Origin of the sequence: Salmonella sp. SSDFZ54 (assembly GCF_004010735.1) — a bacterium.
In the GTDB taxonomy this organism is placed as follows: Bacteria; Pseudomonadota; Gammaproteobacteria; order Enterobacterales; family Enterobacteriaceae; genus Salmonella; species Salmonella enterica.
The window spans coordinates 460,756-691,441 of the sequence record NZ_CP034819.1 but is presented as its reverse complement, the minus strand read 5'-3'; the positions used below and the strand labels follow the sequence as shown (position 1 = coordinate 691,441).

Here is a 230,686-nt window from a genome sequence, read left to right as displayed (position 1 = left end):
CCGGGCGTCAGGAGAGTTACTTAACGAAAGGGCGGGTGATTAGCCCAACAGGACCGGTGGTATACCAGCGACGGTTACCGCGGCTACGCGAGTCGCGCCCGACGGCCTGCGTCAGACGGTCCAGAATGATGGCGAGAATCACAATGCCGACGCCGCCGACGGTTGCCAGCCCCATATCAAGACGACCAATGCCGCGTAATACCATCTGGCCAAGCCCGCCGACCGCAATCATCGAGGCGATGACGACCATCGAGAGAGCCAGCATCAGCGTCTGATTAACGCCTGCCATAATGGTGGGCATCGCCAGCGGTAGTTGCACTTTGAACAACATTTGGCGCGGGCTGGCGCCGAACGAGCGCGACGCTTCAATTAAGTCGGCAGGCACCTGGTTAATGCCCAGGATCGTCAGGCGTATAATTGGCGGTAGCGCAAAAATAATCGTCACCACCACGCCCGGCACGTTACCGATGCCGAATAACATGACAATCGGCACCAGATAGACAAACGCGGGCGTGGTCTGCATCGCATCCAGCAGCGGACGAACTATTTTGGCCGCGCGCGGGCTGCGCGCCAGCCAGATTCCCATCGGTAATCCGATCACGACGCAGAACAACAGGGCGGTCAACACCAGCGCCAGGGTAATCATCGCCTGCGACCAGGCGCCGATCGCGCCGATCGCGATCAGCGATATCAGCGTTGCGATCCCCATGCCCACGCCGGAAACCTGCCAGGCAATCAGCGCAAAGAGAATAATCGCCACAGGGGCGGGCATTCCCAGCAGCAGTTGCTGAAAGCCGTTAAGGATGTAATCCACCGGCACACGAATCCCCTGAAAAAGGGGACGGAAATGGGTGACGACCCAGTCGATTCCCTCTGTGACCCAGCTATCCAGCGGGATCAGCGTCTTATGGAACGGGTCCAGAAGAGAAAAGTGTTCAGGGGCTGGCGCGGGCGCGCTGTTCAACCAGTCGGTACTGCCGCCGTCCGTGGCTACGCCTGCCGGTGTTCCCCAGGCATCAGCCGTTTGCGTCGTAGTATCGGCCACCTGTGCGGTATCCCACGGATTCGTTTGATCAGCCATTGTTACCCCCCTCGCGATCTAAAGCCTGTAGCAACATACGTTTTGAAATAATGCCAACATACTGGTGTTCTTCATCGACAACCGGCACCGCGCAGGGCGCCTGGCCGACGTGAGAGAGCAACTCGCTGAGTGGGGTTTGCGCATCAACGACTAAAGGGTCGTCGATAAGTGCCGCTTCAATCCCTTGCGCCTGGCTTAATGCCGCTTTTAATGAGTCGATGGACACGACGCCCACGAATTTATTGCCACGCTCAATGACGTAACCATATTCACGGTCTTCATCCTGTAATAATTTCAGTGCTGAACGGGGACCAAAACCTGGCGTTTTACGAATTAAGCCGACCGGACTGCGACGGGCAATATCTTTGGCGCTAAAGACCTGACTAATATCCACGCCACGGAAGAACGTGCGGACATAATCATTTGCCGGATTATTCAGGATCTCATCCGGCGTACCAACCTGTACGACCTCGCCATTTTGCATAATGGCAATCCTGTCGCCAATACGCATAGCCTCATCAAGATCGTGGGAAATAAAGACAATGGTGCGCTGATGTTTCGCCTGTAATTTCACCAGCTCATCCTGCATTTCGGTACGAATTAATGGATCGAGGGCGGAAAACGCTTCATCCATTAATAAGATATCAGGGTTGATTGCCAGCGCGCGGGCAAGCCCAACACGCTGACGCATCCCACCGGAAAGTTCATCCGGGTAGGCGTGAGCGTAATTCTCAAGCCCCACCTGACGCAAGGCGTCCAGCGCTTTTTCTCGACGCTCTTGCGCCGCGATGCCCGCTAATTCCATACCGAATGCCGTATTATCCAGCACGGTCATATGTGGCATGAGCGCAAATGACTGGAAGACCATCGCAATCTTTTTCCTGCGCACCTCGCGAAGCTCAGCGTCTGATATTTTGGCAATATCAACACCGTCAATCAGTACCTGTCCGCGGGTGGGTTCAATCAGGCGATTGAGAAGGCGTACCATTGTGGATTTACCCGAGCCGGATAATCCCATGATGACAAATATCTCGCCTTCTTCAATGGCCAGACTGGCGTCTTTAACGCCAAGCGATAGCCCCGTTTTTTCCAGTATTTGCTCTTTCGATAGTCCCTTTTCAATATATTTGAAGGCACGCTGCGGATGCTCTCCAAATATTTTATACAGATTCTTCACTTCTAATTTAATTGCCATGCAATAGAATGATTCCTGTTATTTACTTATGTCGATATGTTACCTGATAGAAATAGTTACCTTTTTCTACCCTAACATACTCAGAATCTGAGACAACCCTGAATTTGCTTCTGGCATGAATATTGCGAGGTGCTATCGGCTGTGATTTCCCATGATATAAGGGCTGAACGCGAATGGGGAGGGAGAGATATTTTTTGAGACAACCAGCAAAAATCCACCTGAATTGGAGGAATCCAGGTGAATAATGTCACTCGTATTGAGTGTAGGACATGTTGTAATATTTGCGCGATTTAACCCGGTATTGCTTGAAATAAAGGCATGGAAAATGTAACGTTATTTCCCATGCCCGCAAGGTTAAAAATTCCAGTCTTCGTCTTCGGTTTCGACTGTTTTCCCCATCACATAAGATGAACCTGATCCGGAAAAGAAATCATGGTTTTCGTCGGCATTCGGCGAGAGCGCGGCAAGGATTGCGGGATTCACGTCTGCCATCTCCGGCGGAAATAACGCCTCATAACCCAGGTTCATTAAGGCTTTATTGGCGTTGTAGCACAAGAAGGCTTTGACGTCGTTAACCCAGCCGGTTTCCGCATATAACGCTTCTGTGTAGCAGATTTCGTTGTCGTACAGTTCCATCAACAAATCCAGCGCGAAAAGCTTTAACTCTTCACGCTCGATTGCCGATAGTTTTTGTAGCGCTATCTGATACTTATAGCCAATATAATAACCGTGAACCGCTTCATCGCGAATGATTAAACGAATCAGGTCGGCAGTGTTCGTGAGCTTACCGCGGCTGGAGAAATACATCGGCAGCCAGAAGCCGGAATAGAACAGAAAAGACTCTAAAAAGACGCTGGCAATTTTTTTCTTTAGCGGTTCATCGCTGACGTAATGAGCCAAAATAATCTGCGCCTTACGCTGAAGCGGCGGGTTTTCTTCGCTCCAGGCGTAGGCGGCATCAACCTCTTTCGTCTGGCACAGCGTGGAAAAAATAGAACTGTAAGAGCGGGCGTGTACCGCTTCCATAAAGCTGATGTTCGACAGTACTGCCTCTTCATGCGGCGTGATGGCATCTGCCATTAACGACGGCGCGCCTGCGATGTTCTGGATAGTGTCGAGCAGCGTAAGTCCCGTAAACACGCGAATGGTGAGCTGCTGTTCGGCGGCGCTCAGCGTCTGCCAGGCCGGAATATCATTCGATAACGGCACTTTTTCCGGCAGCCAGAAGTTACTGGTCAGCCGGTTCCACACCTCCAGATCTTTGTCGTCCTGGATCTTGTTCCAGTTGATGGCGCTAATACGAGATAATTTCATATGGCTTTCCTTATAGCGCGCAGGATACGCAGCCTTCAATTTCAGTACCTTCCAGCGCCAACTGGCGAAGCCGGATGTAATACAGTGACTTAATACCTTTTCGCCAGGCATAGATCTGCGCCTTGTTGATATCGCGGGTCGTGGCGGTATCGGGGAAAAACAAGGTGAGCGACAGCCCTTGATCGACGTGGCGCGTGGCCTCGGCATAGGTATCAATAATTTTTTCCGGACCGATATCGTAAGCATCCTGATACATGTCCAGATTTTCATTGGTCATAAACGGCGCGGGGTAATACACACGCCCGGTTTTGCCCTCTTTGCGAATCTCAATTTTGGCCACAATCGGATGAATGCTGGAGGTCGCATGATTAATGTAAGAAATCGAACCGGTCGGCGGCACCGCCTGCAAATTTTGGTTATAGATGCCATAGCGCATCACATCGTCGCGCAGCTTTAGCCACATTTCTCGTGTGGGTAGCGTAATGCCGCTGCGGGCAAATAGCGTTCTGACTTTCGCCGTTTTCGGTTGCCAGTCGTCCTGTAAATACTGCGTAAAATAGTCGCCGCTGGCATAGCGCGACTGCGCAAATCCGGCGAAGGTTTTGCCGCGTTCGCGGGCCAGCCGCATTGAAGTATGCACGGCATGCCAGGTAATGGTGTAAAAATAGAGATTGGTGAAATCCAACGCCTCCGGCGAACCGTAGGCAATGCCTTCTCTCGCCAGATAACCATGCAGATTCATCTGGCCCAGACCGATGGCATGAGAGGCGGCATTACCGGCGGCTATTGAGGGTACGCTGCGTATATGGCTCATGTCCGACACCGCCGTCAGGCCGCGAATAGCGGTTTCTACGGTACGACCAATGTCCGGTGAATCCATGACGTGAGCGATATTCAGCGAGCCGAGATTGCAGGAGATGTCATGCCCGATGTGGGTATAGTCAAGGTTATCGTCGTAACGGGAAGCGCTATTGACCTGTAAAATTTCTGAGCACAGGTTGCTCATATTAATGCGACCAGCAATGGGATTCGCGCGGTTTACCGTATCTTCAAACATGATGTAGGGATACCCGGATTCGAACTGAATCTCCGCCAGTGTTTGAAAAAAGTCACGGGCGTTAATATAGGTTTTACGCACGTGCGGATCGGCAATTAATTCATCGTACCGTTCGCTAATGGCGATATCGCCAAACGGTTTGCCGTAGCGTCGTTGTACGTCATAGGGCGAAAAGAGCGCCATTTTCGCGTTTTCTTTCGCCAGCCGGAAGGTGATATCCGGGATCACCACGCCGAGAGAGAGCGTTTTGATCCGGATTTTTTCGTCAGCGTTTTCCCGTTTGGTATCCAGAAAACGCAGAATATCCGGATGGTGCGCATGGAGATAAACCGCGCCGGCCCCCTGGCGCGCGCCAAGCTGGTTGGCATACGAAAACGCGTCTTCCAGCATTTTCATCACCGGGATCACGCCGGAAGACTGATTCTCAATGCGTTTGATCGGCGCGCCCGCCTCGCGCAGATTGGAGAGTAAAAACGCGACGCCGCCGCCGCGTTTGGAGAGTTGTAGCGCCGAATTCACCGCTCGCCCGATCGACTCCATATTGTCTTCGATACGGAGCAGGAAGCAGGAGACCAGTTCCCCACGCTGCTGTTTACCGCAATTTAAAAAAGTCGGGGTGGCGGGCTGAAAGCGACCAGAAAGCATTTCATCGGTCAGTTGGGTGGCCAGCGTTTCGTCACCCTGCGCCAGCGTCAACGCCACCATAGTCACCCGATCTTCAAAGTGTTCCAGATAACGTTTGCCGTCGAAGGTTTTCAGCGTGTAACTGGTATAGAACTTCCAGGCGCCAAGAAACGTCTGGAAGCGAAAGCCGCTGGCATGGGCGTGCTCGAACAGGCGAAGGACGAAGGCGCGGTCGTAACGCGCGAGGACGGCGTCATCGTAATACCCTTCCCGAACCAGCGTCTCCAGACGTTCATGCTGGCTGGCAAACGTCACGGAATGCGGGCGGACGTGGGCGGCAAAGAAGGCGTCGATCGCCTGCTGGTCCTTGTCGAACTGAATATGGCCTGCTTTATCATAAAGATTCAGCATCGCGTTCAGGGCGTGGTAATCCATGGTTTCCTGCATTACGCGCTCCGGGGTAGTTGTTGCCAAAATTCATTTACTCCTTTTCGGACGTTATCGATGTCGCGTTGTGTGCCCATGAGCTCAAAGCGGTACAGCCAGGGGACGCCGCATTTTTGTGCTATCACATCGCCAGCGCATCCCCAGGCATCGCCGAAATTGCGATTACCGGAGGCAATGACGCCGCGAATGCGCGCCCGGTTGTGTTCATCATTTAAAAAGCGGATCACCTGTCGCGGCACCGCACCGGCCATCCCGCCGCCGCCGTATGACGGCACAACCAGAATGTACGGTTCGTCTACCTGAATTCGCTCCCGTTCATTGAGCGGAATACGCGTGGCAGGCAGCCCCAGACGCTGCATAAAACGGTGCGTATTTTCAGAGCTGCTGGAGAAGTAGACGAGCGCGCTCATGCGTTTGCCGCGTGGGGTGTCGGGTGCAGACGGTTAATCATGTCCGGGCGGAAGCCAGACCAGCTCAAATCGCCCGCCATCACCACCGGTAATTGACGAAATCCTTGCGCCCGGAGCGTATCCGCTGCATCCGGCACCAGATCGACGTTCACCATCTCAAATTCAAATCCACGGCTTTCCATCGCCCGCTTTGTGGCGTGGCACTGAACACAGTTATTGCGAGTGTAAATAGTAATGCTCATGATTCGTATTTCCATTTAAAATGAGAAAACGGCGCGATGAAACGCGTCGGATTGTCGTGTGTTGATACAGGAAATACTAGATGTAGTTGAATTAAGATTCAACCATACAAGATATGGGAATTTTCGATTGATTTTAACGTCGCTGATGAACGCAGCGGGGTAGGGGCGGCATGGCTAATTTTTGCCGGATGGCGGCGTGAACGCCCGAGCCGGCCCGCAGGTTCACGCATAACAGAGTTGGCTGACATCAGCGCCATCCGGCAACAATGCGTCACATTCGCATACCAATCGCCAGACGGTTAAAGCAGTTCATTAAACCGATGGCGAAGGTCAGATCGCTGATTTGACGCGCGCTGAAATGATCGAGCAGCGGCAGGTAAACATTATCTTCGGCGTGGGTTTCAGCAATGTGCGTCACCGATTCCGTCCAGGCTAACGCCGCGCACTCTTGCTCGCTGAAATGGTGGCTTACCCGCCATCCTGCCAGCGCATCTAATTTAGCTTGATTTACGCCAGCCTTACGCAGCGCTTTACTGTGCATCTCCAGGCAAAATGCACAGCCATTTATTTGCGAAACACGCAGGTAAATCAGCTCCATCAGAGTGAGGTCAAGCGTGCTCTTTTCCAGCGCGTTTTTCGCCTGCACCAGAGCGCTATAAACCTCCGGGCTCAGTTCATAATAGGGTTGGCGTAACGTCGTCATCATGTTTCTCCTCGTGTTGATGACGAGCACTGTAGCACTATAATGGTCTGTAAAAGAGAGCCATATTTTTACAGAAAAAGCAGACCATATGCCGCGCTATCAGCACATCGCTCGTCAGTTAAAAACGGCCATTGAGCAAGGAGAACTCGCGCCCGGAACGCGTTTGCCGTCCAGTCGGACGTGGGCGCAGGAACTGGGCGTTTCTCGCGCCACGGTGGAAAATGCCTATGGCGAGCTGGTGGCGCAGGGCTGGCTGGAGCGACGTGGCCAGGCAGGCACGTTTGTGAGCAACGCTCTACGGTTTGAGACGGCGCCGCCGATACCCGCTGTTTTTGCCGGAGAAAGTCCGGAACCGAAACCCTTTCAGATGGGGTTACCGGCGCTGGATCTCTTTCCACGCGAGAAGTGGGCGCGAGTAATGGGGCGTCGGTTGCGCACGCAGACACGCTTCGATCTGGCATTAGGCGACGTCTGCGGCGAGGCGATTTTGCGCCAGGCGATAGTCGATTACCTGCGGGTTTCGCGTAGCATTGAATGTCTGCCGGAACAGGTATTTATTACCTCCGGATATGCGAATTCTATGCGGCTAATCCTGCGTACATTGTCTGTGCCGGGAGACAGCATGTGGGTGGAAGATCCCGGCTTTCCGTTAATTCGCCCGGTGATAACGCAGGAGGGGATTACGCTGGCGCCGATTCCGGTCGATGCCGATGGGCTGAATGTCGCGGCGGGGATGCGGGATTGCCCGCAGGGACGCTTTGCATTGGTGACGCCCGCCCATCAAAGTCCGTTGGGGGTGGCGCTGTCGTTAACTCGCCGACGGCAACTTCTGGCATGGGCGGCGAATGTGCAGGCCTGGATTATTGAAGATGACTACGACAGCGAATTTCGTTATCACGGTAAACCGCTTCCGCCGCTCAAGAGTCTGGATGCCCCGCAGCGAGTGATTTACGCCGGAACGTTCAGTAAGTCGCTCTTTCCGGCATTACGTACCGCCTGGCTGGTGGTGCCGATAAAGCAGATTGAGCATTTCCGCCAGCAGGCGTCGCTGATGCCCTGTAGCGTACCGTTGTTATGGCAGCACACGCTGGCTGATTTTATCCGTGATGGCCATTTCTGGCGGCATCTGAAAAAGATGCGCCAACATTATGCTCAGCGACGGTTATGGATTGAAGAAGCGCTGGCAGAACAGGGATTTGTCGTGACATTACAGAAAGGCGGTATTCAATTGGTTATTGAGGTTGAAGGTGATGATAAAGCGCAGGTAGCAAAAGCGAATCAGGCCGGACTGGCGGTACAGGCGCTAAGCCGTTGGCGAGTGGTTTCGTCAGGAAAGGGGGGCATTTTACTGTCGTTTACCAATATTACTTCCGCTGGCATGGCGAAACAGGTCGCATGGCAGCTTCGACAGGCGATACAGTAACCGTTTCGCCGAATGGCGCGACCTGGGCCTGCGGCAATGATGCAGGCCCAATAAAGTATGTCGCCATCCGGCAGCGCACGTCGTTAGCGACGCAGGCTAAGCAGCGCCCCGATAAAAATCCCTACCGCTGCGGCGGTTCCTACGCTACACCAGGGTTTTTCACGCACGAACGTATCCGCGCACCCCATCGCATCACAGGCGGCTTGTTTTACGCGAGTACGACCCTGCATCCGCGCCCGGGTCTCTTTCAGCAACGCCTGTGCTTTACGTCGCGCAGCCTCGGCTTCGTCTTTCGCATCGCTTCCCCAGGATTTAAGGACATCTTCCAGACTGTCGGCTAATCGATTGACATCATTCTGAATATCCTGAACACCATCATCGACGTCGTTTCGGTTCGGTTTGTTAAGCATATGATCCTCCATTGATTTCGATGTAGCTTTCAGTGTAGTTCATATTTTTACCTGCTGAGGCTTGTTACGGCGATATCATGCGTTTCTGGACTTTTCTGAAAGCGTTGATAACGCGCTATCGGGTAAGGTAAGCCCGCAGTACAAGAGAATGAGGATAAAATATGTATTTACGACCTGACGAGGTGGCGCGGGTACTGGAAAAGGCAGGGTTTACCGTCGATGTGGTGACGAATAAGACGTATGGTTATCGACGCGGCGAGAATTATGTTTATGTTAACCGCGAGGCGCGTATGGGGCGTACTGCGCTGATCATTCATCCCAGATTAAAAGACCGTAGCTCATCACTGGCTGACCCGGCTTCGGATATTAAGACCTGCGATCACTACCAAAATTTTCCGCTCTATTTAGGCGGCGAGACCCACGAACATTACGGTATTCCCCACGGCTTTAGCTCCCGAATAGCGTTAGAACGTTATCTGAATGGGCTTTTTGGCGACGAAAAAACCGACTAAAAGCGCGACTGGCAATGCCAGTCGCGACGTTAACTTACGCCTTAGCCTGATGATAGCTGCTCACTTTAAACAGGCGGCGACAATAATCCAGGAAGTAGCCATAAACCGCGCCCATTAACATTGAAACAACAATGTTTGAACTCACGGCGGCCACTATCTGATGCCAGCCAGCGCCGACGGTCAGCAAGATGATAATATAAACGGGTGACTGAAAGGTAACATAAGCCAATACATCCGCCAGGTTTTTGGCCCATCCCGCCGGGCTTGCCTTACGCGCGACGCGCATAATCAGATCGCGGTAAACGCCGTATGGCCATGCAATCAAAATGTTGACAGGTATCGCCACCAGCCTGGAAGAAAGCGACTGCTCAAAGCTCATTCCGGAGAGGAATATCTCGATCAACATGTTCACAACAGAACAGTAAACAACCATCGCAAACGTGTCTGCTACGGCATGACGCAAGCGTGACTGTGGAGAGAACATGTTAATGCTCCTTGTAGCGTATCAATCAGAATGAGGTGATGGTTGGTAGTGAAATCATAAAGCACTTTTGTCTTTGCATAGAGTATATCCCTATATAATAACTATCAACTAGTGTAATATTTTTATTTATGGGCTTTTTGTCGATAAAATACTCTGTGATTGTGTGTTTTTTGCCCGCAGCGAGATTTTCGTTGTTGTTAGTCATTAATTACTTTTAAATCAATGCATTATAATGCATTGTTTTTCTGGCGATTTTCAGCCACATTCCAAATGTTGTCAGATGCGATGTATTCTCGGCTAACGGCGCGCGCTCTACTTTTCTCAGCATAATTATAGATATTGCAGGCTGATTTTTAGCATAAAGCTCTGATGATGATTTTTGAATGGTTAATCTATTATTGTGCTGAAATATTCACTTCTGTATAAGGTCAGCCACCGTGAGGGTCACCGCGGTTACTGAGATACGCAATACGCTATATACGCTATGGATTTCGAGTTGCTTAAAGGCGGCAAGGGAGTGAATCCCCAGGAGCATAGATAACGATGTGACTGGGGGGGAGCGACAAATCTGCGGGGAGCAGATTTGAACGTCGCGTGCGACGACCCGTCAGGGCGAGGCCCATGGATGGGCCGGGTAATCCGTAGCCAACACATAAGCAACTTGAAGAATGAAGGGTATAAACAGCCGAACGGGAAACCTACAGATATACCGTAGGCGGAATAACCTGAAACACACAGGGGGTAATGAATATAACCTTCTGGTTAACAGATTAATATAATTAATCGAGTTATACTGAGTATATCTGTATGAACTTTAGGATCTGGAAATATAATCAATAATCGCATACAATACCGCCTGTAATAGTTTTTGTTTTCTGCGTTAAAAGGTTTTTATTGATATGAATTTGATGTTACAGAACTTAAATAATATCCGCACGCTGCGCGCTATGGCTCGCGAATTCTCCATTGACGTTCTTGAAGAAATGCTCGAAAAATTCAGGGTTGTCACTAAAGAAAGACGCGAAGAAGAAGAATTGCAGCAACGCCAGCTTGCCGAGAAGCAGGAGAAAATTAATGCCTTTCTGGAGCTGATGAAAGCAGACGGTATTAACCCGGAAGAGTTATTTGCCATGGATTCAGCAATGCCGCGTTCTGCTAAAAAGCGCCAGCCGCGTCCGGCAAAATATCGTTTTACTGATTTCAATGGCGAAGAAAAAACCTGGACCGGACAAGGTCGTACGCCTAAACCGATTGCCCAGGCGCTGGCGGCGGGGAAATCTCTGGATGATTTCTTAATCTAATCACGGATAACCTTTAACAGATGGCGCTGCGTTTCCTGTCTCTATTAACCGGGACTCAGGGAACGTTGCGCCATGCTCATTCTGATAAATCAGCACACGCCAAAATCGCCCTCTTCGCAATAGGGGGTGACATCTGCTGCTTTGAGGATCAATTTTTCGCCCGGCTCATTACCGACCTGTACCGCGACAATATGATCCTCGTTGACTTCAATCACTTTCAGTTTCGGCCCACCCATTCGGGGCTGTACGATATCGCCTGGTGTGAACATCACGCTCTCCTGTTGAACAATGGTATAAACCCGCCTTCAGTCTACTACACACCTACCGACGCGCGGTGAAGGTACCGCTTAATGAGTACGGGTATTCCAGGGCATTTTTTCCAGTAGTCGCGCCATTCCGCAGAAGCCGGTCATGCCTGCCAGCATTAACCCGGCCCCGACAAAACCGCTAATGAGGAAAAAGCCGCCGTGGACCGTATAGCCCAGAATCACCCCAAGCAACGTCAACCCGCCGGCGGCGATTTGCACCTGACGCATCAGTGGCAACGGTTGCGATTTGTCTTCTGTGACGGGCAATCCTGCCGCTTTCCATCCGTCGATACCGCCTTCCAGTAGACTGACCTGAGCTGGGGCGGCAATGGCCTGTAGTTTTGCTGCATTGCTGCTGGTTCGTTTACCTGACTGACAGTGAAAAATAATCTGTTCCGCTCGCAGGTTGGCGGGCAAATCGCCCTGTTCAAGCCGGGAAAGCGGCGCCAGTTGCGCATGTGGAATATGCTCGCGCAGATATTCGTCGGCGTCGCGTACATCAATCAGTTTCGCGCCTTGCGCTATCAGCGCTTGCGCCTCACGGGGGGAAACTATCCCAATGGACATCGTGCCTCCTTATGGACAATAGAGATTCTTTAACGTGGCGATAATCGTATTAACCGCCTCATTTTTAATGAAATAGTGAATGCGCTGGGCATCGCGTTGACTATCAATCAGCCCTTCTTCCCGCATCCGCGCCAGATGTTGCGACGTCGCGGAGGGGCTTAGCCCGGTAATGCGCGCCAGTTCGCCTGCGCTGGTTTTTGGCGAACCGCAAAGCATACATAAAATCAGTAATCTTTTTGGGTGGCTCATCGCTTTGAGCAGGGCCGCCGCCTGTTCTGCGCTGGCCTGAAGTTGTTCAAGCTCTGTCATAGTTATTTAAGCATTTTCTAAATTTAGTTAATTCTAAAATAAACGTCAACCTAATGCCAGCGTAAAGAGCGTAAAGGAGGGTAAAAGCGCGGCGCGTGACTGGCAGGCTCAGGTAAACTGACTATGCTTAGAGATAAAATCTCTTTTTAAACAATGACTAATTTTGCTTGTATGGAGTGTATATGGGTTTCTGGAGAATTGTATTTACGATTATTTTGCCTCCGCTCGGCGTACTTTTAGGAAAAGGGTTCGGTTGGGCATTTATCCTTAATATCCTGCTGACATTACTCGGATATATTCCGGGGCTTATCCACGCATTTTGGGTTCAGATGCGTCATTAATTACCGGCCACCGGCGGCGCATAAGCGCCGCTTATCAGGATAACCTCATTCTCTCTGCTACACTTTTCTTTGTGTGTATTTTTGACAAGCGAGGTGAATATGGGACTTTTCAATTTTGTAAAAGATGCAGGTGAAAAACTCTGGGACGCGGTAACCGCTAATCATGATAAGGACGATCAGGCGAAAAAAGTCCAGGAACATTTAAATAAAACGGGAATACCCGACGCTGACAAAGTGAATGTGCAAATAGCTGATGGAAAAGCGACAGTGACGGGTGATGGGCTGAGTCAGGAGGCAAAAGAAAAAATTCTGGTTGCCGTGGGGAATATCGCCGGGATTAGCAGCGTTGACGATCAGGTTAAAACCACGACGCCGGCGGCTGAAAGTCAGTTTTATACCGTAAAATCAGGCGACACCCTGAGCGCTATTTCAAAGCAAGTGTATGGTAACGCCAATCTGTATAATAAAATCTTCGAGGCAAATAAACCGATGCTGAAAAGCCCGGAAAAAATATATCCGGGACAAGTGTTGCGTATTCCTGAAGAATAATGGCTATCAGGTCGCGCCAGGCTACATTTTCCCTGCCATCGCCTGGCGAATAATGGGAATCGGCGTCAGCAAATGCTGACGCATTAATTCGCTGGCGCGTGCCGCCTCGCGCGCCAGTATCGCTTCGGTTAGCGTGTGATGCTGGATATGTTTATCTTCCAGCATCTCGACGGACAGAACGGTTTCACGTAACCAAATAAAGCGGTAGCGGGCCGCCAGGTCAAATAAGCGTTCGCGCATCTGTAGCAAGTAATGGGAGCCGCACCCGGCGACAATGGCGGAATGAAACGCCTGGTGGCGCTGATCCCATTCATCGAGCATATGTTCACTGGCATCGCTGGCTTCCAGTTTGCTGAGCATATGCGCTCGCGCCAGGATCTCCGCCTCCCACGCATCATCGCCGCGTTCAATCGCCAGGCGTACCAGCATCGCTTCCATATTGGCGCGCGCGTCAAAAATATCGAGGAGTTCCGCCTCTGACATGGACGCCACGCGATAGCCTTTTTGATTCACCACGGTGACCAGCCGTTCCGCCACCAGTTGTGACAGCGCCTCGCGCAGCGGCCCTACGCCAAGCGCATAGCGGGCGGTTAATAAACTCATCCGCAGTTTCTCATCCGGCTGATAAGTGCCGCGAATAATGTCATTTTTAAGCCAGCGATAGCCATCTATGGCCGTCGGTTGGGAAAGGGCGGTCATCTTTTACTCCTGAGAAGCTTCCCGGCTGACGCCGGGAATAACTAACGTAGGTTTTGCAGGGGGGCTTTTTGCCACCTTATCAGTTTTTTCCAGCGAGACATAATGGGGACAGTACCTATTATGCCCAGCCCTAACAGCCCCGTTGAAATGACTTCTAGTTGCTGTGCCGGTCGAAATAGCATCACCACCAGGACAAAGCAGATAAAGCCGATAACCAGCCAGGTGAGCCACGGATAAAGCCACATTTTCAGCTTAATTTCTCCGCCCTGCGCCAGCAGAATTTTACGCATTCGCAATTGCGAAATCGCAATCACCAGATAGACCAGCAGCGCGATGGCGCCAGAACTGTCGATAAGAAATTTAAACACTTTTGCCGGGGCGTAATAATTGACGATAACGGTTAAAAACGCCGCGCCGGTAGAGAGGAGAACCGCTACCCAGGGCGTTTTGCTACGGTTAGTTTTTCCCATTATCGCAGGCGCATCGCCGCGGCGGCTAAGGGAATAGAGCATCCGGGAGGCGGTATATAATGCGGAGTTCAGACAACTGGTCACCGACAACAAAATCACGCAGTCCATAATGAATTTTGCGTGCGGAATATGAAGCAGCTCCAGTACCGAACGGTACGAACCTACGCTTTTCAGACCCGGCATATTCCACGGGATCAGCGCCACCACCACAAAAATGGAACACAGGTAAAAGATGGAAATTCGCCAGATAACAGAATTGGTGGCGCGTACGATATGTTTATCCGGCGTATCGGATTCCGCGGCAGCAATAGTGACGATTTCCGCGCCCATAAAAGAGAACATGGTGATCAACATGGCGCTTAACACCGCGCCGAAGCCGTTAGGCATAAAACCGCCGTGATCCCATAGCCGGGAGATACCGCTTACCTCGGCATATGGATAAAAACCGCTAATCGCCGTCGCGCCCAGCGCGATAAACGCCAGGATAGCAATCACTTTACATAGCGCCAGCCAGAATTCGAATTCGCCGTAATTTTTGACGCTCAATAAATTGCTTCCGGTTAAGGCAAGCGTAATCACTAATGAAAATAGCCACACCGGAATACCCGGTATCCATGAATTCAGAATAATGGCGGCAATATTGGCCTCCAGCGGAATAACCAGCACCCAAAACCACCAGTATAACCAGCCGATGGTATACCCGGCCCAGGGGCCGATCGCTTTATCCGCATAGGTGGAAAAAGAACCGGTATCCGGCGTGGCGACGGCCATTTCAGCCAGCATTCGCATAATCATGACGACTAAAAGTCCTGCGAACAGATAGGCCAGCAGTACCGCAGGGCCGGCCTCCGCAATCGCCACGCTGGAACCGACAAACAGGCTGGCGCCGATGACGCCGGCGATCGATAACATGGTGACGTGGCGTGATTTCAGCCCGCCCCCTAATGCATGTGATTCTGACAATTGCCCCATCCTAAAACCTCTTTATTGTTATTGCGCTCGTTTACCGGATGGCGCCTGGCTTAATTATTCGGCCTACAATCGAAACGGTTTTTGTAGGCCGAATAAGACAGTTACGTCGCCATCCGACGCTGCTTATTGGACATTACGCTTGTTTCGCCTCATCAAAGCACTGGGCGATAATCTCCAGGCCTTGCCGAATCTGCGAGGCCTCAATAGTGAGTGGAACGAGGATGCGCAAGATGTTGTAGTAAGGACCGCAGGAGAGCAGAATTAACCCTTTCTCGCGGGCGCGGGTCACAATGTCGGCGGTCAGAGCCGCGTTCGGTTTGCCGGGGTCGCCATTTTCAAATAACTCAATGGCGATCATGGCGCCCAGTCCGCGCACGTCGCCAATCTCACGGTGCGTTTCCGCTATCTCCATCAGGCCATCGCGCAGCGTTTTGCCAAGCGTATTCGCCTTTTGCAGTAGATTTTCCTGCTCGAAAATGTCCAGTACCGCCAGCGCGGCGGCGCAGGCAATCGGGTTTCCGGCATAGGTGCCGCCCAGACCGCCCGGCGCGATAGCGTCCATCACGTCTGCCCGGCCGGTAACGCCTGCCAGCGGAAAGCCGCCGGCGATCGATTTCGCAAACGTGGTAATATCTGCCGCAACGCCCATCTGTTCCATGGCGAACAGTGTACCGGTCCGGCCCGCGCCGCTTTGCACTTCGTCGGCAATCAACATAATGCCGTGTTGGTCGCATAGCGCGCGCAGTCGCTGCATAAACGCGGGAGAGGCGGCGTAAAATCCGCCTTCGCCCTGTACCGGCTCAATAATAATGGCGGCGATATCTTCCGGCGCGGCATCATTTTTAAAGATGCGCTCAATGCTGGCGATGGCGTCGTCGTCGCTGATGTTGTGTAGCGGGCAAGGATAAAGCGCGCGGTAGACATGGCCTGGCATCAATCCCATACCAGCAGAGTACGGGTGTACTTTCCCGGTCAGAGAGAGCGTGTAGTGGGTACGACCGTGGTAAGCGCCGCTAAACGCGATAGCGCCGCTGCGTTTTGTCGCCGCGCGGGCGATTTTCACCGCGTTTTCAACCGCTTCTGAACCGGTCGTGACCAGCAACGTTTTTTTGGCGAAATCGCCCGGTACCTTCTGGTTCATGCGTTCGCACAACGCCAGGTACGGTTCATAGGCCAGCACCTGAAAACAGGTATGCGACAATTTCTTCAGCTGCGCTTCGACCGCTGAAACAATGCCCGGATGTAAATGACCGGTGTTCAGGACGGCAATGCCGCCCGCGAAATCGAGATACTCACGGCCTTCGACATCCCAGACCCGACAATTTTCCGCCCGCTCGGCGAAAATTGGGTGAATCTGCCCCACGCCGCGAGGAACGGCGTTATGACGGCGCTGCATTAAAGCGTGATTGGTATTCATTAGCGACTCTCCTGTTAAAGGCCGATGCACATATATTTGATTTCTAAATAATCTTCGATGCCGTATTTGGAACCTTCACGGCCTAATCCGGAGGCCTTAATACCGCCGAAAGGCGCGACTTCGTTGGAGATAATGCCGGTATTAATACCGACGATGCCGTATTCCAGCGCTTCGCCGACGCGGAAAACGCGGCTTAAATCGCGTGCATAAAAATAGGCTGCCAGGCCGAACTCGGTATCGTTAGCCTGCCTGATGACATCCGCCTCGTCGCTGAAGCGGAACAGAGGCGCGAGCGGCCCGAATGTCTCTTCTTTGGCGACTTTCGCGTTATCAGGGACATCCGCCAGAATGGTCGGTTGAAAGAAGTTGCCGCCCAATTTGTGCGCTTCACCGCCCGTAATGACGCGGGCGCCTTTTTCCAGCGCGTCGGCGATATGCTCCTGGACTTTCGCCACGGCTTTTTCATCAATCAGCGGCCCGATAGCGACGTCGGCTTGCAGGCCGTCGCCGACCGCGAGCTTATTTACCGCCTGGTTGAGTTTTTCCGCAAAACGATCGTAAACGCCGTCCTGAACATACAATCTATTGGCGCAGACACAGGTCTGCCCGGCGTTGCGAAACTTCGAAGCCAGCGCGCCTTCGACGGCTTTATCCAGATCGGCATCGTCAAAGACGATAAACGGCGCATTGCCGCCCAACTCCAGCGACACTTTTTTAATGTCTTTGGCGCATTGTTCCATCAGCTGGCGGCCAATCTCCGTCGAGCCGGTAAACGACAGTTTGCGTACCAGCGGGTTGCTGGTCAGCTCGCCGCCAATATCGCCTGCCGAACCGGTAACGACGTTAAATACGCCTGCGGGAATTCCGGCGCGCCGGGCCAGTTCCGCCAGCGCCAGCGCGGAAAACGGCGTCTGGCTGGCGGGTTTGAGTACCATTGTGCAGCCTGCGGCCAGCGCGGGGCCGGCTTTACGGGTGATCATTGCCGAGGGAAAGTTCCACGGGGTAATCGCGGCGGTGACGCCGATGGGCTGTTTAATCACCAGCAGCCGTTTATCGGCCTGATGACCTGGAATCGTGTCGCCATAGATACGCTTCCCCTCTTCGGCGAACCATTCAATAAACGAGGCGGCGTAGCTAATTTCGCCTTTCGCTTCCGCCAGCGGTTTGCCCTGTTCCAGCGTCATCAGACGCGCCAAATCGTCCTGATGTTCCATCATCAGATTAAACCAGCGACGCAGGATATTGGCTCGCTCTTTGGCGGTGAGCGCGCGCCAGGCGGGCAGGGCGCGATTGGCGGCGTTGATGGCGTCGCGCGTCTCTTCCGCCCCCATTTTGGGCACATTGCCAAGCGGTTTCCCGTTGGCGGGGTTGCTCACGGGGATGACATCGCCGCCGCGCGCGTCGCGCCAGTCGCCATCGATAAAGGCCTGCTGGCGGAACAGGGTAGAGTCGTTAAGTTGCATAATTGCTTCCTGTCTGAAGGGTTAACGGGTAAATGCGGCGTGTAATGCGTCCACGCTGCGTGCCGCACGCAGCGTACGTCCGGGGTTGCTCTGGCTTGCGCGTAGCGCCTGAACTTTACTGACGATATGCGCGCCGATAGGTATCGCGGATGTCGCCGCCGGGGAGGGGGCGTTACAGGTGTGAATGGAACGCGGCGTCGTGACAAACAGAAAATCATCAATCAGTTTGCCGTCCGGTGAAACCGCCTGCGCCCGCACGCCTGCCGGCCAGGGCTGGAGATCGTTGACGGTCAGGCTGGGGCAATACTTTTGTACTCGCCGCAAATAGCCGCTTTTGCACAGCGAGTTTTTCATCTCGCCCAGCCCGGAAAGCAGATGGTTTTGCAGTACGCGGCGAATGCCGGCGGAGCGGAAAATCTCCAGGGTGTCGGTGAAGGAAACGTCGCGCTTACGGTAGCCTTCGCGTTTAAGCGCCAGCACCGCATTCGGCCCGACCGTGACACTGCCGTCGATCATGCGGGTAAGATGGACGCCGAGAAACGGCATTGCCGGATCGGGGATCGGGTAGATCAAATGGTTAACGATCCGGTTGTGTCGCGGGGCCAGACGAAAGTACTCGCCGCGGAAAGGGCAGATAATAAAACCGGGCTCCACGCCCAGCATTTTGACCAGCCGATCCGCCATCAGTCCTGCACAGCCGATAAGCGTAGCGGTTTCTATTTCCCGACCTTGCGAGGTGCGAATAACAATGCCAGCGGCATGTTCTGTCAGCGCGCTGACCTCGGCATGGTAGATGATCTCGCCGCCTTTGGCCTGAAAGCGGTTCGCCATGGCCGTCGCGACATCGCGATAGCTGACAATCCCGCTGGAAGGGACAAAAATCCCGCCCAGGCCAATGATATTGGGTTCGCGTTCACGCAGCTCCGCCGCGCTTAACCACTCGCGCTCTAAGCCGTTGGCCGCCGTCCGCTCCCATAGCGCGCGCATCCGCGCCATTTCCAGCTCCGAGGTGGCGACCAACATTTTGCCGCAGGTGTCGTAGCGGATGTTGTTTTGATCGCAAAAGGTTTTGGTCGCCTGATTGCCCGCCAGACAAAACTGCGCTTTGAGGCTGCCGGGCGTGTAGTACACCCCGGCATGGATCACGCCGCTGTTATGCCCGGTCTGGTGGCAGGCTGGCGCGGACTCTTTTTCCAGCAACGCGATGCGCGCATCCGGGTAGACATCAATAAGTTGCATGGCGGTCGACATACCGATAATGCCGCCGCCGATAATCACAAAATCATACATCCGCATAATTCCTTCGCCGTGGCGCTTATTGGTGAGTTTGATAATGGCTGGCGGCGTAGGCGAAGTAACCGCGCTGGCGCATCAGTTCGCGACGCAAGTCAGGATGCGGCGTAAAACGATCGCGTCCATGTAGCCAGAACAGATTGTTAATCAACAGGAATTTGCCGACCGGTACCGGTACGGAGAGGATGTTTTGACTGGTTTCCAGCGCGTCTGAAAGCTCGCTGAGCCAGACGCCTTCTTCAAAGTCTTTTGGCTGGACGAACTGGTCGATATAACGCATGACCGGGCGGCCTTGTTGGTCGACATCAAACACCGGGTGCCAGACGTCATGGCTAACATTCTTGCTTGGCGGCGCCGCCCAGCGCATGACGCGACGCGCCAGCGGATGGGTAAAAAACGACTCCAGATGTTCCCAGTCATCAAGGTGCAGCAGCAGCGAATTACCGCCTTCCATATTTTGTTCGTCGATTTTCATCATCAGCACGTAGTCGGTCACCTCCTCAACATAGGTACCGTCATTGTGCAGTTCCATTACGCGGTGGGGCTGGCGCAGATAACTGTCGGAGTTGTCGACGTTTTTGACCACGAAACGCGCGTAATACTGGCCGCTCATCGCATCGTAGTTGGAGCGACCAATAAGATGCGCCACCGCCGTCGCCAGTTTGACCATCTCTTCTGCCTGTGCGACATCATCGATCCCTTCGGCGCTGATCAACAGCGCGCCTTGCGCACGGTTGAGGAGCGTTTTGATCAACAGCGGTTGTAGCTGATTGCCGCACAGATCGTCGAGGATCTTGCCGATTTTGAAACGTAAGAAAGATTTGTATTCCAGCGCCTGCACCGGCCACTGCGCAACCTGATGGAGAAATTGTCTTGTGGTATCCGCCGTAAACGTTAACGCCAGCAGGCGCGGCGACTGCACCGAAGGGGCAAGGGTGAAACCAGTATGGCGTTGGGCTAAATCATCTGTGTTCGCTTTTACGGCAGTCAGTGCATTCATCAGAATCATTCCTCTCGGTAGATGGTCAGGGAGACATGGCGATGCTCATTTCGTAGCCATAAATTAAAAATATCGACATTTTTCAGGAACGCGTATGAAATAACCGCTTTTGTTTAATTATTGTGATCAAAAACAACAAATATTTAACAATGCGAAAGGTGAGGTTAACGGCGCCACGAGCCTGACAACGGCAAGAAGGGGGAAAATGAGCGAGTTATGGGGAGAGTGATGCTGGCGGGGTTGCCCGGCCTGGCACATGAGCGCGTAGGCCGGACAAGTACAACGTATTTCAGCAGTCAATTAACCGGCGTCAACCTGCGGTTTACGGCTGTGTTTACGGATCAGACGTAACACTGGCGGTACGACAATGACCATGATCGCCATGATCAGCAGGGCTTTGGCAACGCCGCTTTGCCACAAAATCGCCATATTGCCGTTACTGATGGAGAGTGCGCGGCGCAGGTTCTGCTCCAGCATTTCCCCCAGTACGAATCCCAGGATCAGCGGCGACATGGGGAAGTGCATTTTACGTAAAATGTACCCTAACACGCCGAGCGCGACCATCAGCACCAGATCGAAGGTGGTGCTGTGTACCGCATACACCCCTACCGCCGATACGGCAGCGATGGCGGGTACCAGGAACCACAGCGGAATGGTGAGCATACGGGTGAACAGACCGATCAACGGGATATTCATGATCAGCAGCATCACGTTCGCAATCAGCAGCGCAGCGATGAGTCCCCAGACGATATCCGGCTGTTCGGTGAACATCGCCGGGCCTGGCGTGATGTTGTACAGCGTCAGCGCCCCCATCATCACTGCCGTAGTGCCGGAACCGGGAACGCCCAGCGTCAGCATCGGGATGAAGGAGCCGCAGGCAGAGGCGTTGTTTGCCGCCTCCGGCGCCGCGACGCCGCGAATATCCCCTTTGCCGAAGCTATCGCTGTTGCCGCTGAGTTTTTTCTCGGTCATATAGGTAATGGCGCTGGCGATGGTCGCCCCGGCGCCGGGCAATACGCCGACAAAAAAGCCGATTACCGAAGAACGCAGGGTAGTGCCGATACACTGCGCGCCTTCTTTCAGGTTGAACAACATTCGACCCGTTTTGCGGACCATTGTTTGCCCGCTGCTGGTATGTTCCAGCATTAAAAGTATTTCTGATACCGAGAACAGGCCGATCACCACGACGATAAACTGTACGCCGTCGGAAAGATGAACGCTGTCAAAGGTAAAGCGATAAACCCCGGTGTTGGCGTCCACGCCGACGGTCGCAAGGCCAAGACCGATCAGCGCTGCCAGAAATGATTTAAGCGGATTTTGCGCCATCATGCTGCCAAGACAGGCGATAGCAAAAACCATTAAGGCGAAATATTCCGCCGGACCAAAGGCCAGCGACCATTGCGCCAGTAAAGGGGCGAACAGAATGATGCCGCCGATAGCGATTAATGAACCGAAAAATGAGCTGACTGCGGAAATCGACAGCGCTACGCCGCCTTTCCCTTGCTGCGCCATTGGGTAACCGTCCAGCGCCGTCATGATCGCCGCCGCATCGCCGGGGACGTTGAGCAATATGGAGGAGATCCTGCCGCCATACTCACAGCCAATGTACACCGTCGCCAGCAGAATTAGCGCCGACTCCGCAGGCAGATGCAACGCAAAGGCCAGCGGCAGTAAGATTGCCACGCCGTTGATCGGTCCCAGGCCCGGCAGCAGACCGACGATCGTGCCCACGAAGCAGCCAATCAACGCGATAACCAGGTTTTCCGGCGTCATCGCCACCGCAAAGCCCTGAGAAAGATATATCCAGGTATCCATCGTTGCTCCGTTAACTCAGCCAGGCGCCGAGAGGTAAGGTGACATCAAGCAGCCGGTCAAAGGCATACCACAGCAGAATGCCTAATACCGCGCCGGAGATCCCCGCCGCCGGAATCGTGGCGCCGAACAGCATCCCGATAACCATGGTGAGAAGCGCGGTGGCGATGGGAAAACCCAGCCATTCGAATCCCCAGGCATACATCAACAGGATGATGATCATGGTAATTAGCTTTTGCAGCACATGGCGGCGCGGCCAGCTAACCGTGTCGGGATGGCGCAATAACAGCGCCAGCGCGCAGAGCGCCATCAGGCCGATAATCCCCAGCGGAAAAGGGCGGGGGCCGACGGGTTCATAGCTGTATTCGCTTTGGATCTGCCAGGCGATGAATAGCCCGGCGATACAGAGCAACAGCCAGATACCCGCAAAGATACGATCGCTCATCATTGCCTCCGCGATTATTTCGCGAGTCCGAAGGCTTTCGCCTGTTCACGGTAATCAGTAACCTGTTTTTTCACGTAGTCATCGAGCTGCTGGCCGGTCATGTCGAACTCAAACAGGCCGCGCAGATCGCGCTGTTTTTTAAACTCGTCGGTTTGCTGGAGCTTCTTGAAGGTATCCACCCACCACTGGTAATCGGCATCGCTGACTTTTGGCCCGACGTAGAAGCCGCGAATAATCGGCCACACCAGGTCGTAGCCCTGTTCTTTAGCGGTAGGGATATTGGCAAGCTGGCCCGGCAGCCGATTTTCTGAAAAGACGGCCAGCACGCGGATTTTGTCGCCGCCCAGATAAGGCACCATTTCACTGAGATCGCCGGAGACAACCTGAACATGGTTGCCCATTAATGCCGTCACCGGCTCGCCGCCGCCCTCAAAGGCAACGTAGCGCATCTTGTGCGGGTCGACGTTCGCCTTTTGCGCCAGCAATGCCGACTTCATCCAGTCCTGGCTGCCAATAGAGGCGCCAGCGCCAATGACCACGCTGTTGGGATCTTTTTCCATCGCCGTCATCAGATCTTTCAGCGTTTTCCACGGGGAATCCGCACGCACGGCGATCATGCCGTAATCAGTGCCCACGCTTGCCAGCCAGCGCACATCATCCACGCCGTAGCGACCAAATTTCCCCTGCGACAGGTTGAGCAGCGAACCGCCGGAAAAGGCGACCACAGTCCCGGGTTCGCCAGGGCGTTGGGCGACTATCGCGTTATAGGCCACAGCGCCGACGCCGCCGGGCATATACGTTACCCGCATGGGTTTCTCGATAGCGCCAGTCTCCAGCAAACTCACCTGAATCAGCTTACAGGTGAGGTCGAAACCGCCGCCAGGTTTGGCTGGCGCGATACATTCCGTTCGCGACGGTGCCTCCTGCGCCAGAACAGAGGTACTCATTAATAAAATGCTTGCAGTAAGGGTACGAAGTAATTGTTTTTTCATTTTTTATCCTCACGCCGGACGTCCGGATTTTTCAGGTTCGGAAGAAGATTTTTGTGATTATGTGAGCCGACATGTAGCAGTTCGGTTGCGTGATTGTTAAAACAATAACCTTTCAATTCCCTTTCAATGCGGCAGAAACTTTACAGGATGTGATATGCGTCTCTTATTGGCGGAAGATAACCGTGAGCTGGCTCACTGGCTGGAAAAAGCGCTGGTGCAAAACGGCTTTGCCGTGGACTGCGTATTTGACGGCCTGGCGGCTGACCATCTTCTGCACAGTGAAATGTACGCGCTGGCGGTGCTGGATATCAATATGCCGGGAATGGATGGACTGGAGGTGGTGCAACGGCTGCGTAAACGCGGTCAGACCTTGCCCGTTTTGCTGCTCACGGCGCGAAGCGCGGTGGCGGATCGTGTAAAAGGTCTCAACGTCGGCGCCGATGACTATCTGCCGAAACCCTTTGAACTGGAAGAGCTGGATGCCCGTTTACGGGCCTTGCTCCGACGCAGCGCTGGGCAGGTCCATGAAGTTCAGCAACTGGGGGAATTGATCTTTCATGATGAAGGGTATTTTCTGTTACAGGGGCAGCCGTTAGCGCTGACGCCGCGTGAGCAGGCGCTCTTAACCGTATTGATGTACCGACGAACGCGACCGGTTTCGCGTCAGCAGCTTTTTGAACAGGTGTTCAGCCTGAACGATGAGGTAAGCCCTGAAAGTATCGAACTTTATATTCATCGACTGCGTAAAAAACTCCAGGGAAGCGATGTACGAATTACGACGCTGCGCGGCCTGGGTTATGTGCTGGAGCGCGGCGATGAAGTGGGTTAAGCCGCAATCGTTGTACCTGCAACTCTTACTGTTCCTAGGGTTGCCGCTGATTCTGCTATGGGGGCTGTCGGCGTTTAACAGCTATGTCAATGCGCTACAGGCCGCCACTCAGGCTTATGATCGTACGTTGCTCTCCTCGGCGCGAACGGTATCGGAACGGCTGGTGGTGCGCAATAACCATCTGGAAGTTAACGTGCCTTGGGTGGTGCTGGATAGCTTCGAGCTTAATATGAATGATCGACTCTATTACAAAGTCGTCGACCCTTCCGGAAAGGTCATTTCCGGTTATGACGATCTGCCCGCCATGCCGCCCGCTACGCCCCGTACCCGGCTTTATCCGGCGCTGGCGTGGTTCTATCATACCGAGTATCGCGGCGAGGCGATCCGCGTGGCGCGTTTGCTACAGCCGGTCAACGAAGGCGGCATTATCGGCATGGCGGAGATTTATGTCGCAGAGACGCTGCAGTCCCGTCGTTATCTGGCGGGCCAACTGCTGTTCTCTTCCTGGATCTCACAGGGTCTGCTGGTGCTGCTAACCCTGGTGCTGGTTGGCTGGTTATTACGCCGGATCCTGCGCCCTATGCGTCAACTTTCGTCATTAATGGTACGCCGCGAACCGGGTCTGTTAACGCCGCTGCCGGAACTGCTGCCGTGGTCGGAAACACGCTTGTTAATCGTGGCGTTTAATCGCTACATTGACAGGCTCCGCGGCATCCTCTCCCGGCAGGAACGCTTTAGCGCCGATGCTTCTCACCAGTTAAAAACGCCGCTGGCGGTGTTAAAAACGCAGGCGGCGGTGGCGTTAGCCAGCCAGCACCCTCATCACTGGTACGAAAGTCTGCAGGCGATGAGCGTAACGCTGGATAGCACCATTCAGCTCACGGAAAGATTGTTGCAACTTTCTGCGGTAAAGCATAAAGAGCAGGGCGAGCGGCGTTTTTCCCCGGTGAATCTGTACGATATCGTACAGAGCGGCTGTTTTACCCGCCTGGCGCAGGCACGGAGTAAACATATCGACCTGGGCTACGAAGGCGAACAGGAAGCGATGTGGATCGAGGGGGATGAGGTACTGCTTAGCGAGCTGTGCGGAAACTTGCTGGATAATGCGCTGAAATACACGCCTGAGCAAGGCATCGTCACCGCGCGGCTTGAACGGGATGGCGATGCCGTGACGCTGGTTGTCGAAGATAGCGGCCCCGGCATTGATGATGAACATATCCATCTGGCGCTACAGCCGTTCCACCGGCTCGATAACGTAGGAAATGTGGCCGGGGCGGGCATTGGTCTGGCTTTGGTCAATGATATCGCACGCCTGCACCGTACTCATCCCCATTTTTCCCGTAGTGAAGCGTTGGGAGGGTTATACGTTCGGATACGCTTTTTAAGCCTTGTTCCGCAGTAATGCGCACAAATGTGTCAGCGGTAAAGCACGTTTACAAAAAGTCGCATCTTGAGGTGTGACGTTTTAATCAAATGATCATACATTCCCCCTACAAACCGTAGCGTTAATTAAAAATATAGTGGGTGCAGGGGCATGAATAATCATACTAAACGACGGGGAATAGCATTAACCGTCTTTCTTGTCGGGGTTAACATCCTGGCCTGGATTTGGGCATTCTGTGTTTTTCATCACCATGCCGTCATGCTAAGCGCAGCCATACTGGCGTATAGCTTTGGGCTGCGTCATGCGGTTGATGCCGATCATATTGCGGCCATTGATACCGTCACCCGTAAACTGATGCAGCAGGGTAAAACGCCTTTAGGCGTGGGGGCATTTTTTTCATTGGGTCATTCGACCATTGTCGTTCTGGCATGTCTGGCGATTGTTGTGACGTCGATGGCATTTCGCGATCGTATTGATGTTTTGCATCAATATGGTTCGTTGATTGGTACGGCTGTTTCCGCTTTTTTTCTGCTGGCGATGGCCCTGCTTAACCTGTTTATTTTGTTCAACGTCTGGCGGCAATTTCGCTCGGTTACCCGCGGCGAGTCAGTGAGAGCGCATGACGAGGCCATACCTGGCGGGCTGATGACGCGTATATTTCAGCGTACGTTTCGTTTGGTCACTTCCAGTTGGCATATGTATTTTGTCGGTTTTCTGTTTGGTCTGGGATTTGATACCGCAACCGAGGTTGGGTTGCTGGGCATTTCCGCTTCAGCAGCCAACCAGGGGCTATCTCTCTGGTCGATGATGATTTTTCCTGTGCTGTTTACCGCCGGGATGGCGCTGGTGGATTCCCTGGATAACTTTGTCATGGTCGGCGCTTACGGTTGGGCTTTCTCGCATCCATTACGTAAGCTTTATTATAATATGACCATTACCGCCGCATCCGTCATTGTCGCGCTGGCGATTGGCGGGCTTGAGGCGCTGGGGTTGATTGATGATGCGTTACAGTTAAGCGGAACATTTTGGCAGACCGTCAGCACGCTTAACGATCATATGGGGAATGTGGGCTTCTGGGTAGTGGGCGCTTTTGTGCTATTCTGGCTGCTCTCGTTGTTGAATTATCGCTGGCGCGGCTATGATAAAATCACCCTCAATACCTGATTGATTTCTGTAAAAATAGCATTTCGGCAGTGGTGTCATATCATTGCCGAAGCATTTTATCTCCTGAGAGTATATTCTTCCCGGTAAGTGCGTTATTTTTCATGCTTGCCTTTCGTTATCAATTTAAGCAATCCGATATAACATACAATACCAAAAATAATAATAACAGTTGTATACCCAAGAATCAGCCAGTCTGCATGTGTCATAATATAATCCAGTTATCAGGTATCCCGTGTTAAGACGATCTTTAAGCCTGTTGTCAGCAAGAACCACTGTACCCGTTCAGTGCTGTTGGCAATAACGTATTGTTTATGCACAAGAGCGTTGTTACAAATAACGTATACATTGAGCATAGACCTCACCCACATTTTTGTAATGCCATAAAGCAAGGCTACACCTTTAATCTACTGACGGTATGCCAGGCCAGAAGAGATAAAAGGGTAGTTGTCATCATCATCTGTTCCTGACGCCAGGTTAATGACACACACATATGAAAATGTATAACCGCTGCACGCTTTTTAGCACGTTATCTGTAACATACCGTGTTAATCAATTCCATAAAACCGAGCATAGTGTAAGTGAATTTCGAGTAATTGTCATTATGATTATATGGTGGTTAACTTATTTTTTAAATTATGATTAAACTTTCGTTTTTTATCAGTTCATCAGGACTTATGAAAAATCTGGACGTAAAAAACATATTTACGTCCAGGCTTTCTTTTTAGCAAATCGATTTTCCGGTAAAATAGGGGGTCGACCACATGCGCTTATATTCCCATTCAGGCCTTAGTATGCCGATGGAAAAAAGTAATTTTTTTTGTCTTTCCTGGCAGTAATGTCTGGCACGGTTAATATTTAGCCACATTAGTATGCTGCCGGGACTGAGTGGCCTGAACTCATTTTTAATTGCACCATTAGATACGTCAAAGTAGACGTTCATCTGGCTTTCAGATTTCAATACGATATCAAATGCACAGGGTATCCCTTCAATATAAAGAATATGCCCAAACAGAAGGTGATGCAGTTGACTAAAAAAGGTGGCAAGGTTATCAGCGGGATAGCAAGATAACGTATTGCCGAAACGAGACTGAAATAACTCGATAAAAATATGAGTCAGTTCATCAGAAGAACAATCAGCAACGCTTTTTACACTACCGCCTTTTTTAAGAAATTGCTGATATTCATTACGGCGTCTTTTTTCAAACTTAGAAGAGAACGTTTCTTTGACCAGACAATTTTGTTTCTTTCTGGTGAGTTTCCATATGGCATTGCGTATTTGTGGCTGATGCAACGCTGAAAGCCGGTTAGTACGATCGGGTAAGAAGCAGCGTAAATCTGGTGCCATCGGAATAAGTATCTCATCTGACGATAGCGGGAAGGTTCTGCGCGTCAGGATGCCAATATTCTGATCATTACAGATAAAGTAGGCGCCTTTAATCTTATCATCTTCTTTATAGTGGAAGAATTTAAAATGCCAGTTATGGCGCTTCATAAAATAATCCACAATATCTGGGTGCATATTGATACTACCGCCGTATTGCGTAAACACCTCCCGGTATAGGGCAAAGGAAGACGGCTGCCAGCGGGTTAATATACGCTTAACTTCTTGTATTTTCACCAAAACTCCTGACTTGGCTTACTGAAAATTCTATTTTGTATTATTTTTTTGCTCAACCAAATAAAAATGTGACAAATGTTTAGCTTGTATTTAATGGTTAACATGCTAATCGATGACGTTATGGTGAAGGGAATAAGATTAAGATGTTGATCATAGCATGAGTGAAAGCGACGGTTTAATGCCGCGCTTTTCACTCGCAAGCCATTCTGTATTTAACCATCCAGTAGCGATACAGATTTCAAAGAGATCCGCTGAACGGTAGCAGGATCTGCGCATCCGCGTATGAAATAGTTCTACCGGGAGAGGCTGTTAACCTCTTGTATTATTGTATCCAGAATATGATAGCGCTTCCGATACTCTGCGCGTTTTTTGCTGGGGATACTTTCAGGCGCTTTACGCATCACCTGTGATGGCAGATGATATAAGGCACCTTTCTTAACGCCGTTTAGCGACTCCCAGAATTCACTATAGCTGGCCACAAAAGTTTTTTTCTTCTGGAATAAGTACCTGAGTTGACGATAAACATGGTTGTTTTCACTTACCGCATAAATCTCGTCGACATTACAGGCCAGCATCAATGTCGCAAATGCTTCATACAGCATCCGTTTAGGAAAGAGACCGTAACAATCTTTGGTGGCGTTACGTATGACTTGTGGGCCGACATGTTTACTGGGCCCTTGTAACCCGGCAACCAGCGCTATTTGCTTCCCTTCATGGCGGATAAAGGAAAATGATAAACGTGCCAACGGCGTATCATTGAAGCACAGCGTTAATGTCAGTTCACCTTCCCTGTCATAGCCACAGGGACCGCAGTAGATATCCACCAGAGCGCCGTTTTTTCCTTCCAGGTGAGCGAGCAAGATTTGTTCCTCGGACAGGAGGATCTTTTTAATTTTATTTTCCGGAAAGGACTGAACGAACTGGTAGTGTTCCAGAATAGCTTTTGCCCGGCAACGTATGCTAAGCCCGGTATACAAATAGGGCCGCTGGATTTTTGCCGGCAACAGTGGACGATGAATGATCAGCGTTCTGGGCTGAGACAGATGGCATAATTCATTGAAGTATTTAATTGTCGTTACAGGGTTAATAAGGCAACGTAATACAAATTTATAGCGAAACTTACGCTCTCCCCAGCGTTTATGGCGATAAGGCGTCTGCGCCATGACTTCTTTTAACATTAATAATGGATTATATCTTTCCATATCACTTTGCTGCATCGTCATACTACGTCCCTACTACTCGATAGACTTATAACCGAGACGGTAGCCTGATTGAGTTAAACGTAAAGGCAACGAAGAAGGCCTGTACAGACGACGTTGTTAAACAGTTTATCAATGGCAGAAATAAAACGCCTGAACGCGCTTTTTAATAGGTTTTCTGCTAATGAGTGGGATGAGTCCTGAACGTAGTATTAAAACGAATGCCGTGTTTATTATTTTAAATAATGTTTATACTCTAAATAATTCGAGTTGCAGGAAGGCGGCAAGCGAGCGAATCCCCAGGAGCTTACTAAAGTAAGTGACTGGGGTGAGGGAACTCAGCCGCAGCACATGCAACTTGAAGTATGACGAGTATAAGCCAATATATTTATTTGGCTGGTATTGTGTAAGTCAGACAGCAAAGCGTCGTGATGCGTGATTATGTAACCAGACGCAAAGGGGGTATTCACCTTATCTCTAAATGCAAATCTATATGATAAATTTTATCATGTACCATGTTGCTATCTCTGGGAGAAAATATTATGCAGCGTTCACTCGATAGTCTGGCTGGTATGGCTACATCTGCTTTTGGCGCGGGGACTTCTGCTGCTATGCGGCAAGCCACCTCTCCCAAAACCATTCTGGAATATATCATTAACTTTTTTACCTGTGGTGGGGTGCGTCGGAAAAATGAAGCACAGTATAAGGAATTGATAGACACTATGGCTGATACATTGAAAAGTTCAATGCCTGACAGAGGTGCTCCGTTGCCAGAAAACATCATACTGGAGGATATGGATGGGTGTCGTGTCGAATTTAATCTTCCTGGTGAGAATAACGAAGCTGAACAAGTTATTGTACGGGTCAGTAAAGGCGACCATTCTGAGACGAGAGAAATTCCGCTTGTCTCTTTTGAAAAAATATGTCGAGTTTTACTATTCAGATACGAATTTTCTATCCCTCAGGATTCTGTAATGTTAACTGCCCAGGGAGGCATGAATCTTAAAGGCGCTGTCCTTACCGGAGCAAATCTGACGGCAGAAAATTTATGTGGCGCAGACTTAAGCGGCGCAGATTTAGATGGGGCAGTACTGTTCATGGCGGATTGTGACGGTGCAAATCTTAAGGGGGCAAATCTATCGGGAGCATCATTAGGCGACAGTAATTTAATGAACGCCTGTCTGGAAGATACTATTATGTGTGGCGCTACCCTCGATCGCGCTAATCTTACCGGCGCCAATTTACAACACGCAAGTCTGTTAGGCTGTAGCATGGTAGAATGTCTTTGTTCCGGTGCAAATATGGAGCATGCTAATATTTCAGGCGCAACCCTTATACGCGCCGATATGAGCGGTGCGACATTACAGGGTGCTACTATAATGGCTGCTGATATGGAAGGCGCTATCTTAACCCGGGCAAACCTGCGAAAGGCGAGTTTCATTTCTACGAACCTGGACGGGGCTGATTTGGCTGAGGCTAATTTAAACAATACCTGTTTTAAAGATTGTACACTAACCCATTTACGTACCGAAGACGCCAGAATGTCTACAAGTACACAAACACTCTTTAACGAATTTTATAGTGAAAATATTTAGCCTTTTTGACGTAAATCTGAAATAAAAGCAATGTAAGAATAACTATCTGCTACTGAATAGTAGCTGAGAGTAAATTATTTACAGTATCTTTTATTATTACAGGAGTATGCGACGGTAAAAATATCTGAACAACCATTTCTATTTTCTCAAGTAGAACTTCCAACTAAAGCGAATTGTTTGAAAAGGAAAACGTTATGCCTGGATGTATAAGTGCCTGTTCATGCGTTGCCAGTCCGACGCCTCCCGATCCTAAGGCCCCCTCTAAGCCTAAGTGGATAGAGTTAAAAGGTTATAGTGTTACATGTACTAGTCAGGAGGATATTCGTCCACCTAAAGAGGGTGAACCAAAGCAAAAAATGACACCCAGCGAGTTAGTGCTGTTACGAGGTCTTTTAAAAGACCTGGGGGTAACACAACATCCCTGGCAAGACCCGACAGTAAAATCTACTAACTGTGGGTTGCCATATTTTCCAGTAGTTCCTGGAGAACGAGAAACCGATGTTTGATGGTTTTCTGTCTGCAAAGCGCCTGATAATTATTACCAGGCGCTTTGTATTTTGGAGCCAACATCACTTTCATTGTCATATATCGAATGACTACAATCGTATCCGATCCCACCATTACCCAGACGGAAAGTCTCTGGCAAACTGTAAGAACGGTTCGCCGTCGGCAGGGAAGCGGCGGTGAACCCTGAACCGCGCTATACCATCTTATCTGGGTGTTTCTTGTCATTAACGCTTTGAAAAATAGTTTTATTTCTCTACTCCTGTTTTGTAAAACCTTCGTTCAGTAGGCGCATTCTGCCCCCCTTCCCGGATTTACTGGCAAAGTGGAGCCCGGACAGAGAGTCATATTGCAAAATCCCGTTTCCGTTTTTTTATTACCAGATTTTTGTGGTCGAAAGATTGCCTTTTCCTTAATTGAATGATAATTATTATCATTAGCATATGATAATAATTACTATATAGACGTAACCTGGCAAGGATGTGAGCTTGAGGGCAACAGCGCTACTTTAGACATTATTTAGGGAATGGGTATGAGAGTTAATAAGTTCCTCTGGTTAATAACCGTGGTTTCTACAGGGGTTAATAGTCCATTATCAGCAGCAGAATCTACAGACGACAACGGCGAAACGATGGTGGTTGAATCCACTGCCGAGCAAGTATTAAAGCAACAGCCGGGCGTTTCGATTATTACTCGTGACGATATTCAGAAGAATCCTCCCGTTAACGATCTTGCCGATATTATTCGTAAGATGCCTGGGGTTAATCTTACCGGCAATAGCGCCTCGGGGACGCGCGGAAATAACCGACAAATTGATATTCGTGGTATGGGGCCGGAAAATACCTTAGTGCTGATTGACGGCGTGCCGGTGACGTCACGAAATTCGGTTCGCTATAGCTGGCGCGGAGAACGCGACACCCGTGGCGATACGAACTGGGTACCGCCGGAGATGGTAGAACGTATTGAAGTGATCCGTGGGCCCGCCGCCGCGCGCTATGGCTCCGGTGCCGCTGGCGGGGTGGTGAATATCATCACCAAACGTCCGACTAACGACTGGCATGGTTCGCTGTCGCTCTATACCAACCAGCCGGAAAGCAGCAAAGAAGGTGACACCCGGCGGGGTAACTTTAGCCTTAGCGGCCCGTTGGCTGGAGATACGTTGACGATGCGCCTGTACGGTAATCTCAACAGAACCGATGCCGACAGCTGGGATATTAACTCCTCCGCCGGTACCAAAAATGCCGCCGGACGGGAGGGGGTCACCAATAAAGATATTAATAGCGTCTTCTCATGGAAAATGACCCCGCAGCAAATCCTTGATTTTGAAGCGGGATACAGTCGGCAGGGGAATATCTATGCCGGCGATACGCAAAACAGTACTTCGAACGCGGTTACTAAAAGTCTGGCGCAGTCCGGGCGGGAGACCAATCGCCTGTACCGGCAGAATTACGGTCTAACTCATAACAGCATCTGGGACTGGGGGCAAAGCCGCCTGGGGTTCTACTATGAAAAAACCGATAATACCCGCATGAATGAGGGACTCTCCGGCGGCGGCGAGGGGCGCATTACCAACGACCAGACGTTCACCACTAACCGCCTGATCTCGTATCGCACCAGCGGCGAGGTGAATGTCCCGGTGATATGGCTATTTGAGCAAACGCTCACCGTCGGCGCGGAGTGGAACCGCGATGAGCTGAACGATCCTTCCTCTACCAGTCTGACGGTTAAGGATAGCAATATCGCCGGGATTCCCGGTTCGGCGGCTAACCGTAGCAGCAAAAATAAATTGGAAATCAGTGCGCTGTACGTTGAAGATAATATCGAACCCATGGCCGGTACCAATATTATTCCGGGTCTGCGTTTTGACTATTTGAGCGAATCCGGGAGTAATTTTAGTCCCAGTCTTAACCTTTCCCAGGAGTTAGGTGAATACGTCAAGGTGAAAGCCGGTATTGCCCGGGCCTTTAAGGCACCGAACTTGTATCAAACCAGTGAGGGGTATTTACTCTATTCGAAAGGCAACGGTTGTCCAAAAGATATTACGTCAGGCGGCTGTTACCTGGTCGGTAATAAGAACCTCGATCCTGAAATTAGCATCAATAAAGAGATCGGGCTGGAATTTACCGTAGACGATTACCACGCAAGCGTCACGTATTTCCGTAACGATTATCAGAATAAGATTGTCGCAGGTGATAAGATTATTGGCAGAAGCGCATCTGGCGCTTATGTATTGCAGTGGCAGAACGGCGGTAAGGCGCTGATTGAAGGTATTGAAGCCAGCATGGCTGTTCCGCTGATGCCGGACCGTCTGAACTGGAATACCAATGCGACTTATATGATCACTTCTGAGCAAAAAGATACCGGTAATCCCTTATCGATAATCCCGAAATATACGGTGAATACCTTCCTCGACTGGACTATCACCAGCGCGCTCTCCGCTAACGTCAACTGGACGTTATACGGCAAGCAAAAACCGCGAACACATGCGGAGTCGCGTAGTGAAGAGACCAAAGGATTGTCCGGGAAAGCGCTGGGGGCTTACTCACTGGTCGGCGCTAACGTTAACTACGATATCAACAAGAACCTGCGTCTTAATGTCGGTATCAGCAATATCTTCGATAAACAGATCTATCGCTCCGCCGAAGGGGCAAATACCTATAACGAACCGGGTCGGGCTTATTATGCCGGTGTGACGGCCTCGTTTTGATGGATTATGCCCGCCGCTGGCGGGCATATTCTGGCGGCGGGTTAATGGCAGCGTGGTTTTTGGCTTGCCGGTTCGCGACTGATATCCAGCAATGCACTGCGAAAAGAGGCGTTAAACATGGGCCCGTGGCCCAGGCCCGGGTAATGCTGCAGGGCCGCGTTAACGCCGTTGTTCTCAAGCGTTCTCACGGTCTCCTGAACTTTTTGCAGGAGCTCGGCCATCTGGCGTTGCCTGCTATCTCCATTCGACGCTGAACCTTCCATTATGATGAGTTTTTTATGGCAGAACGGCGACGGCTTCACTGCCGTAAGGCGATTCAACAGGGCAAAATTATCCCTGCTGAGTGACGGGCTGGCGCTGTAATAGATATGAAAGAAGGATGACGACAGCCAGGAGTCCAAAACGAACAGGCCGCCATAAGAATGTCCCCATACCCCGCGCCGTTCGGGGTTGATGGTTATTCCTTGTTCCACCTGCGGCGCGATATGTCTCTCCAGTAGCTGGCGGAACGCTGGCCCGCCGCCGGTTTTACGATGAAAACGCGGGTTATTTTCACTGCCTTCGCGATCGATTCCCGGCGCCGGCGTATAGTCATAAGCTCTGCCGTTAAGATCAAACGGCAGGTTAGTCTGATAGCCAATCGCCACAATCACCGGCGGCGAGTGGTCTGCCAGTTGTTTGAGCAGCGCCTCCGGCAGCCTGTCCATCACTGCGTTGCCGTCCAGCATATATAAGACAGGATAACCCGACGGCGGGGCGGCTTTATTGGGAATAGCGGTCCATACCCGGTAATGTCTTGCGCCATCGGCAGATTGAAAGTCATTGACCCTAAAATGGTAATATCCCGAACCTTTATCAGCAATATTCGGTCCTAATGGCTGCATATCCGGCTGCGCATAACTCAGCGCGCTAAAACAAAAACTCACTAAAAATAGCGCCATGCGATAGCACTTGTTGTGGTACTGGCGACCATACATCGGATGTGATTCCTTTTTGGCAGGTGAAGTTTTATCGGGGCAGTAGACGTAATCCGTCAATCAGCGCGCCGCGCCACCAGGTATAATCGTGACCGCCGGTGTACACGCTGCAATGGCTTTCAACGCCGGCGGCGCGCAATTTTTCATGCAACTGTTTGACCTGCGGGACCGTCGAACCTTCCAGCGATCCCACGCACAGATGCGTACGTACGGCTGGCGAGGGCGCGGATAACACATGTTCGCTGACCCATGAGCGCTCTTCTGCGCTGAAATGGGGCTGGCGATTGCGGTTGTCCGGCGTCCACCACATTGAGGGGGAGTGGCTCAGCACCAGGCCGAAGCTCTCTGGCGCGTGGCGGGCCGCCATCAGCGCGGTCACGCCGCCGAGGCTTTGCCCTGCCAGCACCGTTTGTGTACGGTCCGCCCACTGTCGTTCCGGGTATTTGGCGCGAAGGGTTGGCAGCAGGCGTTCGGCAATGTCGAGCACCAGCTCGCGGCGACCGCCGAGGATTGCGACGCGTTCACCCGCGTTGATATTATCAACGCCGAGTACGGCCACCGGCGCGATGCGTCCGCTGCGGATGGCGGCGTCAATGGCGGCGCTTACCCCAAGATGGTCGAACCAGATCTCGCCATCCGTGAGTACCAGTAAGCCCAGCGGTTGTACGACAGGAACGTCAGGAAGATACAGCCGCACACGGCGACGTTGTCCGGCGAGCCGATGCTCTGAGGTGAAAAGCTGCCCGGCGTAAGCGCGACAGCCTGACCACTCCTCCTGTGCCGGGGCATGATCCAACGCCAGAACGGACTCCTGCGCATTGCCCCGAACATTTATTCCCGGCGTGCTGTTCAGCGGGTCCGCCTTCCCGACAAGGGAGGCGAAACGGCTTCCAAGCTGCAACACCGTCTCGTCCGGGGTTTCCGGTGGTATTTCGACCATCGTATAGGAACCGCAGTAGGACGCCGGTAAGCGAAGCGTCAGATGCCAGATATCCGTTGTGGGCAGTTGCGTCATCATACCTTTCGTCACGTTATCTTTATCGGTGACACGGTTCAGGCGAACATAAACCCCCCGCAGAGGAGAGGCGGCACGCCACAGGAAGGTGACTTCCCGTTCATCGTCTGCGCCGTTAATGGCTGTCACCAGCGGCAGTGCGAGCGAGTTTGCTTCTCGCCAGAAGTGAGAAGCGTCAACCTGGCTTCCGGCGGCGAGTTGACGGCGAAGGCGCGTAGCGGTCTGTATAGCGACAGGAGCGACGGGCGGGCTCAGTCTCATTCTTTGTATTCCATCTCATTTATATTTCGGTCAGTATCAATAGCTAAAGCGGCTGTTACAGGAACAGCCGCTTGCGGGCTTTCTTTTGCGTAAATCGTGGCGATAAAAACTATCCTACGACCTCTCCTTGCGTATCGCGTGTCTGGCCGACGCTGGCCCGCCACAGACGAGCATACAGGCCATGAGCCGCTATCAACTGCTCATGGCTGCCATATTCAGCGATACATCCTTTATCGATTACGACAATCACATCGCAGCGGCGAGCGGTGGTCAGTCGGTGCGCGACGATAAGCGCGATGCGTTTCTCGGTATGCGTCACTCTGGTAAGCGAGGTTATTAAGCGCTCCTCGGCGCTGCGGTCGATACGCGCTGTCGCCTCGTCGAGCAGCAGAATGTGCGCCTGCGCCAGTTGGGCGCGGGCGAGGGCAATCAACTGACGCTGGCCCGCGGACAGATCCGTGCCGCCGTTATTGACCGGAGTACGAAACCCCAGCGGCAGATGTTGCACAGTTTCAAAGAGTCCCGCCTGTCGCGCCGCGATCTCCACCTCCGTGTCGCTGCTGTCTGGCCGCGAATAGCGGATATTTTCGGCAATATCGCCGCTAAATAATGCGACATCCTGAGTGACCAGCCCCGTCTGGCGACGATAATCACTAAGCGACGCGGCATCAATTAGGCGCTCACCGACACGGATTTGCCCGCTGCCGGGAGAGTAGAGCCCGGCCAGCAGCTTGATCAGCGTCGATTTGCCGGCGCCGCTACGTCCGACCACCGCGACTACCGTTCCTGGCGGAATGGTGAGCGAGAGATTATCAAGCACAGGTTGCGTTTTTTCGGGATAGCGGAATGTCAATGCCTCCAGACGTAGCGCGCCGCCAGTGCCAGGCGTTATGGAGGACGGTTCAATATTCTCCGTTTCCTCAGTCGCCAATAGCGCATTGATATGTTTGCCGCTGGCGGTCGCCTGCTGCCAGGAATCAACAATGCCTGACAACTGCTGTACCGGGCCATAAAATTGTCCCAGTAGCAGGAAGAACGCCGCCAGTATCCCGGGCGTCATTTCGCCTCCGGCGACCCGGGTCGCCCCGATTAACAGCACGGCGGCATAGGCGGCCTCGGTGCAGAAGGTCAGGAACGGAAAATAGACAGCAAGGTATTTTTGCGCCCGCACGCGGGTGGCGCGGAAGTTGTCTGATAACGCCCGTAGCCTGGCGGCTTCCTGCTGCTGTTGGCCGTGTGACTGTACTACCCGCATACCGGAGACCTTTTCCTGAAGCGTACTGTTCACCTTACCAATTTCCAGCCGTGCCTGGGCGTAAGCAGGCGAGCTCAAACGGCGGTAAATCCACGTCGCCAGCACCACTACAGGCACGGCGCTTAATGCCGTTAATGCAAGAATGGGGTCAAGCCAGAACATTGCCGCGGCGATAGCGACCATCGTCACGATGCTGGTGGTCGCGCTGGCAAGACCGTTTTGCAGAAATCGGGCGAGTGAATCAACGTCGACGGTCATGCGAGTAAGACGCGAGTCGATGTGCTTCTCGTGCCAGGGAAGACTCAGGCGTAGCAGGTGGCTGAAGCTGCGTAAGCGTACCGTATGCTGTACCGACTCTGCCGCGCGGGCGGCGAAGATCGTTTGCAGCGCATAGCAGCACCAACCGATCGCTACCAGACACAGCGCGAGCAGGGCGCATATGCCAATAGTCGACATATCCCCTACGGCAACGCCTGAGTCAATACCGCGCTGCAAAAGCACCAGCACGCCAACGCCTGCGGCGGAATCAAGCGCGATAAGCAGGGCGGCGATGACGAACATCCAGGCTACTGGCGTCAGCAGCGATGAGACTTGACGCCCGTGGCCTGCCAGCGCCATCTGTACGGCGCGTTCCGGAACGCGCGTCATCCGGTCGACAAAACCTTTTCCGGCGGTTGTCTGGCGCTCATGCGCGTCGTCGGATTTTACCGCCTGCGTTGTTGGCCATAGCGTACGTTGTTCTGCCGGGGCAAGGGCGAGAAAATCCCCCTCGCCGCTCATCAGCGAGCGAAACGTCGGACACCTTGCATCCAGCTCCGCCTGGGTACCGATATCCACGACGCGGCCTTTATCCAGCACGACGATCCGATCGGCTAACTGCAGTGTTGAACGGCGGCGTGCAATCACCAGCAGCATATGCTCATTATCGGCATAACGACCAAGAGCCGTGTTAATTTCCGCTTCAGTACCGGCATCGACCGCCGAGGTGGTGTCATCGAGAATCAGCAGTTCCAGCGCGGTAATCAGTGCCCGGGCTAGCGCAATACGCTGGCGTTGGCCGCCGGAGAGGTTGCTTCCGCGTTCGGTCAGTCGGGTGTTGAACCCCTGCGGTAGCGCATTGATGAACCCGCTGGCGCCTGCGGCATCGGCGGCGCGTCGAATGTCGTCCTGAGTCGCTTGCGGGTGCCCATAGGCGATGTTTTCCGCCACCGTACCGGCAAACAGAAACGCGTCTTCAAACACTACGCCAACGCGACGACGAAGCGCCGTCAGTTTCAGGTCGCGAATATTCTGTTGACCCGTAGTGGTGTTGAGCCATACTCCGCCGGAGGTGGGATCGTAAAAGCGCGCCAGCAACATCAGCAATGTTGATTTTCCGGAGCCGGATGCGCCAACCACCGCCACGGTTTCACCGGCGTGAATGGAAAACGAGATCTCATTGAGGATACGGTTACCGTTGTCGTAGTGGAAACTCATCTTCTCCACGTCCAGCCCGATAATCTGGCCCTCAACCGACTCAGTACCGTCTTCCATGCGAGAACGCGTGTCGATAAGCGCGAAGACGCGCTCTACCGACGCCTGTGTGCGCTGTGCGATAACCAAAAACGATGCCAGTACGCGGGTAGGGCCGGTCAGCATAGCGAGAAAACTCGCGAACGCAACGAAGGTTCCCAGATCGATGCGCCCGTTCATTACCGACCAGCCGCCATAGCACAGCAGGACGATTTGCCCTATCACCGGTAGCGCCAGCATGGTTGCGCCCGGCATCGCCTGCGAGATAGCGGCGCCGATGCGTACCCGCACCATCTGCCGCGACTGACCATCGAGCCAACGCGTTTCGCGCAACTCCGCCACGCAGGACTTCACCACTGAGATCTGTTCCAATACTTCGCGCATATGCTCCGTCATGTGCGCCAGCCGGTCTGAGGCAAGCCCCGTTTGCGCGAAAACACGGCGACGGGCGCGCAGGGCGGTAATGGCAAGGGCGACCAGTACGCAAATCACGATAAGCGTCATGGATGGCGACATCCATAGCATTACCGCGATACCGGCCACATAGTAAGTGAGCACCGCCAGCGGCACCGGACACATCTGTAGCAAGGTGTGTACCTGTTGAAGATCGCTGTTGGTACGCGAAATGACCTGCCCGGTACGCAAGGCGTCCTGGCCTGCGCCGTCCAGTTTTTGAATACTGTCGAACGCACGGTTACGTAACGTATGCTGAACCCACAGCGAGAGTTCCCCGGCATAGCCGCGGCGCACGTAATTCCCGATAAAATCAAAAAGGGCAATTAATATCAGGCCGCAGGCAAGTAACGGTAGGCGGGTCGTATCGCCTGCTATCGCGTCATTGACGGCCTGACGCGTTATTAGCGGCGTCAGCGCAGCCAGTAAAATGGTCGATACTGATGCTACGATGACAATGATGCTCAGTGTTTTACGTTCCCAACACACGCGGGCAAGGCGAACTATCCAGGCACGAGCGGGCATGGGGGAATGAGTCGCGGGCATTAAGCCTCCTTATCGGTGAAAGATGAGATATGGCGACACACGCTGGGTTCAGCCGCCATATTGTCATTGCGCTGCCGCGGTTAGCCGTGTTGCAGCATGGCGATCAGTTTTTTTGCCACCTCGGTCGGGCAAGGCTGGGCCGCCATTTCCGCCGCCACCTCCTGCGACGCCTCGCGAAGCGCGTGATTACCGAGGAAGGTATTGATCATGCTGCTGGTAAGCCCGCTCTTACCGGGAATAATGCCGCATCCGCGCTCGACCACGGCGCGGGCATTGACGGGTCTGTCGGCACCCTGGCCAAAGACTATCTGCGGAATGCCGGCATGCAGCGCCGTCAGGGTGTTGCCTGCGCCGCCATGGTGGATAAAACCGTCGGCGCCGTTAAGGAAAACGCCCATCGGAAGCCAGTCGACCAGACGGACATTCGGCGGCAGTGAACGTAAATCCGAGCGGGCGTTTGCCGGAAGATGCAGGATGATTTCGGCATCTACTTCGCCGGCAGAATCCATTACCCAGGAAATCAGATCCAGGCCATCCACCATCGGTTTGACGGTGCCGAGGCTGACCAGAAGACGCTTGCGATCAGGTGTACGTTCCCACCATTCTTCCCAGACGGCGCCGCCGTTATACGGGACGTATTGCATGGAGATAACCGGCTCTCCGTCATTTTGCAGTATGCTCATGCTGGGCGGTGTGACGTCTATCCACGCCAGATCTCTTGGTGGCGCGCTGACCCCATGGCGGCGGTAGGCGTTAGAAAGTGATTTCGTCACGCCTTTGATGTGCCAGGGCGTATGACCGAAGCCGACGGTTTGCATCACTACCGGAATGTCATACTTAGCGGCAATCAGTGGTCCAACGACCCCAAGAGGAGGGTAGACGATGAGATCTGGCCGCCACTGCCCGGCGAACGCGACCAGCGGGTCAGTCATCTCTTCGCTGAAGAATGAGAAGTTCCCCATTTTTGTTCCAATGTTATTTTCTTTTCGTAATGCCTCCTGACGGCGATAACCCGCTTCCGAATCGAAACCAGGCGCAGCGTCAAATACCACCAACCCAGCTTCGGCTGCTTTCTGTGCAAATTTGCCACCGCTTGCAATCAGTACTTCATGGCCATTAACACGAAACGCTTGCGCCAGGGACAGCACAGGGTATAGCAGTCCATACAGTGGTGGACCGACAAACAGAATACGCATGAGAAATCCTCTCTCTCCACGTCGTACATCGAACAAGTCGTTAATGAGAATGATAATAATTACCAATATCATTTGGAAAATGCAATAACTAATACGACACTTGAGCATGTGATGATTTTTTGCGTAAAAATCGGGAAAGAGGAGAGCGTTAAGCGGTGAAGTTTGGTTTCAGGCTTATTTACGCGCGTATGGTCGCACAGGCAAAGCGCCAGGATTGGGGAACTGGATTCGCATACCAGACGCCCGTGGATTATTAATGATAACTTCGCACATAACCTTTCAGACAATGAGGTAAACGTACCGACAACAAGGTAACGGGAAGCGTAGGTAGTAGTATTGATAACGCGTGGCGGGGCAATTTAATGGTATCCGGCGGCAGATCGTGTTCTGTGTGGACTTTCCGTGCAGTGATGTGACGGACGCCTCTTCCTAAAGTAGTCAGTGCCATACTTTTAATGACTGCATTAATCCTGGCGTTAAATCCTTTAATTTGGTGGACGTAAAGTGGACATAGACAACAAAAAGGGGCTACGTTTTCACGTTGCCCCTTGTTTTATTTGCTGGCGTCCTTGTAATTGGTGGGGGAGTTTATTGGGGATTTTTATTTTTTGCGCGAAGGCGAAGGCGCAAAAGAGTGGCGATAGTGTTGATATGGAAGGGGGTATCTTGTTGATTCTTAAGTTGATTGTTGTAGGAAGGATTTTGCGTGTTAGTCGAGGCTTGTGGGTGGACGTCATAGGTTTGTTGCTTCTAGCTGATCTTATAGCCTTTCGTTCAGACCTCTATCTACTTGGAGTAGACGTTTAATATTCTGATGGGGATTTCAGGAGCTGTCAGGCTATAAGCTAGGGGCACCTCACAACCATAATCACCTTGAGGGACTACAGTAAGTGAGAAAATAAGTATTCATTTTAAGTTAGGTTACAATCAGCAAAAGGCAAGAATGCTAAGATGATGAACAAAATGAATAATTACTCCCCAAATTGGTATCTTTTGCATAAGTTATTGGTTGATGAAACACCTGTGTTCACTCGGGATAGACTCTGGACTTACAAAGAGCATCAGCATGCCAGAGCGCTCGCGATCTATCTTGCGCACGCCACTTTGGCAACCCCTGTACTTAACAAAACAACTATAGCTGAACTATTATCTGGATCGAGAGGCTGGCCATGTAAAGATGGTAAGCACCATTTTATACAAACTAACTGTTCGCTTGATTTCCTCGAGGATGCGGGATTTTTGTCATTTTACGCTGACTGGTGTAGCGTACATTGTCAACATCCTTGGCAAACAGAAGTGCTCGATGACAGTATTATCGATATTTTGAACACAGCGGAACAGCTTAAACAGATACGGCTTGGCTTGAATGATTTTATTGAACCACACTTTTGCATAAATGTTAACGAACTTACAGCACTATTAAGTGAAGAATTTGGCAACGTTTCTCTGGAAACATTATTACCACTATGTACGCGGATAAACGACGCTGTCAGTGTTGCACCTGAGACCTCAAAATTCACTCCTCTTCATAGTACTTATCTCTGGCAAACTCTACTTGAGAAGTATCCTGCGAAGGAGGCGTTTAGACGCTGGATGCTATGTATACAAGTACAGGGAAGGGCTATTGTTCCTGTACTATTTAGCCTTCTGGAAAAGAAGCAAGAGGAAATATTTTTTGAAGAAATTGAAAGGCTCTTATCATCAGAACTCTCATCGTCATATTCATTGAAAACTATATTCAAACAAGTTACAAATTCTCAATATTTCCGGCAACTTGTTGAGTCTCGAACTATACAATTTAATGTATCCCTGAACGAGGATATGCCTGAAAGTGTAATGAAGTCAGGAATATCAGCTACTGGAAATATAACGGCTCAGGATTTAGATGCGCTATATATGTATCCTGCAGGAGATGACCCCGATGAAATGGAGGCTTTTGAAAAATGGGAACAATTCGGGTATGAACTTGGACTGTCGATGCCCTTAACATGGTTGATCCAAGAGTGTTTGATTCATTCAATCTATATTGACAGACGATGCCTCAGAGGTTCGTCTTTTTCATTAAATCTGCTTGTAATGGCTAAAAACAATCTGGTTTTAAGGCACATCTTGTTTAATATCCTACCACAACGATTCAACTGGACGTATATGCTATTTCTGTTATCCCGTGCCGATACTTGTGATACAGCCTTAGTTCATTTGATCAGTAGGGGAACGCTTCATTCGCTCTTGAGCAGTTATTCTGGGGCTGCGGGTATTGAGAAAACCTACAGGGAAGCGCTTTTAAAAGAGTATTTACGAACAATTGAGGGCTGTGATGCCAATGGGCAACGTCTACTGAAGATTGCATATCATATCGCTGATTTATGTGGTTTCTATAATGACAATTATATTGATTCGCCAGAATACAGAATATTAACTTGCCTACTGCAACGTCTTGACGATGCGAGTGTGCTGCAATTGGTCAGTTCTTTCATTAAGCAATTAGAAGAGCAACTACCTCGACGAGTTTTGAGGCTTAAAGAAAGAAGTATTTACTATATTGGGTTTTGGCTCGCTGAGCGTATTGAAAAAGTGGAGGGAAATCATAAACAAAAGGTTCAGCAAGAATTGTGTACCTGTTTGTATACCTTCTATCAAACAGCCTTTGAAGAATGTTTTAGTGGAAAGCGCCGAGATCTTGAACCTGGCGCTTTTTTTGCCTCCTTACCATGGGCAAGTCTGATTGCAGTAAAAGGAGCTAGTCCTTTGCTTTCTATGTCAGTGAGGATATTAGATTGGAAAGATTCACTGACATATGAAAATAAAAACTGGTCGGCAGTTGCTTCTGCTATAAGGCATTACATGCAGACTTTGATGTGTGTTGTTAAGTGCAAAATTGATGTCATTGAGCACAAAAGGGTTTGGCGAAAAGTAACAGAAATAGTGTGTTCGTATGGGTTTGGAAAACAGGAAGGTAGGGTATATATATTTGATAGGTATATTACTGATAATACTAGGGATTTATGGGGGGCCTTTAGTGTTTTTTTGAATAGTATCCCCGATGATCTCTATGTTGATTTTATCGAACAGTGTAAAGAGAGAATTCCAGTTAGCTCCTTGTACATCATGCTTGACCATTGTCATATCTTGGCTAGAGAGCAGGTTTTGCAGGATATTATTTTAGCTCGTCGAGATCTGGATAAAGAAAATTTAGGTCTCAATGATCTTGAATTAGCATTCATATCGGCATGTGACAATAATCATTTAAAATTAGCTTGGGGGGTCTTGCAGGCAGCAAAACCTATTCTTAGTCGACTTAGAAGTATGAAAAACATTGATTTGCTAGAGCGTATTTGTCGATGGGAAGGATATGCTTATAAGTATGAACATTTAAGATTATTTATGGAGTTAAAAGATAATCCTGATGAATATATTAGGGCCTCTAAGTTAATATCTTTCAAGAAACCTGATATAGATTTATCTGAAAACAACATCCACTTTAAGAATTTGTCTTATGAATGTTGTAAATAGACCCGTTTTAGTTCCAGGCATTTTTTGAGATCCCGGCCAAATGATTGTGTTGCCGATATTCCTCCGGCGTCATATTGTTCAGTGATTCATGAGGGCGTTCACAGTTATATTCTGACACCCATCTTTCCGTGATTTCCCGCGCTTCATTCAGCGTTCTGAACAGATAAAAATCGAGTATTTCTGTACGGTATGTTCGGTTAAAGCGCTCAATAAAAGCGTTCTGCGTCGGCTTACCCGGCTGAATAAATTCCAGTTTTACTGCATGTTGCTCTGCCCATTCAGCCAGTGCAAGTGAGATAAATTCCGGACCATTATCCATGCGTAGCATGACCGGATAGCCACGATTTGCCGCGATCCTGTCGAGTACACGGACCACTCGTGGGGCTGGCAGATTCAGATCTATTTCAATCGACAACGCCTCACGGTTAAAGTCATCAACGACATTGAACGTGCGAAAACGACGCCCACAGACCAGGGCATCATGCATAAAATCGACAGACCAGCTCTGGTTCAGCGCTTCCGGTGTGGCCAGTGGCGAGGGGTTACGCACCGGCAGCCGTTGTTTGCCCTTACGGCGAAAATTCAGCTTCAGCAGACAATAAATACGGTGGATCCTTTTGTGATTCCACATGTATCCCTGCCGCCGCAGAACCTGAAAAAGCTTCGGAAAACCGTATCGTGGATACCGTTCAGCTGCTGCCTGCAATGCGGTAATAACGGGTTCGTCACGTGTGTTATCCGGACGGTAATGATAAACCGTTCTGCTCAGGTTCAGGCTCCGGCAGGCCTGACGGATACTGAGTCCGAATGCCGTTATCAGATGAGTGACCAGCTCACGCTTAAAGGCTGGTTTTAAAGCTTTTTTTCGATAACGTCTTTCAGCGCCCGGTTCTCAAGGCTCAGGTCGGCAAACATCTGTTTGAGGCGTCGGTTCTCGTCCTCAAGATCTTTTATCTTTTTAATATCAGAAGCTTCCATGCCGCCGTATCTGGACTTCCAGTTATAGTAGGTGGCCTCAGAGATACCGGCCTCCCGGCAGACATCTTTAACGGTTCGTCCAGCTTCAACCGACTTAATCACAGTGATGATCTGATGCTCAGTAAAACGGGCTTTACGCATAGCGATCTCCTTCGTTGGCAGATTGATTATGCCGGATGATCTCTAAATGTGAATGGCACGATTATGCGGGATACTTACAATGTGACCAGTTTAGTCGTTACATTTGTGCAATAGCCTTGTATAAAAGCGATCCGGAGAAAAGTGTAAGTATAATGGAGTCCCTTTGTAGGACTAGTAAGAGCCTTCACCATTCCTTTGCCCTTTTTGTGGCAAGAATTGAATATGGCGAGAAAGTGGGGGATCTTTCACTTCTATCTCTCGCTCTTGATAAATTTCTCATATCTATTAAAGAGACGAAACCCCAAGATATTGGAACTCAGTGGGCAAGCCAAATACTGGATGCTATGCGGAAACTGAATTTTCAACATCAGGCTGATATTTTCTGGCGAAAATTAACGCCTGAGCAGCGTAACACCAAAGAAATAATGCTGCCATATTGCCTTGCTCTTGTAGAACGAAACGAAGTCTGGGCAGCACAGCAGATCATTGATAATTATCGAAAATTAAATGCTGATATCGGCGACGATACCAGTCTAATGCCACTTCTTGAGAAGTTAAATAAGGCTCTTCCTGAAGAACCTGTTGTGACTGGTATTTTCAGGGCTATGGTTGAGTCACAGAAGAATAGTACATTCCAACTCGCCAAACAATACGGTTTGATCGTTAGTCGTAAATTTAACGAATATGTCAAAATTATTGGGAATGGCCAAACTACTGAGATTTTCTTGAAAGATGTGGTTATCAGCATTGGTCGTGAACTTCTGATGCGCAAAAAAAATCTTCAGCTTCAAGCTAGTAGGAGAGCAAAAGGTACAATAACCAGCCAGATTACTAATGAGGATCTGATTAATGATTGGTTTACGTCGTTGTTTGATATGCGTATGTCTGAAGCCAGGATTGGTTTTGGTGACCAGAAAAGGATGGGGCGCTCAGCATCGGGTCAAAGTATCGGAGAAATAGATGGTGTTATTAAGCACAGTGATAATACTAGAATTGCTATTTTTGAGGCTTTTCGCCTTTTCTCACTTGAAAAAAGGACTATTAGTGGGCATTTGGATAAGATTTCATCTTATGATAATGAGGGGCTAAGTCCGGTATTTATTATAGTTTACTGTGATATCGACGATTTTACGCAACTGACAAAAGATTATAAAAAATATGTTTCAGATATTAGTTATGCTGGTTTTACTGATAAAAAGAAACGTGTTGAAACGGTAGAGATAACTGACCAATTATGGCTTGGCAAGGAAGTTCGATACCGTGTGAAAGATATAGTTTTCTATCATCTCCTTCTGAATATGAGATAAAATTTAGCACCAGTGGGGGTAAGGCTTGGACTTACCACGAAGTTTGGATTTTCAGGTTTATATGCATGGATATTACCCTTATTCCTTACGGGCTAATTCTTCTTAGGGTTGAGAGAAAATGGACGAGGCATTAGTAACCTGTACTCCTTTGGTAAACACATGCAGGTGTAAGTGAGCTCCTCCCTGACCTTAGAGCAGGCGTTTGAAGCCTGTCAGATGAACAAAACGGCGTGGCTGGACCGTAAAGCCGAACTGACCGCCGCAGAGCAGGAATATCAGGAATTATTGCTGGATGACACGCATCAGGTTCCCGCAGATTACAGACATTGCGTGACCTGATTGACGTAAAAAAATGGGAGGTGAATCAGGCCGCCGGTCGCTACATCTTCTCGCATGAGGAGGTGCAACTTAACCGGCTCCATGACTTTATGCAGCAGCACGGTGCGGAGCTGGCCGCCACGCTGGCACCTGAGCTGATGGGGTATAACGAACAAATTCCCGCAGTAAAACAGAGCGCCATGCAGCACTCAGTTGATTATCTGCGTGAAGCCCTGCCGGTGTGGCTGGCCGCAGGTGAAAAAATTAATTATTCTGCGCAGGACAGCGATATTTTAACGGCCATCGGATTCAGGCCTGATGCCGCTTCGCGGGATGGTAATCGTGAAAAATTCACCCCTGCACAGAATATGATTTACACCCGTCGATGCACCGAACTGGCCGCGCAGTAGCCCGTCAAAAAATCCCCGTAAATCCCGCTATTTTTAACCAAATAAGCCATGCATCCATAAGGTGCATGGTTTTGCATGTGTTTTCCCGCCCCTGCCTGTGCCTGTGCCTGTGCCTGTGCCTGTCGCGGCGCAGCCTGAGGCCACTTTTGCACCTCATTAAAAGCGGTCTCTTAAGCGGGCGGGCGTGTCGGGGAGAGCATTGCGCGCTAAGTTAAAGATACTTTTAATTTTACAACTATGTTGTGATATTTTTTTAACTCGCCAATTCAATAGTGATAAAACAATCGTTTATAGATCATAAGAATCAATTTCAAACTAACAATCGTCAAAAGCTATGTTTTGTGATTGGCTATCTAAAAATACTGGCTTAATTATTTGACGTGATCTAAAGTACTGATGAAATTATTATACTGATTTAATTTTTTAACTGCTAAAATATTAACAAAAAATAAGGGACTCACATGGCAGAGAAATCATTTAATGTAGAAGTACAGATAGATTATTTAGATAAGGTTTCTAAATCTTCTGCATTACAAGCAATCGCTGAGTTGGTATGGAATGCCTTAGATGCTGATGCTGAAAATGTATATGTTGATTTGACAGAGTCTGAGTTAGGACTCTCGCATATATTTATCAGGGATGATGGTAATGGTATTCCCTATGAGAATGCAGAAAAGTTATTTAGTTCACTGGGCGGGTCATGGAAAAAAGACAAGGTTTTATCAGAAAGAAAATCTCGTTTTTTACACGGAAAAGAAGGGCAAGGACGTTTTAAGGCATTCTCAATAGGTCGATATATTGAGTGGAATACTACTTATTTACTTGATGATGTATATTATGAATATAAAATAAAAGGAATAGCTGATAATAAGAAGAAAATTTCAGTTTCTGATAAGGTTGTATCAAGTGAAACTAAATCAGGAACAGTTGTTTCTATATTGGAATTGGTGAAAAACTTCACCTCATTGACACCTCAAAAACTATCTGAGTTTCTTTCCACTACACTTGCTTTATATCTTAGTAAATACCCATCCGTAAAAGTATTTGTAAATCGAGAACAAATCGATCCAACAGCACAGATTTTATTTGATACAAGCTATAAATTAGACGATGTGGTTTATTGTGATGAATTACATTCATATGAGTTACAAGTTATTGAATGGAAGTCAGCTAAAGAAAATGAGATTTTTTTATGCGACAAGGAAGGTTTTCCCTTAATAAGTTATGAGAAGAAAATTAGAGGGACTAGTACATATTCTTATTCTGTTTATTTGAAGTCTACACATTTGACCAAACTTTCCCATGAGGGTACTTTGTCGCTCATGGACTTAGAGCCTTCTTTAAGTCCTGTATTAAATAAAGTCGAAGGTTTGATAAAGGAACACTTCAGGAAAAGAGATCATGAAAAGTCAAGGGAGCTAATTGATAAATGGAAAAATGAAGGTGTTTATCCGTATGTGGGTAAGGCCGAAAATATTGTTGAGGATGCTGAAAGAAAAGTATTCGATATTATGGCCATCAATGTTATAAAATACATACCACAATTTGATAATGGCGACCTTAAACTTAAGAAATTTCAGTTTAAATTACTCAGGCATATTGTTGGGAGTTGCCCTGATGACTTGAGAACTATATTGGAGGAGGTTCTCTCGCTTCCTAAGGAAAAACAAACTGAATTGGCTGAGATATTAAGGGATGCCTCATTGTCAGCTGTTATTAGTGTTTCAAAAATAATTACTGATAGATTGAAATTCATATCTGGGCTTGAAAATGTATTATTTCATCCGAATACAAGAAAAGTATTCAAAGAGAGAAGTCAGCTTCATAAAATAATGGCGGATAATACATGGTTTTTTGGTGAGTCTTTTACATTGAGTGTCAATGATAAGTCACTAACTGAGGTATTAAGAGTACATTTAGAAAAGCAAGGGATTGATATTCCAGTTGATGAAAAAGTAACAAGGATAGATGGTAGTGTAGGTATTGTTGATTTAATGCTTACTAGAAGTATAGGCAAAAATTACCCAGATGAGCGTGAGCATATTATTATCGAGTTAAAGGCACCTAAAGTAAATATAGGTCAATCAGAAATAGAACAGGTTAAATCCTATGCGTATGCAGTTGCTGAAGACTCAAGATTTAATGGTTTAAAAACAAAGTGGAACTTCTGGGTTATATCAAATGAGCTCACAACTTATGCTCTCAGAGAATTAAAACAAAAAAATCTTCCTGAAGGTGCAATATATCAAGCTGAAGAAATGACTATTTGGATAAAAACGTGGTCTCAACTTATTCAAGAGAACAAACATAGATTGGGTTTTCTACAAAATCAGCTTAATATATCGTATGACCGTGAAGATGGTCTACAGTTCTTAAAGCAAAAGTATGCTGAGTACACTGAAGGCGTTGTATTTGAAAATGAATCACAGGATGAGTATATAGATTAACATAATTGAAAGTCTCGTCAGTTTATTCTGGCGAGTTTCTTAAAGACTGGACGTTTTATTACCCCACCAATTCATTAATTCTATTCTTTGCGGAAGATATATAGAGCGATTATAAGCTCTTCGTACTTCATCTTTATCACTATGAGCTAGTGCTGCCTCAATAACATCAGCATTGAATCCTGCTTCATTCATGGCAGTACTGGCTATAGAACGTAAACCATGTGCTACAAGCTTACCTCCGAATCCAATTCGTTTTAAAGCAGCATTAGCCGTCTGGCTATTCATATCTTGTTTTGGATCATTCCTGCTGGGAAAAACATGTTCTCGGTGAGCGCTAATTGGCTTCATTACATCCAGAATCTCTAATGCCTGTGGTGATAAAAGAACAATGTGTTCCCGCTTAGCTTTCATCCGTTCGGCTGGAATAGTCCAAAGCTTTGCATCGAGATCGATTTCTGCCCAACGAGCACCGGAGGCCTCAGAAGGGCGCACAAGCGTCAGGAGTTGCCATTCAATTAAACAGCGAGTCGAAACAGAGAGATTTGACATCACCAAAGAACGCATGAGTTTTGGTAACTCTTCTGGCCGAAGCGTCGGCATGTTTTGTTTTTGGGCTTCTCAAAGGCCATCCCAACACCTGATGCTGGATTCGCATCTATCAGACCAGTGTTGACAGCATAAATTATTATCTCGTTAATACGCTGCACAAGCCGGCGCACTGACTCGAGTGCTCCACGTGCTTTGATTGGCTCAAGGGCTTCAACCAGTGTTCGGGCTTTGATTTGCTGGACAGGAATTTCCCCGATGGCAGGGAATACGTCTTTTTCCAGTGGACGCCATATATCTTTAGCGTAATCAGGGGTAACGCTTTTGCTTTTGAGCTGGAACCAGTTAGCGGCGACCGTTGAAAAAATACTGTCCAGAGCGATTTGCTGCTGTTCCTCTGCAACTTCGGCCTGAATTTGTGGGTCAATTCCGTTGGCTAACAAGGCAAGGTAATCCGCTCTTATCCCTCGGGCGTCAGTAAGTGAAAGAGCGGGGAAAGCACCTAGACCCATCATTGTCCGCTGTTTTGTCGCCGGACGTTGATAACGGAAGCGCCAGAGCTTTTTCCCGCTGGTTTTCACTATCAGGAAAAGGCCATCGCCATCATGCAGCGTTAGATCCTTCTCTAAAGCTTTAGCGCGCAGAACTTCGGTGTTGGTCAGGGAGCGCGTTGTCCGTGCCACTGTGGCCGCTCCTTCATGAATTGGTATACGCTTTTAGGTATACATCCTACCGTATACCTAAACGTATACCAATAATCACCGGATTTAGCCGGATGTTCTCGGACAAGGACAGACACAAAAAAGCCCGCAGGGCTTGTGCCATGCGGGCTTTCAGGACTTCATCGGATGACTCTGGTAATCACCGATGGAGAATTTTGGTGGAGCTGGCGGGAGTTGAACCCGCGTCCGAAATTCCTACATCCTCGGTACTACATGCTTAGTCAGTCTTTACATTCGCCTGGCACCTGCGGACGGACACGCCACTACCAGACTAGCCTGATTCGTTTTAACGCTTCAACCCCAGGCAGGGCATCCGCGCGATCTCTTTTGGGTTTGACCTCTCTTGATCCCCGTCCTAAGAGCGGAGGCTAGGGAGAGAGGGCTCTAAGCAGGTTATTAAGCTGCTAAAGCGTAGGTTTCGTCGTTTGCGACTATTTTTTTGCGGCTTTTTACGAGGCCAACCGCCCCTCGGCATGCACCTTGGGTTTCGCAAATCCCGTCGAATCCAGAATCAGCCCCAATGTGTAAGGTAAGTATAACAGACTTGTGACACGCGTGACCAGCCCCCGTATCTTCTTATCTTCAACGATTTACCGCTCGCGCAGCGCTTCTTTCGCGCGATTAAACGGTTTGATTAAATAGTCGACAATGGTTTTTTCACCAGTTTTGATATCCACCGTGGCGATCATGCCTGGAACAATCGAAAAACGGCGTCCTGATTTATTTTGTAGATAGTCCTGGTGGGTGCGGATAAATACGCGATAGTAGAAAATTTCCGGTTTCACTTTATCCTGAATGGTGTCCGGTGAAATGGTCTCCACCACGCCGTCAAGCCCGCCGTAAATGGCGTAATCGTAAGCAGTAATTTTAACCAATGCGCGTTGGCCGGGATGAATAAAGGCGATATCACGTGGCGAAAGGCGGGTTTCAATCAGCAGACGATCGTCTACCGGCACTATCTCCATCATCTCGCCGTTAGGCGGGATTACGCCGCCAATCGTCGTGACCTGGATATTTTTAACAATGCCGCGTACCGGCGAACGCACGGTGAGGCGGGTGACGGAATCCTCACGTCCTTTTAAAATGGCGGAGAGCATATCGACCTCAGCGTTTGCTTTCGATAACGCTTCGCGTGCCTGCACATAATATTGTGAGCGCAGATCGGTAATTTTTAAGCCTAAATCGCTTTTTTGTCGTTGCAGGCGTAGCACTTCAACATGACTGGCCGCGCCGCTTTTCTCCAGCCGCTGGGTAATGGTCAGCTCTTTATTAACCGACGCCAGCGCATCCCGTAGCTCGGCTTCGGTATCGGCCAGCTGCGCGCGGCGGCTTTTATAGAGACGCGTCTCTGCGGCAATCAGATCCGGCCAGCCGTTCAGCTCAGCGGGAAAGGCGAGAGGTAAGTCGCTGACTTCCGCGGTTAACCGTGCGCTGGAGGCGAGTGAAGCGCGATATTTTGCCGCACTTTCACCCACACTGGACGCCAGACGCGTCGGATCAAGCCGGGCGACAATCTGGTTAGCCTGAACTCTGTCGCCTTCCCGCACCGTCAACTGCGCCAGAATGCCGCCATCCAGCGACTGCAGAACCTGTTCGCGTGAACTGGGGATCACTTTCCCGTTGCCGGTGGAAACCTCATCCAGCCGGCCAAACCACGCCCAGATGCCGAGAATGAGAAATAACAGTGAGCAGATCAGAACAATACGACCCGCGCCGGAAAACGCCCGTTCACGCTGAATATCGGGATCGTCCATCGCGGCATCATGCTGATTGATTTTCATTTTTCCACTCCCGACGGTGACTTTGCATCCGATCCGCGTTAAGCGCCTGCGCTTTTGGCGCATCCATCACCAGTTGTCCTTCTTTCAGGACAACGACACGCTCAACCAGCTCCAGTATTGGTACCCGGTGCGTCGCGACGACCAGGGTTCGATTGCCAAGCCACTGATGTAACCGCTGAATAAACTCTCGTTCCGTATGCTCGTCCAGCGAGGCGCTGGGTTCGTCAAGTAGCACAATATTGGGGGAGCGCAGCAGCATTCTCGCCAGCAACAGGGACTGACGCTGCCCACCGGACAGGCCGTTACCGCCCTCCATAATGGGATGATCCAACCCTTTTGCCAGCCGCCTGACGAAGACGGCGCCGCCGCTGACTTCGAGCGCGTCAAAAATCTGTTCATCGTTGGCGTGCGGCGCGCCGAGCGTCAGGTTCTCTCGTAGGGTGCCGAAGAAAAGCCGCGCGTTCTGGCTAAGAAAGCCGATGTTGCGGCGTAAATCCGCCATATCGATGTGCGACAAGCTGAGATTATCAAGCCGGGCATCTCCCTGAATCATCTCCAGGCCGCCCGCCATCGCCTGTAAAAGTGTGGATTTACCCGCACCGTTACGCCCCAGTATCGCAATCCGCTCGCCTGGCATGATCTCCAGACGCACGAGGCGCAGCGGTATGCGTTGATCGTCGTTATGGTAACGAAACTGAGCGTTTTCAAAGAGGTAATGCCCGTGGAGGATGTCGCGGTGTATCAGGCTATCATCATGCTGTGTCTCGGTGGGCAGTTGCATAATGTTGTCGAGACCCATCTTCGCCGCTTTCACCTGCTGCCAGCGCGCTAGCACGCCGCACAGGTTAGCCATTGGCGCGATCATCCGCGAGCCGAGCATCGACGCGGCGACCACGGCGCCGGTAGTCATACTGCCTTCAATGACCATCGGCGCGCCGAACATAATCACTGCAGCATACACCAGACTTTGTACCGACATCCCCCAACTGATAAGCCCTTGCGTGAGTTTGCGGGTGCGTAGACCCGACTCGCCGGTAATACGGATATAGCTATTCCACTGCTGAAGAAAGCGGTTCTCCGCCTGCATCAGTTTAATATCTTCCAGCCCCTGAACGCTTTCGACCAAGACTGCATTGCGTAGCGTCGCTTCGTGGGCGGCCTGGTTGGCGAGGACAGCCAGTTTTTTTTGCAGTGCGACGCCTGGCAGGATCATCAGCAGAGCCGCCACGGGCGCTATCCATGCCAGCGGTGGGGCAATAATCGCCAGGACTACCATAAACAGGAAAAAGAAAGGCAGATCGACAATGGTCGCCAGCGTTGAAGAGGTAATCATCTCGCGGATCTGCTCCAGTTCGCGTAACTGCGAGATAAAACTGCCGGTGGAACGGGGGATAGCGCTGTTGCGCAGCCTTAACGCATGACCGAATACCCGATCGGAAATGCGCATATCGGCGCGTTTACCGAGCACGTCCATAATGTGCGTACGCGCTTCACGCAGCAGAAAACCGAACAGCACCGCTACCAGCACGCCGAAGGAGAGCACGTACAGGGTAGGATATGACTGAGCGGGGATCACCCGATCGTAAACCTGCATAGAGAACACAATCCCGGCCAGCGACAGCACGTTAATCAGAAAGGCGGCGACCATTACCGGTAAATAAGGGCGAATATCCTGCAGAACCAGCTCGCGCATCCAGTCGGGTTTAAAGCGGGAGATATAGCGATCGACGCGGCTATCCTTGAGCGCCGATAGCGGGCGTAGCGCGGCAACATAGAGGATCTCCGGCAATAACTCGCTGAGCGTCAGGCGGTTACGCTGACCCTCTTCTTCAATCACAAAAACGTCTACCGCATCTTCGCCATTAACATGCTCGATGACCAATAACTGCCCGTCCCGGAGCTCGACAACCAACGGCAATCGCCACTGACTAAATGCCGTTTTGTCTATGTCCGGCACATGAAAGGATAAACCCGCCTGCCGCGCGAGCTGCGTTAAGGCGGTCGTTCTGCTTTTACCCCTAAACCACGGGGCGTTGGCCTGAATTGAACCGGGAGAACAGGCAACGCGATAATGACCGGCGACATGGCTGATGGCCTGCGCCCATTGGCTTAGCGCGCGCTCACTGAGTACCTCTTCTACATCGGGGGCGGCGCGGGTCATGGCTGGATCTCCACGGATTGAATGCTGCGATGATTTAACGCGAACGCCTGACGAAGCGCGCCGGTGTTATACAGACAGTTCAGTTGTAACTGATGCAACTGGCTTTCCGTTTGCAGTTCGGCAAAACGCGCCTGGTAAACTTCCTGCTCCGCATTAAGCACGTCGAGCAGCGGGCGGGAACCGAGGTCAAGGTATTGCTGCTGATACAGTTCGCGCGTGCGTTCGCTAAGCTGCTGTTGCCGACGAAGGATTTGTAACGCGCTGGCAAGACTCATTGCCTGGCTGCGCGCCTCCATCAGTTTCTGGCGGACATCAAGCCGGGTGCGCTGAATGGTCGACTGAGCCGCGTCTACCGCATGGCTGGCGGCGTTGCGTCGGGCGGTCAGCCCTCCGCCCTGGTAAAGCGGCATCTCAACTTTCACCCAGGTGGAATACTGGGTTTTATCCAGCACTTCATGACTGGGATATTTATCATTAAGATAATGTTGTACAGAAGGTTCGAGCGAAATCGTCGGCGTCATTTGCGCGCTGGCATAGTCCAGATTCGCCCGCGCAACGTTGGCCTGCGCCCAGGCGGCCAGTACCGCGGGCACCAGTCGATCGTCGGGAGTCGCCGTCTCACAGCTGCGAGCAAGTTTCGCCGGGAAGTCATTATTGATGCCGTTAAGCGAATTCCAGCCCAGCCAGCTCATCAGTGAGGCTTTCGCACTGTCGAGATTGGCCTGATACTGCGCCAGTTGCGAGCGGGCGGATTCGATTCTGGCTTCGGTTTGCACCACGTCAGAGAGCGACGTAGCGCCTTCATCGCTGCGCTGCCGGATAAGTTTACCGATGCCGTCCAGCGCGGTGAGCTGTTCTTCCGCCGCTTCTACCATTTGCTGCCAGCTCTGCGTTTGTACAATGGCGTTGGCGGTTTCGTGCGCGACGGTATCAATACTGAGCAACACATTAGCCTGTTGCTGTGCTGCGCCTGCGGTTTCGGCGCGAACCTGGCTTGCCACTTTGCCGAAGTCATAAAGCATTTGCGATACTGACAGCACCAGCGAGGGGCTATACCCGTGATCGGTGTAGGTATTGCTGTACCCATTGTTCACGCCAGCGCTGACTTTCGGATAATATTTCGATTTGGCGACCTCTATTTGTTCATTCTGTGCGAGCAGTTTGCCGACGGCTTCGCGAATAGAAGGATGCCAGTTAACGGCGCGATTGACCGCGTCATTGAGCGTCAGGTTGCCCGGCGCGGCGGCGCTGAGCGGCAACTCAGCGGCGGAGCCATCCAGCGAAGGAAGCATCTGGTCCGTTGCTAATCCTTCGGATGTAATCATTGGCGGCGCTTCTGCGCCCCGGGGCTGGTGATGAAACAAAGCAAATGCCAGTACGATGGCGACAGGCGCGACTCTTCCCATAGTTTATCCCTTTTAAATATCACCGCTTGTTGCCCCGAACGTCGTGGCGTTCGGGGCTTTTTTATCAACCGCCGGTTATCAGGTGGTTGTTCTGCAACAGATCATTTAGCGTGAGCTGCACATTCTCCAGAGTGACAAGGTCGGTTGATTTAAACGCGCTGCCGGCGCCGTCGCGATCGACGGATATCACCGTATTGGCGCCGCTGGTATGAACCTGAACAAAGTTACCCAGCGTCGCCGCCTGGTGATCCCATCCCGTCAGCAGTTCATGGATATCGATCTTGTCGCCCTGCGCGGTAGAGAAGTTTTGCCAGCGATCGGCGCCGTTGCCGCCGGTCGCGTCCGCGCCGTTTAACAGGTGGTAAATCAGCGTATCGCCATAGGCGGAGCCGATGAGAACATCGTTTTGGTTGGTACTGACGATTTGCGGCGCCATATCAATGGTCAATGTGGCGCTATCCGTATGACCCATCTTGTCATCCAGTTGATAGGTAAAGACCTCTTTACTGGTGATGGACGACATCGCGACGCCATTATTCAGGGTGTAGGTGTAAGCGCCATCAAGGTTAATTTGCAATGTGCCGTAATGTCCCTGAATCGTGGCGCTGGTGGTATTCGCCGCGGCGTCCAGCGTGGCGGCGCTGCCGTTATACCCGCTAATGCTCAGGCGGGTATTCACCGTATTAAGCTGATCCATCGCCCCCGCCGCGTCGCTGCCGTCAAAAATATTGCCGAGAACGGTATGCGTTCCGGACGTTTCAAAATTATCCAGATCGACAGTGGTGCCGATGACGCGTGGCGTGATCGTCGCCGCCCCGGCCAGGGTATTGGTGCCGGTAAAGTTCAGCGTGTACGTTCCGGCATCCAGCTCCAGGCCGCTCAGGTTGACGGTCACCGTCGCGCTGCCCAGCGTGATATTCGCCACCGGAACGGTTCCGTTGCGTATGACGGTCCCGTTCTCCTGAATGGCCCAGCTAATATTCAGATTGCCCAGCGTAATGAGCGTGGAGACATCAAAAACCAGTGACGCGCCTTTAAGTACGGTGCCCGTTGCAACGTCAAAGGTGCCGCTCCCGCTGCCCGATTTGCCGAGTAGCCCCCAACTGGCGCTGCCGACGTTGGAGTCCAGCCAGGCAGCGGTATCCTGAAGCGTGGCGACGCTAAGGGTATCGCTGACATCATTAATTGCATCCAGCGCCCTGGCGGTTGGCGTGATATTGAGCGAGGCCGTATCGGTATCGCCGTTTGGCGCTTTGACCGTATAGATAAAGCTGTCCGGCGTTTTAATGCTGTCGGCGCCGACGCCGTTCTTCAGCGTGTAGGTATAGTTGCCTCTTGCGTCAATGATGAGCGAGCCATACAGCCCGTTTACCTCCGTCGTGCCGGTCGCCGCAATCGCCACGCCGTTTACTTCAGTGAGGAGGGCGTCCGTAGGGGCGACATCATTGGTCAGTACGTTGCCGGTGGTGTTGGCGGTGATACTGTCAACGGCATAGGTGTGGTCCTGGGAAATCGCCAACGTATAGCCAGTGAGGACGCTAATGCCGCTGGCGGTATTCAGCACGAACAGGTATTCGCCGCCAGGCAACGTCAGGGTCAGCGGCTGAGACTGTCCGGCTAACAGCAGGGTGTTAATCCAGCCCTTTTGCACCCGGAACTGCTCATATTGCTGAATGGCATCGTTGAAGCGATAAACGTACAGATCGAACGTGGAAACCAGTGAGACGCCGCCGACGGTTCCCTGTAACGTCATGGTTCGCGTAGCGCCTTCTTCAACGTTAAAGATGATCGGATTAGTCATATCATCAAGCAGATTCGCGTTCAGTACATTACCAAGTCCGACGCTTAATACCGTGACGCCGCTTTGTGTCGAGGGACCGTTGTTGACGTAGCTAACGTGAGTATCAAAGACCAGCGAGGCGTTATTGTCTGTCGCTATCACGCTGCCCGGTACCGGCGCGGGACCCAAATTAATAACCAGTTGCGCGGCGCTGCTACCGACGCCATTCTGGGTGATGGTGTAGGTGAAGCTCTCTTTATGTCCGTATCCCGCCGTGGGCTTAGTCAGCGTGTAGGTGTAACTGCCATCCTGATTAATGTGCAGCGTGCCGTATTGTCCCTGGATATCCACGCCGCCCGCGCCGACCGGCGTACTGACGCCGTTGGCGTTGGTGATGGCGGTGACCGTGGTGCCCGTCGGCGCGGTATCATCAGTCATGACGTTGCCGGTACTGATGGTTGGCCCGCTAATAATACCTGCGCTGGTCTGGTGTACATCGACATCCAGGCTGGTATATGAACCGGTGGCGAGCAGACTGGTGTTATAAGTGAGTACCCGGTACTGGCCTTCGCCCAGTCCGCTCAGGTTCAGGGTAACGCCGCTCCCGGTCAGGGTAAGCAAATTCGCGAAGTCGCCAACGGCGGTGTTGACGATCGTCGTCCAGGCGCCGAGGCTGGTGTCGTAGCGCTGTACCACAATCTCCTGAGTACTGAGCAGCGAAAGCACGATTCCCGTTGCGGCGGCATCGATGGTGACGTCGCCCGTACCACCTTCAGCAATGGTGAACTCAACCTGAGCGGTATCGTTACCCAAAACCGAGGCGACATCGCCAAGCGCGCCAACCAGCAGCAGGCCGTAATCCGAATAATTTTGCGTGCTGGTGACGGCGGTCGAGGTCAGATCAAGACTGGTGATGTTATCCCTTGCCGCCAGCGGCAGAACCGGCGCGGTAATGCCTAACGCGCCGGAGGCGTTACCCGCAGCGTCAGTAGCCGTCACGTTAATGAGCTGACCTTCAATTTGTTTTGTCGGCAAGGTGAGAGACCATGCGCCGTTGCTGCCGGCGGTGGTGGTGAGCGTCACGCCGCCCGCCAGCGTGACGGTTACGGTGCTGTTTGCCTCTGCCTGTCCGGAAAGTGAACCGCCATCGGCGCTGAGCGTACCTGACGGCGTACCGGGCGCCAGCGTATCGACAATCACCGTCGCGGCGGTGGAGACGCTGCCTGTACCGTTGGCGTTAGTCGCGGTGGCGGTGAAGGCGTGGCTGCCTTCGGTCAAATTACCTGTCGGGGTAAAGCTCCAGTTTCCGCTGGCGTTCGCCGTGGTGGTGCCGAGCAGCGCCCCGTTGTTATAAATGCTCACCGTGGCGCCCGCCTGAGCGGTACCATTCAATGTGGGTTGTGCGTCATTAGTGACCTGACCGTTGGCGATAGCGCCGGTATAAATACCCACATCATCCACTACGTTGGTGATGATCGGTGCCTCCGGCACGCGCGTATCGGGCGCGGTAAATCCGGCGGCAATGCCAGTGTTGCCTGCTTTATCCTGGGCAAATACCAGTAGCGGCTGACCATTGGTCTGCGCGGGCGTGAGTGTGGCGGTGAAGCTGCCTGTACCGTCGGCGGTGGCGGTTCCCAGTACCACACCAGTATCAGAGGTAATCGTCACTGTACTGCCTGCTTCCGCGGTGCCCGTCACGCGATTACCGGTAGCATTGATGACCAGGTTGCCGGGCGCGCCGGGCGCAATGGTATCCACGATAATCGTTATCGATGGCGAAGCGGCGCTAACGTTGCCAGCCGCATCGGCGGCGCTAACGCTATAGGCGTGACTTCCCTGGCCGAGCGCGGCGGTTGGCGTCCAGCTCCAGTTGCCGCTGGCATTGGCGTTCACGGTCGCGACCAGCGCGCCATTATCGAAGATGCTTACCGCGCTGTTGGCTTCCGCGGTACCGTTGAGCGTCGGCTGTGTGTCGTTGGTCGATTGTCCATTGCCAATGGCGCCGGTACTGTTCGGGACATCATCAACGATGCTGGTTATAAGTGGAACCGTTGGCGCAAGGGTATCGACCACGATAGTAAAACCGCTGGTGGCCGGGCTAACGTTGCCTGCCGGGTCGGTGGCGGTCACTGTTAATGTGCGCGTGCCGTCGTTTAACCCTGTCGTCGGCGTGAAGCTCCACGCGCCGCCCGCGTTAGCCGAGGTGACGCCAAGCAGAGTGTTGCCATCATAGATACTGATCACGCTGCCCGCTTCGGCAGTGCCGTTCAGCGTGGGGCGGTTATCATTGGTTATCTGACCATTAGCGAGATTTCCTGTGACCCCGCCCGCGACGTCATCCACTACGGACGTCAGGATCGGCGTTTGCGGCGCGGTGGTATCGACCGTCAGGGTGAAAGCCGTACTGTTCGGGCTGCTGTTTCCTGCGGCATCGGTGGCGACGGCGGTGATGACGTGCGTTCCGCTTGCCAGCGTTGAGGTGGAGACGCTCCACGCGCCGTCAGGCTGGGCCGTTGTCGTGCCAATGACCGTGCCATTTTCATAGAGCGTGATCGTGGCGCCGGCTTCTGCGGTGCCGCTGAAGGTTGGCGTAGGATCGTTGGTATTTTGGCCGTTCGCGATCGTGCCGAGGCCTGGCGCCTGATCGTCACTGACTGATGTGATTACCGGCGTCAGCGGCGGCGTGGTATCGACAACGAAATTAACGCTGTCTGAAACGGGACTGGCGTTGCCTGCGGCATCAACGGCAATGACGATAATTACATGGTTGCCCGTCGCCAGAGAGGCATCGGGCGTGTAGCGCCAGCTACTGCTATTGTCGGCGGGAATTTCAGCCAGCAGCGTGCCGTTATCGTAGAGACGAATAGTTGTGTTGGCTTCACGGGTGCCGCTAATGACAGGGCGCGCCTCGTCTGTGATCTGCCCTGAACTCAGATTGCCGGTAATGGGGCCCGTACCGTCGTAGACCGTATCAATAACAGGCGCGGCGGGAGCCGTGGTATCAATAGTAAACGAGCGTATTTCGGACGCGGCGCTGGTGTTGCCTGCCGCATCGGTTGCTGTCGCCGTCAGGTTCCAGACGCCCGCGCCCAGCGAGGTAGACGGCGTAAAGCTCCAGCTACCGTTGGCCTGAACTTGCGCCGTGCCGACCAGCGCGCTGCCATTATAAATCGAGATGGTTGTACCCGCCTCACCGGTACCCGAGAGTGTTGGTCGGGTTTCGTTCGTCGAGCCGCCGTTGGGGACGATGCCCGTTACTGGCGCCGTATTATCTGCCACGCTGGCGATAACCGGCGCGGCGGGCGGTGTGGCGTCAATCGTCAGCACAAATCCACTGGACACCGCGCTGCTATTACCCGCCGGATCGGTGGCGCTAAGGGTGAACGTGTGGCTACCGTTTGCAAGCGGCGTCTGCGGCGTGAAACTCCATGTGCCGTCGCTATTCACCGTCGTGGTACCGATGGACGCTGGATTGCCGTCAAGATAGACATTAATCGTCGCGCCAGCCTCTCCGCGCCCGTTCAGGGTAGGCGTCGCATCGTTCGTTAGCTGCCCGCTTACCAGGTTGCCGGTAATACCGGGCTGGTCATCCACGACGGAGGTGAGAACCGGAATCGCCGGAGGCGTAATATCGACTATGATCGTCCACGGCGCGGAGACCGCGCTGGTATTGCCCGCCGGATCGGTAGCGCTAACCGTCAGATTATGGCTTCCCTCTGACAAATTGCGGGGCACCGGGAAGGTCCAGCTACCGTTTTCGCCTACCTGAGCCGTGCCAAGCGGCGTACCGTTATCAAAAATGGTGATTGTCGCGCCAGGTTCGCCAGTTCCGTTCAGTATTGGCTGCCGATCGTCGGTGGATTGCCCCGGTAACACCGGAACGGTCGGTTGATTGTTATCGTCAATCACGGAGGTGATAACCGGCACATCTGGCACCAGCGCGTCAATGTTCAGCGTAAAGCCGTCCGAAGGCTGGCCGCTATTGCCAGCGGGATCGGTCGCCACGGCGGTAAAGATGTGCGCGTTGCTCTCCAGCGGCGCGTTCGGGGTGAAGCGCCAGTTGCCGCTTTGATCTACCGTGGCGGAACCGATTTCTACGCCGTTATCCAGAATGCGGATGGTGGCGCCTGCTTCTCCCGTTCCGTTGAGCGTCGGGCGTGAATCATTGGTGAGCGCGCCGTTATCCAGCGTACCGGTCATGCCGGGGACATCATCCGTTGCGCTGGTAATAACCGGTTGCGCCGGCGCGCTAAGATCGACAGTGATCCCGACCGGTGCGGACAGGCCGCCCGGGCCATTCGCATTGGTTGCCTGGACGGTGAAGTAATGTGTGCTTTCGCTTAATGGCGTCGCGATCTCAAAGATCCAGTTCCCGCTGGCGTCAACGGTGGCAAAGCCTGCCGAATCGCCATCAATGAAAACTTCAACGGTAGAGCCGATATCCGTGGTGCCGCGCAGCGTCGGCGTGGTGTCGTCCGTGGCGCCGCCCGCCGCAATATTCCCCTGTACGCTCCCGACATCATCTTCAATCGCCGTGATGGCCGGGACGGCGGGCAGACCGCTGTCGGAAGCGGGAAAATTCGTAGCCGGGCCGTTATTCCCCGCGCGATCGATAGCAATTGCCGTCAGCGTACCGCCATCGGTTTGCGCCGGACTGAGCGTAACGACGAATTCACCGGTGCCATTAGCGACAGCGCTGCCGACCAGGGTGCCATCGATATGATGAATTTCAACGGTAGCGTAAGGGTCGGCAAGTCCGGCGACGCGCGTGCCATCGTCGTCCACCGTCTGGATCGTTGGCGCGGGCGGGGCGGTGATATCCACGGTAATGATGATCGGTTGGGTTTGCGCCGTGGTATTTCCAGCGTCGTCAGTCGCGCTGAAGGTTAGCGCATGGCTGGCTTCTGATAATTCGGGCGTATTGAATGTCCAGGTTCCGTCGGTGACGAGCGCCGTCCCGATTGCCACGCCATTGTCGTAAATCGTGACGGTGCTGCCGTTTTCGCCGCTGCCGTTGATAGTCAGCGTCCGATCGTTAGTAAAGGCGCCATCGGTTAATGGCCCGGTCACTGGCGCAATATCGTCAAGGATCTCATTGACGACGGGCGGCTGCAACGGAACGGTGTCGACGGTGAAGGTAAAGCTGTTCGATACGCCGCTGCTGTTTCCGGCGGCATCGGCGGCAATGGCGGTCAGGGTGTAGACGCCATCCGGCAACGCGCTGGTCACCGACAGCATCCAGGTGCCGGTCTCATCGACGGTGACTACGCCTAAAACGCTGCTGCCGTTATAGAGCGTAATAATGCTGCCGATGTCGCCAGTGCCATGAATGATCGGTGTATTGTCGTCAGTGGTTGCGCCGCTGACAATAGTATCCTGGACTTCGCCGACGTTATCTTCGGCAAAAGTGATAACCGGATTGGCGGGCGCAGTGGTGTCTAGCGTAAAAGTGACTGAGGCTGAAGGTGGACTGATATTGCCCGCTATATCGGTTTCCGTGACGGTAATGGTATAGGTTTCTGGCGTCAGTGCCGCAGGCGTAAAGTTCCAGCTACCGTTATCGCCTACCGTTGTGCGACCAATTTCACTGCCATTATTGTAGAGAATTATCGTGCTGCCGATCTCTCCCGTGCCGCTGAAGGTCGGCGTGGTATCGTTCGTTGCGCCATTATTGCCGATGTTGCCGATAACCGGCGCGACGTTATCGCTGATTAGCGGCGCGTCAGGCTGCGCTGGAGGCTGGGTATCAAGGGTAACGGAGAAAACGCCGGAGGTGGGGCTACTATTGCCTGCGGCATCCGTGGCGGTGGCCGTCAGGATGTTTAACCCTTCGCTCAGATTACGGGTTAGCGGATAGGTCCAGCTACCCTGTGGATTGACCTGGACGGTAGCCAGTTCTACGCCGTTATTGTACAGGGTGATGATGGCGCCGGGTTCGCCGGTGCCGCTGAGGGTCGGCATACGCTGATTGGTAATACTGCCGTTTGCCAGTAGCACCTCGCCTTCTCCGCCTGTGATGGCGGCTGACACGATCTGCGGCGCATCCGGCGCCTGGGTATCGATGCGTAGGGTAAAGCTGATGGATTCGGGACTTTCGTTCCCCGCCGGATCGTTGGCGCGAGCGGTCAGAAGGTGGTCGCCGTCGCCCAGCGCGGCAGGCGGCGTAAACTGCCAGCGCCCGTCCGTGCCGACCAGCGCCTGACCTATGGCATTGCCGTTATCGTAAAGGATGATTGTGTCGCCTGCGGTGCCGCTACCGCTCAACCGGGGCTGGGATTCCTGGGTAATCTGATTGGTATCAATCGTATTTCCGTCGCCGTCAGCTACGCCGATAACGCCGGGGGCGGCAGGGGCCTGGGTATCAATGGTAATCGTAAAATCGGTCGAAAAAGGCGTGGTGTTGCCGTTACTGTCGCTGGCCGTCACGGTAAAGGTGTAGGTGTCGTCCGCCAGTGGCGAGGCCGTGGTGTAGGCGTAGCTCCAGACGCCGGAATTACCGACGATAATATCCGCTATCCGGGCGCCATTCTGATACAGGTGTACTGTGGAACCCGGTTCACCTGTACCGTTAATCGTTGGCGTGCTGTCGTTAGTGAGCCCCAGATGCGCGACGCTACCGAGAATACCCGGCGCATCATCTGTAATGAAGGTGATTACCGGTTGCTGCGGCGATTGCGTATCGACCACCAGGTCGAATGACGCGGCCGGACTGGCATTGCCTTTAGCGTCGGTTGCGATTACGGTCAGTCGATGCGCGCCTTCACCTAAATTTTGCGACGGCGTAAACGTCCAGGCACCGTTGGGCTGTAGCGTGGCGAGTCCCAGTGAAACGCCGTTATCAAAGACTTCGACACGCGCGCCGGCCTCCGCCGTACCGCTAAGGGTGGGACGGTTGTCGTTGGTGGTTTGTCCGTTAACCAGCGGCCCGGTGAAGCTTTCAACATCGTCCAGCACCTGAGTGATAATGGGCTTATCCGGGGCGGTGATATCGGGCGCTTGCGCTGTAGTTGGCGGGCTGACGTTGTTGGCGCTGTCGGTGGCGGTGACGGTAACCTGTTCGCCGTTGGTCTGTGCGGGGACGAGGGGAAGGGTAAAATGACCTTCGCCATCTGCTTTGCCGCTGCCAAGCGGCGTGCCGTCCGGCGTGGCGATCGTGATGGCGCTACCCGGTTCGGCGGTGCCGCTGATACTGGTGCCATCCTCACTAATTACCACGTTTTTCGGCATTTCCGGCGCGGTACTGTCCGGCGCGATAACCGTCGCGGCGGCGCTTTCGTTTTTCGCGACATCGGTGGCGGTAGCGATAAGCGCCTGGCCGTTAGTCTGCGCCGTATTCAGCGGAACGATAAATTGTCCGTTGCCGTTAGCGACGGCGCTGCCAAGTACGGTGTTGCTACTGTCACGGATAGTGACCGTTGCCCCGGCTTCCGCCTGACCGCTTACGGACAGACCGTCGGTCGCCACGATAAGACCGTCCGGTGCCGCAGGCGCAGTTTTATCCGGCGCGTTCAGCGTTTCTACCGGACCGCTATTCGCGGCTTTATCGGTAACGCTAATGCTTAATGTTTCGCCGTTAATTTTCGCCGGGCTAATACCTATTGAGAAGGTACCGTCGTCGCCTGCCGTTCCACTACCGAGCGTATTTCCCTGGCTGTCTTTGATAACCACAGTACTGCCAGCTTCCGTAGTGCCGGTAAGTCTGTCGCCGACGTCGTTAACCGCCAGGCCTTCCAGCACCGGTGGCTGCGTGTCGATATCAATGGTAAAGGAGACGGACTGCCCGCTGGTGCCGCGATCGTTGGTCGCGGTAGCGGTAAAGACATGGTCGCCATCGGCAAGTGCCAGCGAGGGGGTAAAGCTCCATTTGCCGTCAGCGTCAGCGACAATGGGCGGAAAGGTCGGTACAGGAAAGCCATTATCGTTAATCGATATCGTACTGCCTGGTTCAGCAGTACCGCTGAGGGTTGGGCGGTTATCATCTGTGGCATCGCCATTTTTCAGCAGCCCGGTAACGGCGCCAGCGTCATCCGTCACGGTAAGGATAGTCGGCTGGGCAGGATACTGTGAATCAGAAGCGGTAAACTCCGTGGCGGGGCCGATGTTACCGACGGCGTCCTGAATACGCGCTTCCAGACGCTCGCCGTGGGTCTGAGCCGGATTCAGCGTGATGCTGAAGTGGTTATTTTCTCCGGTAATCGTGGAGCCCAGGTAATTTCCCGCCGGGTCATAGATCGACACAGTACTGCCAGCTTCAGCGGTGCCGCTAACGGTTGTGCCGTCTTTCGCAACATTATCAATGATAGCGGCGTCAGGCGGCGTGGTGTCCACAATGATAGTAGGCGTTGTCGTCACGCGGCTCGTGTTTCCGGCATTGTCGCTTTGTTCGACGGTAAAGGTATGTTCGCCATCGCTTAACGGCGTAGTCGGCGTAAAGGTCCAACGTCCATTTTCGTCTACAGTAGCGCTGCCGATGACGGTTGATCCCTCTTTAATCGTGATGGTATTGCCTGCCTCTCCCTGCCCGGAAAATAGCGGTTTTGCCTCGTCAGTCCGGTCATTATTCTGTAGCGGCCCGGTGAGCAAACCGGTGTTATCGGCAATCAGTTCAACGCGTGGGGCATCGGGGCTGAGTGTGTCGATAGTCAGCGTAAAGCTGGCTGATTCGCTACTTTCGCCTTTAACGTTAGTCGCAATGGCGGTGAAATGATTTTCCCCATCCGCTAGCGCGCTGGTAATGGCAAAACGCCAGCTTCCGCTGCTATCAACCGTTGTGGAGCCTATTTCCTGACCATTGGCGTAAATATGGATGACTGTGCCTGCGCTGCCGGTTCCCTCCAGCGTGGGGGTATTGTCGTTCGTAAACTGATTATTGCTCAGCGTGCCGGTGAGGGGAGCGGCATCATCGATAGCGGCGGTGATAGCTGGTGTATCGGGGAGAGGAACGTTGGGCGCATCAATGGTTGCCGATGGGCCGGTATTGCCAGCATCGTCAGTCGCGGTCACGGTAAGTTGTTCGCCGCTAATCTGTGGCGCTGTCAGATCAATACTAAATTTACCGTCGCTATCCGCTTTGCCCTCGCCAACGACGTTACCTGAAGGATCTTTGATGGTAATGGTACTGCCCGCTTCGGCCTCGCCGCTCACCGTTTTTCCGTCCGCTGAAATCAACAATTTGCCGGGAGCGAGAGGCGGGGTAGTATCTACAGGATTACTGCTACCTGGAGTATTGCCGTTAGGGTTACTGCCGCCGGGATTGCTGTTATCAGGGGGATTACCGTCAGGATTGGTGTTATCGGGGGGCGGATTATCGCCATCCGAATGATGGTGGGAATCGCCGCCGCCGGAAGACGCGATAGCGGCAATGCCGCCAGCCGCCACCGCACCAGCCAGTACCCACGGCCAAACGGCGCCGCCTGCTTCATGGGAAGCGCCAGAAGTGACCAGCAGCTCATTAATATCAGCGATTTGTTCAAAATGTAGCCCGGCTTGCGGATTTTCTACCCACCATAACGTGCCATCGTTTTCCGCCAGTACCAGCTGGCTTGCGCCCAGATCGTTGGTAACGTAAAAGTTTTTAATTGTGATCGTTTCGCCGGAATGGAGCGTCACCACCAGATCCTGATTAATGCGCGTAAGTTGACTAATTTCCTCCCGGGCCACTGATAATTTAACAATTGACGGGGCGTTAAGAGTGACCGCTGAGGATTCCACAGTGGTGGAGACGCCAGTCAATTTCGAAACCACGGCGAGTAGACGCATAAATTAGCTCCTGATGGATTTGCTCTGTGTATTAATTAACGGGCACGACGTTCAGGGCAAAATGCGTAGACGAGCCTTCCCGTTCATCATGAGAGATGAATTTCCGTAGCCATATTCTTTTTTATGAGCGTAGGTGAAGGTCTGGTTTTCTCGCCGAATAACCCTTTGTTTTTTGTGCCTGACTAGTGCTTTCGTATTAGATGATATAGTCAGAAAAAAATCTTTCTGCAAATTAAGATCTATTGATAAAGGTGTTAGTGCGTCTGAAATATAACGGAGTTTGTGTTAAGGAGAGGTGGGGTAGGCTAACAACGCATGATGGTTTTTTATTTATCTTTATGTTTTATAATGAGTTTTAATTTAATCTTTTTTTTCTTTTTTAACATAAAAACAATACCTTTTGTGAAGGTATTCAGCAATATTAAATTTTATAAAAATCATTTGAAGTATTGTGTTATTAGGCTATAAAAATTTTTTAAACAAAGAATATATTCTTGTTGTGGTGCGGTATTTATTGCTATTGATAAGCGTCAGACACAGAGAATATATTTTCGAGGCATGCATGAGATATGAATATTGACCAGCTTCATACTGAGAAGCTGGTCACAAAAAATGTCTATTATCGGCCTGCATTTTTCATAATGCGTGCTTTATCCAGTTGCCACTCACGTTCTTTAAGATCGGAACGTTTATCATGTTGTTTTTTACCTTTCGCCACGCCGATCTTTACTTTGCACCAGGCATTTTTCCAGTACAGAGAAAGCGCGACGACAGTATAACCTTCACGATTAATACGGCCATACAGCGAATCAAGCTCACGCTGATTTAACAACAGTTTGCGGGTTCGGGTTGGGTCGCATACAACATGTGTCGAGGCGACCGCCATCGGCGTAAAGTTTGCGCCAAACAGCCAGGCCTCGCCATCTTTGAGGATAACGTAACTGTCGCCGATATTGGCTTTTCCTGCGCGCAGAGATTTTACTTCCCAGCCTTGCAGGGCGAGACCAGCCTCGAACTCTTCTTCGATAAAGTATTCGTGCCGGGCGCGCTTATTCAGCGCGATGGTGGCTGAGCCCGGTTTATGTGCTTTTTTCTTCGTCATAAGTGTCGTGAATTCATAGGTAATCTGATATCGAAAACACCCCATTACGTCCTGATGAGGTGCAAAAATCTATCTTAGCATGAGTTGGGCTATGCACGCACAATTAAGGCATGACGGTTGGGGACAGCATTTTTTTTACTCGCTGATAAGTGGTATTATTTACACGATTTATGTTGATGGGAATTGCTATGCCTCAGATTAGTCGGACTGCTTTAGTCCCCTACAGTGCGGAACAGATGTATCAGTTAGTGAATGACGTGCAATCGTATCCCCAGTTTTTGCCTGGGTGTGTTGGTAGTCGCGTCCTGGAGTCATCGCCAGCACAGATGACGGCGGCTGTTGACGTGTCGAAGGCGGGTATCAGCAAGACGTTTACGACGCGTAATCAGCTAACGCGTAACCAGAGCATTCTGATGCATCTGGTGGATGGCCCCTTTAAAAAGCTGATCGGCGGCTGGAAATTTACCCCGCTCAGCCCCGAGGCGTGCCGTATTGAGTTTCAGCTTGATTTTGAGTTTACCAATAAACTCATTGAGCTGGCGTTTGGTCGTGTATTCAAAGAGTTAGCGTCCAACATTGTGCAGGCGTTTACGGTTCGCGCCAAAGAGGTTTACCGTGCCGGATAAACTTGTGGTTGAAGTGGCTTATGCGCTGCCGGAAAAGCAGTATTTGCAGCGCGTAACGCTGGAGGAGGGCGCGACGGTCGAAGAGGCGATTCGCGCTTCCGGCTTGCTGGAATTGCGCACGGATATCGATCTGGCGAAAAATAAAGTGGGCATCTATAGTCGTCCGGTAAAACTCACCGATACGGTGCAGGATGGCGATCGGGTTGAAATTTACCGTCCCTTAATCGCCGATCCAAAAGCATTACGCCGCCAGCGCGCCGAAAAATCGGCTGGCAGATAATTAGCCTCTTTTGCCGGATAACGGTGTGAAAGCCGTACCACACCTGAAGCACAGGTGTGCCTGTAAGCCAGATAAACGTAGCGCCATCAGGCAAATTCGTACCAAATGGCGGGGGAGAGGTTTGCAGGCCTGATGAACGTAACCTCATCAGGCGGTATCACAAAATTACTTCGTCAACGCCGGTTTGTTATCAATATTGGTTAACACGCCGCTGCTGTTAAAGGTGAGCGTCAGAGTCTGCTGCGTCACGTTCTCGTGTCCTGGCTGCTGGCGGAAGACATAAAACCAGGTATTCGTACCAAAAGGATCGGTCATCATCGGCGTGCCTAAAGCATACGCAACCTGTTGTTGCGTCATACCAACACGCACTTTGGCGACATCCGTAGGTGTAAGATAGTTCCCCTGATTGATGTCAGGTCGGTAAACCACTCGCTCCAGAGTGGAACAGCCTGCGGTCAACATCAGGAGTACTGCTGCGGCAGCAGTCAGCGTTTTACAGCGCATAGTGATTGGGTTCCTTTTCGGGCCTGAGCAGTACGTGGCTCATATTAATATGCCGATGATAATAGACCTTTCATCACTTTAAAACCTTTTGCTGTCGGGTCTTACGGCGTTTTTGTTGTGAACTCAGACCTTCGGGAGGTAAAAAAGTTTACGCCGCCAGCAGTTCTTTTGCGTTTGCCAGCGTATTACGCGTAACTTCACTTCCTCCCAACAGGCGGGCCAGTTCCTGTAAACGCGCACGTTTATCCAAAGGTTGCATATGGGTTTCGGTCATTGCCCCGTCTGTTTCTTTACTGACAAAGAAGTGCTGGTGACCGCACCCGGCTACCTGTGGCAGGTGAGTGACGCACATCACCTGAGTGGATTCGCCAAGCTGACGCAGGAGTTTACCGACCACGGCGGCAGTTGGGCCGCTGATGCCAACATCGACCTCGTCAAAAATTAGCGCCGGCGTTTCCATTTTGCGCGCGGTAATCACCTGAATAGCCAGCGCAATGCGCGACAGTTCACCGCCAGACGCGACTTTAGCGATAGGCTGCAGCGGCTGACCCGGGTTTGTCGTCACTTTAAACTCCACGCGATCGGCGCCGTCGTTGCTCAGATGATGCTCATCAAATTTCACGTCGATAGTAAACAGACCGTGCGGCATCGAAAGTAAATGCATACTTTCAGTGATCAACTGCCCCAGCTCCTGGGCGTAAAACTGACGCTGTTGATGCAGCGCTTGCGCCGTTTCCAGCGCTTGTTGGTGATGCTTATTAACCGCCAGCGTTAGCGTTTCCAGCGAATCGGCCTGATCGTCGAGCTGCTGCTGTTCTTCGAGCAGTGACTGATAAAGCTGCGGCAGCGCTTCCGGGCTGACATGATGTTTTCGCGCCAGCGAAATTTGTTTAGCGATGCGCTGTTCAAGCTCAAACAGGCGATTGGGGTCTAAATCCAGACGCTCGCAATAGTGGCGTAATTCATCGCTGGCTTCGGTGAGTTGGATAGTGGCTTCTTCCAGCATATCCAGGATGCCGGAAAGCTTGCTGTCCATACCCACCAGCTCGCTAACCAGTTGTTTTGCGCTATATAACTGGCTTTGCAGATTAACGTCTTCGCCGTCCGCGAGTAGCGCCAGAGCGTTCTGGCTGGTCGTAAGCAACTGCCCGCTGTTGGCCAGCCGTTTGTACTCTTCGTCAATTTGCTCGAATTCGCCGGCCTGCGGATTAAAGTCGTTCAACTCTTTTAACTGATATTGCAGCAGTTCCGCGCGCGCGGCGCGTTCCTGGCTTTGTTGTTGGTGATGGGCGAGATCGCGGCAGCTTTGATGCCATAATTGGTAGCGGGCAGCCATCTGCTGCGCTAAAGCGGCTTCGTTGGCATAGCTATCCAGCAGCGATTTTTGCTGTTCGGGTTTGGTAAGCTGCTGGTGCGCATGTTGACCGTGAATTTGAATCAGCAACTGACCGAGCTCACGCAATTGAGACAGGGGCACAGCGGTGCCGTTAATAAAGCCCCGTGAGCGACCATCGCTGCTGATAACGCGGCGAAGTAAGCATTCGCGACCTTCTTCAAGCTGGTTTTCTTCCAGCCAGCGCAATGCCGCAGGCGTGTCTTTCAGTGCAAAGCGGGCACACAAATCGGCGCGGGTCGCTCCGGTACGGACCATATCGGCCTCAGCGCGACCGCCCAGACACAGACCCAGGGCATCAATCGCAATAGATTTACCCGCGCCGGTTTCACCAGTAATGACGGTCATTCCGCTCTGAAAATCGATCTCAAGCTCACGAACGATAGCAAAATTGCTGATGGTCAGTTGCGCCAACATAGCTGTTTTCCTGTATGAAAAACCATGACTGTAATTAAATACAGTATAAACTGGTTTTTTATACAGTAAAGAGGCTAACGTAAAATTAGAATAATTTTTTTGACCAACCGAGTTTTGTGCTTAATGTATTGAAATAGCTATAGTCTTTGGGATGTATGAGGTTGAGATGGTAATCGCAGCGGCGAATCAGCACATCTTCTCCTTCCTGAATAGGCAGCGCTATCTGGCTGTCGCAGCTAATTTCCAGATCGCTACGGCGATGCGAAAAACGCAGACGAATCGTGCTACTGCTGTTAATGACTAACGGGCGCGCAGACAAGGTATGCGGGAACATCGGCACCAGGGTGATGGCATCCAGTGAAGGGGTCAGAATAGGGCCGCCTGCGGAGAGCGAATAGGCGGTGGAGCCGGTCGGCGTAGAAATGATCAGACCATCAGATCGCTGTGAAAAAGCGAAGGTTTCATCAATATAAACCTCGAATTCGATCATATGCGCCACTTTTCCCGGATGCAGCACCACTTCATTAATGGCTGTGCTGATACGCTTCTGGCGGTCCTGTTGGCAGACCTGCGCTTCCAGCAGAAAACGTTTTTCGGAGATATAGCGCCCTTCCAGCACATCAGATAATTGTTGCAGGGCGTTGTCCGGATCGAGATCGGTCAGGAAGCCAAGATTACCGCGGTTAATGCCAATCACATTGATGTCATAACGCGCCAGCGTACGCGCTGCGCCAAGCATATTGCCGTCGCCGCCCACGACTACCGCCAGATCCGCCTGTTGACCAATTTCCGCCAGCGTGCCGGTTGGCACATTTTTTAGCTGTAATTCGTGGGCGATTTGTTGCTCCACAATGACCTCATAACCCTGATCGCATAGCCAACGGTAGAGCATTTCATGTGTCGTGAGTGCGGTGGGATGACGCGGATGCCCCACAATGCCGATACACTTGAAATGATTATTCATTTTTCTGAGGTCCTTGTAGCGAAGATTGATGACAATGTGAGTACTTCCCTTGAAACCCTGAATCTGATCCCCATAATAAGCGAAGTTAGCGAGATGAATGCGAAAAAAAACGCGGAGAAATTCATGAGTAGTAAAGAACAGAAAACGCCTGAGGGGCAAGCCCCGGAAGAAATTATCATGGATCAGCACGAAGAGGTTGAGGCAGTTGAACCAAACGATTCTGCTGAGCAGGTGGATCCGCGCGATGAAAAAATTGCGAATCTGGAAGTTCAGCTTGCAGAAGCCCAGACTCGCGAACGCGACACCGTGTTGCGCATCAAAGCGGAAATGGAAAACCTGCGCCGTCGTACTGAACAGGATATCGAAAAAGCGCATAAATTCGCTCTCGAGAAGTTCGTCAACGAATTGCTGCCGGTAATCGATAGCCTGGATCGCGCGCTGGAAGTCGCAGACAAAGCCAATCCGGATATGGCGGCAATGGTCGAAGGGATTGAGCTGACGCTGAAGTCTATGCTGGATGTGGTGCGTAAGTTCGGCGTGGAAGTGATTGCTGAGACCAACGTGCCGCTGGACCCGAACGTGCATCAGGCGATTGCGATGGTGGAGTCGGAAGAGGTTCCGGCAGGCAATGTGCTGGGTATTATGCAGAAAGGCTATACGCTGAACGGTCGTACCATTCGCGCGGCGATGGTGACGGTAGCGAAGGCGAAGTAAAAGTCTGATGGCCGATGTAAAGTCGGCCATTTTTTTAGCTTAAAAAATCCTGCACTTCGAGCCACGGCGTGTTGAAATCCTCTATTTTTTTATATTCGCTCATTGGCAGAACGACCACATTATAGGTGTCAGATCCTTCATTCAGATCAAAAATCTGGAAGCCCCTCTTATTGAGTTCGGTCTGGATGCGTTCAAAGATCTCGTCAAGGTAACGGTCCCCGGCTTCACAGACATCGGAGATTTCATCCTCTTGGGTTATTTCGACAAGAAGATTTCTTAATTCCTCAGAATCCGTCAGGTTTTTTGTGAGTTCATAAAAGCGATCTGCGGCAAAATTAGCCAGTTCGCCTTCTTCATCTTCACCTTTCCAGTCAACGAGGTGAATAAATCCTTCGCCGCGTAGAACTTGTAAAAATGCCTGTGCCAGATCGTTATTTCCGAGATCGCCACCGCTACAATCCAGGACGTCCTGCAACCCATATTCGTCTTCATCTTCGTCTTCAAAGATTTCAGGTTGCGTCGAAAGTTGAGAGAAAATAGTGGGCCATAAGGTTGGGTTGTGCGATAAAAAAACGCTGGCGACGACGTTGAGGTCGTCTGCAAAATTCTTATCCCATTCAATTACATAATCTTCTGACATAACATCAATATCCTTTCTGAATGCCTGAAAAGACATTATTGCATTGTTAAGTAAATGGCAGGAATTGATGGAATCTTAAAAGACGGCGATAAAAAAGGCGAACCGGAGTTCGCCATTGTGTTACTCCGCCACACTCTCGCGCAGCGGTTTTACCGGTACAACCTTTACCTGCTTAATCATATTTTCCTGTACATCGAGAATATCGATATCGTACTGCTCAATGCGCACGCGCGTGCCAGCAACCGGAATTTCCTCCAGCGCCTCCAGAATCACCCCGTTGACGGTGCGCGCGTCATCTTCCGGCAGGTGCCAGTTAAACGCTTTATTGATTTCCCGGACGTTGGCGGTACCGTCAATAATGACCGAACCGTCGTTTTGCGGTGTGACCTCTTCCGCCAGTGTCGGCGACATCGATGTGGTGAAGTCGCCGACGATCTCTTCGAGAATATCTTCCACGGTGACCAGCCCCTGGATATCGCCATATTCGTTGACGACCAGTCCGACTTTCTTTTTATTGCGCTGAAATTTAATCAGTTGCGTACTAAGCGGCGTACCTTCCGGGACGTAATAGATTTCATCGGCGGCGCGCAGCATCATCTCTTTGGTGAACTCTTTTTTCTCGGCCATTAACCGCCAGGCTTCACGCACGCGCAGCATACTGATGGCGTCATCCAGCGAATCGCGATAGAGCACAATGCGTCCGTGCGGCGAGTGGGTGAGCTGCCGCTCGATAGACTTCCAGTCGTCATTGATATCGATCCCGATAATTTCATTACGCGGTACCATGATGTCATCCACGCTGACCTTTTCCAGGTCGAGAACCGACAGCAGCATATCCTGATTGCGGCGAGAGATTTGCGAACGGGATTCATGCACGATAGTGCGTAATTCCTCTTTGCTTAACGACCCGCTGACCACGATGTCCGTTTTAATTCCCATCAGACGCATCAGCAGGCGGGTGATGGTGTTAAGTAACCACACCAGCGGCATCATCAGTATCTGTAACGGCGCCAGCAGGAAGCTGCTGGGATAGGCCACTTTTTCCGGATAGAGCGCGGCGATAGTTTTGGGCAGGACTTCGGCAAAAACTAACACGACAAACGTCAGTACCCCGGTGGCGATAGCCACGCCGGCGTCGCCGTAAAGCCGCATACCCACAATCGTGCCGAGCGCTGAGGCAAGAATGTTGACCAGATTATTGCCGATCAGCACCAGACTTATCAGTCGGTCGGGTTTACGCAGTAATTTTTCTACCCGTTTTGCCGAGCGATTACCTTGCTTCGCCATATGGCGTAAACGGTAACGGTTTAGCGTCATCATTCCAGTTTCGGAACCGGAAAAATAGGCCGAGATGACCACCATGATGATTAATATGATAATCAGCGTGGTGGTGGAGATGTGTTCCAGGGGAAACTCCTTTAAAAGCTTAGCTTACAAATTGCTGTAATATGCGGCTACCAAAATAGGCCAGCGTCAGAATACCCGCGCCTGCGACGTTAAACCACACGACCCGCCGACCCCGCCAGCCTTCATGGTAATGCCCCCACAGCAGAACGATATAGACAAACCATGCCACGATAGAGAGCACGGCTTTATCAATATTTTCAGTACTGAACAGGTTATGCATGTAAAACAGGCCGGTACACAGAGTAAGGGTCAGCAGTACGACGCCAATCTGCGTGATATGAAACATTTTGCGCTCAATGCTCATCAATGGCGGCATTTCATTACTAAACGCCAGCTTTTTGTTCTTCAACTGATAGTCGATCCACGCCAGTTGTAGCGCATACAGCGCGGCGATTATCAGCGTCGCGTAAGAGAAAAGCGACAGACCGATGTGCACCATCATGCCTGGGGTCGCTTCCAGATGCGTAATATATTCATTAGGCATAAACGTGGCGAAGGCCAGGTTAATCAGCGCAAAAGCATAGACAATGGGCAGAAGTAGCCAGCCGCGATTACGCGACGCGACAATGGTCATCACCGTGCAGATCATCAGGCTGACCAGCGAACCGACATTCAGCAGGCTCAGGTTTTGTCCACTGTCGCCGCCGGGCAGAATACGCGATTCCAGCGCGACAGCATGGCACACCAGCGCGATGACCGCAGAAAGAATAGCCATACGCCGCCAGCCGCTGTTTTTTTGCAACAGTCCGGGAACGATCAGCGCGAGGCTGAAGGAGTAGGCGACAAGGGCAAGTAAAGCAAAAACGGGCATAGTTGTGTCGACAGTTGACCAGTGAGAAAGAGAAGCAGTATAGCGTTACGTGACCGCAGCTCCAACCGTTGCATAACAACAAAGACGGCTTCATGGTATACTGTGGCGAAATTCTGTAACTGTGTCGCTGCGGCGACCAACCGTTTCCACCCCAGGCGAGAGACAATGTTTGATAATTTAACCGATCGTTTGTCGCGCACGCTGCGCAATATCAGTGGCCGTGGGCGCCTTACTGAAGACAACGTTAAAGAGACGCTGCGCGAAGTGCGCATGGCGCTGCTGGAGGCTGACGTTGCGCTGCCGGTAGTGCGTGAGTTCATCAATCGCGTAAAAGAGAAAGCGGTTGGTCATGAAGTTAACAAGAGCCTGACCCCAGGGCAGGAGTTCGTCAAGATTGTCCGTAGCGAACTGGTTGCGGCAATGGGCGAAGAAAACCAGACCCTGAATCTGGCTGCGCAGCCGCCAGCCGTAGTATTGATGGCGGGTCTGCAGGGGGCGGGTAAAACCACCAGCGTCGGTAAGTTGGGTAAATTCTTGCGCGAGAAGCACAAGAAGAAAGTGCTGGTCGTCTCTGCCGACGTCTATCGCCCGGCGGCGATCAAACAGCTCGAAACGCTGGCTGAGCAGGTTGGCGTGGATTTCTTCCCGTCTGATGTCGGCCAGAAACCGGTTGATATCGTCAACGCCGCGCTGAAAGAAGCGAAGCTCAAATTCTACGACGTGCTGCTGGTGGATACCGCCGGTCGTCTGCACGTTGACGAAGCGATGATGGACGAAATCAAACAGGTCCACGCTTCTATCAAGCCAGTAGAAACGCTGTTTGTCGTCGATGCGATGACCGGTCAGGATGCGGCGAATACCGCAAAAGCCTTTAACGAAGCGCTGCCGTTAACCGGCGTGGTGCTGACCAAAGTTGATGGTGATGCGCGTGGCGGTGCGGCGCTCTCTATTCGTCATATCACCGGCAAGCCGATTAAATTCCTCGGTGTCGGCGAGAAAACCGACGCGCTGGAGCCGTTCCACCCGGATCGTATCGCCTCGCGTATTCTCGGCATGGGCGACGTACTGTCTCTTATCGAAGATATCGAAAGCAAAGTTGACCGCGCACAGGCTGAGAAGCTGGCGACCAAACTGAAGAAAGGCGACGGTTTCGACCTGAACGACTTCCTGGAACAGCTCAAACAGATGAAAAACATGGGCGGTATGGCCAGTCTGATGGGCAAATTACCGGGCATGGGGCAGATTCCGGACAACGTTAAATCGCAGATGGATGATAAGGTGCTGGTGCGTATGGAGGCGATCATCAATTCGATGACGCTGAAAGAACGTGCGAAGCCGGAAATCATCAAAGGTTCCCGCAAGCGTCGTATCGCGCAGGGCTGTGGGATGCAGGTGCAGGACGTTAACCGCCTTCTGAAACAGTTCGACGACATGCAGCGCATGATGAAGAAGATGAAGAAGGGCGGGATGGCGAAGATGATGCGGAGTATGAAGGGGATGATGCCGCCAGGCTTCCCGGGTAGATAAATATATCGGGCTACCTTATTTGCCATTTTGACGCCGGAGTGTGCTCGACAAAACACGATAGTGTTTTTAACGCCCTTTAGGGCGGCTCGAAGGGCGAGCGGAGCGAGTAAATGCTCACGTACTGCGTGTACGCTCCGCTTTCTGCGCGCACGCCGACGCCAAACTGGCTGCAACGGTCACGCCCTGGAATCAAGCTTCATCACATGTTGATTGCTTTTTTCCCAGAAATCAGTAAAATTTTCGGGCTTTTAATATGACGCCGGGCTCCGTTCCTCGATGGGGCCCGGTTGTTTTATTCACACAAGAGGATGTTATGGTAACTATTCGTTTAGCTCGTCACGGCGCTAAAAAGCGTCCGTTCTACCAGGTTGTTGTCACCGACAGCCGTAATGCACGCAACGGTCGCTTCATTGAGCGCGTTGGTTTCTTCAACCCAATCGCTAGCGAAAAAGAAGAAGGCACCCGCCTGGATCTGGATCGCATCGCTCACTGGGTTGGCCAGGGCGCAACCATTTCCGATCGCGTTGCGGCGCTGATCAAAGAAGTAAAAAAAGCAGCTTAATCTGTCACGGTGGTCATGATGAGCAAGCAACTCGCCGCACAAGTACCCGCTGAACCGGTTGTACTGGGGAAAATGGGTTCTTCATACGGTATCCGTGGTTGGCTCAGAGTGTTTTCCTCCACTGAAGACGCCGAAAGCATTTTTGACTATCAGCCCTGGTTTATCCAGAAGGCGGGTCAGTGGCAGCAGGTACAGCTGGAAAGCTGGAAGCACCACAATCAGGATCTGATCATCAAGCTGAAAGGCGTTGACGATCGAGATGCCGCGAATCTTCTGACGAATTGCGAAATTGTCGTGGATTCCTCGCAACTTCCTGCGCTTGAGGAGGGAGACTACTACTGGAAAGACCTGATGGGCTGCCAGGTAGTCACCGCTGAAGGCTACGATCTCGGTAAAGTTATCGACATGATGGAAACCGGGTCGAATGACGTTCTCGTCATTAAGGCGAACCTGAAAGATGCATTTGGTATCAAGGAACGACTAGTACCGTTCCTCGATGGGCAGGTTATCAAGAAAGTCGATCTCGCTACTCGTACTATCGAAGTAGACTGGGATCCTGGTTTTTAAACCACCGAATAAACGGTAATAAATGGCGTTATGGGGATTGGCTTGTGTTTATTGGCATAGTTAGCCTGTTTCCTGAAATGTTCCGCGCAATTACCGATTACGGGGTAACTGGCCGGGCAGTAAAAAATGGCCTGCTGAACATCCAGAGCTGGAGTCCTCGCGACTTCACGCATGACCGGCACCGTACCGTGGACGATCGTCCTTACGGCGGCGGACCAGGGATGTTAATGATGGTGCAACCCTTGCGGGACGCCATTCACGCAGCAAAAGCCGCGGCAGGTGAAGGCGCTAAAGTGATTTATCTGTCGCCTCAGGGACGCAAGCTTGATCAAGCGGGCGTTAGCGAGCTGGCCACGAATCAGAAACTCATTCTGGTGTGTGGTCGCTACGAAGGCGTAGATGAGCGCGTAATTCAGACCGAAATTGACGAAGAATGGTCAATTGGCGATTACGTTCTCAGCGGTGGCGAACTACCGGCAATGACGCTGATTGACTCCGTCGCCCGGTTTATACCGGGAGTTCTGGGGCATGAAGCATCAGCAATCGAAGATTCGTTTGCTGATGGGTTGCTGGATTGTCCGCACTATACGCGCCCTGAAGTGTTAGAGGGGATGGAAGTACCGCCAGTATTGCTGTCGGGAAACCATGCTGAGATACGTCGCTGGCGTTTGAAACAGTCGCTGGGCCGAACCTGGCTTAGAAGACCTGAACTTCTGGAAAACCTGGCTCTGACTGAAGAGCAAGCAAGGTTGCTGGCGGAGTTCAAAACAGAACACGCACAACAGCAGCATAAACATGATGGGATGGCATAGGCCCCCGAATATCAGTTTACCCAGGATAAGAGATTAAATTATGAGCAACATTATTAAGCAACTTGAACAAGAGCAGATGAAGCAGAACGTACCTTCCTTCCGTCCGGGCGATACCGTGGAAGTGAAAGTATGGGTTGTTGAAGGTACCAAGAAACGTCTGCAGGCATTCGAGGGCGTGGTTATCGCTATTCGTAACCGCGGTCTGCACTCTGCATTCACTGTTCGTAAAATTTCCAACGGCGAAGGCGTTGAGCGTGTCTTCCAGACTCACTCTCCGGTAGTTGACAGCATTGCTGTTAAACGTCGTGGTGCTGTTCGTAAAGCTAAACTGTACTACCTGCGTGAGCGTACTGGTAAAGCGGCTCGTATCAAAGAGCGTCTTAACTAAGAACGCGCTTTCGCAACATCCGAAAGCTTGTAGAAAAGAAGGGGCTGGCATTACGCTGGCCCCTTTTTTATGGGTTTGCTCCACGCCATAGACGGTTGCATGATTAGGTTGGGTCTGTGGTCTCAACGCTGAGTCAGAAACGGCCAGGCCCGTTCCTTAGTTTAGCGAGCGTTCCGCACGCCGGTGTTTAGCCTGATACATATTTCGATCGGCCAGTTCTTGTAGTTTTTCGGCAGTGGCATGTTCCCATGTCAGCGCAAAGCCAATACTCAGGGTCATCGTTATCCGCTGGCCGTTATGCAGTTCAAAAGGTCGATTAAACGCCTGGGATAGCGCTGCGCAAATACGTTGTACTTCATATTCCGAATGTACATCGTAAAGCACCATCGCAAATTCATCGCCGCCGAGTCGGTAAGTCTGATAACGGCTACCACCGAATTCCGCTAATCTTTTGGCAACCTCTATAAGTACGCGGTCGCCTGCCGCATGTCCCCAGGTATCATTAATATATTTAAAGTTATCGCCATCCAGAAATAACAATGCCGAACTGCTACGAGCGGAATTGTCCTTCATCAGCGCGTTAATACAGCTGCGAAATGCCGCGCGATTGGCAAGCCCCGTCAGCGGATCGTGCAGCGCGGTACGTAGTAACTGGGCATTTTTAGCCTGAAGCCGTAGCTGCCATTCTTCCATCTCATCCAGAAGGCTATTGAAATCCTGCGCAAACAGGTGAAATTCCGCAATACGCTCATCAGGTACCCGGCGTGAAAAATTTCGGTTAGTGCGAACGTCGTGTACAACTTCAGTAATATTTTGCAGCGCATCCACAACGCCATTGTGTAAATAACGCGTGAGCAGCAGGGCAATGCCGGATGCCAGCAGAATACATCCTGTCAGCACTGCCAGCGATAGCCAGATAAAATGACCAATAAGGCTGTCGCGGGCGACAAGCCGTACTTCGCCGATGGCCCTGCCGTTGTGCCAGACGGGTTGCGATACCGGCAATGGAAAAAGCCAGTGGCTAATTAAGCCGATGAGCTTATCGTCTGCGGCTCGCGCATCATAGCGCCATGAGGCGATAGCACGGCCATTTTTATCGCGGACCTCCGCCGCTGAAAATTGTCCCTGGCGTCCCAGTGTGGCGAGCGTTTCCGCTGCGGCCGCGTTATCGGAAAATACCAGCGCCGCTTCAAGGCTATGGGCCATTGTGGCGGCGGTCAAATCGAGATTTTTTTGCGCATACTGTTTGAGCGTAAGGACAGACGCAACGCAAATTAATAGCCAGATCAATGTCATTGTAAGCAGCACGCTGATTATACTAATCCGCCGTAGTGTGCGTTTAAATGTTGGCCTGGACAGAGAAAATTCCTTATTCATGCTTTTGATTCCGTGCAAGCATTAATACTTCTGGATTCACTCTCACGCCGCTATGCGAGAGGGAGTCCAGGTTGACGGAAAATTTGACTTCATCATTGTTAATGATCAGACAAAATGCGCTGCCAATAATACATTCGGTATTTTGCTCGGCAATTAATAACAAGGCATTAACTGGATAATGACGCGTTAACTCCACCTGATAAGCTGGCGATTCATTGCCAAAGTAAAAACCATCACAGCGGGCGCTCAGGGCTTCTTGTGTGGTACGGATGACAAGCGGTTGATAAGGGAAAGCCCAGTCAGCCTCTTCGCTAAGTACCCTGACAAAACGCGCAGATGAAAATATGCATAGCCTTGGCGGCCCGGATAACGCCGGCCAGTGTGTATAACTGACGATACCGGAGACGATGGCGCGTACGGATTTCTCTTCTTCCGTGACGCGTTGAGCATACAGAGGCAAGCTTGCTAATAATAGCGATAACAGAAGGATAAATCGGTGAGAAAAACGCATTAACAAGTCCCCACCATCTTCATTCGTAAAGCATTAAAATACATCCGTGATTGTTTGTAGCAAAATAACATTATTTTGCCATATCGTCATTATGTCTTATTGATAATATGAATAATTTAATTGGCGTCCCTGATATTAAATTCTTGTGATTATGGTATTAATCACCCTATATCAGAAAGTAAAAATATGTGTGCGGAGAAAAAATAATCAAAAAATAGCGAGCATCGCTCATTTTACCGCTTTTCTGAGGCTGGGAATAAAATAATTCACTTGTTGTGTAAAGTTTTTGATACAAAATGAAGGGGTTTAATCGACTATTTCGCATGGTGTAAAGTTTATTTTACGTAATATGGATTGAAATCTTTACTTTTTGTGGTATGGTTTAAACATCCTCGTGGAGGATCAACTATCGCAAACAAGAAAAGACAGGATCGCCATCATGCAAAAAGACGCGCTGAATAACGTACGTATCACCGATGAACAGGTATTAATGACGCCGGAGCAGCTTAAAGCGGCCTTTCCGTTGAGCCTGGCGCAGGAAGCGCAGATAGCGCAGTCCCGGGGAATCATTTCTGACATTATTGCCGGGCGCGATCCGCGTCTGTTGGTGGTATGCGGTCCTTGTTCTATCCACGATCCTGAAACCGCTCTGGAATATGCCCGTCGATTTAAAGCCCTTGCCGCAGAGGTCAGCGATAGCCTCTATCTGGTAATGCGCGTCTATTTTGAAAAGCCGCGGACTACCGTCGGCTGGAAAGGGCTGATTAACGATCCTCACATGGATGGCTCATTTGATGTGGAAGCCGGGTTGAAAATAGCGCGTCAGCTACTGGTGGAACTGGTGAATATGGGGTTGCCATTGGCGACCGAAGCGTTGGATCCGAACAGCCCGCAATACCTGGGCGATCTGTTTAGCTGGTCGGCGATAGGCGCGCGCACAACCGAATCGCAAACCCACCGCGAAATGGCGTCTGGTCTTTCTATGCCGGTCGGCTTTAAAAACGGCACGGATGGCAGCCTGGCGACAGCGATTAACGCCATGCGCGCCGCTGCTCAACCCCATCGCTTTGTTGGCATTAACCAGGCCGGTCAGGTTGCGTTATTGCAAACCCAGGGAAATCCGCATGGCCATGTGATTTTGCGTGGCGGCAAAGCGCCAAACTATAGCCCGGCAGATGTCGCTCAGTGTGAAAAAGAGATGGAACAGGCGGGACTACGTCCTTCGCTGATGGTAGATTGCAGTCATGGTAACTCCAATAAAGATTATCGCCGCCAGCCAGCCGTTGCCGAATCTGTGGTTGCGCAGATTAAAGATGGCAATCGTTCAATCATTGGCTTAATGATTGAAAGTAATATTCATGAGGGTAATCAGTCTTCCGAACAGCCGCGCAGCGAAATGAAGTATGGCGTTTCCGTCACCGATGCTTGTATTAGCTGGGAGATGACCGATGCCCTGTTACGTGAAATTCATAAAGATTTGAGCGGCCAGCTGGCGGTGCGCGTCGCATAAGAGGTTGTTATGGTTGCTGAATTGACCGCGTTACGCGATCAAATAGATGATGTCGATAAAGCGTTGTTGAATTTACTGGCTAAGCGCCTGGAACTGGTTGCCAAAGTCGGCGAGGTGAAAAGCCGTTTTGGCCTGCCTATTTACGTGCCGGAGCGTGAGGCCTCTATGCTGGCTTCACGACGGGCGGAAGCAGAAGCGATCGGTGTCCCGCCCGATCTCATTGAAGATGTCCTGCGCCGGGTAATGCGTGAATCTTACTCCAGCGAAAATGATAAGGGGTTCAAAACGCTTTGTCCTTCTCTGCGTCCGGTCGTCATTGTGGGCGGCGGCGGACAGATGGGGCGTCTGTTTGAAAAAATGCTCACGCTGTCGGGCTATCAGGTCCGTATTCTGGAACAACAGGACTGGCCGCGCGCCAGGGACATTGTCGCCGATGCCGGAATGGTGATCGTCAGCGTGCCGATTCATGTTACTGAACAGGTCATAGCGCAACTGCCGCCCCTGCCGTCCGACTGTATTCTGGTCGATCTGGCATCGGTGAAAAGCGGTCCGTTGCAGGCAATGTTGGCGGCCCATGATGGCCCCGTGTTGGGCTTGCATCCGATGTTTGGTCCGGACAGCGGGAGCCTGGCGAAGCAGGTGGTGGTCTGGTGTGACGGGCGTCAACCGGAAGCGTATCAGTGGTTCCTTGAGCAAATCCAGGTGTGGGGCGCGCGGTTGCATCGAATTAGCGCTGTCGAGCACGATCAGAACATGGCTTTTATCCAGGCGTTGCGCCACTTTGCTACCTTCGCTTATGGGCTGCATCTGGCGGAAGAGAACGTCCAGCTTGAGCAGCTTCTGGCGCTATCATCGCCGATTTATCGACTGGAGCTGGCGATGGTCGGGCGTCTGTTCGCCCAGGACCCGCAGCTGTATGCGGACATTATTATGTCGTCGGAGCGCAATCTGGCGCTTATCAAGCGTTACTATAAACGTTTTGGCGATGCGATCGGGTTACTGGAACAGGGTGATAAGCAGGCTTTTATCGACAGTTTTCGCAAAGTTGAACACTGGTTTGGCGATTATGCCAGACGCTTCCAGAATGAAAGCCGTGTGTTATTGCGTCAGGCGAATGACAGCCGACCATAACGATGACATCTATACTAAAAGCCAGCTTTGCTGGCTTTTTTCGTTTAAGGAACCGTTATGACTACGCCGCACGTTTTATTTGATTATGTCGGACATCTACCAGAATGCCCCACATGGAGCGAGGATGAAAGCGCGCTGTATTGGACCGATATCCTGGAACAGGAGATCCATCGTTACCATCCGGCGAGCGGGACGCATAGCGTGCTGGCGTTTCCGGAAGAGGTGGGCTGTTTTGCCTTGCGTGAGCAGGGCGGATTTATTGTGGCCATGCGTCATGCTATCTGGCTGGCCGATAAAAATGGATTATTGCAGCGTAAGGTTTGCGACAATCCCTCTAATACGAAACTGGCGCGTTTCAACGATGGCGGCACTGATGGCGATGGACGTTTTTATGCCGGAACGTTCTGGGCGCCAGGTGACTATAATGGCGCGTTGCTGATGCGGATCGATCATGACCTGACGGCAAAAGTGATCCAGTGCGATATCCAGGGACACAACGGCCTGGCGTTCAGCCCGAATAACCAGTGGATGTATACCTCCGATACGCCGAATGGCGTGATATACCGCACGTTACTTGATAAGCATGGCGAACCGGGCAAGCGTGAACTTTTTCGCCATTTTGGCGAAGGAGAAGGACTTCCCGACGGCGCGGCGATGGATAGCGAAGGGTGCTACTGGAGCGCGATGTTTGACGGCTGGCGCGTGGCGCGTTTCTCACCGCAAGGAGAGCAGCTGGAAGAGTACCGGTTGCCGGTACGTTGTCCGACGATGGTTTGCTTTGGCGGCGCAGATATGAAAACGCTGTTTATTACAACTACCAGAGAAAATATGTCTGCTCAGGAAGTGGCGGATTATCCGCTCTCCGGCGCCATCTTCACCCTGCAGGTAGCCGTCGCAGGGATGAAGAAAAGCCGTTTTATTGAACGTCAGGCAGGTTCTACCGGCACGACGTTTTCGCTGGGATAGCAGCCAAGCACTTTCATTGAGCGCGTGATCTCGCCCAGCTCTTTTAGCGCGCTTTGCATTACCTGCGACTCCAGGTTCGCCTGAATATCGAGATAAAACATCTCTTCCCACGGATTGCCGTGAATGGGGCGCGACTCCAGTTTCGTCATGATGAGATTGTGGTTACGCAGCACCAGCAGCGCTTCGACCAGCGCGCCAGCTTGCTGCCCGGTGGCTATTAACAGAGTGGTTTTTGCCGGAACCTGATCGGAAACATTAATGGCTTTGCGCGCCAGTACCAGAAAGCGGGTGATATTCTGCGTCTGGTTTGCGGCGATGCGTTCCAGCACCTGTAAACCGTGCAACATGCCGCCTGCCTCGCTGCCGAGCGCCGCGACGCGCGGAGAGTTTGCCTGCGCGACTTTTTCCATCGCTGCCGACGTACTCTCGGTATAGTCAATTTTCCAGTGCGGATAGCGGCTCAAAAATTTACTGCACTGCTGGAACGGCTGCGGATGGCTGTACACCGTTTCGATGGTATTCAGATCCGTAGCGCCGGAAACCAGTACGCAGTGATCGATAGTGACGGTCATCTCACCGACAATCGACAGACTGGTGTGTTGCAATAAGTCGTACACATCGTTGATAGCGCCGGAGCTGGTGTTCTCTATCGGAACCACGGCGTAATCGGCCTGGCCGGTTTCGACCTGATGAAAAATATCGGTGAATTTTGCGCAACCGCTCTCAATAAATTGCTCAAAATGGCGTGCGGCATACTGGCGCGCCGCGAGATGAGAATAGGAGCCTTTCGGCCCAAGAAACGCAATACGTGCCGAATGAGGGTGAGTATTATTCAGATGTTGTTGCAACAGCGCCTGCTGAGTAAGCACGGAGTCTTCAATGATAAGCTGGAACAGACGGGTAATGTAGTGTGCGTCGAGATGGTGGGCTTTACCGAGATGGATGAGCCTGTCCAGCAGCGCGCGTTCACGATCGATATCCCGAACCGGACGATGCGACAGTAGTTTTGCTTGTCCCACTTCAATCGCCAGCGCGCGTCGTTTTGCCAGTAAGGCCAGTAACTCTTCGTCTAAAGCGCTGATTTTATCTCGCAGCGCCAGTAATGGGTTTTCCGATGTCATAGTGTTGCCTTTTTTGTTATCAATAAAAAAGGCCTCCCGGTGGGGGAGGCCTTCTTGTTCGTCTTCGCATTCTTTATCACATGACGAAACGCCTCCCGGTCAGGGGAAGATAAAAAAGAATGCGAAGAAAAACCGGGTTAGCTTCATAACTGTTTCCTTTGTGTACGTAAGTACAGTACCCGTACTGTTTTAATCCTGTCAACAAAAAACGCGCCCGAAGGCGCGTTGGCGATACACTCAATGTAAGGGACTACTCTTCTTCTGCTTCGACGAAGCTGGCATCTTTCACCGATGCGGTGGCACGACGGGCTTCGCCTTTGTGCTGCACTTTATTGAGCTGCCGTTCCAGCTTGTTGATCAATTCATTAATAGCGGTGTACATATCTTCGTGTTTTGCGCTGGCGACCAGATGTCCGTTCGGTGTATTAATGGTGGCGTCAGCAATAAAGCCCTGTGGCTCTTTAGACAGAATGATATGAGGATTAATCAGGTGAGTTTGCCATTTTTCCAGTTTGGCGAGACGGTCTGCGACATGTTGGCGAATTGCCGGAGTAATTTCCATTTGTTTACTGGTAATGTTCATTGTCATAAATTTTACCTCTTGTCTTTCCCGTCTTGGTGATTCCAGCATACCGTTCTTAATGTCAAAATGTGTGATGTAAATCACATTATTTTGTCACTTTTTGTCAAGGCGAACTTTTTGTGAGGCATCGCAGGAAGAAGCGATCTTTTACTTGAGGAATGGCTGAAAGCAGGCCATATTTGACTGGATGCGTTGCAGTGAAATCATTTCTGTTGCATCAGATATCGAATAAAAAAACGGCAGCCGGAAGGCTGCCGTTTTGCTTGTTGGTATTGCTTCAGGTGTTTTTGCTGTTAGCGGCAATAATTTTCGCGACTTTGTCAGCCTGCGCATTCAGCTGCATCTGACGATAGGCGTTTTCCATCAGCGGCAACGCATCGCGCGTGGCCTGCGTATCAGGATAATTGCGTAGCATACCTTCTACCCGGTTTACGACCGCAACCCATGCGCCGCGCGCGGTATAGTACTCTGCGACGGAATATTCATATTTCGCCAGACGGTCTTTCAGGAATACCAGACGCTTAGTGGCGTCGGTGGTGTACTGGCTATTAGGATAGCTGCGTACCAGTTTCGAAAAGTCATTGAACGCCGCCCGCGCATGTTGCGGATCGCGATCGCTGCGATCGACGCCAAAGAAACCCTGCAGCGCGCTATCATCCAGCGCCATGTTCGTCAGGCCGCGCATGTACATGACATAGTCAATATTAGGGTGCGTTGGATTAAGACGCATAAAACGATCGATGGCGGCCTGCGCTAGCGGCAAATCGGCGTTTTTGTAATAGGCGTAGATAAGATCCAACTGCACCTGCTGAGAATACGGTCCGAATGGATAACGATTATCTAACGCTTCCAATTGCGTTATTGCCTGTTTCCAGTTACCGTCCTGCAGCTTTTGCTGAGCAGTCGCGTAGATTTCATTCGGCGGATTATCGGGCACCTCTTCCTTTGAACCCGAGCAACCCGCCAGAAACAGGCTCAACGTGGCTGCTGCCACCAGATATTTCATGCGCGTCATGACGTTTTGACTTTCCTCAAAATGTTTTACGGGAGATTCTCTGTTCCTGCTCCCGGTTAAGACCAGCTACAATAGCACACTATATTAAACGGCAAAGCCGTAAAACCCAACGTTAAACGAAGAAGCTGTATATGGCACAACGAGTACAACTCACCGCAACGGTCTCCGAAAACCAACTCGGTCAACGCTTAGATCAGGCTTTGGCCGAAATGTTCCCGGATTATTCACGTTCGCGTATAAAAGAATGGATTTTGAATCAGCGCGTGTTGGTCAATGGTCAACTTTGCGATAAGCCAAAAGAAAAAGTGTTAGGCGGCGAGCGGGTGGCTATTGATGCGGAGATCGACGAAGAGATTCGTTTTGAAGCGCAGGATATCCCGTTAGATATTGTTTATGAAGATGACGATATTCTGGTTATCAACAAACCACGCGATCTGGTGGTACATCCTGGCGCGGGTAACCCGGACGGTACGGTACTGAATGCGTTGCTACATTATTATCCGCCGATTGCGGATGTCCCGCGCGCGGGCATTGTGCATCGTCTGGATAAGGACACGACGGGGCTGATGGTGGTGGCCAAAACCGTTCCGGCGCAAACGCGCCTGGTGGAGTCTTTGCAGCTGCGCGAGATCACCCGCGAATATGAAGCGGTCGCGATCGGACATATGACGGCGGGAGGAACGGTGAATGAACCCATCAGTCGTCACCCGACCAAACGTACCCATATGTCGGTGCATCCCATGGGCAAACCGGCGGTGACCCACTACCGCATTATGGAACATTTCCGTGTGCACACGCGTCTTAGGTTGCGTCTGGAGACCGGGCGTACGCACCAGATCCGCGTGCATATGGCGCATATTACGCACCCGTTAGTGGGCGATCAGGTCTACGGTGGTCGTCCACGTCCACCGAAAGGCGCATCGGAAGAGTTTATTTCCACTCTGCGTAAGTTTGACCGCCAGGCGCTTCATGCAACGATGCTGCGTCTCTACCATCCTGTATCGGGTATCGAAATGGAGTGGCACGCGCCGATTCCACAAGATATGGTGGACCTTATCGATGCGATGCGCGCCGATTTCGAAGATCATAAAGATGATGTGGACTGGTTATGAATGCACTGATTGTCCCGCAGTGGCCGCTGCCGAAAGGCGTCGCAGCCTGTAGTTCTACCCGTATTGGCGGGGTGAGTTTACCGCCTTACGACTCGCTGAATCTGGGCGCGCATTGCGGCGATAACCCTGAGCATGTTGAAGAGAACCGCAAGCGTCTGTTTGCGGCGGGCAATCTGCCTTCGAAACCTGTCTGGCTTGAACAGGCTCACGGTAAAAATGTGTTGAGGCTTACCGGGGAACCTTATGCCTCCAAACGTGCGGATGCGTCTTACAGCAATACGCCAGGAACCGTCTGCGCGGTAATGACGGCAGACTGCCTGCCTGTGCTATTCTGTAACCGTGAGGGAACAGAAGTGGCGGCGGCTCATGCGGGCTGGCGCGGATTATGTGAAGGCGTACTGGAGGAAACTGTCACCTGCTTTGCTGACAAACCAGAAAATATCATCGCCTGGTTAGGTCCGGCGATCGGCCCGACCGCGTTTGAAGTGGGGCCGGAAGTGCGTGACGCATTTTTAGCAAAAGATGCGCAAGCCGATAGCGCATTTTTGCCGCACGGGGAAAAATTTCTGGCGGATATTTATCAGCTTGCACGCCAACGTCTGGCGAATACCGGCGTTGAACATGTCTATGGCGGGGATCGCTGCACCTTTAGCGAAAGTGAGACTTTCTTCTCTTATCGTCGCGACAAGACGACAGGTCGTATGGCAAGTTTTATTTGGCTGATATAACCTAAAGAATCAAGACGATCCGGTACGGGTAACTTTCTTTTCACATAATTCAGGTCATTCACCTTGAATAATTGAGGGATGACCTCATTTAATCTCCAGTAGCAATTTTGACCTGTTATGGGAGGAGTTATGCGTCTGGATCGTCTTACTAACAAATTCCAGCTTGCTCTTGCCGATGCCCAGTCGCTCGCGCTGGGGCACGACAACCAATTCATCGAACCTCTTCATTTAATGAGCGCCTTGCTGAACCAGGAAGGGGGATCGATACGTCCTTTATTAACCTCCGCCGGCATTAATGCTGGCCAGTTGCGCACCGCTATCGATCAGGCGCTGAGCCGTTTACCGCAGGTGGAAGGCACCGGCGGCGACGTACAGCCTTCTTCGGAACTGGTACGCGTACTGAACCTTTGCGACAAGCTGGCGCAAAAACGGGGGGACAATTTTATTTCGTCAGAGCTGTTTGTTCTGGCGGCGCTTGAGTCTCGCGGCACGTTAACCGATCTGCTGAAATCAGCTGGTGCGACCACGGCCAATATCACTCAGGCAATTGAACAGATGCGCGGAGGTGAAAGCGTGAACGATCAAGGGGCTGAAGACCAACGTCAGGCCTTGAAAAAATATACCGTCGATCTGACCGAGCGGGCTGAACAAGGTAAGCTTGACCCGGTAATTGGTCGTGATGAAGAAATTCGCCGTACCATTCAGGTACTGCAACGTCGTACTAAAAACAACCCGGTGTTAATCGGTGAGCCGGGCGTAGGTAAAACGGCAATTGTTGAAGGGCTGGCGCAGCGCATTATTAATGGTGAAGTTCCTGAAGGCTTAAAAGGCCGCCGCGTACTGGCGTTGGATATGGGCGCGCTGGTGGCGGGGGCGAAATATCGCGGCGAATTTGAAGAGCGTCTGAAAGGCGTGCTGAACGATCTGGCAAAACAGGAAGGCAACGTCATCCTGTTTATCGATGAGCTGCACACCATGGTTGGCGCAGGTAAGGCCGATGGCGCCATGGACGCCGGGAATATGCTGAAACCGGCGCTGGCGCGTGGTGAACTGCACTGTGTGGGCGCCACCACGCTGGATGAATACCGTCAGTACATTGAAAAAGACGCGGCGCTGGAACGTCGTTTTCAAAAAGTGTTTGTCGCAGAACCTTCAGTGGAAGACACCATTGCTATTCTGCGTGGCCTGAAAGAACGTTACGAGCTGCACCACCATGTGCAGATCACTGACCCGGCGATTGTGGCGGCGGCAACATTGTCTCATCGCTATATCGCCGACCGTCAGTTGCCGGATAAAGCTATCGACCTCATCGATGAAGCGGCATCCAGCATTCGTATGCAGATTGACTCTAAGCCGGAGGAGCTGGACAGGCTCGACCGCCGCATTATTCAGCTCAAACTGGAACAGCAGGCGTTGATGAAAGAGTCTGACGAGGCGAGTAAAAAACGTCTCGATATGCTCAACGAAGAACTGGACGACAAAGAGCGCCAGTATTCTGAGCTGGAAGAAGAGTGGAAAGCGGAAAAAGCGTCGCTCTCAGGTACGCAAACTATTAAAGCGGAGCTGGAGCAGGCGAAGATTGCCATCGAGCAGGCGCGTCGCGTTGGCGACCTGGCGCGAATGTCTGAACTGCAGTACGGCAAAATTCCGGAGCTGGAAAAACAGTTGGAAGCCGCGACCCAGTCGGAAGGTAAAACCATGCGTCTGTTACGTAACAAAGTAACGGATGCGGAAATTGCCGAAGTGCTGGCGCGCTGGACCGGTATTCCGGTTGCCAGAATGCTGGAAGGCGAACGTGAAAAACTGTTGCGTATGGAACAAGAGTTACACAGCCGTGTGATCGGGCAGAATGAAGCCGTTGAAGCAGTATCGAACGCCATACGTCGTAGCCGCGCGGGGCTGTCCGATCCGAACCGTCCGATTGGTTCCTTCCTGTTCCTTGGGCCGACGGGGGTCGGTAAAACCGAACTGTGTAAAGCGCTGGCTAACTTTATGTTCGACAGCGACGACGCGATGGTGCGTATCGACATGTCTGAGTTTATGGAGAAACACTCCGTGTCTCGTTTGGTCGGGGCGCCTCCGGGATATGTCGGCTATGAAGAAGGCGGTTATTTGACGGAAGCGGTGCGCCGTCGCCCTTATTCCGTCATCTTGTTGGATGAAGTGGAAAAAGCGCATCCGGATGTATTCAACATTCTGTTGCAGGTGCTGGACGACGGTCGACTGACTGACGGGCAGGGGAGAACGGTCGACTTCCGTAATACGGTGGTCATTATGACTTCTAACCTCGGTTCCGATCTCATTCAGGAGCGCTTTGGCGAACTGGATTACGGTCGAATGAAAGAGATGGTGCTGGGTGTGGTTAGCCAAAACTTCCGTCCGGAATTTATCAACCGTATTGATGAAGTTGTGGTATTCCATCCGTTAGGTGAACAACACATCGCTTCTATTGCTCAGATCCAGCTGCAGCGTCTATACAAACGTCTGGAAGAACGTGGTTATGAAATCCATATCTCCGACGAGGCGCTGAAACTGTTGAGCGCCAACGGTTACGATCCGGTCTACGGGGCGCGTCCGTTAAAACGTGCTATTCAACAGCAGATCGAAAACCCACTGGCGCAGCAAATCCTGTCTGGTGAACTGGTTCCTGGCAAAGTGATTCGCCTTGAAGCCAATGATGATCGTATTGTGGCAGTGCAGTAAGTCACAAATTTGAATAAAACGGGCCCTGACGGGCTCGTTTTTGTTTAAAAACCAGGCGAAAATAGGCTTTTGGTTCAAATGTTGTTTGAAAAGTGAACGGTTGAGCTTTTTTTTGCATTTAGGTCTTGTCAGGCTCTAATAACTCCCTATAATGCGCCACCACTGACACGGAACAACGGCATACAGGCCGCCGGGTCAGAAAGGCTTCGTTAAGAAGTCTGTGAGGAAAGCGAAAATAAAGGCTTGACTCAAAAAGAGGAAAGCGTAATATACGCCACCTCGCAACGGTGAGCGAAAGCCGCGTTGCACTGCTCTTTAACAATTTATCAGACAATCTGTGTGGGCACTCGAAGATACGGATTCTTGACGTCGCAAGACGAAAAATGAATAACAAGTCTCAAGAGTGAACACGTAATTCATTACGAAGTTTAATTCATTGAGCATCAAACTTTTAAATTGAAGAGTTTGATCATGGCTCAGATTGAACGCTGGCGGCAGGCCTAACACATGCAAGTCGAACGGTAACAGGAAGCAGCTTGCTGCTTCGCTGACGAGTGGCGGACGGGTGAGTAATGTCTGGGAAACTGCCTGATGGAGGGGGATAACTACTGGAAACGGTGGCTAATACCGCATAACGTCGCAAGACCAAAGAGGGGGACCTTCGGGCCTCTTGCCATCAGATGTGCCCAGATGGGATTAGCTTGTTGGTGAGGTAACGGCTCACCAAGGCAACGATCCCTAGCTGGTCTGAGAGGATGACCAGCCACACTGGAACTGAGACACGGTCCAGACTCCTACGGGAGGCAGCAGTGGGGAATATTGCACAATGGGCGCAAGCCTGATGCAGCCATGCCGCGTGTATGAAGAAGGCCTTCGGGTTGTAAAGTACTTTCAGCGGGGAGGAAGGTGTTGTGGTTAATAACCGCAGCAATTGACGTTACCCGCAGAAGAAGCACCGGCTAACTCCGTGCCAGCAGCCGCGGTAATACGGAGGGTGCAAGCGTTAATCGGAATTACTGGGCGTAAAGCGCACGCAGGCGGTCTGTCAAGTCGGATGTGAAATCCCCGGGCTCAACCTGGGAACTGCATTCGAAACTGGCAGGCTTGAGTCTTGTAGAGGGGGGTAGAATTCCAGGTGTAGCGGTGAAATGCGTAGAGATCTGGAGGAATACCGGTGGCGAAGGCGGCCCCCTGGACAAAGACTGACGCTCAGGTGCGAAAGCGTGGGGAGCAAACAGGATTAGATACCCTGGTAGTCCACGCCGTAAACGATGTCTACTTGGAGGTTGTGCCCTTGAGGCGTGGCTTCCGGAGCTAACGCGTTAAGTAGACCGCCTGGGGAGTACGGCCGCAAGGTTAAAACTCAAATGAATTGACGGGGGCCCGCACAAGCGGTGGAGCATGTGGTTTAATTCGATGCAACGCGAAGAACCTTACCTGGTCTTGACATCCACGGAAGTTTTCAGAGATGAGAATGTGCCTTCGGGAACCGTGAGACAGGTGCTGCATGGCTGTCGTCAGCTCGTGTTGTGAAATGTTGGGTTAAGTCCCGCAACGAGCGCAACCCTTATCCTTTGTTGCCAGCGATTAGGTCGGGAACTCAAAGGAGACTGCCAGTGATAAACTGGAGGAAGGTGGGGATGACGTCAAGTCATCATGGCCCTTACGACCAGGGCTACACACGTGCTACAATGGCGCATACAAAGAGAAGCGACCTCGCGAGAGCAAGCGGACCTCATAAAGTGCGTCGTAGTCCGGATTGGAGTCTGCAACTCGACTCCATGAAGTCGGAATCGCTAGTAATCGTGGATCAGAATGCCACGGTGAATACGTTCCCGGGCCTTGTACACACCGCCCGTCACACCATGGGAGTGGGTTGCAAAAGAAGTAGGTAGCTTAACCTTCGGGAGGGCGCTTACCACTTTGTGATTCATGACTGGGGTGAAGTCGTAACAAGGTAACCGTAGGGGAACCTGCGGTTGGATCACCTCCTTACCTGAAAGAAGCGTACTTTGCAGTGCTCACACAGATTGTCTGATAGAAAGTAAAAAGCAAGGCGTCTTGCGAAGCAGACTGATACGTCCCCTTCGTCTAGAGGCCCAGGACACCGCCCTTTCACGGCGGTAACAGGGGTTCGAATCCCCTAGGGGACGCCAGCGTTCAAACTGATGAGGTCAAACCTCCAGGGGACGCCACTTGCTGGTTTGTGAGTGAAAGTCACCTGCCTTAATATCTCAAAACTGACTTACGAGTCACGTTTGAGATATTTGCTCTTTAAAAATCTGGATCAAGCTGAAAATTGAAACACAGAACAACGAAAGTTGTTCGTGAGTCTCTCAAATTTTCGCAACACGATGATGAATCGTAAGAAACATCTTCGGGTTGTGAGGTTAAGCGACTAAGCGTACACGGTGGATGCCCTGGCAGTCAGAGGCGATGAAGGACGTGCTAATCTGCGATAAGCGCCGGTAAGGTGATATGAACCGTTATAACCGGCGATTTCCGAATGGGGAAACCCAGTGTGATTCGTCACACTATCATTAACTGAATCCATAGGTTAATGAGGCGAACCGGGGGAACTGAAACATCTAAGTACCCCGAGGAAAAGAAATCAACCGAGATTCCCCCAGTAGCGGCGAGCGAACGGGGAGGAGCCCAGAGCCTGAATCAGCATGTGTGTTAGTGGAAGCGTCTGGAAAGGCGCGCGATACAGGGTGACAGCCCCGTACACAAAAGCGCATGTGCTGTGAGCTCGATGAGTAGGGCGGGACACGTGGTATCCTGTCTGAATATGGGGGGACCATCCTCCAAGGCTAAATACTCCTGACTGACCGATAGTGAACCAGTACCGTGAGGGAAAGGCGAAAAGAACCCCGGCGAGGGGAGTGAAAAAGAACCTGAAACCGTGTACGTACAAGCAGTGGGAGCACAGGTTTACCTGTGTGACTGCGTACCTTTTGTATAATGGGTCAGCGACTTATATTCTGTAGCAAGGTTAACCGAATAGGGGAGCCGGAGGGAAACCGAGTCTTAATTGGGCGTTAAGTTGCAGGGTATAGACCCGAAACCCGGTGATCTAGCCATGGGCAGGTTGAAGGTTGGGTAACACTAACTGGAGGACCGAACCGACTAATGTTGAAAAATTAGCGGATGACCTGTGGCTGGGGGTGAAAGGCCAATCAAACCGGGAGATAGCTGGTTCTCCCCGAAAGCTATTTAGGTAGCGCCTCGTGAATTCATCTCCGGGGGTAGAGCACTGTTTCGGCTAGGGGGCCATCCCGGCTTACCAACCCGATGCAAACTGCGAATACCGGAGAATGTTATCACGGGAGACACGCGGCGGGTGCTAACGTCCGTCGTGAAGAGGGAAACAACCCAGACCGCCAGCTAAGGTCCCAAAGTCATGGTTAAGTGGGAAACGATGTGGGAAGGCCCAGACAGCCAGGATGTTGGCTTAGAAGCAGCCATCATTTAAAGAAAGCGTAATAGCTCACTGGTCGAGTCGGCCTGCGCGGAAGATGTAACGGGGCTAAACCATGCACCGAAGCTGCGGCAGCGACACTGTGTGTTGTTGGGTAGGGGAGCGTTCTGTAAGCCTGCGAAGGTGGCCTGTGAGGGTTGCTGGAGGTATCAGAAGTGCGAATGCTGACATAAGTAACGATAAAGCGGGTGAAAAGCCCGCTCGCCGGAAGACCAAGGGTTCCTGTCCAACGTTAATCGGGGCAGGGTGAGTCGACCCCTAAGGCGAGGCCGAAAGGCGTAGTCGATGGGAAACGGGTTAATATTCCCGTACTTGGTGTTACTGCGAAGGGGGGACGGAGAAGGCTATGTTGGCCGGGCGACGGTTGTCCCGGTTTAAGCGTGTAGGTGTGTGTTCCAGGTAAATCCGGTTCACTTTAACACTGAGGCGTGACGACGAGGCACTACGGTGCTGAAGCAACAAATGCCCTGCTTCCAGGAAAAGCCTCTAAGCATCAGGTAACATCAAATCGTACCCCAAACCGACACAGGTGGTCAGGTAGAGAATACCAAGGCGCTTGAGAGAACTCGGGTGAAGGAACTAGGCAAAATGGTGCCGTAACTTCGGGAGAAGGCACGCTGACACGTAGGTGAAGTGATTTACTCATGGAGCTGAAGTCAGTCGAAGATACCAGCTGGCTGCAACTGTTTATTAAAAACACAGCACTGTGCAAACACGAAAGTGGACGTATACGGTGTGACGCCTGCCCGGTGCCGGAAGGTTAATTGATGGGGTCAGCGCAAGCGAAGCTCCTGATCGAAGCCCCGGTAAACGGCGGCCGTAACTATAACGGTCCTAAGGTAGCGAAATTCCTTGTCGGGTAAGTTCCGACCTGCACGAATGGCGTAATGATGGCCAGGCTGTCTCCACCCGAGACTCAGTGAAATTGAACTCGCTGTGAAGATGCAGTGTACCCGCGGCAAGACGGAAAGACCCCGTGAACCTTTACTATAGCTTGACACTGAACATTGAGCCTTGATGTGTAGGATAGGTGGGAGGCTTTGAAGTGTGGACGCCAGTCTGCATGGAGCCGACCTTGAAATACCACCCTTTAATGTTTGATGTTCTAACGTGGACCCGTAATCCGGGTTGCGGACAGTGTCTGGTGGGTAGTTTGACTGGGGCGGTCTCCTCCTAAAGAGTAACGGAGGAGCACGAAGGTTGGCTAATCCTGGTCGGACATCAGGAGGTTAGTGCAATGGCATAAGCCAGCTTGACTGCGAGCGTGACGGCGCGAGCAGGTGCGAAAGCAGGTCATAGTGATCCGGTGGTTCTGAATGGAAGGGCCATCGCTCAACGGATAAAAGGTACTCCGGGGATAACAGGCTGATACCGCCCAAGAGTTCATATCGACGGCGGTGTTTGGCACCTCGATGTCGGCTCATCACATCCTGGGGCTGAAGTAGGTCCCAAGGGTATGGCTGTTCGCCATTTAAAGTGGTACGCGAGCTGGGTTTAGAACGTCGTGAGACAGTTCGGTCCCTATCTGCCGTGGGCGCTGGAGAACTGAGGGGGGCTGCTCCTAGTACGAGAGGACCGGAGTGGACGCATCACTGGTGTTCGGGTTGTCATGCCAATGGCACTGCCCGGTAGCTAAATGCGGAAGAGATAAGTGCTGAAAGCATCTAAGCACGAAACTTGCCCCGAGATGAGTTCTCCCTGAGACTTAGAGTCTCCTGAAGGAACGTTGAAGACGACGACGTTGATAGGCCGGGTGTGTAAGCGCAGCGATGCGTTGAGCTAACCGGTACTAATGAACCGTGAGGCTTAACCTTACAACGCCAAAGATGTTTTGGCGGATGAGAGATGATTTTCAGCACTGATTCAGAGTTGAGTACGCAATAATTTGCGCAGCAGCAAGGCGGCAAGCGAAGGAAAGGAAGGAGCATACAGAAGTATGTGACTGACTTTACGAGCGCGGGCAACGCCGCTGATGCGATAAAGAATTGCGTACAGAGCACAAAAGAATTTGCCTGGCGGCACTAGCGCGGTGGTCCCACCTGACCCCATGCCGAACTCAGAAGTGAAACGCCGTAGCGCCGATGGTAGTGTGGGGTCTCCCCATGCGAGAGTAGGGAACTGCCAGGCATCAAATTAAGCAAAAGGCTCAGTCGAAAGACAGGGCCTTTTGTTTTATCTGTAGTCTGTCGGTGAGCACTCGTTGCGCAGCAACGGCCCGTAGGGTGGCGGGCAGGACGCCCGCCATAAACTGCCAGGCATCAGACAAGTGAAGAAGCCCGTCCGTCAGGATGGGCTTTTTTGCGTGTGTGGTAACTGTAAAAATGTAGGCCTGATAAGCGCAGCGCCATCAGGCAACCGGCACCGCCGGATGGCAGCTTCGCCTTATCCGGCCCACAGCAATTATTCCGCCTACGAAGTTGGTGCTCTTGTAGAACTGATAAGAGCACAACCCACCCAATCGTTAACGATGAACTATCCTTTACACGTGCTTATATAAGCAGTGAGGATTTTCATTGGCTATCAAACCTTTTAACTACCAGCAGGACTTTTCCAGCATCGACTTCCGCCAGCAGCCTGAATTGTATCAGGTTGGACGAGGCGAGCAGGGGGTGCTACTGGTTGAACCCTACAAAAGCGAAATTCTTCCTTTCTGGCGCTATAAAGATGAAGCATCGGCGATGAAATCCGCAGAGCAGATCTACCAGTTGTTCGAAGCTTACCGGCAGCAGGATGATTTCGTTGGTATGGACATGGCGCGTAAATTTATTCAGATGGGATACACCCGCGCCAGGCGATACGCTAACTATAAAGGCGGTAAAAAGTATGCAGAAGACGGCAGCCTGAATACACGGGGTAATGATCCTATTAAGGCCGCGGCGGCAACGGTTTTCAAAGGTTGGTGGGATAAAATCCGTCAGGACGAAGACTATCTGAAACGGAAACGCCAGCATCAGGCACGGTGGGGATAAAAATTAGCAAACAAATAATTAACACTTTATTTACTTTTTGGTCTCGCGTAATCTGAATCTCCAAAATAAAAGGCCGATTAAGCCTGGCAACAAGGAGAACAGTATGGCAGAAATTATTCAGCGTATAGATAAAAACAACGCTGAGGCTCCGGAGATGCGGCGACGCATATGGGCTATCGTGGGGGCCTCTTCCGGAAACTTAGTGGAATGGTTTGATTTCTACGTCTACTCTTTCTGCTCGCTCTATTTTGCACATATCTTCTTTCCTTCTGGTAATACCACTACTCAGCTTTTGCAAACGGCAGGCGTCTTTGCCGCCGGTTTTTTAATGCGGCCTATCGGTGGTTGGCTGTTTGGACGCATTGCCGATCGACGCGGGCGCAAAGCCTCAATGTTGATTTCGGTGTGCATGATGTGCATGGGGTCGCTGGTGATTGCCTGCTTACCTGGTTACGATACCATCGGCACCTGGGCGCCGGCGCTGCTACTTATTGCAAGGTTATTTCAGGGGCTCTCGGTAGGGGGAGAGTATGGGACCAGCGCGACATATATGAGTGAAGTTGCGCTTGAAGGTCGTAAGGGATTTTTCGCCTCGTTTCAGTACGTTACGCTTATCGGTGGCCAACTACTGGCATTGCTGGTCGTTGTGATTTTGCAGCAGGTTCTGGAAGATGCTGAACTTCGTGCCTGGGGATGGCGTATTCCCTTTGCGCTGGGCGCCGTGCTGGCGGTTGTGGCGTTATGGCTACGTCGCCAACTGGATGAAACCTCGAAGCATGAGACTCGCGCATTAAAAGAAGCCGGTTCGTTGAAAGGTTTGTGGCGTAATCGCAAAGCCTTTTTGATGGTGCTTGGTTTCACCGCGGCAGGCTCGCTGTGTTTTTATACTTTCACCACCTATATGCAGAAATATCTGGTAAATACAGCAGGTATGCATGCCAATGTCGCCAGCGGCATTATGACGGTCGCGCTGTGTGTTTTCATGTTGGTACAGCCGTTATTCGGCGCGTTATCCGATAAGATTGGCAGGCGCACTTCTATGCTATGTTTTGGCGCGCTCGCGACGCTTTTCACCGTTCCAATTCTCTCCGCGTTGCAGAATGTGACGTCGCCTTATGCCGCATTTGCTTTAGTGATGTGCGCGCTATTGATTGTGAGTTTCTATACCTCGATTAGCGGGATCCTGAAAGCGGAGATGTTTCCGGCGCAGGTTCGCGCCCTGGGCGTCGGTTTATCCTATGCGGTAGCAAATGCGTTATTTGGCGGCTCTGCGGAATATGTCGCGCTGTCGCTAAAATCTGTCGGTATGGAGAGTTCGTTCTTCTGGTATGTTACCGCGATGGCCGTTCTGGCTTTCCTGGTTTCGCTGATGTTGCACCGTAAAGGAAAGGGCTTGCGCCTTTAGTATCGCGCCATTTGCCAGATAGCGTAACCGGTTGTCGCGCCAGCGACATCCCAGACAAAATCTTTCCAGCTCCAGCCGCTGCCTTCCGGGCGGCTGTCCCAGAGTTCTTTTGAGGCTCCGAGACTCAAAGAAAACATCAGCCCTATCGCTGCGCTGCGGTCAGGGCTTACTCCCTGGTGACGCGCATACTCATTACCGGCTGCCGATAGCATCGCTGATGCCATAAAATGCTGGGCTTTATCCTGACCGCTCCAGTGGTCGTTAGCCAGATGGCTGCACCCGGAGAGAAACAACACCGCAAAAGGAATCAACACGCGCACGCTCACTCCTAAGAGAAAACCCCGTACAGGACGGGGCTTCGATTACAGGATACGGCTAATTAATCTGTCGATGCGGATCCGACGCAGGCGGCGAATCAATTTACGCACTTTTATCGGATAGTCGGCAATGCTCTGCAGGTCACGATAATGTTTTACGATGGTTGTGTGCGTTCGGATAAGTTCCAGCTCTTTTTCCCGCTGAGGGGCAAGCTCCTGCTTAGGATCGTGGATCAGAATGGCGTTTTCCAGATCCAGACGCCAGGCGCGAGGATTCAGATTGTTGCCGGTGAGTAGCATCCATTTATCATCTACCCACATCCCTTTCAAATGATAGGTATTGTCGTCATCTTTCCACAGACGCACCACAAGCTGATCGGTATTGACGTAATACTGTAAACGGCTCAGGAAGCGGCGCAGGTTAATCTCATAGAGATAGGGCAGCGCGCCAATGATCTTGAACGGTTCATCTTCCGGAATGTAAAAATCATTCGCGGTTTTATCGCCAACAATGATTTCGACTTTCTTTCCGTCGCGCAGTAGCTGAATAATATTCCGCACCAGTACCGCTGGTAGATTGAAGTAAGGGGTACAAATGGTGAGCTTATGCTCCGCACAGGGCATGAGATGGAAAATGGTTTTGTTCAGCAGACTGGATTTGCCAAGCCCGACCAGCGGCGTAACGGAGAGTTGCTCGTCATTAGCGTCACCCTGAAAATGATATGACGCATCACGCAGCTCCTGACGGTATAAGCGGATATCGTTTTTAATCTCCGGGCTTTTCGGACGCTGGGTATTATCCAGACGATTCACACCACGGCCATTCATCAGATTTTGCGTCACCCAGTCAAACATGATGTCTGCCATTTGCCGATTGCGAATCAGCTGGTAGCGATCGTAGCGATATTTGTCATGCTGATGGAGATAGACATCGTTCAGGCTGGCGCCGCTGTACAGGACGCTATCATCAATGATAAAGCCTTTAAAATGCAGTACGCCAAGCGCTTCTCGCGTATTAATCGGTACGCCGTAAACCGGGACATCAATGCCGGGGTTTTCCTGCGCCAGTCGGCAATACCAGTCTGCATTGGTATTCGAGGCCGCTGCGCCAATGCGCCCGCGTTGCGCGCGATGCCAGTCGACCAGCACCCTCACGTCCAGTTCAGGACGCTGCCGTTTAGCCGCATAGAGCGCGTCGAGTATACCTTTACCCCCATCGTCCTGTTCCAGATACAGGGCAACGATACAAATACGCTGCGTCGCGCTGGCGATTTTCTCCAGCAGTGTCTCCCGAAAAGTAGCAGGAGTATAAAAGAAATCTACATCATCAACTGACTGAGAAATCTTAGGGAGTTGGGCAAGGTGTTGTTGATGTTTATTACGCTTAAATTTTGACAACATCACAGTGCATTTCTTCTCTGTTCATTGAAGGGTCCTCTGTGCTATGCAGACGACATAAGCGAGCAATAATAACATCAGTACCCGTTAAAGTGGTCAACATTTCCAGTACATTACTCACGATTCATCACATTTGGCCAGATTCAGCGTCAATCCCACGATGCCCTCTTCGAGCTGAATATCGACCTGAAATCCCAGTTTTCTGGCCAGCGCGACCATGCCGCGATTGTTTGGCATCGTAATACCGTTCAGCCGCTTCAATCCGTGATCGCGAGTATAGGCAATCAATTTCTCCATTAAACGGCGTCCTAAACCCAACCCTTTAAGATCTGAACGCACCAATACGGCAAATTCGGCATCTACGTTGTCAGGATCGGAGATCGCGCGCGTTACGCCGAGGATCTCTTCAGCGTTGTCCATCCGCCTCACGGCCACAAAGGCCATTTCTCGATCGTAGTCGATCTGCGTCATGTTGGCTAAATCTTCATGGGTGAATTCGTTGATCTCGCTGAAATAACGGTAGTAAAGATCCTCTTTGGTGACCTGTGCGATGAATTGTCGCAGTTGGGGCTCATCTTCCGGCAGGATAGGACGGAACAGGCAGCGATCGCCATTTTTCATCTCCACCCACTCTTCAAGCTGGTGGGGATAGGGGCGTACCGCAAGTCGACTTTCGTTATCGCCATCAAACGGGGCAATATCCAGCGTCACATCCAGCGCGGTAAACTCACTGGCGGAAGCCAGCAGCGGATGGATATCCAGACGCTGAATTTCCGGGCAGTCGACAATCAGGTTTGAAACCTGGACCAGCAATTGGCTTAAACCGACAATATCCAGCGGACGCAGCGCGCTACGGGCGCGAATTTTCCGCTGTTTAATGCCCTGAATCACCAGATAGCGCGCCAGATTCATGTTGAGCGGCGGCAGCGCGACGACAGCCTGCTCTTCCGGACGCCACTCTACGCCGCCTTCACCCAACATAATCAAAGGACCAAACACCGGATCGTGCTCGACCACCACACGAAGCTCCTGCGCGCCGGCGCGGTTAGCCATGCTTTGTACCAGCAAACCGTGAATCCGCGCCTGCGGCCAGGCCATCTTTACACGATCGAAAATGGCGTTCGCGGCCTGTTGTACCTCGCTTGCGGTCCGCAGGTAAAGCATGACCCCCTGAACTTCAGATTTATGCGGAATGTCGGGCGAGCGCAGCTTGAGAGCTACCGGATAGCCTATCTGTTCGGCGATATGCACCGCTTCAGCGCTGTCGCTGGCAATCCAGGTTGGGAGCGTGTGCAGCCCATAGGCGTGTAAAATCGGCTGTACTTCATGGGTATCCAGTGAGGTGGCGCCTTCCGCAATCGCCCGCTGTAACAGATTATGCGCCTCAGCGGTATTGGACGTCAGGTTACTCGGCAGCGCTGGCGTTTCCCGCAGTTGCTTCTGGTTACGCCGGTATTCCACCATATGCATAAACGCGGTAATCGTGCCTTCCGGCGTGCGGTAGGTTGGTAATCCGGCTTCGCTGAATAGCCGTCTTGCCTCCTGAGACGAGAACTCGCCGCACCAGTTTGTCAGCAGCGTAACAAACTTGCCTCTGGGGTGGCGCTTAATCGTCTCGATCAGAGCATGGGCGCTTTCCGTACCCGGCGCGGCAGCGCTGGGAGAGTGGATAACCATAAGCGCGTCAAAATCCTGACTGGCGAGCAGGATATCCAGCGTTTTGACGTAATGTTCGCTGCTGGCGTCATCACACAGATCCAGCGGATTGGCAATATCAATGCGCGCGGGAAGCGACTGCCGTAGTTGCAGGCAGGTCTCTTCGCTCAACGTCGCCAGCTTGCCGTTACGCGACCACAACTCATCTAACGCCAGCGCGGCAGGCGCGGCGCCATTGCTGATGATCATCAGTCTGTCGCCGCGTAGCGGACGCATATGGCTCAGTGTTTCGACGGCGGAAAAAAGCTCGTGCGTATCCTGGACTCGCAGCAGGCCTGCGCGCTGGATGGCCGCATCCCACGCAGGGTCCATTCCCGCGCTGGTATTAAGTAAACGCTGGGCTGCCGGGCTTCGGCCGCTTTTAATCACCAGAATCGGTTTGTTACGTGAAGCGCTACGGGCGGCGGAAACAAAACGGCGGGCGTCGCTTAACTGTTCCAGATAGAGCAAAATCGCGCTGGTCTTGCTGTCGCGCGCCAGATAGTCCAGTAGTTCATCGACATCAATATCCAGGCTATCGCCCAGCGCGATAAAGTAGGAAAAGCCCATTTCACGCTGTTGCGCCCAGTCAAGAATAGTATTGGACACGGCGGCAGACTGGGAAATAAAAGCGAGCTTGCCCTGTTTAATCGGGACGGGAGAAAAGCTGGCATTCAGCCCTTGCCACGGCGCGAGGAGCCCAAGACTGTTTGGACCCAGCAGACGCATTTTATAATGCCGGGCACAGGCAAGAAGTTCTTCATGTTGCGACGTGGGAGCAGAAAGGATAATGCACGTTTTACACCCTTTCGCGCCAAGCGCGTCCAGTAACGCCAGGTTACGGCTGGCGTTAGTGCATAAAATAGCCAGATCGGGAGTAAAAGGAAGACTGGCGATATCCGGCCAGGCCATGACGCCTAAAACGGCTTTCCAGGCGGGCGTCACGGGAAGGACGGGGCCATTGAATCCGCCCGCCAACAAGTTACGCATCATCAGGTAACCCGCGCGGTGGGGCTTCATTGATGCGCCAATCACCGCGATCGATTTTGGTCGCAGTAGCGCTTCCAGTCCTTGCTGGCTCATACCGGTTTCCCTTACACAGAAGTGACCGGATAATTTTAAACGCTTTCGCTATTTTATGCTGTGACGTTTCCCGGATGTTGCGTTTTTCCTGCCAGATAGCGCGTTTTAAAACGGGTAAAATGTTCACCTAAACTGGTTGCCGCCTCGGTATCTCCCGCCAGATCTAGCAACGCTATGGCGACTTCGGCGGTACAATATTGCCCTTCGGCATGGATTTCACGCAGACGATAAGCTGAAAGACGCGATAAATCGACGGAAATGACCGGCAGATGATCCAGATAAGGGCTTTTACGAAACATTTTACGTGCTTCGGGCCAGGTGCCGTCCAGCATGATAAACAGCGGCGGTTTCCCGGCGGGCGGGGTGGAAATGACCTCGCGCGCTTCGCCGGCGTAGGACGCAGGAAAGACCACTATCGGTTGATAATCCGGATGCTGTACCAACTCCAGCAACGCCTGTGGCGGCTCGGTACGCGACCACTGAAACGCCGCGGTATCCGGCAAAATATCGGCTATCAGCCGGCCGGTATTGCTGGGTTTCATCGGTTCAGTGTCAAACATGACCAGACAAAAACGGCTTTTCGCCTGAGAAGGCGTTAACGTATCACACAGGCAAGATTTTAGCGGCAGCAGGCAGCGTTGACAGCGGCGAACCCGATTGCCTCTGGCAAGAAAAGGGCGTGTAGCGCGCGCAAGCCGTTCGGCGCGTAACTGAAGGACAGCGTTATTGGTCATAGAAAGCGTTTGCGGAGAAAAACGCTATTGTGGCAGAGGTGAAAACGGGGCACAAGATGCGCCCCGTGGCGTTTACAGCGCTTCGTTCAGCCAGCTGTCGAAAGGCGCTTTAGGCACTGCGCCATTAAGCATATCGACCACTTGTCCATGTTTAAAAATCATAATCGTCGGGATGCTGCGAATACCGAAACGGGCGCTGAGTTCCCGTTCCGCCTCGGTATTCACTTTGACGAAACGGACTTTACCGCTGCGCTCTTCTGCGACATCCTCGAAGATTGGCGCAAAGTTACGGCAAGGGCCGCACCAGGGGGCCCAAAAGTCGATCACCACTGGAAGATCGTCCTTCAACAGTTTGTCCAGCGTTTCGCCGGTCGCATTAATGACTTCTCCGTCAAACAACTCATGACCGCAGCGTCCACATTTTGCCGCATCCTGAAGCCGATCGTCGGGGATGCGGTTAATGGCCTGACAATGGGTACAAACGGTGTTCATAGCTAACCTCTGAATACGTCGGAAGACGTCCCGCTACGCGCGGGATGTTTCTATAATGTTACATATTATCGAGGAGTCTGTGCTAAACAACAATGTGTTTTATTCAATGAGTACAATAGTCGCAAGCTTTTAAACGAAATCATGGCTAACCGGATGCACATCGGGTAATCTTCGCGCTTCGCGCAGCGCTGGTGGAGAAAAGCATGAACGATGAATTAAAAAACAAAAGCGGCAAAGTCAAAGTGATGTATGTCCGTAGTGATGATGACTCTGATAAACGCACCCATAACCCGCGTACCGGGAAAGGGGGAGGCCGCCCAGCAAAGTCTCGCACTGACGGTGGACGTCGCCCCGCCCGTGATGAGCGAAATAATCAGAGCCGTGACCGTAAACATGAAACTTCGCCGTGGCGCACCGTGTCCCGCGCGCCAGGCGATGAAACGCCTGAGAAAGTCGATCATGGTGGTATTAGCGGTAAAAGTTTTATCGACCCTGAAGTTTTGCGTCGCCAGCGTGCGGAAGAGACGCGCGTCTACGGCGAAAATGCCTGCCAGGCGCTATTCCAGAGCCGTCCTGACGCCATCGTGCGCGCATGGTTTATCCAAAGCGTAACGCCGCGTTTTAAAGAGGCGCTGCGCTGGATGGCGGCGAATCGTAAAGCCTACCATGTGGTGGATGAAGCCGAACTGGCAAAAGCGTCCGGGACTGAGCACCACGGCGGCGTGTGTTTCCTGATTAAAAAGCGTAACGGTACGACCGTTAAGCAATGGGTAAAGCAGGCGGCGGATCAAGACTGCGTGCTGGCGTTGGAAGATGTCGCTAACCCGCATAATCTGGGCGGCATGATGCGTAGCTGCGCGCACTTCGGCGTGAAGGGCGTGGTGGTACAGGATGCGGCGTTGCTGGAGTCCGGCGCGGCGATTCGTACTGCGGAAGGCGGGGCGGAGCATGTCCAGCCGATCACTGGTGAAAGCATTGTTGACGTACTGGATGACTTTCGTCAGGCGGGGTACACCGTGGTGACGACGTCCAGCGATCGCGGTCAGGCGCTCTTTAGTACGACCCTGCCGGAAAAGATGGTGCTGGTCTTAGGCCGTGAATATGACTACCTGCCGGAAGCGGCGCGCGAACCCGACGATCTATGCGTGAAAATTAACGGCACCGGGAACGTGGAAAGCCTGAATGTGTCGGTTGCGACAGGCGTGCTGCTCGCCGAGTGGTGGCGACAGAATAAAGCGTAAGGGCTGCAGCCCGGTGACGCAACGCGCGCCGGGCCAATGATGTACTTCCTACCGCCCGGTCAGACAAGGCGCTTTCGCGCCGTTATCCGGGCGATAAAACGGCGAGCCGCCAACGTTATTCACTCTCAGCCGGTAATACTGGCGTCCAGTCGATAGTTTTCTCGCCGTGTTGTTCCAGCCATTGGTTCGTTAGCGCAAAATGGTTACAGCCAAAAAATCCGCGGTGCGCAGAGAGTGGCGAGGGATGCGGAGCTTTCAGAATATGGTGGCGCTGTGGATCAATAATCGCGCCTTTCTTCTGGGCGTGCGAGCCCCACAGCAGGAAGACGACCCCTTCGCGGTGTTGGTTAATCAGGCTTATCACTTTATCCGTAAAGGTTTCCCACCCCAGGCTGGCATGAGAATGCGCCTGGCCTGCCCGTACCGTGAGCACCGTATTCAGTAACAGTACGCCCTGGCGCGCCCAGCTTTCCAGATAACCGTGCGCGGGGCGAACAAAGCCGGGAATGGAGGCTTCCAGCTCTTTGTACATATTCACTAATGACGGCGGGGGAGCGATCCCAGGACGCACGGAAAACGCCAGACCATGTGCCTGGCCGGGGCCGTGGTAAGGATCTTGTCCCAGAATCACCACCTTAACGTCGCCCAGTTCCGTGAAGCGAAAGGCGTTAAACACATCTTTTTGCGGCGGGTAGACCGTGATACCCGACTGACGCTCGCCAGCAACAGTGTGAAGCGTATTGATAAAGTAAGGTTGCTGTTTCTCATCAGCCAGCACATCGTGCCAGGTTAACTCAGTCGCCATCTCGCTCTCCTGCGAATTTCCAGTTCCCTTAGCTTAACTGCTTCTTTCTGCAGTGCAAAATCCTGCGTGCTACAAAAACGGTTACCTACAAAAGATAGTTGAAAATTTATGTAAAAAGTTTATAGGTCTGAATGGTGTAAGTTGATGTAAAACAATAAATTCCCTTCATCACCTTTTTTATGGTGTGGTTTTTATTGATTTAAATCAAAGAATGAAGGGTGATCGAAGGGTATATATACACTCAAGCAACAATGGTTTTACCAATTGGCCGGGATTAGGCCGACCGAAATCAAATAATTTTGCCTGGGGAGGCATCACATGATTACAGGTATCCAGATTACTAAAGCCGCTAACGACGACCTGCTGAATTCCTTCTGGCTGCTGGACAGCGAAAAAGGCGAAGCGCGCTGCATCGTTGCAAAATCCGGCTTTGCTGAAGATGAAGTTGTGGCTGTCAGCAAACTGGGCGAGATTGAATACCGTGAAATTCCGATGGAAGTTAAACCGGAAGTACGCGTTGAAGGCGGTCAGCATCTGAACGTTAACGTTCTGCGTCGTGAAACTCTGGAAGACGCGGTTAAGCATCCGGAAAAATACCCGCAGCTGACTATTCGTGTTTCTGGTTATGCGGTGCGTTTTAACTCCCTGACGCCGGAACAGCAGCGCGACGTTATCGCTCGTACCTTTACCGAAAGCCTGTAAGGCTTATCCGGTAATAACAAGCGGAAGAGGCCGGGCCTTTTCCGCTTTTGTTTTATTTGGGTCAGTAAAAAATCCGCACCGCGCAGTACACCAGCAGTAACGCCAGAATGATATTTAACTGGCGACCATAATGGCGAAACGCCCGCTGAAACAGATGTCCCGCCAGCGCCCAACACACATTACCGAACGTGCCGATCAATGCCAGCAATATACTGACGCCGATGACCCAGTTCAGCGCCTGCGTTTGCGGTAAAACAAATGTAGACAGAGCGGTAATGCCGTACAGAATAATTTTGACGTTCACAAACTGCAGGCCAAAGCTTATCCAAAAGCCAACCGGTTTGGGTCTGACATTCTCATCCGCCGCTGGACTGGTGGCAATTTTCCACGCCAGCCACAGGATATACGCAGCCCCCACCCAACTGAGTAAATGAATGATTGCCGGATCGATAACCGCAAGGGAAAACGCGATCCCGGCGCACAGCAGCATGACGACCAAAAATCCCAGACTCATACCTGTCAGTACACGAATACTCTGCCGAAAACCATGTGCAGTTGCTGCGCTAAGCGCGAGAATATTGTTTGGGCCGGGGGTAAGGGCGGTGATTAATGTATAAGTCCAGAAAGCGCTTAAAAGCATCGGTGTCACTTGTCATCTCCTCTGTTTTAGCAGACAGTACCCGATATGAAATATTTAAAAAAATGAATGTTTTTTAATTCTGAATTCGAGATTTTCGATAGGTTGGTGGTTATGGATCTGCGTCGGTTTATTACGCTGAAAACGGTAGTGGAAGAGGGCTCGTTTCTACGGGCTTCGCAAAAGCTGTGCTGTACTCAGTCGACGGTAACTTTTCATATTCAACAGCTTGAACGTGAGTTTTCCCTGCAACTGTTCGAGAAAATAGGGCGCCGAATGTGCCTGACCACTGAGGGGAAAAAGCTGATGCCGCATATCCATGAACTGACGCGTGTGATGGAGTCGATTCGTGAAGCCGCAAGACAGGATGCGGAACCCGGCGGAGAGCTGCGCGTGGCGACAGGTGAAACCTTACTGGCGTACAAAATGCCGCAGGTTTTACAACGTTTTAAGCTGCGAGCGCCGAATGTCAGATTGTCGCTACAATCGCTGAATTGCTATGTGATACGTGATGCGTTGCTGAATGACGAGGTCGATCTGGGCGTTTTTTATCGCGTAGGTAATGATGACGCGCTCACGATGCAGCAATTGGGGGAGCAGTCGCTGGCGCTGGTGGCCTCTCCACTGCTACAGGATGCTGATTTTACGCAGCCAGATCAGCATATTCCCTGTAGCTTCATCATCAATGAACCGCAATGTGTCTTCCGCCAGCTGTTTGAAAGTACGCTACGGCAGAGGCGGATTACGCTGGAAAACACCATTGAACTGTGGAGTATTGAAAGCATTAAACAGTGTGTGGCTGCTAACCTGGGCATCAGCTTTTTACCACGTTTTGCTGTTGAACGAGAACTTAGTACCGGTCAGTTGAAAGAGCTGCCGTTTGGCGCGCCGTCGCTATCGATCATGGCGCTGTGCGCCCATCATGCCGGGAAAGCGGTCAGCCCGGCAATGCAGATATTTATGCAGTGTATGGAGGCGTGTTTTACCGTGGAAGATAAAAAAATGCCGGGTTAACGAACCCGGCATTATCATCACTCTTCGCTGGATTGCTCCTGCATTTTTGTACCGCTTGGCTTGCGGCGCTTACCGATATTTTTTGTATCGCGGTGACGTTTCTTCACGCGCGGCTTCTCTTTTTCTTTCTCTTTTTTCTTCTCGGCGCGTTTCGCCAGCACTTTTTTCGACGGTTTGCCGGTCAGCTTTTCGCTGGGCGCACGCGTGGTCGGGCGAAGCTCATCAATGACGCGCGCTTTTAGCGGCTCTTCGATGTAGCGACCGATTTTCAGCAGCAACAGATGGTCGTGGGCTTCAACCAGCGAGATTGCAGTGCCTTTGCGGCCAGCACGGCCTGTACGACCAATGCGATGCAGATAGGTATCGCCACTGCGCGGCATGTCGAAGTTAATGACGTGGCTGACGTCAGGAATATCAATCCCGCGTGCCGCGACGTCGGTCGCGACCAGCACGTTAACGCGACCGTCGGTGAGACGCTTAATACCTTCGTTACGTTTGATCTGCGCCATCTCGCCTTCAAGATAGCAATTGTTGATCCCGGCCAGACGCAGCGTTTCAGCCAGTTCATGGACGCGTTCACGTTTACGTACAAACACGATAGAACGGGTTGCATCGTCTTGTTTTAGCAGGTGCTTCAACAGCGCAACTTTATGTTCGAAATTGTCGGCACGGTAGTACCACTGGTGAATTTTCTTACGCTCGCGGGTTGACGGATTGGCGGAAACCTCAACCGGGTCTTCCAGCAGGCGCTCGGCAAAATCTTTAATCGCATCGCCTTCCAGCGTGGCGGAGAACAGCATCGTCTGTTTACGCCAGCGGGTCTCACCGGCGATATGCTCAATGTCCTGAGCGAAGCCCATGTCGAGCATCCGGTCAGCTTCGTCAAGAATCAGTGTTTCAACCGCCCGGCAGTCAAAGTTCTCTTCTTTTATATATTGCAGCAGACGGCCCGTCGTGGCGACCACGATATCCTGGTTTTCGCTAAACACTTCAGCATGGTTCATATAGGCCACGCCGCCGGTAATCGTGGCGATATCCAGATGAGTATGCTTAGCCAGTTCACGAGCGTGATCGGCAACCTGCATTGCCAGTTCGCGGGTTGGCGTCAGGATCAGAATACGCGGCGGCCCCGATTTTTTACGCGGAAAGTCGAGCAGGTGCTGCAACGCCGGCAGCAGATATGCCGCCGTTTTACCGGTGCCTGTCGGCGCAGAACCGAGTACATCACGGCCATCGAGCGCAGGCGGAATGGCGGCAGCCTGAATGGCGGTCGGGCGAGTGAAACCTTTATCCTGGAGGGCATCCAGCAGGCTTTCGTCGAGTTCAAGTTCGGAAAAAGTCGTTACAGTCATGTTCTACCTCTGTGTGGGGCGCTGATTATAGACGTTACGGCCGCAATCTTCATCTGTTTGTATGGATATCCCTTCTCAGGTATTGTTTTCACTCGGCGCTGTCGCCGTTTTTTGCAAGGTTGTTTTTACATGTCTCAGTCTGGCTCCGTTCTTCGTCGTAACGGATTTACGTTTAAACAGTTTTTTGTCGCACACGATCGGTGTGCGATGAAAGTGGGAACTGACGGTATTTTACTCGGGGCGTGGGCGCCGGTCGCGGATGTAAAGCGAATTCTGGATATCGGTACTGGAAGCGGTCTGCTGGCGTTAATGCTGGCGCAGCGGACGGATGACAATGTGCCTATTGACGCCGTGGAACTGGATGCCGGGGCTGCCATGCAAGCGCAGGAAAACGTGGCTCACTCTCCCTGGCCGCATCGAATAACGGTGCATACTGACGATATTCAGCGTTGGGCGCCTCGCCAGACGGTACGCTTTGATCTTATTATCAGCAACCCGCCTTATTACGAACCCGGAGTGGAATGCGCCACGCCGCAGCGGGAGCAGGCGCGTTACACCGCTACGCTGGATCACCAGACGTTATTGGCTATTGCGGCGGATTGTATTACCGAAGATGGCTTTTTTTGCGTAGTCTTGCCGGAACAAATAGGTAACGCTTTTACGCAGCAAGCGCTCAACATGGGATGGCATTTGCGATTACGTACTGACGTTGCGGAAAACGAAGCGCGCTTGCCGCACCGGGTTTTGCTCGCATTCTCCCCGCAAGCCGGGGAGTGCTTTAGCGACAGATTAGTGATTCGCGGGTCAGACCAGCATTATTCTGAAAGTTATACGGCGCTGACCCAGGCATTTTATCTGTTTATGTGAGGCGTTAACGGCGAAAGGATCGATGGGCCTGATTCAGCCAGTTGTTGCGGATAATCCAGCGTAAAGTGCAGCCCCCGGCTCTCTTTACGCATCATCGCGCAACGCACAATCAGTTCGGCCACTTGCACCAGATTGCGCAGCTCCAGTAAATTATTCGAGACGCGAAAGTTGGCGTAATATTCGTCAATCTCTTGTTGCAACATGGTAATACGCCGTAGGGCGCGCTCCAGCCGTTTCGTCGTGCGCACAATGCCCACATAGTCCCACATCAGCAGGCGCAGTTCATGCCAGTTATGCTGAATCACCACCCGCTCATCGGCGTTCTCCACGCGGCTTTCATCCCAGGCGGGAAGGACGTCAACGCTGTGGACAGAAGGCATTCGCCTGTCGATATCCATTGCTGCGGACCAGCCGTACACTAAGCATTCCAGCAACGAGTTGGACGCCATACGGTTAGCGCCGTGCAGGCCGGTGTAACTGACTTCGCCAATGGCATATAAGCCGTCTACATCGGTACGACCATAATCATCGACGACCACGCCGCCGCAGGTATAGTGCGCGGCAGGAACAATGGGAATCGGTTCTTTGGTTAAATCCATCCCCAAATCGAGCAGTTTCGCATAGATCATCGGGAAGTGCTGGCGGACAAAATCGTCAGGCTTGTGGCTGATATCGAGAAACATACAGTCTGCGCCGAGTCGTTTCATCTCATGATCAATAGCGCGGGCGACAATATCGCGCGGCGCCAGTTCCCCGCGTTCGTCAACGTCCGGCATAAACCGTGAACCGTCCGGACGTTTAAGGTATGCGCCTTCGCCACGCAGCGCTTCGGTAAGGAGAAAATTACGCGCCTGCGGGTGATAAAGGGCGGTGGGATGAAACTGGTTAAATTCCAGATTAGCGACCCGACAGCCTGCGCGCCAGGCCATCGCGATACCGTCGCCGGAGGAAATATCCGGGTTAGTGGTATATTGATACACCTTTGAGGCGCCGCCGGTCGCCAGCACCACCGACTTCGCATGACAGGTTTCAACCCACTCTTTATTGCGATTCCAGATCCAGGCGCCGACGACCCGGCGAGGCCCCGGCAGACCCATTTTATCGGAGATAATTAAATCAACGGCGTTGCTGCGTTCCAGCACCTGAATATTAGGATGATTTTGCGCCCGACTGACCAACGTGGTTTCGACTTCCTTTCCGGTAGCGTCGGCGGCATGAAGGATACGGCGATGACTATGGCCGCCTTCACGCGTGAGATGATAGCTCTCCTTGCCGTTTGGCTGGACATGCGTATCAAACAGCACGCCCTGATCGATAAGCCACTGCACGCAGGTACGGGCGTTGCTGGCGACAAACTCCACCGCGTGGCGATCGCAAATTCCGGCGCCGGCAATCAGCGTATCTTCGACATGTGACGCAATACTGTCGGTTTCATCAAACACGGCGGCAATACCGCCCTGCGCATAAAACGTGGAGCCCTCGCTCACCGGCCCTTTACTCAGGACGATAATCTTATGTTTTTCAGCCAGACGCAGCGCCAGCGAGAGTCCGGCCGCGCCGCTGCCGATAATTAACACATCACAGGACAGTTCAGGAGTTGTCATCATGGCTCTTGTTTAATTTACTAAACATGGTTGCGGCAGATTAGCACTATATGGCGCTAAAAAGCACGTTATGATTTCGCTGGTGTTGTGCTTATTAAACATAAAATAAAAATACGGCGAGAGATAAACGGCAAAAAATATTTTATAGGGCAGGGTGTTAGCGTCGGATTTTGTAGTGAAATAAAGATGCTGTTAGGTTACTCTGCAAACGACGAAATGGGCATTTCTGTACAGATAGTGCGTTGTTCAGCATCTGTAGACTTATAATGGAAGATAAGACCTGTCTACAACATGACAAACAAAAACAAATGCGTAACGGAACTTTACGAAACATAGACACTCTAACCTGTTGCTTGCTCATAGTGCGGCTTATGGAGTGGCGTTTCGAAAGCGCGTGGAAATTTGGTTTGGGGAGACATTACCTCGGATGAGCGAGCAGTTAACGGACCAGGTCCTGGTTGAACGGGTCCAGAAGGGAGATCAGAAAGCCTTTAACTTACTGGTAGTGCGCTACCAGCATAAAGTGGCGAGTCTGGTTTCCCGCTATGTGCCATCGGGCGACGTTCCCGATGTCGTACAGGAATCATTTATTAAAGCCTATCGCGCGCTGGATTCTTTCCGGGGGGATAGCGCTTTTTATACCTGGTTGTATCGTATTGCGGTCAATACCGCGAAGAACTACCTGGTTGCGCAGGGGCGTCGTCCGCCTTCCAGTGATGTAGACGCGATTGAAGCAGAAAACTTTGAAAGCGGCGGCGCGCTGAAAGAAATTTCGAACCCTGAGAACTTAATGTTGTCAGAAGAACTGAGACAGATAGTTTTCCGAACTATTGAGTCCCTCCCGGAAGATTTACGTATGGCAATCACCTTACGGGAGCTGGATGGCCTGAGCTATGAAGAGATAGCGGCTATCATGGATTGTCCGGTGGGGACGGTGCGTTCACGTATCTTCCGGGCGCGGGAAGCTATTGATAATAAAGTTCAACCGCTTATCAGGCGTTGACGATAGCGGGATACTGGAAAAGGTATTAGGCATGCAGAAAGAAAAACTTTCCGCTTTGATGGATGGCGAAACGTTGGATAGTGAGCTGCTCAAAGCGCTTACGCACGACCCGGAAATGCAGAAAACCTGGGAGAGTTATCACCTGATCCGCGATTCAATGCGGGGGGATACGCCTGACGTTCTCCATTTCGATATATCCGCTCGCGTGATGGCCGCTATTGAAAACGAGCCAGTACGTCAGGTGTCGCCATTAATCCCTGAGGCCCAACCCGCTCCGCAGCAATGGCAGAAAATGCCGTTCTGGAAAAAAGTGCGTCCGTGGGCGGCGCAGCTTACCCAAATGGGCGTGGCGGCGTGCGTTTCACTTGCAGTTATCGTCGGTGTCCAGCACTATAATGGGCAATCTGAAACATCCCAACAACCTGAAACGCCGGTTTTCAATACCCTGCCTATGATGGGGAAAGCCAGCCCGGTAAGTCTGGGAGTGCCTTCTGAAGCAGCGCCTGTCGGCAGTCAGCAACAGCAGGTACAGGAGCAGCGTCGTCGCATTAATGCCATGTTGCAGGACTATGAACTGCAGCGCCGACTGCACTCCGAACAGCTTCAGTTTGAGCAGGCGCAAACCCAGCAAGCCGCGGTACAGGTGCCAGGAATCCAAACTTTAGGAACGCAATCGCAGTAATGAAGCAACTTTGGTTTGCCATGTCCCTTGTGGCGGCTAGCCTGTTCTTCTCAGCAAACGCCTCGGCCGACCCTGCGTCCGGGGCGTTATTGCAGCAGATGAACATCGCCAGTCAGTCACTGAATTACGAGCTGTCATTCGTCAGCATCACGAAACAAGGCGTTGAATCTCTACGTTATCGACACGCACGCCTGGATAGTCGCCCGCTTGCGCAATTGCTACAGTTGGACGGTCCCCGCCGGGAGGTCGTACAGCGTGGTAATGAAATCAGTTATTTTGAACCGGGCCTTGAGCCGTTCACCCTGAACGGTGATTATATTGTCGATTCTCTGCCTTCCCTGATTTACACCGATTTCAAGCGTCTGGCGCCTTACTACGACTTTATTTCCGTCGGACGCACCCGTATCGCAGACAGATTGTGCGAAGTTATCCGCGTTGTGGCGCGCGATGGTACGCGTTACAGCTATATCGTCTGGATGGACATGGACACCAAACTGCCGATGCGCGTTGATCTGCTGGATCGCGATGGCGAGACGCTGGAGCAGTTCCGCGTTATTGCGTTCACGGTGAGTCAGGATATCGGCAGCAACATGCAGGCGCTGGCGAAGGCGAATCTGCCGCCGCTGCTTTCTGTTCCCGGTGGCGAAAAAACGAAATTTAACTGGAGTCCATCCTGGGTGCCGCAAGGCTTTAGCGAAGTTTCCAGCAGCCGTCGTCCGTTGCCGACGATGGATAACCTGCCTATCGAATCGCGGCTTTATTCTGACGGTCTGTTTAGCTTTTCCGTCAATGTGAACCGGGCGACGCAAAACAGCAGCGATCAGATGCTGCGCACCGGGCGCCGAACGGTTTATAGCAGCGTTCGCGACAACGCGGAAATCACCATTGTCGGCGAGCTTCCGCCGCAAACGGCGAAGCGCATTGCCGACAGTATCAAATTCAGGGCAGTACAATGATTAAAGAGTGGGCAACCGTTGTCTCCTGGCAGAATGGTCAGGCGGTGGTGAGCTGCGACGTTAAAGCGTCATGCAGCAGCTGCGCCTCCCGTGCGGGATGCGGCAGTCGCGTGCTGAATAAATTAGGGCCGCAAACCACGCATACCATTGTTGTGCCAAGCGCGGAGCCGCTGGCGCCGGGGCAGAAAGTCGAGTTGGGCATCGCCGAAAAAAGTCTTTTAGGTTCGGCGTTGCTGGTCTATATGTCGCCTTTAGCAGGGCTATTTCTTTGTGCGGCGCTTTTTCAGATGCTGTTTGGATCTGACCTTGCCGCATTAAGCGGGGCCGTGCTGGGCGGCGTGGGCGGTTTTCTGGTTGCCCGCGGCTATTCCCGAAAACTGGCGGAGCGCGACGCCTGGCAGCCGGTGATTTTAAACGTTGCCCTCCCGCCGGACCTTGTTCGCGTCGAAACTACCTCAATCGAAACGCGCCAGTAAACGTTTTACCCAACGGTACACCTGCCGCGTTGGGTTGTTGTCCCGATCAACATGCGCTTTTCCTGCGTTGCGGTGTTTTACAGGAAAAAGCGAGGCGTTTTCCAGTTCCCGCTCTCCTTACACTATGAACATTTCCTCGCCTTAGCGTTGTAGTGTAGAATGCGGCGTTTCAGTTAAAACAGACGTTAAGCTCAGAACAGCGACCTCTAAAGTCTGGTCAACCAGGCGTAAGGCATAATAATTTATCTCTATGAAGAACATACGTAACTTTTCGATCATTGCTCACATTGACCACGGTAAATCGACGCTGTCTGACCGTATTATCCAAATCTGCGGTGGCCTGTCTGACCGTGAAATGGAAGCTCAGGTACTTGATTCGATGGATCTTGAGCGTGAGCGCGGTATTACTATTAAAGCCCAGAGTGTGACGCTGGATTTTAAAGCGTCTGATGGTGAAACTTATCAACTGAACTTTATCGACACGCCGGGACACGTTGACTTTTCCTATGAAGTTTCCCGTTCGTTAGCCGCCTGCGAGGGCGCGCTGCTGGTGGTGGATGCCGGCCAGGGCGTAGAAGCGCAAACGTTGGCGAACTGCTACACCGCGATGGAAATGGATCTTGAAGTGGTGCCGGTGCTTAACAAGATTGACCTGCCGGCCGCCGATCCGGAGCGTGTGGCGGAAGAAATCGAAGACATTGTCGGTATCGATGCGACGGACGCGGTACGCTGCTCCGCCAAAACGGGTGTCGGCGTGACGGATGTTCTGGAACGCCTGGTGCGCGATATCCCGCCGCCGCAAGGCGATCCGGACGGCCCGCTGCAGGCGCTGATTATTGACTCCTGGTTCGATAACTACCTGGGCGTGGTATCGCTGGTGCGTATTAAAAACGGCACCATGCGTAAAGGCGACAAAATTAAAGTGATGAGCACCGGGCAGACCTACAACGCTGACCGCCTGGGGATTTTCACGCCGAAGCAGGTTGATCGTACCGAGCTGAAGTGCGGCGAAGTAGGCTGGCTGGTCTGCGCCATTAAAGATATCCTCGGCGCGCCGGTTGGCGATACCTTAACCTCAGCGCGTAACCCAGCGGAAAAAGCGTTGCCGGGCTTTAAGAAGGTGAAACCGCAGGTCTATGCAGGTCTGTTCCCGGTCAGCTCCGACGATTATGAAAGTTTCCGCGACGCGCTCGGCAAGCTGAGCCTGAACGATGCCTCACTGTTTTATGAACCGGAAAGCTCCTCGGCGCTGGGCTTTGGTTTCCGCTGCGGCTTCCTCGGCCTGTTGCACATGGAGATCATTCAGGAGCGTCTGGAACGCGAATACGATCTGGATCTGATCACCACTGCGCCGACCGTGGTGTATGAAGTAGAAACAACGGCGAAAGAGACTATCTATGTTGATAGCCCCTCCAAGCTGCCGCCGTTGAATAACATTTATGAACTGCGCGAGCCTATCGCCGAATGTCATATGCTGTTACCACAAGCCTATTTAGGTAACGTTATTACGCTGTGTATTGAGAAACGCGGCGTACAAACTAACATGGTATATCACGGTAACCAGGTCGCGTTGACCTATGAAATCCCGATGGCGGAAGTGGTGCTCGACTTCTTTGACCGTCTGAAATCAACGTCGCGCGGCTATGCGTCTCTGGATTATAACTTCAAGCGCTTCCAGGCTTCCGATATGGTGCGTGTTGATGTGTTAATCAACAACGAGCGTGTCGATGCGCTGGCGCTGATCACGCACCGTGATAACTCGCAAAGCCGTGGTCGCGAGCTGGTGGAGAAGATGAAAGATTTGATCCCACGTCAGCAGTTTGATATCGCGATTCAGGCGGCGATTGGTACGCATATTATTGCCCGTTCGACGGTAAAACAGTTACGTAAAAACGTGCTGGCGAAGTGCTACGGCGGCGATATCAGTCGTAAGAAAAAACTGCTGCAGAAACAGAAAGAAGGTAAGAAACGCATGAAGCAGATCGGTAACGTCGAGCTGCCTCAGGAGGCGTTCCTCGCCATTCTGCATGTCGGTAAAGACAATAAATAATCCCTAAGGAGTTGGCATGGCGAACATGTTTGCCCTGATTCTGGTGATAGCCACACTGGTGACGGGCATTTTATGGTGCGTTGATAAGTTTGTTTTCGCGCCAAAACGTCGGGCGCGCCAGGCTGCCGCGCAAACGGCGTCGGGAGATGCGCTGGATAACGCTACGCTCAATAAAGTGGCGCCTAAGCCGGGCTGGCTGGAGACCGGGGCGTCGGTTTTCCCGGTTCTGGCGATCGTTCTGATCGTTCGTTCATTTCTTTATGAACCCTTTCAGATCCCGTCAGGCTCAATGATGCCGACACTGCTTATCGGCGATTTTATTCTGGTGGAAAAATTTGCCTACGGCATTAAAGATCCGATCTACCAGAAAACCCTGATTGAAACCGGTCATCCAAAGCGCGGGGATATTGTGGTATTTAAATATCCGGAAGATCCTAAGTTAGATTACATCAAACGCGCAGTCGGTTTGCCGGGCGATAAAATCACTTATGATCCGGTTGCGAAAGAGGTGACGATTCAGCCTGGCTGTAGCTCCGGTCAGGCGTGCGAAAATGCGCTGCCGGTTACCTACTCTAACGTTGAGCCGAGCGATTTTGTACAGACTTTTGCCCGCCGTAACGGCGGAGAAGCGACCAGCGGTTTCTTTGAGGTTCCGCTAAACGAGACGAAAGAAAACGGCATTCGCCTGACTGAACGTAAAGAGACGTTAGGCGATGTAACCCACCGCATCCTGATGGTGCCGATAGCTCAGGATCAGTTGGGCATGTATTACCAACAGCCAGGACAACCGCTGGCGACCTGGGTTGTACCGCCGGGGCAATATTTCATGATGGGCGACAACCGCGATAACAGCGCGGATAGCCGTTACTGGGGATTTGTTCCGGAAGCGAATCTGGTCGGTAAAGCGGTCGCTATCTGGATGAGCTTTGACAAGCAGGAAGGGGAGTGGCCGACAGGCGTACGCCTGAGTCGTATCGGCGGTATTCACTAACTGTGACGAAATGATCGTTCACGCTGCCGTCTTTTTAGCGGCAGCGTGAATTATTTCCTGGATAAATTCCCTCAGACTAACGACATCCCCTGTCGTTGTGTATAGAATATTCCCCCGAAGTTTTAGGTTGGCGCCGTTTGGTCGCCACGGCACACGAAACAGCGTTGGTTATAGACAACCTTCTTTCCGCTGCAGCGATGCGGCAGGACAGATGACGTGTATCAGGTCTGTTTCGTGTGCTGGATTGTTGACGCATTCATTTATTGGTATCGCATGAACCCCATCGTAATTAATCGGCTTCAACGGAAGCTGGGCTACACTTTTAATCATCAGGAGCTGTTGCAGCAGGCATTAACTCACCGCAGCGCCAGCAGTAAACATAACGAACGCCTGGAGTTTTTAGGCGATTCAATCCTGAGCTTCGTTATCGCTAACGCGCTTTATCACCGTTTTCCACGGGTGGATGAGGGAGATATGAGCCGTATGCGCGCCACGTTGGTACGTGGTAATACGCTGGCGGAATTAGCCCGTGAGTTTGATTTAGGCGAGTGCCTGCGTTTAGGGCCGGGCGAATTAAAAAGCGGCGGATTCCGTCGGGAGTCCATTCTGGCGGACACCGTTGAAGCGTTAATCGGCGGAGTATTTCTCGATAGCAATATCCAGACCGTCGAGCAGTTAATCCTTAACTGGTATAAAACCCGTCTGGATGAGATAAGTCCGGGCGATAAACAAAAAGATCCTAAAACGCGCTTGCAGGAGTATTTGCAGGGTCGCCATCTGCCGCTGCCATCTTACCTGGTTGTGCAGGTGCGCGGCGAGGCGCACGATCAGGAATTTACTATCCACTGCCAGGTCAGCGGCCTGAGCGAACCGGTGGTTGGCACGGGTTCCAGCCGTCGTAAGGCGGAGCAGGCTGCCGCCGAACAGGCGCTGAAAAAACTGGAGTTGGAATGAGCACTGACAAAACTTACTGCGGATTTATTGCCATCGTCGGACGTCCGAACGTTGGCAAATCCACCTTGCTGAACAAACTGCTTGGGCAGAAGATTTCGATCACTTCCCGTAAAGCGCAGACCACGCGCCACCGCATTGTCGGTATTCATACCGAAGGCCCGTATCAGGCAATCTATGTCGATACCCCGGGACTGCATATGGAAGAAAAGCACGCCATTAACCGTTTGATGAATAAGGCGGCGAGCAGTTCGATTGGCGACGTTGAGCTGGTGATTTTCGTTGTGGAAGGCACCCGTTGGACGCCGGACGACGAAATGGTCCTGAACAAACTGCGCGATGGCAAAGCGCCGGTTATTCTCGCCGTTAACAAGGTGGATAACGTGCAGGAAAAAGCCGATTTGCTGCCGCACCTCCAGTTCCTGGCAAGCCAGATGAACTTTCTTGATATCGTACCGATCTCTGCTGAAACGGGTATGAACGTCGATACCATTGCCGGTATCGTGCGTAAACATTTACCGGAAGCGATTCACCACTTCCCGGAAGATTACATCACCGATCGCTCTCAGCGCTTTATGGCGTCTGAAATCATTCGTGAAAAGCTGATGCGTTTTCTCGGCGCCGAGCTGCCGTATTCCGTTACCGTTGAGATTGAACGTTTTGTTACCAACGAACGCGGCGGCTATGATATCAACGGGCTGATCCTCGTCGAGCGCGAAGGGCAGAAGAAGATGGTGATTGGCAACAAAGGCGCCAAAATCAAAACCATTGGTATTGAAGCGCGTAAAGACATGCAGGAGATGTTTGAAGCGCCGGTACACCTGGAACTGTGGGTGAAAGTGAAATCCGGCTGGGCCGATGACGAACGCGCTCTGCGCAGTCTCGGTTACGTAGACGATCTGTGAGTTAACACAGCGTGGAAGGGTGGCAGCGCGCATTTGTCCTGCACAGTCGCCCCTGGAGCGAAACCAGCCTGATGCTGGACGTCTTCACGGAAGAATCGGGGCGAGTGCGCCTTGTCGCCAAAGGCGCGCGATCTAAACGTTCCAATTTGAAAGGCGCGTTACAGCCTTTTACACCGTTATTGTTACGCTACAGCGGACGCGGCGAGGTGAAAACCCTGCGCAGCGCCGAGGCAGTTTCTCTGGCGCTGCCGTTAAGCGGTATTACGCTCTATAGCGGCCTGTACATCAACGAACTCCTCTCTCGCGTACTGGAATATGAAACGCGCTTCTCCGAACTCTTTTTTGATTATCTGAACTGTATTCAGGCGCTGGCGGGAACCACCGGCTCGCCTGAACCGGCGTTGCGACGTTTCGAACTGGCGTTGCTGGGACATCTGGGGTATGGCGTCAATTTCACCCACTGTGCAGGCAGCGGCGAACGGGTGGATGACACCATGACCTACCGTTACCGCGAAGAAAAAGGCTTTTTCGCCAGCGTCGTCATCGATAACAACACCTTTACCGGACGGCACCTGAAAGCGCTGGAGGCGCGGGAATTTCCGGATGTAGATACCCTGCGTGCCGCTAAACGCTTTACCCGTATGGCATTAAAGCCGTATCTTGGGGGAAAACCGTTAAAAAGCCGGGAGCTGTTCCGGCAATTTATGCCCAAACGCACAGTAAAAACGAAGAAAGATTAACGAGGATTGTCATGGCTGAATTACTGTTAGGCGTCAATATTGACCACATTGCCACGTTACGTAATGCGCGCGGCACCGACTATCCGGATCCGGTACAGGCGGCGTTTATTGCTGAACAGGCAGGCGCGGACGGCATTACCGTACACCTGCGCGAAGATCGTCGCCACATTACCGATCGCGATGTGCGCATTCTGCGTCAGACGCTGCATACGCGTATGAATCTGGAGATGGCGGTGACCGAAGAGATGCTGGCGATCGCCGTAGAAACCAGGCCGCATTTCTGTTGTCTGGTGCCGGAAAAACGCCAGGAAGTCACCACCGAAGGCGGTCTGGATGTGGCCGGACAGCGCGATAAAATGCGTGATGCCTGCGCGCGCCTGGCGGCGGCTGGCATCCAGGTTTCGCTCTTTATCGATGCCGATGAAAGGCAAATCAACGCGGCGGCGGAAGTCGGCGCGCCGTTTATCGAAATCCATACCGGCTGCTATGCCAACGCAGAAACCGATGCGGAACAGGCAAAAGAGCTGGCGCGTATTGCCAGCGCCGCGACCCTGGCGGCCCGTCTGGGGCTAAAAGTAAATGCGGGTCATGGCCTGACCTACCATAACGTCAAAGCTATTGCCGCACTTTCGGAAATGCACGAGCTCAATATCGGTCATGCCATTATTGGTCGGGCGGTGATGACGGGGCTGAAAGAGGCGGTGGCTGAAATGAAACGTTTGATGCTGGAAGCGCGCGGCTAATGGCGATTCTCGGCCTGGGAACGGATATTGTAGAGATTGCCCGCATTGAGGCAGTGATCTCCCGTTCCGGCGAACGTCTGGCAAGGCGTGTGCTCAGTGACAACGAGTGGGCTATCTGGGAGACGCATCAGCAGCCGGTGCGTTTTCTCGCCAAGCGTTTTGCGGTCAAAGAGGCGGCAGCGAAAGCTTTTGGCACCGGCATCCGCAACGGTCTGGCGTTTAATCAGTTCGAAGTGTTTAACGATGAGCTGGGAAAACCACGTTTGCGGCTGTGGGGCGAGGCGTTAACGCTGGCGGAAAAACTCGGTGTGGCGCACATGCATGTCACGTTAGCCGATGAACGCCATTACGCCTGCGCTACGGTCATTCTGGAAAGTTAGATTTGCCGGATGGCGGCGTAAACACGTTATCTGACCTACAGGCCGATATATTGTCGGCCTGATAAGCATAGTGCCATCAGGCATTGTTGCGTTGGAAGTGCGTTAACCCGCTTACAGTTTATCTGCGTGATGCATCAGAACAAACTTATCCCACAACTGTTCTTCGGTTTCGACATGGGCGGGATCCTGCAAAATCGTATTGGGGATCGGGCAGACTTTCTGACAGGTCGGCGTTTCGTAATGGCCTACACACTCGGTGCATTTGTCGCTGTTAATCTCATAAATGCTGTCGCCCATTGAAATCGCCTCATTCGGGCACTCCGGCTCGCACATATCGCAATTGATACATTTTTTGGTGATTAACAGCGCCATCAGGAAATTCTCAGAAACAACACAAATCGGGCGGGCATTATACGCCTATTTTCTGCTCGGGCCAGCTCTTTTCTGGCGCTGATTTGTTATCTACAGTGTAAAAATTTTTGATCTGCTTGAGCAGGCAGATGGTTGCGTTATCCAGTGAAAGGTCATTACTGTGCACCAGCATGACAGGAATAAAGAATGCGGGGATGCCCAGTGAAACCAGGCGAACATTTTTGGGTGTCGATAAATGGGTTAGCGAGCGGGTAATAAATGCGATGCCAATCTGCGCTTCGGCATACTCAAGGCATGAGTAGTGGTTATCCAGTTCGCAGATGACGTTAGGAACGACTTTGCGGTTATTAAATTCAGTGGTGATGATCCCTCTTAATAGCAGAGAGTCATTAAGCACGATAATGGGCTGGTCGTTTAAATCTTTTAGATGCAGACGTTCGCGTGTCGCCAGAGGATGAGAAAGTGGGATTGCAGCGATAATTTCATCTTCAAACAGCATGGTCGAGCTTAGCTGGGCAGGGAGCGCTGTTCGATAAACAATGCCAATATCAACGGCGCTATCCGTCAGTTTTTTAATGGTTTGCTCAGTTGAGAACTCTTTAACATTTAAAGATATTTCCGGATGGTGCGCCATAAAGTTGCGAAAAGCGGGCAGGACCAGGTAGCTGCCTGACACCCCGATTGAAATAGTATCGCGCTGTTGGTCCTGATAGGGAAGAAGTTCATTTTCGGCATTTTTTAAATCCAGCATTATTTTGTTAGCGTGTCGTTGCAAAATAATGCCTGCTTTTGTTAATTTAATTCCTCTACCTTTTCGCTTAAATAATATTGTTTTAAGTGATGACTCAAGTTGTTTGATTTGCTGACTTAATGATGGCTGAGTGATAAACAGGCGACTGGCTGCCCGACCATAATGTAATTCATCACACAATATCAGGAAGGAGTGTAGTTGTTTGATATTCATTAAAATTTAATGCCAATCGATTGGGTTTTGTTATAACGATTATAAAAAATACCAAATTGTTTGCCTATTTTGCTTTTTTTAAACTGTGATCAGTGCATTTTAAAAAGGGAAAATTATGTCGGCATCAATCAACCGCTGGGGAATGCTTGCCGCTCACGTGTGCATCAATTTTGTGCTCGGGGGCGTCTACGCATTTAGCTATTTCAAAACACCACTCATGGCGCAATATCACTGGGATCCGGCTACGCTGGCGTTAGCATTCTCTATCAACATGGGGATCATTCCTTTACCGATGATTTGGGGCGGGAGAATGATCGACAATGGTAAAGGAAAGCAGGCGATAGTTATCGGCGGTATCCTGTTTTCTTTAGGTTTTATCTTGTCCGGGTTTGTGGATAATTTGCCCATGCTGTTTTTAACCTACGGCGTCATTGCCGGGTTGGGATCGGGCCTGGCTTTTACGGGTAATCTTAATAATATTCTGAAATTTTTCCCTGACCGTCGCGGTCTGGCCAGCGGTATCGTACTGGCGGGTGTTGGCGTCGGGACGCTACTTTGCACCCGCCTGGCCGAATATTTTATGGCGCAAACTCACGATGTTAGTCGGGCGTTGTTATATCTGGGTATTGTTTATCTGGTGGTTATTTTTATCGTCCAGTTCTTTATTCGTAGCGCGCCAGCAAAAGATAGTGGAGGAATTAAAGCGTCGCCACTGGATAAAGACTATCGGCACATGCTGAAAGATCTGCGCTTCTGGCTGCTGTTTATGATTCTGGCGCTGGGCGTGTTCTCTGGGATGGTAATTAGCTCAAGTTCTGCGCAAATTGGTATGACGCAGTACGGTTTACTGTCCGGTGCATTAGTCGTTAGCCTGGTATCGATATTTAACTCAATTGGTCGCCTGTTCTGGGGAGGGTTAACCGATAAATTAGGCGGCTATAATACGCTGGTTATTGTTTACCTCTTTACTTGCTTGTGTATGCTGCTGTTATTTTTCTTCAATGGCAATACTTCGGTATTTTATTTCAGCGCTCTGGGCGTGGGCTTTGCTTATGCCGGTATATTAGTTATCTTCCCTGGCTTGACCAGCCAGAATTTTGGTATGCGTAACCAGGGGCTAAACTACGGCTTTATGTATTTTGGTTTTGCCGTCGGTGCGGTTATTGCTCCTTATGTAACGTCCGCTATTGCAAAATATACCGGAAGCTACAATACAGTATTTATTTTGACAACGGTGCTATTGCTTATTGGAGTCGTGTTGACCCTGATAACGAAGAAATATGTCGCAACGGTTTTAGCCAAAATTCATTAATCAGATAATAAGGAAATAAAAATGAAAATTGCAATCGCAGGTGCAGGCGCTATGGGATGTCGTTTTGGCTATATGCTGCTGGAGGCCGGGCACGACGTGACGCTTATTGATGGCTGGCAGGAGCATGTCGACGCTATTCGTAGCAAGGGGTTGTTTGTCGAAACGGAAACGACTCAGAAGTATTACCCCATCCCTGCTATGTTGGCTGATGAATCCCAGGGGGAGTTTGAGCTGGTTATTCTGTTTACCAAAGCCATGCAGCTGGATAACATGTTACAGCGTATCAAGCCGTTACTGCCAGCCGCGAAAGTGGTGATGATTTTATCTAACGGTCTGGGAAATATTGAAACGCTGGAGAAATATGTCGATCGGCAGAAAATCTATGCGGGTGTGACGTTATGGTCCAGCGAACTGGAGGGGGCTGGGCATATTATGGCCACCGGTACCGGAACGATTGAACTGCAGCCGATAGCCAGCCAGGATTCGGCTCAAGAGGCTAAGGTCATTGCCACCCTTAATAGCGCTGGATTGAATGCTGAAATAAGCCCTGACGTATTATTATCGATCTGGAAGAAAGCAGCCTTTAATAGCGTAATGAACACCTATTGCGCGCTACTGGATTGTAATGTCGGCGGATTTGGTCAGCGGCCTGGTGCTTTAGATTTAGCGCAAGCGGTAGTTGATGAGTTTGTGTTAGTTGCTGCCAGCCAGAATATTCCGTTGACTGAGCAAATGGTGATGAATACGGTGAAGAAAGTGTTCGATCCGCGTGAGAGCGGCCACCACTATCCTTCTATGCATCAGGATTTACATAAAGGCCGACTGACTGAAATCGACTATTTAAATGGTGCGATTGCGCGAATCGGCGCTCAGAACAATATTGCCGTACCGGTTAACACACTCCTGACGCAATTGATTCACGCGAAAGAAGCGCAATAAACTTGATGGCTCTTCTGCATGAGGCGGAAGAGTCATTTTCAAACCAGTTTTTTTACCAGCGCCTCGCTATGGCGAATACGCTCCGGCGCCCGCTCTAAATCCTGTTGTACCAGCGCCATAAACAGTAAGTCGGTCAACATCATTTGCGCATGTGTCGAGGAGATAGCAGCGCTGCGCGTCGCCTGCTCTTCAGCAATCGTATACAGACAGCGGGTGGCGCGCTGCTGCAAGGCGTTGGGAGAAAAACCGGTAATGGCCAGGATTTTCGCGCCTGCGCGTAATGTTTCGTCCGCCGCCAGGTTCAGCTCGCGCCGCTCCCCGGAATAAGAGATCGCCAGCAGCAGATCCTCCGGCGCCAGCGCCTGCACCGTTGCCAGCAGGGCGTGCATATCGCGCTCAACCACCGCGTTAATGCCAATCTTCAGTAGCTTCCAGGCAAAATTTTGCGCCACCAGCCCAGAGGCGCCAATCCCGGTGATCACAATACGTCGGGCGTGGCGCAGCATCGTGACGCTTTCTAACAGCTTTTCTTCACTGTTAACGTCCAGCGTGGCGTGCATCGCCGCCACATTCTCTTTAATTAATTTTTCTCCGACCAGGCGCATCGGATCGTCGCCGCGAATCTGGTTATGAACGGGAACGGAATGCGGATTAGGATTGCTGGCCAACGCTTCGCTGAGAGCCAGTTTCAACGCCGGAAACCCTTTAAACCCCAGTTTTTGCGCGAACTTGACTACGCTGGATTGGCTGACGCCCGCTTCGGCCGCCAGTTGCTGTGAGCTCAGATGCCGCGCCGTATCCGGTTGCGCGAGCAGATAATCCGCCAGTTTCCTGTCGCTTTGCGCGAGATCCGGATAACGCTGGCGAATACGAATCAAACAGTTCATGGGCAGCTCCTGCGAAACGTGATGGCGACGACAAAACGAAATTTCACTCGCCTGGGGGAATATTCTATTCCATCATGGACGCTTATTATGAATTAAAAATTCCAGAGGGACAAAAATGAATCTCGGTACCTTAGTGTCTGAAACCCGTAACCCGCAAACGATGGATCTGGATGCGTTGCCTACTCCTGAATTAGTTAAGCGTTTTAATGAACAGGATACGCGGGTAGCGGAAGCAGTAAAAGCCACTCTGCCTGACGTTGCGCGTGCGGTGGATGCCGCTGCGGCGGCGCTGAAGTCTGGCGGACGTATCATCTATATGGGCGCGGGCACCAGTGGTCGGCTTGGCGTACTGGATGCCTCAGAATGCCCCCCGACGTTTGGCGTTCCGCACGGTCTGGTCGTCGGGCTGATTGCCGGTGGGCCGGGCGCGTTGCTGAAAGCGGTCGAAGGCGCGGAAGACAGCCAACAGGCAGGCGAAGACGATCTTGTCGCGCTAAATCTGCAAGAACAGGATCTGGTCGTGGGGCTCGCGGCGTCGGGTCGTACACCCTATGTGATTGGCGGCCTGCGCTATGCGCGACAGTCCGGTTGTACCACTGTTGCCGTCTCCTGTAATCCAGATTCGCCTATTGCGCGGGAGGCTAATATCGCCATTTCGCCCGTTGTCGGGCCGGAAGCGCTTACCGGCTCCACGCGGCTGAAATCCGGCACCGCGCAGAAAATGGTACTCAATATGATTTCTACCGGCGCGATGGTGAAGTTTGGCAAGGTCTATCAAAACCTGATGGTGGATATGAAAGCCACCAACGTCAAACTGGTCGATCGCGCGTGTCGGATGGTCGTTGAAGCGACCGGGATAGGTCGTGAAGAGGCGGAAACGTTGCTGAAACAGACCGATTTTGAGGTTAAGCCCGCCATTTTGATGGCGCTTACGGGGCTGGATGCTGCAGCCGCCAGGGAAAAACTCGCTGCTCATCAGGGCTTTTTAAGGGCGGCGTTAGAACACTAAAGAGGTGTGTATGGATAAGACGGCAGCGCTCGCCAGCGACATTTTACGTGGTATCGGCGGAGAGCAAAATATTCTGCGCCTGGAAAACTGTATGACGCGAGTCAGGGTGGAGGTACAGGACGACAGCCAACTGGATATTCCGCGCTTAAAAGCGTTGCCTGGCGTCAGTGGATACGTAAAGCAAGGGGAGCAGCATCAGCTGATCGTTGGGCCGGGGAAGGCTGCGCAGGTGGTTGATGCGATGCGCGTGCAGATTGCCGCAGGTGGTGTAAAGTCGGACGACGCTATGGCGCGTACCAAATCCGAGGTGAAAGCGAAGTATAAAGCGCCGATGAGCGATGCGTTGCGTAAGCTGGCGAATGTTTTTATTCCGCTTATCCCTGCCTTTATCGCATCCGGCTTGATTACCGGCATTATCAACATTCTTAAACGTCCGGATATCGTCGGCGATGTTGCCGTCCACTATCCTAACCTGCTGGGCCTGATGGGGATATTTGGTAGCGCGGTGTTCGCTATCATGAACATTCTGGTTGGCGTCAATACCGCGAAAGTCTTTGGCGGATCGCAGGCGTTAGGCGGCGTGATGGCGGGGATCCTTTCCAGCCCGCAACTGGCGCAGATTACGCTCTTTGGCGAGGCGCTTCAGCCGGGACGGGGCGGCGTCATCGCCGTCCTGCTGGTGGTAGCGTTAATGTGCTGGATTGAGCGCCAGTTCCGTAAGCTGCTGCCGGGGTCGCTGGAGTTAATTCTTAACCCTTTATTGACGACTGTTATCACCGGCGCGGTAGCGATTGTCGCTCTGCAACCGCTTGGCGGCTGGATTTCAGACGCTATCGCTCACGGCGCGTCCTGGGCTATCGATCGCGGCGGTTTTCTGGTGGGCGCGGTGTTAGCCGGAACCTTCCTGCCGTTGGTACTGACCGGGCTGCATCAGGGGCTGGTGCCTATTCATGTGGAGTTGGTGCAAGCGCACGGCTATAACGCGCTGTTTCCCATCCTGGCGATGGCGGGCGTTGGTCAGATAGGCGCGGCCATTGCCGTACTGATGAAAACCCGCAATGCGCGACTCAAAAAGGTGATTAAAGGCGCGCTTCCTGTCGGACTGCTGGGGATTGGCGAGCCGCTGATTTTTGGCGTCACGCTGCCATTGGGTAAGCCATTTATTGGCGCTTGCCTCGGCGGCGCGGTAGGCGGGGCGTTGATCAGCTACTGGAAAGTGGCGACGGTAATTACCTTTGGTATTTCCGGTTTGCCGCTGGCATTAACAATTGTTGCCGGAAAAATCCTGTTCTATCTGTTAGGCTATTTAATAGCGGTAATTGCCGGGTTTATTTTTACCTGGCTGCTGGGGTTCAATGATCCAGAGGAGTAAGGTTTGGTCAGCCACGAGCGTCGTGTCGTCTTTTTTGATTTGGATGGAACGTTACATCAACAGGATATGTTCGGCAGTTTTCTGCGTTATTTGCTGCGCCGTCAGCCGCTAAATGCGCTGCTCGTACTGCCGTTGTTACCCATTATCGGTATCGGTTTACTGGTAAAAGGGCGTGCGGCCCGCTGGCCGATGAGTCTGTTGTTGTGGGGCTGTACTTTTGGCCATAGCGAAACGCGTTTGCAGGCGCATCAGGCGGATTTTGTCCGTTGGTTTCGCGCTAACGTCACGGCGTTTCCGGTTGTACAGGAGCGTCTGACCACCTATCTATTGAGCTCTGACGCGGATATCTGGCTTATTACCGGTTCTCCACAATCATTGGTAGAGCAAGTCTATTTTGATACGCCGTGGCTGCCGCGCGTTAACCTTATCGCCAGCCAGATGGCGCGACGGTATGGCGGCTGGGTATTAACCGTGCGCTGTCTGGGCCATGAAAAAGTCGCGCAACTGGAACGTAAAATCGGTACGCCGTTGCGTCTTTATAGCGGCTACAGCGACAGCAAACAGGATAACCCGCTGCTTTATTTTTGCCAGCATCGCTGGCGGGTGACGCCGCACGGCGAGTTGCAGCAGCTCGAATAGTGAAACGCATAGCGTCTGTGTATAATGCCGCCCGCTTTCATTACCGGAGTTACCTCTTTGTCTGATGTCGAATTAGATCACGAATACTGGATGCGCCACGCGCTGACGCTGGCGAAACGCGCCTGGGACGAACGCGAGGTTCCGGTTGGCGCGGTATTGGTGCATAACCATCGCGTCATTGGCGAAGGCTGGAACCGACCCATTGGCCGCCACGATCCTACTGCGCACGCTGAAATAATGGCGCTGCGTCAGGGCGGTCTGGTATTGCAGAATTACCGGTTACTGGATACCACGCTGTATGTCACGCTGGAACCCTGTGTGATGTGCGCAGGCGCTATGGTGCATAGCCGCATTGGACGCGTTGTCTTTGGCGCGCGCGATGCAAAAACCGGCGCGGCCGGATCGCTAATTGATGTGCTGCACCATCCGGGAATGAATCACCGGGTCGACATTATTGAAGGGGTGCTGCGCGATGAATGTGCGACGCTGCTCAGTGATTTTTTCCGTATGCGTCGTCAGGAAATTAAAGCCCTGAAGAAAGCCGACCGTGCGCAAGGCGCGGGGCCGACAGTATAGCGCAATGCCGGATAAGAGGTTACGCGTCGCCATCCGATAAGACCATCACGCTATTTTTCTTCTTTCTTCTGCGGCGTAAACAGTAAAGACGGCGAATGCGTCAGGTAGCCTGATGACTGCGATAAAAACGACAGGAGGGGGAAGGGCGCTTTATTCAGCTCCTCCGGCGACACCGCCGGGTAATCCTGCGCCAGTTTCATGGCTTCCGCTTCCTGCTTTTCTTTTTCCTGCAAATACCCCACTAAACTTATCTGGTATTTACGGATATTTTCCACATAAGCATAAGCCTCATGTCCACGCGCGTAACCGTAGGTTAGCTTACTGTAATACGGTTTTTGGCTTAACAGAGGCAAACGCTGCTTCACATCGGTCCAGCTATCCGGATTGCCTTTGGTTTTTACCGTCAGCGATCTGGCATCGAGCATGTGCGCATAACCCATATTGTAGGCGGCTAAGGCAAACCAGATACGCTCGTCTTCCGGAACGGTTTCGGGAACTTTAGCCATCATATCTTCAAGATAGCGAGCGCCGCCGCTGATGCTTTGCTCCGCATCGGTACGGTCGGTCAGCCCCAGACTTTGGGCGGTATTTTTAGTCAGCATCATCAGGCCGCGCACGCCGGTTGGCGAGGTCGCCAGCGGATCCCAGTGCGATTCCTGATAAGAAATCGCCGCCAGCAGGCGCCAGTCTATCTCTTTGGCATATTTTTTAAATAACGGTTCCAGCTCCGGCAGGACGTTATCCACCGCTCGCAGGAAAGAGCGGGTATCAACGTAGTCGAAATCATCGCCATGTCCCAGATATTTCTCTTCGATCCGCGCCAGAGAACCGTCTTCATTGATCGAATTGAAAAAATCGAGCAGCGCGGCGGAGAGCGTATTATCGTCGTCCAGTCGGCTAAACCAGGTCACGGGCTGTTCATCCGTGACGTCCAGCGCCACGGCCAGCTCGGGATGAACGCGCTGAAACAGACTGATCGCCACTGAATCGGCAATGGTGTAATCCAGTTTGCCGCTGATGACCTCTTCCAGCAGCGTCGTCGAGCCTTTTTTATCATCCACTTTCCAGCTCAGATCGGGAAACTTTGTCTCTTTTAAACGCTGTAAATCATTGACCACGACGTGCCCTGGCGCAATGGTAAGCTGATTCTCGTTAACGGTCGCCAGCGAACGTGGGCGATATTGTCCGACCCGGTAGACGAGCTGTTGCGAAACCGAATAATACATGGGGCCGGGCTGATAGTTTTTAACGCGCGCGCTGTCGTAGACCAGCCCAGCCGCGAGCAGGTCGGCATTGCCGTTATCCAGATCGTCAAACAACTGGCTGATATTCTGGCGCACCGTCACTTTCAGCTTCACGCCGAGATAGTTGGCGAACTGCTGCGCCAGTTCATAGTCCAGACCATATTTTTTACCGTTGATAACGGAATAGGTTAATGGCGAGTCGATCGTACTGACGCGCAGTACCCCCCGGGCTTGAATCGCGGCGATATGGTTTTCGGTTTTACCGAACCAGGGGATTGAGGGCCAAAGGGCTGCTGCCAGCAGCAGCGTCAATATGCCGATGAACAGATAATTAATCTTTAATTTTTTCAATTAGTTAATTCTCTGGATCGTGCGTTGCCTCAGGCTGAAAAAGATGTTTTGCTGCAATAGATAAGTCATTAATGAGCGGCATTTTGCGTAACAATGCGCCAGTTGGCAACTTATTCGCAACGGTAGCCGCACCGTATGACAAGAAAAAGCGGTGATTTTATTTCTACGCAAACGGTTTCGTCAGCGCGTCAGATTCTTTATAATGGCGGCCGTTTCCCCCCTTGCGCACACCGAAGCTTAGAAGACGAGAGACTTATGATGGAAATTCTGCGTGGTTCGCCTGCACTGTCTGCATTCCGTATCAATAAACTGCTGGCGCGCTTTCAGGCTGCCAACCTCCAGGTCCACAATATATACGCTGAGTATGTCCATTTTGCTGACCTGAACGCCCCGTTAAATGATAGCGAGCAGGAGCAGCTTACCCGTCTGTTGCAATACGGCCCGGCGCTTAACAGCCATACGCCGGCGGGTAAACTCCTGTTGGTCACACCGCGTCCTGGTACCATCTCCCCCTGGTCTTCAAAAGCAACGGATATCGCCCACAACTGCGGCCTGCAACAGGTTGATCGGCTGGAGCGCGGCGTAGCGTACTATATCGAGGCTTCGACGTTGACGGCGGAACAGTGGCGACAAGTGGCCGCAGAGCTGCACGACCGTATGATGGAGACGGTGTTCTCTTCTTTAACCGATGCGGAAAAACTGTTTATCCACCATCAGCCTACGCCGGTTTCCAGTGTCGATCTGCTGGGAGAAGGCCGTCAGGCGTTAATTGACGCCAACCTGCGTCTTGGTCTGGCGCTGGCGGAAGATGAAATCGACTATTTGCAGGAGGCGTTTACCAAACTGGGACGCAACCCGAACGATATCGAATTGTACATGTTCGCCCAGGCGAACTCCGAGCACTGCCGCCACAAGATTTTTAACGCCGACTGGATTATCGACGGTAAACCGCAGCCGAAGTCGCTGTTTAAAATGATTAAAAACACCTTCGAAACCACGCCGGACTATGTGCTCTCTGCCTATAAAGACAATGCCGCGGTGATGGAAGGATCTGCGGTGGGGCGCTACTTCGCCGATCACAATACTGGCCGTTACGATTTTCATCAGGAGCCCGCGCACATTCTGATGAAGGTCGAAACGCATAACCACCCAACCGCTATCTCTCCGTGGCCGGGGGCGGCGACCGGTTCCGGCGGCGAAATTCGTGATGAAGGCGCCACCGGGCGTGGCGCGAAACCAAAAGCCGGGCTGGTGGGCTTCTCCGTTTCCAACCTGCGTATTCCGGGCTTTGAACAGCCGTGGGAAGAGGATTTTGGCAAGCCGGAACGTATTGTCACCGCGCTGGATATCATGACCGAAGGCCCGCTGGGCGGCGCGGCGTTTAACAACGAATTTGGTCGCCCGGCGCTGACCGGTTACTTCCGTACTTATGAAGAGAAAGTGAACAGCCACAACGGCGAAGAGCTGCGCGGCTACCATAAGCCGATCATGCTGGCGGGCGGGATCGGTAATATTCGCGCCGATCACGTGCAGAAAGGCGAGATCGTTGTTGGCGCGAAGCTGATCGTCCTTGGCGGCCCGGCGATGAATATCGGCCTCGGCGGCGGGGCGGCTTCTTCAATGGCTTCCGGCCAGTCTGATGCGGATCTCGATTTTGCCTCTGTTCAGCGCGATAACCCGGAAATGGAACGCCGCTGCCAGGAAGTGATCGACCGCTGCTGGCAGTTGGGCGACGCTAACCCAATCTTGTTTATCCATGATGTGGGCGCGGGCGGTCTCTCCAACGCCATGCCGGAGCTGGTGAGCGACGGCGGGCGCGGCGGGAAATTCGAACTGCGCGACATTCTTAGCGACGAGCCGGGCATGAGCCCGCTGGAAATCTGGTGTAACGAATCCCAGGAGCGCTATGTGCTGGCGGTCGCGGCTGACCAGTTGCCGCTGTTCGATGAACTGTGTAAGCGCGAACGCGCGCCGTATGCGGTCATTGGCGACGCTACCGAAGAACAGCATCTCTCGTTGCATGATAACCATTTCGACAATCAGCCGATCGACCTGCCGCTGGATGTCCTGCTGGGCAAAACGCCGAAAATGACCCGCGATGTGCAAACATTGAAGGCGAAAGGCGATGCGCTGAACCGCGCGGATATCACGATTGCCGACGCGGTAAATCGTGTTCTGCATCTGCCGACCGTGGCGGAAAAAACCTTCCTTGTCACTATTGGCGACCGTACCGTCACCGGTATGGTGGCGCGTGACCAGATGGTTGGCCCGTGGCAGGTTCCGGTGGCTGACTGCGCGGTCACTACCGCCAGCCTCGACAGCTACTACGGCGAAGCGATGTCGATTGGCGAGCGCGCGCCGGTGGCGCTGCTGGACTTTGCCGCTTCCGCCCGTCTGGCCGTCGGTGAAGCGTTGACTAACATTGCCGCGACGCAGATTGGCGATATCAAGCGCATTAAGCTTTCCGCTAACTGGATGGCGGCAGCCGGTCATCCTGGCGAAGATGCCGGTTTATATGACGCGGTTAAAGCGGTGGGAGAGGAACTCTGTCCGCAGCTTGGCCTGACGATTCCGGTGGGCAAAGATTCGATGTCGATGAAAACCCGCTGGCAGGAAGGCAACGAACAGCGCGAAATGACCTCGCCGCTGTCGCTGGTGATTTCCGCGTTTGCCCGCGTGGAAGACGTGCGTCACACCCTTACGCCGCAGCTGTCAACGGAAGATAACGCCTTGCTGCTGATCGATCTTGGCAAGGGCCACAACGCGCTGGGCGCAACGGCGCTGGCGCAGGTCTATCGTCAGCTTGGCGACAAACCCGCGGACGTGCGTGACGTCGCGCAACTGAAAGGCTTCTATGACGCCATGCAGGCGCTGGTCGCTGCGCGTAAATTACTGGCCTGGCACGACCGTTCCGACGGCGGTCTGCTGGTGACGCTGGCCGAGATGGCCTTTGCCGGCCACTGCGGCGTGCAGGTCGATATCGCCGCGCTGGGCGATGACCATCTGGCCGCACTGTTCAACGAGGAGCTGGGCGGCGTGATTCAGGTACGCGCTGAAGACAGAGACGCGGTCGAAACGCTGTTGGCGCAGTACGGCCTTGCTGACTGCGTCCACTACCTTGGTCAGGCCCTGGCTGGCGATCGCTTTGTGATTACCGCTAATGACCAGACGGTATTCAGCGAAAGCCGCACTACGCTGCGTGTCTGGTGGGCGGAAACCACCTGGCAGATGCAGCGTCTGCGCGACAATCCGCAATGTGCCGACCAGGAACACGAGGCGAAAGCGAATGATGCCGATCCGGGCCTCAACGTGAAGCTGTCGTTTGATATTAATGAAGATATCGCCGCGCCGTACATTGCGACAGGCGCACGACCGAAAGTCGCTGTACTGCGCGAGCAGGGGGTGAACTCTCACGTGGAGATGGCGGCGGCGTTCCATCGTGCGGGCTTTGACGCGATTGACGTCCATATGAGCGACCTGCTGGGCAGTCGTATCGGTCTGGGCAACTTCCATGCGCTGGTGGCTTGCGGCGGCTTTTCCTACGGCGACGTGCTGGGGGCGGGCGAAGGTTGGGCGAAATCCATTCTGTTTAACCCTCGGGTGCGCGACGAATTCGAAACCTTTTTCCATCGTCCGCAGACGCTGGCGCTTGGGGTGTGCAACGGTTGCCAGATGATGTCGAATCTGCGCGAGCTGATCCCGGGCAGCGAACTGTGGCCGCGTTTTGTACGTAACCATTCTGACCGCTTCGAAGCCCGCTTCAGCCTGGTAGAAGTGACGCAAAGCCCATCGCTGCTGCTGCAAGGAATGGTAGGCTCACAGATGCCGATTGCGGTTTCCCATGGGGAAGGGCGCGTTGAGGTGCGGGACGATGCGCATCTTGCCGCGCTTGAGAGCAAAGGCCTGGTCGCCCTGCGCTACGTTGATAACTTTGGTAAGGTGACCGAAACCTATCCGGCTAACCCGAACGGTTCGCCGAACGGCATCACGGCGGTGACGACCGAAAATGGTCGGGTGACGATTATGATGCCGCATCCGGAACGCGTATTCCGCACCGTCGCCAACTCCTGGCACCCGGAAAACTGGGGCGAGGATAGCCCGTGGATGCGTATCTTCCGTAATGCGCGTAAGCAGCTTGGTTAATTAGCCCGATAGCCATTAAGCCCCTCTTCACGAGGGGCTTTTTTGTAGACGGCGTTTACAGGCCCACGGGGAAGCGCGGTTGAAGCTACCGTCTTGAACGTCAAGCGGTAGGCCGGATAAGGCGTTTACGCCGCCATCCGGCAATAAACTAGTGCTTATGCCGCAAGATTAAAGTGTCGGGAAATCCCGACATGAGTGGGGGATAGGTTGTCGCCAAAAAGAGACATTTAAATATTTGATTTTAAATTGTTTTATTTTTAGGTGTTGCAGGTGTTGCTGATTGGCGACAGAAAGGGCAAAAAACAGACAGAGCCATTTTTAGCATGAATAACGATATTTTTCATATCTATCATTGTGTTAACAAAGTCTTTTGAATGTTGGCACAATTACTGCATAATGATAACCAGTGGCTCATTCACCTTCTTATGTCAGCCCCTTAGGGACGCGCTACATAAACTTCGAATGACGCACAACAAGGTGCCTGCCGTCCAACTTCTGATAATAGCGTAGCTTTATCAACCTCCGGGCGAAACGTCGAGTTAGGCACCGCCTTATTCCATAACAAAGCCGGGTTTAGCCCGGCTTTGTTGTATCTGGCGCTTCCCTCGGTTAGCATCTTTTTTATTCTTCTTTTATGTGAGCGACACGTTGAAGCGCTGGTCTGTTTTCCCCCGTTCTTTACGACAATTGGTCATGCTGGCCTTTTTGCTGATCCTGCTGCCGTTGCTGGTTCTGGCCTGGCAGGCGTGGCAAAGCCTTAACGCGTTAAGCGATCAGGCTGCGGTGACTAACCGCAGCACGCTTATTGACGCCCGGCGCAGCGAGGCGATGACCAACGTCGCGCTGGAGATGGAGCGAAGCTACCGACAGTATTGCGTGCTTGACGATCCGACGCTGGCAAAAGTGTATCAAAGCCAGCGTAAGCGCTATAGCGATATGCTGGACGCCCATGCCGGCGTCTTGCCGGATGATAAGTTGTATCAGGCGTTACGCCAGGATTTAAACGCGCTGGCGCAATTGCAGTGTAAAGATAGCGGCCCGGAAGCGGCAGCGGCCGCGCGTCTGGAGGCCTTTGCCAACGCGAATACGGAAATGGTGCAGGCGACGCGTACTGTGGTTTACTCGCGCGGGCAGCAGTTACAACAAGAAATCGCCGAGCGCGGACAATTTTTCGGCTGGCAGGCGCTGGTGCTATTTCTGGTGAGCCTGGCGATGGTGCTACTTTTTACCCGCATGATTATCGGGCCGGTGAAAGGAATTGAACGGATGATTAATCGCCTGGGCGAAGGCCGTTCTTTGGGGAATACCGTCACCTTTACCGGTCCGCGTGAATTACGATCGGTGGGGCAGCGCATTATCTGGCTGAGTGAGCGTCTGGCGTGGCTGGAATCCCAGCGCCATCAGTTTCTACGTCACCTGTCCCATGAGCTGAAAACCCCGCTGGCTAGTATGCGCGAGGGGACAGAGCTGCTGGCCGATCAGGTGGTTGGGCCGCTGACGCCGGAGCAAAAAGAGGTGGTCGATATTCTGGATGACAGCAGTCGTAATTTACAAAAATTGATTGAGCAATTGCTTGATTACAACCGGAAACTGGTAGACAGTGCCACAGAGCTGGAAGCGGTCGATATCGCGCCGCTTGTGGATATGGTGGTTTCCGCCCACAGTTTGCCTGCCCGCGCTAAAATGATGCATACCGATGTCGACCTGGAGGCCGAACGCTGCATAGCAGAGCCCATGTTGCTGATGAGCGTGCTGGATAATCTCTATTCCAACGCGGTGCACTATGGCGCTGAATCCGGTAACATTTGTATCCGTAGTCGCTCTCAGGGCTCCACGGTTTATATCGATGTGGTTAATAGCGGCGAACCGATTCCGCAAACCGAAAGAGAAATGATTTTTGAGCCTTTTTTCCAGGGAAGCCACCAGCGAAAAGGGGCGGTAAAAGGCAGTGGGTTAGGGCTGAGTATCGCCAGAGATTGTATTCGTCGAATGCAGGGAGAGATCCAACTGGTGGATGACAACGCGCAGGAAGTTTGTTTTCGCATCTCGCTGCCATTGCCTGCATCTGACAAACACTAATATGAATTTAAGCCTGGTGCGTATGTCACACGTTTTCGTCCAAACTATTAAACGATGCCTTTTGCGGTGGGGAATACCGGTGGGCATATCGTGTCTGGCGCTGACCGCATGTGTTCCCCATGCTTCACAGCAACAGCCCGGTAGCGCAGCGCAGGACACGCTCCCCCATTATCAACTGGCGGATTATCTCCCGACGGCGTGCGCGGATATCTGGTCGCTACGCGGGCAGGCGGTGGAGACGAATCCGCTGTACTGGCTACGCACGATTGACTGCGCCGATCGTCTGATGCCGGTTCAGTCGCGCGCAGAGGCGCGCGCGTTGACGGATGATAACTGGCAGAATGCCTTCAGGCGCGGGATCTTACTGGCGGATGCAAAAATTACGCCGCCGGAGCGGCGCGCCATAGTGACCCGTCTGGAGGCGTTAAGCGCGCAAATACCGGCTCAGGTGCGGCCCGTCTACCAAATCTGGCATGACGGTCAGGCGCTGCAATTAGCACTTTCTGCCGAACGTCAGCGTTATAGCAAACTCCAGCAAACGTCAGATAGTGAGCTGGATGCGCTGCGCCAGCAGCAACAGGCCTTGCAAACGCAGCTCGATCTTACCACCCGTAAGCTGGAGAGTTTAACCGATATTGAGCGCCAGCTTTCGACACGAAAACCGGCAGGGAATTACAACGCCGATACGCCGCATACCAATGACAAACCCGCGACGTCTGAAGATGGCGCGGCGCCGTCGCCGTCACAAGATGAGGTAACGCCATGATAAGCCGTAAACCGGCGCACCTGCTGCTGGTCGATGACGATCCCGGATTACTGAAATTGCTCGGTATGCGCCTGACCAGTGAAGGATACAGCGTCGTGACCGCAGAGAGCGGTCAGGAAGGACTGCGGGTACTGCATCGGGAAAAAGTGGATCTGGTAATAAGCGACCTGCGCATGGACGAAATGGATGGTATGCAACTGTTCACAGAAATTCAGAAAGTACAGCCGGGAATGCCGGTTATCATTCTGACGGCGCATGGTTCCATTCCGGATGCGGTGGCCGCTACCCAGAAAGGCGTATTCAGCTTTTTGACGAAGCCGATCGACAGAGACGCGTTATATAAAGCGATAGATGAAGCGCTGGAGCAGTCCGCTCCCGCGACGGACGATAGCTGGCGCAACGCTATCGTTACCCGTAGCCCGCTGATGCTGCGACTGCTTGAACAGGCGCGCATGGTCGCGCAGTCGGATGTCAGCGTATTGATTAACGGACAAAGCGGCACCGGAAAAGAGATTTTCGCACAGGCGATTCATAATGCCAGCCCGCGCAGTAACAAGCCGTTTGTCGCCATCAACTGCGGCGCGTTGCCGGAACAGTTGCTGGAGTCCGAATTATTCGGCCATGCGCGCGGCGCCTTTACCGGCGCAGTGAGCAATCGTGAAGGGTTGTTCCAGGCGGCGGAAGGCGGCACGCTGTTTCTGGATGAAATTGGCGATATGCCCGCGCCGTTACAGGTGAAGCTGCTGCGGGTGTTACAGGAGCGCAAAGTCAGGCCGCTGGGCAGCAATCGCGATATTGATATCGACGTGCGAATTATTTCCGCGACGCACCGCGATCTGCCGAAGGCGATGGCGCGGGGCGAATTTCGTGAAGATTTGTACTACCGGCTGAATGTCGTGAGCCTGAAAATTCCGGCGCTGGCGGAGCGTACCGAGGATATTCCGCTGCTGGCTAATCATCTGCTCAGACAGTCGGCACAGCGGCATAAACCGTTTGTTCGCGCCTTTTCTACTGATGCAATGAAACGGCTGATGACGGCAAGCTGGCCGGGCAACGTGCGCCAACTGGTCAACGTCATTGAACAATGTGTGGCGTTAACCTCTTCGCCGGTGATCAGCGATGCATTGGTCGAGCAGGCGCTGGAAGGCGAAAACACCGCGCTGCCAACTTTTGCCGAAGCGCGAAACCAATTTGAACTGAACTATCTGCGCAAGTTACTGCAAATTACCAAAGGTAACGTGACGCACGCGGCAAGGATGGCGGGGCGCAACCGCACGGAATTCTATAAACTACTCTCCCGTCACGAACTGGATGCGAATGATTTCAAAGAGTAGTTTTCATGCCGTAAAGTAGCGCGAAATATGTTACGTTTAACCGATCAAAACACAGGCGACCTTTTCAAGGAATAGCATGAAAAAGATTGATGCGATTATTAAACCCTTCAAGCTGGACGATGTCCGTGAAGCGCTGGCCGAGGTAGGTATTACCGGCATGACGGTCACTGAAGTCAAAGGCTTTGGCCGTCAAAAAGGCCACACCGAACTGTATCGCGGCGCGGAATATATGGTGGATTTTCTGCCGAAGGTAAAAATTGAAATCGTTGTGCCTGACGACATCGTGGATACCTGTGTTGATACCATCATTCGTACCGCGCAGACGGGGAAAATCGGCGACGGTAAGATCTTTGTCTTTGATGTCGCCCGCGTTATTCGTATCCGTACTGGCGAAGAAGACGACGCGGCTATCTGATGTGCCGATTCGCTGCCCGTCTCCTCCTTGTGGGCAGCGAACCACCGTTTAATCGCCCTGCGGTAGCGCCGATGTAGTCCGGGTGCAAACCCATCTCAGGCCGACAATGGCGACGATCAGCGCCACGCAACTTAGCGTCCACTCGCCCATTTGCGAGAAAAAGTGTCCGTAGGCGGCTACCGCCGTATCACTAATTTGCGATTCCGTGGTTTGTTGCGCGACGACGCCAGCCAGCCAGTTAGCGACCGCGCCGGTCGCCAGCATATAAATACCGGTCAGTACGCCCGTGACGCCAGGCAGGTTGAGGCGGGTAATTTGCGCCATCGCGACCGGATCAATAAACAGCTCCGCAAAGCCCATCAGCGCCAGCCCTGCGATCATCATTCCCATTGATGCCTGCCCGTCTAACCGGGCCTGATGCGCGTTTAGCGCCAGCAGCATAAAACCGCCGCCCATTAATACCAGCCCCACGGCAAATTTAAGCCAGACGCGCAGCACCGAGCGGGCGCTCTCTTTCGGGCTGCTCAGCCACGCCAGCACCACGCCTGCCGCCATCACCGCAATCGCATTGACCGACTGGAACAATGCGGTGGGGACGGTCATGTTCAGCCAGTGGCGGTTGACAAAACGGTCGATGAATAAACTGATCGAACTTCCGCCCTGCTGCGCCAGAACCCAGAAGAGAGTGCCGGTGATCATTAACAGAACGATTTGCCACAAGGCGCGACGGTGTTCGGGAAATTTAACCATAATACGGGCGATAAGTTGCGCCGCGAAGACGCAGACAATGGCCAGCACATAGCCAGACCAGTTATTTTCCAGCAGGAGGGTGAAGAATACCGGCGCGATACACAGCATTAATACCAGCCAACCCCAGGTTGGAAGGGCGAATTTAACCGCCCGCAGCGCGGGGCGATTAACACCGCGCGTCTGCTGAAAGTGGCGATGACCGCTTAAAAAGATGAGCAGGCCGATGAACATTCCCACGCCCGCCAGCGCAAAGCCGACATGCCAGCCATACCACTGCGCCGCCAGACCACAGGCGATCGGCGCGGCTATCGATCCAATATTCCCGGCGGCGTAGAGCAGCGAGAATCCCCCGTCGCGGCGGTTGTCATCAGGGGCGTAAAGTTCGCCCAGCAGACAGCTAATATTGGATTTAAACAAGCCGTAGCCGCAGATAATAATGGCCAGCGCCGCATATAAACTCAGCGTTGAATCAGATTCTAAGCCCAATACCACATGACCCAGCGTCATCAATAGGGCGCCGGTGATAACCGCCACGCGGTTGCCAAGCAGGCGGTCGGCAAGCCAGCCGCCAAGAATAGGGGTAACGTAAACTAAAGAGGCGTAGGCGCTGAAGAGGTTGATCGCGTGGCTGTCATTAAAACCAAGCTGGTGGGTAAGATAAAGGATGAGTAAGGCACGCATGCCGTAAAAGCTGAAGTATTCCCAAATTTGAATCGCCACGATGTAAAAAATCGCGCGCGGTTGTGAGGGTGTTTTCATAAAGTCTCCTTGCTGCGTGAAAAAAGGGAAGTGGCAAGCCACTTCCCTTTGGTACTTATTTCGTATTTTCTTTCAGCACCTTAACGGTGTAACGTCCGTCTGCCTGACGATAGGCGCCGTGGATATCGGTTTCGAAGCCCGGATAGTGGGCGCCGATTTCGCACAGCATTTGCAGGAATTCCAGTACCGGACGGCTTTCCTCGGTGATCATTTCACCAGGCATCACCAGCGGCACTCCCGGAGGGTAAGGAAGGATCATGTTGGCGTTGACGCGTCCAACCATCTCTTCAAGATACACCTCTTCCGTTTCGCCATGCAGCTCTTTCTGGAACGCAGTATACGGCGTCATCACCATTTTCGGCAGCACTTCAAACGCACGGTACATTAAGTCCGGCAGATTATGATGTTCGACCAGTTTATGAATATTCTGTGCCAGTTCCTGGATGCGCATATTTTCATAAAACTCAGGCGCTTCGCGGTACAGTGCCGGCAGAATGTTTTTGACGCGCAGGTTCAGGTCAAAGGCGCGTTTAAATTCAGTGAGCGCGCGCAGCAGGCTCAGAGCTTTGGTTTTGTCGATACCAATGCTGAACAGGAACAGCAGGTTGTATGGACCGGTTTTTTCTACGATGATGCCGCGTTCATCGAGATATTTGGCGACCAGACTTGCCGGAATACCGAATTCATCCATCGTACCGTCTTTCTTCATCCCCGGCGTCAGGATAGTGACTTTGATCGGGTCGAGGTACATGTGTTCGTTATCGATATTTTTGAAGCCATGCCATGCGCTATCTGAACGCAGCGGCCAGCACTCAGCTCCATCGATATGTTCCGGCTGCCATACGTCAAAGAACCAGCCGTCAGATTCGCTTTTCAGGCGTTTAATTTCTTTACGGAATTTAATCGCACGTTCAATAGAGCCGTTAATCAGGCGTTTACCCGCATTACCTTTCATCATCGCCGCTGCGGTTTCAGTAGACGCTACGATACCGTAGTGCGGAGAAGTGGTGGTATGCATCATGTAGGCTTCGTTAAAGGTTTCTTCGTTAATGTCGCCTTTAACATGAATCATGGATGCCTGTGAAAACGCCGCCAGCAGTTTATGTGTGGACTGGGTTTCATAAATGATTTTGCCTTCTACACGGTCGCCGCTCATACCGCATTTACCCTGATAAATAGGAGAGAAATTGGTATAAGGCACCCAGGCGGAGTCAAAATGAATGGACTTCACGTCCAGAGTTTTCTTGATGTAGTCAGTGTTATACAACAGACCGTCATAGGTTGAGTTAGTAATAACAGCATGGACCGGCCAGGTTGCGTTAGGCGTCTCTTTTACCCGTTTAGCGATAGTGGCGTGCTGGAACTCGCTTTGCGGAATACCGCCAAGAATACCGTAGGCGTTACGGGTTGGGCGGAAATAAATCGGCGTAATGTCGCTCATCATCATCAGATGGGTCAGCGATTTATGGCAGTTACGGTCAATCAGTACCGTGCTGCCTGCCGGCGCGGAGTACATACCGACGATTTTGTTCGCCGTAGAGGTGCCGTTCGTCACCATGTAGCTACGTTCGGCGTTAAAGACGCGGGCGATATACTCTTCCGCTTCTTTATGCGGGCCGGAGTGGTCCAGCAGTGAACCCAGTTCGGAAACGGAAATCGAAATATCGGATTTCATCGTGTTCGGGCCGAAGAAATCATAAAAGATGCTGCCGACGGGGCTTTTCTGGAAAGCGGTCCCGCCCATGTGGCCAGGCGTACAGAAAGTATATTTCCCTTCGCGCACATATTTGAACAACGCTTTTGTCAGCGGCGGCAGAATATTGTCGATGTATTCATCGGTATTCTGGCGAATTTTCGCCGCGATATCGGCTGCGGCGCCTAAAGCATATTCAAAGAAGCGAACCTGCATTCTCAGATCGTTGAGGCTGACGTCCAGCGTAGAGTAGCTGTTGGCGAAGGCGTACAGCGGCATATACTCGTTCAGCTTGCTAATCTCTTCGCAAAGCTCAAGGTTATATTTATCCCAGTCGAAAATGACGCCGCAAAGGCGGGAGTTATTTTCAATCAGCTTCAGCAGGTCTTCTCGGTCGTTTGGATAGACGATACGGAAATTTAAACCTTCCAGTGCACGATGCAGTTCACGAATAGGCTCTTCTTTAAAGTAGACGCCCATGTGGTTCATGATAGCAATAACGTTCATAGTCTTGTTCCTGGTAAAGTGGGCCCCTCCCGCTACGCTATAGCAGGTGACGAAAGGGGCTTTGAGAAAAAGGAGTTAGCGGTTAAAGCGCTTCAGCCGTATTGTTGTCGCTGTCGTTGTTCTGGCGCTGGTGCATTTTGCGACCGTAGAACATCAGGATGATCAGACTGACGATAAAGGTGCCGGAGAGTTCGAAGGAGCTGGCGCCCATCAGTGCGATGAAGCAAAATGCGCAGCCCAGTACAGAACAAATCAGGCTTACCGAGTTACGGATGTTGAACCCTTCGAAGCGAATCAGGTCAACACAGGAGTAGAAGTACGGCAGCATGGTAAGCAGTACGGCAATCCCGGTCAGTTCGCCGAACAGGTCGGACGCTTTACCGCCGCTGGAGTTCATGATGGTGATCAGAATCATCAGCGCCGTCATTTTCACCGCAGCCAACAGCAGACCTTTTTTCGGAATACCGTTTTTATCCATTTCACCGTAAATTTTCGGGAAGTTGCCGTCGTTGGCGGCGCGAACCCCAGCCTGGCCGACCAGCATCATCCAGGAGCCCAGAGACGTCAGGCAGGCGAAAGCGGTAAAGGCGGAAACCAGCGGCGCAGCCCAGCCACCCAGAATCGTGGAGGTACTGATAGCGAACGGCGCGCCGGAAGAGGCCATAACGGAAGCTGGGAACATCCCGGCGATAACCTGAGTCGCGGCGATATAGATGATGCCTGCCAGCGCGGTACCCAGCATGGTTGCCAGCGGTACGGTGCGTTTCGGGTTTTTCACCATGCCGGTGCTGACGGCGGCAGACTCAACGCCAACGAACGCCCACAGGCAGAGCAGAATACTTTTAACAATGGCGTGAGAGTCGGTCGTCGTGGACGTGTTCCAGTTCGCGTGATAGGTCGCGATATCGAACCAATGCCAGCCGGCGACTGCGGTCAAGACTACCGGGATCAGCACCAGGAATAGGCCAATCGTTGTCAAGCGGCTGACCCAGGCCCCACCCAGCATATTAATAAAGGTGAACAGCCAGACGATAGCAATACAGGCAATACCTGCCGGTATTGGATTATTTAATGCCGGGAAGAACGTAGAAAGATAAGAAACAGCGGTAATGCCGATGGCTAAGTTACCAATCCAGTTTGCGTGATAATAAAGAACGCCGGTCTGGAAACCAAACGCCGGAGATATTTCCCCAGCATAAGCGATAGGGCCACCCTGTTGAGGGTTTTTGGTTGCCAGCCTCGCATAAACATAAGCCAGCGACATTGCCCCAATAATAGAAATTACCCAGCCCCAGATGGCAATGCCACCAATACTGGCAAGGTTGGCGGGTAATAATGCAATCCCGCTCCCCATCATATTACCGGCAACGACGCCAGTACAGGCAAATAGCCCGATCTTTTTGACAGAACTCATGTTCATTTCTCCTGAGCTGTATTTTTAAGAACCGGGCTTATGCTTCATATATGCTGCGTGCCCGTTCAACTGTCGACAAGATTAACGAATGGGTTGAGATAAGTCCTAAAGAAAAAGTGAAATAAACACAAACATGAAAAAACTGATAGATTGATTTTTTTGAATTAACATATAAACATCATGGAAAATATCATGAAAGGATAAACATCGTTTAATTACAAAGGGTTATATTTACATTTCTTTGCGATGAATATGTTGTCAAAATTAACATAAGCTATTTTTGGCAACATATTTTTCACAAAATAAAAGCGAAAAATTTAATATCTTTTCGCTTTTATTTGTCATGGTTTAGCGTTAAATTTAATCTTCTGCCAGAAAACTATTCAGATAAGGGACAATTTTCTGAACGGATGTCTGAAATACGCCGTTCTCGATCCAGTACAGCGTATTTTCACCTGGACGTAAATTAAAGGCGGTCAGATAGGCATCAGCGGCCAGACGATTCTCACCTTTCATTTCGTAAACTTTCCCCAACAGGACATAGTTAAACCACGACATTTCAAGCTCGATGCTTTTATTGATTTCCTCATACGCTGCATCGATATCACCTTTGCCCAAAAGATCAACGGTCTTGATTTTATAATAAACAGACGTTTTCTCAACGCCCGGAATTTGATCTATTTTTTTAAACTCTTCGTTCAGCGCAGCCACTTGTTCTTTATCAAACGGCTGTTGTGATTGCCGTAATACATCTACCAGCACTTTATATTCATAGGCATAGTTGAAATCAGGCGTTTCCTTAATAATGCCATTCAGAATATCGCTGGCTTTACTTAGCGCCTGCGCATCGCCGCTCAGAATAAGCTGGCGCGCCTCATAAAAACGCATCAGCGCGGTATTTTGCGGCGTTCTGAACAGGGCCAGTTGTTCTCGCATACGATTAGGCCAGGGCTGTGTTAAAACGAAAGACAGGCTATTAAACAGATCATCCTGGATGGACAACTGGTTAGTATTGGTGACGAAATAACGCTTATCCAGCATGGTTGAACCATCGGCGTTATCAATGAGCACCACAGACATAAAGCACTGCTGCGCCCGATAGTGGCGCTGATTGACAAACTGAATGGTTAACGTCTTACCGGAGCTGCTTGGCTCATTGACCCGGTAATTAGTTTTATCGTGCACCATAAAGGTCGAGTAGGTGTTCAGCAGGTCGGTGATTAAGCCGCCCAGACCGATGGCGTAGGACTCCTGCGAGACCCAGTTATTACAGGAATTGCCGCCTTCAAAACGAACATCTATATCTCGTGGGTTAAGTAATAACCGCGTTTTTGTTACCGCGGCATTATGATCTACCACCGACATCACGATAAACACCACCAGCGTCGCCAGCGAGAGCAGGAACATCACCCACGTCCAGAAAGCGGCGATACGCGGCTTTTTCGCCTTTTTAGTCGGCGTTTGCAAAGAGGCGGGCGGCACAGGCGCAGCGGCAGGAACCCCCTCCGTCGGTTCTGCATTCGTCGCTGCGATCGGCGGCGGCGGCGACGTTGATGAATTATCGATCTCATCGCTATTTTCTTCGCACCAGATAACCGGCGCCGTCAGCTTATAGCCGCGTTTAGGTACGGTAACGATGTATTCAGCATTGCTGTCTCCGCCATCTCTTAATGATTTGCGTAGTTCAGAAATGCTTTGGGTGACAACATGGTTGGTCACGATGGTGCGCATCCAGACATGATCAATAATGTTATCCCGGCTTAACACTTCATCCGGATGATGCGCAAAATACATCAGAAGATCGATCAGCCGTGGTTCAAGAGTAATCTGGCGTCCCTGACGACTGATCTGATTAACAGAAGGTGTAACCAGCCACTCTCCAATGCGTACAACAGGTTGCTGCATAAAAAGATGCCCTAACGAGCTAAGTCAAACGTTAATAATAACACGATTTGCACAGACTTTTTTTATTCCCCTTTTTTGTAAAAGAAAGGCATAAAAAGCAGCGCAATAAGCAGGGGAACGGGGAGGAAAACGGGCGTTCGCCTTAACGATAACGCCCGTTTTTTCAGAGGATTTCTTGCAATTACAGCACTTTATGCGGGCCGAAGCATTCGTAATGAATGTTTTCGTGATTCACGCCAAGGGAAACCAGTTGTTTTGCGGCAAACTGCATAAAGCCTACCGGGCCGCAAAGATAGAACTGCATTGCCGGATCGCTGATTGCGGCTTCCAGTTTGCTTAAATCCATCAGCCCTTCGCTGTCAAAGACGCGTTGGGCGCGATCGGCCTCGGTCGGTTCGCGGTACCAGGTATGGGCAGTGAAACGCGGCAGTGTACGGCCCAGCTCGCTCACTTCGTCGGCAAACGCATGAACGTCGCCGTTCTCCGCCGCGTGGAACCAGTTCACCTGCGCGGTATGCTGTTCTTTCGCCAGCGTATCGAGCATCGCCAACATCGGCGTCTGGCCGACGCCAGCGGAAATCAGCGAAACGGGGGTATCAGCGGCGACATTCATAAAGAAGTCACCTGCCGGCGCAGCCAGATGCACCACATCGCCTACGCTGGCGTGATGGTGTAACCAGTTTGATACCTGGCCGCCGTCTTCACGCTTCACGGCAATACGGTACCCTTTGCCATCGGGTTTACGGGTCAGTGAATATTGGCGGATCTCCTGATGCGCAAAACCTTCCGGCTTCAGCCAGACCCCTAGATACTGCCCGGGACGGTATTCCGCCACCGTACCGCCGTCGACTGGTTCAAACTCAAAGCTGGTGATCAGTGCGCTACGCGGGGTTTTTGCAACGATGCGGAAGGGGCGCGTGCCTTCCCAGCCGCCGTCTTTGCTGGCGTTCTCGTGATAAATCTCGGCTTCCCGATGAATAAAGACGTTAGCCAGTACGCCATAGGCTTTGCCCCACGCGTCCAGCACTTCCTGGCCCGGGTTGAACATTTCGTCCAGCGTCGCCAGCAGATGTGTCCCGACGATGTTGTACTGCTCCGGCTTAATCTGGAAGCTGGTGTGCTTCTGCGCGATTTTTTCTACCGCCGGCAGCAACGCCGGTAAATTTTCGATATTGCTGGCGTAGGCCGCGATAGCATTAAACAGGGCTTCACGCTGGGAGGCGTTACGCTGGTTGCTCATATTGAAGATTTCTTTGAGCTCCGGATTATGCGTAAACATACGGTCGTAGAAGTGGGCGGTCAGTTTCGGTCCTGTTTCAACCAGCAGGGGAATGGTGGCCTTTACTGTAGCGATGGTTTGTGCGTCAAGCATACGTGCTTCCTTTATGTGAAAATCTAATGATGTATATCAAATGCATCTTATAAAAATACCCTTGCATTGTAAATGGATCTTCTCTGCTTTACGTTATGGAGGTAACAACGTGAAAAATCTGCATCACAAAGCTGAAAAGAAATCCGTTGAAATTCGTCAGGCTCTCGTTCAGGAAACCCTTATCTGACGCACAGGTAATCGTTTGCGTAAAAACCTTTGTCAAGACCTGTTATCGAAGAATGATTCGGTTATACTGTTGGCCGAAGTCCCACGGACTGCCTTTTCAGGCACAAATTTTATTGTTAGCTGAGTCAGGAGATGCGGATGTTAAAGCGTGAAATGAACATTGCCGATTATGATGCCGAGTTGTGGCAGGCTATGGAGCAGGAAAAAGTACGTCAGGAAGAGCACATCGAACTGATCGCCTCCGAAAACTACACCAGCCCGCGCGTGATGCAGGCGCAGGGGTCTCAGCTGACCAACAAATACGCTGAAGGATATCCGGGCAAGCGCTACTACGGCGGTTGCGAATACGTTGATGTCGTAGAGCAGCTGGCTATCGACCGCGCGAAAGAACTGTTCGGCGCCGACTACGCTAACGTGCAGCCGCACTCCGGTTCTCAGGCTAACTTCGCTGTTTACACCGCGCTGCTGCAGCCGGGCGACACCGTTCTGGGTATGAACCTGGCGCAGGGCGGCCACCTGACTCACGGCTCCCCGGTTAACTTCTCCGGTAAACTGTACAACATCGTACCTTACGGTATCGATGAGTCCGGTAAAATTGACTATGACGAGATGGCGAAGCTGGCCAAAGAGCACAAGCCGAAGATGATTATCGGTGGCTTCTCTGCCTACTCCGGCGTGGTTGACTGGGCAAAAATGCGTGAAATCGCTGACAGCATCGGCGCATACCTGTTTGTCGACATGGCGCACGTGGCGGGCCTGATTGCCGCAGGCGTTTACCCGAACCCGGTTCCGCACGCTCACGTTGTCACCACCACCACCCACAAAACCCTGGCGGGTCCGCGCGGCGGCCTGATCCTGGCGAAGGGCGGCGATGAAGAGCTGTACAAAAAACTGAACTCCGCCGTGTTCCCAAGCGCGCAGGGCGGCCCGCTGATGCACGTGATCGCGGGTAAAGCGGTAGCGCTGAAAGAAGCGATGGAGCCGGAGTTCAAAGTTTACCAGCAGCAGGTGGCGAAAAACGCCAAAGCGATGGTAGAAGTGTTCCTGAACCGCGGCTACAAAGTGGTGTCTGGCGGCACTGAGAACCACCTGTTCCTGCTGGACCTGGTGGATAAAAACCTGACCGGTAAAGAAGCTGACGCCGCGCTGGGCCGTGCTAACATCACCGTGAACAAAAACAGCGTGCCGAACGATCCTAAGAGCCCGTTCGTGACCTCCGGTATCCGTATCGGTTCTCCGGCGGTTACTCGTCGCGGCTTCAAAGAAGCGGAAGTGAAAGAGCTGGCTGGCTGGATGTGTGACGTGCTGGACAACATCAATGATGAAGCCACCATTGAACGCGTGAAAGCGAAAGTACTGGATATCTGCGCCCGCTTCCCGGTTTACGCGTAAGCGTTTGTGTTGTGTAAATGTCCCGATGGCGCTGCGTCTGTCGGGCATTACTTATGCGCCATAACGTGACGCCGCCGGAAGTCATTATCCGGCGGCGTTGCCGTTTGAACTTCTCCCTCCGCCTGTTAACCTTATGTTACCCTTGCCAGCGCAACCGTTTACCGCCAGACTATCGCCTCCAAACGGGAGGGAATCATGGCATTGCATTCCACGCGCTGGCTGGCGCTCAGTTATTTCACCTACTTCTTTAGTTACGGTATTTTTCTGCCCTTCTGGAGCGTCTGGCTCAAAGGTCTTGGGCTAACGCCGGAAACCATCGGTCTTCTTCTGGGCGTGGGTCTGGTCGCGCGTTTTCTCGGTAGTCTGCTCATTGCGCCTCGCGTAAGCGATCCTTCGCGGTTGATCTCCGCGCTGCGCGTCCTGGCATTGCTGACGCTGGTATTTGCGCTGGCATTTTGGGCAGGAACGCATGTCGCGTGGCTAATGGTGGTGATGGTTGGGTTTAACCTCTTCTTTTCACCACTGGTGCCGCTGACCGATGCGCTGGCCAATACCTGGCAAAAGCAAATTACCCTGGACTATGGTCGGGTGCGGCTGTGGGGGTCCATCGCCTTCGTGATTGGGTCGGCGCTGACCGGTAAGCTGGTGAGTTTATACGATTACCAGGCGATTCTGGCGCTACTGACGCTCGGCGTCGCCTCGATGTTGCTGGGTATGTTGTTACGTCCCAGCGTGCCGCCGCAAGGGGAAAGCCGTCAGCAGGAGAGCGCAGGCTGGCCCGCCTGGCGTACGCTGGTGGCACAAAGTTGGCGTTTTCTCGCCTGCGTCTGTTTGCTGCAAGGGGCGCACGCCGCCTACTACGGTTTTAGCGCCATCTACTGGCAGGGGGCTGGCTATTCAGCATCGGCGGTCGGCTATTTATGGTCGTTGGGCGTGGTGGCGGAAGTGATCATTTTTGCCCTGAGTAAAAAGCTATTCCGCCGGTTTAGCGCCCGCGACTTGCTGTTGCTTTCCGCTGTGTGCGGCGTGGTACGCTGGGGACTGATGGGCTGGAGTACGGCGTTGCCGTGGCTGATTGTGATACAAATCCTGCACTGTGGCACGTTTACCGTTTGCCATCTGGCCGCCATGCGCTATATCGCTGCGCGTCAGGGAAGCGAGGTGATTCGTTTGCAGGCCGTCTATTCCGCTGTGGCGATGGGCGGCAGTATCGCGATTATGACGGTATTTGCCGGTTTTCTGTATCAACATCTGGGCGGCGGCGTATTCTGGATTATGGCGCTGGTGGCATTGCCCGCTATCTTCCTTCGGCCCAAAGTGGTTGCCGCGTCATGATTCCAGGATCTTGCGGATCTGCTGCTGTTGGTGCTCTGTGAGGGCGCGATCCGCATGAATTAATGGCGGTGAGAAGAGCGGTAGCGGCGTGGCGTAAGGGGTAACAATCAGCGCTACGCCGCGCGGGCATCCCTCTTTTTGAAACGCCTGGAGCGATATCCGTCTGATATTCAGCGGCAATAAGGTCAGTTCACGCAGTTGCTGCTCAATATGCGTCTCCAGCGCATCATTTTTATCCGCTAACAATACGATCTGTCTCTCATGCAAATCGTTATCCTGCATTAGCCAGGCGCCGAAAATCACTGCCACCAGCCCCGTCTCTTCCTCGGAAAAGTGGATACCATATTCGGCTTCAAACCCGGCGAGCGCCTCACGTGTGGTGCGAACCAGACGCGGATAAAGACGGTTGAACTCTTCCGGAAGCGTATTATCGATGCCAATCGTGAATAAACTTCGGTTCAGCGCCTGGGCGAGATGGACATACAGCTGATCGTTAAGCCCTTGTTCGTCGCTGAAGCGTACGTTCCCTTTTTCTCGAAAGCGCAGCACCAGCCGCGCCACCTCCAGTCGCAGTTGCTGCGCCCGTTGATGCGTGTCGCGAATCGGGTCGGGGAGGCGAATCATTGAAAACAGTAACGCCATAAACAGCGCTTCATTGAGCGGTGCGGCCTGCATCACGTGGCGCTGCCAGTGACGACCAATTTCCTGGGCGAGTGGATATTCCGCGCACGACTGCGCCCAAATCTGCTGCACAGGGTTGAATTCCGGGGTGATGCCGGCATGGTGTTGTAGCAGACAATACTGTAAAAAGAGACGCAGGAACTGCACGTCGCGATGTTCAAATGGTTTTTGCAACCGGCGGGCGCACAGATTGATGAGCGCGTGCAGATTAATATCGTCATACAGCGGACGCGCGATACCGCGCTGTTTTAGCGCGTTTTTTAAGGCCGGGGTAAACTGTTGCGTGACGAAGGTCGGGCATAAACGCAGGCCGCGCCTGAGCCAGTGTAAAAGGCAAAGGCGCTGATCGAGTGCTGTACCTTCGATCCGATAGCAACCGTTCTGGCATGTTGTGATGGCAAGGCGATGATAGCGCTGGATCTCCAGGCTTGTCTCAGTGATATCCTCACGGGCAGTATCATCATCAACGCCATTAAGCGCGCTGAAGATTTCCACCGTGGCAATTGGCTCCGGCTGGAAAAGCGTCAGCAATACCTGACAGCGGCGCTGGGGAGCGGAAAGTACAGATGGTGGGGCAATTGTCGGCATCATCTGTCAGGTCTCCCGTTAGTTTGTCTGGTAAGGATAGCTAAAGTTTGCGTGTGAAAAATGTGATAAGCGTGCTTTTAGGCCAGGAATGCTGAGGAACGTCACAGAATTTTTATCGCGAGGAACAGATGAAGCCAGTGAAACGCAGCGCCTTAACACTATTTCTTGCCGTTTTATCTTTCGTGGCGGCGGCGCATCCGCACAGCTTCATCCGTCTGCAAACGCAGGTGGTCAGTGAAAATGAGCAATTTGTGGCGTTAAAAATGCGCTGGACAATGGACGCGCTGACGTCCGCAGATCTGCTGTATGACGCCGGAAACGCGGCACCGGGGTCAGAAATATGGAAAAAGTTGGCGGCGGAAGTGATGGCTAACGTACTTGGGCAGCACTACTTTACAGAAGTGTGGCGCAATGGCGCGAAAGTGAAGTTTAAAAACAGGCCGACAGAATACGGTATGACGCGTGACGCGCATCAGGCGGTATTGACCTTTACGCTACCGCTGGCTGAACCGCAGCCGTTAAGCGGACAGACTTATACCTTTTCAACGTTTGATCCCTCTTATTATGTCGATATGCATTATGACCAGGACAGCGATATCACGATGCCGGAACCGCTGCGCGAAAAGTGTCGGATTCAGGTTTATACTCCTGCGCCCGGCGAAGAGACGCTACGTTTCGCCCAGTCGCTGGATAAAGAGGACGCGCCGCCGGAGGATATGGATTTAGGTAAACAGTTTGCCCAAACGGTGACCTTGCAATGTCAGTAATTTTTTCTCAACGCGCTCCGGGGCGACGCTGGCTCTCGCTGTGGCCACTGGCGTTATTCCTGCTGCTGATGCTGGTTGGCGGTCTGTGGATATGGCAGGCCTGGCCGCAGGTGATGTTGAAAAGCGCTCTTTGGCAGCGGGACGTAAATCAGCAGTTGAGCGCGCTGCTTAACGCGGTGGCGACGCATCCTGAGCGGGCGGGCGGATCGTTGCTTCTGCTGAGTTTTATGTATGGCGTGCTTCATGCGCTGGGGCCGGGACACGGCAAAGTGGTGATCGCGACATGGCTGGCGACGCATCCTTCGAAGCTGAAATCAAGTATCGTGTTAACCCTCGCCGCCGCGTTATTACAGGGGTTCGTGGCTATCGGGTTGGTGGTGGGCGTGCTGACCGTATTGCAACTTCCGGCCAGGCAGCTCCATCTGAGCGGTTTCTGGCTGGAAAAGGGGAGCTATGCGTTAGTTGGCGGGCTGGGCATCTTGCTGTGCTGGCGGGCCATAAAAAGGTTACGCGCGCTGCTACGTAAACCTGTCTTTATCGCTTTTACGCCGCGCCATGTTCACCATGAAAAATGCGGCTGCGGACATCAGCATCTACCGACGCAGGAACAATTGCATAGCGGCGATGACTGGCGCGCGCGACTCATGATCGTACTGTCTATGGGGATGCGGCCCTGTTCCGGCGCGATAATGGTGCTGTTATTCAGTAAAGTGATTGGCGTTTTTAGCTGGGGAATGGCGTCGGTACTGGCAATGGCGGCGGGAACCTCGCTAACGATTACCTCGCTGGCGCTGCTGGTACACACTTTTCGTGCTCTGGCGGTGAAACTCAGTGGAAACAAAGCGCCGGCGTTATGGCGGCAGGTAGGCTGGTCAACGCTGGCGCTGGCCGGAGGGGTCATACTGCTTGTTGCGGCGCTGGTCATGTGGTTTAGCGTGCCGCAGCCTGTGGGCGGGCTGCGGCCATGGCGTGGTTGATTAGTGCCCGGCGGGTTTGAGATGCATCCGCGCGACGGATTCGTCTTCGGCCCAGTAAATGCGTTCGGCGACCATCGCTTCCGGATTGAGCTGAACGCCGCGCAGTACCCGTTCTTTAAAACGCAGGTAGCCGCCTTTGTCGATCAGATGGCCCATATGGAGATAGATCGGTTTTCCGCCGAGCATCTCTTTTTCAAATTCATACAGGTTAACGATCACCTGCTTTATCACATCTTCAGTCACCCAGTTGAGGAAGAGCTTGCCGACGCGCGGCGTCTTTTTACTGGTGCGTCCGCCCAGACGGACTTGCCAGAGCTGATCCGGCTTACGTTGCCAGGCCAGCGTCGGACAGGCCAGCACGCACTCGCCGCAGCCGATACAGGCGGACTCTTCTTTGACCGCTTTGCCGTTCTTCAGCGCCAGGCAGCCTACCGCGTGGTGACTACAGGCCTTCACGCAGGCGCCGCAACCGATACAGCGATCGGCAGTGAAGCGCATTTTCGCCACGCCAATAATTCCCAGATCGGCCATTGACGCCTTCGCGCAATCATTCGGGCAGCCAACGATGACCGTTTTGAGATGATAAGGGCTGGGATAGACCAGTTTTTCAAGACGACGGGACAGACCGGTCGTGTCAGTGTTGGCTTTCTGGCAAATGCGGTTCCCCTGACAGGCGACAATATTTCGCCCGCCAATAGCGAGATAGCCCGCTTTGGTATCCTCAACCTGGACGTCGCACAGTTCTATTTCAATCTCGCGAAGAAACGGCTCCAGCGCGGCGTTCACGTTGTCGATATCTTCGTAACGGATACCCGGCATCGCCAGCTTCTGGCGGGTAGTGAGGTGAATTTGTCCGTTGCCCCAGGTTTCGGCGATGTCACGCGCCACCGTTAGCAAATGCGCGGGCAAAATACCGCCGGGAATGCGGACGCTGATCATGGCTTCGCCGCGCACTTTTGACAGGCGATATTCGTTTTTCGCACGGGCTTTAATGATATCAATATCAATGCTCATGATGTTCTCCTTAATCGGCAAAACGTTGCGCGACGGCGTAGTTAAATATCGGGCCGTCGGTGCAGACATACACTTCGCCCATACGGCAGTGGCCGCACTTCCCGACGGAGCAGGCCATCCGGCGTTCGTAGTCCACCCAAATTTGCTCCGGCTTGAGCCCTTTTTGCAGCAGCATTTTTACGGTAAAGGTAATCATTATTGGCGGCCCAACGACGATGGCCTGCATAGTGTCGATATCGCTAAGCGTCATGTCGGCAAGCCGATCGGTCACCCGGCCAATCTGGTAACGGTCATCAGCCTCGCCTTCATCCAGCGTGAGCACCAGATTATGTTTGCCGCGCCACGTCGCCATTTCTTCTTTGTACAGCACGCAATCGCGATTTTTATAGCCGAGAATCATATCCAGTTGACCAATTTCCTGGGGATTCTCAACGAAATAGCGCATTAAGCCTTTCACCGGCGCGACGCCCGTGCCGCCTGCGACAACCAGTAAGGGTTTATGGCGCAGCGTATCGACCGGATAGCCATTGCCATAGCAGCCGCGTAGCCACACGTTGTCGCCTTCTTTCAGCGTAAAGAGGGCGCTGGTCACTTTTCCGACATTACGAATCAGCAGATCTATCCAGCCGTCGCCGTAGTCGGAAACGGAGATGGGCGCTTCGCCGACGCGCGGCAGCGACACCTCAACAAATTGCCCCCAGTGCGCGGGAAAATCGACGGCCACGCGGAAATTCCACTCCAGCGGCGTGTGGCGAGTAATACTGAGGATGCGGTACGCCGCAGGCAGCAAACTGTGCTGCGGTTTATCATGACAGGAACAATGTGACATGCGTTATGCCTCCTCTGCCAGCGCCTGCCGAACGGCAGCAGTCATTTTATTGATAATCAAAGAAAATTTGATGTATTGCGGGCAGCGATCGTCGCAGCGGCCGCAGCCGACGCACATATGTTCAATGCCGTTGCGCGCTTTGTAGTCATTGACCTTATGCAGGGCGCGGTAGCGCAGACGCTCGCCGGGTTTTTCGCGAAAACCATGACCGCCGGCCATGTCGCTAAAGCCCGGCACCATGCAGCTTGCCCACTGGCGGCGGCGTTCGCCGCGCTGCGGATTTTCATCATAGGCGACGTCAAAGACGCTATAGCAGGTACAGGTTGGGCACCCGGTAGTGCAGCGGCCACAACTGATGCAGCGGCTGTCGTAGGCGTCCCATAGCGGGTGGCGGGTGAGAATGTCGCGAATTTTTTGCGGATCGCGGCAAACGCTGTCCGGCGTGACGACGGTTTCCCGGTTTTCGCTGACGAAAGAGGGGGTATAGTCAGCCTCCTGCCCCAGCCCTTGTATCGCCGCCTCGATAAAGGGATCGCGGATGCTGACAAGCGCGCCCTCATCGCTAAAACGCATGGCGGCGCTATAACAGTCAGTTTTATTGGTACCCATTGAGACGCAGAAACAATTTTCGAAGCTTTCTTCACACTCAATAAGGACGAAACGAATATGCTCCCGTAGCAGTTGATAACTGTAATCGGAATTATTCCCATTTGATAAATACATATAATCCAGCCGCGACATGGCGTTAATGTCGCAGGCGCGGGCAAAGATGATTATCGGGGAGGTGTCTGTCTCGGCAATTTGAATGGTGTCTTTATCGAAATAAAAGAGCGTTTCGGTGATAGGGGCGATAATGGTATTCGGCGACATGTGCGATTTCTCGTGCCAGATGAGATCGCGCCAGCCGCTAATCCGTTGATAAATAATGTTGTCAGTGTCGGAAAAACGTCCGCCGCGAAACTCTGCGGACGGGGCAAACACGCGCCATTTTTTGTTTAATCGCTGGATAAGCAAACTAAACTCGTCAGGCGTAATTTTGATAGCCATCACATACTCCACAGTAATATTCAGGAAAAACAAATGAAAATAAATTGTTATAAAAATCAGTTGAATATTACTGTTACGCTAGCGCTAATCCACCGCCTTCGCTAACGGGAAAAAATGGTTTTTACTATCGGTATAATAAATATATTCTTAATCATAAAATATGCATATATACAGCGTTGCGCTATTTAGCGGATAGCGCGGTCTGAATAAATTTAATCATCGCATCGCGGTAAAGGTTTGCATAACGTCCGGAAAAAGCATCAATGTGATCGCCGTCAGGAATGAAGATTTTTTGTTTGGGCTCCCGGGCGAGGGCATACAATTTCTCACTGTCCTGCCAGGGAATAACATGGTCTGCCGTGCCATGAAGAATCAATACCGGAATGGGGCTGACGCTGGCGATATTGCGATCCGCGCTATAGCGGTCATCAAGCAAATAGCCGCTGCCCGGGATCATCTGGTTGGCGATGGAGGAATAGGATAAAAATGTTGAGTCGAGAATAATCGCACGTATGCCCGCCTGGTCGGCGTAGCGCATATTTGCGCAGCCTACGCAGTGGCCTACGGCGGCCAGTACATTATTGCCGCCCAGGCTCTGCCCCAGCAGTACCAGGCGCTCGGGGTTAACGTCGGCGCGATGCCGCACATAATCTATCGCGCTTTTCGTATCGTCCAGTAGCCCCTCTTGTGATGGGGTGCCCTCAGATTCGCCAAACCCACGGTAATCAAACATAAACAGGTTTACGTTGCGTTCTGGCAGCCAACTGACTAACGGCCAGTGCGCCGACATATTTCCGGCGTTGCCATGGACATGAATCACCGTCGCGACGGCGTTTTCCGGCCTGCCGAAAGCAGTGGGAATAAACCAGCCGTGCAGATGCGTGCCATCTTTGGCGGTAAAGGTAATGGATTCAGCTTCGGCAGGGGTTGGCCCATAGACTTTATTGTCCGGGTAATAAAAGGCATTGATCGCTACGCGGGGTAGCAGATAAATACAGACCACAATGATAAACAGAATAAAAAGGGATTTGACGATGCGTCGGGTATGTTGAAGGGTCATGTTCGCTTCCTTGCCGCTTTATGCCAATAGCGGAGCAGGGAGCGATCGTACAAAAACATGCAGGCAAGTAAAGCGATGAGGCTGTGTTTAGGAAAAACGCCTGAAAAGGCACGGCGGATGAGTGGCCCCATCCGCCGAAGAGACTTAGCGCTTCAGCGCATCGCTCAGTTCGTCGCGCATATTCGCCAGCATGGCTTTAACGACGCGCGGATTCCCCGCCACGATATTACCGGTCATCATGTAGTTATGACCGCCGGTGAAATCGCTGACGATACCGCCCGCTTCACGAACCAGCAGTTCGCCCGCGGCGAAATCCCACGGACGAAGGCCAATTTCAAAGAAACCATCGACACGACCTGCAGCCACATAGGCCAGATCCAGCGCGGCGGAACCGGTGCGGCGGAAATCGGCGCATTCGGTGAACAGCTTGCCGATAATATTAATGTAGGTGGTCGCGTATTGTTTGGCTTTGAACGGGAAGCCGGTAGCGAGAATAGTGCCGTCCAGATCGCGCGCGGTACTGCCGCGCAGACGGTAGCCGTTCAGCTGCGCGCCCTGACCGCGGGTGGCGGTGAACAGTTCGTTACGCATCGGATCGTAAACGACAGCCACTTCAGTACGGCCTTTAATGCGTACAGCAATGGAAACAGAGAAGTGTGGCAGACGTTTGATGAAGTTGGTGGTGCCATCCAGCGGATCGATAACCCATTGAACATCCTGATCTGTGCCAACGTGCTCACCGCTTTCTTCGGTGATAATAGTGTGTTGCGGGTAAGATTTGCGAATGGTGTCGATAATTACCGCTTCAGCGGCCTTATCTACATTGGTCACAAAATCGTTACTGCCTTTTTGGCTCGCTTCTACAGCGTCCGGAGTTTCATAGTTTTTGGCAATTACATTACCCGCCTTGCGCGCTGCGCGCACGGCGATGGTCAGCATCGGATGCATCGGTCTCTCTCACTGGATGTTAAAGAACGGGAAAACGGCGCAGAGTATAGCAGCGAGATCGGAATCTGTCTTGGTTTTATGGTAAGATGTCAGAATAATCTTTAGCTGAAGAAAGACAATGCTGCAAAACATTCGAATTGTGCTGGTGGAAACCTCCCACACCGGCAATATGGGCTCCGTGGCTCGCGCTATGAAAACCATGGGCTTAACTAACCTGTGGCTGGTAAACCCGCTGGTGAAACCGGACTCCCAGGCCATCGCTCTGGCGGCAGGCGCCAGCGATGTGATCGGTAATGCGCAGATCGTCGATACGCTGGACGAAGCGTTGGCTGGCTGTAGCCTGGTGGTCGGCACCAGCGCCCGTTCCCGCACTCTGCCGTGGCCGATGCTTGATCCGCGCGAGTGCGGCTTAAAAAGCGTGGCGGAAGCGGCAAATACGCCGGTTGCGCTGGTTTTTGGTCGTGAGCGTGTCGGGCTGACTAACGATGAGTTGCAAAAATGCCATTATCACGTCGCGATTGCCGCTAACCCGGAGTACAGCTCGTTGAATCTGGCGATGGCGGTACAGGTCATCGCGTATGAAGTCCGTATGGCCTGGCTGGCGACGCAGGAAAACGGCGACGCGGCAGATCATGAAGAGACGCCGTATCCGCTGGTGGACGATCTTGAACGTTTCTACGGCCATCTGGAGCAGACGTTGCTCTCCACTGGCTTTATTCGCGAAAACCATCCGGGGCAGGTGATGAATAAATTGCGCCGTCTGTTTACCCGCGCCCGCCCGGAAAGCCAGGAGTTGAATATTCTGCGTGGGATTCTGGCGTCTATTGAGCAGCAGAATAAAGGCAAGTAACCGCGTTAATGCCGCACGGAACGCTAAATACCTGACTAATTTACTCAAGTAAATAGTTGACCAAATTACTCGGGAATGTCAGACTTGTCCCTGCTATGCAATACCCCCATTTTACAATAAAAAACCCCGGGCAGGGGCGAGTTTGAGGTTAAGTAAGACATGAGACTGACATCTAAAGGGCGTTATGCCGTGACCGCAATGTTAGACGTTGCGCTCAACTCCGAAGCGGGCCCGGTACCGTTGGCTGATATTTCTGAACGTCAGGGGATTTCCCTTTCTTATCTGGAACAGCTATTTTCCCGTTTACGTAAAAACGGTCTGGTTTCCAGCGTACGCGGGCCGGGCGGCGGTTATCTGCTGGGTAAAGATGCTGGCAGTATCGCGGTCGGCGAAGTGATCAGCGCGGTTGATGAATCCGTTGACGCGACCCGTTGCCAGGGCAAAGGCGGCTGCCAGGGCGGCGATAAATGCCTGACCCATGCGCTGTGGCGTGATTTAAGCGATCGTCTGACCGGTTTTCTCAACAATATTACTTTAGGCGAGCTGGTGAATAACCAGGAAGTTCTGGATGTGTCTGGTCGCCAGCACACGCATGACGCGCCGCGCGCCAGCGGTCGTGCGCAGGACGCTATCGACGTTAAATTACGCGCTTAATTAAAATATTACGCCATCTCTTCTGGCGGCCTCATGCGGTGAATGCCGCGGTCGTCTGAAGGATGAAGCGTAAAAAAGAATTCAGAATCAGGCCGGGACGCGGACGTCCCGTCAACACGGTCGTACATCCAGCCGGTTGCCTGATTCCTTGCATTGAGTGATGTACGGAGTTTAAGAGCAATGAAATTACCGATTTATCTCGACTACTCCGCAACCACGCCGGTGGACCCGCGTGTTGCCGAGAAAATGATGCAGTTTCTGACCCTGGACGGAACCTTTGGGAACCCGGCGTCTCGTTCACACCGTTTTGGCTGGCAGGCTGAAGAAGCCGTCGATATCGCCCGCAACCAGATTGCTGAACTGGTCGGCGCCGACCCGCGTGAAATCGTCTTTACCTCAGGGGCGACGGAGTCCGATAACCTGGCGATTAAAGGCGCTGCCAACTTTTATCAGAAAAAAGGCAAGCACATCATCACCAGCAAGACCGAGCACAAAGCGGTGCTGGACACCTGCCGTCAGCTTGAGCGCGAAGGGTTTGAAGTGACCTACCTGGCGCCGCAGCGCAACGGCATCATCGATCTCAACGAGCTCGAAGCAGCGATGCGTGACGACACCATTCTGGTTTCCATCATGCACGTGAACAACGAAATCGGCGTGGTGCAGGATATCGCGACCATCGGCGAAATGTGCCGCGCGCGCGGTATCATCTACCACGTTGATGCCACCCAGAGCGTGGGCAAACTGCCTATCGACCTGAGCCAACTGAAAGTGGATCTGATGTCCTTCTCCGGTCATAAAATTTATGGTCCGAAAGGCATTGGCGCGCTGTATGTGCGTCGTAAGCCGCGTATTCGCATTGAAGCGCAGATGCATGGCGGCGGGCACGAGCGCGGTATGCGCTCTGGTACTCTGCCTGTTCACCAGATCGTCGGCATGGGCGAAGCTTACCGTATCGCGAAAGAAGAGATGGAGACCGAAATGGCCCGTCTGCGCGGTCTGCGTAACCGTCTGTGGAACGGCATCAAAGATATTGAAGAAGTTTACCTGAACGGCGACCTTGAGCAGGGCGCGCCAAACATTCTCAACGTGAGCTTTAACTACGTTGAAGGCGAGTCGCTGATCATGGCGCTGAAAGACCTGGCGGTCTCTTCCGGTTCCGCCTGCACCTCCGCCAGTCTGGAACCGTCCTACGTGCTGCGCGCGTTGGGCATGAATGACGAGCTGGCGCATAGCTCTATCCGTTTCTCTTTAGGTCGTTTTACCACTGAAGAAGAGATCGACTACACCATTGATCTGGTACGTAAATCCATTGGCCGTCTGCGTGACCTTTCTCCACTGTGGGAAATGTACAAGCAGGGTGTGGATCTGAACAGCATCGAATGGGCACATCATTAATCGGTATCGGAATCAGGAGAATTTATAATGGCTTACAGCGAAAAAGTAATCGATCACTATGAGAACCCGCGTAACGTAGGGTCGTTTGACAACAACGACGATAACGTGGGAAGCGGCATGGTTGGCGCTCCGGCCTGCGGCGACGTCATGAAGTTGCAGATTAAAGTTAACGATGAAGGTATCATTGAAGACGCGCGCTTCAAGACTTACGGCTGCGGTTCCGCTATCGCCTCCAGTTCTCTGGTAACGGAGTGGGTGAAAGGGAAATCCCTGGACGAAGCGCAGGCGATTAAAAACACCGACATTGCAGACGAACTGGAGCTGCCGCCGGTGAAAATTCACTGCTCTATTCTGGCGGAAGACGCGATTAAAGCCGCTATTGCGGATTACAAAAGCAAACGCGAAGCGAAATAAAATAGAACGTTAACATTGAGGTTTTGTTATGTCGATTACACTTAGCGACAGTGCAGCAGCGCGAGTTAATACCTTCCTGGCCAACCGTGGTAAAGGGTTTGGTCTGCGTCTGGGCGTGAGAACCTCCGGCTGCTCAGGTATGGCTTATGTACTGGAATTTGTTGACGAGCCAACGGCGGAAGACACCGTGTTTGAAGACAAAGGCGTTAAGGTAGTGGTTGACGGCAAGAGCCTGCAATTTCTGGACGGTACACAGCTGGACTTCGTAAAAGAAGGTCTGAACGAAGGGTTTAAATTCTCCAACCCGAATGTGAAAGATGAGTGTGGTTGCGGCGAAAGCTTCCACGTGTAACCGTGTTCCGCTGTTATACCGAGCATTCGTGCTGCAGAAAAGCGGCAAGCGAGTGAATCCCCAGGCGCTTACTTGAGTAAATGACTGGGGGAACCCGCGCAGACAACGCATCTGCGACGCGAAGTAAGAAGGTATAACCCCACCGTGGTCGCCTGCGTGTGGGGTTTGTTCTGACAGGCTATCCCTGAGAATGTTATGGATTACTTCACCCTCTTTGGCTTACCAGCCCGTTATCAGATTGACACCCAGGCGCTGAGCCTTCGTTTTCAGGATCTGCAACGCCAGTATCACCCTGACAAATTTGCCAACGGCACCCAGGCGCAGCAGCTTGCCGCCGTCCAGCAATCCGCCACGATCAACCAGGCCTGGCAAACGCTGCGTCACCCTTTGACGCGCGCGGAGTATCTGCTTTCCTTACACGGGTTCGATCTGGCCAGCGAGCAACATACGGTACGCGACACCGCGTTTCTGATGGAACAACTCACGCTTCGCGAAGAGCTGGACGATATCGAACAATCAAAAGACGACGCGCGGCTGGAAAGCTTCATCAAACGTGTACAAAAGATGTTTGATGCTCGTCTTCAGCAATTGGTGGAACAGTTGGACAACGCCGCGTGGGACACGGCGGCGGATACGGTGCGCAAACTGCGGTTTCTCGATAAACTGCGAAGCAGCGCAGAACAACTCGAAGAAAAGCTGCTCGATTTTTAACTGGAATCTAACATGGCCTTATTACAAATTAGTGAGCCTGGTCTGAGCGCCGCGCCGCATCAGCGTCGTCTGGCGGCGGGCATCGACTTAGGCACTACCAACTCTCTGGTTGCGACGGTTCGCAGCGGCCAGGCGGAAACTCTGCCTGACCACGAAGGGCGCCACCTGTTGCCTTCAGTGGTTCACTATCAGCAGCAGGGCCATACGGTCGGCTACGCTGCGCGCGACAATGCCGCGCAGGATACGGCCAACACTATCAGCTCTGTGAAACGCATGATGGGACGCTCGCTGGCGGATATCCAGGCGCGCTATCCGCATCTGCCTTACCGGTTTAAGGCAAGCGTTAATGGGCTGCCGATGATTGATACGGCGGCTGGATTGCTCAATCCGGTACGCGTATCGGCTGATATTCTCAAAGCGCTGGCCGCGCGGGCTAGCGAATCGCTCTCCGGCGAGCTGGATGGCGTGGTGATTACCGTTCCCGCCTATTTCGATGATGCCCAACGTCAGGGGACGAAAGACGCCGCGCGGCTGGCGGGCCTGCATGTACTGCGCCTGCTCAACGAACCGACGGCGGCGGCGATTGCCTACGGTCTGGACTCAGGCAAAGAAGGCGTTATTGCTGTTTACGATCTCGGCGGCGGTACCTTCGATATCTCTATTTTACGCCTGAGCCGCGGGGTGTTTGAAGTGCTGGCGACGGGCGGTGATTCTGCGCTCGGCGGCGACGACTTTGACCATCTGCTGGCGGACTATATTCGCGAGCAGGCGGGAATTGCCGATCGTAGCGACAATCGCGTTCAGCGCGAACTGCTGGATGCCGCGATTGCCGCGAAAATCGCCTTAAGCGATGCCGATACCGTTAGCGTTAACGTTGCGGGCTGGCAGGGGGAGATCACTCGCGAGCAGTTTAACGATCTCATTTCCGCGCTGGTTAAGCGCACGCTATTGGCCTGCCGTCGCGCATTGAAAGATGCCGGCGTTGATCCCCAGGACGTTCTGGAAGTGGTCATGGTCGGCGGTTCGACCCGTGTACCGCTGGTGCGTGAGCGGGTGGGCGAATTTTTTGGCCGCACGCCGTTAACCGCTATCGACCCGGATAAAGTGGTCGCTATCGGCGCAGCGATTCAGGCCGATATTCTGGTCGGCAACAAGCCGGACAGCGAAATGCTGCTGCTGGACGTGATTCCACTCTCTCTTGGGCTGGAAACGATGGGCGGCCTGGTGGAAAAAGTCATTCCGCGCAACACCACTATCCCGGTGGCGCGCGCGCAGGATTTCACCACCTTCAAAGACGGTCAGACCGCGATGTCTATCCATGTGATGCAGGGCGAACGCGAACTGGTGCAGGACTGCCGTTCGCTGGCGCGCTTTGCGCTGCGCGGGATTCCGCCGCTGCCGGCGGGCGGGGCGCATATTCGCGTGACCTTCCAGGTAGACGCTGATGGCCTGTTGAGCGTCACCGCAATGGAAAAATCCACCGGCGTCGAGGCCTCCATTCAGGTCAAACCTTCCTATGGCCTGACCGATGGCGAAATCGCCTCGATGATCAAGGATTCCATGAGTTTTGCCGAGCAGGACGTGAAAGCGCGTATGCTGGCGGAGCAAAAAGTCGAAGCCGCGCGCGTGCTGGAAAGTTTGACCGGCGCGCTAACTGCCGACGCCGCGCTGTTAAGCGACGCAGAACGTCAATGCATTGATGATGCCGCCGCACATTTGAGCGCGGTCGCACAAGGCGATGATGTTGACGCCATAGAACAAGCCATTAAAAACGTAGATAAACAAACCCAGGAATTTGCCGCTCGCCGCATGGACCAGTCGGTTCGTCGCGCGTTGAAAGGCCATTCCGTAGACGAGGTTTAACATGCCGAAGATTGTTATTCTGCCTCATCAGGATCTTTGTCCGGATGGCGCAGTTCTGGAAGCTGAGACCGGTGAAACCATTCTTGACGTTGCGCTGCGCAACGGCATCGAGATTGAACACGCCTGTGAGAAATCGTGCGCCTGCACCACCTGTCACTGTATTGTACGTGAAGGCTTCGACTCCTTGCCGGAAAGTTCGGAAGAAGAAGACGATATGCTGGATAAAGCGTGGGGGCTGGAGCCGGAAAGTCGACTGAGCTGCCAGGCCCGCGTTACCGACGACGATCTGGTTATCGAAATTCCACGTTACACAATCAACCATGCGCGTGAGCATTAACAGAGGGTAGTATGGGACTCAAGTGGACCGATAGCCGCGAGATCGGCGAAGCGTTATACGACGCATATCCTGATGTCGATCCTAAAACCGTTCGTTTCACCGATCTGCATCAGTGGATCTGCGAACTGGACGATTTTGACGACGACCCTAACGCATCCAATGAAAAAATTCTGGAGGCGATTCTGCTAGTCTGGTTGGATGAAGCAGAGTAAGTCAAATAACGGGCTGCCCTACGGCGGCCCGTTTGCTAATAAGGAAAATAACAATGACAGAAGCCATGAAAATTACGCTTTCCACGCAGCCTGCCGATGCGCGCTGGGGCGATAAAGCCACTTACAGTATTAATAACGACGGTATTACCTTGCATCTTAACGGTAAAGACGATCTGGGGTTGATCCAGCGTGCGGCGCGTAAAATCGACGGCCTGGGAATAAAACAGGTCGCGCTGACAGGCGAAGGATGGGATATCGAGCGTTGTTGGGCATTCTGGGCGGGTTACAAAGGACCAAAAGGCGTCCGTACCGTAATGTGGCCGGATTTAGACGATGCCCAACGTCAGGAACTGGATAACCGCCTGACCATTATTGACTGGGTGCGCGACACCATTAATGCTCCGGCGGAAGAGCTTGGGCCGGAGCAACTGGCGCAGCGCGCGGTGGATCTGCTGTGCAGCGTCGCGTGCGATAGCGTCACTTATCGTATCACCAAAGGCGAAGATCTGCGCGAGCAGAACTATATGGGGTTGCATACCGTAGGCCGTGGTTCTGAGCGTCCGCCGGTGCTGCTGGCGCTGGATTACAACCCGACGGGAGACAAAGATGCGCCGGTTTATGCCTGCCTGGTCGGTAAAGGTATCACCTTTGACTCCGGCGGCTACAGTATCAAACAAAGCGCTTTTATGGACTCAATGAAATCCGATATGGGCGGCGCGGCGACAGTAACGGGCGCGCTGGCGTTCGCCATTACCCGTGGGTTGAATAAACGCGTAAAACTGTTCCTGTGCTGCGCCGATAATCTGATCAGCGGCAATGCGTTTAAACTGGGCGATATTATTCGCTACCGTAATGGTAAGAATGTCGAAGTCATGAATACCGATGCGGAAGGGCGACTGGTGCTGGCGGATGGCCTGATTGACGCCAGCGCGCAACACCCGCAGCTAATCATTGATATGGCGACGTTAACCGGCGCGGCGAAAACGGCGCTGGGTAACGACTATCATGCGCTATTCAGTTTTGACGATACGCTGGCGGGGCGCTTGCTGACCAGCGCGGCGCAAGAGAATGAACCGTTCTGGCGTCTGCCGCTGGCGGAGTTCCACCGTAACCAGCTGCCGTCTAACTTTGCGGAACTGAACAACACCGGCAGCGCGGCGTATCCCGCCGGGGCAAGCACTGCCGCGGGTTTTCTGTCGCACTTTGTTGAAAATTACCGCGAAGGCTGGCTGCACATTGACTGTTCCGCCACTTATCGCAAAGCGCCGGTTGAGCAGTGGGCTGCCGGGGCAACCGGTCTGGGTGTGCGCACCATCGCGAATTTGCTGACCGCCTGAACGGTGTTTTTGTAGGCCGGGTAAGCGAAGCGCCACCCGGCATTTTGCCTGATGGCGACGCCGTGCGTCTTATCAGGCCTACAACCCATATACATAATTTGTGATTCCTATGTCCGAAACTAAAAATGAATTAGAAATCTTGCTGGAGAAAGCGGCGACTGAGCCCGCGCATCGTCCGGCATTTTTCCGTACCTTACTGGAGTCCACCGTCTGGGTGCCGGGCAGCGCTGCCGAAGGCGAGGCGATTGTGGAAGACAGCGCTCTGGATTTGCAGCACTGGGAAAAAGAAGACGGCACGACCGTCATTCCCTTCTTTACTTCTCTGGAGGCGCTGCAGCAGGCCGTGGAAGACGAACAGGCGTTTGTGGTGATGCCAGCGCGCACGCTGTTTGAAATGACGCTTGGCGAAACGCTATTCCTCAACGCTAAATTGCCGACGGGCAAAGAGTTTATGCCGCGTGAAATCAGCCTGCTTCTCGCTGAGGAAGGCAGTCCGTTAAGTACGCAGGAAGTGCTGGAAGGCGGCGAGTCGCTTATTTTATCCGAAGTGGCCGAGCCGCCGTCGCAGATGATTGATTCCCTCACTACGCTGTTTAAAACCATCAAACCGGTGAAACGCGCGTTTCTCTGCGCGATTAAAGAACATGCGGACGCCCAACCCAATCTGCTGATTGGCATTGAGGCTGACGGCGAGATTGAAGAGATCATTCACGCAGCGGGCAATGTGGCGACCGACACGTTACCGGGTGACGAACCGATCGATATTTGTCAGGTGAGGAAGGGCGAGCAGGGTATCAGCCACTTTATCACCGAGCATATCGCGCCGTTCTACGAGCGCCGCTGGGGCGGGTTCCTGCGCGATTTTAAACAGAACCGCATCATCTGAAGAAAAGAAAGCCGCCCAACAGGGCGGCCTCCTGGCTTACCTGCTCTGGACGTTGAGCGTTACGGGAACAGAGCTACCTGGGTGGCTTCTGTCTGCGTGAAGACACAACGTGCCAGAAACAAGAAGCACGACACAAAAGTATCGTACCTTCATGTTGCGGTCCTTGCGAAGACCGCATCACGGCAGCACCGCTGGCGATAATGCCGTGATAGCAGGCACTACGGTGTGCCTGCGCTTACGGCCATGGGTTATCCTCTCCTGAAGCCAGCGCCCGTTTGCGAGACGGCGGAAAGGGCCGGGCAAGATAATACCTCAAATGTTGAATAGTTTCCCGGTAAATCATATTGACATTTGCTCCCTTAAAAGGGAGTATTAATCCCCTACGGTGTGCCTGCGTTGCTATGGCAACAAAGCCTGCTGGAAAGGCCGCGAACCGGACCAGCACAAAAAAACCGCTCAATTGAGCGGTTTTTTTGTGGCCTGCTTAAACAGAATTTATGTAGATTCGCTTTAAATCAGCCTGAACGGTAGGCCGGATAAGCGTGAGCGCCACCCGACATCATGTCGATTAATCGACGAGCGCGTCCAGTTTTGCCCAAAACGCCTCATGATAATCCTCCAGGTCAAGTAAAGCGGCATCGCGTTGTTCATTCATTTTTTGCTGTGCCTTCCATTGCGGAAGATGTAAATCCTCTTCGGTAAAGCCAATGTCTTTAGCGCCCGAAATAATATTATAGAGATATTCCACCAGAGAAGACTCCGCCAGCCAGAATTCATTACGTTCCATGCGGGCAATAGGGTATTCGCCGTTGGCATCCCGTTCTGTGATATAGATAAAAATGGCCTGATCGCCGACATGATCGATACGAATTAATGCCGGAAGACGGGGATCGTTACTCCAGACAGGCATCAGATCTTCAATATCAATACCTGAGCTATCCATGCCAACGCCGTAATACGCCTCTTCATCAGGGGAGTAAGAATGAATTACTCCCTCTTTATCAATAGATCTTTGTAATGTTTCAATCACAGGCATATTATAATTGCTAAGTAGATCGCGGTCGTAGGCCAGTAGCGCCTTCAGGCTTTCAGGTAACTCAGTGGTTTCCGTATTTTGCGGATCGCGATACTTACGCACTCGCAGACGACTTATTTCCTCGGCAGGCATAGGATTAGGTACCTTATTACGGTTAACCTTTTTAACCAACTCAATTAAATTAGCGCGTGAAATATCCATTTTCCATCCTTAAAAATTGTATTTACAGGAGTTATTTCCCGGTGAAAACCAAAACAGCGGTGATGATACTCCTTATACCCGGCGTAAAGTATTTACCGATAAAAAATAGGATTTTATTAAGAGAAAATAATGCCCGTTTGCAGGACAGTGGAAAAGAGCTGAATAAAAACAATGTCTGTAGATCGTTTTACATCAGCCTGAACGGTAGGCCGGATAAGCGTGAGCGCCATCCGGCATGGCAGATATTAAGCGGGTTCAACCGGTAAATCGGTACGCGCGCCCCATTCGCTCCACGCGCCGTCGTAAAGCGTGACGTCAGGCACATCCAGCGTGGCGAGCGCCAGCACCACGACCGCGGCCGTCACGCCGGAACCGCAACTGGCGATAATCGGTCTGTCGAAACTCACGCCGTGGCTGAAAAAAACCTCATTCAGTTCGTCAGTGGTCTTTAATTCGCCCTCATACACCAGTTCCGTCCACGGGACGTTTAGCGCGCCAGGAATGTGTCCGCGCCTCAGTCCCGGACGTGGTTCATCAGCCTGAGCGTTAAAACGCGCCGCCGGACGCGCGTCAACGATTTGCGCGGTTTTTTCATGGCTTGCCAGCAATACGTCGGTGAGACGCACCACGGCTTGCGGCGCGAATTTCGCCTCAAACTCGCCTCCTTCATGCGCTTCCTCGCCTTCGCGCAATAGCCATTCGTCGCGCTGCCAGCCCGCCAGTCCGCCCGCCAGAATGGACACTTTCTCGGCACCGAACGTGCGCAGCATCCACCATGCCCGCGGAGCGGAGAACAGATTGCCTTCATCGTATATGACCAGGTGTTTATCCTGGCGAACACCCAGTTCACGCATGGCCACCGCAAACGCTTCCGGGCGCGGCATCATATGCGGCAACGGCGATGCGCGATCGGAAAGCGCTTCAATATCAAAAAACAGCGCGCCGGGAATATGTCCGGCGCGATATTCGCCCGCCATATCACGATGTTCCTGTCCTGGCGGCGCCATACGGGCGTCAAGAATCTGTATTTCCGGATCATCAATATGTTCGGCAAGCCAGTCGGCGGCGACAAAAAAGGCGGTGGTCATGGGTATCTCCATTGTTACCTGATTATGATCAAATTGTCGGACGTTTCCCGAAAAGGGACAAGTAGAAGAGGCTGTTTTGGCTGGCGAAACCACATTTCTGCGTAAAATTTTCGCATCATCACAGTAATACGGACTTACACAATAAAATTTCTCGCGCATAATATCTCATCAACCGTTGCTGACAGGCCGTTAAGGCCAGGGATGAAAGATGAAACATTTACGCGTGGTGGCCTGCATGATCATGCTGGCGCTGGCGGGATGCGATAACAACGATAAAACCGCCCCGACGACTAAAAGCGAAGCGCCAGCCGTAGCGCAGCCCTCGCCCGCGCAAGACCCGGCACAGCTACAAAAGCTGGCGCAGCAAAGCCAGGGCAAAGCGCTCACGCTATTAGACGCCTCCGAAGCGCAGCTCGACGGCGCGGCGACGCTGGTGCTGACGTTTTCAATTCCTTTAGATCCTGAACAGGATTTCTCCCGTGTGGTTCACGTGGTTGATAAGAAAAGCGGCAGCGTTGACGGCGCATGGGAGCTGGCGCCAAATTTAAAAGAGCTAAGGTTACGTCATCTGGAACCTGAACGCGTGCTGGTGGTCACGGTTGATCCCGCCGTTAAGGCGCTGAATAACGCCACCTTCGGCAAGTCTTATGAAAAAACGATTACCACGCGTGATGTCCAGCCCAGCGTCGGCTTTGCCAGCCGGGGATCGCTGCTACCGGGGAAAATCGCGGAAGGACTGCCGGTCATGGCGCTTAACGTCAACCATGTTGATGTAAACTTTTTCCGCGTTAAGCCCGGATCGCTGGCGTCATTTGTCAGCCAGTGGGAGTACCGTAGTTCTCTCTCTAACTGGGAGTCCGACAATCTGCTGAAAATGGCGGATCTGGTTTATACCGGTCGTTTTGATCTTAATCCGGCGCGCAATACGCGTGAGAAACTGCTGCTGCCATTAAGCGATATTAAGCCGCTGCAACAGGCGGGCGTATATGTGGCGGTAATGAATCAGGCTGGACACTACAACTATAGTAATGCCGCTACGTTGTTTACCCTTAGCGATATCGGCGTGTCCGCGCACCGTTACCATAATCGGCTGGATATCTTTACGCAAAGCCTGGAAAACGGCGCGGCGCAGTCGGGAATTGAGATTGTTCTTCTGAATGATAAAGGTCAGACGCTGGCGCAGGCGACGAGCGACGCGCAGGGACATGTGCAACTGGAGGCTGATAAAGCGGCGGCGCTATTACTGGCGCGTAAAGAGGAGCAGACCACGCTGCTCGATCTCACGCTTCCGGCTCTGGATCTGTCGGAATTTAATGTCGCTGGCGCGCCCGGCTACAGCAAGCAGTTCTTTATGTTCGGCCCGCGCGATCTCTACCGACCGGGCGAAACGGTTATCCTCAACGGATTACTGCGCGATAGCGACGGTAAAACGCTGCCCGATCAACCCGTTAAGCTGGAAGTAGTAAAACCAGACGGACAGGTGATGCGTACCGTCGTCAGCCAGCCGGAAAACGGGCTATACCGTTTGAATTATCCGCTGGATATCAACGCGCCGACCGGCTTGTGGCATGTCCGCGCCAACACCGGCGATAATTTGCTGCGGAGTTGGGATTTCCACGTGGAAGACTTTATGCCGGAGCGGATGGCGCTCAACCTGACGGCGCAAAAAACACCGCTGGCGCCTGCGGATGAGGTGAAATTCTCCGTTGTCGGCTATTACTTGTATGGCGCGCCTGCTAACGGCAATACCCTGCAAGGGCAACTTTTCCTGCGTCCGCTGCGCGACGCTGTCGCGGCGTTGCCTGGCTTCCAGTTCGGCAATATTGCCGAAGAGAATCTTTCGCGCAGCCTGGACGAAGTTCAACTGACGTTGGATAAAGGCGGACGTGGTGAAGTGAGTGCTGCCAGCCAGTGGCAAGAAGCGCATTCGCCGCTGCAGGTAATTCTACAGGCCAGCCTGCTGGAGTCTGGCGGTCGTCCGGTCACTCGTCGCGTAGAGCAGGCGATTTGGCCTGCCGATACGTTACCGGGAATTCGTCCACAGTTCGCCGCCAAAGCGGTATACGACTACCGTACGGATACCACCGTTAATCAACCGATTGTCGACGAAGACAGCAACGCCGCATTCGATATTGTTTACGCCAACGCGCAGGGTGAGAAAAAAGCGGTGTCTGGTTTACAGGTGCGGCTCATCCGCGAGCGTCGCGACTATTACTGGAACTGGTCGGAAAGCGAAGGCTGGCAGTCGCAGTTTGATCAAAAAGATCTGGTGGAGGGCGAGCAGACGCTGGATCTGAACGCGGATGAAACCGGAAAAGTCAGCTTCCCGGTGGAATGGGGCGCGTACCGTCTGGAGGTCAAAGCGCCGAATGAGACGGTCAGCAGCGTTCGTTTCTGGGCCGGCTATAGCTGGCAGGATAACAGCGACGGTAGCGGCGCGGCGCGTCCGGATCGCGTCACCCTCAAACTGGATAAAGCGAATTATCGTCCAGGCGACACCATGAAATTGCATATCGCCGCGCCGGTCGCCGGTAAAGGTTATGCCATGGTGGAGTCCAGCGACGGTCCGCTGTGGTGGCAGGCGATCGATGTGCCGGCACAAGGTCTGGAGCTCACGATTCCGGTGGATAAAACCTGGAATCGCCACGATCTCTATCTCAGTACGCTGGTGGTGCGTCCCGGCGATAAATCTCGTTCCGCGACGCCAAAACGCGCCGTGGGGTTACTACACCTACCGCTGGGGGATGAAAATCGCCGCCTCGATCTGGCGCTGGAAAGCCCGGCTAAAATGCGCCCGAATCAGCCGCTCACCGTCAGGGTGAAAGCCAGCGTTAAACACGGCGAAATGCCAAAACAGATCAACGTGCTGGTCTCCGCGGTCGATAGCGGCGTATTGAATATCACCGATTACGCGACGCCGGACCCGTGGCAGGCGTTCTTCGGTCAAAAACGCTACGGTGCGGATATCTACGATATTTACGGCCAGGTCATTGAAGGGCAGGGGCGGCTGGCGGCGTTGCGTTTTGGCGGCGATGGCGACGACCTTAAGCGCGGCGGAAAACCGCCGGTAAACCATGTCAATATCATCGCGCAGCAGGCGCAGCCGATCACGCTCAATGAGCAGGGCGAAGGGGTCGTAACGCTGCCGATTGGCGACTTTAACGGCGAACTGCGGGTTATGGCGCAGGCATGGACAGCGGACGATTTTGGTCGCGGCGAAAGCAAAGTCGTTGTCGCCGCGCCAGTGATTGCCGAGCTGAATATGCCGCGTTTTCTGGCGGGAGGGGATGTTTCGCGACTGGTGCTGGACGTCACCAATCTGACCGACCGCCCGCAGACGCTGAATATTGCGCTCGCCGCCAGTGGGTTACTGGAACTGCTTAGCCAGCAGCCGCAACCGGTCAACCTGGCGCCGGGCGTGCGCACCACCTTATTCGTTCCGGTACGCGCGCTGGAAGGTTTTGGCGAAGGCGAAATCCAGGCGACCATTAGCGGTCTGAATCTGCCGGGAGAAACCCTCGGCGCGCAGCATAAGCAGTGGCAAATCGGCGTGCGTCCGGCCTGGCCTGCCCAAACGGTAAATAGCGGCATTGCGCTGGCGCCGGGAGAGAGCTGGCATGTACCAGAGCAGCATCTGGCAAACGTCTCGCCAGCCACGTTACAGGGACAACTGCTATTAAGCGGAAAACCGCCGCTCAATCTGGCGCGCTACATTCGCGAGCTGAAAGCATATCCGTACGGGTGCCTGGAACAAACCACCAGCGGGTTATTCCCGGCGCTGTATACCAATGCCGCTCAATTGCAGTCGCTCGGTATTACCGGCGATAGCGATGAAAAACGGCGCGCCGCGGTGGATATCGGCATCTCCCGCATACTACAGATGCAGCGTGATAACGGCGGTTTTGCGCTATGGGATGAAAATGGGGCGGAAGAGCCCTGGCTAACGGCCTACGCGATGGATTTCCTCATTCGCGCGGGCGAGCAGGGATATAGCGTCCCGCCGGAGGCCATTAACCGGGGCAATGAGCGACTGCTGCGCTATCTGCAGGATCCCGGTACGATGCTGATTCGTTATAGCGATAATACCCAGGCCAGTACTTTTGCCGCTCAGGCTTACGCCGCGCTGGTACTGGCGCGTCAGCAGAAAGCGCCGCTCGGCGCGCTGCGCGAAATCTGGGAGCGCCGTAGTCAGGCGGCTTCAGGACTGCCGCTGATGCAATTGGGCATCGCGTTAAACACGATGGGTGATGCCAGACGCGGCGAAGAGGCCATTACGCTGGCTCTGAATACGCCGCGTCAGGACGAACGGCAATGGATAGCGGATTACGGCAGTTCTCTGCGCGATAACGCTCTGATGTTGTCGCTACTGGAAGAGAACAATCTCAGACCGGACGCGCAAAATGCGCTATTAAGCTCGCTTTCTGAGCAGGCCTTCGGTCAGCGCTGGCTCTCTACCCAGGAGAACAATGCCTTGTTCCTCGCCGCGCATTCGCGACAGGCCAGCGCGGGCGCCTGGCAGGCGCAGACCTCTTTAGAGGCGCAGCCGCTGGCGGGCGACAAGGCGCTGACCCGTAATCTGGATGCTGACCAGCTGGCCGCCCTTGAGGTGACGAACACCGGTAGCCAGCCGCTATGGCTGCGTCTGGATAGCAGCGGCTATCCCTCATCTGCGCCTGAGCCTGCCAGCAACGTTTTGCAGATTGAACGACAAATACTGGGGACCGATGGTCAGCGCAAATCGCTGTCCTCGTTGCGTAGCGGCGAACTGGTGCTGGTCTGGTTAACGGTAGTGGCCGATCGCAATGTGCCGGATGCGCTGGTGGTGGACCTGCTCCCGGCCGGGCTGGAGCTGGAAAACCAGAATCTGGCTGACAGCAGCGCCAGCCTGCCGGAGAGCGGTAGCGAAGTGCAAAATCTGCTTAATCAGATGCAGCAGGCGGATATTCAGTATATGGAATTCCGCGACGATCGGTTTGTGGCTGCCGTCGTTGTCAATGAGGGCCAGCCCGTGACGCTGGTCTACCTGGCGCGCGCGGTAACGCCGGGGACGTACCAGCTTGCGCAACCGCAGGTGGAATCGATGTACGCGCCTCAGAGGCGGGCAACCGGCGCGAGCGAGGGGCTGCTGATTGTGACGCCTTAAATGAACGGTTGGCGTGGTAAACGTGGCCGCTGGCTGTGGCTGGCGGGCGCGCCGCTTTTTATTTTCCTGGCGTTATGGGCAGCGGATAAACTCTGGCCGCTGCCGCTCAATGAGGTCCATCCTGCGCGGGTCGTGGTAGCCCATGACGGTACGCCGCTGTGGCGCTTTGCCGACGCCGGGGGGATCTGGCGTTATCCGGTGACGATTGAAGAGGTCTCTCCCCGCTACCTGGAGGCCCTAATCAATTACGAAGATCGCTGGTTCTGGCGGCACCCTGGCGTTAACCCTTTCTCCGTCGCGCGCGCGGCATGGCAGGATCTTACCGCCGGGCGCGTTATTTCCGGCGGCAGTACGCTGACTATGCAGGTGGCGAGACTGCTGGACCCGCATTCGCGCACGTTCGGCGGTAAAATCCGCCAGCTTTGGCGCGCCCTCCAGCTTGAATGGCATTTGTCCAAGCGCGATATCCTGACGCTGTACCTGAACCGCGCGCCGTTCGGCGGCACGCTACAGGGTATTGGCGCTGCAAGCTGGGCCTACTTCGGCAAGCCGCCCGCACGCCTGAGCTACGCTGACGCGGCGCTGCTGGCCGTATTGCCGCAGGCGCCGAGCCGGTTACGCCCCGACCGCTGGCCTGCGAGAGCCGAAGCGGCACGAAATAAAGTGCTGGATCGGATGGCGGCTCAGGGCGTCTGGCCTGCCGAAACGGTACGCGAGTCGCGTGAAGAGCCGGTCTGGCTGGCACCGCGTCAAATGCCGCAACTGGCGCCGCTTTTTGCCCGAATGATGTTGAGTAAAAGCCAGAACGACAAAATTGTGACCACGCTGGACGCCGGATTGCAGCGGCAACTGGAAGATCTGGCGCGGGCATGGAAAGGGCGGCTGCCTGCACGCAGTTCGTTGGCGATGATCGTCGTCGATCATACCGATATGAGCGTGCGCGGCTGGGTAGGATCGGTAGACCTTAATGACGACAGCCGTTTTGGTCATGTCGACATGGTAACGGCGATCCGATCGCCGGGATCGGTACTCAAACCCTTTGTGTACGGTCTGGCGCTGGATGACGGCTTGATCCATCCCGCATCATTATTACAGGACGTTCCGCGCCGCACCGGAGATTACCGCCCGGGAAACTTCGACAGCGGATTTCACGGCCCGGTCAGCATGAGCGACGCGCTGGTACGCTCGCTGAATCTGCCTGCCGTTCAGGTGCTTGAAGCCTATGGGCCGAAACGATTTGCGGCAAAACTGCGTAACGTCGGCTTGCCGCTATATTTGCCTGCTGGCGCGGCGCCCAATCTTTCGCTGATTCTGGGCGGCGCGGGCGCGCGGCTTGACGAGATGGCGGCGGCATACAGCGCGTTCGCTCGTCATGGGAAAGCAGCGAAACTACGGTTACAGCCGGACGATCCGCTGTCGGAAAGACCATTAATGTCGCCGGGAGCGGCGTGGATCATTCGACGAATTATGGCGGATGAAGCGCAACCCTTGCCGGATAGCGCGCTGCCGCGCATTGTGCCGTTGGCGTGGAAAACCGGCACCAGTTACGGCTATCGCGATGCGTGGGCTATTGGCGTTAACGCGCGCTATATCATCGGCATCTGGACAGGCAGACCCGACGGCACGCCTGTGGTGGGGCAATTTGGTTTTGCCAGCGCGGTGCCATTGCTTAACCAGGTCAATAATCTGTTACTGGCGCATACGGGACGCCTGCCGGAAGATCCGCGTCCGCAGACGGTAAGCCGCGGCGTCATTTGCTGGCCGGGCGGACAGACTCTGCCTGCCGGAGACCGCAACTGTCGCCGCCGACTGGCGACATGGCTGCTCGATGACAGCCAGCCGCCCACGCTGCTGTTACCTGAGCAGGAGGACATCAACGGTATTCGTTTCCCGGTCTGGCTGGATGATACGGGGCGGCGTGTCGCTGCCGACTGTCCGCAGGCGCGTGCGCATACGTTTATCGTCTGGCCGCGGCCGCTGGAGCCGTGGCTGCCGCCTGCGGAAAGACGTAGCGCCCGCTTGCCCGCGGTGTCCGCTTACTGTCCGCCGCTACAGGGCAATGATGCCGCGCCGTTAATGCTGTCAGGAGTGAGGGATGGCGCGGTGATCAGGCAATTGCCAGGCCAGGAAAACGTCACGCTGCCCGTCTCGACTACCGGCGGTAAAGGGCGTCGCTGGTGGTTTTTAAATGGCGAACCTGTTAATGGCGAAAATAATCGCCTTTCTTTATTAATAAATATCGCTGGACGTTATCAACTTGTCGTAATGGATGAGTCCGGTCAGGTTGCAGCGGTTAATTTTGAATTAATACGTTAACCATTCTCCAAAATAGATTATCAATTCCTTTTAATTTAAGCTTAATGATAATTGTTAATTATTACTGGATCATACATAACTGGAGAGCTTGATAAATATCAAGAGAACCAACGCATAAAAACGTGAGAATGGGTTTTTATTTGACGAGTCGGATCATGAAAAATATAAAAAGCCAGGGAAATGGCGAACAGCCCGCTATTTCTCGCCGCCATTTTATCCAGGCCAGCTCCGCGCTTATTGCGTTACCGTTTGTCTCCTCGCCAGCTACCGCTCAGGCGCGCGCTGTGACGGCAACTGAAAACAGGCCTGCGGAAAAAGTCGTTCAGACATGCAGCACTTTTGACTGCGGGGGCAAATGCGATATTCGGGCGCATGTTAGTGACGGTATCGTGACGCGAATTTCAACGCGACCGGATAATGTGCTGGATGCGCAAATGCCGGTGATGCGTGCCTGTGTTCGTGGACGCGCATACCGTAAATTTGTTTATCATCCTGACAGACTTAAATATCCCATGAAGCGCGTAGGAAAACGCGGTGAAGGAAAATTCGAGCGAATTTCCTGGGATGAAGCGACAACCTTAATCGCCGATAATTTAAAATCGATTACTGAAAAATATGGCCCGGCTTCGCGCTATGTTCATGTTGGCACCGCCGTTTCCGGCGGCACCTTTTCCGGCGATAAAATGGCGCGTCGCCTGCTGAATCTGACCGGCGGCTATCTCGAAAGCTACCATTCTGTGAGTATGGGCAACACGGCGGCCGCGACGCCTTATACTTACGGCATTGCCGCCAGCGGCAGTTCGCTGGATACGCTTTTGGACACCAAACTGGTGATTCTGTGGGGCCATAACCCGACGGAGACCATTTTTGGTCATACCAACTATTTCCTGCAGAAGATGAAGCAGAACGGTACGCGGTTTATCGTGGTCGATCCGCGCTATTCCGACACCGTTTCGTCGCTGGCGGATCAGTGGATCCCGCTACTGCCCACCACCGACAATGCGCTGATGGACGCGATGATGTATGTCATCATCAGCGAGAATCTGCACGATCGCGCATTTATTGCGCGCTACGCTATCGGTTTTGACGAAGACTCAATGCCGGAAGGCGTACCGGCTAACGAATCGCTGGTGGCATATCTGACCGGCGCCAAAGACGGTGTCGTTAAGTCTCCCGAGTGGGCGGAAAAGATCACCCATGTGCCGGCGCAAACCATTCGCCAGTTAGCGCGTGATTACGCGAATACCAAACCCGCCGCGTTGATTCAGGGGTGGGGACCACAGCGCCACAACTGCGGCGAGCGCACCGCGCGCGGCTCGACCCTACTGGCGACCATTACCGGTAATGTCGGCATCAAAGGCGGTTGGGCTGCGGGTTACGGCGGCTGCGCTAACCGTAAATTTGCCGCGGGTCCGGAGATGCCGGATAACCCGGTAAAAGCCAAAATTTCGGTGATGAACTGGGTGCAGGCCGCAGACGACGCCAGCAAAGTGACGCCGGATATGGGGCTGAAAGATGCCGATAAGCTGGACAGTAACATCCGTATTCTGTTCTCGCTGGCCGGGAACTATCTGGCGAATCAGAACCCCGATCTGCACCAGGCGGTACGCGTACTGGAGGATGAATCAAAGATCCAGTTTATTGTCGCCAGCGATCTGTTTATGACGCCGAGCGCGAAATACGCTGATCTACTGCTGCCGGAAACCAGCTTTATGGAACGCTGGAACATCGGTGAAACCTGGGGCACGGCAAGCTACCTGATACTCTCTGAAAAACTGATTGAGCCTGAATTTGAGCGGCGCTCCGACTACGACTGGCTACGTGAGGTGGCGGCGAAATTAGGCATTGAGAATGAATTTAGCCAGGGGCGCGATGAGAAAGCGTGGATTGAACACATCTGGGAACAGACGCGCCTGGCGATGCCGGACGAAAATCTGCCGGATTTTGCCACGCTGCAAAAGACCCGTCAGCATCTGTTCAAAAGCGCGCCATTTATCGCCTTTGAAGACAATATTCGCGATCCGGAAAATCATCCGTTCCCGACGCCGTCAGGGAAAATAGAGATCTTCTCGAAGCGCCTGTACGACATGCAGCATCCGGAAATCCCGGCGTTGTCGCACTACGTTCCCGCGCATGAAGGCCCGGAGGATGCGCTGGTGAAAGATTTTCCGCTCCAGTTAATTACGTGGAAAGGAAAAAACCGCGCCAACTCAACGCAATACGCTAACCCGTGGCTGATTGAAGTGCAGCAGCAGACATTGTGGATCAACCCGCAGGATGCGCAAAAGCGCGGCATTACGCATGGCGACATGGTGCGCATTCATAACTCACGCGGGATTTGCGAAATCCCGGCGGAAGTGACGCCGCGTATTATTCCCGGCGTTGTCGCGATGCAGGCCGGCGCCTGGTGGCAGCCGGATGAGAACGGTATTGATAAAGGCGGCTGTGCGAACGTCCTCAGCTCGGCCCGTATTACCGCGCTGGCGAAGGGAAATTCACATCAAACCATGCTGGTGGAGGTGGCTAAAGCATGAGTCAGTTTACACATTACCCGCCGGTGAGCGATAAACAACTGGGGTTTTTCATCGACTCCTCACGCTGCTCCGGTTGTAAAGCCTGCCAGGTGGCCTGCAAAGACAAAAACAATCTGGAAGTAGGCCGTCGTTTCCGCCGCGTCTATGAAGTCAAGGGCGGAAGTTTCATCCCGACCGGGCAGGGCGGGGTCAGCAATAACGTATTTGCTTATACGCTTTCCATTTCCTGCAACCACTGTGCGGACCCTGTCTGCACCAAAAATTGCCCGACTACCGCTATGCATAAACGCCCGGGCGACGGCATCGTGCGCGTTGATACCGACAAATGCGTCGGCTGTGGCTATTGTGCCTGGTCCTGCCCTTACGGCGCGCCGCAGCTTAACGAGCAGACTGGCCAAATGTCCAAGTGCGACATGTGCGTTGATTTACTGGCGAAAGGTGAACCGCCCGTCTGTGTTGCAACCTGTCCGCTGGAGGCCATCAAGTTTGGTCCGATTGATGAACTGCGCGCGAAGTACGGTAGCGTATGCGACGTTAACGGGCTGCCAGATTCATCCATAACCAAGCCTAATCTGGTTGTCAAAGCGCATCAGGGCGCAGAAAAAGAGGGTAAACGCCATGCATGAGTTACCGCTGCTGATTTTTACGCTCTGTTTGCAAGGGTCTGTGGGCGTGACTCTGTGGCTGGCGTTGGGCCGCCAGTACGCCGTAGAAGGACGCGTGCCTGCACGCGGCGCGCTTCCCGCGATGGCGGGGGCGTTTGTACTGGCCTGCGTGGGGCTGCTTGCTTCAGCGCTGCACATGGGCTATCCCCTGAATGCGCTAAATGCGTTACGTCATGTCGCCAGTTCGTGGCTGAGTCGCGAAATTGTCTTTGCCAGCCTTTATCTGGCGGCGCTGGGACTGGGGGTTGTGCTGCTGTTTTTCCGAAAGCCAGGCTGGCAGCCGCTGCTGGCGCTGGCGGCAGCGTTCGGGCTGGTGGATGTATTCTGCATGGCGCAGGTTTATATCCATGCCTCGGTGGCGACCTGGCAGCATAGCAACACGCTGGCGCTGTTTTTTGGCACATCAGGCATTATCGGCTCGGTAGTCATTGCGCTGGCTTATCTGCGCAACGCTGGCGCCGCAATGCGCTGCGCTGTGATAGTGGTCGCACTGATGGTGCTGATTCGCCTGATCATGCAGCCGCTATGGCTGGCGGATATTAATGCGGTGGATACGACGGTCGTCACTTTCCCGCATCATCCGCTACAGGCGCTGGCGCAGTTGCGCGACGTCTATCTTCTCGGCTGGTGTGTCTCAGCGGCGGGAATGCTCTGCTTTGCCGCAGGCGGTCTGCGAAACGCCAGAGGGACGCTGGTGGCGGGCAGCGTATTGCTGCTTATCGGCGAGATTATGCTGCGCTACGTCTTCTTTAGTATTGGCTGATGGTTAACCTGACGATCGATCCGGCGGTAGACGTGACGCAGGCTTGCGTCCGTCGTCGCTTTCGTTTTTCTTCCTGCCGCGCTTGCGCCGATGTTTGTCCGGCGCAGGCGTTTTCGCTGGCGCAGGGGCAGGTCAGCATAGATACGACGCGCTGCATAGCCTGTGGCGACTGTCTGTTTGTCTGTCCTGTTGACGCCATTACCGGTATCAAACCGGTTAAACGCTTTGTGCAGGGGGATACGTTGGTGGGGCCGTTTTCGCTACAGGCGCCAACGGTCGATGAACTGCTTCTCTGGCACAGCCAGTACGGTATTCGCTTTATTGATATTGCGGTGGAGCGATCGGCGCAGTGGCTGATGGCGCTGGCGGGGCTAAATTTAGCGCTGCGCCGCTACGGCGAGCCGGGCTGGTCTTTCAAACACGTTGTCGGCGCGGAGATTAACGCCTCGCGGCGCACTCTGTTTCATGTTCCGCGCGACGCCATTACTCCGTGCGCCGTCGAGCCGGGGAAACGGCGTCTCAGACAGGCGTTTTCCGCGTTCAGCGAATGCGTACCCGAAATCAGTCCGCAAGAGTGCAGGATGTGTGGCGCCTGCTGGCGAAGCTGCCCGGAGAACGTTATCCAGCTTGACGACAATACCCTGACGATAGCGGCGGCGCGTTGTACGGGATGCGGCGGCTGTGCGGCGGTATGTCCGCATCAGGCGCTACGGCTGCGGTTTGACGTGGAACCCGCCTTAACGCGGCATAGTGCGATGCATACGCTCATCTGCGAAAGCTGCAAACGTACTTTCCATGCTCTCACGCCTGAACACACGCACTGCGTGCTGTGTCAGTCCCCTGAGTTTGCTGTGCGCCTTTAACTTTTGTTGCTAATGCTCATTTTATTTTAAAAAAATGTTACCTGCATCCATAGGCAATTGATGGGATGCTCTTTATAATCCGCGCCTGACATAACAACAGAACATATTTCAGAGGTAAACATGGCTATTGAACGGACTTTTTCCATCATTAAACCCAACGCGGTGGCAAAAAACGTTATTGGCAGCATCTTTGCGCGCTTTGAAGCTGCAGGGTTCAAAATTGTTGGCACTAAAATGCTGCACCTGACCGTTGAGCAGGCGCGCGGCTTCTATGCTGAGCACGACGGCAAGCCGTTCTTTGACGGTCTGGTGGAGTTCATGACCTCTGGCCCTATCGTGGTATCCGTGCTGGAAAGCGAAAATGCGGTACAGCGTCACCGCGATCTGCTTGGCGCCACCAACCCGGCGAACGCGTTGGCGGGTACGCTGCGCGCCGACTACGCTGATAGCTTAACTGAAAACGGCACCCACGGTTCGGATTCGCTGGAATCCGCGCAGCGCGAAATCGCCTTTTTCTTCGGTGAAGGCGAAGTGTGCCCGCGCACCCGTTAATCTCCTTCGTCTTTCACCCTGTAAATGCGTTGGCGATAAATTATCGGTTCAAATATTATTTTTGCTAATGCCGCGTGCAGACGTGGCATCCTTACGCCAGAATTTGTACAATGCAGCGCCCCCGGACGAGCAGTAAGCTTACCGGGGCGTTTCTTTTTTCAACCCTCCAGGGGCCATAACGTGTAATAACGAGGCCGGAATAGCATATGTCTGAACAAATTGTCACACCTGAAAGCAGTACCCCGGTAGTTCTTAACAACGAAACAAAAATCAACCTGCTGGATCTCAACCGTCAGCAGATGCGCGAGTTTTTTAAAAACTTAGGTGAAAAGCCTTTCCGCGCCGATCAGGTGATGAAATGGATGTATCACTATTGCTGCGATAATTTTGATGAGATGACCGACATCAACAAAGTGTTGCGCGGCAAATTAAAAGAGGTCGCGGAAATCCGCGCGCCGGAGGTCGTTGAAGAGCAGCGTTCCTCAGACGGCACCATTAAGTGGGCGATTGCTGTCGGCGATCAGCGCGTTGAAACGGTCTACATCCCGGAGGACGACCGCGCTACGCTGTGTGTCTCTTCACAGGTAGGATGCGCGCTGGAGTGCAAGTTTTGTTCAACTGCGCAGCAGGGCTTTAACCGCAACCTGCGCGTATCGGAAATTATCGGTCAGGTCTGGCGTGCGGCGAAAATCGTCGGCGCGGCCAAAGTCACCGGCCAGCGTCCGATCACCAACGTGGTCATGATGGGGATGGGCGAGCCATTGCTTAACCTGACCAATGTCGTACCGGCGATGGAAATTATGCTCGATGACTTTGGTTTCGGCCTGTCCAAACGTCGTGTCACGCTCTCAACGTCCGGCGTGGTGCCTGCGCTGGATAAACTGGGTGATATGATAGATGTCGCGCTGGCTATCTCCTTACATGCGCCGAATGACACTATTCGCGACGAAATCGTCCCGATCAACAAAAAATACAATATCGAAACGTTCCTGGGCGCGGTTCGCCGCTATCTGGAGAAATCCAACGCCAATCAGGGGCGCGTGACGATTGAATACGTGATGCTTGACCACGTCAACGACGGCACTGAACACGCGCATCAACTGGCGGAGCTATTAAAAGAGACGCCTTGTAAGATTAATCTGATTCCGTGGAACCCGTTCCCTGGCGCGCCGTATGGCCGCAGCTCTAACAGCCGTATCGATCGCTTTTCTAAAGTTTTGATGAGTTATGGTTTCACGACCATCGTACGCAAGACGCGTGGCGATGACATTGATGCGGCATGCGGACAGTTGGCAGGCGATGTGATTGACCGTACTAAACGTACTCTGCGTAAGCGTATGCAGGGAGAGGTGATTGACATCAAGGCTATTTGATAGCAGTTGCGCCACGGGGCATTCATTATACCGTGGCGCAATGTCAGTTGAATAATGTCTGGCGTTGTACTTGTCTGGTCAATAATAACGGTGCGTTTTTGTCGACTTTAAGGCAGTATGTAATGGTGCAACAAGAGTTTAGCCTTGTGTCTTAGCGGTTTTGTCATCTGCGGCCTGACAGGCTTATACTGTCTGACTAAGGTTAACTAACCTGATGTTTCGCGGTGTGGGCGGGCATTACGGCTCGTCGGCGCCTGAATCCTAATTTACACGTACCTGTAGCTGTAGCGAATGAATACTGAAGCCACGCACGACCAAAATGAAGCACAAACCACCGGCGTTCGTCTGCGCAATGCCCGTGAACAACTCGGACTCAGCCAGCAGGCTGTCGCTGAGCGACTTTGCCTGAAGGTTTCTACGGTACGCGATATTGAAGAAGATAAGGCGCCGTCCGATCTTGCTTCAACCTTCCTGCGCGGATATATCCGCTCATATGCGCGTCTGGTGCATGTTCCAGAAGAGGAACTGCTGCCGGGGCTGGAAAAGCAGGCCCCGCTGCGCGCCGCCAAAGTCGCCCCGATGCAGAGTTTCTCATTAGGAAAGCGTCGTAAAAAACGCGACGGCTGGTTAATGTCTTTTACCTGGCTGGTACTGTTTGTGGTCGTAGGGCTGACCGGCGCCTGGTGGTGGCAGAACCATAAGGCGCAGCAGGAAGAGATCACGACAATGGCCGATCAAAGCACGGCTGAACTGAACGCAGATAAAGACAGCGGCCAAAGCGTACCGCTGGACACCGGTGCCGCGACAAGCCAGGATACGACGCCAGCGCAAACGGCTCCGGCTCCTGCGACGCCGGTTGATTCGACGGCGGCGACGCAAACGCCAGCGCCAACGGCGGCGGCGACGCAAAATACGGTAGTCGCGCCTTCGCAGGCGAATGTCGATACGGCTGCGACATCTGCCGCGCCAGCGGCAACGGAAACGCCGTCCGCGCTGCCAACCAGTCAGGCTGGCGTAGCGGCGCCTGCTGCCGATCCGAACGCGCTGGTGATGAATTTTACCGCTGACTGCTGGCTCGAAGTCACTGACGCCACGGGTAAGAAGCTGTTTAGCGGTATGCAGCGTAAAGATGGTAATTTAAACCTAACCGGTCAGGCGCCTTATAAACTTAAAATTGGCGCGCCGGCCGCGGTGCAGATCCAGTATCAAGGAAAACCTGTCGATCTGAGCCGCTTTATCAGAACTAATCAGGTTGCGCGTCTGACCCTTAATGCCGAACCGACACCGGCGCAGTAACAGACGGGTAACGCGGGAGATTTTTCATGCATAACCAGGCTCCGATTCAACGTAGAAAATCGACACGTATTTACGTTGGGAATGTGCCGATTGGCGATGGCGCCCCCATCGCCGTCCAGTCGATGACTAACACGCGTACCACTGACGTGGAAGCGACGGTTAATCAGATCAAAGCGCTGGAGCGCGTTGGCGCAGATATTGTTCGTGTTTCTGTACCGACAATGGACGCCGCCGAAGCGTTCAAGCTTATCAAACAGCAGGTTAACGTCCCGCTGGTTGCCGATATTCACTTCGACTACCGCATTGCGCTGAAGGTGGCGGAATACGGCGTTGACTGCTTGCGTATTAACCCCGGCAATATCGGTAACGAAGAACGCATTCGCATGGTGGTGGACTGCGCGCGAGACAAAAACATCCCTATTCGTATCGGCGTAAATGCTGGATCGCTGGAAAAAGATCTGCAGGAAAAATACGGTGAGCCGACGCCGCAGGCGCTGCTGGAATCAGCCATGCGCCATGTGGATCATCTTGATCGTCTCAACTTTGATCAGTTCAAAGTGAGCGTAAAAGCGTCCGATGTATTCCTTGCCGTTGAGTCTTATCGTTTGTTGGCTAAACAGATCGATCAGCCGCTGCATCTGGGGATCACCGAAGCGGGCGGCGCGCGTAGCGGGGCGGTCAAGTCGGCGATCGGTTTAGGTCTGCTGTTATCGGAAGGCATCGGCGACACGCTGCGCGTATCGTTGGCGGCCGATCCGGTGGAAGAGATCAAAGTCGGTTTTGATATCCTGAAGTCGCTGCGCATTCGCGCGCGCGGCATCAATTTCATCGCTTGCCCGACCTGTTCTCGCCAGGAGTTCGACGTTATCGGCACGGTGAACGCGCTGGAGCAGCGTCTGGAAGATATCATCACCCCGATGGACGTCTCGATCATCGGTTGCGTGGTGAACGGGCCGGGCGAAGCGCTGGTATCAACGCTGGGCGTGACGGGCGGCAATAAGAAAAGCGGCCTGTATGAAGACGGCGTGCGTAAGGACAGACTCGATAACGACGATATGATCGCGCAGCTTGAATCCCGTATTCGCGCGAAAGCAAGTCAACTTGATGAAGCGCGTCGGATTGACGTGCTGCAGGTTGAAAAATAAGAACGTGATGGGAAGCGGCGCGCTTCCCGTGTATGATTGAACCCGCATGGCTCCCGGTTCGTTCGGGGAAGCGCTGAGGGTTCATTTTTATATTCAGAAAGAGAATAAACGTGGCAAAAAACATTCAAGCCATTCGCGGCATGAACGATTATCTGCCTGGCGAAACCGCCATCTGGCAGCGCATTGAAGGCACACTCAAAAACGTGCTCGGCAGCTACGGTTACAGTGAAATCCGCTTGCCGATTGTAGAGCAGACCCCGTTATTCAAACGTGCGATCGGTGAAGTTACTGACGTAGTTGAAAAAGAGATGTACACCTTTGAGGATCGCAACGGCGATAGCCTGACATTGCGCCCTGAAGGTACGGCGGGCTGTGTACGCGCCGGCATCGAACATGGTCTCCTGTACAATCAGGAACAGCGTTTGTGGTATATCGGCCCGATGTTCCGTCATGAGCGTCCGCAAAAAGGCCGCTACCGTCAGTTCCATCAGCTAGGCGCCGAAGTCTTCGGCTTACAAGGCCCGGATATTGACGCGGAGCTGATTATGCTGACCGCACGCTGGTGGCGCGCGCTGGGCATCGCTGACCACGTTAGCCTGGAGCTGAACTCTATTGGTTCATTAGAGGCGCGTGCGAACTATCGCGATGCGCTGGTCGCGTTCCTCGAACAGCATCAAGAGACGCTGGACGAAGACTGCAAACGCCGTATGTATACCAATCCGCTGCGCGTGCTGGATTCAAAAAATCCGGACGTGCAGGCGCTGCTCAACGACGCGCCCGCTCTCGGCGACTATCTCGATGACGATTCACGCGAGCACTTTGCCGGCCTGTGTAAATTGCTGGACGCGGCGGGGATTGCCTACACCGTCAACCAGCGTCTGGTACGCGGTCTGGATTACTACAACCGCACCGTATTTGAATGGGTAACAAACAGTCTGGGGTCACAAGGCACCGTCTGTGCGGGTGGTCGTTATGACGGTCTGGTGGAACAACTGGGCGGTCGCGCTACCCCGGCAGTGGGCTTTGCGATGGGCCTGGAACGACTTGTTTTGTTAGTTCAGGCAGTTAATCCGGAATTTATTGCCTCTCCTGTTGTCGATATATACCTGGTAGCTGCCGGCGCACAAACGCAGTCTGCGGCAATGACGCTGGCGGAGCGGCTGCGCGATGAAATGCCAGGCGTGAAGCTAATGACAAACCACGGCGGCGGCAACTTTAAGAAACAGTTTGCCCGCGCCGATAAGTGGGGCGCCCGTATTGCACTGGTTCTTGGCGAATCTGAAGTCGCCGATGGGACTGTTGTAGTGAAGGATTTGCGCTCCGGTGAGCAAACGGCAGTGGCGCAGGACAGCGTCGCCGCGCATTTGCGCACTTTATTGGGCTAAGGAGAAGGACAGCGTGGAAATTTACGAGAACGAACACGACCAGGTGGATGCGATTAAACGCTTCTTTGCCGAAAACGGCAAAGCGCTGGCTGTCGGAGTGATTTTAGGGGTTGGCGCGCTGGTTGGCTGGCGTTACTGGAGCAGCCATCAGACGGAGTCCGCGCGTGCTGCTTCTCTGGCGTATCAAAATGCGGTGACGGCGGTAAGCGCCGATAAGCCGGATAGCATTCCCGCCGCTGAAAAATTCGCGGCTGAGAATAAAAATACCTATGGTGCGCTGGCGTCTATGGAACTGGCGCAGCAGTTTGTGGATAAGAATGAACTTAAAAAAGCCGAAGCCCAGTTGCAGCAGGGGTTGGCGGCCACCAGCGATGAAAATCTCAAAGCGGTGATTAATCTGCGTCTCGCTCGCGTTCAGTTACAGCTTAAGCAAGCTGACGCCGCGCTGAAAACTCTGGATGCCGTTAAAGGCGAAGGATGGACGGCCATTGTCGCTGATTTGCGCGGCGAAGCGTTGCTGAGTAAGGGTGATAAAAAAGGCGCGCGCAGCGCATGGGAAGCGGGCGTCAATAGCGATGCTTCTCCGGCGTTGAGCGAAATGATGCAGATGAAAATCAATAATTTGTCCATCTGAGAGGGACCCGATGCAATTGCGTAAATTACTTCTGCCAGGGTTGCTTTCCGTTACCCTGCTCAGCGGCTGTTCACTGTTTAGCGGTGAAGAAGATGTCGTCAAGATGTCTCCATTACCGCAGGTTGAAAACCAGTTTACCCCGACCACTGTCTGGAGCACCTCTGTCGGTAACGGAATTGGCGAATTTTATTCTAACCTTCATCCGGTAATGGCAGATAACGTGGTCTATGCAGCCGATCGCGCGGGCGTGGTAAAAGCGCTCAATGCGGATGATGGCAAAGAGATCTGGTCTGTGAATCTGGGCGAGAAAGACGGCTGGTTCTCTCGTTCGTCCGCGTTGTTGTCCGGCGGCGTCACGGTCGCGGGCGGTCACGTCTATATCGGCAGTGAAAAGGCCGAGGTTTATGCGCTGAATACCAGCGACGGTACCACAGCATGGCAGACGAAGGTCGCAGGCGAAGCGTTGTCTCGTCCGGTTGTCAGTGATGGAATTGTCCTTATCCATACCAGCAACGGTCAGTTGCAGGCGCTAAATCAGGCGGATGGCGTCATTAAATGGACGGTGAACCTGGATATGCCTTCGCTGTCGCTGCGCGGGGAATCTGCGCCTGCAACCGCGTTCGGCGCGGCTATCGTTGGTGGTGATAATGGCCGCGTCAGCGCCGTGTTGATGCAACAAGGCCAGATGATTTGGCAACAGCGTATCTCCCAGGCCACTGGCCCAACGGAAATTGACCGTCTGAGCGACGTTGATACCACGCCGGTTGTGGTAAACGGCGTCGTTTACGCGTTGGCGTATAATGGTAACTTAACGGCGCTGGATCTGCGCAGTGGTCAGATTATGTGGAAACGCGAGCTGGGTTCGGTCAATGACTTTATCGTCGACGGCGACCGTATCTACCTGGTCGATCAGAACGATCGCGTGCTGGCGCTGACCACTGACGGCGGCGTAACGCTGTGGACGCAAAGCGATCTGCTGCACCGTTTGCTGACCTCCCCGGTGCTGTATAATGGTGATTTAGTCGTCGGCGATAGCGAAGGTTATCTGCACTGGATTAATGTTGATGACGGGCGTTTTGTGGCCCAACAAAAAGTAGACAGTTCCGGTTTCCTGACCGAACCGACGGTGGCGGATGGTAAACTGCTCATCCAGGCCAAAGACGGTACGGTCTACGCGATTACGCGTTAATCGTCACGGTTGTGCGTTTTAAAAAACGGCTCCTGGTGTAGGGGCCGTTTTCCTGTTTTTAACAATGGCGCAAAATGCGCGCGTTGTCTGATGATTTTTTTAATGAGGCTTTAAACATGGTACCTGTGGTCGCGCTTGTCGGGCGCCCTAACGTCGGAAAATCCACGCTATTTAACCGTCTGACCCGCACCCGAGATGCGCTGGTTGCGGATTTCCCGGGTCTGACTCGTGACCGTAAGTACGGTCGTGCGGAAGTTGAAGGCCGCGAGTTTATCTGTATCGACACCGGCGGTATTGACGGCACCGAAGACGGCGTCGAAACGCGGATGGCGGAACAGTCGCTGCTGGCGATTGAAGAAGCGGATGTAGTGTTATTCATGGTAGATGCGCGCGCTGGCCTGATGCCGGCGGATGAAGCGATTGCCAAACATCTGCGTTCCCGTGAAAAACCGACCTTCCTGGTGGCGAATAAAACGGATGGTCTCGATCCCGATCAGGCGGTTGTCGATTTTTACTCGCTGGGATTAGGCGAAATTTATCCTATCGCCGCCTCACATGGTCGCGGCGTATTGAGCCTGCTGGAACATGTGCTTCTGCCGTGGATGGATGATGTCGCGCCGCAGGAAGAGGTGGATGAAGACGCGGAATACTGGGCGCAGTTCGAGGCGGAACAAAATGGCGAAGAAGCGCCGGAAGATGATTTTGACCCGCAAAGCCTGCCGATCAAGCTGGCGATTGTCGGTCGCCCGAACGTAGGTAAGTCCACACTCACTAACCGTATTCTCGGCGAAGAGCGCGTGGTGGTATACGACATGCCGGGCACCACTCGCGACAGCATTTATATCCCGATGGAACGCGACGAACGGGAATATGTGCTGATTGACACGGCGGGGGTGCGTAAGCGCGGAAAAATCACCGATGCGGTAGAAAAGTTCTCGGTGATTAAAACGTTGCAGGCGATTGAAGACGCTAACGTCGTACTGTTGGTTATCGATGCGCGCGAGGGGATCTCCGACCAGGATTTGTCTCTGCTGGGCTTTATCCTCAATAGTGGGCGCTCACTCGTTATCGTAGTCAACAAATGGGATGGCCTGAGCCAGGAAGTCAAAGAGCAGGTGAAAGAGACGCTGGATTTCCGTCTGGGCTTTATTGATTTTGCCCGCGTTCATTTTATCTCTGCGCTACACGGCAGCGGTGTCGGCAACCTGTTTGAGTCCGTACGCGAGGCTTACGACAGTTCCACTCGCCGGGTGAGCACTGCGATGCTGACCCGTATCATGACGATGGCGGTGGAAGATCATCAGCCGCCGCTGGTGCGTGGTCGCCGTGTAAAACTGAAATATGCCCACGCTGGCGGCTATAACCCGCCGATTGTGGTGATTCACGGCAACCAGGTAAAAGATCTGCCAGACTCCTATAAGCGCTATCTGATGAACTACTTCCGCAAGTCGTTGGAAGTGATGGGGACGCCGATTCGCATTCAGTTTAAAGAAGGGGAGAACCCGTATGCGAACAAGCGTAACACACTGACGCCAACGCAAATGCGCAAACGTAAGCGTCTGATGAAACATATCAAGAAAAGCAAGTAATGCTTTTTCAGTAATATTCCAGGCCTGACAAGCGCTGCGCTATCAGGCCTTTCAAGTAAAAGTGGGTCACGCGCCTGAGGAGAATGTTATGGAAATAACCTGCCCCGTTTGCCATCACGCGCTGGAGCGCAATGGCGATACTGCGCATTGCGAGACATGCGCTAAAGATTTCTCGTTACAGGCAATGTGTCCTGACTGCCGCCAGCCGTTACAGGTTTTGAAAGCCTGCGGCGCAGTGGACTATTTTTGCCAGAACGGTCATGGTTTAATTTCAAAAAAACGGGTTAACTTCGTCATTTCCAATCAATAAAACCGCTGTCGACGTTGCGCCGCAGAGCAGAGGCGCCGACGTCTTATCCGGCTAAGGGCAAAAGCGTTATTCGATACTCCCGTAATATCAGCATAGTATCCTGCCGGCGGCTATTTTATTCTTTTTATTGATTCAACTATTTATAGAGAATATTATTCCCGATAATTAATATTAGAAATAAATAACAGCCTTCTTTTTATTTATTATATCAATATTATAAGTCTGTTTCATATTAAACTTTTCTTTTTAGGAATATATTTAGGTCTGTTAGTTATGATTCCATCTGAATCATCCATATAATATCTTTTCATCGAGGCGTGTTTATTTAACGACAGGGATATCATATGGTGCGAAGGATTCGCATTCTGGTTTTGCTAGTAGTGTCTGGAGTATCAGTTGCGGCTTCCGGCGCAGATAACTCTGTATCTGCAAATGATGAAAGCCACTCCTCTCTGCCTGATTTAGCCAGCGAATCCGCGAAAAAAGAAGAACAGGAAAATAAAGGAAAGTCCTTTAAAGAACAGGGCGCTGACTACTTTATTAATTCCGCCACCCAGGGCTTTGATAATCTCACCCCGGAAGCGCTGGAATCCCAGGCGCGTAGCTATTTGCAAAACCAAATTACTTCCTCAGCACAGTCATATCTTGAAGGCGTAATGTCACCTTATGGCAAGATCCGTACCAGCCTCACCGTGGGCGAAGGCGGCGATCTGGACGGCAGTTCGCTGGATTATTTTATTCCCTGGTATGACAATCAGAGCACGCTTTTCTTTAGCCAGATTTCGGCTCAGCGTAAGGAAGACCGCACCATTGGTAACTTTGGGCTTGGCGTGCGCCAGAACGTCGGCAATTGGCTGCTTGGCGGCAACGCATTCTATGACTACGATTTTACGCGCGGTCACCGTCGATTAGGTCTGGGAACCGAAGCCTGGACGGATTACCTGAAATTCTCCGGCAACTATTACCATCCTCTTTCTGACTGGAAAGACTCCGAAGATTTCGACTTTTATGAAGAACGACCCGCGCGCGGCTGGGATATCCGCATGGAAAGCTGGCTGCCGTTTTATCCGCAGCTTGGCGCTAAATTAGTTTACGAACAGTACTACGGCGATGAAGTAGCGCTGTTTGGCACCGATAATCTGCAAAAAGATCCTCATGCCGTCACTTTGGGGCTGGAATATACGCCGGTACCGCTGGTCACGGTTGGTACGGATTACAAAGCCGGTACTGGCGATAGTAACGATTTTAGCGTTAACGCGACCGTGAACTACCAGATAGGCACGCCGCTGGCGGCGCAACTCGATCCGGAAAACGTTAAAATTCAGCACTCCTTAATGGGCAGCCGCACCGATTTTGTCGATCGCAACAATTTCATCATTCTCGAATATCGTGAGAAAGATCCGCTGGACGTCACGCTGTGGCTGAAGGCTGACGCCACCAACGAACACCCGGAATGCGTGATTGAAGATACGCCTGAGGCCGCGGTGGGGCTGGAGAAATGTAAGTGGACGGTCAACGCGCTGATTAACCACCATTACAAAATTATTTCTGCTTCCTGGCAGGCGAAAAACAACGCCGCCCGTACGCTGGTGATGCCGGTGGTAAAAGCGAATGCGTTAACCGAAGGCAACAATAACAGCTGGAATCTGGTGCTTCCTGCCTGGGTTAACGCCGATACCGAAGAGCAGCGCACCGCCCTGAATACCTGGAAAGTACGCATGACGCTGGAAGATGAAAAGGGCAATAAGCAGAACTCCGGCGTGGTGGAAATCACCGTCCAGCAGGATCGCAAAATTGAGCTGATCGTCGACAACATTGCCGATACCGATCGCAGCGATCACAGCCATGAAGCCAGCGCGCTGGCCGATGGCGAAGACGGCGTGGTGATGGATCTCCTGATCACCGACTCCTTTGGCGACTCCACGGATCGCAATGGCAACGAACTGGTGGACGATGCCATGACGCCCGTGTTGTACGACAGCAATGATAAAAAAGTCACCCTGGCCCAGACGCCCTGCACCACGGAAACCCCCTGCGTGTTTATTGCCAGCCGTGATAAAGAAGCGGGGACGGTGACGCTTTCCAGCACCCTGCCAGGCACTTTCCGCTGGAAGGCGAAAGCAGACGCCTATGGCGACAGTAACTACGTTGACGTCACTTTTATCGGCGACAACCTGAGCGCGCTGAATGCGGTGATTTATCAGGTCAAAGCCGCCAACCCTGTCAACCTTATCGGCAAAGAAGATAAGCACCCTACGGTCAATAATACCTACCGTTTCCTGCTGTGGCGCGACAAGAATAAAGACAATGTTTTTCAGATGTCCGAGCAGCTCACGGAAGAAGAGATGGCGCTGTACGACTACCAGTGGGAGTTTACCGGGCAGAGTACAAACGGACATACCGGCGCGTTGGCCAACACCATGAATGAAGACCTTGTCCTGCCAGTAACCAATAAAGAGGCGGCGCAGAAGTTTGCCGCCAATGAGGAAGATGGCGTTCAGGGTTACGGCATACGCGTTACGTATAGCCAGAAATAGCGTCAGCGTTATGGCTGACCAGCCAGCCGCTGAATTTGGAGAAAAAGGAGAGTCTGAATGCAAGCAACAGTAAAACGGCGGCTGACGAAGGTCGCTTTAGCATTAGTAGTTGCCGGATATTGCGCCGCGCCAGCGGTGGCGGCAAACGGTAATCTGAAATCGGGGCAGTGGCAGATTGTCTCTGAACAGACGGGCACCATTCAGGGCACGGTGCCGTGGATTACCCGCGCGGCGGATAAAACTGCGGATACCGACAAAGATCACGTAACGGTAACTATCGATCGCGGCGATCGTACCGTTGTGACCGAAGGCGATAAGCAGTTTCACGTTGGCGATAAGGTCACGGTGAACTGGGCGATTGGCGATACGGAAGGCGACCTTGACGCCAACAACGCCGCCACGAAACAGACGGTGCAGTGGATGAGATACAGCGACCAGAATGGTAGCAATCCCGAAGAGATTGGCACCAAAGGTAGCGATACCTATGAAATTCAGGCGAGTGACGCAGACCATTATATCGGTATCAAAATCACGCCAACCACCACTACCGGTGACCCTGCCGTAGCAACCGAACTGCTGTTGAAAGACCTGTCGACCGATGCGGGTGGTGGTTCGGATGATGACGAAATTCCGGAAGGTCCGGTGGTCGATGAAAACGTCCATGTGGTTATCTATGAGTCTGGCTCAACCACCAACCTGTTGGGTACCTCTACTCCGCTCAAAACCGACACCACCTATAAAGTGCTGCTGTGGAGCGATAAGAACAGCAACGGTACCTATGATACCGGTGAAGACGTTACCAGCCAGTATGACTACCGCTGGAAATTCGTCGGCACCAGTAAAATTGCAGGTACTGGTACCGGCGGTATTGTCAACGAAAGCTGGAACGATAAAGACCTTGTCATCCCGCTTACCAATGCCGACGCGAAAACGGCGTTCGAGGGTGCGGAAGGCGGCGTTACCGTGGGTACCGACGGTGTCCAGGGCTTTGCTTTGTCCATCGACTACAAACGCAAATAAGTTGTCCTCAACATACCACTCCCCGCGGGGAGTGGTATTTTCCGCGCACTTTGCTTAGCCGCGCGCTAAGCAAAGTGGGTTGAATTACGACAGAGAATGAAAACGGGTGGCTATCGCTCATGGACAGGAATCGGCAAGTGAATAAAGTTGTACATTTCTTACTGACATTACTGATCATGTTTGCAGCGTCGATCGCGCCTGCGCAGGCGCTATTGAAGGGCGGAACCTGGCAAGAGCTGAACTCAGTCACCGGCGCGGTTAACGGCACCGCGCCGCTGGCCGACGGGGCCATTATCCCCCTGTATCAGGGCAGTACGTTGCTTGACCCGAGCAAAACCCACGATATTGAATTCAGCGCCATGCCGCGCGATTTTAGCGCGGATGCTACCTCAACCTCGATGCAGGCGGTCAATTCCACCGATACCGAAGGCGATCTCTTTAGCGATCCGCCCACCATCGCCTGGGAAAACCGCCAGCCGCCCGCCATGGGGCTGGTATGGGCCGATGCCGCCACGCCCGACACGCCGCTCTCGCCGCAGCCGGTTCCGAACCTGACCTTTTGCGCCCAAAACCTCGCCGGGCGACAGCTGGTGGCGTGGGCGCAGGTGGAAGATGAAACCAACGTTCCCGCGCTGTGGCTCTTTACGAATACCGGGGTGCCGAATTATGCGACCATTCCGCTGTTAAGCCCGAAAGTGACGCTCAACATTAAACCGGCCACTGACACGCCGGTTACGGTCAGCGGCGATCACGTTGATTCGGCTTTTGAGGCATCAAAAGTGAAGGTAGGGGAGAGCATCACCCTCACCATCACCACCAAAGCGTGCGACGGCACGCCTGAAGGCAACGCGCCGTTTGTCATCCGCCGTAAAGATGCGGAAAACCGCCAGGGTGTGGTCAACAATGCCAACCCGGTTCGCGTTGGCGATACCGAACTTACGACCACCCAAACGGAATATCGCGGCGTCACTGACGCCAACGGCAACGCCACGGTGGTGGTCACCCAGAAGGAAGGCCCCGGCGTCAAAACGCCGCTGGTTGTCAGCTCGGTCAACTTCCCGGCGCTTACGGCCGAAACCGCCGTCATTTTCACCACTATCACCAGTCCGGACAGCGATAAGGCCAGTATGTACGGCCATATGGTGGAGAGCACCACCGCGATGCTGAACGGTATAACCTACACCTTCACCCGCCCGAAGCTGGCGGCGGAAGCGAGCGGCGCTGACAAAAGCGTCGTCGATACCAACGAAACCTGGGCGCTGTTCGACTGGAACGGCGCCGATAACCATTGCAATATTCTGCCGGACGCCGAACAACTGGTGCAGATGCGACATGAGCACAGTACGCTGGCAACGTACACCGGCTGGCCGGCGACGGACGATGCCGAATACTGGTCGTCGACCAAAGATCAGATGAGCGGCTACCACGCTGCCGTACATATGAACAGCGCGTCGGTTGCCAGGGCCGCCGACAGCGACACGCTGCTGGTCAGCTGTGTGGATAAAGCCCAGCCTGCGGCGCACCCGCAGATTACTCTCTCCCCGCAAGGGCCGTATAAAGCGCGGGTAGGGGAGTCGATTGATCTGGTGATGACAGTGGTTGACCGGGACACGCAAAAACCGCTGCCTTACCGTTATATGGAGCTGTTTATCGACCCGGCGACAAACCGCAAAGGGGAGCATCAGGACGCGTGGGATAACCAGCGGGTCACCGTCGATTCCGAAGGCATGAGAGCCTCGTCGCCGGAGCACTATACCGGCGTGACTGACGTTAACGGCCAGGCGCATCTGACGTTAAAACACGACAGCGGTATGGGGGTCGAAACGCCTATCCGCATCGTGATGCCGGACGACGAAGGCGGCAACGTCGAGTTGCCCTTTAGCGTGATTTTCACCGTAATCACCAGCCCGGACGTGGACGGCGCCAACATGTGGGGCCATATGCGCGGCGTGGTGGACGCGGGCAACCTGTACAAACGTCCGCTGCTGGCGGTGGAGGCCAGCCATAAAGACGGCCAGTTCGACGAAAACAACGAACAGTGGGCGACATTTAACTCCGTGGCGTCGGCCACCGCGCAGTGCGGTACCGGCCAGGTGCCGGATCAGTCGTCGCTGGCGCATTTGTACAGCGAACATGCGGGCGGGCAGATGGAAAGCGAGCACGGCTGGCCGACTGAAGATTATTTCATCGCCGCCGACAGCGACGCCTCCGGGACGGTACACGTCAACCTCGAAAACGGCGATAGCGGCAAATTTACCGATACGCCGAACTACCTGACCTGCTCGGCCAATGAAATGGTGGCGGTGCTGGACGTCTATTTCAACGACGACCCGGCGACCAAAAACGCCGATATGACCGCCAAAGTGGGTGAACAGATTAAGCTGAACATCCATTCGCGCAACGCTCTTAACGGCATGGCGATCGGCAATACCGACTTCACCGTCACCATGGCGAACGGCAGGCGGCGCGACGGGCTGACGACCGGTTTTACCGATACCAGCAACGGCGAGATGCAGTTTGACGGCGTCGGCTACGTTGCCGGACAGGTTTATCAGGGGATCACCGACGCCAACGGCGATGCGACCATTATCCTCACCCAGGATAAGGGCGTGGGGTTGCTGACACAGTTAAGCATCGTGCCCATCCATTCATACATCAATACGCCGGTTTCCCGCAGCGTGAAGTTTACCGTCGCCACCAGCCCGGATACGGCAAAAGCCAAAATGTGGGGCCATATGGCCGACACAATTACCGTGGGTGACTGGACCTTTGAGCGGCCCAAACTGGCGGATGAAGTGAGCAACCCGCTGCGTACCCAGGACGAGAGCAATGAGACCTGGACGCGTGTGGCCCACACCGACGCGGCGGGCAATCCGGATGCGGGCGGCTGCGCGGCGAACCGCCTGCCGCGCATCGACCAGCTTGAGGCGCTGTATAACGCCAACAGCGGTGGCAAAATTAACGGCATTCAGGGCTGGCCAGTCTATCTGAACTACTGGTCGTCCACCTTCCAGAGCGCCAGCACGTGGAAATGGATCGCGCTGAAGGATGGCAACGTCTCCGCGGGCAACACCGACTCCATTTATGCCAGCTGCCTGGCCAGCGACAACCCGGTACCAGCCGCCATCACCATTGAACCGGTCGATCCATCGCTGTGGTACGACGGCAGCGACGTGCATGCAGTCAAAGTGAAAAAGGGCGATACCCTACAGCTCAAGGTGACGGTGAAGGACGCCAGCGGCAACCCGATCCCGGAAGCGCCGTTTGTGCTCACCCGCGGCGACGGTTACGATCGCCGGGGCGAAAAGTATACCGCCCAGGACGGTGACGATCTGCAAGGCATCGTGACGCCCGTGGTGATCGACGGCGAATCGCTGGCCTGGACCACCACTAAAATGGGGTCGCAGACCGGCCCTGACGGCACCCGCATTATTAGTGTTACCCGCCCGGACACCCACGGCACCCGCACCGCGATTAACGCGACGCTGTATGAAAATGCCGCCGTGAGCGCCAGCATCGACACCATCTTTACCGTCGTCACCAGCCCGGATGTCGGCGTCGCCCGCATGTGGGGGCATATGGCGCCGTCGCTGACGGCGGCAGATGGTGCGGTGTACCAGCGCCCGCTGTTGTACGCTGAGCTGGCCAGTACGGACAATACTACGACTAAGCAAGAAACCAACGAAACCTGGGCGGTTTTTCATGGGCCAGCCAGTGAAGGGGCAAATCCGGCCCGTTGCGCGGCGGGCTATTACCCTGCCGTTGAGGCGCTGGATTCGCTCTACAGCAAATACCCGAACCGAACGATAAATACTGCCCAGGGCTGGCCGGTCTACTATTCTTACTGGAGCGGATCGAACTCGACGTCACTCTCCAGCGGGGCAAAAGTTGACTTCTATTACGCAGTCGATCTGGCTGATGGTTCGCGTCGGTCAGAAAACAGCTCGCCCAGCATTGCCTGGCAGTACCAAATTTGCGCCAGGACGCCGATACCGCAGGCCACGCAGATCACCCTCACCTCCCCGCAGGCGATGGATGACGCTATTCAGGCGGTGAAGGCGAAAAACAGCGAGTCGATCCCGCTGCTCATCACCACTACCGATGCGATGGGCAACCCGGTGCCTTATACGGCTTTTTCGCTTAAACGCGACGCCGGGACGCCGCGCAACACTGACTATAATAAATTTAACACCACCAACGCCACCAACATGACGGTGACGCCGCTCGCCGGTGCGCAGCAACAGTTTTACTATGCCACATCGGCTCTGACCGGCACCACCGGCGCGGACGGTACGCTGACTCTGACACTTGCCGAACCCGGCGGCATAGGGTTGAAAAACCTGCTGACCGCGAGTCTGTACGATACGCCGACGGCGACCTCATCGCTGCCGGTGGTGTTCACCGTCCTCACCAGCCCGGACAGCGACAAGGCCAACATGTACGGCCATATGCCGGAGACCTTCACCGCCAGCAACGGTGCGGAGTTTAAGCGCCCGCTGGTGGTAGGCGAGCCCTCATCGGAGGCGCACACGGATACCTATTTCGAAACCAATGAATACTGGATCATGGTGAATAATTTTAATACCGGTAATTACGGTGGGTGTCCGATGAATCAGATGGCTGCGATAGATGATTTCACGGCGCTGTACAAGGATCACCCAAGCGGCAAGGTGGTGACCGATATTGGATTGCCCGTCGGGAAGCGGTGGTGGGCTGGCGATAGCCTGCTGAAAGGCTCAACCCTTTACTGGCAGTATAAAGATCTCAAGACGGGGAAAGACTACAGCATGTCGGAAAACCCGGGTAACTACTACTTACAACTCTGCCTGACAAAACCGCGCAGCGGGCTGAATATCGCGCTCTCTTCCGACGCATGGAACGCCGATAAATCAGCGGCCGTGGCGAAAAAAGGCGAAACGATACCGATGACGGTAACGGTGACTAACGACGACGGGCAGCCGCAGGCCGGGGTGGCCGTACTGTTGACGCGTGGATACGCTTATTCGCGCGGTGCGGTGGATAAGCAATACATTGATCCCGGCGTGATTGGCGAGCCGGTTCCGTTTACAACTTCGCCAGCGAATATGATGCTGACGCCGGTTGCACCTGCGGGTACGGCAGTGGTGTTTAATAACCAGAATGGCCTCAGCACAAAATGGTCTGGCTTCACTGGCGATGACGGTAAGTTGCGGTTTACGTTAACTCAGGATAAATCGTCGGGGTTAAAAACGTCTGTCACGGCGGCGCTTGCGAATCAATTTGATGAGGCGGCGAGTGTGGATGCAATCTTTACGGTACAAACCAGCCCGGATACGCCGTATGCGTCATACTGGGGTCATATGCCGGATACCGTGCAGGTGAACGGCGTTACGCTGCGCCGCCCGTATCTGAAAGCCGAGCTCTCTGCCATGCCCCAGTATACCTGGCTGATGACTAACGAATACTGGGCGTCGAACTATTATTATCAGTCCGAGCACGTTGAAACATCGCTGACACATCTTTGCGGATCGCAGGAAAATATGGCCTCGCTGGACGATCTGAAAGCGTTGCAGAGCGTTATCGGCACGTTGCAATGGCCGACGACATCGTCCTGGGATTATGTGTCGCAAGATGAAGGTCAAAGCAATAAGGTCTACTGTTCATTTAACGAAACGACCGGCCAGACAACCTGTAATCGTGAAAAATCGACGACCTCGGGCTTAGGCTCGTGCCGGGTGCCGTAGTGAATGGGGCCGGGAGCGCCTTTGAATGTTGGGTGACGCATTGCGTCGCCCAACCTGGGTATCCCTTGCGGCTGGCGTTGTTCCGGTAGCGATGCATTTTTACGTTTTTGTATTCACGGAATGAACTGCAACGAAATGGACCTTTCTCAGGTACGTCAGTGAAATCGAAAAAGTGTGTCGGTTTTTTATTCTGGCTGCTGCTATGCGCCCTCAGTTTAACGCCTTTCTTCGCCCAGGCCGTGCGAAGCAGCGGCGCATGGCAGGAACTCACTGAGCAAACTGCGGCTATTAACGGCACTCCCCCTCAGGCCGATAGTGTAACGAACCCGGTATATCAGGGCAGCGTTCAGTTGCGCTCTGATGCGGCGAATCCTGTAGCTCGTTAGGCTGGCCGACGCAGGGCTATCCCTGTTTATCTAAATCAACCTCGAGCGGCGGCATGTATTGCGGCGTGGATGAGAATACCAGGCAACAAAACTGCGCCATTAAGCCGGCAAGCACAGCAGGTTATGCGACGTGTGTGTATTAACGTATTACGCGTCTGGCGCTACCTATATACTCTAAATAATTCGAGTTGCAGGAAGGCGGCAAGCGAGCGAATCCCCGGGAGCTTACTAAAGTAAGTGACTGGGGTGAAGGAACGCAGCCGCAGCACATGCAACTTGAAGTATGACGAGTATATTTAAAATAACGCCAGGTGTCGCATGATAATTACCCCTTTTTGCCTCGCGCATCTATTTATCTCAATATATGAAATCATTAAATGATATTCACAATATAAATATATATAAAAGAGATGGATATATTTATATCAATTATAAATTAATCAAAAGTTGACCTGATATTGAAATAGGCCTTGAAATTGGTTAATAATTTGGCTTTGATAATATATTGTTACAGGTGATTGCAATCATTCATAAAACCATATTTTTATCATTTACTATTTATCTCATTTATATACACCATTTAAAAGCTATTTACAGCCAATCAAAATCCAGTTTGCTTCGTGAACGTTATTAAAAGGAAATTTAAAAATTGAACAGGACCTACAGTATTGTCTGGAGCGCCGTGCGAAATATGTATGTTGTGGCTTCAGAACTGGCGCGAGGCCACAGCAAAGTTAAAGCGCAAGTATGCGCGAGTGAAACCCATTCCCCAAATAAAAAGTCCGAATATGGACAAATAATAAAAGCAACGCGCAATGTGCTGGCTTGCGCCGTGGCTGCGGCGCTCGGATTTTTCAGCCCGTTGGCCATGGCCGACAATCAGGTGTCCTACATTGACGGAACCAAGCATGACCTGAGCACAGAAACGTCTCCAATCTCTTATTCAGGTACCGGCCAGGGTACAGCACTGTCTCTGGAAGGTCTGCCAACGGATAAGGGGGGCTGGCAGGCAACGTCGGGTACAGGCACGGATGTTGTGATTGAAACAGACGGCGGTGGAGACATCCTCTCAGGTAGTACTCGTGCGATCGGCACGGCGGTTTCGCTTAACAAAGGGGCGACGCTTAACCTTACCGACGCACAAATCACTACGACAGGAATCTACACTGCCGGCATCGATCTCAAAGAACAAAGTAGCATGACACTAACGGGGGGAATCATCCAGATCGGGGGGAACTATGGTGTCCTGACGCTCAATGGCGAGTCAAAAGCAACCTTGATAGGGACTGAGGTTAAGGCGACAACGGAAAATACCAGTGACTTAACATCGCAAGAAGGAAGTACGCTGAGAATTGAGGGCGGCAGCACAATCACGCTGACAAACGGCCAAGTGCGTGTGGTTGGCGATACGACATACAACTCCTGGCTGGAGGTGGACGGTAGTGCAGTGAGTTCCACGGGTACAGACAGTACTGTTATTGCGTCCAACAAGGGCGTTCTTGATATTACGAACTCTACCGTCACGCACGATAATGCCAAAGGCGCCGCCATTGAGGCCGCTAACGCCTCAACGGTGAATATTTCCGGCGACAATAAAAGCTCAATGTTCATTAAATCCGAAGGCATAGGCATTAAAAGCGCGAGATCTTCCGTCAACATTGACGGTGCCACCGTCGAAGCCAAAGGCGATGGCATTTTGATGACCACGGGAGGTAGCACCTTTTACAGCAATATCTCCGGGCTGACGGTCGAAAATGCGGACGTGACTTCATCAGACGCCGCCGCGCTGCACGTTGATAAAAACACGGTGATAGAAACGCCCATTACACTAACCGACAGCACATTGACCGGCCCAACGGCTATTAAACTGGATAATGCGGCAACCGTAGAGGCCAAAAACACAACGCTGAATGGCAACATTGAAGCGGGGAGCACAGTATCGGCCTTGTCGCTGGCCGAAAAATCCTCACTGCAAGGGAGCGTCAACGGCCTGAACAGTTCATTGTCGCTCGACGACACCAGCCTGTGGAACATGACCGACCCGTCAACCGTCGGCAACCTGACCAACGACGGCGGCATTACGCTGGGCAACGCGAGCGGTTCGACAGGTACGCTGCTGACGGTGGATAATACCCTGACCTTGCAGGACGGCAGCCAGATAAACGCGACGCTGGATACCGCCAACAGCTCGCCAATAATCAAAGCCGCCAACGTCACGCTGGACGGGACGCTGAACCTTAGCTCAACGGCCACCTTTGTCGCGCCCGAAACCGACGAACACTTTGGATCGGTCACGCTGATTGATTCGCAAACTGCGATCACTACCGATTTTGACAGCGTAACGCTGGATGCCGACATTTCCGCTATGCCGGATTACCTCACGATCAACGCGGGCGTTGATGCGAATGATAATACCAACTACGAGTTGTCTACGGGCTTGAGTTGGTACGCGGGCGCAAATTCTGCGCGCGCTGCGCATGGCACTTTTACCGTTGATGCAGACAGTACCTTTACCGTCACCAGCGAACTGGACGAAACCACGGCTACCTCCGACTGGGATGGCAGCAAGCTAACCAAACAAGGCGACGGCACGCTGATCCTCAGCAACACCGGCAATGACTACGGCGACACTGAAATTGACGGCGGTATTCTGGCCGCCAAAGACGCCGCCTCGCTCGGCACTGGCGATGTGACGATTGCAGAAAACGCAACGCTTGCGCTGAGCCAGGGAACGCTGGATAACAACGTGACCGGCGAGGGCCAAATTGTCAAAAGCGGTAGCGATGAGCTGATCGTGACCGGCGATAACAATTACTCCGGCGGCACCACTATTTCCGGCGGTACGCTGACGGCTGACCATGCGGATTCGTTAGGCAGCGGCGATATCGACAACAGCGGCGTGCTTAAGGTGGGCGAGGGCGAGCTGGAAAATACGCTTTCCGGCACCGGTTCGCTGGTGAAAACCGGTACCGGCGAGCTGACGCTAAGCGGCGATAACAGTTACTCCGGCGGCACCACTATCTCTGACGGCACGCTGATTGCCGCCAACGTCAACGCGCTGGGCAGCGGCGATATCGACAACAGTGGTACGCTGAAGCTGGAAGCGGAGGGCGAATTCAACCTTGCAAATGTCACGACCCAGTCTGGAGCAACGACTGAGCTGGCCAAAGGTACGACGCTCAACGTCGACTCGCTGACTCAGCAAGCCGATAGTACGCTGAATATTGACCTCAGTAAGGCCAACGGTAAAAGCGCCATTACCGCCGACAGCGTCACGCTGGGCGGCACTCTGAATGTTACCGGCATCGGCAGCGTTACGGACAGTTGGACGCCTGAGGCATACACCTACACGCTGATTGACAGCGACAGCGCCATTACGAGCGATTTCGACGATCTGACCATTGCAGGGATGAACCGCGAAGATGTTGACTTCCTGACTATCGACGGAAAAGTCGATGAAACGGACAACACCAACTATGACCTGACGGCCTCCCTTTCCTGGTATGCGGACAGAGACAACGCCACTACCGACGCCCACGGCACCTTTACCCTGAGCGACCCTGACGGCAGCTTTAACGTTGCGGCTACACTGACAGACGTTGATGACACGCTGGATCCGGGTAGCAGATGGGACGGTAAATCGCTGACCAAAGAAGGCGCAGGCACGCTGATCCTCTCCGGCGACAACGACTACAGCGGCGGCACCACCATCAATGAAGGTACGCTGGTCGCCGCCAGTACGACGGCGCTGGGCACCGGTCTGGTAGACAATAACGCCACGCTGGTGCTGGACGTAGACGGCGAAGTCAGCGCGGTGGGCGGCATCACCACTCATAGCGGCGCGACGACCCAACTGGCGCTCGGCACCTCGTTGGATCTCGGCGACAGCGCGTTAATTCAGCAAGATGGCAGTACGCTGAACGTTGAGCTGAATAGTGACTCAGTGCAACCGCTGATTACCGGCGGCAGTGCCACGCTTGGCGGCGATTTGATCGTCAGCGACGATAGCCTACAAGCGCGCGCTTCCGACGCGGAGTTCCAGTCCTTTAAGCTGATGGATATGACCAGCGATATCAGCGGCGACTTCGCCAGCCTGACGATGAACCTCGCCGACAAGCCGGACTATCTGACCATGACCGGGACAATCAATCCTGAAGATGCGTCAGAATATCTGCTGACCGAAGGGCTGAGCTGGAATGCGACCGCCACGTCAGCGACGGCAGCACACGGCACCTTTACCCTGGGCGCGGGCGACAGTTTTGAAGTCACCAGCGTGCTGGCCGACCAAACCGGCAACGACGGCTGGGATGGCAAAACGCTAATCAAACTGGGCGCGGGTAAACTGACGCTGAGCGGCGCGAATACCTATAGCGGCGATACCAACGTACAGGAAGGCACGCTGTGGCTGTCCGGGGACGGTACGATTGGCGAAATGGGCAGCCAGCAGGCAGTAAACGTCGCCTCCGGGGCGACCTTCGGCGGCAGCAACGGTACGGCCGTTAACGGTAAGGTGACCAATGAAGGGACGCTGGTCTTCGGCGACAGCGAGGAGACAGGCGCTATCTTCACCCTCAATGGCGATCTGGTCAACATGGGGACGATCGCCAGCGGCAGCTCCTCCAGCACGCCAGGCAATGAGCTTTATGTTGACGGCGATTATACCGGCAACGGCGGCTCGCTTTACCTGAATACCGTACTGGGCGACGATGATTCGGCGACCGATAAGCTGGTGATTACTGGCGATGCCTCCGGCACAACCGATCTGTACATCAACGGTATCGGCGATGGGGCGCAGACCACTAACGGTATCGAAGTGGTGGATGTTGGCGGCGTATCGACCAGCGATGCGTTTGAGCTAAAAAATGAGGTTAACGCCGGTCTGTATACCTACCGTCTGTACCAGAATGAAAGTGATAGCGACTGGTATCTGGCGTCAAAAGCACAGTCTGACGATGACGACAGCGACGATGATGGTGGCGATGTAACGCCTCCTGACGATGGCGGTGATGTGACGCCTCCTGACGATGGCGGCGATGTTACACCGCAGTACCGCGCGGATATCGGCGCCTACCTCGGCAACCAGTGGATGGCGCGTAACCTGCAAATGCAGACCCTCTACGACCGCGAAGGCAGCCAGTATCGTAACGCAGATGGCAGCGTCTGGGCGCGCTTCAAAGCAGGTAAAGCGGAATCAGAGGCTGTCAGCGGCAATATCGACATGGACAGCAACTACTCTCAGTTCCAGTTAGGCGGCGACATTCTGGCCTGGGGTAACGGCCAGCAGAGCTTTACCGTTGGCGTCATGGCCAGCTACATCAACGCCGATACCGACAGCACCGGTAACCGCGGCGCGGACGGTAGCCAGTTCACAAGCAGCGGCAACGTAGACGGCTACAACCTCGGCGTCTATGCCACCTGGTTTGCCGATGCGCAGACGCATAGCGGCGTGTATGTCGACAGCTGGTATCAATACGGTTTCTACAACAACAGCGTAGAGAGCGGCGATACGGGTTCTGAATCCTACGACTCAACCGCTAACGCCGTCTCGCTGGAAACCGGCTATCGCTACGATATTGCGATTAGCAACGGCAATACCGTCAGTCTGACGCCGCAGGCGCAGGTTGTCTGGCAGAACTACTCAGCGGATAGCGTGAAGGATAACTACGGCACCCGGATCGACGATCAGGATGGCGACAGTTGGACAACGCGCCTGGGTCTGCGTGTTGACGGCAAGCTGTACAAAGGCAGCCGTACGGTTATCCAGCCGTTTGCTGAAGCTAACTGGCTGCACACCAGCGATGATGTGTCGGTATCGTTTGATGATGCCACGGTAAAACAGGATCTTCCGGCTAACCGTGCGGAGCTGAAAGTGGGTCTGCAGGCAGATATCGATAAGCAGTGGAGCGTTCGCGCTCAGGTTGCCGGGCAGACTGGCAGCAATGATTTTGGCGATCTGAACGGTAGCCTGAATCTGCGCTATAACTGGTAAGTTAGACAAAACCGGGCGGGTATTCCCTGCCCGGTTTTGAGGCGAATGACAAACCGGTTGATCGTCGGATTGCGGCTACACCTTATCCGACGTGGCGCGTAGGTTGGCTGAGGAGAAACCGAAACCTGACATTGCGCTGCCGAGGGTGGGGGAATATTGGATTACGTGCCCGACGTGACGGATTTGACTTCACTTTCAAGCCAGCCGTCCTCCAGTCGCGTAGTCATGATATCGCCTGCTTTGACCTGTTTGATCTTTTTCAGCACCTTGCCGTCCGTTGTCGTCGAAACCGTATAGCCGCGCGCCAGCGTGGCTAACGGGCTGACCGCCTCCAGATGCGTGACCGCGTTGCCGAAACGCTCGCGCTGTTCGCTTAACCGTGAGCGGATATTCTCCGTCAGACGATATTCCAGCTGTTGGATGCGCGACTGCGCGCGGTGAATGCGCGGCTGCGGATTTTGCTGGCTCAGGCGTTGACTTACGCGTTGCTGACGCTGAGTGGCCTGCTTAATCCTGGCCTCAAGCGCAAATCCCATCCGTTGGCGTAGACGTTCCAGCGCGGTTTGCTGACGGGCCAGACGCAGTTGCGGATGTTGCTGTTGCAGACGGTGAAAAATCTGCGTGAAACGACGGCTGCGGTTGGCGAGGTAGTAGTCCATCGCCATGCCCAGACGCTGCTGGGCGGACTGGATCTGACGCAACAACTCCTGCTGGTTACGGCTGACAATTTCTGCCGCTGCTGATGGCGTAGGCGCGCGCAGGTCGGCGACAAAATCAGCTATCGTGACGTCGGTTTCGTGGCCGACGGCGCTGACTACCGGAATGCGGCTGGCAAAAATCGCCCGCGCCACGCGTTCGTCGTTAAAACTCCACAAATCTTCCAGCGAACCGCCGCCGCGTCCGACGATCAGTACATCACACTCGCCCCGCGCGTTCGCCAGTTCGATAGCACGAACGATCTGCCCCGGCGCGTCGTCGCCCTGGACCGCCGTCGGGTAGATAATTACGGGCAGGGATGGGTCACGACGCTTTAGCACGTGGAGAATATCGTGCAGCGCCGCGCCGGTTTTCGAGGTGATCACCCCCACGCAGTGGGCCGGGGAGGGCAACGGTTGTTTATGCTGCTGATCGAACAAGCCTTCGGCCTGGAGTTTGGCTTTTAGCTGCTCATATTTCTGCTGCAACAAGCCTTCGCCAGCCGGCTGCATACTTTCGGCGATGATTTGATAATCGCCGCGCGGCTCGTACAGCGTAATGTTGGCGCGTACCAGCACCTGCTGCCCGTGCTGCGGGCGGAACGTCACCCGGCGGTTGCTGTTACGGAACATCGCACAGCGCACCTGAGCGGTATCGTCTTTGAGCGTAAAGTACCAGTGACCCGACGCAGGCTGCGTGAAATTAGAAATCTCGCCGCTGATCCATACCTGTCCCATCTCCTGTTCTAACAGCAGACGAACCGTCTGGTTAAGGCGGCTTACGGTAAAAATTGAGGAAGTTTGAGAGGATAACATGTGAGCGGGATCAAATTCTAAATCAGCAGGTTATTCAATCGATAGTAACCTGCTCACGGGGGATCGCAAGCACTATTTGCAAAAAAATGTAGATGCAACCGATTACGTTCTGTATAATGCCGCGGCAATATTTATTAACCTCCCAGGTGAGATATTGCCCATGCTACGTATCGCTAAAGAAGCCCTGACGTTTGACGACGTCCTCCTTGTTCCCGCTCACTCCACCGTTTTGCCGAATACTGCCGATCTCAGCACGCAGTTGACGAAAACTATTCGTCTGAATATTCCTATGCTTTCTGCGGCGATGGACACCGTGACGGAAGCGCGCCTGGCAATTGCCCTGGCCCAGGAAGGCGGCATTGGTTTTATCCACAAAAACATGTCCATTGAGCGCCAGGCGGAAGAAGTTCGCCGCGTGAAGAAACACGAGTCCGGCGTAGTGACCGACCCGCAGACCGTCCTGCCAACCACCACGTTGCATGAAGTGAAAGCCCTGACCGAGCGTAACGGTTTTGCGGGCTATCCGGTGGTGACTGAAGATAACGAGCTGGTAGGGATCATCACCGGTCGTGACGTGCGTTTTGTGACTGACCTGAACCAGCCGGTGAGTGTCTACATGACGCCGAAAGAGCGTCTGGTGACCGTTCGTGAAGGCGAAGCCCGTGAAGTCGTGCTGGCAAAAATGCACGAAAAACGCGTAGAAAAAGCGCTGGTCGTTGATGATAACTTCCATCTGCTTGGCATGATTACCGTAAAAGATTTCCAGAAAGCGGAACGTAAACCAAACTCCTGTAAAGATGAGCAGGGCCGTTTACGTGTCGGCGCGGCGGTCGGCGCAGGCGCGGGCAACGAAGAGCGCGTTGACGCGCTGGTGGCGGCAGGCGTTGACGTTCTGCTGATCGACTCCTCTCACGGTCATTCAGAAGGCGTGTTGCAACGTATCCGTGAGACGCGCGCTAAATATCCTGACCTGCAAATCATCGGCGGCAACGTCGCCACTGGCGCAGGCGCTCGCGCACTGGCGGAAGCCGGTTGCAGCGCGGTGAAAGTGGGTATCGGCCCGGGTTCCATCTGTACCACTCGTATCGTGACTGGCGTGGGCGTTCCGCAAATCACCGCTGTTTCTGACGCAGTTGAAGCGCTGGAAGGCACCGGGATTCCGGTTATCGCTGACGGCGGTATCCGCTTCTCCGGCGATATCGCCAAAGCCATCGCCGCAGGCGCGAGCGCGGTAATGGTGGGCTCTATGCTGGCCGGTACCGAAGAATCCCCGGGCGAAATCGAACTCTACCAGGGCCGTTCGTACAAATCTTACCGCGGGATGGGCTCGCTGGGCGCGATGTCCAAAGGTTCCTCCGACCGTTACTTCCAGAGCGACAACGCCGCCGACAAACTGGTGCCGGAAGGTATCGAAGGCCGCGTAGCCTATAAAGGTCGCCTGAAAGAGATCATTCACCAGCAGATGGGCGGCCTGCGCTCCTGTATGGGGCTGACCGGTTGTGCTACCATCGACGAACTGCGTACTAAAGCGGAGTTTGTGCGTATCAGCGGTGCGGGTATCCAGGAAAGCCACGTTCACGACGTGACCATCACCAAAGAGTCCCCGAACTACCGTCTGGGCTCCTGATTTTCTTCGCCCGACCTTCGCGTCGGGCGATTTATTTAATCTGTTTCACTTGCCTCGGAATAAGCGTCAATGACGGAAAACATTCATAAGCATCGCATCCTCATTCTGGACTTCGGTTCTCAGTACACTCAACTGGTTGCGCGCCGCGTGCGTGAGCTGGGTGTTTACTGCGAACTGTGGGCGTGGGATGTGACAGAAGCACAAATTCGTGACTTCAACCCAAGCGGCATTATTCTTTCCGGCGGCCCGGAAAGCACCACCGAAGAAAACAGCCCGCGCGCGCCGCAGTATGTCTTTGAAGCAGGCGTGCCGGTATTTGGCGTCTGCTACGGGATGCAGACCATGGCGATGCAGCTTGGCGGTCATGTAGAAGGTTCTAATGAGCGTGAATTTGGTTACGCGCAGGTTGAAGTATTGACCGACAGCGCGCTGGTTCGCGGTATTGAAGATTCCCTGACCGCCGACGGCAAACCGCTGCTGGACGTGTGGATGAGCCACGGCGATAAAGTGACGGCGATTCCGTCCGACTTCGTGACCGTCGCCAGCACCGAGAGCTGCCCGTTCGCCATTATGGCCAACGAAGAAAAACGCTTCTACGGCGTACAGTTCCACCCGGAAGTGACTCACACCCGCCAGGGTATGCGCATGCTGGAGCGTTTTGTGCGTGATATCTGCCAGTGTGAAGCACTGTGGACGCCGGCGAAAATTATCGATGACGCCGTGGCGCGCATTCGTGAGCAGGTGGGCGACGATAAAGTGATCCTCGGTCTCTCCGGCGGCGTGGATTCTTCCGTCACCGCGATGCTGCTGCACCGCGCGATCGGTAAAAATCTGACCTGTGTTTTCGTCGATAACGGCCTGTTGCGCCTGAACGAAGCCGAGCAGGTGATGGACATGTTTGGCGACCATTTTGGTCTGAACATTGTTCACGTACCGGCAGAAGATCGCTTCCTGTCCGCGCTGGCTGGTGAGAACGATCCGGAAGCCAAGCGTAAGATCATCGGTCGCGTTTTCGTTGAAGTGTTCGACGAAGAAGCGCTCAAACTGGAAGACGTGAAATGGCTGGCGCAGGGCACCATCTATCCTGACGTTATCGAATCTGCGGCGTCTGCAACCGGTAAAGCGCACGTCATCAAATCTCACCACAATGTCGGCGGCCTGCCGAAAGAGATGAAGATGGGGCTGGTTGAACCGCTGAAAGAGCTGTTCAAAGACGAAGTACGTAAGATTGGTCTGGAGCTGGGCCTGCCGTACGACATGCTGTATCGCCATCCGTTCCCGGGGCCGGGCCTCGGCGTGCGCGTACTGGGCGAAGTGAAGAAAGAGTACTGCGACCTGCTGCGTCGCGCGGACGCTATCTTCATTGAAGAGCTGCGCAAAGCGGATCTATACGACAAAGTCAGTCAGGCGTTTACCGTGTTCCTGCCGGTCCGTTCCGTTGGCGTCATGGGCGATGGTCGTAAGTATGACTGGGTTGTCTCTCTGCGTGCCGTCGAAACCATCGACTTTATGACCGCACACTGGGCGCACCTGCCGTATGACTTCCTCGGTCGTGTTTCCAACCGCATCATCAATGAAGTCAACGGGATTTCCCGTGTGGTGTATGACATCAGCGGTAAACCACCGGCTACCATTGAGTGGGAATAAGCCGATAATCCTTCCTGTGTTTTCATGAACAGGTAAAGGTGAATTTAACCCTCTGTTTTTACAGAGGGTTTTTATTTATGTGCATAGATGAGTTTTCTGTGTAGTGCACAGCTTCTGGTGGCAAATTTGACGTAATCGTCGAAAAAGTAGACAGTCCTCATTAGTCAATACATACAGTAATTAGTCAATTCTGACGGTGTTTCCGGAGAGCGTATGCTTACCGATATCCAGCTTAAAAGACTTAAACCGCAGGAAAAAATCTACAAAGTTACCGATCGTGATGGGCTCTATGTAGCCGTATCGCCCACCGGAACTCACTCATTTCGTTACGATTATCGGATTAATGGCCGTCGTGAAACCCTGACCATTGGACAGTATGGCGCTGACGGTATTTCACTGGCTGAAGCGCGTGAACAACTCATTGCCGCCAAAAAGCTGATCAAGTCAGGCGTGTCGCCTGCTGTGAAGAAACGTGACGGTAAAAATCAGATCAGAAATGCGGAAACTTTCGCAAATTTTACCGTCAGCTATATGAAGCGTGCCTCCCTTGCGGACAGCACGAGATCGATGAAGCAGGCCGTTATTGACCGGGACATCATTCCTTTTCTGGGTAACAAGCAAATGGCGGAGATTACGCCGTCAATGGTTCGAACCCTATGCGATCGCATCGTGGATCGTGGCGGTAATGCCACGGCGGTACAGGCGCGTGAGATTATCAGTAGCGTTTATACATACGCGAAAAACCGGGGGCATGACTTTAAGAATCCCGCTCAGGATATCAAGGCCAGTTCGATAGCCACATTTTTTCCTCGTGACAGAACCTGACCCTGGCCCAAATTCAGTACAGTGCTAAATCAGAGATCTTCGTCTTTCCGGAGACTTCGGATAAATTCAGCCGGAGTCATGTCATTTAATGATGAATGCGTTCTCTCATGATTGTATTCCCTGCGCCAGTTGTCGAGTTTTTCCTGCGCATCTTCCAGTGGCAGGAACCAGTGAATGTTCAGGCATTCATCCCGCAGACTGCCGTTAAATGATTCAATAAACGGGTTATCTGTCGGTTTTCCGGGGCGCGAGAAGTTCATTGTGACGCCGTGTTCATACGCCCATTTATCCAGACTTTTTGAGATAAACTCGCTGCTGTTATTCGTCTGGATTCGTACCGGCACCCGCTTATCCGGCACCCGCAGTGCCTCCATTATTCTGACCACATCCTCGCCTTTTAACGATTTTCCGGCATGGCTCGCCAGGCATTCCCGACTAAAATTATCCACTACAGTCAGCGCCCGAAAACGCCGCCCGTTAAACAGATTATCTGACACAAAATCCATACTCCAGCACTGATCGACATGCGTCAGGACCGGGTGCTACTGACGGCGTGCTGCACTGACATGTCTGCGGGGGCGTTTTCTGCGCAGGTTCAGGCCTTCCGGACAATAAATCCGGTGGGCTTTCTTGTGGTTAACAGGCCATCCCTCCCGGCGCAACTGAATATGAATACGCGGGCAACCGTAGCGTGTCCGGGTTTCCGCTATTTCCCGGATACGCAGGGTTATCGCCCGATCGTCACGCTGGCTCTGCCAGTGGTAAACGGTTCTGCTCTGCATCAGCAACCCGCATCCCCGCCGGACGCTGATACGGTAAGCCTCCCGCAAAAATGTCACCGCCTGGCGCTTCTGAGCCGGCCTCAGAACTTTTGCTTCAGTACCTCCTGCAGCATCTCCTTGTCCAGACTCAGCTCAGCGACCAGCTTCTTCAGCCGCTGATTCTCATCCTCCAGTTGCCGCAGACGCCGCAGTTCCGTCACGCCCGGCCCGGCAAATTTTTTCTTCCAGTTAATGGGATGGACTACCTCCTCCCGCTGCGGTTAACTGTACGAAATGTGCTCACCAGGAGAATCACCATGAATATCGTATTTCTGGGTATTGATCTGGCCAAAAATGTTTTTCAGCTCTGCGGGTTAAACCAGGCCGGCAAACCGGTTTATACGAAACGCACTGGCCGAAAAGAATTGCTCCAGACGCTGGCAAATATTCCTGCATGTCTGATTGGGATCGAAGCGTCCACCGGGGCATTTTATTACTGGCAGCGTGAGTTTGAGAAACTGGGGCACAAAGTAAGGGTCATCAGTCCTCAGTATGTAAAACCCTTTGTCCGCGGGCAAAAAAATGATGGTAATGATGCACAGGCCATTGTAGTGGCTCTGATGCAACCGACAATGCAGTTCGTGCCGCCAAAAAGCCCCGAACAGCAGGATATCCAGGCTTTACACCGGGCAAGGCAGCGTATTGTCAATCACCGCACTGCTACAGTCTTTCAAATAAGGGGGCTGTTACTTGACCGGGGGATCCCTATTGGCAGTGCTGTCTCCAGAGCTCGCCGTGCTATTCCTCTTATCCTTGAAGATGCAGAAAACGGTCTAAGTTCCCGTATGCGCAGAACAATTGCCGAACTCTATGATCTCTTTAACGATCCCGGGCGTCGGATCCATTTTTTTGATAAGGAAATTGAAACAGTATTCAGGCAATCAGAAGCCTGTCAGCGTATCGCCAAAGTTAAAGGCATTGGTCCTGAAACGGCCACGGCCGTTGTTGCTATTGGCAAAGGAACTGAATTTAAGAATGGTCGCCACTTTGCTGCATGGCCAGGTCTGGTTCCACGCCAGCATTCGAGTGGCGACAGGCAGGTGCTGATGAATATGACGAAAAAAGGCGACAAGCATCTGCGGACACTTTTTATTCATGGTGCCCGCGCTGTCGTCAGGGTTGCCACGAATAACAATGATGGTCATATGAATCAGTGGGTTAACCGGTTAAAGGAACGGCGCAGATTTAATAAAACGACCGTGGCGGTCGCTAACAAAAACGCGAGAATAATCTGGTCGATGCTGAGAAATGATACCGGGTATCAGGTAGTGTGAAATTAATCCCCTGCCAGCAAAAGTTGCAGCGTACTGAGAAATGATGACAGGTTGCACCTGCACAATCGGAACCTGATTTTTATACTGGCCTCAGAGGCCGTCCAGTTGTTGAGGCGATTGTGTGCGGATTACCCATTTGGGCACAGATTTTCCTGATGCCGGATAGATGTAAGCAACAACCCAAAACCAGATTCAGTACTTGCAAAACGGAGGTAGTCCATAGATGTAAAATGTGGCCTCAGAAATTCCCATCTTTCTGCAGACTTCCCCGACGCGGGTGCCGGTTTCAGCCTGTTTCAGGGCAAACGCGATTTGTTCTTCGGTATAATGGGTCTTTTTCATGACAATGCGCCTCTCTGTGAGATGGAAGAAAGACCGGAAACTTCAGTTTAGACTGGCACTGTTTACAGGGGGAAGGTCAACAGGGGGCATGAGGCCTTGTTGGTGGTCTAAATATAGTCTATATTAAAATCGAGACATGACCATTAGGCGGACCAACATGAAAGTAGAGACAATCAGCTACGTTAAAAAGAACGCAGCAACGCTTGATCTGTCAGAACCCATCCTGGTCACACAAAATGGTGTGCCTGCTTATGTTATAGAGTCCTATGACCAGCAGCAGGAACGGGAAAACGCCATTGCTTTGCTGAAATTGCTGACCCTGTCAGAGAAAGATAAAGCGGAAGGGCGCGTGTTCTCGAAAGACCAGTTGCTGGATAGCCTTGCGGATTAAATGCAGCGCGCTCAACATTAAGGGATTTCCATGGAACAGCAGGTAACTTTTGAGTACACGCTTACGGTAAAGCACTGCATCGACACAATAGCGGGCTTTCTGAAGCGTGTTGATGTTGAGCCACGTCCGGTTATCGCAGATATTCTCACACAGTTTGAGAGTACCGTAGGCCAGTTCCCCTTGGGCTGCCAGATTTGCCCCGAATTGCTTAAAATTGGCTGCGCCAAATACCGGGAGTTTAACCACGCTGAAGGCTACCGGGTTTTGTATTCAGTAGACGGAACGTTAGTGACCGCGCATGCGATCCTGGCACATCGGCAGGACGTGCAGCAACTGCTGTTTAAGCGTCTGATCATGGCCTGATAACCCTAAATGCGTGTTGTACGGCAATAATACAAATCTAAAGAGCGTGTCTGTAAACCATCATAGCAACATGATTAATATCACAAATTTCATCATTTTGACGGTATTTATTACAGTATCGTCTGGAAATGGTTGTCATAAAATTCCGTGATAACAAGATGTTGGATGGTTCCTAAATCATTGAATGGGAATAAGCCGATAACCCTTCCTGTGTTTTCATGAACAGGTAAAAGTGAATTTAACCCTCTGTTTTTGCAGAGGGTTTTTATTTATGTGCATAGATGAGTTTTCTGTGTAGTGCACAGCTTCTGACGGCAAATTTGACGTAATTACGAACTCACGAAGGTTGGCTGTATCTTGCCGTGGTCGTTGATTTGTTCTCGCGCAAAGTTATCGGTTGGTCAATGCAACCACGAATGACAAAAGATATTGTCCTGAATGCGCTTCTGATGGCCGTATGGCGACGTCATCCCCAAAAACAGGTGCTGGTTCAGTCTGATCAGGATAGTCAGTACACCCGCTATGAATGGCTGAAATTGCACGGACTGGAGGGCAGTATGAGCCGTCGTGGCAACTGTCATGACAATGCGGTTGCAGAAAGCTTTTTCCAGCTACTGAAGCGTGAACGGATAAAGAAAAAGATCTACCAACGACTCAGAAGTGTCCAGGTTATCCGTGGCGACTCAGCCCAAATAAGGGGTATTTAAAATATAGTAACTTATTCTTCAACTATATAACCAACGTCCAGCTTTAGCACTTTCAACGAGCATACCAACCGTTAGTGGTTTACGCGGATCAGGCTCTTTACTTCCAAAGTACTCTGGATTCAGATAGTTGAGTATGTCAAATCCTTCTGAATCTACATTCCAACGCTTGAAGTACTCTTGTAGAAGTTCTTCACTATCTTCAAAAACGAGTTTTAGATCATCCCTAATACTGATATCAAGCGTGATGGTTCGCTTTGGCCCACAGAGAAAGTACTTTTTAGTGTTATATTCCTGATCGATAAAATCGATAATTTCTTTCTCAATATCTCTCATTAGAAGTACGTCCACTGAATGCGATCTTTAGGAACCGCCACACGATTAAATGTATCTTTAATATCACGCTGGATATCATAAATCGTAGTGAATGTCATAACCCAACCGAGCCAGGGTACATTACGAACAACGAAACGACCTAAATTATTCGTTGAGCTTAGCTGTAATGAGTTGATGGTTTTGCCTGTCAACGTTGGTAATCTGATCCCAGGTGGCAGTTTATAGTTCAACCAATTACTGATGTACTTAGAAGCAATTGATGTTACTGGAGTTGTCCCACGAGGTTTCCCCCTCGTAGGTAGAATTGGTTGCCCTGAGATAACCAGTGCAGCATCAACCACTGAGATCCCCAGATGCTCGCTCACAACGGCGATGGTGATAGCCCACCATAGTTGTTGTGGTGTCAGGTTGGATAACCCGCCGTAGAAGTAGGTACCATTCAATGGTTCAGTAGTGTCCATTTACTCACCCCTTCTAACCATGACCAACAATTATAGTGATCTTACCCACGTAATGTGGACACAGACCTAAGCGAGGTTCTGGTTTTCAAACTGTTCCGGGCTGAGACCGCCACTGGCACTGTAACGGCACGCGACCACAGGTCAATGACGACAGTCAGATACAGCCAGCCTTCATCAGTACGTAAACAGGTGGTATCACCCGACCATTTCTGGTTTGGACCGCTGGCGTAAAAATCCTGCTTCTGTAGGTTCTCCGACACCGGCAGGCCATGCTCGCGGTAACTGACCGGGATAAACTTCCGCGAAGCTTTCGCCCGCAGCGCCTGACGACGCAGGCTGGCTGCCACGGTCTTCACGTTGAAGCAGTAACCCTGAGCATGCAGTTCACCGGTCAGACGCAGTGCCCCGTAGCGCTGTTTTGCCCGGTGAAGAGCCTGGTGCACGGCGCTGTCGCAACTCAGACGGAACTGCTGGCGGATCTTTTTGATGGTTGATACTGGTTTTGTCATGTGAGCTACCTCTGGTTGAGAGTTTACTCACTAAGTCACGTGTCCACTATTGCTGGGTAAGATCACTGAGCCAAATCGCTCGTTTTACCTTCCAGTTCAAGCCGGATTCGGATACCCCAGATATGAGATATCTGAAGTGGTCTTTTTTGGCCGATGATACGGTCTTTGTTTCACGGTGACGTGTTCATACTCAACTGTCCTGTAATGTGGGAGATTTGAGTATGGTTGTCCATTATGAGTGAGGTGCGAAAGTTGGCTACCGAGAATTTGGCGATTCAGATCGTCATCGAACATTCAGTGATATTGCCGTCTTTAGGTCACTAGTAAGCATCTCTGCCTGTTTTTCCAAAGCTTCTAACATAAAATCTTTTTTATCTTGTACAGTAACTAGTAAATAGAATGGTTCACTATTTGTACAGGTCAAGCGTGATATTGTAAAGTCATCACGGTGAGGTATTAATGCGCGATAATTTCCTTCAGCGATAAACATAAAGCGAGCTTTAGAATATTCGCTGAGCCACATATACTTATTATTGCAAAAGAAAGTATCGCGCGTGTCATACTCCATGGCAAATCCGAAACCGAATTTGATGATGGAAAACGTCTGTATACTAAATGCAATATATGAAATGTAACCAATAAAAAATAGTGGAGCGAAAACTGACATTGAATAGCTAATGTCATCAGATGGTGTTGCTTTTCTTTTTTTTATTTTTGGGGCCATGAGTATTAAATAAGAAATGCAAATAAAGTAAATGGTATAATAGAATATGAAAATAAAAAGCAATGCTGAGACTGCCGTCATGAGTTTATTGAGTGTGGTATCAAAAGGAATATCAAATATATTGGAGATTAGCGAGCGCGCAAGATAATATGAAATTAATGATACGATTAGCCATGAGTATTTAATCCCTAGCTTTACTTTTATAGCTATGTTTTTTTCTTTGTTATCGAACGATTGTATGTGAGATGATATAGTGTATATGATACACAATGCCGTCATAAAAACTAATGCGCTTGGAATGATGGTATTGATATAATTAATGACTTTAAAGGAAATACATGTTAATAAAAATAGCAATGCCGACAATAGTGCTGCACCTTGCGTTTTTTTATAATTCTTTCGTAAGCGAACGACCAGTTGATTGGATGACTTTTTATTCCAATAATTGTGTACAATTAGCCCACTGAGAATAATCATACCCAACCAAATAACAATGGGATATAGAGGCGCTCTCTGAGGCATGATGACGAGTACTGCCATATAGAACAATAGAGAATGAGTGATGCCAAGGTTTAATGAAGAGCATGTTTTTTTCATCGATGACCTTTTTAATAATTCGTTATTCTATTAGATGTTAAGTTTTTTATAACAGATGCTAACGACAATAGGAAGGTGAGTTTATGATTGAAGAAAAATTATCCACCTGTTTGAAATCTGTTGTGATTTACAGAGTTTGGCCATTTGAAAATACGATTGAAACTTCCGTTCCTGGCACCAGGCCGACTACGCCTAAAAAATTTCAGAGCTTAATGGGCTCTTTACAAAACAAATTCTGACGTATGGGACTGGTCACCTTATTCTCCTTCCACGATGGTTATCTTCCTGATTTCGCATTGACTCTGGCGGATAGGGCGGAACCGCAGGTGACCTTTGAGTATACGTTTACGGTAAAGCACTGCATCGACACAATAGCGGGTTTCCTGAAGCGCGTTGAGGTTGAGCCGCATCCGGCTATCGCAGAGATACTTACACAGTTTGAGAGTACCGTACGCCAGTGCCCGCTGGGATGCCAGATTTGCCCTGAACTTGTGCCAGCTACCGGGAGTTTAACCACGCTGAAGGCTATCGGATTTTGTATTCGGTCGAGGGAATCTTAGTAACCGCGCATATGATCTTGTCACCCAGGCAGGATATCCCGCGGTTGCTCTTTAAGCGTCTGATCATGGCCTGAACCCATTGAGTGGGATTGTCTTTTTGCGTTAACGCTAAAGCTTCTTTTTCTTGCGCGGGCTTTTTTATGTAGGGTGACCCGTCCTGAACAGCGAAAATACTGTGCGACCAGACAGAAACCTCCGCTCACGCAGAGGTTTTTTACTGGTCATAAATGATTAGCGAAATCAGTTAAACCAGCCGCTTGCTTTTTCCTCACGGGCTTTACCTTCGCTTTGCAGCAGATCGCGACCGCCTTCAGATAGATTTCTGTTTGCATCAGCATGAGATTGAATAACATCTGTCTGGGCAGCTTTACTTTTCAGCTCTTGATCGATGAATTCATTTTCTCTTTTTACCCGGGCCTCTTCCCTGGCCAGCGCCAGTTTTTGTTTCTGAATTTCTAAACGACGAAGCTCATCTTCGTAGCTTTGATCGCGCGCTTTATCTTGCGCGGCTTCCGCTGCCAATTTTGCTTGCCGTGCTTTCCGTTCAGCTTCTGCCGCTTTTGCTCGCTGCTTAGCAACCGCTGCCGCATTGGCTTGCCTTTGTCTTTCCTGTTGAGCCTCTTGATCTCGTTTGGCTTGCAGAGCATCACGCTGTCTGTTTTCTTCATTTTTTCCTTGCTGTTCAGCCTGGGCTACCGCCGCAAGCTGATCCTGCAAAGAAGAAGATAAAACCGAGCCGCTTAGGGTGAATAAAACAGCGCCTAAAATAACTTTCTTCATAAAATCTCCCGATAGTTAGCTTTTCTCAGGACATTTCGTATTGGGTTGAATTCGCGTTTCGTTATCTTTGGTCGATATCACCATAGCCAGACCGGTGGTAAATTGGCACGTTTTTCCCACTTGGGTGGAGGTATAAACCTTCGTTCCTTCTTTGTAAGTCAAAGATACGGCTTCAACTAACGTTTTATCTTTAACTAATGAACCCGCCGCTGCGCCAACGGCTCCGCCGCCAACCGCGCCGGCAGTAGTACCCAAACCGCTACCTGAGCCCACGTTATGACCAGTAACGCCGCCCGCTACAGCCCCAAGAATTGCGCCGAAGGTCTGAGCGGTTTTTTTATTGGCGGTATTATCTACGGCAACTTTCGCTGGCAAAACAGAGATAATATTGACGGTCTTTGTTTCTTGCTTCGCGTTTAACTGCCCGGTTTGGTAAACATCTGCGGCGTAGTCATCCGCATTGGACTGGCATCCGGCAAGAGAAAAAGAGGCAAACAAAACCAGAGGCAAAGCATTTTTTTTAAAATTCATCACAATTCCTTGTTTAGGTAATAACGCAAAAAGGAATGTATTTAAGACTAATCTTAAAAAAAGTAAACTATCGTTTCTTGTAGTTGATTGTTTTTTTAGACTAAAAAACAAAGCATTAGATAATACGATGCTTTGTTTTTATCGGTTCATGCTAAGCCAGGGAAGGGGGTAAGAGAGCGCTGGATAACACGGCAAACCTGTGACGATAATACCGCCATCACTATTTTAACGGATAACAGCTTAACGTTGTCCCGGCGTGGTGACAGAAAGCGATGACTGTTGCGCTTCTTTTTTATCCTGATGGTGCTGCCAGGCGCCGATAGAAGAGTAGACGAAACGTCCAAAGAAGAAGAGAAAACTGATAAGCAGTACGATACGGGTCATGCGAGTGTTAAATCGATGTCGTTTTCGCATACTGTTGGCCTGACTCACAAAGGGTTCCTTAACGTTGGCCCAGCGGTATGGGCGGGATCAGGCTGGGTTCTTCAAGGGTATTATCAAGGCGAAGAACGTAACAAGCCTGCGTTCACTCTACATTAAGGCATACTGCGAACCGATGGTCAATTCCTCTTAATGTAAAATTGCGTCAGTTGATTTATCTTATATTGTTATGGAAGATAATTTTAGTATTTACATTAATAATAAATTAATGATAACAAAGAATAAAAAGGCGAATAAAGGCTGCAGGAGAAAGGTAATAATTGACTTAAATCAAATGTTACTTTTGTTTAATAATTACAATCGATGACTATCGTGTGATGTATATCGCATCATCAATTTAAAGTCAGGTGGGATGCCTGTCTGTTAACGCCCCTTTGGGATTGGGGGGTTCTGCTGAGCATCTATGAAACTAAATAAAACTTATATAAATATCAGAGATAAATGGTGGGGACTACCGCTCATCCTTCCTTCGATTTTACTACCTGTTTTAAGTAGCGCAAATACTTATGCGCTTACCAGCACTGGAAATGTGGTTCTTTTTTACCTGCCGTTAGCTTTTATGCTTAGCCTGATGCTCTTTTTCGGCTGGGCAGCACTGCCGGGCATTGTGCTTGCTATCTTCTGGCGCAGATACCCGCAGACAGGGCTGTATGAAACCCTTTCTGTGACGATGCACTTTATCATTACTATCGTGCTAAGCTGGGGCGGCTATCGTGTCTTTTCCCCCCGGCGAAACAATGTTTCCCACGGCGACGCCCACCTGTTGTTTCAACGAATATTCTGGCAGGTATTTTGTTCTGCAACATTATTTCTGGTCATCTACCAGTTTGCCGCTTTTGTTGGCATGTACGAAAGCAAAGCCAGCCTGATGGGGGTAATGCCCTTTAATATCAACACGCTGATTAATTACCAGGCGTTACTGGTCGGTAACCTTGTCGGCGTGCCATTGTGCTATTTTATTATTCGTACTCTCCGCAATCCGCTGCACCTGCGGGGGTATTATCAGCAATTAAAGCTACAGATTGATAGCAAGGCCACTAAAAAAGAGATCGTTATTTGGCTGGCCGTATTGACTACACTAATGTTTATACTGTGTATGCCATTGACTGATAATAGTTCAATATTTAGTACCAACTATACGCTTTCGTTATTATTGCCGGTCATGCTATGGGGCGCGATGCGCTATGGCTATAAGTTTATTTCAATTATCTGGGCCGTCGTGCTAATTACGTCGATTCATTATTATCAGCGTTATATGCCCTGGTATTCAGGTTATGATACGCAATTAGCGATTACCTCTTCGAGCTATCTGGTTTTTTCTTTTATTGTTAATTATATGGCTGTACTGGCCACGCGCCAGCGCGTAGTGAGTGGTCGCGCACGGCGGCTGGCCTATCTTGACCCGGTTGTACATCTTCCCAATTTACGTGCGTTAAACCGCGCGCTCCAAAATGCGCCCTGGTCTACGATCTGTTTTTTACACGTGCCGGGCCTGGAGCTATTGGGTAAAAATTATGGCGTCATGCTACGCATCCAGTATAAGCAAAAGCTCTCTCACTGGATTACGCCGATGCTGGCCTCAAATGAGTGCGTCTACCAGATGTCAGGGCACGACCTGGTGCTGCGTCTTAATACAGAGGCGCATCAGCAGCGTATTGAAGCGCTGGATAAACATATTAAGCAGTTTCGGTTTATCTGGGATGGACTGCCGCTACAGCCGCCTGTCGGCGTGAGCTACTGCTGCGTGCGTTCTCCGGTTAGCCACCTTTATCTTCTGCTGGGCGAATTAAGCACCAGTTCCGATCTTTCGTTGACGACTAACGCGCCGGAGGATTTACAGCGGCGCGGCGCAATGCACCTGCAGCGCGATTTGAAGGGCAGAATTGCGATGATGAATCGGCTGCAACAGGCGTTGGAGCACGATCATTTTTTCCTGATGGCGCAGCCTATTTTCGGCGTTCGTGGGGACGTTTACCATGAAATTTTACTGCGACTCAGGGATGACAACGGCGACGTTATCAACCCGGACAATTTTTTACCCGTGGCGCATGAGTTTGGTTTGTCTTCCGCTATCGATCTCTGGGTGATTGAAAACACGCTGCGGTTTATGGCGGCCAGCCGGGAATATATGCCCGCGCATCGTTTTGCCATTAATCTGTCGCCAACATCAGTATGCCGCGCTCGTTTCCCTGCAGAAGTTAAGCAACTGCTTACGCAATATCAGGTTGAACCCTGGCAACTGGTTTTTGAGGTAACGGAAAGCAACTCTCTCACCAATGCTGAGCAGGCGCAGTTGACGCTGGGACAGCTACAGCAGTTTGGCTGTCAGATAGCGATTGATGATTTCGGTACTGGCTACGCCAGCTATGCGCGGCTGAAAAACGTTGACGCCGATATTCTTAAAATTGACGGCAGTTTTATTCGCAATATAGTGTCAAACAGTCTCGATTATCAGATTGTGGCTTCTATTTGTCATTTAGCGCGAATGAAAAATATGCAGGTCGTCGCGGAGTATGTCGAGAGCGAAGAAATACGAAGCGTCGTGCTCTCGTTGGGGATCGACTATCTTCAGGGATATTTAATTGGCGAGCCGCAGCTATTATCTGAGATTCAGTAAAGGCAGACGCCGCGGCGCGGCGTCTGGCCCACAATTTACGCGGCGATCTCCGGCGAGCTTTCTTCCTCAATATTGAGACGCCAGCCAGTTACCGCTTCCCAGTACTGCTGTTCTTTTTCCAGATCAAGCAGTACCAGCGCATTCTGGCTGAACCAGTCATGCGGAAAACATAACGTCCAGTGGCTGTCATCGGTCGTTAGCCGCAGCGTCGGCGGCGTGGTGGTCGCCTGCCGCTGGTTGTTCAGTAATACGCCCAGCCGAAGTAGCTGAATTAACGGCAGATACTGTTTTTTCTTAAACAGCGTAAAGCGGGGCATATCATCCAGTTTTATGGCTTTACGATGGTAACGTACCAGCGTCGCCATCATCATTTGCTGCTCCTGATTAAAGCCGGGCAAATCGCTGTGTTGCAGAATATAAGCCGAATGGCGATGTAAACCGCTGTGATTAATATTCAGTCCAACCTCATGCAGCATTGCCGCCCAGCGGAGCAACGCTTCAAGCTGCGGATGCGCCAGTTTTGGCTGCTGGGCCTGCCACTGCTCGTACATCTGCATGGTGGTTTCCAGCACGCGTCTGGCCTGTTCTCTGTCAATGTTGTATTGATTGGCCAGACTTTTTGCGGTACGGCTGCGAACATCCTGATGGCGGAAGCGGCCTTCCATTTCATACAGCACGCCTTCGCGCAACGCGCCGTCGGAAAGGCGAAGCTCGCGGATAGCCAGAGCATCAAAAACGCCGCACAGAATCGCCAGGCCCGGCACAAAGACCGCTTTTCGTTCT

The 230,686-nt window shown here is 52.7% G+C and carries 180 protein-coding genes, 1 tRNA gene, 3 rRNA genes, 1 other RNA gene, 11 pseudogenes and 1 other annotated feature (1 of these 197 cut by a window edge); of the genes and pseudogenes, 109 read left to right on the top strand and 87 right to left on the bottom strand.

What is annotated here, in order from left to right; all coding sequences use genetic code 11:
• Positions 1-16: 16 nt before the first annotated feature.
• From proW to EOS97_RS03190, 7 genes are all read right to left on the bottom strand, one after another.
• The gene (proW, locus tag EOS97_RS03230; RefSeq protein ID WP_000775021.1) at positions 17-1,081 is read right to left on the bottom strand and encodes a glycine betaine/L-proline ABC transporter permease ProW; all 1,065 of its coding nucleotides are present in this window, start codon (positions 1,079-1,081) and stop codon (positions 17-19) included.
• The gene (gene proV / locus EOS97_RS03225) at positions 1,074-2,276 is read right to left on the bottom strand and encodes a glycine betaine/L-proline ABC transporter ATP-binding protein ProV (RefSeq protein ID WP_000985529.1); all 1,203 of its coding nucleotides are present in this window, start codon (positions 2,274-2,276) and stop codon (positions 1,074-1,076) included. The genes proW and proV overlap by 8 nt, the downstream gene beginning before the upstream one ends.
• 354 nt (positions 2,277-2,630) lie before the next feature.
• The gene (gene nrdF, locus EOS97_RS03215; RefSeq protein WP_000777901.1) at positions 2,631-3,590 is read right to left on the bottom strand and encodes a class 1b ribonucleoside-diphosphate reductase subunit beta; all 960 of its coding nucleotides are present in this window, start codon (positions 3,588-3,590) and stop codon (positions 2,631-2,633) included.
• A gap of 10 nt (positions 3,591-3,600) precedes the next feature.
• Positions 3,601-5,745, bottom strand: a complete 2,145-nt coding sequence (gene nrdE / locus EOS97_RS03210) for a class 1b ribonucleoside-diphosphate reductase subunit alpha (protein ID WP_000246619.1) — start codon at positions 5,743-5,745, stop codon at positions 3,601-3,603.
• Positions 5,718-6,128, bottom strand: coding sequence for a class Ib ribonucleoside-diphosphate reductase assembly flavoprotein NrdI (gene nrdI, locus EOS97_RS03205; protein ID WP_001275401.1), 411 nt, complete (start codon positions 6,126-6,128; stop codon positions 5,718-5,720). Before nrdI ends, nrdE begins: the two co-directional genes overlap by 28 nt.
• Positions 6,125-6,370 (bottom strand): glutaredoxin-like protein NrdH, encoded by a 246-nt coding sequence (gene nrdH, locus EOS97_RS03200; protein WP_000028870.1) that lies wholly within the window; start codon positions 6,368-6,370, stop codon positions 6,125-6,127. Before nrdH ends, nrdI begins: the two co-directional genes overlap by 4 nt.
• Positions 6,371-6,641: 271 nt before the next feature.
• The gene (locus EOS97_RS03190) at positions 6,642-7,073 is read right to left on the bottom strand and encodes a carboxymuconolactone decarboxylase family protein (protein ID WP_000209811.1); all 432 of its coding nucleotides are present in this window, start codon (positions 7,071-7,073) and stop codon (positions 6,642-6,644) included.
• 88 nt (positions 7,074-7,161) lie between these two features.
• Here EOS97_RS03190 and EOS97_RS03185 point away from each other — a divergent pair, with 88 nt between their 5' ends.
• Entirely contained in the window at positions 7,162-8,496 is a 1,335-nt protein-coding gene (locus EOS97_RS03185; protein WP_001138475.1) for a PLP-dependent aminotransferase family protein, read from the top strand.
• 83 nt (positions 8,497-8,579) lie between these two features.
• Here EOS97_RS03185 and EOS97_RS03180 read toward each other — a convergent pair whose 3' ends face one another.
• Positions 8,580-8,906 (bottom strand): DUF883 domain-containing protein, encoded by a 327-nt coding sequence (locus EOS97_RS03180; protein ID WP_001519557.1) that lies wholly within the window; start codon positions 8,904-8,906, stop codon positions 8,580-8,582.
• A gap of 161 nt (positions 8,907-9,067) precedes the next feature.
• Between EOS97_RS03180 and EOS97_RS03175 the strand changes: the two genes are divergently transcribed.
• Positions 9,068-9,418, top strand: a complete 351-nt coding sequence (locus tag EOS97_RS03175; RefSeq protein ID WP_000281305.1) for a DUF2002 family protein — start codon at positions 9,068-9,070, stop codon at positions 9,416-9,418.
• Positions 9,419-9,452: 34 nt separating this feature from the next.
• Here EOS97_RS03175 and alaE read toward each other — a convergent pair whose 3' ends face one another.
• Entirely contained in the window at positions 9,453-9,902 is a 450-nt protein-coding gene (gene alaE / locus EOS97_RS03170; protein ID WP_000492669.1) for an L-alanine exporter AlaE, read from the bottom strand.
• A gap of 899 nt (positions 9,903-10,801) precedes the next feature.
• On the opposite strand from alaE, the gene stpA reads away from it, so the two are divergent.
• Positions 10,802-11,203 carry a DNA-binding protein StpA gene (gene stpA / locus EOS97_RS03160; RefSeq protein WP_001051100.1) on the top strand — a complete coding sequence of 134 codons (402 nt, stop codon included), beginning with the start codon at positions 10,802-10,804 and terminating at the stop codon, positions 11,201-11,203.
• A gap of 89 nt (positions 11,204-11,292) precedes the next feature.
• Here stpA and EOS97_RS03155 read toward each other — a convergent pair whose 3' ends face one another.
• From EOS97_RS03155 to EOS97_RS03145, 3 genes are all read right to left on the bottom strand, one after another.
• Complete coding sequence (locus EOS97_RS03155) at positions 11,293-11,472, bottom strand: hypothetical protein (protein ID WP_000494942.1); 180 nt, start codon at positions 11,470-11,472, stop codon at positions 11,293-11,295.
• A 78-nt stretch (positions 11,473-11,550) separates the two neighbouring features.
• The gene (locus tag EOS97_RS03150; RefSeq protein ID WP_000022011.1) at positions 11,551-12,078 is read right to left on the bottom strand and encodes a rhodanese family protein; all 528 of its coding nucleotides are present in this window, start codon (positions 12,076-12,078) and stop codon (positions 11,551-11,553) included.
• 9 nt (positions 12,079-12,087) lie between these two features.
• Positions 12,088-12,387: a helix-turn-helix transcriptional regulator gene (locus tag EOS97_RS03145; RefSeq protein WP_000137432.1), complete on the bottom strand. Its 300-nt coding sequence runs from the start codon at positions 12,385-12,387 to the stop codon at positions 12,088-12,090.
• Positions 12,388-12,569: 182 nt separating this feature from the next.
• Between EOS97_RS03145 and EOS97_RS03140 the strand changes: the two genes are divergently transcribed.
• Positions 12,570-12,728, top strand: a complete 159-nt coding sequence (locus EOS97_RS03140; RefSeq protein ID WP_000508175.1) for a YqaE/Pmp3 family membrane protein — start codon at positions 12,570-12,572, stop codon at positions 12,726-12,728.
• A gap of 99 nt (positions 12,729-12,827) precedes the next feature.
• Entirely contained in the window at positions 12,828-13,277 is a 450-nt protein-coding gene (gene lysM / locus EOS97_RS03130; protein ID WP_000522406.1) for a peptidoglycan-binding protein LysM, read from the top strand.
• A gap of 21 nt (positions 13,278-13,298) precedes the next feature.
• Here lysM and csiR read toward each other — a convergent pair whose 3' ends face one another.
• The 9 genes from csiR to EOS97_RS03085 all read right to left on the bottom strand — a co-directional run bounded on the left by csiR (position 13,299) and on the right by EOS97_RS03085 (position 23,840).
• The gene (csiR, locus tag EOS97_RS03125; protein WP_000126152.1) at positions 13,299-13,976 is read right to left on the bottom strand and encodes a DNA-binding transcriptional regulator CsiR; all 678 of its coding nucleotides are present in this window, start codon (positions 13,974-13,976) and stop codon (positions 13,299-13,301) included.
• A 41-nt stretch (positions 13,977-14,017) separates the two neighbouring features.
• Entirely contained in the window at positions 14,018-15,418 is a 1,401-nt protein-coding gene (gene gabP / locus EOS97_RS03120; RefSeq protein ID WP_000531282.1) for a GABA permease, read from the bottom strand.
• Positions 15,419-15,551: 133 nt separating this feature from the next.
• Positions 15,552-16,835 (bottom strand): 4-aminobutyrate--2-oxoglutarate transaminase, encoded by a 1,284-nt coding sequence (gene gabT / locus EOS97_RS03115; protein WP_001095310.1) that lies wholly within the window; start codon positions 16,833-16,835, stop codon positions 15,552-15,554.
• A 14-nt stretch (positions 16,836-16,849) separates the two neighbouring features.
• A complete protein-coding gene (gabD, locus tag EOS97_RS03110) occupies positions 16,850-18,298 on the bottom strand; it encodes an NADP-dependent succinate-semialdehyde dehydrogenase (protein WP_001176532.1) in 1,449 nt (482 codons plus the stop codon).
• Positions 18,299-18,319: 21 nt separating this feature from the next.
• Positions 18,320-19,588 (bottom strand): L-2-hydroxyglutarate oxidase, encoded by a 1,269-nt coding sequence (gene lhgO / locus EOS97_RS03105; RefSeq protein ID WP_000271904.1) that lies wholly within the window; start codon positions 19,586-19,588, stop codon positions 18,320-18,322.
• A gap of 25 nt (positions 19,589-19,613) precedes the next feature.
• Complete coding sequence (gene glaH / locus EOS97_RS03100; RefSeq protein WP_000993105.1) at positions 19,614-20,591, bottom strand: glutarate dioxygenase GlaH; 978 nt, start codon at positions 20,589-20,591, stop codon at positions 19,614-19,616.
• Positions 20,592-20,891: 300 nt separating this feature from the next.
• Positions 20,892-22,406 carry a tripartite tricarboxylate transporter permease gene (locus tag EOS97_RS03095; protein WP_000382034.1) on the bottom strand — a complete coding sequence of 505 codons (1,515 nt, stop codon included), beginning with the start codon at positions 22,404-22,406 and terminating at the stop codon, positions 20,892-20,894.
• A gap of 10 nt (positions 22,407-22,416) precedes the next feature.
• Entirely contained in the window at positions 22,417-22,851 is a 435-nt protein-coding gene (locus EOS97_RS03090; RefSeq protein WP_001574835.1) for a tripartite tricarboxylate transporter TctB family protein, read from the bottom strand.
• 11 nt (positions 22,852-22,862) lie between these two features.
• Positions 22,863-23,840: a tripartite tricarboxylate transporter substrate binding protein gene (locus EOS97_RS03085; RefSeq protein ID WP_000744413.1), complete on the bottom strand. Its 978-nt coding sequence runs from the start codon at positions 23,838-23,840 to the stop codon at positions 22,863-22,865.
• 154 nt (positions 23,841-23,994) lie between these two features.
• On the opposite strand from EOS97_RS03085, the gene tctD reads away from it, so the two are divergent.
• From tctD to EOS97_RS03070, 3 genes are all read left to right on the top strand, one after another.
• A complete protein-coding gene (gene tctD / locus EOS97_RS03080) occupies positions 23,995-24,669 on the top strand; it encodes a transcriptional regulator TctD (protein ID WP_001237934.1) in 675 nt (224 codons plus the stop codon).
• Positions 24,656-26,071 (top strand): sensor histidine kinase, encoded by a 1,416-nt coding sequence (locus EOS97_RS03075; RefSeq protein ID WP_000872338.1) that lies wholly within the window; start codon positions 24,656-24,658, stop codon positions 26,069-26,071. Before tctD ends, EOS97_RS03075 begins: the two co-directional genes overlap by 14 nt.
• A gap of 132 nt (positions 26,072-26,203) precedes the next feature.
• Positions 26,204-27,217: a HoxN/HupN/NixA family nickel/cobalt transporter gene (locus tag EOS97_RS03070; protein WP_001059351.1), complete on the top strand. Its 1,014-nt coding sequence runs from the start codon at positions 26,204-26,206 to the stop codon at positions 27,215-27,217.
• Between the two features lie 721 nt (positions 27,218-27,938).
• On the opposite strand, the gene EOS97_RS03065 is transcribed toward EOS97_RS03070, so the two are convergent.
• Positions 27,939-28,835 (bottom strand): antimicrobial resistance protein Mig-14, encoded by an 897-nt coding sequence (locus EOS97_RS03065; RefSeq protein WP_000701504.1) that lies wholly within the window; start codon positions 28,833-28,835, stop codon positions 27,939-27,941.
• A 293-nt stretch (positions 28,836-29,128) separates the two neighbouring features.
• On the bottom strand, positions 29,129-30,058 hold the full coding sequence (locus EOS97_RS03055; protein ID WP_000178739.1) for a VirK family antimicrobial peptide resistance protein: 930 nt from the start codon (positions 30,056-30,058) through the stop codon (positions 29,129-29,131).
• Between the two features lie 518 nt (positions 30,059-30,576).
• Here EOS97_RS03055 and pipB2 point away from each other — a divergent pair.
• From pipB2 to EOS97_RS03040, 3 genes are all read left to right on the top strand, one after another.
• Positions 30,577-31,629, top strand: coding sequence for a type III secretion system effector PipB2 (gene pipB2 / locus EOS97_RS03050; RefSeq protein WP_001189820.1), 1,053 nt, complete (start codon positions 30,577-30,579; stop codon positions 31,627-31,629).
• A 173-nt stretch (positions 31,630-31,802) separates the two neighbouring features.
• Positions 31,803-32,135 (top strand): hypothetical protein, encoded by a 333-nt coding sequence (locus tag EOS97_RS03045; RefSeq protein WP_023166795.1) that lies wholly within the window; start codon positions 31,803-31,805, stop codon positions 32,133-32,135.
• A gap of 530 nt (positions 32,136-32,665) precedes the next feature.
• Entirely contained in the window at positions 32,666-34,840 is a 2,175-nt protein-coding gene (locus EOS97_RS03040; protein ID WP_001805601.1) for a TonB-dependent siderophore receptor, read from the top strand.
• A gap of 41 nt (positions 34,841-34,881) precedes the next feature.
• Here EOS97_RS03040 and EOS97_RS03035 read toward each other — a convergent pair whose 3' ends face one another.
• The 4 genes from EOS97_RS03035 to iroB all read right to left on the bottom strand — a co-directional run bounded on the left by EOS97_RS03035 (position 34,882) and on the right by iroB (position 42,055).
• On the bottom strand, positions 34,882-35,817 hold the full coding sequence (locus EOS97_RS03035) for an alpha/beta hydrolase (protein ID WP_000274361.1): 936 nt from the start codon (positions 35,815-35,817) through the stop codon (positions 34,882-34,884).
• Between the two features lie 31 nt (positions 35,818-35,848).
• Entirely contained in the window at positions 35,849-37,093 is a 1,245-nt protein-coding gene (locus tag EOS97_RS03030) for an esterase family protein (protein ID WP_001239949.1), read from the bottom strand.
• Positions 37,094-37,202: 109 nt separating this feature from the next.
• Complete coding sequence (gene iroC / locus EOS97_RS03025) at positions 37,203-40,859, bottom strand: salmochelin/enterobactin export ABC transporter IroC (RefSeq protein ID WP_127836116.1); 3,657 nt, start codon at positions 40,857-40,859, stop codon at positions 37,203-37,205.
• An 80-nt stretch (positions 40,860-40,939) separates the two neighbouring features.
• Positions 40,940-42,055: a salmochelin biosynthesis C-glycosyltransferase IroB gene (gene iroB / locus EOS97_RS03020; RefSeq protein WP_001221109.1), complete on the bottom strand. Its 1,116-nt coding sequence runs from the start codon at positions 42,053-42,055 to the stop codon at positions 40,940-40,942.
• A gap of 951 nt (positions 42,056-43,006) precedes the next feature.
• Between iroB and EOS97_RS03005 the strand changes: the two genes are divergently transcribed.
• Positions 43,007-45,568: a hypothetical protein gene (locus tag EOS97_RS03005; RefSeq protein WP_127836115.1), complete on the top strand. Its 2,562-nt coding sequence runs from the start codon at positions 43,007-43,009 to the stop codon at positions 45,566-45,568.
• Between the two features lie 7 nt (positions 45,569-45,575).
• Here the strand turns inward: EOS97_RS03005 and EOS97_RS03000 are convergent.
• Positions 45,576-46,687 (bottom strand): IS3 family transposase gene (locus EOS97_RS03000; RefSeq protein WP_095055964.1). Its coding sequence is split into 2 segments (ribosomal slippage): positions 45,576-46,426 and positions 46,426-46,687, totalling 1,113 coding nucleotides; the frame shifts between segments, so codons are not numbered across the junction.
• A gap of 206 nt (positions 46,688-46,893) precedes the next feature.
• Here EOS97_RS03000 and EOS97_RS02995 point away from each other — a divergent pair.
• From EOS97_RS02995 to EOS97_RS02980, 3 genes and pseudogenes are all read left to right on the top strand, one after another.
• Positions 46,894-47,994, top strand: coding sequence for a hypothetical protein (locus EOS97_RS02995; RefSeq protein WP_127836114.1), 1,101 nt, complete (start codon positions 46,894-46,896; stop codon positions 47,992-47,994).
• A 216-nt stretch (positions 47,995-48,210) separates the two neighbouring features.
• Positions 48,211-48,722, top strand: a pseudogene (locus tag EOS97_RS02990) (phage polarity suppression protein).
• 461 nt (positions 48,723-49,183) lie between these two features.
• Positions 49,184-51,169, top strand: coding sequence for an ATP-binding protein (locus EOS97_RS02980; RefSeq protein ID WP_000818628.1), 1,986 nt, complete (start codon positions 49,184-49,186; stop codon positions 51,167-51,169).
• 39 nt (positions 51,170-51,208) lie between these two features.
• On the opposite strand, the pseudogene EOS97_RS02975 reads toward EOS97_RS02980, so the two are convergent.
• From EOS97_RS02975 to smpB, 7 genes and pseudogenes are all read right to left on the bottom strand, one after another.
• Positions 51,209-52,398, bottom strand: a pseudogene (locus EOS97_RS02975) (integrase domain-containing protein).
• A gap of 195 nt (positions 52,399-52,593) precedes the next feature.
• Positions 52,594-52,956: a transfer-messenger RNA gene (ssrA, locus tag EOS97_RS02970) on the bottom strand.
• 71 nt (positions 52,957-53,027) lie between these two features.
• A complete protein-coding gene (locus EOS97_RS02965; protein WP_072101394.1) occupies positions 53,028-54,191 on the bottom strand; it encodes an HlyD family type I secretion periplasmic adaptor subunit in 1,164 nt (387 codons plus the stop codon).
• Between the two features lie 7 nt (positions 54,192-54,198).
• Positions 54,199-56,379 carry a type I secretion system permease/ATPase gene (locus EOS97_RS02960; protein ID WP_000196143.1) on the bottom strand — a complete coding sequence of 727 codons (2,181 nt, stop codon included), beginning with the start codon at positions 56,377-56,379 and terminating at the stop codon, positions 54,199-54,201.
• Positions 56,376-57,785 carry a TolC family outer membrane protein gene (locus EOS97_RS02955; RefSeq protein WP_000533860.1) on the bottom strand — a complete coding sequence of 470 codons (1,410 nt, stop codon included), beginning with the start codon at positions 57,783-57,785 and terminating at the stop codon, positions 56,376-56,378. The genes EOS97_RS02960 and EOS97_RS02955 overlap by 4 nt, the downstream gene beginning before the upstream one ends.
• A 64-nt stretch (positions 57,786-57,849) precedes the next feature.
• The gene (gene bapA / locus EOS97_RS02950; protein WP_023165907.1) at positions 57,850-69,324 is read right to left on the bottom strand and encodes a biofilm-associated protein BapA; all 11,475 of its coding nucleotides are present in this window, start codon (positions 69,322-69,324) and stop codon (positions 57,850-57,852) included.
• 619 nt (positions 69,325-69,943) lie between these two features.
• Positions 69,944-70,426 carry an SsrA-binding protein SmpB gene (smpB, locus tag EOS97_RS02945; protein ID WP_001518569.1) on the bottom strand — a complete coding sequence of 161 codons (483 nt, stop codon included), beginning with the start codon at positions 70,424-70,426 and terminating at the stop codon, positions 69,944-69,946.
• Positions 70,427-70,614: 188 nt separating this feature from the next.
• Between smpB and EOS97_RS02940 the strand changes: the two genes are divergently transcribed.
• Both EOS97_RS02940 and EOS97_RS02935 read left to right on the top strand, forming a co-directional pair.
• On the top strand, positions 70,615-71,052 hold the full coding sequence (locus EOS97_RS02940; protein ID WP_206613217.1) for a type II toxin-antitoxin system RatA family toxin: 438 nt from the start codon (positions 70,615-70,617) through the stop codon (positions 71,050-71,052).
• The gene (locus EOS97_RS02935; protein WP_001112990.1) at positions 71,042-71,332 is read left to right on the top strand and encodes an RnfH family protein; all 291 of its coding nucleotides are present in this window, start codon (positions 71,042-71,044) and stop codon (positions 71,330-71,332) included. The genes EOS97_RS02940 and EOS97_RS02935 overlap by 11 nt, the downstream gene beginning before the upstream one ends.
• A 165-nt stretch (positions 71,333-71,497) precedes the next feature.
• Here the strand turns inward: EOS97_RS02935 and bamE are convergent, their stop codons facing one another.
• The 3 genes from bamE to nadK form a co-directional block, all read right to left on the bottom strand.
• Entirely contained in the window at positions 71,498-71,836 is a 339-nt protein-coding gene (gene bamE / locus EOS97_RS02930; RefSeq protein ID WP_001203445.1) for an outer membrane protein assembly factor BamE, read from the bottom strand.
• Between the two features lie 148 nt (positions 71,837-71,984).
• A complete protein-coding gene (gene recN / locus EOS97_RS02925; protein ID WP_000880965.1) occupies positions 71,985-73,646 on the bottom strand; it encodes a DNA repair protein RecN in 1,662 nt (553 codons plus the stop codon).
• 85 nt (positions 73,647-73,731) lie between these two features.
• Complete coding sequence (nadK, locus tag EOS97_RS02920; protein ID WP_001059155.1) at positions 73,732-74,610, bottom strand: NAD(+) kinase; 879 nt, start codon at positions 74,608-74,610, stop codon at positions 73,732-73,734.
• A 123-nt stretch (positions 74,611-74,733) separates the two neighbouring features.
• On the opposite strand from nadK, the gene grpE reads away from it, so the two are divergent.
• Positions 74,734-75,324: a nucleotide exchange factor GrpE gene (gene grpE / locus EOS97_RS02910; protein ID WP_001518875.1), complete on the top strand. Its 591-nt coding sequence runs from the start codon at positions 74,734-74,736 to the stop codon at positions 75,322-75,324.
• Positions 75,325-75,358: 34 nt separating this feature from the next.
• On the opposite strand, the gene EOS97_RS02905 is transcribed toward grpE, so the two are convergent.
• The 3 genes from EOS97_RS02905 to EOS97_RS02895 all read right to left on the bottom strand — a co-directional run bounded on the left by EOS97_RS02905 (position 75,359) and on the right by EOS97_RS02895 (position 78,182).
• Positions 75,359-75,964 (bottom strand): hypothetical protein, encoded by a 606-nt coding sequence (locus tag EOS97_RS02905; RefSeq protein WP_001287928.1) that lies wholly within the window; start codon positions 75,962-75,964, stop codon positions 75,359-75,361.
• Positions 75,965-76,084: 120 nt separating this feature from the next.
• The gene (locus EOS97_RS02900) at positions 76,085-77,371 is read right to left on the bottom strand and encodes an HlyC/CorC family transporter (RefSeq protein WP_127172650.1); all 1,287 of its coding nucleotides are present in this window, start codon (positions 77,369-77,371) and stop codon (positions 76,085-76,087) included.
• Positions 77,372-77,390: 19 nt separating this feature from the next.
• Positions 77,391-78,182: an inner membrane protein YpjD gene (locus EOS97_RS02895; RefSeq protein ID WP_001537507.1), complete on the bottom strand. Its 792-nt coding sequence runs from the start codon at positions 78,180-78,182 to the stop codon at positions 77,391-77,393.
• 165 nt (positions 78,183-78,347) lie between these two features.
• On the opposite strand from EOS97_RS02895, the gene ffh reads away from it, so the two are divergent.
• From ffh to rplS, 5 genes are all read left to right on the top strand, one after another.
• Positions 78,348-79,709, top strand: coding sequence for a signal recognition particle protein (gene ffh / locus EOS97_RS02885; RefSeq protein ID WP_000460052.1), 1,362 nt, complete (start codon positions 78,348-78,350; stop codon positions 79,707-79,709).
• A 313-nt stretch (positions 79,710-80,022) separates the two neighbouring features.
• On the top strand, positions 80,023-80,271 hold the full coding sequence (rpsP, locus tag EOS97_RS02880) for a 30S ribosomal protein S16 (RefSeq protein ID WP_000256453.1): 249 nt from the start codon (positions 80,023-80,025) through the stop codon (positions 80,269-80,271).
• 18 nt (positions 80,272-80,289) lie between these two features.
• Positions 80,290-80,838, top strand: coding sequence for a ribosome maturation factor RimM (gene rimM, locus EOS97_RS02875; protein ID WP_000043266.1), 549 nt, complete (start codon positions 80,290-80,292; stop codon positions 80,836-80,838).
• A 44-nt stretch (positions 80,839-80,882) separates the two neighbouring features.
• A complete protein-coding gene (gene trmD, locus EOS97_RS02870) occupies positions 80,883-81,650 on the top strand; it encodes a tRNA (guanosine(37)-N1)-methyltransferase TrmD (RefSeq protein WP_000469813.1) in 768 nt (255 codons plus the stop codon).
• A 40-nt stretch (positions 81,651-81,690) separates the two neighbouring features.
• Positions 81,691-82,038: a 50S ribosomal protein L19 gene (gene rplS / locus EOS97_RS02865; protein WP_000065257.1), complete on the top strand. Its 348-nt coding sequence runs from the start codon at positions 81,691-81,693 to the stop codon at positions 82,036-82,038.
• 156 nt (positions 82,039-82,194) lie between these two features.
• On the opposite strand, the gene dgcN is transcribed toward rplS, so the two are convergent.
• Positions 82,195-83,415 carry a diguanylate cyclase DgcN gene (gene dgcN, locus EOS97_RS02860; protein WP_001030981.1) on the bottom strand — a complete coding sequence of 407 codons (1,221 nt, stop codon included), beginning with the start codon at positions 83,413-83,415 and terminating at the stop codon, positions 82,195-82,197.
• Positions 83,408-83,926, bottom strand: coding sequence for a YfiR family protein (locus EOS97_RS02855; protein ID WP_001212379.1), 519 nt, complete (start codon positions 83,924-83,926; stop codon positions 83,408-83,410). The genes dgcN and EOS97_RS02855 overlap by 8 nt, the downstream gene beginning before the upstream one ends.
• Before the next feature lie 439 nt (positions 83,927-84,365).
• Here EOS97_RS02855 and aroF point away from each other — a divergent pair, with 439 nt between their 5' ends.
• From aroF to EOS97_RS02840, 3 genes are read left to right on the top strand one after another with little or no spacing between them, the layout of a single operon-like run.
• Positions 84,366-85,436: a 3-deoxy-7-phosphoheptulonate synthase AroF gene (gene aroF / locus EOS97_RS02850; protein ID WP_001168062.1), complete on the top strand. Its 1,071-nt coding sequence runs from the start codon at positions 84,366-84,368 to the stop codon at positions 85,434-85,436.
• A gap of 9 nt (positions 85,437-85,445) precedes the next feature.
• A complete protein-coding gene (tyrA, locus tag EOS97_RS02845; RefSeq protein ID WP_000225191.1) occupies positions 85,446-86,567 on the top strand; it encodes a bifunctional chorismate mutase/prephenate dehydrogenase in 1,122 nt (373 codons plus the stop codon).
• Between the two features lie 57 nt (positions 86,568-86,624).
• Positions 86,625-87,533 carry an SMP-30/gluconolactonase/LRE family protein gene (locus EOS97_RS02840; RefSeq protein ID WP_000210993.1) on the top strand — a complete coding sequence of 303 codons (909 nt, stop codon included), beginning with the start codon at positions 86,625-86,627 and terminating at the stop codon, positions 87,531-87,533.
• On the opposite strand, the gene pheA is transcribed toward EOS97_RS02840, so the two are convergent.
• The 4 genes from pheA to bamD all read right to left on the bottom strand — a co-directional run bounded on the left by pheA (position 87,494) and on the right by bamD (position 90,252).
• On the bottom strand, positions 87,494-88,654 hold the full coding sequence (pheA, locus tag EOS97_RS02835) for a bifunctional chorismate mutase/prephenate dehydratase (protein ID WP_000200080.1): 1,161 nt from the start codon (positions 88,652-88,654) through the stop codon (positions 87,494-87,496). The two genes, EOS97_RS02840 and pheA, sit on opposite strands and share 40 nt — an antisense overlap.
• 22 nt (positions 88,655-88,676) lie before the next feature.
• Positions 88,677-88,802, bottom strand: a sequence feature (Phe leader region).
• A complete protein-coding gene (gene pheL, locus EOS97_RS02830) occupies positions 88,754-88,801 on the bottom strand; it encodes a pheA operon leader peptide PheL (RefSeq protein WP_010989056.1) in 48 nt (15 codons plus the stop codon). (Overlaps the previous feature by 48 nt.)
• Before the next feature lie 102 nt (positions 88,803-88,904).
• Positions 88,905-89,243 carry a ribosome-associated translation inhibitor RaiA gene (gene raiA / locus EOS97_RS02825; protein ID WP_000178449.1) on the bottom strand — a complete coding sequence of 113 codons (339 nt, stop codon included), beginning with the start codon at positions 89,241-89,243 and terminating at the stop codon, positions 88,905-88,907.
• A 271-nt stretch (positions 89,244-89,514) separates the two neighbouring features.
• Positions 89,515-90,252, bottom strand: a complete 738-nt coding sequence (gene bamD / locus EOS97_RS02820; protein WP_000197660.1) for an outer membrane protein assembly factor BamD — start codon at positions 90,250-90,252, stop codon at positions 89,515-89,517.
• A 131-nt stretch (positions 90,253-90,383) separates the two neighbouring features.
• Here bamD and rluD point away from each other — a divergent pair, with 131 nt between their 5' ends.
• From rluD to EOS97_RS02770, 9 genes are all read left to right on the top strand, one after another.
• Complete coding sequence (rluD, locus tag EOS97_RS02815; protein ID WP_000079130.1) at positions 90,384-91,364, top strand: 23S rRNA pseudouridine(1911/1915/1917) synthase RluD; 981 nt, start codon at positions 90,384-90,386, stop codon at positions 91,362-91,364.
• Positions 91,361-92,092, top strand: a complete 732-nt coding sequence (yfiH, locus tag EOS97_RS02810) for a purine nucleoside phosphorylase YfiH (RefSeq protein WP_127836112.1) — start codon at positions 91,361-91,363, stop codon at positions 92,090-92,092. Before rluD ends, yfiH begins: the two co-directional genes overlap by 4 nt.
• A 129-nt stretch (positions 92,093-92,221) precedes the next feature.
• Positions 92,222-94,795: an ATP-dependent chaperone ClpB gene (gene clpB, locus EOS97_RS02805; protein WP_001235092.1), complete on the top strand. Its 2,574-nt coding sequence runs from the start codon at positions 92,222-92,224 to the stop codon at positions 94,793-94,795.
• Between the two features lie 453 nt (positions 94,796-95,248).
• Positions 95,249-96,790, top strand: a 16S ribosomal RNA gene (locus EOS97_RS02800).
• Positions 96,791-96,875: 85 nt separating this feature from the next.
• Positions 96,876-96,951 (top strand) — tRNA-Glu (locus tag EOS97_RS02795).
• Between the two features lie 232 nt (positions 96,952-97,183).
• Positions 97,184-100,090, top strand: a 23S ribosomal RNA gene (locus tag EOS97_RS02790).
• Between the two features lie 197 nt (positions 100,091-100,287).
• Positions 100,288-100,403 (top strand): 5S ribosomal RNA (gene rrf, locus EOS97_RS02785).
• The 16S, 23S and 5S rRNA genes sit together here with 1 tRNA gene alongside, the layout of an rRNA operon.
• A 386-nt stretch (positions 100,404-100,789) precedes the next feature.
• The gene (locus EOS97_RS02775) at positions 100,790-101,245 is read left to right on the top strand and encodes a DUF4385 domain-containing protein (RefSeq protein WP_000985653.1); all 456 of its coding nucleotides are present in this window, start codon (positions 100,790-100,792) and stop codon (positions 101,243-101,245) included.
• A gap of 103 nt (positions 101,246-101,348) precedes the next feature.
• Positions 101,349-102,650 carry an MFS transporter gene (locus tag EOS97_RS02770; protein WP_000807818.1) on the top strand — a complete coding sequence of 434 codons (1,302 nt, stop codon included), beginning with the start codon at positions 101,349-101,351 and terminating at the stop codon, positions 102,648-102,650.
• On the opposite strand, the gene EOS97_RS02765 is transcribed toward EOS97_RS02770, so the two are convergent.
• The 5 genes from EOS97_RS02765 to trxC all read right to left on the bottom strand — a co-directional run bounded on the left by EOS97_RS02765 (position 102,647) and on the right by trxC (position 108,369).
• A complete protein-coding gene (locus EOS97_RS02765; protein ID WP_001264467.1) occupies positions 102,647-102,970 on the bottom strand; it encodes a YfiM family lipoprotein in 324 nt (107 codons plus the stop codon). The genes EOS97_RS02770 and EOS97_RS02765 overlap by 4 nt on opposite strands.
• A gap of 42 nt (positions 102,971-103,012) precedes the next feature.
• On the bottom strand, positions 103,013-104,368 hold the full coding sequence (pssA, locus tag EOS97_RS02760; RefSeq protein ID WP_000949286.1) for a CDP-diacylglycerol--serine O-phosphatidyltransferase: 1,356 nt from the start codon (positions 104,366-104,368) through the stop codon (positions 103,013-103,015).
• 114 nt (positions 104,369-104,482) lie between these two features.
• A complete protein-coding gene (gene pat, locus EOS97_RS02755) occupies positions 104,483-107,143 on the bottom strand; it encodes a protein lysine acetyltransferase (RefSeq protein ID WP_023165892.1) in 2,661 nt (886 codons plus the stop codon).
• Between the two features lie 53 nt (positions 107,144-107,196).
• Positions 107,197-107,877 carry a tRNA-uridine aminocarboxypropyltransferase gene (tapT, locus tag EOS97_RS02750; protein WP_000183642.1) on the bottom strand — a complete coding sequence of 227 codons (681 nt, stop codon included), beginning with the start codon at positions 107,875-107,877 and terminating at the stop codon, positions 107,197-107,199.
• Positions 107,878-107,949: 72 nt separating this feature from the next.
• Positions 107,950-108,369 carry a thioredoxin TrxC gene (gene trxC / locus EOS97_RS02745; protein WP_001098732.1) on the bottom strand — a complete coding sequence of 140 codons (420 nt, stop codon included), beginning with the start codon at positions 108,367-108,369 and terminating at the stop codon, positions 107,950-107,952.
• Between the two features lie 203 nt (positions 108,370-108,572).
• Between trxC and EOS97_RS02740 the strand changes: the two genes are divergently transcribed.
• Entirely contained in the window at positions 108,573-109,610 is a 1,038-nt protein-coding gene (locus EOS97_RS02740; protein ID WP_000997368.1) for a tRNA/rRNA methyltransferase, read from the top strand.
• Positions 109,611-109,725: 115 nt separating this feature from the next.
• On the opposite strand, the gene ung is transcribed toward EOS97_RS02740, so the two are convergent.
• Positions 109,726-110,415, bottom strand: coding sequence for a uracil-DNA glycosylase (gene ung / locus EOS97_RS02735; protein WP_000179978.1), 690 nt, complete (start codon positions 110,413-110,415; stop codon positions 109,726-109,728).
• A gap of 318 nt (positions 110,416-110,733) precedes the next feature.
• Between ung and grcA the strand changes: the two genes are divergently transcribed.
• Positions 110,734-111,117, top strand: a complete 384-nt coding sequence (gene grcA / locus EOS97_RS02730; protein ID WP_000627811.1) for an autonomous glycyl radical cofactor GrcA — start codon at positions 110,734-110,736, stop codon at positions 111,115-111,117.
• Positions 111,118-111,178: 61 nt separating this feature from the next.
• On the opposite strand, the gene eamB is transcribed toward grcA, so the two are convergent.
• A complete protein-coding gene (gene eamB / locus EOS97_RS02725; RefSeq protein ID WP_000188418.1) occupies positions 111,179-111,766 on the bottom strand; it encodes a cysteine/O-acetylserine transporter in 588 nt (195 codons plus the stop codon).
• Positions 111,767-111,868: 102 nt separating this feature from the next.
• On the opposite strand from eamB, the gene EOS97_RS02720 reads away from it, so the two are divergent.
• Positions 111,869-112,768: a LysR family transcriptional regulator gene (locus tag EOS97_RS02720; RefSeq protein WP_001670786.1), complete on the top strand. Its 900-nt coding sequence runs from the start codon at positions 111,869-111,871 to the stop codon at positions 112,766-112,768.
• A gap of 17 nt (positions 112,769-112,785) precedes the next feature.
• Here the strand turns inward: EOS97_RS02720 and srmB are convergent, their stop codons facing one another.
• Positions 112,786-114,120 (bottom strand): ATP-dependent RNA helicase SrmB, encoded by a 1,335-nt coding sequence (gene srmB, locus EOS97_RS02715; protein WP_000219174.1) that lies wholly within the window; start codon positions 114,118-114,120, stop codon positions 112,786-112,788.
• Positions 114,121-114,249: 129 nt separating this feature from the next.
• Between srmB and trmN the strand changes: the two genes are divergently transcribed.
• A complete protein-coding gene (gene trmN, locus EOS97_RS02710; RefSeq protein WP_000083343.1) occupies positions 114,250-114,987 on the top strand; it encodes a tRNA(1)(Val) (adenine(37)-N(6))-methyltransferase TrmN in 738 nt (245 codons plus the stop codon).
• Here trmN and nadB read toward each other — a convergent pair.
• Positions 114,972-116,594, bottom strand: a complete 1,623-nt coding sequence (nadB, locus tag EOS97_RS02705; protein WP_000989163.1) for an L-aspartate oxidase — start codon at positions 116,592-116,594, stop codon at positions 114,972-114,974. The genes trmN and nadB overlap by 16 nt on opposite strands.
• Positions 116,595-116,857: 263 nt before the next feature.
• Here nadB and rseD point away from each other — a divergent pair, with 263 nt between their 5' ends.
• The 12 genes from rseD (at position 116,858) to acpS (ending at position 126,468) form a co-directional block, all read left to right on the top strand.
• Positions 116,858-117,022: a rpoE leader peptide RseD gene (rseD, locus tag EOS97_RS02695; RefSeq protein WP_014344135.1), complete on the top strand. Its 165-nt coding sequence runs from the start codon at positions 116,858-116,860 to the stop codon at positions 117,020-117,022.
• Positions 117,019-117,594: an RNA polymerase sigma factor RpoE gene (gene rpoE / locus EOS97_RS02690; protein ID WP_000003307.1), complete on the top strand. Its 576-nt coding sequence runs from the start codon at positions 117,019-117,021 to the stop codon at positions 117,592-117,594. The genes rseD and rpoE overlap by 4 nt, the downstream gene beginning before the upstream one ends.
• A 31-nt stretch (positions 117,595-117,625) precedes the next feature.
• Positions 117,626-118,276 carry an anti-sigma-E factor RseA gene (rseA, locus tag EOS97_RS02685; protein WP_001168374.1) on the top strand — a complete coding sequence of 217 codons (651 nt, stop codon included), beginning with the start codon at positions 117,626-117,628 and terminating at the stop codon, positions 118,274-118,276.
• A complete protein-coding gene (rseB, locus tag EOS97_RS02680) occupies positions 118,276-119,232 on the top strand; it encodes a sigma-E factor regulatory protein RseB (protein WP_000812019.1) in 957 nt (318 codons plus the stop codon). Before rseA ends, rseB begins: the two co-directional genes overlap by 1 nt.
• The gene (rseC, locus tag EOS97_RS02675; protein WP_000589087.1) at positions 119,229-119,708 is read left to right on the top strand and encodes a SoxR-reducing system protein RseC; all 480 of its coding nucleotides are present in this window, start codon (positions 119,229-119,231) and stop codon (positions 119,706-119,708) included. The genes rseB and rseC overlap by 4 nt, the downstream gene beginning before the upstream one ends.
• Positions 119,709-119,958: 250 nt before the next feature.
• Positions 119,959-121,758, top strand: a complete 1,800-nt coding sequence (gene lepA / locus EOS97_RS02665) for a translation elongation factor 4 (protein ID WP_000790154.1) — start codon at positions 119,959-119,961, stop codon at positions 121,756-121,758.
• Between the two features lie 16 nt (positions 121,759-121,774).
• The gene (gene lepB / locus EOS97_RS02660) at positions 121,775-122,749 is read left to right on the top strand and encodes a signal peptidase I (protein WP_000002559.1); all 975 of its coding nucleotides are present in this window, start codon (positions 121,775-121,777) and stop codon (positions 122,747-122,749) included.
• Positions 122,750-123,022: 273 nt separating this feature from the next.
• The gene (gene rnc / locus EOS97_RS02655) at positions 123,023-123,703 is read left to right on the top strand and encodes a ribonuclease III (RefSeq protein ID WP_001068341.1); all 681 of its coding nucleotides are present in this window, start codon (positions 123,023-123,025) and stop codon (positions 123,701-123,703) included.
• Positions 123,700-124,605, top strand: a complete 906-nt coding sequence (era, locus tag EOS97_RS02650; RefSeq protein WP_000102227.1) for a GTPase Era — start codon at positions 123,700-123,702, stop codon at positions 124,603-124,605. The genes rnc and era overlap by 4 nt, the downstream gene beginning before the upstream one ends.
• Positions 124,606-124,616: 11 nt before the next feature.
• Positions 124,617-125,345, top strand: a complete 729-nt coding sequence (recO, locus tag EOS97_RS02645; protein WP_000399380.1) for a DNA repair protein RecO — start codon at positions 124,617-124,619, stop codon at positions 125,343-125,345.
• Between the two features lie 11 nt (positions 125,346-125,356).
• The gene (gene pdxJ / locus EOS97_RS02640; protein ID WP_000818970.1) at positions 125,357-126,088 is read left to right on the top strand and encodes a pyridoxine 5'-phosphate synthase; all 732 of its coding nucleotides are present in this window, start codon (positions 125,357-125,359) and stop codon (positions 126,086-126,088) included.
• Positions 126,088-126,468 carry a holo-ACP synthase gene (gene acpS, locus EOS97_RS02635; RefSeq protein WP_000986043.1) on the top strand — a complete coding sequence of 127 codons (381 nt, stop codon included), beginning with the start codon at positions 126,088-126,090 and terminating at the stop codon, positions 126,466-126,468. Before pdxJ ends, acpS begins: the two co-directional genes overlap by 1 nt.
• A gap of 111 nt (positions 126,469-126,579) precedes the next feature.
• On the opposite strand, the gene EOS97_RS02630 is transcribed toward acpS, so the two are convergent.
• Both EOS97_RS02630 and EOS97_RS02625 read right to left on the bottom strand, forming a co-directional pair.
• Positions 126,580-126,840, bottom strand: a complete 261-nt coding sequence (locus EOS97_RS02630; RefSeq protein ID WP_001196291.1) for a YfhL family 4Fe-4S dicluster ferredoxin — start codon at positions 126,838-126,840, stop codon at positions 126,580-126,582.
• Between the two features lie 37 nt (positions 126,841-126,877).
• Positions 126,878-127,804: a LysR family transcriptional regulator gene (locus EOS97_RS02625; protein ID WP_001022463.1), complete on the bottom strand. Its 927-nt coding sequence runs from the start codon at positions 127,802-127,804 to the stop codon at positions 126,878-126,880.
• 115 nt (positions 127,805-127,919) lie between these two features.
• On the opposite strand from EOS97_RS02625, the gene EOS97_RS02620 reads away from it, so the two are divergent.
• The gene (locus EOS97_RS02620; protein ID WP_001276364.1) at positions 127,920-129,116 is read left to right on the top strand and encodes an OFA family MFS transporter; all 1,197 of its coding nucleotides are present in this window, start codon (positions 127,920-127,922) and stop codon (positions 129,114-129,116) included.
• A gap of 21 nt (positions 129,117-129,137) precedes the next feature.
• Positions 129,138-130,055: an oxidoreductase gene (locus EOS97_RS02615; protein ID WP_000684021.1), complete on the top strand. Its 918-nt coding sequence runs from the start codon at positions 129,138-129,140 to the stop codon at positions 130,053-130,055.
• A 38-nt stretch (positions 130,056-130,093) separates the two neighbouring features.
• Here EOS97_RS02615 and EOS97_RS02610 read toward each other — a convergent pair whose 3' ends face one another.
• Positions 130,094-130,942 carry a MurR/RpiR family transcriptional regulator gene (locus EOS97_RS02610; RefSeq protein ID WP_000995703.1) on the bottom strand — a complete coding sequence of 283 codons (849 nt, stop codon included), beginning with the start codon at positions 130,940-130,942 and terminating at the stop codon, positions 130,094-130,096.
• Positions 130,943-131,057: 115 nt separating this feature from the next.
• Between EOS97_RS02610 and murQ the strand changes: the two genes are divergently transcribed.
• The 4 genes from murQ to tadA are packed head-to-tail and all read left to right on the top strand — an operon-like array spanning position 131,058 to position 134,538.
• Positions 131,058-131,951, top strand: coding sequence for an N-acetylmuramic acid 6-phosphate etherase (murQ, locus tag EOS97_RS02605; RefSeq protein ID WP_001048535.1), 894 nt, complete (start codon positions 131,058-131,060; stop codon positions 131,949-131,951).
• A gap of 10 nt (positions 131,952-131,961) precedes the next feature.
• The gene (locus EOS97_RS02600; RefSeq protein WP_000361669.1) at positions 131,962-133,323 is read left to right on the top strand and encodes a PTS transporter subunit EIIC; all 1,362 of its coding nucleotides are present in this window, start codon (positions 131,962-131,964) and stop codon (positions 133,321-133,323) included.
• Positions 133,324-133,326: 3 nt separating this feature from the next.
• Positions 133,327-133,962: a phosphatidylglycerophosphatase C gene (yfhb, locus tag EOS97_RS02595; protein ID WP_000253558.1), complete on the top strand. Its 636-nt coding sequence runs from the start codon at positions 133,327-133,329 to the stop codon at positions 133,960-133,962.
• A gap of 24 nt (positions 133,963-133,986) precedes the next feature.
• Positions 133,987-134,538: a tRNA adenosine(34) deaminase TadA gene (gene tadA, locus EOS97_RS02590; RefSeq protein WP_001134565.1), complete on the top strand. Its 552-nt coding sequence runs from the start codon at positions 133,987-133,989 to the stop codon at positions 134,536-134,538.
• Between the two features lie 50 nt (positions 134,539-134,588).
• Here tadA and mltF read toward each other — a convergent pair whose 3' ends face one another.
• Both mltF and EOS97_RS02580 read right to left on the bottom strand, forming a co-directional pair.
• The gene (mltF, locus tag EOS97_RS02585) at positions 134,589-136,133 is read right to left on the bottom strand and encodes a membrane-bound lytic murein transglycosylase MltF (RefSeq protein WP_000734249.1); all 1,545 of its coding nucleotides are present in this window, start codon (positions 136,131-136,133) and stop codon (positions 134,589-134,591) included.
• Positions 136,134-136,364: pseudogene (locus EOS97_RS02580) on the bottom strand (hypothetical protein). It abuts the gene before it with no gap.
• 24 nt (positions 136,365-136,388) lie between these two features.
• Between EOS97_RS02580 and purL the strand changes: the two are divergent.
• The 5 genes from purL to glnB all read left to right on the top strand — a co-directional run bounded on the left by purL (position 136,389) and on the right by glnB (position 144,870).
• Positions 136,389-140,276: a phosphoribosylformylglycinamidine synthase gene (purL, locus tag EOS97_RS02575; RefSeq protein WP_127836111.1), complete on the top strand. Its 3,888-nt coding sequence runs from the start codon at positions 136,389-136,391 to the stop codon at positions 140,274-140,276.
• 648 nt (positions 140,277-140,924) lie between these two features.
• A complete protein-coding gene (qseE, locus tag EOS97_RS02570; protein ID WP_001670672.1) occupies positions 140,925-142,355 on the top strand; it encodes a two component system sensor histidine kinase QseE/GlrK in 1,431 nt (476 codons plus the stop codon).
• 1 nt (position 142,356) lies between these two features.
• The gene (gene qseG, locus EOS97_RS02565) at positions 142,357-143,121 is read left to right on the top strand and encodes a two-component system QseEF-associated lipoprotein QseG (RefSeq protein ID WP_001054245.1); all 765 of its coding nucleotides are present in this window, start codon (positions 142,357-142,359) and stop codon (positions 143,119-143,121) included.
• Entirely contained in the window at positions 143,121-144,455 is a 1,335-nt protein-coding gene (glrR, locus tag EOS97_RS02560; RefSeq protein ID WP_024131115.1) for a two-component system response regulator GlrR, read from the top strand. Before qseG ends, glrR begins: the two co-directional genes overlap by 1 nt.
• Positions 144,456-144,531: 76 nt before the next feature.
• Positions 144,532-144,870, top strand: a complete 339-nt coding sequence (glnB, locus tag EOS97_RS02555; RefSeq protein ID WP_000717694.1) for a nitrogen regulatory protein P-II — start codon at positions 144,532-144,534, stop codon at positions 144,868-144,870.
• A 48-nt stretch (positions 144,871-144,918) separates the two neighbouring features.
• Here the strand turns inward: glnB and dtpD are convergent, their stop codons facing one another.
• The 5 genes from dtpD to hmpA form a co-directional block, all read right to left on the bottom strand.
• Complete coding sequence (gene dtpD / locus EOS97_RS02550; RefSeq protein WP_000856793.1) at positions 144,919-146,379, bottom strand: dipeptide permease DtpD; 1,461 nt, start codon at positions 146,377-146,379, stop codon at positions 144,919-144,921.
• A gap of 55 nt (positions 146,380-146,434) precedes the next feature.
• Complete coding sequence (cadA, locus tag EOS97_RS02545; RefSeq protein WP_001100652.1) at positions 146,435-148,579, bottom strand: lysine decarboxylase CadA; 2,145 nt, start codon at positions 148,577-148,579, stop codon at positions 146,435-146,437.
• An 82-nt stretch (positions 148,580-148,661) separates the two neighbouring features.
• Complete coding sequence (gene cadB, locus EOS97_RS02540; RefSeq protein WP_000100008.1) at positions 148,662-149,993, bottom strand: cadaverine/lysine antiporter; 1,332 nt, start codon at positions 149,991-149,993, stop codon at positions 148,662-148,664.
• A gap of 360 nt (positions 149,994-150,353) precedes the next feature.
• The gene (gene cadC / locus EOS97_RS02535; RefSeq protein WP_001187146.1) at positions 150,354-151,898 is read right to left on the bottom strand and encodes a lysine decarboxylation/transport transcriptional activator CadC; all 1,545 of its coding nucleotides are present in this window, start codon (positions 151,896-151,898) and stop codon (positions 150,354-150,356) included.
• 181 nt (positions 151,899-152,079) lie between these two features.
• Complete coding sequence (gene hmpA, locus EOS97_RS02530; protein WP_000883090.1) at positions 152,080-153,270, bottom strand: NO-inducible flavohemoprotein; 1,191 nt, start codon at positions 153,268-153,270, stop codon at positions 152,080-152,082.
• A gap of 324 nt (positions 153,271-153,594) precedes the next feature.
• On the opposite strand from hmpA, the gene glyA reads away from it, so the two are divergent.
• Both glyA and EOS97_RS02520 read left to right on the top strand, forming a co-directional pair.
• Positions 153,595-154,848: a serine hydroxymethyltransferase gene (glyA, locus tag EOS97_RS02525; RefSeq protein WP_000919178.1), complete on the top strand. Its 1,254-nt coding sequence runs from the start codon at positions 153,595-153,597 to the stop codon at positions 154,846-154,848.
• A gap of 195 nt (positions 154,849-155,043) precedes the next feature.
• The gene (locus EOS97_RS02520) at positions 155,044-156,183 is read left to right on the top strand and encodes a 3-phenylpropionate MFS transporter (RefSeq protein ID WP_001173729.1); all 1,140 of its coding nucleotides are present in this window, start codon (positions 155,044-155,046) and stop codon (positions 156,181-156,183) included.
• On the opposite strand, the gene csiE is transcribed toward EOS97_RS02520, so the two are convergent.
• Positions 156,178-157,455, bottom strand: coding sequence for a stationary phase inducible protein CsiE (gene csiE / locus EOS97_RS02515; protein ID WP_000982961.1), 1,278 nt, complete (start codon positions 157,453-157,455; stop codon positions 156,178-156,180). The two genes, EOS97_RS02520 and csiE, sit on opposite strands and share 6 nt — an antisense overlap.
• A 125-nt stretch (positions 157,456-157,580) precedes the next feature.
• Between csiE and EOS97_RS02510 the strand changes: the two genes are divergently transcribed.
• Both EOS97_RS02510 and EOS97_RS02505 read left to right on the top strand, forming a co-directional pair.
• On the top strand, positions 157,581-158,219 hold the full coding sequence (locus tag EOS97_RS02510) for a DUF1007 family protein (protein ID WP_000805728.1): 639 nt from the start codon (positions 157,581-157,583) through the stop codon (positions 158,217-158,219).
• Positions 158,210-159,196, top strand: a complete 987-nt coding sequence (locus tag EOS97_RS02505) for a nickel/cobalt transporter (protein WP_000111004.1) — start codon at positions 158,210-158,212, stop codon at positions 159,194-159,196. The genes EOS97_RS02510 and EOS97_RS02505 overlap by 10 nt, the downstream gene beginning before the upstream one ends.
• Here the strand turns inward: EOS97_RS02505 and asrC are convergent, their stop codons facing one another.
• The 5 genes from asrC to suhB form a co-directional block, all read right to left on the bottom strand.
• Positions 159,197-160,210 carry a sulfite reductase subunit C gene (gene asrC / locus EOS97_RS02500; protein WP_000020685.1) on the bottom strand — a complete coding sequence of 338 codons (1,014 nt, stop codon included), beginning with the start codon at positions 160,208-160,210 and terminating at the stop codon, positions 159,197-159,199.
• Positions 160,211-160,220: 10 nt separating this feature from the next.
• Positions 160,221-161,039 (bottom strand): anaerobic sulfite reductase subunit AsrB, encoded by an 819-nt coding sequence (gene asrB / locus EOS97_RS02495; RefSeq protein ID WP_000017587.1) that lies wholly within the window; start codon positions 161,037-161,039, stop codon positions 160,221-160,223.
• Between the two features lie 3 nt (positions 161,040-161,042).
• Positions 161,043-162,086 carry an anaerobic sulfite reductase subunit AsrA gene (asrA, locus tag EOS97_RS02490; protein ID WP_000985209.1) on the bottom strand — a complete coding sequence of 348 codons (1,044 nt, stop codon included), beginning with the start codon at positions 162,084-162,086 and terminating at the stop codon, positions 161,043-161,045.
• Between the two features lie 181 nt (positions 162,087-162,267).
• Positions 162,268-163,146: an alpha/beta hydrolase gene (locus tag EOS97_RS02485; protein WP_000174944.1), complete on the bottom strand. Its 879-nt coding sequence runs from the start codon at positions 163,144-163,146 to the stop codon at positions 162,268-162,270.
• Positions 163,147-163,290: 144 nt separating this feature from the next.
• Positions 163,291-164,094, bottom strand: a complete 804-nt coding sequence (gene suhB, locus EOS97_RS02480) for an inositol-1-monophosphatase (RefSeq protein WP_000553473.1) — start codon at positions 164,092-164,094, stop codon at positions 163,291-163,293.
• A 118-nt stretch (positions 164,095-164,212) separates the two neighbouring features.
• Between suhB and trmJ the strand changes: the two genes are divergently transcribed.
• From trmJ to sseB, 11 genes are all read left to right on the top strand, one after another.
• The gene (gene trmJ / locus EOS97_RS02475) at positions 164,213-164,944 is read left to right on the top strand and encodes a tRNA (cytosine(32)/uridine(32)-2'-O)-methyltransferase TrmJ (protein ID WP_000940032.1); all 732 of its coding nucleotides are present in this window, start codon (positions 164,213-164,215) and stop codon (positions 164,942-164,944) included.
• Positions 164,945-165,103: 159 nt separating this feature from the next.
• The gene (gene iscR, locus EOS97_RS02470) at positions 165,104-165,598 is read left to right on the top strand and encodes a Fe-S cluster assembly transcriptional regulator IscR (protein WP_001241346.1); all 495 of its coding nucleotides are present in this window, start codon (positions 165,104-165,106) and stop codon (positions 165,596-165,598) included.
• A gap of 180 nt (positions 165,599-165,778) precedes the next feature.
• Positions 165,779-166,993, top strand: a complete 1,215-nt coding sequence (gene iscS / locus EOS97_RS02465) for a cysteine desulfurase (RefSeq protein ID WP_000775263.1) — start codon at positions 165,779-165,781, stop codon at positions 166,991-166,993.
• Positions 166,994-167,020: 27 nt separating this feature from the next.
• On the top strand, positions 167,021-167,407 hold the full coding sequence (gene iscU / locus EOS97_RS02460) for a Fe-S cluster assembly scaffold IscU (protein WP_000331704.1): 387 nt from the start codon (positions 167,021-167,023) through the stop codon (positions 167,405-167,407).
• A 28-nt stretch (positions 167,408-167,435) separates the two neighbouring features.
• Entirely contained in the window at positions 167,436-167,759 is a 324-nt protein-coding gene (gene iscA, locus EOS97_RS02455) for an iron-sulfur cluster assembly protein IscA (protein WP_000028952.1), read from the top strand.
• Positions 167,760-167,954: 195 nt separating this feature from the next.
• Positions 167,955-168,470: a co-chaperone HscB gene (hscB, locus tag EOS97_RS02450; protein WP_000384395.1), complete on the top strand. Its 516-nt coding sequence runs from the start codon at positions 167,955-167,957 to the stop codon at positions 168,468-168,470.
• Between the two features lie 12 nt (positions 168,471-168,482).
• Entirely contained in the window at positions 168,483-170,333 is a 1,851-nt protein-coding gene (gene hscA, locus EOS97_RS02445; protein WP_001196656.1) for a Fe-S protein assembly chaperone HscA, read from the top strand.
• A gap of 1 nt (position 170,334) precedes the next feature.
• The gene (gene fdx / locus EOS97_RS02440; RefSeq protein WP_001124466.1) at positions 170,335-170,670 is read left to right on the top strand and encodes an ISC system 2Fe-2S type ferredoxin; all 336 of its coding nucleotides are present in this window, start codon (positions 170,335-170,337) and stop codon (positions 170,668-170,670) included.
• An 11-nt stretch (positions 170,671-170,681) separates the two neighbouring features.
• Complete coding sequence (gene iscX / locus EOS97_RS02435; RefSeq protein ID WP_000523621.1) at positions 170,682-170,882, top strand: Fe-S cluster assembly protein IscX; 201 nt, start codon at positions 170,682-170,684, stop codon at positions 170,880-170,882.
• Positions 170,883-170,935: 53 nt separating this feature from the next.
• On the top strand, positions 170,936-172,219 hold the full coding sequence (gene pepB / locus EOS97_RS02430) for an aminopeptidase PepB (protein ID WP_000133536.1): 1,284 nt from the start codon (positions 170,936-170,938) through the stop codon (positions 172,217-172,219).
• A gap of 109 nt (positions 172,220-172,328) precedes the next feature.
• Positions 172,329-173,105: an enhanced serine sensitivity protein SseB gene (gene sseB, locus EOS97_RS02425; protein WP_001533245.1), complete on the top strand. Its 777-nt coding sequence runs from the start codon at positions 172,329-172,331 to the stop codon at positions 173,103-173,105.
• Between the two features lie 36 nt (positions 173,106-173,141).
• On the opposite strand, the gene timP is transcribed toward sseB, so the two are convergent.
• Together timP and EOS97_RS02415 are read right to left on the bottom strand one after the other, a co-directional pair.
• Positions 173,142-173,258, bottom strand: coding sequence for a small toxic inner membrane protein TimP (gene timP, locus EOS97_RS27450; protein ID WP_350028759.1), 117 nt, complete (start codon positions 173,256-173,258; stop codon positions 173,142-173,144).
• Between the two features lie 415 nt (positions 173,259-173,673).
• Complete coding sequence (locus tag EOS97_RS02415) at positions 173,674-174,342, bottom strand: DUF5066 family protein (RefSeq protein WP_000355386.1); 669 nt, start codon at positions 174,340-174,342, stop codon at positions 173,674-173,676.
• Positions 174,343-174,383: 41 nt separating this feature from the next.
• Between EOS97_RS02415 and EOS97_RS26690 the strand changes: the two genes are divergently transcribed.
• Positions 174,384-174,608, top strand: a complete 225-nt coding sequence (locus tag EOS97_RS26690; RefSeq protein ID WP_012535673.1) for a hypothetical protein — start codon at positions 174,384-174,386, stop codon at positions 174,606-174,608.
• Here EOS97_RS26690 and sseA read toward each other — a convergent pair.
• A complete protein-coding gene (gene sseA / locus EOS97_RS02410; protein ID WP_000205241.1) occupies positions 174,588-175,430 on the bottom strand; it encodes a 3-mercaptopyruvate sulfurtransferase in 843 nt (280 codons plus the stop codon). The genes EOS97_RS26690 and sseA overlap by 21 nt on opposite strands.
• A 208-nt stretch (positions 175,431-175,638) precedes the next feature.
• Between sseA and EOS97_RS02405 the strand changes: the two genes are divergently transcribed.
• From EOS97_RS02405 to EOS97_RS02310, 20 genes are all read left to right on the top strand, one after another.
• Entirely contained in the window at positions 175,639-180,573 is a 4,935-nt protein-coding gene (locus EOS97_RS02405; RefSeq protein ID WP_000681863.1) for an alpha-2-macroglobulin, read from the top strand.
• On the top strand, positions 180,574-182,889 hold the full coding sequence (gene pbpC / locus EOS97_RS02400; protein WP_001014762.1) for a peptidoglycan glycosyltransferase PbpC: 2,316 nt from the start codon (positions 180,574-180,576) through the stop codon (positions 182,887-182,889).
• A 155-nt stretch (positions 182,890-183,044) separates the two neighbouring features.
• Positions 183,045-185,423, top strand: coding sequence for a DmsA/YnfE/YnfF family dimethyl sulfoxide reductase (locus EOS97_RS02395; RefSeq protein WP_001805145.1), 2,379 nt, complete (start codon positions 183,045-183,047; stop codon positions 185,421-185,423).
• Positions 185,420-186,049, top strand: a complete 630-nt coding sequence (locus EOS97_RS02390) for a DMSO/selenate family reductase complex B subunit (RefSeq protein WP_000077436.1) — start codon at positions 185,420-185,422, stop codon at positions 186,047-186,049. Before EOS97_RS02395 ends, EOS97_RS02390 begins: the two co-directional genes overlap by 4 nt.
• The gene (locus EOS97_RS02385) at positions 186,042-186,851 is read left to right on the top strand and encodes a dimethyl sulfoxide reductase anchor subunit family protein (RefSeq protein ID WP_000544882.1); all 810 of its coding nucleotides are present in this window, start codon (positions 186,042-186,044) and stop codon (positions 186,849-186,851) included. The genes EOS97_RS02390 and EOS97_RS02385 overlap by 8 nt, the downstream gene beginning before the upstream one ends.
• Positions 186,851-187,714: a 4Fe-4S binding protein gene (locus tag EOS97_RS02380; protein ID WP_000247786.1), complete on the top strand. Its 864-nt coding sequence runs from the start codon at positions 186,851-186,853 to the stop codon at positions 187,712-187,714. The genes EOS97_RS02385 and EOS97_RS02380 overlap by 1 nt, the downstream gene beginning before the upstream one ends.
• Positions 187,715-187,834: 120 nt before the next feature.
• Positions 187,835-188,266 carry a nucleoside-diphosphate kinase gene (ndk, locus tag EOS97_RS02375; RefSeq protein ID WP_000963846.1) on the top strand — a complete coding sequence of 144 codons (432 nt, stop codon included), beginning with the start codon at positions 187,835-187,837 and terminating at the stop codon, positions 188,264-188,266.
• A gap of 206 nt (positions 188,267-188,472) precedes the next feature.
• Entirely contained in the window at positions 188,473-189,639 is a 1,167-nt protein-coding gene (locus EOS97_RS02370) for a bifunctional tRNA (adenosine(37)-C2)-methyltransferase TrmG/ribosomal RNA large subunit methyltransferase RlmN (RefSeq protein ID WP_000003206.1), read from the top strand.
• Positions 189,640-189,930: 291 nt separating this feature from the next.
• On the top strand, positions 189,931-190,935 hold the full coding sequence (rodZ, locus tag EOS97_RS02365) for a cytoskeleton protein RodZ (protein WP_001090890.1): 1,005 nt from the start codon (positions 189,931-189,933) through the stop codon (positions 190,933-190,935).
• A gap of 26 nt (positions 190,936-190,961) precedes the next feature.
• Positions 190,962-192,080, top strand: coding sequence for a flavodoxin-dependent (E)-4-hydroxy-3-methylbut-2-enyl-diphosphate synthase (gene ispG / locus EOS97_RS02360; protein ID WP_000551804.1), 1,119 nt, complete (start codon positions 190,962-190,964; stop codon positions 192,078-192,080).
• A 110-nt stretch (positions 192,081-192,190) separates the two neighbouring features.
• Positions 192,191-193,465, top strand: a complete 1,275-nt coding sequence (hisS, locus tag EOS97_RS02355) for a histidine--tRNA ligase (protein ID WP_001107139.1) — start codon at positions 192,191-192,193, stop codon at positions 193,463-193,465.
• A gap of 13 nt (positions 193,466-193,478) precedes the next feature.
• Entirely contained in the window at positions 193,479-194,099 is a 621-nt protein-coding gene (locus EOS97_RS02350) for a YfgM family protein (protein ID WP_000409190.1), read from the top strand.
• A 10-nt stretch (positions 194,100-194,109) separates the two neighbouring features.
• Positions 194,110-195,288 carry an outer membrane protein assembly factor BamB gene (gene bamB, locus EOS97_RS02345; protein ID WP_001177073.1) on the top strand — a complete coding sequence of 393 codons (1,179 nt, stop codon included), beginning with the start codon at positions 194,110-194,112 and terminating at the stop codon, positions 195,286-195,288.
• 116 nt (positions 195,289-195,404) lie between these two features.
• Positions 195,405-196,877 (top strand): ribosome biogenesis GTPase Der, encoded by a 1,473-nt coding sequence (der, locus tag EOS97_RS02340; protein WP_000249411.1) that lies wholly within the window; start codon positions 195,405-195,407, stop codon positions 196,875-196,877.
• 88 nt (positions 196,878-196,965) lie between these two features.
• Entirely contained in the window at positions 196,966-197,187 is a 222-nt protein-coding gene (locus EOS97_RS02335; RefSeq protein ID WP_000406470.1) for a zinc ribbon domain-containing protein, read from the top strand.
• A 344-nt stretch (positions 197,188-197,531) separates the two neighbouring features.
• On the top strand, positions 197,532-199,724 hold the full coding sequence (gene sinH / locus EOS97_RS02330) for an intimin-like inverse autotransporter SinH (RefSeq protein ID WP_000252245.1): 2,193 nt from the start codon (positions 197,532-197,534) through the stop codon (positions 199,722-199,724).
• Positions 199,725-199,781: 57 nt separating this feature from the next.
• Positions 199,782-200,744, top strand: a complete 963-nt coding sequence (locus EOS97_RS02325; RefSeq protein WP_001149081.1) for a SinI family autotransporter-associated protein — start codon at positions 199,782-199,784, stop codon at positions 200,742-200,744.
• A 119-nt stretch (positions 200,745-200,863) separates the two neighbouring features.
• Positions 200,864-206,467, top strand: a complete 5,604-nt coding sequence (gene ratA / locus EOS97_RS02320) for a DUF823/DUF824 repeat adhesin RatA (protein WP_000375779.1) — start codon at positions 200,864-200,866, stop codon at positions 206,465-206,467.
• A gap of 158 nt (positions 206,468-206,625) precedes the next feature.
• Positions 206,626-206,853, top strand: coding sequence for a hypothetical protein (locus EOS97_RS02315; RefSeq protein ID WP_000837123.1), 228 nt, complete (start codon positions 206,626-206,628; stop codon positions 206,851-206,853).
• A 649-nt stretch (positions 206,854-207,502) separates the two neighbouring features.
• Entirely contained in the window at positions 207,503-212,842 is a 5,340-nt protein-coding gene (locus tag EOS97_RS02310) for an autotransporter outer membrane beta-barrel domain-containing protein (protein WP_071785277.1), read from the top strand.
• Positions 212,843-213,003: 161 nt separating this feature from the next.
• Here EOS97_RS02310 and xseA read toward each other — a convergent pair whose 3' ends face one another.
• Entirely contained in the window at positions 213,004-214,353 is a 1,350-nt protein-coding gene (xseA, locus tag EOS97_RS02305) for an exodeoxyribonuclease VII large subunit (RefSeq protein ID WP_000953170.1), read from the bottom strand.
• 160 nt (positions 214,354-214,513) lie between these two features.
• Between xseA and guaB the strand changes: the two genes are divergently transcribed.
• The 3 genes and pseudogenes from guaB to EOS97_RS02290 form a co-directional block, all read left to right on the top strand.
• Complete coding sequence (gene guaB, locus EOS97_RS02300) at positions 214,514-215,980, top strand: IMP dehydrogenase (RefSeq protein WP_000944174.1); 1,467 nt, start codon at positions 214,514-214,516, stop codon at positions 215,978-215,980.
• A gap of 69 nt (positions 215,981-216,049) precedes the next feature.
• Complete coding sequence (gene guaA, locus EOS97_RS02295) at positions 216,050-217,627, top strand: glutamine-hydrolyzing GMP synthase (RefSeq protein WP_000138293.1); 1,578 nt, start codon at positions 216,050-216,052, stop codon at positions 217,625-217,627.
• Between the two features lie 213 nt (positions 217,628-217,840).
• A pseudogene (locus EOS97_RS02290) lies at positions 217,841-218,449 on the top strand (tyrosine-type recombinase/integrase); the annotation flags it as partial.
• Between the two features lie 32 nt (positions 218,450-218,481).
• Here EOS97_RS02290 and EOS97_RS02285 read toward each other — a convergent pair.
• A pseudogene (locus EOS97_RS02285) lies at positions 218,482-219,464 on the bottom strand (IS3 family transposase); the annotation flags it as partial.
• 66 nt (positions 219,465-219,530) lie between these two features.
• On the opposite strand from EOS97_RS02285, the gene EOS97_RS02280 reads away from it, so the two are divergent.
• Positions 219,531-220,547 (top strand): IS110 family transposase, encoded by a 1,017-nt coding sequence (locus tag EOS97_RS02280; protein ID WP_023165827.1) that lies wholly within the window; start codon positions 219,531-219,533, stop codon positions 220,545-220,547.
• A 225-nt stretch (positions 220,548-220,772) separates the two neighbouring features.
• On the opposite strand, the pseudogene EOS97_RS02275 reads toward EOS97_RS02280, so the two are convergent.
• Positions 220,773-220,889, bottom strand: a pseudogene (locus EOS97_RS02275) (transposase); the annotation flags it as partial.
• Positions 220,890-221,046: 157 nt separating this feature from the next.
• Here EOS97_RS02275 and EOS97_RS02270 point away from each other — a divergent pair.
• The 3 genes and pseudogenes from EOS97_RS02270 to EOS97_RS02260 all read left to right on the top strand — a co-directional run.
• On the top strand, positions 221,047-221,280 hold the full coding sequence (locus tag EOS97_RS02270) for a type II toxin-antitoxin system Phd/YefM family antitoxin (protein ID WP_000862030.1): 234 nt from the start codon (positions 221,047-221,049) through the stop codon (positions 221,278-221,280).
• Positions 221,281-221,475: 195 nt separating this feature from the next.
• A pseudogene (locus EOS97_RS27030) lies at positions 221,476-221,643 on the top strand (type II toxin-antitoxin system RelE/ParE family toxin); the annotation flags it as partial.
• A gap of 317 nt (positions 221,644-221,960) precedes the next feature.
• Positions 221,961-222,290, top strand: a pseudogene (locus tag EOS97_RS02260) (DDE-type integrase/transposase/recombinase); the annotation flags it as partial.
• Between the two features lie 78 nt (positions 222,291-222,368).
• On the opposite strand, the gene EOS97_RS02255 reads toward EOS97_RS02260, so the two are convergent.
• The 5 genes and pseudogenes from EOS97_RS02255 to EOS97_RS02230 all read right to left on the bottom strand — a co-directional run bounded on the left by EOS97_RS02255 (position 222,369) and on the right by EOS97_RS02230 (position 224,974).
• Positions 222,369-222,698: a DUF1493 family protein gene (locus EOS97_RS02255; protein ID WP_077906517.1), complete on the bottom strand. Its 330-nt coding sequence runs from the start codon at positions 222,696-222,698 to the stop codon at positions 222,369-222,371.
• Positions 222,683-223,144, bottom strand: coding sequence for an STM2901 family protein (locus EOS97_RS27445; protein WP_000381627.1), 462 nt, complete (start codon positions 223,142-223,144; stop codon positions 222,683-222,685). Before EOS97_RS27445 ends, EOS97_RS02255 begins: the two co-directional genes overlap by 16 nt.
• 95 nt (positions 223,145-223,239) lie before the next feature.
• Positions 223,240-223,620, bottom strand: a pseudogene (locus EOS97_RS02240) (IS3 family transposase); the annotation flags it as partial.
• Between the two features lie 98 nt (positions 223,621-223,718).
• Positions 223,719-223,886 (bottom strand): annotated as a pseudogene (locus tag EOS97_RS02235) (integrase); the annotation flags it as partial.
• Positions 223,887-223,936: 50 nt separating this feature from the next.
• The gene (locus tag EOS97_RS02230; RefSeq protein ID WP_017441380.1) at positions 223,937-224,974 is read right to left on the bottom strand and encodes a hypothetical protein; all 1,038 of its coding nucleotides are present in this window, start codon (positions 224,972-224,974) and stop codon (positions 223,937-223,939) included.
• Between the two features lie 83 nt (positions 224,975-225,057).
• Between EOS97_RS02230 and EOS97_RS26685 the strand changes: the two genes are divergently transcribed.
• Together EOS97_RS26685 and EOS97_RS27020 are read left to right on the top strand one after the other, a co-directional pair.
• Positions 225,058-225,213 carry a hypothetical protein gene (locus EOS97_RS26685; RefSeq protein ID WP_000568804.1) on the top strand — a complete coding sequence of 52 codons (156 nt, stop codon included), beginning with the start codon at positions 225,058-225,060 and terminating at the stop codon, positions 225,211-225,213.
• Between the two features lie 251 nt (positions 225,214-225,464).
• Positions 225,465-225,608, top strand: a pseudogene (locus EOS97_RS27020) (hypothetical protein); the annotation flags it as partial.
• A gap of 166 nt (positions 225,609-225,774) precedes the next feature.
• On the opposite strand, the gene EOS97_RS02220 reads toward EOS97_RS27020, so the two are convergent.
• The 3 genes from EOS97_RS02220 to EOS97_RS02210 all read right to left on the bottom strand — a co-directional run bounded on the left by EOS97_RS02220 (position 225,775) and on the right by EOS97_RS02210 (position 227,277).
• Positions 225,775-226,314, bottom strand: a complete 540-nt coding sequence (locus tag EOS97_RS02220; protein ID WP_000755800.1) for a DUF5384 family protein — start codon at positions 226,312-226,314, stop codon at positions 225,775-225,777.
• Positions 226,315-226,329: 15 nt separating this feature from the next.
• Positions 226,330-226,845, bottom strand: a complete 516-nt coding sequence (locus EOS97_RS02215; protein ID WP_001009636.1) for a glycine zipper 2TM domain-containing protein — start codon at positions 226,843-226,845, stop codon at positions 226,330-226,332.
• 240 nt (positions 226,846-227,085) lie between these two features.
• The gene (locus tag EOS97_RS02210) at positions 227,086-227,277 is read right to left on the bottom strand and encodes a YfgG family protein (protein ID WP_000075924.1); all 192 of its coding nucleotides are present in this window, start codon (positions 227,275-227,277) and stop codon (positions 227,086-227,088) included.
• Positions 227,278-227,455: 178 nt separating this feature from the next.
• Between EOS97_RS02210 and EOS97_RS02205 the strand changes: the two genes are divergently transcribed.
• Both EOS97_RS02205 and EOS97_RS02200 read left to right on the top strand, forming a co-directional pair.
• Positions 227,456-227,593 (top strand): hypothetical protein, encoded by a 138-nt coding sequence (locus EOS97_RS02205; protein WP_001540598.1) that lies wholly within the window; start codon positions 227,456-227,458, stop codon positions 227,591-227,593.
• A gap of 96 nt (positions 227,594-227,689) precedes the next feature.
• The gene (locus EOS97_RS02200) at positions 227,690-229,903 is read left to right on the top strand and encodes a sensor domain-containing phosphodiesterase (RefSeq protein ID WP_000773643.1); all 2,214 of its coding nucleotides are present in this window, start codon (positions 227,690-227,692) and stop codon (positions 229,901-229,903) included.
• Between the two features lie 35 nt (positions 229,904-229,938).
• Here EOS97_RS02200 and ppx read toward each other — a convergent pair whose 3' ends face one another.
• Positions 229,939-230,686, bottom strand: partial view of an exopolyphosphatase gene (gene ppx / locus EOS97_RS02195; RefSeq protein ID WP_001123330.1) — the 3' portion only. Its footprint extends 794 nt past the window's final position; the window shows 748 of its 1,542 coding nt (coding positions 795-1,542); its start codon lies beyond the right edge, outside the window; the stop codon is at positions 229,939-229,941.

Bases quoted from the DNA above. Each gene is read 5' to 3' on its own strand.
- proW (WP_000775021.1), bottom strand. From the start codon at position 1,081: ATGGCTGATCAAACGAATCCGTGGGATACCGCACAGGTGGCCGATACT.
- proV (WP_000985529.1), bottom strand. From the start codon at position 2,276: ATGGCAATTAAATTAGAAGTGAAGAATCTGTATAAAATATTTGGAGAG.
- nrdF (WP_000777901.1), bottom strand. From the start codon at position 3,590: ATGAAATTATCTCGTATTAGCGCCATCAACTGGAACAAGATCCAGGAC.
- nrdI (WP_001275401.1), bottom strand. From the start codon at position 6,128: ATGAGCGCGCTCGTCTACTTCTCCAGCAGCTCTGAAAATACGCACCGT.
- nrdH (WP_000028870.1), bottom strand. From the start codon at position 6,370: ATGAGCATTACTATTTACACTCGCAATAACTGTGTTCAGTGCCACGCC.
- EOS97_RS03190 (WP_000209811.1), bottom strand. From the start codon at position 7,073: ATGACGACGTTACGCCAACCCTATTATGAACTGAGCCCGGAGGTTTAT.
- EOS97_RS03185 (WP_001138475.1), top strand. From the start codon at position 7,162: ATGCCGCGCTATCAGCACATCGCTCGTCAGTTAAAAACGGCCATTGAG.
- EOS97_RS03180 (WP_001519557.1), bottom strand. From the start codon at position 8,906: ATGCTTAACAAACCGAACCGAAACGACGTCGATGATGGTGTTCAGGAT.
- EOS97_RS03175 (WP_000281305.1), top strand. From the start codon at position 9,068: ATGTATTTACGACCTGACGAGGTGGCGCGGGTACTGGAAAAGGCAGGG.
- alaE (WP_000492669.1), bottom strand. From the start codon at position 9,902: ATGTTCTCTCCACAGTCACGCTTGCGTCATGCCGTAGCAGACACGTTT.
- stpA (WP_001051100.1), top strand. From the start codon at position 10,802: ATGAATTTGATGTTACAGAACTTAAATAATATCCGCACGCTGCGCGCT.
- EOS97_RS03155 (WP_000494942.1), bottom strand. From the start codon at position 11,472: ATGTTCACACCAGGCGATATCGTACAGCCCCGAATGGGTGGGCCGAAA.
- EOS97_RS03150 (WP_000022011.1), bottom strand. From the start codon at position 12,078: ATGTCCATTGGGATAGTTTCCCCCCGTGAGGCGCAAGCGCTGATAGCG.
- EOS97_RS03145 (WP_000137432.1), bottom strand. From the start codon at position 12,387: ATGACAGAGCTTGAACAACTTCAGGCCAGCGCAGAACAGGCGGCGGCC.
- EOS97_RS03140 (WP_000508175.1), top strand. From the start codon at position 12,570: ATGGGTTTCTGGAGAATTGTATTTACGATTATTTTGCCTCCGCTCGGC.
- lysM (WP_000522406.1), top strand. From the start codon at position 12,828: ATGGGACTTTTCAATTTTGTAAAAGATGCAGGTGAAAAACTCTGGGAC.
- csiR (WP_000126152.1), bottom strand. From the start codon at position 13,976: ATGACCGCCCTTTCCCAACCGACGGCCATAGATGGCTATCGCTGGCTT.
- gabP (WP_000531282.1), bottom strand. From the start codon at position 15,418: ATGGGGCAATTGTCAGAATCACATGCATTAGGGGGCGGGCTGAAATCA.
- gabT (WP_001095310.1), bottom strand. From the start codon at position 16,835: ATGAATACCAATCACGCTTTAATGCAGCGCCGTCATAACGCCGTTCCT.
- gabD (WP_001176532.1), bottom strand. From the start codon at position 18,298: ATGCAACTTAACGACTCTACCCTGTTCCGCCAGCAGGCCTTTATCGAT.
- lhgO (WP_000271904.1), bottom strand. From the start codon at position 19,588: ATGTATGATTTTGTGATTATCGGCGGCGGCATTATCGGTATGTCGACC.
- glaH (WP_000993105.1), bottom strand. From the start codon at position 20,591: ATGAATGCACTGACTGCCGTAAAAGCGAACACAGATGATTTAGCCCAA.
- EOS97_RS03095 (WP_000382034.1), bottom strand. From the start codon at position 22,406: ATGGATACCTGGATATATCTTTCTCAGGGCTTTGCGGTGGCGATGACG.
- EOS97_RS03090 (WP_001574835.1), bottom strand. From the start codon at position 22,851: ATGATGAGCGATCGTATCTTTGCGGGTATCTGGCTGTTGCTCTGTATC.
- EOS97_RS03085 (WP_000744413.1), bottom strand. From the start codon at position 23,840: ATGAAAAAACAATTACTTCGTACCCTTACTGCAAGCATTTTATTAATG.
- tctD (WP_001237934.1), top strand. From the start codon at position 23,995: ATGCGTCTCTTATTGGCGGAAGATAACCGTGAGCTGGCTCACTGGCTG.
- EOS97_RS03075 (WP_000872338.1), top strand. From the start codon at position 24,656: ATGAAGTGGGTTAAGCCGCAATCGTTGTACCTGCAACTCTTACTGTTC.
- EOS97_RS03070 (WP_001059351.1), top strand. From the start codon at position 26,204: ATGAATAATCATACTAAACGACGGGGAATAGCATTAACCGTCTTTCTT.
- EOS97_RS03055 (WP_000178739.1), bottom strand. From the start codon at position 30,058: ATGACGATGCAGCAAAGTGATATGGAAAGATATAATCCATTATTAATG.
- pipB2 (WP_001189820.1), top strand. From the start codon at position 30,577: ATGCAGCGTTCACTCGATAGTCTGGCTGGTATGGCTACATCTGCTTTT.
- EOS97_RS03040 (WP_001805601.1), top strand. From the start codon at position 32,666: ATGAGAGTTAATAAGTTCCTCTGGTTAATAACCGTGGTTTCTACAGGG.
- EOS97_RS03035 (WP_000274361.1), bottom strand. From the start codon at position 35,817: ATGTATGGTCGCCAGTACCACAACAAGTGCTATCGCATGGCGCTATTT.
- EOS97_RS03030 (WP_001239949.1), bottom strand. From the start codon at position 37,093: ATGAGACTGAGCCCGCCCGTCGCTCCTGTCGCTATACAGACCGCTACG.
- iroC (WP_127836116.1), bottom strand. From the start codon at position 40,859: ATGCCCGCGACTCATTCCCCCATGCCCGCTCGTGCCTGGATAGTTCGC.
- iroB (WP_001221109.1), bottom strand. From the start codon at position 42,055: ATGCGTATTCTGTTTGTCGGTCCACCACTGTATGGACTGCTATACCCT.
- EOS97_RS03005 (WP_127836115.1), top strand. From the start codon at position 43,007: ATGATGAACAAAATGAATAATTACTCCCCAAATTGGTATCTTTTGCAT.
- EOS97_RS02980 (WP_000818628.1), top strand. From the start codon at position 49,184: ATGGCAGAGAAATCATTTAATGTAGAAGTACAGATAGATTATTTAGAT.
- EOS97_RS02965 (WP_072101394.1), bottom strand. From the start codon at position 54,191: ATGGACGATCCCGATATTCAGCGTGAACGGGCGTTTTCCGGCGCGGGT.
- EOS97_RS02960 (WP_000196143.1), bottom strand. From the start codon at position 56,379: ATGACCCGCGCCGCCCCCGATGTAGAAGAGGTACTCAGTGAGCGCGCG.
- EOS97_RS02955 (WP_000533860.1), bottom strand. From the start codon at position 57,785: ATGGGAAGAGTCGCGCCTGTCGCCATCGTACTGGCATTTGCTTTGTTT.
- bapA (WP_023165907.1), bottom strand. From the start codon at position 69,324: ATGCGTCTACTCGCCGTGGTTTCGAAATTGACTGGCGTCTCCACCACT.
- smpB (WP_001518569.1), bottom strand. From the start codon at position 70,426: ATGACGAAGAAAAAAGCACATAAACCGGGCTCAGCCACCATCGCGCTG.
- EOS97_RS02940 (WP_206613217.1), top strand. From the start codon at position 70,615: ATGCCTCAGATTAGTCGGACTGCTTTAGTCCCCTACAGTGCGGAACAG.
- bamE (WP_001203445.1), bottom strand. From the start codon at position 71,836: ATGCGCTGTAAAACGCTGACTGCTGCCGCAGCAGTACTCCTGATGTTG.
- recN (WP_000880965.1), bottom strand. From the start codon at position 73,646: ATGTTGGCGCAACTGACCATCAGCAATTTTGCTATCGTTCGTGAGCTT.
- nadK (WP_001059155.1), bottom strand. From the start codon at position 74,610: ATGAATAATCATTTCAAGTGTATCGGCATTGTGGGGCATCCGCGTCAT.
- grpE (WP_001518875.1), top strand. From the start codon at position 74,734: ATGAGTAGTAAAGAACAGAAAACGCCTGAGGGGCAAGCCCCGGAAGAA.
- EOS97_RS02905 (WP_001287928.1), bottom strand. From the start codon at position 75,964: ATGTCAGAAGATTATGTAATTGAATGGGATAAGAATTTTGCAGACGAC.
- EOS97_RS02895 (WP_001537507.1), bottom strand. From the start codon at position 78,182: ATGCCCGTTTTTGCTTTACTTGCCCTTGTCGCCTACTCCTTCAGCCTC.
- ffh (WP_000460052.1), top strand. From the start codon at position 78,348: ATGTTTGATAATTTAACCGATCGTTTGTCGCGCACGCTGCGCAATATC.
- rpsP (WP_000256453.1), top strand. From the start codon at position 80,023: ATGGTAACTATTCGTTTAGCTCGTCACGGCGCTAAAAAGCGTCCGTTC.
- rimM (WP_000043266.1), top strand. From the start codon at position 80,290: ATGAGCAAGCAACTCGCCGCACAAGTACCCGCTGAACCGGTTGTACTG.
- rplS (WP_000065257.1), top strand. From the start codon at position 81,691: ATGAGCAACATTATTAAGCAACTTGAACAAGAGCAGATGAAGCAGAAC.
- dgcN (WP_001030981.1), bottom strand. From the start codon at position 83,415: ATGAATAAGGAATTTTCTCTGTCCAGGCCAACATTTAAACGCACACTA.
- EOS97_RS02855 (WP_001212379.1), bottom strand. From the start codon at position 83,926: ATGCGTTTTTCTCACCGATTTATCCTTCTGTTATCGCTATTATTAGCA.
- aroF (WP_001168062.1), top strand. From the start codon at position 84,366: ATGCAAAAAGACGCGCTGAATAACGTACGTATCACCGATGAACAGGTA.
- tyrA (WP_000225191.1), top strand. From the start codon at position 85,446: ATGGTTGCTGAATTGACCGCGTTACGCGATCAAATAGATGATGTCGAT.
- EOS97_RS02840 (WP_000210993.1), top strand. From the start codon at position 86,625: ATGACTACGCCGCACGTTTTATTTGATTATGTCGGACATCTACCAGAA.
- pheA (WP_000200080.1), bottom strand. From the start codon at position 88,654: ATGACATCGGAAAACCCATTACTGGCGCTGCGAGATAAAATCAGCGCT.
- raiA (WP_000178449.1), bottom strand. From the start codon at position 89,243: ATGACAATGAACATTACCAGTAAACAAATGGAAATTACTCCGGCAATT.
- bamD (WP_000197660.1), bottom strand. From the start codon at position 90,252: ATGACGCGCATGAAATATCTGGTGGCAGCAGCCACGTTGAGCCTGTTT.
- rluD (WP_000079130.1), top strand. From the start codon at position 90,384: ATGGCACAACGAGTACAACTCACCGCAACGGTCTCCGAAAACCAACTC.
- yfiH (WP_127836112.1), top strand. From the start codon at position 91,361: ATGAATGCACTGATTGTCCCGCAGTGGCCGCTGCCGAAAGGCGTCGCA.
- clpB (WP_001235092.1), top strand. From the start codon at position 92,222: ATGCGTCTGGATCGTCTTACTAACAAATTCCAGCTTGCTCTTGCCGAT.
- EOS97_RS02770 (WP_000807818.1), top strand. From the start codon at position 101,349: ATGGCAGAAATTATTCAGCGTATAGATAAAAACAACGCTGAGGCTCCG.
- pssA (WP_000949286.1), bottom strand. From the start codon at position 104,368: ATGTTGTCAAAATTTAAGCGTAATAAACATCAACAACACCTTGCCCAA.
- pat (WP_023165892.1), bottom strand. From the start codon at position 107,143: ATGAGCCAGCAAGGACTGGAAGCGCTACTGCGACCAAAATCGATCGCG.
- tapT (WP_000183642.1), bottom strand. From the start codon at position 107,877: ATGACCAATAACGCTGTCCTTCAGTTACGCGCCGAACGGCTTGCGCGC.
- trxC (WP_001098732.1), bottom strand. From the start codon at position 108,369: ATGAACACCGTTTGTACCCATTGTCAGGCCATTAACCGCATCCCCGAC.
- EOS97_RS02740 (WP_000997368.1), top strand. From the start codon at position 108,573: ATGAACGATGAATTAAAAAACAAAAGCGGCAAAGTCAAAGTGATGTAT.
- ung (WP_000179978.1), bottom strand. From the start codon at position 110,415: ATGGCGACTGAGTTAACCTGGCACGATGTGCTGGCTGATGAGAAACAG.
- grcA (WP_000627811.1), top strand. From the start codon at position 110,734: ATGATTACAGGTATCCAGATTACTAAAGCCGCTAACGACGACCTGCTG.
- EOS97_RS02720 (WP_001670786.1), top strand. From the start codon at position 111,869: ATGGATCTGCGTCGGTTTATTACGCTGAAAACGGTAGTGGAAGAGGGC.
- srmB (WP_000219174.1), bottom strand. From the start codon at position 114,120: ATGACTGTAACGACTTTTTCCGAACTTGAACTCGACGAAAGCCTGCTG.
- trmN (WP_000083343.1), top strand. From the start codon at position 114,250: ATGTCTCAGTCTGGCTCCGTTCTTCGTCGTAACGGATTTACGTTTAAA.
- nadB (WP_000989163.1), bottom strand. From the start codon at position 116,594: ATGATGACAACTCCTGAACTGTCCTGTGATGTGTTAATTATCGGCAGC.
- rseD (WP_014344135.1), top strand. From the start codon at position 116,858: ATGGAAGATAAGACCTGTCTACAACATGACAAACAAAAACAAATGCGT.
- rpoE (WP_000003307.1), top strand. From the start codon at position 117,019: ATGAGCGAGCAGTTAACGGACCAGGTCCTGGTTGAACGGGTCCAGAAG.
- rseA (WP_001168374.1), top strand. From the start codon at position 117,626: ATGCAGAAAGAAAAACTTTCCGCTTTGATGGATGGCGAAACGTTGGAT.
- rseB (WP_000812019.1), top strand. From the start codon at position 118,276: ATGAAGCAACTTTGGTTTGCCATGTCCCTTGTGGCGGCTAGCCTGTTC.
- rseC (WP_000589087.1), top strand. From the start codon at position 119,229: ATGATTAAAGAGTGGGCAACCGTTGTCTCCTGGCAGAATGGTCAGGCG.
- lepA (WP_000790154.1), top strand. From the start codon at position 119,959: ATGAAGAACATACGTAACTTTTCGATCATTGCTCACATTGACCACGGT.
- lepB (WP_000002559.1), top strand. From the start codon at position 121,775: ATGGCGAACATGTTTGCCCTGATTCTGGTGATAGCCACACTGGTGACG.
- rnc (WP_001068341.1), top strand. From the start codon at position 123,023: ATGAACCCCATCGTAATTAATCGGCTTCAACGGAAGCTGGGCTACACT.
- era (WP_000102227.1), top strand. From the start codon at position 123,700: ATGAGCACTGACAAAACTTACTGCGGATTTATTGCCATCGTCGGACGT.
- pdxJ (WP_000818970.1), top strand. From the start codon at position 125,357: ATGGCTGAATTACTGTTAGGCGTCAATATTGACCACATTGCCACGTTA.
- acpS (WP_000986043.1), top strand. From the start codon at position 126,088: ATGGCGATTCTCGGCCTGGGAACGGATATTGTAGAGATTGCCCGCATT.
- EOS97_RS02630 (WP_001196291.1), bottom strand. From the start codon at position 126,840: ATGGCGCTGTTAATCACCAAAAAATGTATCAATTGCGATATGTGCGAG.
- EOS97_RS02625 (WP_001022463.1), bottom strand. From the start codon at position 127,804: ATGAATATCAAACAACTACACTCCTTCCTGATATTGTGTGATGAATTA.
- EOS97_RS02620 (WP_001276364.1), top strand. From the start codon at position 127,920: ATGTCGGCATCAATCAACCGCTGGGGAATGCTTGCCGCTCACGTGTGC.
- EOS97_RS02615 (WP_000684021.1), top strand. From the start codon at position 129,138: ATGAAAATTGCAATCGCAGGTGCAGGCGCTATGGGATGTCGTTTTGGC.
- EOS97_RS02610 (WP_000995703.1), bottom strand. From the start codon at position 130,942: ATGAACTGTTTGATTCGTATTCGCCAGCGTTATCCGGATCTCGCGCAA.
- murQ (WP_001048535.1), top strand. From the start codon at position 131,058: ATGAATCTCGGTACCTTAGTGTCTGAAACCCGTAACCCGCAAACGATG.
- EOS97_RS02600 (WP_000361669.1), top strand. From the start codon at position 131,962: ATGGATAAGACGGCAGCGCTCGCCAGCGACATTTTACGTGGTATCGGC.
- tadA (WP_001134565.1), top strand. From the start codon at position 133,987: ATGCCGCCCGCTTTCATTACCGGAGTTACCTCTTTGTCTGATGTCGAA.
- purL (WP_127836111.1), top strand. From the start codon at position 136,389: ATGATGGAAATTCTGCGTGGTTCGCCTGCACTGTCTGCATTCCGTATC.
- qseG (WP_001054245.1), top strand. From the start codon at position 142,357: ATGAATTTAAGCCTGGTGCGTATGTCACACGTTTTCGTCCAAACTATT.
- glnB (WP_000717694.1), top strand. From the start codon at position 144,532: ATGAAAAAGATTGATGCGATTATTAAACCCTTCAAGCTGGACGATGTC.
- dtpD (WP_000856793.1), bottom strand. From the start codon at position 146,379: ATGAAAACACCCTCACAACCGCGCGCGATTTTTTACATCGTGGCGATT.
- cadA (WP_001100652.1), bottom strand. From the start codon at position 148,579: ATGAACGTTATTGCTATCATGAACCACATGGGCGTCTACTTTAAAGAA.
- cadB (WP_000100008.1), bottom strand. From the start codon at position 149,993: ATGAGTTCTGTCAAAAAGATCGGGCTATTTGCCTGTACTGGCGTCGTT.
- cadC (WP_001187146.1), bottom strand. From the start codon at position 151,898: ATGCAGCAACCTGTTGTACGCATTGGAGAGTGGCTGGTTACACCTTCT.
- hmpA (WP_000883090.1), bottom strand. From the start codon at position 153,270: ATGCTTGACGCACAAACCATCGCTACAGTAAAGGCCACCATTCCCCTG.
- glyA (WP_000919178.1), top strand. From the start codon at position 153,595: ATGTTAAAGCGTGAAATGAACATTGCCGATTATGATGCCGAGTTGTGG.
- EOS97_RS02520 (WP_001173729.1), top strand. From the start codon at position 155,044: ATGGCATTGCATTCCACGCGCTGGCTGGCGCTCAGTTATTTCACCTAC.
- csiE (WP_000982961.1), bottom strand. From the start codon at position 157,455: ATGATGCCGACAATTGCCCCACCATCTGTACTTTCCGCTCCCCAGCGC.
- EOS97_RS02510 (WP_000805728.1), top strand. From the start codon at position 157,581: ATGAAGCCAGTGAAACGCAGCGCCTTAACACTATTTCTTGCCGTTTTA.
- EOS97_RS02505 (WP_000111004.1), top strand. From the start codon at position 158,210: ATGTCAGTAATTTTTTCTCAACGCGCTCCGGGGCGACGCTGGCTCTCG.
- asrC (WP_000020685.1), bottom strand. From the start codon at position 160,210: ATGAGCATTGATATTGATATCATTAAAGCCCGTGCGAAAAACGAATAT.
- asrB (WP_000017587.1), bottom strand. From the start codon at position 161,039: ATGTCACATTGTTCCTGTCATGATAAACCGCAGCACAGTTTGCTGCCT.
- asrA (WP_000985209.1), bottom strand. From the start codon at position 162,086: ATGGCTATCAAAATTACGCCTGACGAGTTTAGTTTGCTTATCCAGCGA.
- EOS97_RS02485 (WP_000174944.1), bottom strand. From the start codon at position 163,146: ATGACCCTTCAACATACCCGACGCATCGTCAAATCCCTTTTTATTCTG.
- suhB (WP_000553473.1), bottom strand. From the start codon at position 164,094: ATGCATCCGATGCTGACCATCGCCGTGCGCGCAGCGCGCAAGGCGGGT.
- trmJ (WP_000940032.1), top strand. From the start codon at position 164,213: ATGCTGCAAAACATTCGAATTGTGCTGGTGGAAACCTCCCACACCGGC.
- iscR (WP_001241346.1), top strand. From the start codon at position 165,104: ATGAGACTGACATCTAAAGGGCGTTATGCCGTGACCGCAATGTTAGAC.
- iscS (WP_000775263.1), top strand. From the start codon at position 165,779: ATGAAATTACCGATTTATCTCGACTACTCCGCAACCACGCCGGTGGAC.
- iscU (WP_000331704.1), top strand. From the start codon at position 167,021: ATGGCTTACAGCGAAAAAGTAATCGATCACTATGAGAACCCGCGTAAC.
- iscA (WP_000028952.1), top strand. From the start codon at position 167,436: ATGTCGATTACACTTAGCGACAGTGCAGCAGCGCGAGTTAATACCTTC.
- hscB (WP_000384395.1), top strand. From the start codon at position 167,955: ATGGATTACTTCACCCTCTTTGGCTTACCAGCCCGTTATCAGATTGAC.
- hscA (WP_001196656.1), top strand. From the start codon at position 168,483: ATGGCCTTATTACAAATTAGTGAGCCTGGTCTGAGCGCCGCGCCGCAT.
- fdx (WP_001124466.1), top strand. From the start codon at position 170,335: ATGCCGAAGATTGTTATTCTGCCTCATCAGGATCTTTGTCCGGATGGC.
- iscX (WP_000523621.1), top strand. From the start codon at position 170,682: ATGGGACTCAAGTGGACCGATAGCCGCGAGATCGGCGAAGCGTTATAC.
- pepB (WP_000133536.1), top strand. From the start codon at position 170,936: ATGACAGAAGCCATGAAAATTACGCTTTCCACGCAGCCTGCCGATGCG.
- sseB (WP_001533245.1), top strand. From the start codon at position 172,329: ATGTCCGAAACTAAAAATGAATTAGAAATCTTGCTGGAGAAAGCGGCG.
- timP (WP_350028759.1), bottom strand. From the start codon at position 173,258: ATGAAGGTACGATACTTTTGTGTCGTGCTTCTTGTTTCTGGCACGTTG.
- EOS97_RS02415 (WP_000355386.1), bottom strand. From the start codon at position 174,342: ATGGATATTTCACGCGCTAATTTAATTGAGTTGGTTAAAAAGGTTAAC.
- sseA (WP_000205241.1), bottom strand. From the start codon at position 175,430: ATGACCACCGCCTTTTTTGTCGCCGCCGACTGGCTTGCCGAACATATT.
- EOS97_RS02405 (WP_000681863.1), top strand. From the start codon at position 175,639: ATGAAACATTTACGCGTGGTGGCCTGCATGATCATGCTGGCGCTGGCG.
- pbpC (WP_001014762.1), top strand. From the start codon at position 180,574: ATGAACGGTTGGCGTGGTAAACGTGGCCGCTGGCTGTGGCTGGCGGGC.
- EOS97_RS02395 (WP_001805145.1), top strand. From the start codon at position 183,045: ATGAAAAATATAAAAAGCCAGGGAAATGGCGAACAGCCCGCTATTTCT.
- EOS97_RS02390 (WP_000077436.1), top strand. From the start codon at position 185,420: ATGAGTCAGTTTACACATTACCCGCCGGTGAGCGATAAACAACTGGGG.
- EOS97_RS02385 (WP_000544882.1), top strand. From the start codon at position 186,042: ATGCATGAGTTACCGCTGCTGATTTTTACGCTCTGTTTGCAAGGGTCT.
- EOS97_RS02380 (WP_000247786.1), top strand. From the start codon at position 186,851: ATGGTTAACCTGACGATCGATCCGGCGGTAGACGTGACGCAGGCTTGC.
- ndk (WP_000963846.1), top strand. From the start codon at position 187,835: ATGGCTATTGAACGGACTTTTTCCATCATTAAACCCAACGCGGTGGCA.
- EOS97_RS02370 (WP_000003206.1), top strand. From the start codon at position 188,473: ATGTCTGAACAAATTGTCACACCTGAAAGCAGTACCCCGGTAGTTCTT.
- rodZ (WP_001090890.1), top strand. From the start codon at position 189,931: ATGAATACTGAAGCCACGCACGACCAAAATGAAGCACAAACCACCGGC.
- ispG (WP_000551804.1), top strand. From the start codon at position 190,962: ATGCATAACCAGGCTCCGATTCAACGTAGAAAATCGACACGTATTTAC.
- bamB (WP_001177073.1), top strand. From the start codon at position 194,110: ATGCAATTGCGTAAATTACTTCTGCCAGGGTTGCTTTCCGTTACCCTG.
- der (WP_000249411.1), top strand. From the start codon at position 195,405: ATGGTACCTGTGGTCGCGCTTGTCGGGCGCCCTAACGTCGGAAAATCC.
- EOS97_RS02335 (WP_000406470.1), top strand. From the start codon at position 196,966: ATGGAAATAACCTGCCCCGTTTGCCATCACGCGCTGGAGCGCAATGGC.
- sinH (WP_000252245.1), top strand. From the start codon at position 197,532: ATGGTGCGAAGGATTCGCATTCTGGTTTTGCTAGTAGTGTCTGGAGTA.
- EOS97_RS02325 (WP_001149081.1), top strand. From the start codon at position 199,782: ATGCAAGCAACAGTAAAACGGCGGCTGACGAAGGTCGCTTTAGCATTA.
- ratA (WP_000375779.1), top strand. From the start codon at position 200,864: ATGGACAGGAATCGGCAAGTGAATAAAGTTGTACATTTCTTACTGACA.
- xseA (WP_000953170.1), bottom strand. From the start codon at position 214,353: ATGTTATCCTCTCAAACTTCCTCAATTTTTACCGTAAGCCGCCTTAAC.
- guaB (WP_000944174.1), top strand. From the start codon at position 214,514: ATGCTACGTATCGCTAAAGAAGCCCTGACGTTTGACGACGTCCTCCTT.
- guaA (WP_000138293.1), top strand. From the start codon at position 216,050: ATGACGGAAAACATTCATAAGCATCGCATCCTCATTCTGGACTTCGGT.
- EOS97_RS02280 (WP_023165827.1), top strand. From the start codon at position 219,531: ATGAATATCGTATTTCTGGGTATTGATCTGGCCAAAAATGTTTTTCAG.
- EOS97_RS02270 (WP_000862030.1), top strand. From the start codon at position 221,047: ATGAAAGTAGAGACAATCAGCTACGTTAAAAAGAACGCAGCAACGCTT.
- EOS97_RS27445 (WP_000381627.1), bottom strand. From the start codon at position 223,144: ATGGACACTACTGAACCATTGAATGGTACCTACTTCTACGGCGGGTTA.
- EOS97_RS02230 (WP_017441380.1), bottom strand. From the start codon at position 224,974: ATGAAAAAAACATGCTCTTCATTAAACCTTGGCATCACTCATTCTCTA.
- EOS97_RS26685 (WP_000568804.1), top strand. From the start codon at position 225,058: ATGATTGAAGAAAAATTATCCACCTGTTTGAAATCTGTTGTGATTTAC.
- EOS97_RS02220 (WP_000755800.1), bottom strand. From the start codon at position 226,314: ATGAAGAAAGTTATTTTAGGCGCTGTTTTATTCACCCTAAGCGGCTCG.
- EOS97_RS02215 (WP_001009636.1), bottom strand. From the start codon at position 226,845: ATGAATTTTAAAAAAAATGCTTTGCCTCTGGTTTTGTTTGCCTCTTTT.
- EOS97_RS02205 (WP_001540598.1), top strand. From the start codon at position 227,456: ATGGAAGATAATTTTAGTATTTACATTAATAATAAATTAATGATAACA.
- EOS97_RS02200 (WP_000773643.1), top strand. From the start codon at position 227,690: ATGAAACTAAATAAAACTTATATAAATATCAGAGATAAATGGTGGGGA.